The organism is Janthinobacterium sp. BJB301 (assembly GCF_002735685.1).
Classification (GTDB): Bacteria; Pseudomonadota; Gammaproteobacteria; order Burkholderiales; family Burkholderiaceae_D; genus Janthinobacterium; species Janthinobacterium lividum.
This window is the reverse complement of sequence record NZ_PDZJ01000004.1, coordinates 56,685-285,836: the sequence shown is the minus strand read 5'-3', so window position 1 is coordinate 285,836 and position 229,152 is coordinate 56,685. Positions and strand designations below refer to the sequence as shown.

General features: G+C 62.6%; 201 protein-coding genes and 2 tRNA genes (2 of these 203 running past the window's edge). 89 read left to right on the top strand and 114 right to left on the bottom strand.

The features are described from left to right. Both CSQ91_RS23290 and CSQ91_RS23285 read right to left on the bottom strand, forming a co-directional pair. Window positions 1-2,050, bottom strand: the 5' portion of a protein-coding gene (locus tag CSQ91_RS23290; RefSeq protein WP_099389762.1) for a TonB-dependent receptor. 608 nt of this gene lie to the left of the window's left edge; 2,050 of the gene's 2,658 nt are visible here — the first part of the coding sequence; it begins with the start codon at window positions 2,048-2,050; the stop codon falls past the left edge of the window. A 427-nt stretch (window positions 2,051-2,477) separates the two neighbouring features. Further along, window positions 2,478-2,553, bottom strand: a tRNA-Arg gene (locus CSQ91_RS23285). Window positions 2,554-2,752: 199 nt separating this feature from the next. Between CSQ91_RS23285 and CSQ91_RS23280 the strand changes: the two genes are divergently transcribed. Continuing rightward, window positions 2,753-3,316: a c-type cytochrome gene (locus tag CSQ91_RS23280; protein ID WP_070279983.1), complete on the top strand. Its 564-nt coding sequence runs from the start codon at window positions 2,753-2,755 to the stop codon at window positions 3,314-3,316. Window positions 3,317-3,452: 136 nt separating this feature from the next. Here the strand turns inward: CSQ91_RS23280 and CSQ91_RS23275 are convergent, their stop codons facing one another. From CSQ91_RS23275 to CSQ91_RS23265, 3 genes are all read right to left on the bottom strand, one after another. Continuing rightward, window positions 3,453-5,528 carry a M13 family metallopeptidase gene (locus CSQ91_RS23275; RefSeq protein ID WP_099389761.1) on the bottom strand — a complete coding sequence of 692 codons (2,076 nt, stop codon included), beginning with the start codon at window positions 5,526-5,528 and terminating at the stop codon, window positions 3,453-3,455. Between the two features lie 181 nt (window positions 5,529-5,709). Further along, window positions 5,710-7,794, bottom strand: coding sequence for a M13 family metallopeptidase (locus CSQ91_RS23270; RefSeq protein ID WP_099389760.1), 2,085 nt, complete (start codon window positions 7,792-7,794; stop codon window positions 5,710-5,712). 154 nt (window positions 7,795-7,948) lie between these two features. Continuing rightward, the gene (locus tag CSQ91_RS23265) at window positions 7,949-8,533 is read right to left on the bottom strand and encodes a hypothetical protein (RefSeq protein WP_099389759.1); all 585 of its coding nucleotides are present in this window, start codon (window positions 8,531-8,533) and stop codon (window positions 7,949-7,951) included. 324 nt (window positions 8,534-8,857) lie between these two features. Here CSQ91_RS23265 and CSQ91_RS23260 point away from each other — a divergent pair, with 324 nt between their 5' ends. From CSQ91_RS23260 to ybaL, 3 genes are all read left to right on the top strand, one after another. Then, window positions 8,858-10,300: a S41 family peptidase gene (locus CSQ91_RS23260; RefSeq protein WP_070279980.1), complete on the top strand. Its 1,443-nt coding sequence runs from the start codon at window positions 8,858-8,860 to the stop codon at window positions 10,298-10,300. A 186-nt stretch (window positions 10,301-10,486) separates the two neighbouring features. Further along, window positions 10,487-11,608 carry a beta-ketoacyl-ACP synthase III gene (locus CSQ91_RS23255; protein WP_099389758.1) on the top strand — a complete coding sequence of 374 codons (1,122 nt, stop codon included), beginning with the start codon at window positions 10,487-10,489 and terminating at the stop codon, window positions 11,606-11,608. A gap of 208 nt (window positions 11,609-11,816) precedes the next feature. Beyond that, window positions 11,817-13,526 carry a YbaL family putative K(+) efflux transporter gene (gene ybaL / locus CSQ91_RS23250; protein ID WP_099389757.1) on the top strand — a complete coding sequence of 570 codons (1,710 nt, stop codon included), beginning with the start codon at window positions 11,817-11,819 and terminating at the stop codon, window positions 13,524-13,526. Between the two features lie 78 nt (window positions 13,527-13,604). Here the strand turns inward: ybaL and CSQ91_RS23245 are convergent, their stop codons facing one another. Beyond that, window positions 13,605-15,650 (bottom strand): NADPH-dependent 2,4-dienoyl-CoA reductase, encoded by a 2,046-nt coding sequence (locus CSQ91_RS23245; protein ID WP_099389756.1) that lies wholly within the window; start codon window positions 15,648-15,650, stop codon window positions 13,605-13,607. A gap of 161 nt (window positions 15,651-15,811) precedes the next feature. Between CSQ91_RS23245 and CSQ91_RS23240 the strand changes: the two genes are divergently transcribed. Continuing rightward, window positions 15,812-16,393 (top strand): SRPBCC family protein, encoded by a 582-nt coding sequence (locus CSQ91_RS23240; protein ID WP_244517515.1) that lies wholly within the window; start codon window positions 15,812-15,814, stop codon window positions 16,391-16,393. 127 nt (window positions 16,394-16,520) lie between these two features. On the opposite strand, the gene CSQ91_RS23235 is transcribed toward CSQ91_RS23240, so the two are convergent. The 4 genes from CSQ91_RS23235 to CSQ91_RS23220 form a co-directional block, all read right to left on the bottom strand. Then, window positions 16,521-16,976, bottom strand: coding sequence for a hypothetical protein (locus CSQ91_RS23235; RefSeq protein ID WP_034752899.1), 456 nt, complete (start codon window positions 16,974-16,976; stop codon window positions 16,521-16,523). Window positions 16,977-17,018: 42 nt separating this feature from the next. Beyond that, window positions 17,019-17,459, bottom strand: a complete 441-nt coding sequence (locus CSQ91_RS23230) for a DUF2721 domain-containing protein (RefSeq protein ID WP_034783716.1) — start codon at window positions 17,457-17,459, stop codon at window positions 17,019-17,021. Window positions 17,460-17,571: 112 nt separating this feature from the next. Next, on the bottom strand, window positions 17,572-18,528 hold the full coding sequence (gene pip, locus CSQ91_RS23225) for a prolyl aminopeptidase (RefSeq protein ID WP_034783717.1): 957 nt from the start codon (window positions 18,526-18,528) through the stop codon (window positions 17,572-17,574). A 78-nt stretch (window positions 18,529-18,606) separates the two neighbouring features. Continuing rightward, complete coding sequence (locus tag CSQ91_RS23220; RefSeq protein ID WP_034752896.1) at window positions 18,607-19,089, bottom strand: Lrp/AsnC family transcriptional regulator; 483 nt, start codon at window positions 19,087-19,089, stop codon at window positions 18,607-18,609. Between the two features lie 153 nt (window positions 19,090-19,242). On the opposite strand from CSQ91_RS23220, the gene CSQ91_RS23215 reads away from it, so the two are divergent. Further along, window positions 19,243-19,863 (top strand): LysE family translocator, encoded by a 621-nt coding sequence (locus tag CSQ91_RS23215; protein WP_244965352.1) that lies wholly within the window; start codon window positions 19,243-19,245, stop codon window positions 19,861-19,863. Here the strand turns inward: CSQ91_RS23215 and CSQ91_RS23210 are convergent. The 5 genes from CSQ91_RS23210 to CSQ91_RS23190 form a co-directional block, all read right to left on the bottom strand. Beyond that, window positions 19,800-21,248, bottom strand: coding sequence for a hypothetical protein (locus CSQ91_RS23210; RefSeq protein ID WP_099389755.1), 1,449 nt, complete (start codon window positions 21,246-21,248; stop codon window positions 19,800-19,802). The genes CSQ91_RS23215 and CSQ91_RS23210 overlap by 64 nt on opposite strands. Before the next feature lie 117 nt (window positions 21,249-21,365). After that, on the bottom strand, window positions 21,366-22,106 hold the full coding sequence (phbB, locus tag CSQ91_RS23205) for an acetoacetyl-CoA reductase (RefSeq protein ID WP_034783722.1): 741 nt from the start codon (window positions 22,104-22,106) through the stop codon (window positions 21,366-21,368). Between the two features lie 142 nt (window positions 22,107-22,248). Next, the gene (locus tag CSQ91_RS23200; protein ID WP_099389754.1) at window positions 22,249-23,427 is read right to left on the bottom strand and encodes an acetyl-CoA C-acetyltransferase; all 1,179 of its coding nucleotides are present in this window, start codon (window positions 23,425-23,427) and stop codon (window positions 22,249-22,251) included. A 213-nt stretch (window positions 23,428-23,640) separates the two neighbouring features. Then, entirely contained in the window at window positions 23,641-24,126 is a 486-nt protein-coding gene (gene phaP, locus CSQ91_RS23195) for a TIGR01841 family phasin (protein WP_034783725.1), read from the bottom strand. Between the two features lie 128 nt (window positions 24,127-24,254). Next, entirely contained in the window at window positions 24,255-25,163 is a 909-nt protein-coding gene (locus CSQ91_RS23190; protein ID WP_034783726.1) for a LysR family transcriptional regulator, read from the bottom strand. 118 nt (window positions 25,164-25,281) lie between these two features. On the opposite strand from CSQ91_RS23190, the gene metE reads away from it, so the two are divergent. The 4 genes from metE (at window position 25,282) to minE (ending at window position 29,686) form a co-directional block, all read left to right on the top strand. Then, a complete protein-coding gene (gene metE / locus CSQ91_RS23185; protein ID WP_099389753.1) occupies window positions 25,282-27,606 on the top strand; it encodes a 5-methyltetrahydropteroyltriglutamate--homocysteine S-methyltransferase in 2,325 nt (774 codons plus the stop codon). Between the two features lie 224 nt (window positions 27,607-27,830). Beyond that, window positions 27,831-28,580, top strand: a complete 750-nt coding sequence (gene minC, locus CSQ91_RS23180) for a septum site-determining protein MinC (RefSeq protein WP_034783729.1) — start codon at window positions 27,831-27,833, stop codon at window positions 28,578-28,580. A gap of 37 nt (window positions 28,581-28,617) precedes the next feature. Beyond that, window positions 28,618-29,433, top strand: coding sequence for a septum site-determining protein MinD (gene minD, locus CSQ91_RS23175; RefSeq protein WP_034783730.1), 816 nt, complete (start codon window positions 28,618-28,620; stop codon window positions 29,431-29,433). Between the two features lies 1 nt (window position 29,434). After that, the gene (gene minE, locus CSQ91_RS23170; protein WP_034752886.1) at window positions 29,435-29,686 is read left to right on the top strand and encodes a cell division topological specificity factor MinE; all 252 of its coding nucleotides are present in this window, start codon (window positions 29,435-29,437) and stop codon (window positions 29,684-29,686) included. A 3-nt stretch (window positions 29,687-29,689) separates the two neighbouring features. On the opposite strand, the gene CSQ91_RS23165 is transcribed toward minE, so the two are convergent. Continuing rightward, a complete protein-coding gene (locus tag CSQ91_RS23165; RefSeq protein WP_034783732.1) occupies window positions 29,690-30,193 on the bottom strand; it encodes a hypothetical protein in 504 nt (167 codons plus the stop codon). A gap of 169 nt (window positions 30,194-30,362) precedes the next feature. Here CSQ91_RS23165 and CSQ91_RS23160 point away from each other — a divergent pair, with 169 nt between their 5' ends. The 7 genes from CSQ91_RS23160 (at window position 30,363) to CSQ91_RS23130 (ending at window position 37,961) form a co-directional block, all read left to right on the top strand. Next, the gene (locus CSQ91_RS23160; RefSeq protein WP_034783734.1) at window positions 30,363-31,052 is read left to right on the top strand and encodes a response regulator transcription factor; all 690 of its coding nucleotides are present in this window, start codon (window positions 30,363-30,365) and stop codon (window positions 31,050-31,052) included. 81 nt (window positions 31,053-31,133) lie between these two features. Further along, window positions 31,134-32,408: a glutamyl-tRNA reductase gene (gene hemA / locus CSQ91_RS23155; protein WP_034783735.1), complete on the top strand. Its 1,275-nt coding sequence runs from the start codon at window positions 31,134-31,136 to the stop codon at window positions 32,406-32,408. An 88-nt stretch (window positions 32,409-32,496) separates the two neighbouring features. Next, the gene (gene prfA, locus CSQ91_RS23150) at window positions 32,497-33,573 is read left to right on the top strand and encodes a peptide chain release factor 1 (RefSeq protein WP_034783736.1); all 1,077 of its coding nucleotides are present in this window, start codon (window positions 32,497-32,499) and stop codon (window positions 33,571-33,573) included. Window positions 33,574-33,758: 185 nt separating this feature from the next. Next, window positions 33,759-34,229, top strand: coding sequence for a disulfide bond formation protein B (locus tag CSQ91_RS23145; protein ID WP_034783901.1), 471 nt, complete (start codon window positions 33,759-33,761; stop codon window positions 34,227-34,229). A gap of 11 nt (window positions 34,230-34,240) precedes the next feature. Then, complete coding sequence (gene prmC, locus CSQ91_RS23140; RefSeq protein ID WP_099389752.1) at window positions 34,241-35,071, top strand: peptide chain release factor N(5)-glutamine methyltransferase; 831 nt, start codon at window positions 34,241-34,243, stop codon at window positions 35,069-35,071. Window positions 35,072-35,287: 216 nt separating this feature from the next. Further along, window positions 35,288-36,889 carry a glutamate--cysteine ligase gene (gene gshA / locus CSQ91_RS23135; RefSeq protein WP_099389751.1) on the top strand — a complete coding sequence of 534 codons (1,602 nt, stop codon included), beginning with the start codon at window positions 35,288-35,290 and terminating at the stop codon, window positions 36,887-36,889. Window positions 36,890-36,917: 28 nt separating this feature from the next. Continuing rightward, entirely contained in the window at window positions 36,918-37,961 is a 1,044-nt protein-coding gene (locus CSQ91_RS23130; RefSeq protein ID WP_099389750.1) for a histone deacetylase family protein, read from the top strand. A 28-nt stretch (window positions 37,962-37,989) separates the two neighbouring features. Here CSQ91_RS23130 and CSQ91_RS23125 read toward each other — a convergent pair whose 3' ends face one another. From CSQ91_RS23125 to CSQ91_RS23115, 3 genes are all read right to left on the bottom strand, one after another. Beyond that, on the bottom strand, window positions 37,990-38,571 hold the full coding sequence (locus CSQ91_RS23125) for a PEP-CTERM sorting domain-containing protein (protein ID WP_099389749.1): 582 nt from the start codon (window positions 38,569-38,571) through the stop codon (window positions 37,990-37,992). A gap of 178 nt (window positions 38,572-38,749) precedes the next feature. Next, on the bottom strand, window positions 38,750-39,532 hold the full coding sequence (locus CSQ91_RS23120; RefSeq protein WP_092609502.1) for a LytR/AlgR family response regulator transcription factor: 783 nt from the start codon (window positions 39,530-39,532) through the stop codon (window positions 38,750-38,752). Then, a complete protein-coding gene (locus CSQ91_RS23115; RefSeq protein WP_099389748.1) occupies window positions 39,525-40,784 on the bottom strand; it encodes a histidine kinase in 1,260 nt (419 codons plus the stop codon). Before CSQ91_RS23115 ends, CSQ91_RS23120 begins: the two co-directional genes overlap by 8 nt. Window positions 40,785-41,069: 285 nt before the next feature. Between CSQ91_RS23115 and CSQ91_RS23110 the strand changes: the two genes are divergently transcribed. Beyond that, on the top strand, window positions 41,070-41,495 hold the full coding sequence (locus CSQ91_RS23110) for an organic hydroperoxide resistance protein (RefSeq protein ID WP_034783746.1): 426 nt from the start codon (window positions 41,070-41,072) through the stop codon (window positions 41,493-41,495). A 289-nt stretch (window positions 41,496-41,784) separates the two neighbouring features. On the opposite strand, the gene CSQ91_RS28775 is transcribed toward CSQ91_RS23110, so the two are convergent. Beyond that, window positions 41,785-42,375 (bottom strand): PEP-CTERM sorting domain-containing protein, encoded by a 591-nt coding sequence (locus tag CSQ91_RS28775; protein ID WP_180278493.1) that lies wholly within the window; start codon window positions 42,373-42,375, stop codon window positions 41,785-41,787. A gap of 310 nt (window positions 42,376-42,685) precedes the next feature. Here CSQ91_RS28775 and CSQ91_RS23100 point away from each other — a divergent pair, with 310 nt between their 5' ends. Together CSQ91_RS23100 and CSQ91_RS23095 are read left to right on the top strand one after the other, a co-directional pair. Continuing rightward, the gene (locus CSQ91_RS23100; RefSeq protein ID WP_099389746.1) at window positions 42,686-43,162 is read left to right on the top strand and encodes a GNAT family N-acetyltransferase; all 477 of its coding nucleotides are present in this window, start codon (window positions 42,686-42,688) and stop codon (window positions 43,160-43,162) included. Next, on the top strand, window positions 43,159-43,830 hold the full coding sequence (locus tag CSQ91_RS23095; protein ID WP_099389745.1) for a diphthine--ammonia ligase: 672 nt from the start codon (window positions 43,159-43,161) through the stop codon (window positions 43,828-43,830). Before CSQ91_RS23100 ends, CSQ91_RS23095 begins: the two co-directional genes overlap by 4 nt. Before the next feature lie 66 nt (window positions 43,831-43,896). On the opposite strand, the gene CSQ91_RS23090 is transcribed toward CSQ91_RS23095, so the two are convergent. Together CSQ91_RS23090 and CSQ91_RS23085 are read right to left on the bottom strand one after the other, a co-directional pair. Further along, window positions 43,897-44,376, bottom strand: a complete 480-nt coding sequence (locus tag CSQ91_RS23090; protein WP_099389744.1) for an FKBP-type peptidyl-prolyl cis-trans isomerase — start codon at window positions 44,374-44,376, stop codon at window positions 43,897-43,899. 145 nt (window positions 44,377-44,521) lie between these two features. Then, window positions 44,522-46,399 (bottom strand): potassium transporter Kup, encoded by a 1,878-nt coding sequence (locus tag CSQ91_RS23085; RefSeq protein WP_070258389.1) that lies wholly within the window; start codon window positions 46,397-46,399, stop codon window positions 44,522-44,524. Between the two features lie 237 nt (window positions 46,400-46,636). Between CSQ91_RS23085 and rarD the strand changes: the two genes are divergently transcribed. Together rarD and ettA are read left to right on the top strand one after the other, a co-directional pair. Beyond that, entirely contained in the window at window positions 46,637-47,521 is an 885-nt protein-coding gene (gene rarD / locus CSQ91_RS23080) for an EamA family transporter RarD (protein ID WP_034783754.1), read from the top strand. A gap of 96 nt (window positions 47,522-47,617) precedes the next feature. Then, entirely contained in the window at window positions 47,618-49,285 is a 1,668-nt protein-coding gene (gene ettA / locus CSQ91_RS23075) for an energy-dependent translational throttle protein EttA (RefSeq protein WP_034783756.1), read from the top strand. Between the two features lie 172 nt (window positions 49,286-49,457). On the opposite strand, the gene CSQ91_RS23070 is transcribed toward ettA, so the two are convergent. Further along, window positions 49,458-50,039, bottom strand: a complete 582-nt coding sequence (locus CSQ91_RS23070; protein WP_034783757.1) for a porin family protein — start codon at window positions 50,037-50,039, stop codon at window positions 49,458-49,460. 224 nt (window positions 50,040-50,263) lie between these two features. Between CSQ91_RS23070 and CSQ91_RS23065 the strand changes: the two genes are divergently transcribed. Then, window positions 50,264-50,845 carry a molybdopterin-dependent oxidoreductase gene (locus tag CSQ91_RS23065; protein ID WP_034783760.1) on the top strand — a complete coding sequence of 194 codons (582 nt, stop codon included), beginning with the start codon at window positions 50,264-50,266 and terminating at the stop codon, window positions 50,843-50,845. 143 nt (window positions 50,846-50,988) lie between these two features. Here CSQ91_RS23065 and CSQ91_RS23060 read toward each other — a convergent pair whose 3' ends face one another. Next, window positions 50,989-51,351 carry a hypothetical protein gene (locus tag CSQ91_RS23060; RefSeq protein ID WP_070258385.1) on the bottom strand — a complete coding sequence of 121 codons (363 nt, stop codon included), beginning with the start codon at window positions 51,349-51,351 and terminating at the stop codon, window positions 50,989-50,991. Window positions 51,352-51,616: 265 nt separating this feature from the next. Between CSQ91_RS23060 and CSQ91_RS23055 the strand changes: the two genes are divergently transcribed. Next, on the top strand, window positions 51,617-53,071 hold the full coding sequence (locus tag CSQ91_RS23055) for a sensor domain-containing diguanylate cyclase (RefSeq protein WP_099389743.1): 1,455 nt from the start codon (window positions 51,617-51,619) through the stop codon (window positions 53,069-53,071). A 1-nt stretch (window position 53,072) separates the two neighbouring features. Here the strand turns inward: CSQ91_RS23055 and CSQ91_RS23050 are convergent, their stop codons facing one another. The 7 genes from CSQ91_RS23050 to CSQ91_RS23020 are packed head-to-tail and all read right to left on the bottom strand — an operon-like array spanning window position 53,073 to window position 58,754. Beyond that, entirely contained in the window at window positions 53,073-53,900 is an 828-nt protein-coding gene (locus CSQ91_RS23050; RefSeq protein WP_099389742.1) for a Rossmann-like and DUF2520 domain-containing protein, read from the bottom strand. A gap of 2 nt (window positions 53,901-53,902) precedes the next feature. Further along, entirely contained in the window at window positions 53,903-54,490 is a 588-nt protein-coding gene (locus tag CSQ91_RS23045; RefSeq protein WP_099389741.1) for a DUF924 family protein, read from the bottom strand. 16 nt (window positions 54,491-54,506) lie between these two features. Further along, entirely contained in the window at window positions 54,507-55,247 is a 741-nt protein-coding gene (locus tag CSQ91_RS23040) for an MgtC/SapB family protein (RefSeq protein ID WP_034783768.1), read from the bottom strand. Continuing rightward, the gene (locus CSQ91_RS23035) at window positions 55,248-55,496 is read right to left on the bottom strand and encodes a hypothetical protein (RefSeq protein WP_070258377.1); all 249 of its coding nucleotides are present in this window, start codon (window positions 55,494-55,496) and stop codon (window positions 55,248-55,250) included. It lies immediately after the preceding gene. Then, window positions 55,496-57,319 carry an aminopeptidase P family protein gene (locus CSQ91_RS23030; protein ID WP_099389740.1) on the bottom strand — a complete coding sequence of 608 codons (1,824 nt, stop codon included), beginning with the start codon at window positions 57,317-57,319 and terminating at the stop codon, window positions 55,496-55,498. The genes CSQ91_RS23035 and CSQ91_RS23030 overlap by 1 nt, the downstream gene beginning before the upstream one ends. A gap of 30 nt (window positions 57,320-57,349) precedes the next feature. Beyond that, window positions 57,350-58,069 carry a hypothetical protein gene (locus CSQ91_RS23025; RefSeq protein WP_143451082.1) on the bottom strand — a complete coding sequence of 240 codons (720 nt, stop codon included), beginning with the start codon at window positions 58,067-58,069 and terminating at the stop codon, window positions 57,350-57,352. Beyond that, window positions 58,056-58,754 carry a Crp/Fnr family transcriptional regulator gene (locus CSQ91_RS23020; protein WP_034783773.1) on the bottom strand — a complete coding sequence of 233 codons (699 nt, stop codon included), beginning with the start codon at window positions 58,752-58,754 and terminating at the stop codon, window positions 58,056-58,058. Before CSQ91_RS23020 ends, CSQ91_RS23025 begins: the two co-directional genes overlap by 14 nt. Window positions 58,755-58,934: 180 nt before the next feature. On the opposite strand from CSQ91_RS23020, the gene CSQ91_RS23015 reads away from it, so the two are divergent. The 9 genes from CSQ91_RS23015 (at window position 58,935) to CSQ91_RS22975 (ending at window position 68,377) form a co-directional block, all read left to right on the top strand. Next, complete coding sequence (locus CSQ91_RS23015; protein ID WP_099389738.1) at window positions 58,935-60,866, top strand: AMP-binding protein; 1,932 nt, start codon at window positions 58,935-58,937, stop codon at window positions 60,864-60,866. A 14-nt stretch (window positions 60,867-60,880) separates the two neighbouring features. After that, a complete protein-coding gene (locus tag CSQ91_RS23010) occupies window positions 60,881-61,696 on the top strand; it encodes an ABC transporter ATP-binding protein (RefSeq protein ID WP_034753577.1) in 816 nt (271 codons plus the stop codon). Between the two features lie 19 nt (window positions 61,697-61,715). Then, window positions 61,716-62,612 carry a branched-chain amino acid ABC transporter permease gene (locus CSQ91_RS23005; protein ID WP_180278503.1) on the top strand — a complete coding sequence of 299 codons (897 nt, stop codon included), beginning with the start codon at window positions 61,716-61,718 and terminating at the stop codon, window positions 62,610-62,612. Between the two features lie 83 nt (window positions 62,613-62,695). Beyond that, window positions 62,696-63,754: a branched-chain amino acid ABC transporter permease gene (locus tag CSQ91_RS23000; protein WP_034752817.1), complete on the top strand. Its 1,059-nt coding sequence runs from the start codon at window positions 62,696-62,698 to the stop codon at window positions 63,752-63,754. Between the two features lie 65 nt (window positions 63,755-63,819). Further along, window positions 63,820-65,139: an ABC transporter substrate-binding protein gene (locus tag CSQ91_RS22995; RefSeq protein WP_034783778.1), complete on the top strand. Its 1,320-nt coding sequence runs from the start codon at window positions 63,820-63,822 to the stop codon at window positions 65,137-65,139. A gap of 127 nt (window positions 65,140-65,266) precedes the next feature. Beyond that, window positions 65,267-66,103 carry an ABC transporter ATP-binding protein gene (locus CSQ91_RS22990; protein ID WP_070258366.1) on the top strand — a complete coding sequence of 279 codons (837 nt, stop codon included), beginning with the start codon at window positions 65,267-65,269 and terminating at the stop codon, window positions 66,101-66,103. Window positions 66,104-66,119: 16 nt separating this feature from the next. After that, a complete protein-coding gene (locus CSQ91_RS22985; protein ID WP_034783779.1) occupies window positions 66,120-66,479 on the top strand; it encodes an MmcQ/YjbR family DNA-binding protein in 360 nt (119 codons plus the stop codon). Beyond that, window positions 66,476-67,732, top strand: a complete 1,257-nt coding sequence (locus CSQ91_RS22980) for a phenylacetate--CoA ligase family protein (protein WP_034783780.1) — start codon at window positions 66,476-66,478, stop codon at window positions 67,730-67,732. Before CSQ91_RS22985 ends, CSQ91_RS22980 begins: the two co-directional genes overlap by 4 nt. A gap of 63 nt (window positions 67,733-67,795) precedes the next feature. Then, window positions 67,796-68,377 carry a hypoxanthine-guanine phosphoribosyltransferase gene (locus tag CSQ91_RS22975; RefSeq protein WP_034783782.1) on the top strand — a complete coding sequence of 194 codons (582 nt, stop codon included), beginning with the start codon at window positions 67,796-67,798 and terminating at the stop codon, window positions 68,375-68,377. 103 nt (window positions 68,378-68,480) lie between these two features. Here CSQ91_RS22975 and CSQ91_RS22970 read toward each other — a convergent pair whose 3' ends face one another. From CSQ91_RS22970 to CSQ91_RS22960, 3 genes are all read right to left on the bottom strand, one after another. Further along, a complete protein-coding gene (locus tag CSQ91_RS22970; protein WP_034752807.1) occupies window positions 68,481-69,434 on the bottom strand; it encodes an NAD(P)H-dependent flavin oxidoreductase in 954 nt (317 codons plus the stop codon). A 100-nt stretch (window positions 69,435-69,534) separates the two neighbouring features. Then, window positions 69,535-70,458: an MBL fold metallo-hydrolase gene (locus CSQ91_RS22965; RefSeq protein WP_099389735.1), complete on the bottom strand. Its 924-nt coding sequence runs from the start codon at window positions 70,456-70,458 to the stop codon at window positions 69,535-69,537. Window positions 70,459-70,465: 7 nt separating this feature from the next. Then, window positions 70,466-70,699 (bottom strand): DUF1289 domain-containing protein, encoded by a 234-nt coding sequence (locus CSQ91_RS22960; protein ID WP_257217450.1) that lies wholly within the window; start codon window positions 70,697-70,699, stop codon window positions 70,466-70,468. Window positions 70,700-70,978: 279 nt separating this feature from the next. On the opposite strand from CSQ91_RS22960, the gene CSQ91_RS22955 reads away from it, so the two are divergent. Both CSQ91_RS22955 and CSQ91_RS22950 read left to right on the top strand, forming a co-directional pair. Then, window positions 70,979-71,392 (top strand): CopG family transcriptional regulator, encoded by a 414-nt coding sequence (locus tag CSQ91_RS22955; protein ID WP_034783786.1) that lies wholly within the window; start codon window positions 70,979-70,981, stop codon window positions 71,390-71,392. Window positions 71,393-71,446: 54 nt separating this feature from the next. Beyond that, on the top strand, window positions 71,447-72,721 hold the full coding sequence (locus tag CSQ91_RS22950) for an extracellular catalytic domain type 1 short-chain-length polyhydroxyalkanoate depolymerase (protein ID WP_257217449.1): 1,275 nt from the start codon (window positions 71,447-71,449) through the stop codon (window positions 72,719-72,721). A gap of 4 nt (window positions 72,722-72,725) precedes the next feature. Here the strand turns inward: CSQ91_RS22950 and CSQ91_RS22945 are convergent, their stop codons facing one another. The 3 genes from CSQ91_RS22945 to CSQ91_RS22935 form a co-directional block, all read right to left on the bottom strand. Beyond that, window positions 72,726-73,877: a response regulator gene (locus CSQ91_RS22945; protein ID WP_034783788.1), complete on the bottom strand. Its 1,152-nt coding sequence runs from the start codon at window positions 73,875-73,877 to the stop codon at window positions 72,726-72,728. Window positions 73,878-73,908: 31 nt separating this feature from the next. After that, a complete protein-coding gene (locus tag CSQ91_RS22940; protein WP_099389733.1) occupies window positions 73,909-76,956 on the bottom strand; it encodes a response regulator in 3,048 nt (1,015 codons plus the stop codon). A gap of 95 nt (window positions 76,957-77,051) precedes the next feature. Further along, window positions 77,052-77,249: a cysteine-rich CWC family protein gene (locus CSQ91_RS22935; RefSeq protein WP_099389732.1), complete on the bottom strand. Its 198-nt coding sequence runs from the start codon at window positions 77,247-77,249 to the stop codon at window positions 77,052-77,054. Window positions 77,250-77,480: 231 nt separating this feature from the next. Here CSQ91_RS22935 and argB point away from each other — a divergent pair, with 231 nt between their 5' ends. Both argB and CSQ91_RS22925 read left to right on the top strand, forming a co-directional pair. Then, window positions 77,481-78,374: an acetylglutamate kinase gene (argB, locus tag CSQ91_RS22930; RefSeq protein ID WP_010393729.1), complete on the top strand. Its 894-nt coding sequence runs from the start codon at window positions 77,481-77,483 to the stop codon at window positions 78,372-78,374. A gap of 65 nt (window positions 78,375-78,439) precedes the next feature. Then, window positions 78,440-78,514, top strand: a tRNA-Thr gene (locus tag CSQ91_RS22925). A gap of 141 nt (window positions 78,515-78,655) precedes the next feature. On the opposite strand, the gene CSQ91_RS22920 is transcribed toward CSQ91_RS22925, so the two are convergent. Beyond that, on the bottom strand, window positions 78,656-79,525 hold the full coding sequence (locus CSQ91_RS22920; RefSeq protein ID WP_306508871.1) for a TraB/GumN family protein: 870 nt from the start codon (window positions 79,523-79,525) through the stop codon (window positions 78,656-78,658). 95 nt (window positions 79,526-79,620) lie between these two features. On the opposite strand from CSQ91_RS22920, the gene CSQ91_RS22915 reads away from it, so the two are divergent. The 3 genes from CSQ91_RS22915 (at window position 79,621) to pabB (ending at window position 82,899) form a co-directional block, all read left to right on the top strand. Further along, complete coding sequence (locus CSQ91_RS22915; protein ID WP_099389730.1) at window positions 79,621-80,355, top strand: pyrimidine 5'-nucleotidase; 735 nt, start codon at window positions 79,621-79,623, stop codon at window positions 80,353-80,355. 102 nt (window positions 80,356-80,457) lie between these two features. Next, window positions 80,458-81,033, top strand: a complete 576-nt coding sequence (gene slmA / locus CSQ91_RS22910; protein WP_099389729.1) for a nucleoid occlusion factor SlmA — start codon at window positions 80,458-80,460, stop codon at window positions 81,031-81,033. Window positions 81,034-81,054: 21 nt separating this feature from the next. Beyond that, a complete protein-coding gene (pabB, locus tag CSQ91_RS22905) occupies window positions 81,055-82,899 on the top strand; it encodes an aminodeoxychorismate synthase component I (RefSeq protein ID WP_099389728.1) in 1,845 nt (614 codons plus the stop codon). A gap of 84 nt (window positions 82,900-82,983) precedes the next feature. On the opposite strand, the gene CSQ91_RS22900 is transcribed toward pabB, so the two are convergent. Continuing rightward, window positions 82,984-83,343, bottom strand: a complete 360-nt coding sequence (locus tag CSQ91_RS22900) for a DUF1428 domain-containing protein (protein WP_034783795.1) — start codon at window positions 83,341-83,343, stop codon at window positions 82,984-82,986. A gap of 115 nt (window positions 83,344-83,458) precedes the next feature. Continuing rightward, window positions 83,459-84,052 (bottom strand): glutathione peroxidase, encoded by a 594-nt coding sequence (locus CSQ91_RS22895; RefSeq protein ID WP_099389835.1) that lies wholly within the window; start codon window positions 84,050-84,052, stop codon window positions 83,459-83,461. Window positions 84,053-84,233: 181 nt separating this feature from the next. Here CSQ91_RS22895 and CSQ91_RS22890 point away from each other — a divergent pair, with 181 nt between their 5' ends. Beyond that, the gene (locus tag CSQ91_RS22890; RefSeq protein ID WP_099389727.1) at window positions 84,234-85,358 is read left to right on the top strand and encodes an extracellular catalytic domain type 2 short-chain-length polyhydroxyalkanoate depolymerase; all 1,125 of its coding nucleotides are present in this window, start codon (window positions 84,234-84,236) and stop codon (window positions 85,356-85,358) included. Between the two features lie 6 nt (window positions 85,359-85,364). Here CSQ91_RS22890 and gabD read toward each other — a convergent pair whose 3' ends face one another. From gabD to CSQ91_RS22815, 15 genes are all read right to left on the bottom strand, one after another. Next, window positions 85,365-86,819, bottom strand: a complete 1,455-nt coding sequence (gene gabD / locus CSQ91_RS22885; RefSeq protein ID WP_070218955.1) for an NADP-dependent succinate-semialdehyde dehydrogenase — start codon at window positions 86,817-86,819, stop codon at window positions 85,365-85,367. 80 nt (window positions 86,820-86,899) lie between these two features. After that, a complete protein-coding gene (locus tag CSQ91_RS22880; RefSeq protein WP_070279946.1) occupies window positions 86,900-87,742 on the bottom strand; it encodes a PPK2 family polyphosphate kinase in 843 nt (280 codons plus the stop codon). After that, entirely contained in the window at window positions 87,739-88,161 is a 423-nt protein-coding gene (locus CSQ91_RS22875) for a CoA-binding protein (RefSeq protein WP_070258345.1), read from the bottom strand. The genes CSQ91_RS22880 and CSQ91_RS22875 overlap by 4 nt, the downstream gene beginning before the upstream one ends. A gap of 159 nt (window positions 88,162-88,320) precedes the next feature. After that, window positions 88,321-88,962, bottom strand: coding sequence for a bifunctional 2-keto-4-hydroxyglutarate aldolase/2-keto-3-deoxy-6-phosphogluconate aldolase (locus CSQ91_RS22870; RefSeq protein ID WP_092609553.1), 642 nt, complete (start codon window positions 88,960-88,962; stop codon window positions 88,321-88,323). A 13-nt stretch (window positions 88,963-88,975) separates the two neighbouring features. Beyond that, the gene (locus CSQ91_RS22865; RefSeq protein ID WP_099389726.1) at window positions 88,976-89,869 is read right to left on the bottom strand and encodes an SMP-30/gluconolactonase/LRE family protein; all 894 of its coding nucleotides are present in this window, start codon (window positions 89,867-89,869) and stop codon (window positions 88,976-88,978) included. Between the two features lie 16 nt (window positions 89,870-89,885). Continuing rightward, window positions 89,886-91,616, bottom strand: a complete 1,731-nt coding sequence (gene araD / locus CSQ91_RS22860; RefSeq protein ID WP_099389725.1) for an L-arabinonate dehydratase — start codon at window positions 91,614-91,616, stop codon at window positions 89,886-89,888. Then, the gene (locus CSQ91_RS22855; protein WP_099389724.1) at window positions 91,613-92,626 is read right to left on the bottom strand and encodes a 2-dehydro-3-deoxygalactonokinase; all 1,014 of its coding nucleotides are present in this window, start codon (window positions 92,624-92,626) and stop codon (window positions 91,613-91,615) included. Before CSQ91_RS22855 ends, araD begins: the two co-directional genes overlap by 4 nt. Window positions 92,627-92,710: 84 nt before the next feature. Continuing rightward, complete coding sequence (locus CSQ91_RS22850) at window positions 92,711-93,478, bottom strand: aldose epimerase family protein (RefSeq protein ID WP_139144525.1); 768 nt, start codon at window positions 93,476-93,478, stop codon at window positions 92,711-92,713. Further along, entirely contained in the window at window positions 93,475-94,674 is a 1,200-nt protein-coding gene (locus CSQ91_RS22845; RefSeq protein WP_070279940.1) for a XylR family transcriptional regulator, read from the bottom strand. Before CSQ91_RS22845 ends, CSQ91_RS22850 begins: the two co-directional genes overlap by 4 nt. 188 nt (window positions 94,675-94,862) lie before the next feature. Next, entirely contained in the window at window positions 94,863-96,005 is a 1,143-nt protein-coding gene (locus CSQ91_RS22840; protein WP_099389723.1) for a sugar ABC transporter permease, read from the bottom strand. Next, window positions 96,002-97,573 carry a D-xylose ABC transporter ATP-binding protein gene (xylG, locus tag CSQ91_RS22835; protein ID WP_099389722.1) on the bottom strand — a complete coding sequence of 524 codons (1,572 nt, stop codon included), beginning with the start codon at window positions 97,571-97,573 and terminating at the stop codon, window positions 96,002-96,004. The genes CSQ91_RS22840 and xylG overlap by 4 nt, the downstream gene beginning before the upstream one ends. A 120-nt stretch (window positions 97,574-97,693) precedes the next feature. Continuing rightward, window positions 97,694-98,668, bottom strand: coding sequence for a D-xylose ABC transporter substrate-binding protein (gene xylF, locus CSQ91_RS22830; protein ID WP_099389834.1), 975 nt, complete (start codon window positions 98,666-98,668; stop codon window positions 97,694-97,696). A 153-nt stretch (window positions 98,669-98,821) separates the two neighbouring features. Next, window positions 98,822-100,609, bottom strand: coding sequence for an IlvD/Edd family dehydratase (locus CSQ91_RS22825; protein ID WP_099389721.1), 1,788 nt, complete (start codon window positions 100,607-100,609; stop codon window positions 98,822-98,824). Then, entirely contained in the window at window positions 100,606-101,373 is a 768-nt protein-coding gene (locus CSQ91_RS22820) for an SDR family NAD(P)-dependent oxidoreductase (protein ID WP_099389720.1), read from the bottom strand. Before CSQ91_RS22820 ends, CSQ91_RS22825 begins: the two co-directional genes overlap by 4 nt. A gap of 28 nt (window positions 101,374-101,401) precedes the next feature. Next, window positions 101,402-102,559, bottom strand: coding sequence for a fumarylacetoacetate hydrolase family protein (locus CSQ91_RS22815; RefSeq protein WP_099389719.1), 1,158 nt, complete (start codon window positions 102,557-102,559; stop codon window positions 101,402-101,404). Between the two features lie 429 nt (window positions 102,560-102,988). Here CSQ91_RS22815 and chvE point away from each other — a divergent pair, with 429 nt between their 5' ends. The 3 genes from chvE to mmsB all read left to right on the top strand — a co-directional run bounded on the left by chvE (window position 102,989) and on the right by mmsB (window position 106,867). Continuing rightward, the gene (gene chvE, locus CSQ91_RS22810; protein WP_223278970.1) at window positions 102,989-104,011 is read left to right on the top strand and encodes a multiple monosaccharide ABC transporter substrate-binding protein; all 1,023 of its coding nucleotides are present in this window, start codon (window positions 102,989-102,991) and stop codon (window positions 104,009-104,011) included. Window positions 104,012-104,124: 113 nt separating this feature from the next. Beyond that, window positions 104,125-105,666 carry a multiple monosaccharide ABC transporter ATP-binding protein gene (gene mmsA / locus CSQ91_RS22805; RefSeq protein ID WP_099389718.1) on the top strand — a complete coding sequence of 514 codons (1,542 nt, stop codon included), beginning with the start codon at window positions 104,125-104,127 and terminating at the stop codon, window positions 105,664-105,666. Next, on the top strand, window positions 105,656-106,867 hold the full coding sequence (gene mmsB / locus CSQ91_RS22800) for a multiple monosaccharide ABC transporter permease (protein ID WP_034783824.1): 1,212 nt from the start codon (window positions 105,656-105,658) through the stop codon (window positions 106,865-106,867). The genes mmsA and mmsB overlap by 11 nt, the downstream gene beginning before the upstream one ends. A gap of 61 nt (window positions 106,868-106,928) precedes the next feature. Here mmsB and CSQ91_RS22795 read toward each other — a convergent pair whose 3' ends face one another. Together CSQ91_RS22795 and CSQ91_RS22790 are read right to left on the bottom strand one after the other, a co-directional pair. Beyond that, window positions 106,929-108,560, bottom strand: a complete 1,632-nt coding sequence (locus tag CSQ91_RS22795) for an NAD(P)/FAD-dependent oxidoreductase (protein WP_099389717.1) — start codon at window positions 108,558-108,560, stop codon at window positions 106,929-106,931. Further along, window positions 108,560-110,071: a polyamine aminopropyltransferase gene (locus CSQ91_RS22790; protein ID WP_070258319.1), complete on the bottom strand. Its 1,512-nt coding sequence runs from the start codon at window positions 110,069-110,071 to the stop codon at window positions 108,560-108,562. Before CSQ91_RS22790 ends, CSQ91_RS22795 begins: the two co-directional genes overlap by 1 nt. A gap of 60 nt (window positions 110,072-110,131) precedes the next feature. Here CSQ91_RS22790 and CSQ91_RS22785 point away from each other — a divergent pair, with 60 nt between their 5' ends. The 7 genes from CSQ91_RS22785 to rsgA all read left to right on the top strand — a co-directional run bounded on the left by CSQ91_RS22785 (window position 110,132) and on the right by rsgA (window position 115,637). Next, entirely contained in the window at window positions 110,132-110,518 is a 387-nt protein-coding gene (locus CSQ91_RS22785) for a DUF350 domain-containing protein (protein WP_034783828.1), read from the top strand. Window positions 110,519-110,545: 27 nt separating this feature from the next. Beyond that, complete coding sequence (locus CSQ91_RS22780; protein WP_099389716.1) at window positions 110,546-111,592, top strand: SPFH domain-containing protein; 1,047 nt, start codon at window positions 110,546-110,548, stop codon at window positions 111,590-111,592. Between the two features lie 10 nt (window positions 111,593-111,602). Beyond that, window positions 111,603-113,066: a DUF4178 domain-containing protein gene (locus CSQ91_RS22775; protein ID WP_099389715.1), complete on the top strand. Its 1,464-nt coding sequence runs from the start codon at window positions 111,603-111,605 to the stop codon at window positions 113,064-113,066. Continuing rightward, the gene (locus CSQ91_RS29020; RefSeq protein WP_157814714.1) at window positions 113,063-113,233 is read left to right on the top strand and encodes a hypothetical protein; all 171 of its coding nucleotides are present in this window, start codon (window positions 113,063-113,065) and stop codon (window positions 113,231-113,233) included. The genes CSQ91_RS22775 and CSQ91_RS29020 overlap by 4 nt, the downstream gene beginning before the upstream one ends. Before the next feature lie 2 nt (window positions 113,234-113,235). Beyond that, window positions 113,236-113,607: an adenosylmethionine decarboxylase gene (gene speD / locus CSQ91_RS22770; RefSeq protein ID WP_099389714.1), complete on the top strand. Its 372-nt coding sequence runs from the start codon at window positions 113,236-113,238 to the stop codon at window positions 113,605-113,607. Window positions 113,608-113,670: 63 nt separating this feature from the next. Beyond that, on the top strand, window positions 113,671-114,225 hold the full coding sequence (locus CSQ91_RS22765; protein ID WP_070257823.1) for a hypothetical protein: 555 nt from the start codon (window positions 113,671-113,673) through the stop codon (window positions 114,223-114,225). 347 nt (window positions 114,226-114,572) lie between these two features. Beyond that, window positions 114,573-115,637 (top strand): ribosome small subunit-dependent GTPase A, encoded by a 1,065-nt coding sequence (gene rsgA / locus CSQ91_RS22760; protein ID WP_099389713.1) that lies wholly within the window; start codon window positions 114,573-114,575, stop codon window positions 115,635-115,637. Window positions 115,638-115,694: 57 nt separating this feature from the next. Here rsgA and CSQ91_RS22755 read toward each other — a convergent pair whose 3' ends face one another. From CSQ91_RS22755 to mnmG, 13 genes are all read right to left on the bottom strand, one after another. Then, a complete protein-coding gene (locus CSQ91_RS22755; protein WP_034752707.1) occupies window positions 115,695-116,114 on the bottom strand; it encodes a F0F1 ATP synthase subunit epsilon in 420 nt (139 codons plus the stop codon). Window positions 116,115-116,176: 62 nt separating this feature from the next. Continuing rightward, window positions 116,177-117,577: a F0F1 ATP synthase subunit beta gene (gene atpD / locus CSQ91_RS22750; RefSeq protein ID WP_034752705.1), complete on the bottom strand. Its 1,401-nt coding sequence runs from the start codon at window positions 117,575-117,577 to the stop codon at window positions 116,177-116,179. Window positions 117,578-117,606: 29 nt separating this feature from the next. Further along, window positions 117,607-118,482 carry a F0F1 ATP synthase subunit gamma gene (gene atpG / locus CSQ91_RS22745; RefSeq protein ID WP_034783836.1) on the bottom strand — a complete coding sequence of 292 codons (876 nt, stop codon included), beginning with the start codon at window positions 118,480-118,482 and terminating at the stop codon, window positions 117,607-117,609. Between the two features lie 62 nt (window positions 118,483-118,544). Next, window positions 118,545-120,086, bottom strand: coding sequence for a F0F1 ATP synthase subunit alpha (gene atpA / locus CSQ91_RS22740; RefSeq protein WP_034752701.1), 1,542 nt, complete (start codon window positions 120,084-120,086; stop codon window positions 118,545-118,547). Window positions 120,087-120,164: 78 nt separating this feature from the next. Further along, a complete protein-coding gene (locus CSQ91_RS22735) occupies window positions 120,165-120,710 on the bottom strand; it encodes a F0F1 ATP synthase subunit delta (protein ID WP_034783838.1) in 546 nt (181 codons plus the stop codon). A 2-nt stretch (window positions 120,711-120,712) separates the two neighbouring features. Continuing rightward, entirely contained in the window at window positions 120,713-121,183 is a 471-nt protein-coding gene (locus tag CSQ91_RS22730; RefSeq protein WP_034752697.1) for a F0F1 ATP synthase subunit B, read from the bottom strand. Window positions 121,184-121,226: 43 nt separating this feature from the next. Next, the gene (gene atpE, locus CSQ91_RS22725) at window positions 121,227-121,505 is read right to left on the bottom strand and encodes a F0F1 ATP synthase subunit C (protein ID WP_034752695.1); all 279 of its coding nucleotides are present in this window, start codon (window positions 121,503-121,505) and stop codon (window positions 121,227-121,229) included. 59 nt (window positions 121,506-121,564) lie between these two features. Further along, window positions 121,565-122,374: a F0F1 ATP synthase subunit A gene (gene atpB, locus CSQ91_RS22720; protein ID WP_046681851.1), complete on the bottom strand. Its 810-nt coding sequence runs from the start codon at window positions 122,372-122,374 to the stop codon at window positions 121,565-121,567. 51 nt (window positions 122,375-122,425) lie between these two features. After that, the gene (locus CSQ91_RS22715) at window positions 122,426-122,794 is read right to left on the bottom strand and encodes an ATP synthase subunit I (protein ID WP_034752692.1); all 369 of its coding nucleotides are present in this window, start codon (window positions 122,792-122,794) and stop codon (window positions 122,426-122,428) included. 270 nt (window positions 122,795-123,064) lie between these two features. Then, a complete protein-coding gene (locus tag CSQ91_RS22710; RefSeq protein ID WP_034783839.1) occupies window positions 123,065-123,952 on the bottom strand; it encodes a ParB/RepB/Spo0J family partition protein in 888 nt (295 codons plus the stop codon). Window positions 123,953-124,016: 64 nt separating this feature from the next. Continuing rightward, a complete protein-coding gene (locus tag CSQ91_RS22705; RefSeq protein WP_034752687.1) occupies window positions 124,017-124,787 on the bottom strand; it encodes a ParA family protein in 771 nt (256 codons plus the stop codon). A 328-nt stretch (window positions 124,788-125,115) separates the two neighbouring features. Beyond that, on the bottom strand, window positions 125,116-125,760 hold the full coding sequence (rsmG, locus tag CSQ91_RS22700; RefSeq protein WP_070257826.1) for a 16S rRNA (guanine(527)-N(7))-methyltransferase RsmG: 645 nt from the start codon (window positions 125,758-125,760) through the stop codon (window positions 125,116-125,118). Further along, a complete protein-coding gene (gene mnmG, locus CSQ91_RS22695) occupies window positions 125,757-127,694 on the bottom strand; it encodes a tRNA uridine-5-carboxymethylaminomethyl(34) synthesis enzyme MnmG (RefSeq protein WP_099389712.1) in 1,938 nt (645 codons plus the stop codon). The genes rsmG and mnmG overlap by 4 nt, the downstream gene beginning before the upstream one ends. A gap of 317 nt (window positions 127,695-128,011) precedes the next feature. Between mnmG and sugE the strand changes: the two genes are divergently transcribed. The 4 genes from sugE (at window position 128,012) to CSQ91_RS22675 (ending at window position 130,782) form a co-directional block, all read left to right on the top strand. Continuing rightward, on the top strand, window positions 128,012-128,332 hold the full coding sequence (gene sugE, locus CSQ91_RS22690; protein ID WP_034783843.1) for a quaternary ammonium compound efflux SMR transporter SugE: 321 nt from the start codon (window positions 128,012-128,014) through the stop codon (window positions 128,330-128,332). 11 nt (window positions 128,333-128,343) lie between these two features. Beyond that, window positions 128,344-128,703, top strand: coding sequence for an NADH-quinone oxidoreductase subunit A (locus tag CSQ91_RS22685; RefSeq protein WP_099389711.1), 360 nt, complete (start codon window positions 128,344-128,346; stop codon window positions 128,701-128,703). Window positions 128,704-128,788: 85 nt separating this feature from the next. Continuing rightward, the gene (locus CSQ91_RS22680; protein WP_099389710.1) at window positions 128,789-129,946 is read left to right on the top strand and encodes an iron-containing alcohol dehydrogenase; all 1,158 of its coding nucleotides are present in this window, start codon (window positions 128,789-128,791) and stop codon (window positions 129,944-129,946) included. 44 nt (window positions 129,947-129,990) lie between these two features. Then, window positions 129,991-130,782 carry an EAL domain-containing protein gene (locus tag CSQ91_RS22675; protein WP_099389709.1) on the top strand — a complete coding sequence of 264 codons (792 nt, stop codon included), beginning with the start codon at window positions 129,991-129,993 and terminating at the stop codon, window positions 130,780-130,782. 46 nt (window positions 130,783-130,828) lie between these two features. Here CSQ91_RS22675 and CSQ91_RS22670 read toward each other — a convergent pair whose 3' ends face one another. From CSQ91_RS22670 to CSQ91_RS22640, 7 genes are all read right to left on the bottom strand, one after another. Continuing rightward, window positions 130,829-132,889 carry a 3-hydroxybutyrate oligomer hydrolase family protein gene (locus CSQ91_RS22670; protein WP_099389708.1) on the bottom strand — a complete coding sequence of 687 codons (2,061 nt, stop codon included), beginning with the start codon at window positions 132,887-132,889 and terminating at the stop codon, window positions 130,829-130,831. 76 nt (window positions 132,890-132,965) lie between these two features. Continuing rightward, a complete protein-coding gene (locus CSQ91_RS22665) occupies window positions 132,966-133,946 on the bottom strand; it encodes a branched-chain amino acid ABC transporter permease (protein ID WP_034752665.1) in 981 nt (326 codons plus the stop codon). Between the two features lie 31 nt (window positions 133,947-133,977). Next, complete coding sequence (locus tag CSQ91_RS22660) at window positions 133,978-134,862, bottom strand: branched-chain amino acid ABC transporter permease (protein WP_034783850.1); 885 nt, start codon at window positions 134,860-134,862, stop codon at window positions 133,978-133,980. Window positions 134,863-135,021: 159 nt separating this feature from the next. Next, complete coding sequence (locus tag CSQ91_RS22655) at window positions 135,022-136,230, bottom strand: ABC transporter substrate-binding protein (protein ID WP_092609614.1); 1,209 nt, start codon at window positions 136,228-136,230, stop codon at window positions 135,022-135,024. An 84-nt stretch (window positions 136,231-136,314) separates the two neighbouring features. After that, window positions 136,315-137,043 carry an ABC transporter ATP-binding protein gene (locus tag CSQ91_RS22650; protein WP_034783852.1) on the bottom strand — a complete coding sequence of 243 codons (729 nt, stop codon included), beginning with the start codon at window positions 137,041-137,043 and terminating at the stop codon, window positions 136,315-136,317. Continuing rightward, window positions 137,043-137,813 (bottom strand): ABC transporter ATP-binding protein, encoded by a 771-nt coding sequence (locus CSQ91_RS22645; RefSeq protein WP_070279921.1) that lies wholly within the window; start codon window positions 137,811-137,813, stop codon window positions 137,043-137,045. Before CSQ91_RS22645 ends, CSQ91_RS22650 begins: the two co-directional genes overlap by 1 nt. Window positions 137,814-137,956: 143 nt before the next feature. Beyond that, entirely contained in the window at window positions 137,957-139,582 is a 1,626-nt protein-coding gene (locus CSQ91_RS22640) for a GMC family oxidoreductase (protein ID WP_099389707.1), read from the bottom strand. A gap of 1,474 nt (window positions 139,583-141,056) precedes the next feature. Here CSQ91_RS22640 and CSQ91_RS22635 point away from each other — a divergent pair. Next, complete coding sequence (locus tag CSQ91_RS22635) at window positions 141,057-141,815, top strand: 5'-methylthioadenosine/adenosylhomocysteine nucleosidase (protein ID WP_180278502.1); 759 nt, start codon at window positions 141,057-141,059, stop codon at window positions 141,813-141,815. A gap of 75 nt (window positions 141,816-141,890) precedes the next feature. On the opposite strand, the gene putA is transcribed toward CSQ91_RS22635, so the two are convergent. Further along, window positions 141,891-145,544, bottom strand: a complete 3,654-nt coding sequence (gene putA, locus CSQ91_RS22630) for a trifunctional transcriptional regulator/proline dehydrogenase/L-glutamate gamma-semialdehyde dehydrogenase (RefSeq protein WP_070279918.1) — start codon at window positions 145,542-145,544, stop codon at window positions 141,891-141,893. A 206-nt stretch (window positions 145,545-145,750) separates the two neighbouring features. On the opposite strand from putA, the gene CSQ91_RS22625 reads away from it, so the two are divergent. After that, window positions 145,751-146,206: an Lrp/AsnC ligand binding domain-containing protein gene (locus CSQ91_RS22625; RefSeq protein ID WP_010393827.1), complete on the top strand. Its 456-nt coding sequence runs from the start codon at window positions 145,751-145,753 to the stop codon at window positions 146,204-146,206. Between the two features lie 204 nt (window positions 146,207-146,410). Beyond that, on the top strand, window positions 146,411-147,970 hold the full coding sequence (locus CSQ91_RS22620) for a methyl-accepting chemotaxis protein (protein WP_070279917.1): 1,560 nt from the start codon (window positions 146,411-146,413) through the stop codon (window positions 147,968-147,970). Between the two features lie 49 nt (window positions 147,971-148,019). Here the strand turns inward: CSQ91_RS22620 and CSQ91_RS22615 are convergent, their stop codons facing one another. Then, window positions 148,020-149,000 (bottom strand): LysR family transcriptional regulator, encoded by a 981-nt coding sequence (locus tag CSQ91_RS22615; protein ID WP_034752642.1) that lies wholly within the window; start codon window positions 148,998-149,000, stop codon window positions 148,020-148,022. A gap of 192 nt (window positions 149,001-149,192) precedes the next feature. Between CSQ91_RS22615 and CSQ91_RS22610 the strand changes: the two genes are divergently transcribed. Then, on the top strand, window positions 149,193-149,498 hold the full coding sequence (locus tag CSQ91_RS22610) for a hypothetical protein (protein WP_034783860.1): 306 nt from the start codon (window positions 149,193-149,195) through the stop codon (window positions 149,496-149,498). A gap of 72 nt (window positions 149,499-149,570) precedes the next feature. Here the strand turns inward: CSQ91_RS22610 and CSQ91_RS22605 are convergent, their stop codons facing one another. The 5 genes from CSQ91_RS22605 to CSQ91_RS22585 form a co-directional block, all read right to left on the bottom strand. Continuing rightward, on the bottom strand, window positions 149,571-150,167 hold the full coding sequence (locus CSQ91_RS22605) for a chalcone isomerase family protein (protein WP_099389705.1): 597 nt from the start codon (window positions 150,165-150,167) through the stop codon (window positions 149,571-149,573). Between the two features lie 112 nt (window positions 150,168-150,279). Further along, complete coding sequence (locus CSQ91_RS22600; RefSeq protein WP_034752637.1) at window positions 150,280-150,546, bottom strand: YfhL family 4Fe-4S dicluster ferredoxin; 267 nt, start codon at window positions 150,544-150,546, stop codon at window positions 150,280-150,282. Between the two features lie 14 nt (window positions 150,547-150,560). Further along, window positions 150,561-151,058 (bottom strand): pantetheine-phosphate adenylyltransferase, encoded by a 498-nt coding sequence (gene coaD, locus CSQ91_RS22595; protein WP_034752633.1) that lies wholly within the window; start codon window positions 151,056-151,058, stop codon window positions 150,561-150,563. Between the two features lie 112 nt (window positions 151,059-151,170). Continuing rightward, a complete protein-coding gene (gene rsmD / locus CSQ91_RS22590; protein WP_099389704.1) occupies window positions 151,171-151,830 on the bottom strand; it encodes a 16S rRNA (guanine(966)-N(2))-methyltransferase RsmD in 660 nt (219 codons plus the stop codon). Between the two features lie 69 nt (window positions 151,831-151,899). Then, a complete protein-coding gene (locus CSQ91_RS22585) occupies window positions 151,900-152,805 on the bottom strand; it encodes a DUF6279 family lipoprotein (RefSeq protein WP_180278492.1) in 906 nt (301 codons plus the stop codon). A 25-nt stretch (window positions 152,806-152,830) separates the two neighbouring features. On the opposite strand from CSQ91_RS22585, the gene glmU reads away from it, so the two are divergent. Beyond that, window positions 152,831-154,207, top strand: coding sequence for a bifunctional UDP-N-acetylglucosamine diphosphorylase/glucosamine-1-phosphate N-acetyltransferase GlmU (gene glmU / locus CSQ91_RS22580; protein ID WP_099389703.1), 1,377 nt, complete (start codon window positions 152,831-152,833; stop codon window positions 154,205-154,207). A gap of 433 nt (window positions 154,208-154,640) precedes the next feature. Here the strand turns inward: glmU and CSQ91_RS22575 are convergent, their stop codons facing one another. The 3 genes from CSQ91_RS22575 to CSQ91_RS22565 form a co-directional block, all read right to left on the bottom strand. Continuing rightward, complete coding sequence (locus tag CSQ91_RS22575; protein ID WP_099389702.1) at window positions 154,641-156,341, bottom strand: ShlB/FhaC/HecB family hemolysin secretion/activation protein; 1,701 nt, start codon at window positions 156,339-156,341, stop codon at window positions 154,641-154,643. 4 nt (window positions 156,342-156,345) lie between these two features. Next, a complete protein-coding gene (locus tag CSQ91_RS22570; RefSeq protein WP_180278491.1) occupies window positions 156,346-162,579 on the bottom strand; it encodes a YDG domain-containing protein in 6,234 nt (2,077 codons plus the stop codon). 333 nt (window positions 162,580-162,912) lie between these two features. After that, window positions 162,913-164,919 (bottom strand): sensor histidine kinase, encoded by a 2,007-nt coding sequence (locus tag CSQ91_RS22565; RefSeq protein WP_180278490.1) that lies wholly within the window; start codon window positions 164,917-164,919, stop codon window positions 162,913-162,915. 80 nt (window positions 164,920-164,999) lie between these two features. On the opposite strand from CSQ91_RS22565, the gene CSQ91_RS22560 reads away from it, so the two are divergent. Then, window positions 165,000-165,701, top strand: a complete 702-nt coding sequence (locus CSQ91_RS22560) for a response regulator transcription factor (protein WP_034782615.1) — start codon at window positions 165,000-165,002, stop codon at window positions 165,699-165,701. A 315-nt stretch (window positions 165,702-166,016) separates the two neighbouring features. On the opposite strand, the gene CSQ91_RS22555 is transcribed toward CSQ91_RS22560, so the two are convergent. After that, window positions 166,017-166,490, bottom strand: coding sequence for an Lrp/AsnC family transcriptional regulator (locus CSQ91_RS22555; RefSeq protein ID WP_092609646.1), 474 nt, complete (start codon window positions 166,488-166,490; stop codon window positions 166,017-166,019). 161 nt (window positions 166,491-166,651) lie between these two features. Here CSQ91_RS22555 and glmS point away from each other — a divergent pair, with 161 nt between their 5' ends. After that, window positions 166,652-168,481: a glutamine--fructose-6-phosphate transaminase (isomerizing) gene (gene glmS / locus CSQ91_RS22550; RefSeq protein ID WP_034782627.1), complete on the top strand. Its 1,830-nt coding sequence runs from the start codon at window positions 166,652-166,654 to the stop codon at window positions 168,479-168,481. Window positions 168,482-168,548: 67 nt separating this feature from the next. Here the strand turns inward: glmS and CSQ91_RS22545 are convergent, their stop codons facing one another. After that, window positions 168,549-169,430, bottom strand: coding sequence for a methylenetetrahydrofolate reductase (locus CSQ91_RS22545; protein ID WP_099389699.1), 882 nt, complete (start codon window positions 169,428-169,430; stop codon window positions 168,549-168,551). Window positions 169,431-169,443: 13 nt separating this feature from the next. Next, a complete protein-coding gene (locus tag CSQ91_RS22540; RefSeq protein ID WP_099389698.1) occupies window positions 169,444-170,343 on the bottom strand; it encodes a LysR family transcriptional regulator in 900 nt (299 codons plus the stop codon). A 129-nt stretch (window positions 170,344-170,472) separates the two neighbouring features. On the opposite strand from CSQ91_RS22540, the gene msuE reads away from it, so the two are divergent. The 3 genes from msuE (at window position 170,473) to CSQ91_RS22525 (ending at window position 173,152) form a co-directional block, all read left to right on the top strand. After that, on the top strand, window positions 170,473-171,054 hold the full coding sequence (msuE, locus tag CSQ91_RS22535) for an FMN reductase (RefSeq protein ID WP_099389697.1): 582 nt from the start codon (window positions 170,473-170,475) through the stop codon (window positions 171,052-171,054). A 66-nt stretch (window positions 171,055-171,120) separates the two neighbouring features. Then, complete coding sequence (locus tag CSQ91_RS22530; RefSeq protein WP_099389696.1) at window positions 171,121-172,098, top strand: DUF1852 domain-containing protein; 978 nt, start codon at window positions 171,121-171,123, stop codon at window positions 172,096-172,098. A gap of 25 nt (window positions 172,099-172,123) precedes the next feature. Further along, complete coding sequence (locus CSQ91_RS22525; protein WP_034782633.1) at window positions 172,124-173,152, top strand: methionine synthase; 1,029 nt, start codon at window positions 172,124-172,126, stop codon at window positions 173,150-173,152. A 112-nt stretch (window positions 173,153-173,264) separates the two neighbouring features. Here the strand turns inward: CSQ91_RS22525 and CSQ91_RS22520 are convergent, their stop codons facing one another. Beyond that, a complete protein-coding gene (locus CSQ91_RS22520) occupies window positions 173,265-174,944 on the bottom strand; it encodes a methyl-accepting chemotaxis protein (RefSeq protein ID WP_099389695.1) in 1,680 nt (559 codons plus the stop codon). A 268-nt stretch (window positions 174,945-175,212) separates the two neighbouring features. Between CSQ91_RS22520 and CSQ91_RS22515 the strand changes: the two genes are divergently transcribed. After that, a complete protein-coding gene (locus CSQ91_RS22515; RefSeq protein ID WP_070282998.1) occupies window positions 175,213-177,642 on the top strand; it encodes a DUF3772 domain-containing protein in 2,430 nt (809 codons plus the stop codon). On the opposite strand, the gene CSQ91_RS22510 is transcribed toward CSQ91_RS22515, so the two are convergent. Then, complete coding sequence (locus CSQ91_RS22510) at window positions 177,639-178,127, bottom strand: DUF2938 domain-containing protein (protein ID WP_218963772.1); 489 nt, start codon at window positions 178,125-178,127, stop codon at window positions 177,639-177,641. The genes CSQ91_RS22515 and CSQ91_RS22510 overlap by 4 nt on opposite strands. A 59-nt stretch (window positions 178,128-178,186) precedes the next feature. Here CSQ91_RS22510 and CSQ91_RS22505 point away from each other — a divergent pair, with 59 nt between their 5' ends. From CSQ91_RS22505 to CSQ91_RS22490, 4 genes are all read left to right on the top strand, one after another. Further along, a complete protein-coding gene (locus CSQ91_RS22505; RefSeq protein WP_034782640.1) occupies window positions 178,187-178,831 on the top strand; it encodes an ArsR/SmtB family transcription factor in 645 nt (214 codons plus the stop codon). Further along, window positions 178,831-179,343 (top strand): ClbS/DfsB family four-helix bundle protein, encoded by a 513-nt coding sequence (locus CSQ91_RS22500; RefSeq protein ID WP_099389693.1) that lies wholly within the window; start codon window positions 178,831-178,833, stop codon window positions 179,341-179,343. The genes CSQ91_RS22505 and CSQ91_RS22500 overlap by 1 nt, the downstream gene beginning before the upstream one ends. 94 nt (window positions 179,344-179,437) lie before the next feature. Then, complete coding sequence (locus CSQ91_RS22495; protein WP_099389692.1) at window positions 179,438-181,153, top strand: NAD+ synthase; 1,716 nt, start codon at window positions 179,438-179,440, stop codon at window positions 181,151-181,153. Further along, on the top strand, window positions 181,150-182,205 hold the full coding sequence (locus CSQ91_RS22490) for a bifunctional nicotinamide-nucleotide adenylyltransferase/Nudix hydroxylase (protein WP_070282990.1): 1,056 nt from the start codon (window positions 181,150-181,152) through the stop codon (window positions 182,203-182,205). Before CSQ91_RS22495 ends, CSQ91_RS22490 begins: the two co-directional genes overlap by 4 nt. Before the next feature lie 25 nt (window positions 182,206-182,230). On the opposite strand, the gene CSQ91_RS22485 is transcribed toward CSQ91_RS22490, so the two are convergent. After that, the gene (locus CSQ91_RS22485) at window positions 182,231-183,046 is read right to left on the bottom strand and encodes a hypothetical protein (RefSeq protein ID WP_099389691.1); all 816 of its coding nucleotides are present in this window, start codon (window positions 183,044-183,046) and stop codon (window positions 182,231-182,233) included. A gap of 115 nt (window positions 183,047-183,161) precedes the next feature. Beyond that, window positions 183,162-184,064, bottom strand: coding sequence for a LysR family transcriptional regulator (locus CSQ91_RS22480; RefSeq protein ID WP_099389690.1), 903 nt, complete (start codon window positions 184,062-184,064; stop codon window positions 183,162-183,164). A gap of 127 nt (window positions 184,065-184,191) precedes the next feature. Between CSQ91_RS22480 and CSQ91_RS22475 the strand changes: the two genes are divergently transcribed. The 3 genes from CSQ91_RS22475 to CSQ91_RS22465 all read left to right on the top strand — a co-directional run bounded on the left by CSQ91_RS22475 (window position 184,192) and on the right by CSQ91_RS22465 (window position 186,513). Beyond that, window positions 184,192-185,613, top strand: coding sequence for an MFS transporter (locus CSQ91_RS22475; RefSeq protein ID WP_099389689.1), 1,422 nt, complete (start codon window positions 184,192-184,194; stop codon window positions 185,611-185,613). After that, a complete protein-coding gene (locus tag CSQ91_RS22470) occupies window positions 185,610-186,017 on the top strand; it encodes a DUF4440 domain-containing protein (RefSeq protein ID WP_099389688.1) in 408 nt (135 codons plus the stop codon). The genes CSQ91_RS22475 and CSQ91_RS22470 overlap by 4 nt, the downstream gene beginning before the upstream one ends. Window positions 186,018-186,096: 79 nt before the next feature. Continuing rightward, the gene (locus tag CSQ91_RS22465) at window positions 186,097-186,513 is read left to right on the top strand and encodes a hypothetical protein (protein WP_099389687.1); all 417 of its coding nucleotides are present in this window, start codon (window positions 186,097-186,099) and stop codon (window positions 186,511-186,513) included. A 22-nt stretch (window positions 186,514-186,535) separates the two neighbouring features. Here the strand turns inward: CSQ91_RS22465 and CSQ91_RS22460 are convergent, their stop codons facing one another. Genes CSQ91_RS22460 through CSQ91_RS22440 form a run of 5 tightly spaced genes read right to left on the bottom strand, consistent with a single transcriptional unit; the run spans window position 186,536 to window position 193,279 of the window. Next, complete coding sequence (locus tag CSQ91_RS22460; RefSeq protein WP_099389686.1) at window positions 186,536-187,111, bottom strand: DUF1349 domain-containing protein; 576 nt, start codon at window positions 187,109-187,111, stop codon at window positions 186,536-186,538. A gap of 25 nt (window positions 187,112-187,136) precedes the next feature. After that, on the bottom strand, window positions 187,137-188,540 hold the full coding sequence (locus CSQ91_RS22455) for an efflux transporter outer membrane subunit (RefSeq protein WP_099389685.1): 1,404 nt from the start codon (window positions 188,538-188,540) through the stop codon (window positions 187,137-187,139). After that, complete coding sequence (locus CSQ91_RS22450) at window positions 188,537-191,629, bottom strand: MexW/MexI family multidrug efflux RND transporter permease subunit (RefSeq protein WP_099389684.1); 3,093 nt, start codon at window positions 191,627-191,629, stop codon at window positions 188,537-188,539. The genes CSQ91_RS22455 and CSQ91_RS22450 overlap by 4 nt, the downstream gene beginning before the upstream one ends. Window positions 191,630-191,644: 15 nt before the next feature. Beyond that, complete coding sequence (locus tag CSQ91_RS22445; RefSeq protein WP_070282974.1) at window positions 191,645-192,745, bottom strand: efflux RND transporter periplasmic adaptor subunit; 1,101 nt, start codon at window positions 192,743-192,745, stop codon at window positions 191,645-191,647. Window positions 192,746-192,796: 51 nt separating this feature from the next. Then, a complete protein-coding gene (locus CSQ91_RS22440; RefSeq protein ID WP_070257862.1) occupies window positions 192,797-193,279 on the bottom strand; it encodes a DUF2165 family protein in 483 nt (160 codons plus the stop codon). 123 nt (window positions 193,280-193,402) lie between these two features. Here CSQ91_RS22440 and CSQ91_RS22435 point away from each other — a divergent pair, with 123 nt between their 5' ends. Further along, a complete protein-coding gene (locus tag CSQ91_RS22435; RefSeq protein WP_034782669.1) occupies window positions 193,403-194,062 on the top strand; it encodes a helix-turn-helix transcriptional regulator in 660 nt (219 codons plus the stop codon). On the opposite strand, the gene CSQ91_RS22430 is transcribed toward CSQ91_RS22435, so the two are convergent. After that, entirely contained in the window at window positions 194,059-195,330 is a 1,272-nt protein-coding gene (locus tag CSQ91_RS22430) for an MFS transporter (RefSeq protein ID WP_099389683.1), read from the bottom strand. The two genes, CSQ91_RS22435 and CSQ91_RS22430, sit on opposite strands and share 4 nt — an antisense overlap. Window positions 195,331-195,442: 112 nt before the next feature. Here CSQ91_RS22430 and CSQ91_RS22425 point away from each other — a divergent pair, with 112 nt between their 5' ends. Next, window positions 195,443-196,342 (top strand): LysR substrate-binding domain-containing protein, encoded by a 900-nt coding sequence (locus CSQ91_RS22425; protein ID WP_099389682.1) that lies wholly within the window; start codon window positions 195,443-195,445, stop codon window positions 196,340-196,342. Here CSQ91_RS22425 and CSQ91_RS22420 read toward each other — a convergent pair. Both CSQ91_RS22420 and CSQ91_RS22415 read right to left on the bottom strand, forming a co-directional pair. Continuing rightward, entirely contained in the window at window positions 196,339-197,091 is a 753-nt protein-coding gene (locus CSQ91_RS22420) for an SDR family oxidoreductase (RefSeq protein ID WP_070257866.1), read from the bottom strand. The two genes, CSQ91_RS22425 and CSQ91_RS22420, sit on opposite strands and share 4 nt — an antisense overlap. Window positions 197,092-197,208: 117 nt before the next feature. Then, on the bottom strand, window positions 197,209-198,240 hold the full coding sequence (locus tag CSQ91_RS22415) for a methyltransferase domain-containing protein (protein WP_099389681.1): 1,032 nt from the start codon (window positions 198,238-198,240) through the stop codon (window positions 197,209-197,211). Between the two features lie 130 nt (window positions 198,241-198,370). Here CSQ91_RS22415 and CSQ91_RS22410 point away from each other — a divergent pair, with 130 nt between their 5' ends. Beyond that, a complete protein-coding gene (locus CSQ91_RS22410; protein WP_099389680.1) occupies window positions 198,371-199,267 on the top strand; it encodes a helix-turn-helix transcriptional regulator in 897 nt (298 codons plus the stop codon). Window positions 199,268-199,322: 55 nt separating this feature from the next. Then, window positions 199,323-199,727, top strand: a complete 405-nt coding sequence (locus tag CSQ91_RS22405; protein WP_099389679.1) for a VOC family protein — start codon at window positions 199,323-199,325, stop codon at window positions 199,725-199,727. Between the two features lie 124 nt (window positions 199,728-199,851). Here CSQ91_RS22405 and CSQ91_RS22400 read toward each other — a convergent pair whose 3' ends face one another. After that, complete coding sequence (locus tag CSQ91_RS22400; RefSeq protein WP_099389678.1) at window positions 199,852-202,722, bottom strand: insulinase family protein; 2,871 nt, start codon at window positions 202,720-202,722, stop codon at window positions 199,852-199,854. Window positions 202,723-203,005: 283 nt separating this feature from the next. Between CSQ91_RS22400 and CSQ91_RS22395 the strand changes: the two genes are divergently transcribed. The 5 genes from CSQ91_RS22395 (at window position 203,006) to CSQ91_RS22375 (ending at window position 208,190) form a co-directional block, all read left to right on the top strand. Further along, window positions 203,006-204,418, top strand: coding sequence for a HAMP domain-containing sensor histidine kinase (locus CSQ91_RS22395; protein ID WP_099389677.1), 1,413 nt, complete (start codon window positions 203,006-203,008; stop codon window positions 204,416-204,418). Beyond that, window positions 204,415-204,957, top strand: a complete 543-nt coding sequence (locus tag CSQ91_RS22390) for a hypothetical protein (protein ID WP_070282968.1) — start codon at window positions 204,415-204,417, stop codon at window positions 204,955-204,957. The genes CSQ91_RS22395 and CSQ91_RS22390 overlap by 4 nt, the downstream gene beginning before the upstream one ends. Continuing rightward, window positions 204,954-206,321 (top strand): sigma 54-interacting transcriptional regulator, encoded by a 1,368-nt coding sequence (locus CSQ91_RS22385; protein ID WP_070257872.1) that lies wholly within the window; start codon window positions 204,954-204,956, stop codon window positions 206,319-206,321. The genes CSQ91_RS22390 and CSQ91_RS22385 overlap by 4 nt, the downstream gene beginning before the upstream one ends. A 267-nt stretch (window positions 206,322-206,588) precedes the next feature. Continuing rightward, window positions 206,589-206,951, top strand: a complete 363-nt coding sequence (locus CSQ91_RS22380) for a BON domain-containing protein (protein WP_034752546.1) — start codon at window positions 206,589-206,591, stop codon at window positions 206,949-206,951. Window positions 206,952-207,176: 225 nt separating this feature from the next. Further along, window positions 207,177-208,190 (top strand): bile acid:sodium symporter family protein, encoded by a 1,014-nt coding sequence (locus CSQ91_RS22375; protein ID WP_099389676.1) that lies wholly within the window; start codon window positions 207,177-207,179, stop codon window positions 208,188-208,190. On the opposite strand, the gene CSQ91_RS22370 is transcribed toward CSQ91_RS22375, so the two are convergent. Both CSQ91_RS22370 and CSQ91_RS22365 read right to left on the bottom strand, forming a co-directional pair. Beyond that, a complete protein-coding gene (locus tag CSQ91_RS22370; protein ID WP_257217445.1) occupies window positions 208,142-209,626 on the bottom strand; it encodes a UdgX family uracil-DNA binding protein in 1,485 nt (494 codons plus the stop codon). The genes CSQ91_RS22375 and CSQ91_RS22370 overlap by 49 nt on opposite strands. After that, a complete protein-coding gene (locus CSQ91_RS22365) occupies window positions 209,602-210,834 on the bottom strand; it encodes a putative DNA modification/repair radical SAM protein (RefSeq protein ID WP_099389674.1) in 1,233 nt (410 codons plus the stop codon). Before CSQ91_RS22365 ends, CSQ91_RS22370 begins: the two co-directional genes overlap by 25 nt. 212 nt (window positions 210,835-211,046) lie before the next feature. On the opposite strand from CSQ91_RS22365, the gene CSQ91_RS22360 reads away from it, so the two are divergent. The 6 genes from CSQ91_RS22360 (at window position 211,047) to CSQ91_RS22335 (ending at window position 218,765) form a co-directional block, all read left to right on the top strand. After that, window positions 211,047-215,213 (top strand): RHS repeat-associated core domain-containing protein, encoded by a 4,167-nt coding sequence (locus CSQ91_RS22360; RefSeq protein WP_180278489.1) that lies wholly within the window; start codon window positions 211,047-211,049, stop codon window positions 215,211-215,213. 4 nt (window positions 215,214-215,217) lie between these two features. Continuing rightward, entirely contained in the window at window positions 215,218-215,589 is a 372-nt protein-coding gene (locus CSQ91_RS22355; protein WP_099389672.1) for a hypothetical protein, read from the top strand. Window positions 215,590-215,790: 201 nt separating this feature from the next. Continuing rightward, window positions 215,791-216,549, top strand: a complete 759-nt coding sequence (gene modA / locus CSQ91_RS22350; protein ID WP_099389671.1) for a molybdate ABC transporter substrate-binding protein — start codon at window positions 215,791-215,793, stop codon at window positions 216,547-216,549. A 17-nt stretch (window positions 216,550-216,566) separates the two neighbouring features. Continuing rightward, a complete protein-coding gene (modB, locus tag CSQ91_RS22345) occupies window positions 216,567-217,238 on the top strand; it encodes a molybdate ABC transporter permease subunit (protein WP_099389670.1) in 672 nt (223 codons plus the stop codon). An 8-nt stretch (window positions 217,239-217,246) separates the two neighbouring features. Beyond that, complete coding sequence (locus CSQ91_RS22340; RefSeq protein ID WP_218963773.1) at window positions 217,247-217,957, top strand: sulfate/molybdate ABC transporter ATP-binding protein; 711 nt, start codon at window positions 217,247-217,249, stop codon at window positions 217,955-217,957. Window positions 217,958-217,997: 40 nt separating this feature from the next. Then, window positions 217,998-218,765, top strand: a complete 768-nt coding sequence (locus CSQ91_RS22335; RefSeq protein WP_052140146.1) for a TOBE domain-containing protein — start codon at window positions 217,998-218,000, stop codon at window positions 218,763-218,765. 71 nt (window positions 218,766-218,836) lie between these two features. On the opposite strand, the gene CSQ91_RS22330 is transcribed toward CSQ91_RS22335, so the two are convergent. After that, entirely contained in the window at window positions 218,837-221,911 is a 3,075-nt protein-coding gene (locus CSQ91_RS22330) for a response regulator (protein ID WP_099389831.1), read from the bottom strand. 249 nt (window positions 221,912-222,160) lie between these two features. Between CSQ91_RS22330 and fnr the strand changes: the two genes are divergently transcribed. Next, a complete protein-coding gene (fnr, locus tag CSQ91_RS22325) occupies window positions 222,161-222,919 on the top strand; it encodes a fumarate/nitrate reduction transcriptional regulator Fnr (RefSeq protein ID WP_034782711.1) in 759 nt (252 codons plus the stop codon). Between the two features lie 3 nt (window positions 222,920-222,922). On the opposite strand, the gene CSQ91_RS22320 is transcribed toward fnr, so the two are convergent. The 8 genes from CSQ91_RS22320 to CSQ91_RS22285 all read right to left on the bottom strand — a co-directional run. Further along, window positions 222,923-223,447, bottom strand: a complete 525-nt coding sequence (locus CSQ91_RS22320) for a FixH family protein (RefSeq protein WP_034782712.1) — start codon at window positions 223,445-223,447, stop codon at window positions 222,923-222,925. A 102-nt stretch (window positions 223,448-223,549) separates the two neighbouring features. Next, window positions 223,550-224,932 carry a cytochrome c oxidase accessory protein CcoG gene (ccoG, locus tag CSQ91_RS22315; RefSeq protein WP_034782714.1) on the bottom strand — a complete coding sequence of 461 codons (1,383 nt, stop codon included), beginning with the start codon at window positions 224,930-224,932 and terminating at the stop codon, window positions 223,550-223,552. 2 nt (window positions 224,933-224,934) lie between these two features. Continuing rightward, entirely contained in the window at window positions 224,935-225,855 is a 921-nt protein-coding gene (gene ccoP, locus CSQ91_RS22310) for a cytochrome-c oxidase, cbb3-type subunit III (RefSeq protein WP_099389669.1), read from the bottom strand. Further along, the gene (locus CSQ91_RS22305) at window positions 225,848-226,051 is read right to left on the bottom strand and encodes a cbb3-type cytochrome oxidase subunit 3 (protein ID WP_034782719.1); all 204 of its coding nucleotides are present in this window, start codon (window positions 226,049-226,051) and stop codon (window positions 225,848-225,850) included. Before CSQ91_RS22305 ends, ccoP begins: the two co-directional genes overlap by 8 nt. 1 nt (window position 226,052) lies before the next feature. Beyond that, entirely contained in the window at window positions 226,053-226,667 is a 615-nt protein-coding gene (gene ccoO / locus CSQ91_RS22300; RefSeq protein WP_099389668.1) for a cytochrome-c oxidase, cbb3-type subunit II, read from the bottom strand. A gap of 15 nt (window positions 226,668-226,682) precedes the next feature. Beyond that, the gene (ccoN, locus tag CSQ91_RS22295; RefSeq protein ID WP_034782722.1) at window positions 226,683-228,110 is read right to left on the bottom strand and encodes a cytochrome-c oxidase, cbb3-type subunit I; all 1,428 of its coding nucleotides are present in this window, start codon (window positions 228,108-228,110) and stop codon (window positions 226,683-226,685) included. A 182-nt stretch (window positions 228,111-228,292) separates the two neighbouring features. Further along, window positions 228,293-228,469, bottom strand: coding sequence for a cbb3-type cytochrome oxidase assembly protein CcoS (gene ccoS, locus CSQ91_RS22290; protein WP_099389667.1), 177 nt, complete (start codon window positions 228,467-228,469; stop codon window positions 228,293-228,295). Window positions 228,470-228,471: 2 nt separating this feature from the next. Beyond that, window positions 228,472-229,152, bottom strand: the 3' portion of a protein-coding gene (locus CSQ91_RS22285; protein WP_099389666.1) for a heavy metal translocating P-type ATPase. It continues 1,752 nt past the right edge of the window; 681 of the gene's 2,433 nt are visible here — the last part of the coding sequence; its start codon lies beyond the right edge, outside the window; the stop codon is at window positions 228,472-228,474.

Sequence of the window (229,152 nt, the reverse complement as noted above, 5' to 3'; positions counted from 1 at the left end):
CCGCGTCAACATTGTCGCCCGTCACCGGTTTCAAGTTCGGATTGCCGCCCGCGCCCGTCGCTTTCACCGTTTCCGTCGAGTTGACCAGGGCCACGCCCGGGTTCAGCTGGGAAAAGCCCGGACGGCTGATGGTGCGGCCGGCAGCGAAGCGGCCGACCAGGTCGGCGCGCAGCTTGATTTTCAGGGCCACGCTCGGCAGCACGTCAGTGCTGGCCGTGTCGCTGATGACGGGCGTGTAGACGCCATCTTGCGAACTGTTGCCTTGCAGGCTTTGCTCGGTACGCACGACGCGCACGCCCAGGGTACCGTCGACAGGGTAGGCACCCAGCTTGAAGGCGATCTTCGCCTTGGTATAGATGGAATACGTCTTTTCCGTGTCCTTGAAGAACGAACCCGGGTCCATGGCGCGCGCCGCGCTGCTGCCCGTGACGGCTTCGCGGATGGTGCCCGTGTTATTGAGCAGGAAGCTGGCGCACGGCGTGTACCACTGCTTCAAGCCATACTCGGGGCCGCCGCTGGACATCGGTTCCGACAGGCAATTGAGGCCCGGAATCGACGTCACGCTCTGACGGCCAAACGGAAACGCGGCGCCGGACACGTCCGGTGCTTCCGCATTGCCCTCGAAACTCTTGATCGATTCGGCTTCGCGCTTCACGCCGCGCAGGCCGACGCTGATTTCCTTGAAGATGCCGCCGGCACTCGGCGTGTACGCCAGGTCGGCGCGCAAGTCGTTCGAGCTGCCCTGGTCACGGCCGTAGCGGTCGAAAAAGCCCTTCAGATAGTAATTCGACGGGTCTTGCAAATCGATGCCCGTGTAGTCGACGTGCAAGGTGCCATTCTGGTTGGTATTGATGCGGGCATTCGGCACGACGGTGATGGCATCGAGAATCGGGTTGCGCCAGGCATAGGTACTTTTGGTGCTGGCCACTTCCGACGTGAAACGCCATTCCGGGTTGATATCCCACAAGCCACCGACGGCAAATTGATGCGTCTTCGTCTGGTTCTTGTTCGCCTGCGTCGACATGATGGTGTTGACGTTGGTGGAAGTGAGCGTTTGCAGCTGGTCGGTGCCGGGAATCTTTGTAGCCGACACGGGCGTGCCCCACCATGGCAAGCCGACAAAGTAGTCGGACTCGGCATCGAGCAGGAAACGCGTGGCCATGCCTTCCGCGTACAGCTCGACGTCGGCGTTCGGGCGCCATTGCAGCACGGCATTGGCGGTGCTGCGGCGGCGGTCGCCCTTGATCGGCAGCAAGCCCACTTGGTCCGGCCCCGTCAAACCGGGCGACAGGAAACTTTTATCCACGGGCGCCGTATTGAATGCGCGCTCTTCATGGTAACGGTGCTGCTGCTGCGACAAGCCCAGCAGCGCGCCCACTTCGCCGATGCCCGTCTTCCAGCGGTTAGCCACCATGCCGCTGATGTTCGGGTCCGTGGCTTTCGATTTGTCGCTGTAGACGGCGCGCGTGTTCACGCTGGCCGTGAACTCCTTGAAGTCGAACGGGCGGTTGGTGCGCACGTCGATGATGCCGGCCACGCCGCCTTCGACCTGGTCCGCGCCCTGCGATTTGTACACGTCCACGCGCTGCAGCATGGTGGCGGGAATGTCGGCCAGGTTGACGTAGCGCCCCGTGGTGGTGAACAGTTCGCGGCCATTGAGCAGGGTCGTGACATCGCGCAAGCCGCGGATCATGACGGCACTGGCCTCGCCCGAATCGCGGCGGATCTGGATGCCGGAGATGCGCGCCAGGGTCTCGGCTACATTGTTATCAGGGAATTTGCCGATGTCGTCGGCGACGATGGAATCGATGACCTGGTCCGAGCGCATCTTGATCTGCTGCGAATTTTGCGCCGAACGGCGCACGCCGCTGACGGTCACGACCGACACTTCCGCAGCAGGCTCGGCACTGGCATCGGCCACCACCGCCTCCTGCGCCCATACCGAAGCCGTGCTCAGCAGGCCAATACCGGCCAATGCCGCAACGGCTGCCTTCAAGGTGAATGGACGAGGGGAAGTGGCCGCGAGCGGGCCGGTGGCGTTGCGCATCATGAATCTCCAGATATTGTATTGATATTTTTTGTGCTGCTTGCATGTCGTTCGCATGCTCGGCGTTTATCTTAGGGGCTGGGCGATAATCTCTCCAATCAATTTTTCCACTGTTTCGATATCAATTTTGATATCGGCGGTTAGCGGACTTTGGAGGTTGCAAACGGACAACGGCAGGGGCGTCAGGGGCGTTTTCGGAAGGTGACGCACAAAAAAGTGGCAGTATCGACATGTGGTGGCACACGGTGCCCATGGCGAGCAGAAACAGTCACGTGCCGAGGCAAGCGTCGTTCTCGCACGAAAGTGTGGAGGTATTGGATTCGCACGCTGCGCAGCGTCACAGTCCCTGCCGGGTTGAAGTCACAATGGAGAACACGGCATGCAGCCGCATGGCAATGCTGGCTGGATAAAACGGGAGTCTTGATTTGTCTGGTGCGGCTGGCGGGGATCGAACCCACGACCCTTGGCTTCGGAGGCCAATACTCTATCCACTGAGCTACAGCCGCGTAGGGGGAATTTCTGAAGTGATGCGAAGGATACCGTTTTTCTTTACCTACGTCTACGGAAACTGTCGTATCGCTGGCAATTGCATGTCACTGCTCAATTTTTGTGCCTATAATTGTGGGTTTCATAAAGGTTTACATCCAGGCATGTAAAAATGCTACCTTACACGGCCATCAGTTTCAAATCTGGACTAAGGACATCATGAGCGACGCACATAACGAACAACAATCAGCGATCAAAACGCCTAAACAATTGCTTGCCGCCGTAGCTGGCTTCTTCCTCATCACCGTCATCGGCATCATCCTGCTGGTGCAGTTCGTCACGGCGCAAAAACTGACGGGCGCCGGTACGGACAGCCAGTCGCCGGAAGCCATTGCCGAGCGCTTGAGTCCGGTTGCCAATGCCGGCTTCACCTTCAAGGATGCCAGCGGTCCGAAAGTGCTGCAAAGCGGCGAAGCCGTCTACACGGCGACCTGCGTGGCTTGCCATGGCGCCGGCGTGGCCGGTGCGCCGAAGTTTGGCGATGCGGGCGGCTGGTCGGCACGCCTGGCCCAGGGCTACGATACGGTCCTGAAACACGCCATCGAAGGCTTGCGCGCGATGCCGGCCAAGGGCGGCAATCCCGACCTCGACGATGTGGAAGTGGCGCGCGCCGTCGTCTACATTGCCAATGCGTCGGGCGGCAAGTTCAAGGAACCGGAAGTGCCGGCACCAGCCGCTGCCGCTGACGGCGCTGCCGCACCAGCCGCGGAACCTGCCAAGTAAGCAGCTGCTCGCAGTAGCAAGAAACCGCCCGGATGGGCGGTTTTTTTTTACCCGCAGTTTGCGCCAGATCACACGGCGTAAAAAAGCCGCCCGGCTTGATGCGGGGCGGCTCGGTACTAGCGCGTCAGAACTGCTGTTACCACATGATGACGCGGTCTTTCGGTGGCAGATACATCTTGTCGCCCGGTTTCACGTCGAAGGCCTGGTAGAAGCCGGGCTGGTTGCGCATGGTGCCGTTGGCGCGGAACTGGCCTGGCGAGTGCGGGTCCGTTTTCAGCAAGACCAGCTGCTGCGCTTCGCGCATCTTCATGCGCCAGACCTGGGCAAAGCCAGCGTAGAAGCGCTGCTCGCCCGTGAAGCCGTCGATGACGGGAGCTTGCTTGCCGTTCAGCGACAATTTGTACGCTTTATAGGCAATGGCCACGCCGGAATTGTCGGCGATATTTTCGCCCAGGGTCAGTTCGCCGTTGACGAAGTGGCCCTTGACGGGGCTGAAGCTGTTGTACTGCGCCACCAGCTGCTTGGTTTTCTTGGCGAAGTTTTTATGGTCGGCCTTGGTCCACCAGTCGCGCAGGTTGCCGTCGCCGTCGTACTGGGCGCCCTGGTCGTCGAAGCCGTGGCTGATTTCATGGCCGATGACGCCGCCGATGGCGCCATAGTTGACGGCGTCGTCCGCGTTGGCGTCGAAGAACGGCGCTTGCAGGATGGCGGCCGGGAAGACGATTTCGTTCAGCTCAGGGTTGTAATAAGCGTTCACGGTCTGCGGCGTCATGCCCCACTCGTCGCGGTCGATGGGCTGGCCCAGCTTGTTCAATTCGCGGTTGTAGTTCAGCAGGTGCGAACGCTGGATGTTGCCGATCAAATCGTCCGGCGCCACCGTCAGGCCCGAGTAATCGCGCCATTTGTTCGGATAGCCGATCTTGGTGGTGAACTTGGCCAGCTTGATCTGCGCCTGTTTCTTGGTGACAGGGCTCATCCAGTCGAGCTTGTCGATGCTTTGCTTGTAGGCCGTCATCAGGTTTTTCACCAGCGCTTCCATGCGCACCTTGCGCTCGGCCGGGAAATATTGCTCCACGTACAGCTGGCCCACGGCTTCGCCCAGCGCGCCTTCGACGGCGCCCACGCCGCGTTTCCAGCGCGGACGCATTTCCGTCACGCCCGTCAGGGTGGTGCCATAGAACGCGAAGTTTTCATCGACATACGCTTTCGGCAGGTAGCCGGCGTTAGCGTGCAGCAAGTGCCACTGGAAATACGCTTTCCACGTGTCGAGCGGGGTCTTGTTGGCGATTTCGGCAAAACCCTTCAGGTAGCTGGGCTGGCTGACGATCACGTAATTGACCTTGCCGGCAATGCCCGTGTCCTTCAGGTAGCGGGCCCAGTCGTAGCCTGGCGCCACGGCGGCCAGTTTCGCCAGTTCCACCTTGTTATAGGTCTTGACGGGGTCGCGGTTCTGCACATTGCTCCATTGCGCCTTGGCCAGCTCCGTTTCCAGCGCCACAATGGCTTTCGCGTTGGCGGCAGCGTTCGCGTCGCCGGCCAGGCTCAGCATTTTTTCCACGTGGGCCAGGTATTTGGCGCGCGTGTCGGCCTTGCCTGCTTCCAGGTAGTAGTCGCGGTCAGGCAAGCCCAGGCCGCTCTGCACGATGTCGGCCACGTACTTGGTGGAATCCTTGGCGTCCTGGTGAATGCCGAAGTCGTAAGGCGAGGTCACGCCCAGCTTGCTGAAATGGGCGATCACGGCAGGCAACTCCGCCTTGTCCTGCAGCGCGGCGATCTTCGCCAGCTCCGCATTCAAGGGGGTCAGACCCAGGCTTTCCAGCTTGGCTTCATCCATGAAGCTGTTATAGAAATCACCGATCTTCTGGGCATTCGAGCCGGCCGCGCGGGCCTTGTCGGCGGCAGCGCCTTCGACGATGCCGCGCAGCTGCGTTTGCGTATCGTCGGCCAGCTTGGCAAAGCTGCCCCAGCTCGACTTGTCGGCAGGAATCACGGTTTCCGCCAGCCATTTGCCATTCAGGTGCTGGAACAGATCGTCCTGCGCGCGCACGGCAGGATCGACGTATTCGACGGCGATGCCGGACGTCAGCGCCGCGCCGGCGACGGCCGTGGCGGGAGCGGCGGCGGTTTTCTTGGCCGCATCAGCGGCGCCAGCCATGCCGGACACGCCGGCCAGCAAACTCAGGGTCAATGCACTTAACAAATAACGATTCACGGTTGTCCTCAATATTGTATTGTGTGGAATATAAGGGTCAGAAGGCCCAAGGCTTCTGGCCCGGTTTTTGACTGTAGCATACCGGCCGAAACGACAGAAAAAACTTTGGCCAGAATGCAAAAAAGACCACGCGAGTGGTCTCTTTTGTTGTTACAGGATTACGTTTTCATCGAGGCTGGGCTTACCAGATGATCACGCGGTTTTCCGGTGCGACATACATCTTGTCGCCCGGTTTCACGCCAAACGCTTCGTAGAAGCCAGGCTGGTTGACCATGGTGCCATTCGCGCGGTACTGGCCCGGCGAATGCGGGTCGGTCTTGATCTGCACGATCTGCTGCGCTTCGCGCATCTTGCTGCGCCATACCTGGCCAAAGCCCATGTAGAAACGCTGGTCGCCCGTCAAGCCGTCCAGCACGGGCGCCGGCTTGCCGCCCAGCGAGATTTTATAGGCTTTGTAGGCGATCGCCACACCCGAGTTGTCGGCGATATTCTCGCCCAGCGTCAGGGCGCCGTTGACGTGGTAGCCCGGCAAGGGGCTGTAACCGTCATATTGCTTGGTCAGCGCGTCGGCCTTGGCGGCGAAATTCTTGCCGTCGGCCGGGGTCCACCAGTCGCGCAGGTTGCCGTCGCCATCGGACTGGCTGCCCTTGTCGTCGAAGCCGTGGCTGATTTCATGGCCGATGACGGCGCCGATGGCGCCATAGTTGACGGCGTCGTCCGCGTTGGCGTCAAAGAACGGCGGCTGCAGGATCGACGCGGGGAAGACGATTTCATTCATCGTCGAGCTGTAATAGGCATTCACCGTTTGCGGCGTCATGCCCCACTCTTCGCGGTCGATCGGCTTGCCCAGCTTGGCCACCTGGCGCGCGGAACCGAAGTTGGCGGCGCGCATCATGTTGCCCACCAGGTCGCCCTGGACGATTTGCAGCTTCGTGTAATCGCGCCATTTGTTCGGATACGCGATCTTCGGCGTGAACTTGGCCAGCTTGGCTTGCGCTTCCTTCTTGGTTTCCGGGCTCATCCAGTCCAGGGTGTCGATGCTGTCCTTGTAGGCGGCCAGCACGTTTTTCACCAGCTCCTGCATGTGCGCCTTGCGTTCTGCCGGGAAATATTGCGCGACATACAGTTTGCCGACGGCTTCGCCCAGCACGCCTTCGACGGCGCCCACGCCACGCTTCCAGCGCGGCTGGTTTTCCGTCACGCCGCTGAGCACCGTGCCGTAGAAGGCAAAGCTTTCATCGACGAAGTTTTTCGACAGGTAGCTGGCATAGCTGCGCAACAACTGCCATTCGAAATACGCTTTCAGGGTATCCAGGTCGGCAGACGCGAGCACCTTGTTGTAGCCGGCCAGGTAGCTCGGCTGGTTGACGATGACGTAGTCGACCTTGTTGGCGATGCCCAGGGCGGCCAGGCCGGACTTCAGGTCGTAGCCCGGCGTCAGGTCGTTCAGCTTGTTGATGTCGGTCTTGTTGTAGCGTTTGACGGGGTCGCGGTTCTCGACCTTGGTCCATTGCACTTCGGCCAGGGCCGTTTCCAGCGCCACGACAGCCTTGGCGCGGGCGGCGGCGTTCTTGTCGCCCGCCATGGCCAGCATTTTTTCCACGTGCGCCTGGTATTTTTCCTTGACGCCAGCCTGCTTGGCTTCCAGGTAGTAGTCGCGGTCCGGCATGCCCAGGCCGCTTTGGCTCACATACGCCGCATATTTCGTCGAAGCACGGGCATCCTGGCCCACGTAGACGGCGTATGGCGTAGCCACGCCCGTCTGGCTCAGGTGGGCGATCAGGGCGGGCACGCCCTTCTTGTCGCGCAGCGAGCGGATGCGGTTCAGTTCACCGGCCAGCGGCTTCGTGCCCAGCGCCTCGAGCTTGGCTTCATCCATGTAGCTGGCGTACAGGTCGCTGATTTTCTGCGCTTCGGAACCGGCCTTCCTGTTCTTGTCCTTTTGCGTGGCTTCGATGATGCCGCGCAACTGTGGCGTGGTGTCATCGCGCAGCTTGGCGAACGAACCCCAGCTCGACTTGTCGGCAGGAATCTCGGCCGTGGCCAGCCACTTGCCGTTCAAATGGGTGAAGAAATCGTCCTGCACGCGCACGGCGGGGTCGATGTACTGCACATCGATACCGGAAACGACGCCGGCGGCGGCAGGTGCGGAAGGTGCGACGCCGGGCGCCACGGTCGGGGCGGCAGCGGCGGATACGGGTTCGGCGGCATGGGCAAACGCAGCCAACAGGGTCAGGGTCAGACTGCTCAAGAGATAGCGATTCACGGATTGTCCTTATGGGGCATGTCAAAAAGACCGGGCGGATGGCTTCGGGCGGATAGCCTGCCGCGCCAGGCGCTGCAGGAATGTAGCACGCGAGCATGCCTTTTGACCATCCTTGCCCCTTGGTTGCCCCCCAGCGCCTGCCCTCTGCTTACCCTCAGTTGCCGGGCAAGGTGATACCGGCGCCCCCGCTGCCCATGCTCACGCCCGCGCCGCCCATGCCCCCCTTGCCGCCCTTGCGCCCGCCATGCTCGCCACCGGGCGCGCCGCGCGATTCGCTGCGGGGCGCGGCGGCGTCCATCACGCGCGCCATCTGGCCGGCGATGAACTGGGCCACCATCTGGCGCTGGTTCTCGTCGAGGGCATCGTTGACGCTCAGCCACCATTCGCGCAGCTGCTTTTCTTCGGCCAGGCTCTGCGTGCTTTCCGTGTCCAGGCCGGCGAGCAAGTCGCGCAACTCCAGCCGCGGCGCCTGCAAACCCTGCGTCACGCCCGCTTGCAGGCGTTCGCGGCGCGCCTTGCGTTCGCGCAACAGCTGGCGCGATTTCCCTTCCACCTGCTGCCACAAGGTGGTTTGATTCGCATTGAGCTTCAATTCCGTCCTGAAATCGGGCGCCATCGGCAGCAAGTCTTCCAGGCGCATCTCGGCAATCGGCACGGCCGAGGCGGTCAAGGCGGTGGTACCCAGCAGCAAGGCCAGGCCGAGACGGCGCACGGCGGGGGAAAAGGTCAACGAGGTCATGGGGGCTCCGGATAAAAAAAAGCCTGCGTCCGCAGACGCAGGCAAAACCACTTCGGGTCGAGAATGCGAGTCCACTATAGGGCCGCCGCACACGCTTTTTTTCGACTCTTACAAATGCTTACTCCCCTCAAGAGTAACTATACATCGCATACAAAACCGCAACATATGGCAAGCTGGCAGCCCCGTTTTCGCGCGTAGACTGGGCCCAGACACGCTTTTTCCACGGCCGGCCCACGCCGGCAGAGATTCAGGTCTATACTTTCAGGAAAGCGCCGCTCCACGGGGACTGGCGCTTGTGCAAGACACGCTAGCTGCAAAGGTGCAATGATGGGCAAACTCAAAAATACCGGCTTGATCGGCCTGGGCGTGGTGGCCGGCGTCGCCGTGTCGCTGCAATTTTCCGCCATGGCGCAAAAGACCGTCGAGCCGCCCCTGCCGCTGGAAGAGCTGCGCCAGCTGGCCGACGTATTTGGCCTGATCAAGTCCGATTATGTCGAGCCGGTGGAAGACAAGAAACTGCTGGAAGACGCCATTTCCGGCATGGTCGCCTCGCTCGACCCCCATTCCGCCTACCTGGACAAGAAAGCCTACGCCGAGCTGCGCGAAGGCTCCGAAGGCAAGTTCGTCGGCCTGGGCATTGAAATCGGCCTCAGCGAAGACGGCTACATCAAGATCGTCTCGCCCATCGAGGATTCTCCCGCCTACCGCGCCGGCATCAAGGCTGGCGATCTGATCACCCGCCTCGATGGCCAGCCCGTGAAAGGCGTCAGCCTGGACGACAACGTCAAGCGCATGCGCGGCGAACCGGGCACCAAGGTGTCGCTGACGATTGCCCGCAAGGATGAACCGCAGCCGCTGGCCTTCACCATCACGCGCGAGGAAATCCACCAAAAGAGCGTGAAGGCGAAGATCGTCGAGCCTGGCTACGCCTGGTTGCGCGTGTCGCAATTCCAGGAACCGACCGTCGACGACATGGCCGCGCAGATCACGGCGTTATACCAGCAAGACCCGAACATCAAGGGCATGGTGCTGGACCTGCGCAACGATCCGGGCGGCGTGCTGCAAGGCGCCATCGGCGTCTCGGCCGCCTTCCTGCCGAAGGACGCGGCCATCGTCTCGACCAACGGCCAGTTGCCGGACTCGAAACAGGTGTTCTACGGCCGCGCCGAATACTATACCTTCCGTTCGGAAGGCGACGCCCTGGCGAAATTGCCGGCAGCCATCAAGAAAGTGCCGTTGGTGGTGCTCGTCAACACGGGGTCGGCCTCGGCCTCGGAAATCGTCGCCGGCGCCCTGCAGGATTACAAGCGCGCCACCATCATCGGCACGCAAACCTTCGGCAAGGGTTCCGTGCAAACCATCCGCCAGCTGACAGCCGACACGGCCGTCAAGCTGACGACGGCCCGCTACTACACGCCGAACGGCCGCTCGATCCAGGCCAAGGGCATCGTGCCCGACCTGCTGGTCGATGAAAATGCGGACGGCGACGGCCTCAACGGCTTGCGCATCCGCGAAGCGGACCTGACCAAGCACCTGAGCAACGACCGCGACCAAGAAAGCGCCAAGGCCGCGCCAGTCAACGACGAGATGGAAGAGCAATTGCGCATCATCGCCCTGGAAAAGACCCGCAAACCGCTGGAATTTGGCAGCAAGGACGATTTTCAATTGCACCAGGCGCTGAACCACCTGAAGGGTCTGCCGGTGCAGCTGGCCAAGGCCGAACCGGTGGTGGTGCAGGCCGACGTCAAGAAAGAACAGAAGAAATAAGCAGCAGCGCCAGCATCACAGGGGGGCGCAATGCCCCCCCGGTCACCCGTCCACGCGACAAAAATCAATCTTCCGCCACACATCGCCCTGCCCCGTAACACGAAACTCTCTACAGTCGAGCCCGTTTGTGTAAAATTTGCTTCACTTATCGGCATCGCGCCGATTGCCAAATTTGAAAGCTTAACCATGAAACAAGTCGTCATCAGCGGTACCGGACTGTACACGCCGCCATTTTCGATCTCCAACGAAGAGCTGGTCACCTGCTTCAATGCCTACGCTGAAAAGTTCAATGCCGACAACGCCGACGCGATCGCCGCGGGCACAGTGACGGCGCTGGACCTGTCGAGCGTGGCCTTCATCGAAAAGGCGTCCGGCATCAAGTCGCGCTTCGTGATGGAAAAGGAAGGCATCCTCGATCCGGCGCGCATGGTCTCGCGCATCGCGGAACGGGGCGATGATGAACTGTCCCTGCAAGCGGAAATGGCGGTTGCCGCCGCGCGCGACGCCTTGGCGCGCGCGGGCCGCACGCCAGCCGATATCGACATGGTACTGGTGGCTTGCAGCAATATGCAGCGCGCCTACCCGGCGATGGCCGTGGAAGTGCAGGATGCGCTGGGCATAGACGGTTATGGTTTTGACATGAACGTGGCGTGCTCGTCCGCCACCTTCGGCATCCAGCAAGCCGTGGCCGCCGTGCAAAGCGGCCAGGCGCGCGCCGTGCTGGTGTTGAATCCCGAAATCACCAGCGGCCACCTGAACTGGCGCGACCGCGACAGCCATTTCATTTTCGGCGACGCCTGCACGGCCATCATCGTGGAAGCGAAAGACACGGCCGTGTCCAAGCACCAGTTCGAGATCATCGGCACGGAACTCAAAACGCGCTTCTCTAACGCCATCCGCAACAATTTCGGCTTCCTCAACCGTTTTGACGAGTCCGGCGTGGGCCAGGCCGATAAATTATTCCGCCAGCAAGGCCGCAAGGTCTTCAAGGAAGTGTGCCCGATGGCCGCCGAGATGATCAAGGCGACCCTGGCCAAGGCCGGCGTGGAAGTGGCGCAAGTCTCCCGCTACTGGCTGCACCAGGCCAACCTGAACATGAACCTGCTGATCGCGCGCCTGATCCTGGGCCGCGACGCGGAAGCGAACGAAGCGCCCGTGATCCTCGATACCTACGCCAACACCTCGTCGGCCGGTTCCATCATCGCCTTCCATAAGTATCAGGATGACATGACGGCGGGCGCCACGGGCGTCATCTGCTCGTTCGGCGCCGGTTATTCCATCGGCTGCGTGATCGTGCGCAAGGTGTAAAGACACGGGGTGGCATAGGGTGGAATCCTTGAATTAGGAGAAGATCCGGGTGGATGACATGCGTTCGTGGCCACCTGGACGAAGATAGTGCACAGGTTTTTTGCAATAAAGCCGCAGGAACCTTCCGGCAGGGGCTTTGATGCGTTTATACTTGGTCGCTGAGCAACATCTTTTTCCATCCGCACGTCCCATAAGGAACCCCACACGCATGCCCCATGACATCAGCCTGATCACCACCATCGCCGCCGCCCTCGGGTTCGGCCTCATCTTCGGCTTCATCGCCGCGCGCCTGAAACTGCCGGCCCTGGTCGGCTACCTGGCCGCCGGCATCATCATCGGACCGGCCACGCCCGGTTTTGTGGCGGATGCGGAAATAGCCGGGCAATTGGCGGAAATCGGGGTGATGCTGATGATGTTCGGTGTCGGCCTGCACTTTTCCATCGAAGATTTGTGGGACGTGCGCAAGATCGCGCTGCCTGGCGCCATCCTGCAGATCGGCGTCGCCACAGCGATGGGCATGGGCCTGGCCCACTGGTGGGGCTGGACCCTCGGTGGCGGACTGATCTTCGGCTTGGCCCTGTCCGTGGCCAGTACCGTGGTGCTGCTGCGCGCGCTGGAAGAACGGGGCATCCTCGACTCGCTGAATGGGCGCATCGCCGTCGGCTGGCTGGTGGTGGAAGACCTCGTCACCGTGCTGGTGCTGGTGCTGCTGCCGGCGTTTGCCGGCGTGTTGGGCGGCAAGGTCGCACCGGATGCCGAGGCTGTCAGCCTGTGGCAAACCCTGGCCATTACCCTGGGGCAAGTGGCCGGCTTCATCGTCTTCATGCTGGTGGTGGGCCGCAAGCTGTTCCCGTGGATTTTGTGGCAGGTGGCGCGCACCGGTTCGCGCGAGCTGTTCACCCTGTGCGTGATCGCCGCGGCCGTCGGCATCGCCTACGCTTCGACCAAGCTGTTCGGCGTGTCCTTCGCGCTGGGCGCCTTCTTCGCCGGCATGGTGCTGCGCGAATCCGAACTCAGCCACCGCGCCGCGGAAGAGTCGCTGCCCCTGCGCGACGCGTTTGCCGTGCTGTTCTTCGTTTCCGTCGGCATGCTGTTCGAGCCGAACATCCTCATCGAGAAGCCCCTGCAAGTGCTGGCCGTGTGCGCCATCATTATCTTCGGCAAGTCGATCGCCGCCTTCCTGCTCGTGATGGCGCTGCGCTATCCGCCGAAAACGGCCATCATCGTCTCGGCCAGCCTGGCGCAGATCGGCGAGTTCTCGTTCATCCTGGCCGCCCTGGGCCTGTCGCTGGGCCTGATGCCGCAGGAAGGCCAAAGCCTGATCCTGGCTGGCGCCATCCTGTCCATCGCCTTGAATCCGCTCGTGTTCAGCATGGCCAAGCCGCTGCTGCGCGTGATGAGCAACAGCGATTTCGCGCGCAAGTTCGAACGCACCACCGACCCGCTGGCCGAGCTGCCGATGACGGTGCCGCAGGAAAAACTGTCGGGCCAGATCGTCCTGGTCGGCTATGGCCGCGTGGGCCGGCGCATCGCCGCCGCCCTGATGGAACGGGGCATCCACTTCGTCGTGGCCGAGGAAAACCGCGAAATCGTCGACCAGCTGCGCAAGCAGGGCATCCCGGCCGTGGCCGGCAATGCGGGCGAACCGGCCGTGCTGATCCAGGCGCACATCACGCACGCCACCATGCTCGTCATCGCCACGCCCGATACCTTCCACGTGCGCGCCATGATCGAGACGGCGCGCGCGCTGAACCCGAACATCATGACGGTGGTGCGCACGCACAGCGAGGAAGAGGCGGAATTGCTGCGCGCGGAAAACGCGGGCAAGGTGTTTATTGGCGAACACGAGCTGGCGAATGGCATGGCCGAACACGTGCTGCAGAGTTTTGATGCGGCGAAGAAGGGGCATGGCCATTAAGGTTCTTTGATACCGAACCTCTAGCCCATGCAAATGCCGGGGTCGGACCCTCAGGGTCCGACCCCAGTTTTTTCCGGGTTATAAACTGGCGGCCAGCTCCGCGCCTTCCCGTATCGCCCGCTTGGCGTCGAGTTCGGCCGCCAGCGCGGCGCCGCCGATCTTATGGAAACGGGGGCCGCCCGCCGCCAGCGGCTTGCCATCCTTGTCCATTTCCGGCATGAGTTCCGTCAAGCTGTCCTGGCCCGCGCAGATAACCACGTTGTCCACCGCCAGCAGGCGCTGCTCTCCGCCCACCGTGATGTGCAAGCCTTGCTCGTCGATCTTGTCGTAGCTCACGCCGGCCAGCATGGCCACGCCGTTTCTCGCCAGTGCCGCGCGGTGCACCCAGCCCGACGTCTTGCCCAGTCCCGCCCCCACTTTCGAGGTCTTGCGCTGCAACAGGAAGATTTGCCGCACTGGATGCGGCGCCACTGGCGGCACCAGGCCGCCGCCAGTGGCCGCATCCAGGTCCACGCCCCACTCGCCCGCCCAGGTGGCCACAGGCTGGGGCAGCGGATGCGCCGGGTCGTGCAGCAGGTATTCACCCACGTCGAAGCCGATGCCGCCCGCGCCGATGATGGCCACGCGCGCGCCCACGGGCTTCTTGCTCTGTAGCACATCCAGATACGACAGCACCTTCGGATGGTCGATGCCGGGAATGGCCGGCAGGCGCACCTTGATGCCGGTGGCGACGATAACGTCGTCGTAGCCGCCCGCCAGCAATTGCTCGCGCGTCACGCGCTGGCCCAGGTGCAGCTTGACTTCCAGCAGCGCCAGCCGGCGCGCAAAATAACGGATGGTTTCCGTGAATTCTTCCTTGCCAGGTATCTGCATGGCCACCTTGAACTGGCCGCCGACACTGTCGCTGCCGTCGAACAGGCTCACCTCGTGCCCGCATTCGGCCGCCACGCAGGCGGCGGACAGGCCGGCCGGGCCGGCGCCGACGACGGCCACCCGGCGCGGCACGGCCTTTTTCGCGTAGACGAGTTCCGTTTCATGGCAGGCGCGCGGGTTGACTAGGCAACTGGCGCGCTTGTTGGCAAACGTATGGTCGAGACACGCCTGGTTGCAGCCGATGCAGGTGTTGATTTCGTCGGCGCGGCCCGCGGCGGCCTTGGCGACAAAAAACGGGTCGGCCAGGAAGGGGCGCGCCATCGACACCAGGTCGCAGTCACCGCGTTCCAGGATGGCGTTCGCTTCGTGCGGCATGTTGATGCGGTTCGACGCCACCACGGGGATATTGACTTCGCGGCGCAGCCGGCCCGCCACGGAAGCGAAGGCCGCGCGCGGCACGGAGGTGACGATGGTGGGGACTCTGGCCTCATGCCAGCCGAAGCCCGTATTCAAAATGGTCACGCCGGCGTGTTCCAGGGCCTTGGCCACCGTCACCACGTCGTCCCAGGTATTGCCGCCCTCGACCAGGTCGAGCAGCGAGTGGCGGTACATGATGATGAAGTTGGGGCCGACGGCGGCGCGGATGCGGCGCACGATGTCCACGGGCAGGCGCATGCGGTTCTCGATCGTGCCGCCCCAGCGGTCCTGGCGCAGATTCGTGCGCGCGCACAGGAACTGGTTCAACAGGTAGCCCTCGCTGCCCATCACCTCGATGCCGTCATAGCCGGCCTTTTGCGCCAGGCGCGCGCAGCGCACGTAGTCGCAGATGGTGCGCTCGATGCCCCGTTCGCTCAGGGGACGGGGCCGGAATGGCGAGATCGGCGATTTCTTCGCCGACGCCGAGACGACGAACGGCTGGTAGCCATAGCGGCCCGCATGCAGGATCTGCATGACGATCTTGCCGCCCTCCTCGTGCACGGCGCGCGTCACCTTGCGGTGGTTCGGCACGTCGCCGAGGAAATTGAGGGTGCCGCCGAACGGCAGCAGCCATCCCTGGCGGTTCGGCGAGATGCCGCCCGTGACGATCAGCCCCACGCCACCGCGCGCCCGTTCGCGGTAAAACGCGGCCAGCTTGCCATAATGGTAAAAGCGGTCTTCCAGGCCCGTGTGCATGGACCCCATGATGACGCGGTTGCGCAAAGAGGTAAAACCCAGGTCGAGCGGGGCCAGCAGGTGGGGATAGGCAGTCATGGTGATCGGTCCGGTAGAGGTGGTATGCAGGCCGTACGGTAGCAAGCATTGCCGCTCGCCGCAGCGTATTTCTCTAGACCGGGAGTTCTAAATCGCCCCGCGCACGGGCCGGCGATGCGTACAGCTTGTGCCGGGGGCAAGTTTCCCGTAGGCTAGGTGACATGACGCGACTCTTCCTTTGCCTGCTGATGCTGTGCGCCGTCCCCGCGACCGCGCTGGCACAGGCGACACGCCTGGACAGGCTGAAGGTCGACGTCAAGCGCATCGAGGTCGACGGGCAGCGCATGTATGAAGTCGATGCCAGCGGCAGCGTGCAGGCGCCGCCGGCCTCCGTCTGGAAGACCCTGACCACCTACGAGCGCATGCATGAATTCGTGCCCGACCTCAGCTCCTGCCGCGTGCTGTCGCGCAACGGCAATGAAGTCATCATCGAGCAGCAGGGCATGGCGCGCTTCCTGTTCATGAACCACCCCATCCACCTGGTGGTGCGGGCCACGGAAACGCCGTTCACGGCCATCGATATCGCCCTGATCTCGGGCGACATGCGGCACTACGAATCGCGCTGGAATCTGTATCCCATCCCCGAGACGGGCGGCACGCGCATCGTCTTTTCCAGCCGGCTGATGCCGGGCTTCTACGTGCCCGGCATGCTGGGCACGACCATGATACGCGGCGATATCGAGCGCATGATGGCGGCGGTACTGGCCCGCATCGACAGCCAGTACGCCGATAAATCCGGATAACGACACCGGAAAAAACCTACTGCGCGTCGCGATTTGCAGCCTCCGCTGCTCACTGTGCTAAAGCACAGCTCCGCTGCTCAGCTACAACTCCCATCCGCTCGCTACGGTTTCATCCGGTGTTAAAAAATCAGGCCAAATAGGTATCGCGGTCGCGGATTTCCGCGAAGTTTTCCAGGCTGCCCAGTTTTACCGTGACAGGGTTCAGGCTCGCTTGCGGCTGCATCGAGCGCCAGGCGAACAGCCATTCCTGCTCGGGCGCCTCGGCGCGCGTCTTGGTGAAGGCGGCGCCCAGGGCGGCGCGCTGGCCGTATTCGACCAGGCCATCGATGCCTGCCCAGCTGGGCAGGGTGCGCTGCACGGCGCGGTGCAGGCGTTCGCCGAATTCTTCCGTATTGTGGATGATCAAACAGGCGTCGGCCGGGGCGAACAGATCGAACAATTGTTTGTCCCACACTTGCGAAAAGCTCAGGGTCAGACAATTGCCCGCTGGCGCCAGGCGGAACTGGCCCAGGCTCAGCGCCAGCTCGAGTTCGCTGCGCTGGCCGTAGCGGTGCAGGGTGGGGGGACGTTTGTAATCGTGCATGCTGGACTCGTTCTTCAATAGTAGGGTAAACCGGCGCGCCGCTTAACGTGGCGGGCGGATATGGCGCCGGATGCGCTGGGCCGTCGCGGCCAGATAAATTTCGCGCAGTAAGTAAATAAAACAGCCGATCAGGCAAATCACGGCCAGCACAAAGAAGGCCGCGATGTATTTGTCCAGGGTCAGGTTCAGAATATCGCCCAAAAACAGCATGGCGATGATGACGCAGACGAAGAAACCACACGCCGTGCTCAGCGAAATCGAATAGTTGATCAGATGGGTACGCCGATACAGGGTATCTAGCTCATCCATATAGAAATCGTTGTAGCCGATGTCGAGCCGGTCTTCCAGCACGCGCGTGCGGTCGATGATGCGGCCCAGGCGGTTGGTCAGCACCACCAGCATGGTACCGATACCGGTCAACAGGAAAACCGGCGCAATCGCCAGCTGGATGATATGGCCGATGTCGCCGATCTGTATGTTCATGGATAAAAAGTCGTGGGTTCACACCGGCGCCCGACCGTGGCGCCAGCACAGGCCATAGTGTAGCAGGTGGCGCACGCCGGCTGGCCGCTTTGCCAACCGGCGTGGTTGAACGTCATGCGAAGCCGCGCCCCGGCACGAAGCGCTCGGTGGCGCGCACCAGCGCCGAAGCGATGCCGTGCTCGAGCGCGCCATGGCCCGCGTCCGGGATCATTTCCAGCTGTGCGCCGGGCCAGGCTTGCTGCAAACGGTAGGCCGACAGCGGCGGGCAGATGGCGTCGTAGCGCCCTTGCACGATGACGGCCGGCAAATGCGCGATGCGCCCGATGTTGCGGATCAGCTGGTCTTCCTCGAAGAAACCGAGGTTGGCCATGTAATGCGATTCGAGCCGGCCCACGCCCAGGTCCAGCGCATCGTTCGGCGCATCTTCCGGTTGCGGCATCAGGTACACGCGGCGCCCTTCGAAGCGGCTCCAGGCGCGCGCGGCCGGCCAGTACACGGCGGGATCGCTGCTGAGGATGCGTTTCACGTAGGCGGCCAGCAAGTCGCCCCTTTCCTCTGCCGGAATGGGCGCGGCGAATTCCTCGTACAGTTCCGGATAGAACCAGCGCACGCCGTCGATGAACCAGTCGATTTCCGCCTGCGTGCACAGGAAAATGCCACGCAGCACGAAACCGAGGCAAGCTTCCGGATGCGCCTGGCCATACGCCAGCGCCAGGGTCGAGCCCCAGGAGCCGCCAAACACCAGCCATTGGCCGATGCCGAACTGGGCACGCAGGCGTTCGATATCGGCGATCAGCAGCTGCGTCGTGTTGTTGCGCCATTCGCCCAGCGGCGTGGACTTGCCCGCGCCGCGCTGGTCGAACAGGATCACGCGGTAGCGCTGCGGATCGAAGAAGCGGCGGTGCTGCGGCGACAGGCCCGCGCCGGGCCCGCCATGCAGGAACAGCACGGGAATACCGTCGGGGTTGCCGCACTCTTCCCAATAAATGGTGTGGATGTCATCGACCGCCAGCATGCCGTGCCGGTTCGGCGACAGGACGGGAAACAGGGGAGTCAGGGAATCGGGCATGGCGGTCCTCGGAGTGGCGGTCAGGGCGCCAGGCACGAGTCCTGGCAACTGTTCCAATTATAGTGCGCCCCCGGCGCCTCAGGCCAGCAGCAAGGGCAGGCGGTTCGACGACTTGATTTCGCGCATCGACAGGCTGGACTGGATTTCCGCCACGCCAGGCAGGCGGCGCAGCACGGTCGAGACGAATTCGCCATACGCTTCCAGGTCGCGCGCCACCACTTGCAGGAAATAATCGGCTTCGCCCGCCACATTGTGGCACGACAAGATTTCGGGAATCGTCGCGATGGCTTGCTCGAACTGCGACGGCTGCTCGCCGCCATGGTTGGCAAACACGACCCGGACGAACGCGACCAGGCCGATGCCCAGCTTCTTGCGATTGAGCAAAGCCTGGTAGCCGGTAATAAAACCTTCCTCTTCCAGGCGGCGCAGACGGCGCCAGACGGGGGTTTCGCTGAGCTTCAAGCGCTCGGCCAGGCGCGCATTCGACAGCCGTCCTTCATCCTGCAACAGCCTGAGTATCTGCAAATCGGTGGCGTCGAGGCTAACTTCTGAAATTTTCATCTATTTTTTGTTTTTATAGGAGTGGAATCTACCCGAATACTAGGGCATGCAGGGCAGGAAAAGCAAGCACATTTCATCACAGCAAGAACATAATGGGATCCGGCGAGCAGGCTGCACCGTGCGCATGCTCCCGCTTTTCTTTTCGACTGGCCCATGTCCGATTCTACCTTCCTGATGTACCTGCTGGCACTGGCTGGCGCCTTTTTATTACCGGGCCCCGACATGGCGCTGGTGCTGGCGACGGGCGCCGCGCGCGGCGTGGCCACGGCGCTGGTGACGGCCCTCGGCATCGCCGGCGCGCGCGCCGTCCACGTGGCGCTGTCGGGAGCGGGCCTGGCGGCATTGATGGTGACGCATCCGCAAGCCTTGCAATGGGTCAAATGGGCGGGCGCCGCCTACCTGCTGTACCTGGCGCTGCGCCTGCTGCAGTCGGCCCTGTCGAGCCAAACGGCGCAGGAAGCGGCCGCGCCCGCCACGGCGCATGGCGCCCGCGCCAGCCTGGTGCGCGGCTTCCTGACGAATCTGCTCAATCCGAAGGCACTGCTGTTTTGCAGCATGTTCCTGCCGCAGTTCGTCGCCGGCAGCGAGCAGGTCGGCATGCAATACCTGCGCCTGGGCGCCGTCCTGGTGCTGGTCGGCCTGCTGTTCGACGCCCTGTACGCCATCCTGGCCGCGCGCCTGGCGCGCCGCCTGCGCGGCAAACCTTCGCCTTACGGCAAGTTCGTGCTGCCCACCGTCTTCGTCTTGCTGGCCGGGCGGCTGGTGCTGGGCTGACTTTTCAGCGGAACCGGCAGCGGAAGCGGCGCCCCGCCGGCAAAAAAGGCGGGGTAGTCGTTCAGCAGGCTGCGCTCCAGCTCGTTGACCTTGCGAAATTGCCGCAGCGCGGGCGCCATGGCCCGTCCCGCATCCCAGCTGCGCCAGGCATTCGGCGCATCGAATTGCGCCAGCAAGGCATCGCCCAGGTCCTGGTACACGGCCGCCATCTGCGGCTTGGCCTGCAGCACTTGCAGATACAGCGCGGTCGCTTCCGGCCATTGCCCCAGCTTGGCGCGCAAATTTCCCTCGAACAAGGCCAGCACGGGCTGCTCCAGCCCCGTTTGCGTCCTTGATTCCTGCACCGTCGTCAATGCTGCCTTGATGCCTTCCTGGTCCTTGGCCAGCAGTGCACGCGTCAAGTCGTGGATGGGCTGGCACTCCTGCATGGCCAGCTGTTGCTGGGGCGTCAGTTTGTCCACCAGCGCGCCCGTGGAAAAATGGTCTTCCAGCAAGGTCAAGAAAGCCTCGAAGGGTTTTTCTGCCGCAAACAGGCGCTCGGCCTCGGCGCGCAGCGCCGGATGCGCCTGCGGTCCCGGCGGCGGCAACAGCGCCGCCTGCGCCAGCACGCGCTCGAGCGGGGGCGCATCGGCCGCCAGCGGGCGTGGCCGGTAGGCGGCGAGGGTATACGTGGCGGGCGCACCCGCCGTCATGGCGCTGACGCGGAAGTGGCGCGTCACGCTGCCACCCACCTCCTGGTAGTGCATGGTAAATTCGGCGGGAATGCGCTTGCCGTCGGCCAGCATCTTCAGCACCAGCGGATGGCCGCCCCAGGTGTAGCGCAGGTACTGGGCAAACGCCGTGGCATCGTCGCCGCTGACGGGGCTGCCGGCTATCCCTAGGCGCAGCAGGGGCTGCTCGTCGAGCGACCACAGCACGGCGCCGTCGAGCACTTGCGGCGCCAGCGCGTTGCGCCGCTTGTTGTCCAGCACCGACAAAGCCTGTTCCTCATACACGGGCAACGTTGCGTGCTGCTCAAGGCCGCCCGCCTTCAATATGCCGACGATCCCTTGCCGGTGGCGCAGTTCGAAGACGCGAAATCCCGCCACGTCGAACAGCGAATACGTGTCGTAGGTGGATGCCGCCATATCGATCAGGTGGCGGCGGCGCGCGGCAAAATCGAGCACGGACAAGCGCGTGCCATCACGCACGCTCAGGTAATGGGGCCCCAGCACGACATCGCTTTCCTGCGTATCGCGCGCAGGCAGGCTGGTTTTCACGCCGGGCTTGTTGACGCGCTCGGTAGTCACCGTGACATGGAACGCGACGCTGGCCTGGGCCGCGCCGGCGCCCAGGAAAAGAATGGCGGCCACGCTGGCGCGGCGCAAGACAGGAAAGAGGGGCATGGAAATGGTGCAGTGGAGAAATGATGATTCTAAGGCAAATCCGGCGATCACCTTGTTTTGCTGGCAAGCATAAAAAAAGACAGCCGCAGCTGTCTTTTTGTTTGACCTCAATACCGATTACGACATGTGCTGGCCGCCGTTGATCGAGATGTTGGCGCCCGTGACGAACGCGGCTTCATCGGAAGCCAGGTAAGCGACCAGGCCGGCCACTTCTTCCGGCTTGCCCAGGCGCGCCATTGGAATTTGCGGGATGATTTTGCTGTCGAGCACTTCCTGAGGAATCGCCATGACCATCTTGGTGCCGATGTAGCCTGGCGAGATGGTGTTGACGGTGACGTTCTTGCGTGCCACTTCCAGCGCCAGCGACTTGGTGAAACCATGCATGCCAGCTTTCGCGGCCGAATAGTTGGTTTGGCCGAAGGCGCCCTTCTGGCCATTCACGGACGAGATATTGATGATGCGGCCCCAGCCGCGTTCCACCATGCCGTCGCAGACGGGCTTGGTCATGTTGAAGACGGAATCGAGGTTGGTGCCCATCACGGCATCCCAGTTCGGCTTGTCCATCTTCTTGAACGTCATGTCGCGCGTGATGCCGGCGTTATTCACCAGCACGTCGACAGGACCGATTTCCGCTTCCACGGCCGCCACGCAGGCAGCCGCCGAATCGTAGTCGGCCACGTCGCACGGATATGCCTTGAAGTCGTAACCCATGTCTTTGGTCGACGCCAGCCATTCCGCGACCTTCGGATTGCCTGGGGAATATGTGGTCACCACGCGATAGCCGAGCGCGGCCAGCTTGAAACACACCGCTTCGCCCAGACCACCCATGCCACCAGTTACCAATGCAACTCTTGCCATTTTCATCCCCTCAGTGTCGTTCTGTTGCTAAAAAGTTAATTATTTAATGAAAGCAATCCAAAACCGCCGCGTGACGGCGGCGTACCGCACCGGACCAGGCCGCCACGCATTGCGCGTAACGGCCCAAGTTCGGTGTCAGCGATTAATCACGCTCAATTGCGAGGGCGACACCCATGCCGCCGCCGATGCACAATGCGGCCAGGCCTTTCTTGGCGTCGCGGCGGATCATTTCGTGGATCAGGGTGACCAGGATGCGCGCGCCCGAGGCGCCGATCGGGTGGCCGATGGCAATCGCGCCGCCGTTCACGTTGATCTTGCTGGTATCCCAGCCCATTTCCTTGTTGACGGCAATCGCTTGCGCGGCAAACGCTTCGTTGATTTCCATCAGGTCCAGCTCTTCATGCGTCCAGCCGGCTTTTTTCAGGCACAGGCGCGATGCGGAGACGGGGCCCATGCCCATGACGGCCGGGTCCAGGCCCGACGAAGCGTAGGCCTTGATGCGCGCCAGCGGCTTCAAGCCCAGTTCTTTCGCTTGCGAGGCGGACATCATGATCACGGCGGCGGCGCCATCGTTCAGGCCGGACGCGTTGCCAGCCGTGACGGTGCCATCCTTGGCGAATGCGGGGCGCAGGCCGGCCAGCGATTCCAGGGTCGAACCGGGCTTGATGTATTCGTCGCTATCGAAGACGACCGTGCCTTTTTTATTGGCGATTTCCAGCAGCAGGATTTCATCCTTGAACTTGCCCGCTTTTTGCGCCGCTTCCGCTTTCAGCTGCGACTGCAGCGCGAATTCATCCTGCTCGGCGCGCGTCACTTCGTATTTCTTGGCGACGTTTTCCGCCGTGATGCCCATGTGGTACTGGTTGTACACGTCCCACAGGCCGTCGACGATCATGGTGTCGATCATCTTGAAGTCGCCCATGCGGAAACCGTCGCGCGAGCCGTTCATCGCGTGCGGCGAGGCGCTCATGTTTTCCTGGCCACCGGCGATGATGATGTTGGCGTCGCCGCACTTGATCGCTTGCGCCGCCAGGTGCGTGGCCTTCAGGCCGCTGCCGCATACCTTGTTGATGGTGAATGCCGGGATCGAGCTGGGCAGGCCAGCCTTGATGACGGCCTGGCGCGCGGCGTTCTGGCCGACGGCAGCCGTCAGCACCTGGCCCAGGATCGCTTCGCCGATCAGGTTCGGGTCGATGCCGGTTTGTGCCAGCAAGCCCTTGATTACATGCGCGCCCAGTTCGGACGCAGGAATCTTGGCCAGACTGCCACCGAATTTGCCGACTGCGGTACGGCCGGCGGCCACGATTACGACATCATCCATTTATTTCTCCGATAAGCAGGCCACGAGGGCCAAGGTCAAGGTGTTAATACAATCCAATGAGTATCCGGGAAGACACAGCAAGCTGCGTTTCATTCTAGCGCGGCACGCGCCGCAGTTCCAGCGCCGCACCGCAGGCGGCGGCGATGACAGCCTGCTTGCGGTGGCGGCGGGCGGCCTGGCGCGGCGGATAGCCGCTGCCGGGCCGCAACACGCTTACGCCTGGCGAGCAGGACGCGTATTTTTATTTTTATCATACCCTTCATCGGCGCCGCCGAAAGTGGTTTTTAGAAAATTATTGAAGGGAATAATCAGGGGCACAGGCGTTTGCTTTACCACCTGCACCAGCTCGCCAAATTTTTGACGCGATGCAGCAAACTCACCCTTTGTCACAGTGTCGAATTTCTCTTGGGTTTCTTGGGCAACATCCTTTGCCTGGCGGCCATATGCACCGATGCGTTCGATGGCCAGTTGCGACTGCGTGCGCGACAGTTCCAGCAGCGCTTGCGGATCCTTCACGGACAGCAGCTGATTGCCTGCCACCGTAGCGGCGGCCAGCGCCGCGCGGGCCGCATCGATCTGCAAGTCCAGCACGCTGGCGCCGCTGTCGACAGCGGCCTGGGCATACGCTTGCGCGCTGATCAATTGTGCTTCCACCAGGGCCTTGCCGGCCAGTGCCCATTGCTCGGAAAATGAAAACATAGTGTTCCTCTCCAATTTGATGGCGGTGCATGTTGCGCCGCACAGTACTCAACTGTAAGCGGTGGTTCATTGCTGAACCTTGATATTTATCAAGCTTTGCTGTTGGTTTGTTTCCAACTCAACGTTGATCAGGACAACAACTTGATACCGTCCAGCGAGGCCGCGCACTGCTCGCGTATCACGCTGACGAAATCGCGCACATACGCCTTGTCCTGCAGATGATCAGGCACGGAGACATACAGATCGCTCCACAAGCCGTGCTCGCCAACCGGGCGCGCCACCACATAATCGTAATCGACGTAATTCTTGATGGCCCAGTTCGGCAAGGCGGCAATGCCGCGCCGGCTCGCCACCAGTTGCAGCACGGCGACCGTCAATTCCGCCGTGCGGCGTTCAAACGCGATGCCGGCGGGGCGCAGCACTTCGCGGATCAGGTCGATACGCTCTTCCGGCACGGGATAGGTAATTAATGTCTCGCCCGTAAAGTCGGCCGCCACCAGCCGGCGCTGCGCCTGCAGCCGGTGCTTCTGCGCCATCACCACCAGCATTTCAAAGCGGAACAGGGGAAACACGGTGAAATCGGGGCCGTACGGCGAACCGATCACGAGGTCCGCCTCGCCCGAGCGCAGCAAGTCCGCCGGTTCGCTGTGAAAGCCGGAGACCAGGTCGATTTCCACTTCCGGCCAGCGCTGGCGGAACGCATCCATCACGGGCATGAGCCAATCGAAACAGGTATGGCATTCGAGCGCCACGCGCAACTGCCCCTTGTCGCCTTGCGACAGGCGCGCCACGTCGCGCTCGGCCAGTTCGATCTCGGGCAGCAGCTTGTCGGCCAGGGCCAAGAGACGGCTGCCCGTGGCCGTAAAGGCGATCGGCATGGACTTGCGCTCGAACAAGGGCGCCTGGTAGCGCTCTTCCAGCAAACGGATCTGGTGCGACAGGGCCGACTGGGTCAGGTTGAGCAGCTGCGCGGCGCGCACCAGGCTGCCGGACGAACGCAAGGCACTCAGGGTGCGCAGGTGGCGGATTTCTAGCATCGGCAAATGAAATGGCGTACGTGAATGATTTTCATGTTATTCGGCAAAATGTTTCGTTTTGATTATAGACCAAGTTGCCGCACACTCTAGCGCATTCACATTAAATCTCGATGACATCATGACCGTGCACACCCACATCCTTGGCTTTCCCCGCATCGGCGCCGCGCGTGAACTGAAATTGGCGCTGGAAAGCCACTGGCGCGGCGAGGTGTCCGAGGCGGCCCTGGAAGCGACGGGCCGGCAACTGCGGGCGCGACACTGGGCCCTGCAACGCGACGCCGGTCTTGACTACGTTACCGTGGGCGACTTCGCCTTTTACGACCAGGTGGCCAACCATATCCAGCTGCTGGGCTGCGAACCGGCCCGTTTCAGCTTCGCGCCAGAGCAGTCGCCGCTGTCACGCTATTTCACCATGGCGCGCGGCGCAGACACGCACGCCGCCCATGCCGGCTGCAGCCACGCCCACCATGCACACGCCGCCGGCACTGCCGCGCTGGAAATGACCAAGTGGTTCGACACCAATTACCATTACCTGGTGCCCGAACTGTCGCCGCAGACCCGGTTTTCTCTCGCTTGCGAGCGCCTGCTGGCGGAAGTGGCCGAGGCGCAGGCGCTGGGCCACCAGGTCAAGGCGGCCTTGATCGGCCCCCTCACCTTCCTCTGGCTGGGCAAGGAAAAGACGCCCGGCGAGTCAAGCTTCGACCGCCTGGCCCTGCTGGAACAATTGCTGCCCGTCTACGGTGCCCTGCTCGACCGCCTGAAACAGCAAGGCGTGGCATGGGTGCAGCTCGACGAGCCGATCCTGGGCCTGGACTTGCCTGGTGCCTGGCGCAGCGCCTTCGAAAGCGCCTACTGGCAGCTGAACCAGGTAGGTATAAATATCCTGCTGGCCACGTATTTCTCGCCGCTGGAAGAAAACCTCAGCCTGACGTGCCGCCTGCCCGTGGCCGGCCTGCACGTGGACGGCATCCGCGCGCCGCATGAATTGATCAGCGTGACGGATTGGCTGCCCGCGCATAAAGTCTTGTCGGTCGGTATCGTCGATGGCCGCAATATCTGGCGCACCGACCTCGACGCTGCCCTGGCCGTGCTGCAGCCGCTGGCGACCAAACGCAACGGCCACCTGTGGCTGGCGCCGTCGTGCTCCCTGCTGCACGTGCCGTTCAGCCTGGCGGCCGAGACGGAGCTCGATGGTGACATCCAGAGCTGGCTGGCGTTCGCCACGGAAAAACTGTCCGAAATCGCCGTCCTCAAGGGCGCGCTCGCAGGCCGTCCCGATGACGCCGCGCTGGCCGCGTCTCGCCTGGCTATCGCCAGCCGCCGCGCCAGCCCCCGCGTGCACCGCCCGCAAGTGGCGCAGCGCCTGCAAACCCTCACGCCCACCGTCGACCGTCGCGATTCCAGCTTCCCGCAGCGCCAGGCCATGCAGCGCGCGCGTTTGCAACTGCCCGACTTCCCGACGACGACCATCGGTTCCTTCCCGCAGACGACGGCCATCCGCGCCGCCCGCGCCAGCTATCAAAGGGGCGAACTGGCGAGCGCCGCGTATCAACAGCAGATGCGCGCCGAAATCGCCCAAGCCGTGAGCCGCCAGGAAGCGCTGGGCCTGGACGTGCTCGTGCATGGCGAAGCGGAACGCAACGACATGGTCGAATACTTCGGCGAGCAACTGGACGGCTTTATCTTCACGCGCCAGGGCTGGGTGCAATCGTACGGCTCGCGCTGCGTGAAGCCGCCCGTCATTTACGGCGACGTGCAGCGCCCCACCGCCATGACCGTCGAATGGACGGTGCACGCGCAAAGCCTGACGCATAAACCGGTGAAGGGCATGCTGACGGGCCCGGTCACGATCTTGCAATGGTCGTTCGCGCGCGACGACCAGCCGCGCGCCACCACGGCGCTGCAACTGGCCCTGGCCATCCGCGACGAGGTGCAAGACCTGGAATCGGCCGGCATCGGCATCATCCAGATCGACGAGCCGGCCATCCGCGAAGGCTTGCCGCTGCGCCGCGGCCGGTGGGACGCCTATCTGGACTGGGCCACGCGCGCCTTCCGCATCGCCGCGTCCGTCGTCAGCGACACGACGCAGATCCACACCCACATGTGCTATGCCGAATTCAACGACATCCTGCCGCAGATCGCCGCCATGGATGCCGACGTCATCACGATAGAGACGAGCCGCTCCGACATGGAACTGCTGAAGGGCTTTGGCCAGTTCCAGTATCCGAACGAAATCGGCCCCGGCGTGTACGACATCCACTCACCGCGCCTCCCCTCGACTCTCGACATGGTGAAATTGCTGCAAAAAGCCAGCGCCGTGATTCCGCCAGCCAATTTATGGGTGAACCCGGACTGCGGCTTGAAAACGCGGGGCTGGGCGGAAACGGAGGCGGCTTTAAAAAATATGGTCGCGGCGGCGCAGCAGATGCGGGCGGCGGCATGACATAGGCCTACCCAGGCCGCATGCAGGGCTGCTTTCAGGGCGGCGCACCGGTTTTCCGGGGCGCCGTCCGTTTTTTTTGACATGAAGTAGGTGTTGCCCTGCGGAATAGCACGTGCCAGGCCCCTGATGCTGATTTTTTTGCAGTAGAATGCAAGAAATTTACTGCTCCCATTGTTGCCGTACGGAACATCTGGCCTGCCGCAGTTTCACTTTGATAAATGTTTATGTCCAAAAGCCCGTCGCAGAAGCCTATCGAAATCAAGATTTCCACCGTCGTTGCTGTCTCCGCCATTCTGCATAGCGCCGATACGCAGGCACTCGATGCCGCCTTGCGCGACATGACGGGAGGCGTGGCCGACTTTTTCGAGGACGACCTGGCCGTGCTGGACGTGGCGGCCTTGCCGCCCGGCGGCGTGCCCATCGACTGGGCCGCCCTCGTGGCCCTGCTGAAAAAATACCGCTTGAATGCCGTGGCCGTGCGCAATGCGCCGGCCGACATGCATGACGCCATCCTGGCGCAAGGCTTGAGCCTCGACAGCGGCAAGACGCGCGACGATGCGCCGCCCAAGGATGGCCCCAAGGATACGCCCACGGCCGCCGCCCAGTCGGGCGCCGACGCACAGGTGATGGTGATCGACACGCCCGTGCGGGCCGGCCAGCGCATTTATGCGCGCGGCTGCGACCTGATCATCACCGCCGTCGTCAACAATGGCGCTGAAATCATCGCCGACGGCAGCATCCACGTGTATTCCTCGCTGTACGGCCGCGCGCTGGCCGGCGCCTCGGGCAATGCCCAGGCGCGCATCTTCGCGCTGGCCATGGAACCGGAACTGGTCTCGATCGCCGGCGTGTACCGCACGTTCGAGGATGGTTTCCCTGCGGAAATGGCGCGCGGACCCGCGCAAATTCGTTTGGCTGGCGACAGAATCGATATACACTCTGTCAATCCGGTCACTCCCGTGAACCGCTCTTAAGCTGCACAATTCAAGAGATATCTGAAAAGGATTATTTGTGGCAAGAATTATTGTTGTGACGTCCGGCAAGGGCGGTGTCGGCAAGACGACCTCTAGCGCCAGTTTTTCCACTGGCCTGGCCATGCGCGGCCACAAGACAGCCGTGCTCGACTTCGACGTGGGCCTGCGTAACCTCGACCTGATCATGGGTTGCGAACGCCGCGTCGTCTACGACCTGATCAATGTGATCAACAAAGAGGCCACGCTGAACCAGGCCCTGATCAAGGACAAGCACTGCGACAACCTGTTCATCCTGCCCGCCTCGCAAACGCGCGACAAGGATGCCTTGTCGGAAGAAGGCGTGGAACGCGTGTTGAACGACCTGATCAACATGGGTTTCGAGTTCATCATCTGCGATTCGCCGGCCGGCATCGAGCATGGCGCGCTGATGGCGCTGACGTTTGCCGACGAAGCCATCATCGTCACCAACCCGGAAGTGTCGTCGGTGCGCGATTCGGACCGCATCCTGGGCATCCTGCAAGCCAAGTCGCGCCGCGCGCAGACGGGCGGCGAGCCCGTCAAGGAACATTTGCTGATCACCCGCTACTCGCCGAAACGCGTGGAATCGGATGAAATGCTGTCCTACCAGGACGTGCAGGAAATCCTGCGCATCCCGCTGGTGGGGATCATTCCGGAATCGGAGCAAGTGCTGGCCGCCTCGAACCAGGGCAATCCGGCCATCCATTTCACGGGCACGGACGTGGCGCAAGCCTATGAAGACGTGGTCTCGCGTTTCCTCGGCGAAGATGTCGAGTTGCGCTTTACCAACTATGAAAAGCCTGGATTACTCCAGCGCATTTTTGGGGCGAAGTGATATGGCCTTGCTTTCTTTCCTGTTCCCCCCCAAGCCGAAAACGGCCACCGCGGCCAAGGAACGCCTGCAGATCATCATCGCCCGCGAACGCAGCGGACGCGATGGTCCGGACTTCCTGCCCGCCCTGCACAAGGAATTGATCGCCGTCATTTCCAAGTACACCAAGGTCAATGCCGACGACATCAAGATTTCGCTGGACCGCCAGGGCAACCTGGAGGTGCTCGACGTCAACGTCGTGCTGCCGGACGCCTAAGCGTCAATCCGGCCTGACCGTGAGCAATTCCTGCGCCACCGCGGCGCAGGCGTTCACGTGCTGGTTGCCGATCTGGCGGAATACGGCGTAGCCAATGGCTGCCGCCACCGCCTGTCCGGCAAACGGCACGAAGCGCGCCACCTGCTTGGTGGCAATCTTGACGCCACTGCGCTTGAGCAGGTGGAGGATCAGTTCGCGCGATACCAGCTTTCCCACCAACATGCCGCCCATGCCCACCGCCGCGCGGTAGGCCATCATCTTGAACTGCGGGTTGAGGCGCTCGATCTGCTCGGGCGTGAGGCCGAATTCGTGGTTGATATCATTGATCAGCATGGAAAACAGACCGACATCCGACATCAGGTCGATGCCGGGAATGGGAATGGCCGAAGCGCCCGCCGACATCATGGCACGCCGCTGCACCAGGCGCCGGCAACGCTCGCGCACTTGCTCGATTTCGGCACGACTGCCCGGTATCAGTGTCCAATCGGTAGTGCTCTTGTCTGACATGGCCGTTTCTCCGCGAGTAGGGGGTAGATGAACAAGTGTAACGTAAAGGCCTCAGCTGCCGATTTCACTGGACACAGTTGCAATCTCTGTTATATTTCACTTGAGCATTCCTTAACATTACGATAAGCAGAGCGGACCGTCTGTTTGTTGCTACACACTCCAGCCAATTATGCGAATTGCCGTACTCGATAGCGACCATAGCCAGGCAGAACTGATCTGCCAGGTGCTCACCGCCGCCGGCCACGCTTGCCACGAGTTTCAAAGTGCCAAGGACATGCTGGGGCAACTGCGCAAGGACAGTTGCGACATGCTCATCCTCGACTGGCATGTGAGCGATCTGGACGGTGCAGAAGTCTTGCGCCGAGCCCGGGAAAAACTGGCGCCCAAGGCACCCGTGTTGTTTATGACCAACAGTTCCGGCGAAGACGACGTGGTGGCGGGCATGACGGCAGGCGCCGACGACTACATGATCAAGCCCCTGCGGCGCAGCGAGCTGACCTTGCGCACCCAGGCCCTGCTGCGTGTGGCCTACCCGGCCCAGAATGGCGCGGAATACTTGCAATTCGGTCATTACACATTTGAAACCCGCCCCGGCCGCCTGCTGCGCGATGGCGAAGTACTGGACGTGACGCACAAGGAATTCGCCCTGGCGCTGCTGTTTTTCCGCAACCTGGGCCGTCCCCTGTCGCGCGCCTACATCCACGAAGCCGTGTGGCAGCGCGACACGGCCTTGCCTTCGCGCACCATGGATACCCACGTCTCGCGCGTGCGCAACAAGCTGCAGCTGAAACCGGAACACGGCTACAGGCTGGTGCCCGTCTACAGCTACGGTTATCGCCTGGAAAAACTGGGCGGCTGAACGGCGGCAAACGGCTGACCTGCTCAAAGCGCGGGCACAAAGCGCTATAATGTCGGCATAAGTCATCCCAACAGCCCTGAAATGCAACTGCTCGCCGTCGGCCTCAACCATACCACCGCCCCAGTGTCGCTCCGCGAACAGCTGGCGTTTGCGCCTGAGCAATTGGGTTCGGCGGTGATGGCGGCGCGCACCTGGTTCCAGCGCATCGACTTGCGCGACAACGACGAAGCGGCCATCCTGTCGACCTGCAACCGCACCGAGCTGTATGCGGCCAGCCACGTGCCCAATCCGCTCGACGCGGGTGCGCATTTCCTGGCCGATTATCACAAGCTCAACTACAGCGAGCTGCGCCCCCACTTATATATGCTGCCGCAGCACGATGCCGTGCGCCACACCTTCCGCGTCGCCTCCGGGCTCGATTCGATGGTGCTGGGCGAAACGCAGATCCTGGGCCAGATCAAGGACGCCATCCGCACGGCCGACGAAGCGGGCGGCCTGGGCACGTATCTGCACCAGTTGTTCCAGCGCAGCTTTTCCGTCGCCAAGGAAGTGCGCAGCAGCACGGAAATCGGCGCGCACAGCGTGTCCATGGCGGCCGCCGCCGTACGCCTGTCGCAGCGCATCTTCGACAAGATCGCCGAGCAGAACGTGCTGTTCATCGGCGCCGGCGAAATGATCGAATTGTGCGCCACGCACTTCGCGGCGCAAAACCCGAAAAGCATCACCATTGCCAACCGCACCATGGAACGGGGCGAGGAGCTGGCGCACCGCTTCAACGGCAAGGCCATCCGCCTGGCCGACCTGCCGGAGCAGCTGCACCAGTTCGACATCGTCATCTCGTGCACGGCGTCGTCCTTGCCGCTGCTGGGCCTGGGCCTGGTCGAGCGCGCCATCAAGGCACGCCGCCACAAGCCCATGTTCATGGTCGACCTGGCCGTGCCGCGCGACATCGAAGCGGAAGTGGGCCGTTTGAACGACGTCTTCCTGTACACGGTCGACGACCTGGGCAAGGTCGTGCAGACGGGCCTGGAAAGCCGGCAAGCGGCCGTGGCGCAAGCCGAAGCCATCATCGAGACGCGCGTGCAATCGTTCATGAGCTGGGTCGATGACCGCGCCATGGTGCCCGTCATCCAGCATTTGCATGAAAACAGCGAAGCGCTGCGCCTGATGGAAGTGGAACGGGCGCGCAAGATGCTGGCCAAGGGCGCCGACATCGACGCCGTCCTGGAAGCGCTGTCGAAAGGCTTGACGGCCAAGTTCCTGCACGGCCCGCAGCAGGCGCTGCACCACGCGCAAGGCGACGAGCGCAAGCAGCTGGTCACCCTGCTGCCAAAACTGTTCCGCCCCCGCCGTTAGCGCAGCCCCGCTGGCCGCCCGCGCGCGACCACCCCCTGCCCGCCTGCCGGGCCTGCACCATCCCTACACTCTTTTACCGCGAATCGCTATGAAACCATCCATGCTGGCCAAACTCGATCAACTGGCGAACCGCCTGGTCGAACTCGACGAACTGCTGATGCACCCGGACGCCACGTCGAACATGGACAGCTACCGCAAGATGACGCGCGAGCACGCCGAACTGGGTCCGCTGGTCGCCCTGTACCATTCCTACCAGGAAGCGGGCAACGATATTACGACAGCGCAAGAGATGTTGTCCGATCCGGACATGAAGGAATTCGCCCAGGAAGAAATCGAGGCGGCCAAGACCACCATGGCGCGGTTGGAGCGCGAATTGCAAACCATGCTGCTGCCGAAGGACGTCAATGACGAACGCAATATCTTCCTGGAAATTCGCGCCGGCACGGGCGGCGATGAATCGGCCCTGTTCGCCGGCGACTTGCTGCGCATGTACACGCGCTTTGCCGAACGCAACCGCTGGCAGGTGGAACTGGTGTCGGCATCCGACTCCGATCTGGGCGGCTACCGCGAAGTGATCGTGCGCGTAGTGGGTAACGGCGCGTATTCAAAGCTGAAATTCGAGTCGGGCGGCCACCGCGTGCAGCGCGTGCCGGCCACGGAAACGCAAGGCCGCATCCACACGTCCGCCTGCACGGTGGCCGTGATGCCGGAAGCCGATGAAGTGGAAGACGTCAACATCAACCCGGCCGACCTGCGCATCGACACCTACCGCGCCTCGGGCGCCGGTGGACAGCACATCAACAAAACGGACTCCGCCGTGCGCATCACCCACTTGCCGACCGGCATCGTGGTGGAATGCCAGGATGACCGCAGCCAGCACAAGAACAAGGCGCAGGCGATGAAAGTGCTGGCCGCGCGCATCAAGGACGTGCAGCTGCGCGAACAGCAGTCGAAGGAAGCGGCCACCCGCAAGAGCCTGATCGGCTCGGGCGACCGCAGCGAGCGCATCCGCACCTATAATTTCCCGCAAGGCCGCCTGACGGACCACCGCATCAATTTGACCTTGTATAAGTTGGACTTCATCATGGATGGGGATTTGACGGACTTGACGAATGCGCTGGCGGCAGAGCACCAGGCGGAACTGCTGGCTGCCTTGGGCGATTAAAAAGCGTCCATGGCGGCGTTGCATCGCCTGGCCGTACATTCGTACTGCCTGCAGCGCTGCGCCTTGCCCTGAACACTTTTTAAAGCGCCCAGCCAAATCAAGGGTTTAAGTAGCGGCTAAGCAATAAAAATCCAGCCTTGTGCGAAAATGACCAGCTCGATTCCATCCACCTCACCGTGTCGCCCATGAAAAATTCACGCACCGTCCTCCTGTCGATCGCCGCCCTGTGTTTCCTGATGCTGGGCGTGGCCATGTATTTGCAGCATGCCATGAACATGGCGCCGTGCCCGCTGTGCGTGATCCAGCGCTACCTGTTCCTCGCCATCGGCATCGCCTGCCTGGCCGGCGCGGCCGCCAACCGTCCAAAGATCGGCGCCGGCATCGGCTTGCTGGCGGCCCTGGGCGGCCTGGGCGTGGGCGCCAAGCATCTGTACGTGCTGGCCAACCCCGGCTTCTCGTGCGGCATCGATCCGGTGGAAACGGCGCTGAACAAGATTTTCACGGCGCAAGTCATGCCCTTCATGTTTGAATCCTATGGTGCCTGCGAAAACGCCGGCGAGCCGTTTTTCGGCCTGTCGATTCCGCAATGGGCGTTCATCTGGTTCGCCATTTTTAGCGTCGGCCTGCTGTGGACCTTGCTGCGCCGTCAGAAATAATTGAAAGCACCATGTCAGAAACACTGATCCCCGCCGGCAGCACTGTCGGCGCCCTGCAAATCCGTCCACTGCTCGATCCGCTCGACAACCGCATCCTGCTGGGCCATGCGCTGGGCCTGTCGCGCGTGAGCCTGATCACGCAATCGGAGCGTGTGCTCACTCCCGATGAAGCCCAACGCCTGTCCAGCTTGCTGGCACGCCGCCTGCAGGGCGAGCCGATCGCCTACATCGTGGGCCAGCGCGAATTCTTCGGCCTGCCGTTCGAAGTGAACGACGCCGTGCTGATCCCCCGCCCCGACACGGAAGTGCTGGTGGAACTGGCGCTCGAGCGCCTGCCGCCCGGCGGACGGGTGCTCGACATGGGCACGGGCAGCGGCGCCATTGCCGTCGCGCTGGCGCACACGCGGCCCGACGCCGTCGTCACGGCCCTGGATGTCAGCAGCACGGCGCTGGCCGTGGCGCGCCGCAACGCCAGCGCCAATGGCGTCAACATCACCTTCATGGCCAGCGACTGGTTCGAAGCGCTTGGCACGGAAAAGTTCGACCTGATCGTCTCGAATCCCCCCTACATCGCCAGCGGCGACCGCCACCTGGCCGAAGGCGATCTGCGCTTCGAGCCTGCCGGCGCGCTGACCGACCATGCGGATGGCCTGTCGGCCCTGCGCACCATCGTCTCCGGCGCCGCGCGCCACCTGGCGTCAGGCGCCTGGCTGCTGATGGAACACGGCTATGACCAGGCAGCATCCGTGCGCGGCTTGCTGGCCGACGCCGGCTACAGCAAAGTGCAAAGCTGGCGCGACCTGGCCGGCATCGAACGAGTCAGCGGCGCCCGCCTGGGCTGACCGCCGCCACCTGCGCAAAGCTTGACCCGGCAGCGCGCCAGATCCCCCCGCAGTTTGTTAAAATATCAAGCGAATTCCTGACCGAAGCGCCGTCCCCGCTCCCCGGGGCGGACGCTGGCGACGCGGCGTTTTTTGGGCCGGCGCCGACGCATTTGCCAAAATTCGGTTAATCTCAGCACAAATTATTTATATGCTGCACAAGAAAGGAAGCTCAAATTGCCCAACCTGTTGACTCGCCGCCTGGCATTGCTGACCGAAGATGCCAACCGCGCGCTGCTGGGCGGCTTGCGCGGCATCGAGCGTGAAACCCTGCGCGTCGACCACGCCGGCCATCTGGCTTCCACGCCCCACCCCGTCGCTCTGGGTTCGGCGCTGACGCACCCTGAAATCACCACCGACTACGCCGAAGCGCTGCTCGAATTCATCACCCCGGCCGAAGCCGACATCGGCGTCACGCTCGACAAGCTCGATACCGTGCACCGCCACGCCTACAGCCGCCTGGGCGACGAGTTGCTGTGGAGCCAGTCGATGCCGTGCCAGCTGCCGCCCGAAGCGGAGATAGCGATCGCCAACTACGGCAGCTCGAACATGGGCATGCTCAAGCACGTCTACCGGCGCGGCCTGGCCTTGCGTTACGGCAAAGCCATGCAATGCATCGCCGGCATCCATTACAACTATTCGCTCGACGAACAGCTGTGGCAAGTTCTGGCCAGCAATCCGAACACCAGCGCCAGCCCGACACACGCGGCGGCCACGCCGAAAGACGTGCAATCGGAAAGCTATCTGGCGACGATCCGCAATTTCCGCCGCTACAGCTGGCTGCTGATGTACCTGTTCGGCGCTTCGCCGGCCCTGTCCGCCGGTTTCCTGCGCGGCCGCGCGCACAAGCTCGACACCTTGTCCGACGACACCTTGTTCCTGCCGTATGCCACCAGCCTGCGCATGAGCGACCTCGGCTACCAGAACGATGCCCAGTCCGGCCTGCGTCCGCACGAAAACAGCCTGGACGACTACGTCAACGCGCTCACGCATGCCGTCAACGACCCGTATCCGCCGTACGAAGCGCTGGGAACAAAAAAAGAGGGCGAGTGGATCCAGTTGTCCACCAACGTGCTGCAGATCGAAAATGAATACTATTCGACCATCCGCCCGAAACGCGTGATCCGCACGGGCGAGCGCCCGATCCAGGCCCTGTGCCTGCGCGGCGTGCAATACATCGAAGTGCGCTGCATGGATGTCGACCCGTTCGAACCGGTCGGCATCAGCCTGGAAACGGGCCGCTTCCTCGACGCGTTTCTGCTGTTCTGCGCGCTCGACGACAGCGCTCCCATTTCGGCCGAGCAAAGCGCCTGCTACACGAACAATTTCGCCCGCACCGTCAAGGAAGGCCGCAAGCCAGGCTTGACCCTGCGCCGCGATGGCGAGGACATCACCCTGCAGGCGTGGGGCGAGGAATTGCTGGCGCGCATCGCCCCCGTGGCGGCCGTGCTGGACGCGCGCCTTGGCGGCACGCAGCATGCGGACAGTCTGGCGGCGCAAGCCATCAAGCTGGCCGACCCGGATGCGACGCCATCGGCGAAGGTCCTGGCCGAACTGCGCGCCAACGGCGGCTCGTTTGCCGCCTTCGGCCTGCGCCAGAGCGAGCGCCACGCCGCCTATTTCCGCACGCATCCGGCAACACCGGAGCAAAGCGCGTATTTCGACGAGATGGCCGCCAGCTCGCTGGCCGAGCAGCGCGCCATGGAAGCGGCGCCAGCCGGCAGCTTCGACGATTTCGTCGCCGCCTACCGCGCAAGCACCCTGTGTTCGCACACCTGATCCTGCCTGACTTCCTGCCTGGCGCCCCATGCTGACCTTCTACAATGAATTGCACAGCCAGCATCGGGGCCGCTTCGAAATGTTTCGCGGCACCATGGTGCCCTGCTTCGAGACGCCCGAGCGGGCCGACATGGTGGTGGCCGAACTGGGACGGCGCAACCTGGGCCGCATCGTCACGCCGCACGGCGTGCCGCTGACCTCGCTGGAGCGCATCCACACGCCCCGTTACCTGCATTTCCTGCGCCACGCCTGGCACGACTGGCTGGCGCTCGACCCCGACAATGCGGGCAGGGATGCCTTGCCGTCCGTGTGGCCCGTGCGCACCCTGCGCAGCGACATCGAACCGGATGACTTCACGGCCAAGCTGGGCCTGTACTCGATGGACAATGGCACGCCGCTGACGGCCGGCACGTGGACGGCGGCCAAGACGGGCGCCGACTGCGCCGTCAACGCGGCCCACGCGCTGCGCCTGGGAGAACGGGCCACGTTTGCCCTCACCCGCCCGCCGGGCCATCACGCGGGCAGCGATTTCTTTGGCGGCTACTGTTTTCTCAACAACGCGGCCCTGGCCGCGCAGCATTTGCTCGACGACGGCGCCCGCAAGGTCGCCATCCTCGATATCGATTACCACCACGGCAACGGCACGCAAAGCATCTTTTACCAGCGCGACGACGTGCTGTTCGCCTCCATCCACGCCGACCCGCGCAGCGAATATCCGTTTTACCTGGGGCACGCCGATGAAACGGGCAGCGGCGCCGGGCTCGGCTACAACGTCAACCTGCCGCTGCCGTCCGGCAGCAGCACGGCCAGCTGGTTCGCCGCGCTGGAAACGGCCTGCCTGCGCATCAATATGTACGCGCCCGACGCGCTGGTGGTGTCGCTCGGTGTCGATACTTTCGCCGGCGACCCGCTGTCGCACTTCTCCCTGCAAAGCGGCGACTACCTGCGTGTGGGCGAGCGCCTCGCGCATCTGAACCTGCCCACCGCCTTCATCCTCGAAGGGGGCTACGCGGTGAAGGAAATCGGCATCAATGTCGTCAATGTGCTCGAAGGTTTCGAGACAGCCGAATAGCGACTGCACGCAAACCGCTCAGCACTGCTTAGACAGCAGTTTTACGCCGGCGTGCCCGCGCAAGATACATGAGTGCCAGGCCTGCGGGCAGCATCAACGCGACCGTTGGCTCAGGAACGGGGGCCGGAGAAATCGTGAAGGTCGTCTGGTCGGACCAGTCATAACGATTTTCCCATCGTGTGCCCCGCATAAAATCTGATCCACCGCTGAGGAGGTGGCTGCCGATAACGTTCTGGCTATACCAGGACATGGAACCTTCGTCATGGCCGTCGGTCCAGGTTTCATAGCGAAGTTTACCCGTCAATGTATAACTGAAATCTTTTACTTCACAGCGGAGGTAGGAGGAAGTATTGCATCCAAAGCCGCCTGGAATGTCAGGTAAAAACTGGTAGTACCCGGAGCTGAAATAGCTCAACTCCTCAAACGCAATCACGCCGTCCAGATTACTGTCTTCCCCGACAAAACTACCCACGAGCTTCATGCCAGAATGGAATACGCCGGTAGTCGCATCGACAAAGCCCTGATAGGTAAAATTCCACGTCGTCGGCTGCGCATGGGCAGTCGATATTCCGGCGACAAGTAACGCGGCGCACAACAGATTCTTTTTCATGGTTTCCTCATTTTTGTAGAGCGCTATAAGGGCGCTTCGGCTAGATGTGCCAATCACATCCGGCGGTATGCCGCCAGATGAATATTATCATAATTGCATGCAATTAAAATAATATTAAAATCGCGTGGAAAAAGTATGAAAAAGCGTACGCGACGGTTTTGAAACGGCGCAATCGCGGCTACATATTGCGGAACAAGGCCATGAACGGCTGGCTCACGGCCAGGGTTTCCGGCCGCGTCTTCAGGCGCAGGGCGCCGCGTCCCACTTCGTCGCGCGTGACGGACGCCACCATCTTCATGTTGACGATGGTGGAGCGGTGGATCTGCTTGAAGATGGCCGGGTCGAGCACGTCGAGCAGTTCGCGGATCGGCTTGCGCAGCAGCGCCTCGCCTTCCGCCGTCATGACGGCCGTGTACTTGGTGTCGGACTGAAAATAGGCGATGTCTTCCACCATGATCAGCCGCGTATCCTTGCCGCTGCTGGCCGTCAGCCAGACCAGCGGCGGTGACTTGGCGGCCGCCGGCAAGGCGCTGCTCAATTGCTGCAGCAAGCCGGCCAGCGCGCCGTCATCCACCTGGGTCTTGCCGGCCCGTGCCTGCACGCGCTGCACGGTCGCTTGCAGGCGCTCGCGGGCTATGGGTTTCAATAAATAGTCGACGGCGCCCTTGTCGAAGGCATCGATCGCGTACTGGTCGTAGGCGGTGACGAACACCACCTGCGTGGCGGGACTCGCTTCGAGCGCGCCGGCCGCCACTTCCAGCCCCGTCAATCCCGGCATGCGGATGTCGAGGAAGGCGATGTCGGGCTGATGCGTGGCGATGGCGTCGAGCGCCGCGCCGCCGTCGTCGCAGGCGGCGACGATGCGCAAGCTGGGCCACTCTTCGGCCAGCAGGGCCACCAGCGCATCGCGCAACAGGGTTTCGTCTTCGGCGATGACGCAAGTCATCTCGGGCTTATGCATAGGAGACTCCCCGCGCCGTGCTGTCGGGCACCGTGATGGTGGCCGTCACGCCATCGGGGAAATTGGCGAGGATGGAAAACGACGCGGCCGCGCCATAGGTCAGGCGCAGGCGTTCGCGCACATTGCGCAAGCCGATGCCCGTGCCGGCGCCATCGTCGCTGAAGCCCTTGCCGTCGTCGGCCACCGTGACGATCACCGTGCCGTCACCGCTGCGCGCCATGATCCAGATGGTGCCGCCGCCGCTTTTCGGCTCCAGGCCGTGCTTGATGGCGTTTTCCACCAGGGTTTGCAGCATCATCGGCGGCAGCTCCGCCTGGCGCAGGTATTGCGGCACCTCGATCTGCAGGTTCAGGCGTCCACCCATGCGGATTTTCAGGATATCGAGGTAGGCGCGCGCCCGTTCCAGTTCCGTGCCCAGGGTCGACATGGCTTGCTCCGTGCGCGGCAGCGAGTGGCGCAGGTACAGGATCAGATTACCCAGCATCTCGTCGGCACGCACGGGATCGCTGCGCGTGAGCAGCTGCGCGCTGGCCAGGGTGTTGTACAGGAAGTGCGGTTCCACCTGCGCGTGCAGCAGGCTCAGTTTGGCCACCGTGAGTTCCTTTTCCGTCACCGTCTGGCGCGCCTCGGCCTGCTCGCCGCGGCGGCGCTGCGCCACCCGGCGCGTCATCGCCCGCGTCACCGCTTCCGCGTTTTCCAGGTTGCTGCCATGGTCGACAAGGAACCAGTCGGTCCAGGCATTGCGCGCCGGCTCGCAGATCAGGGTCACGCTGCCCGCCTCGCCATTCGGCGTCACGGTGGCGAGAATCTGGTTCGGCCGCGGTTCAATGAAGCTCAGCAAGCGCATGCGGGGCAAGCCCGTGTGCGTGTAGGGTGCGGCGCGGCGCACGCGGGCCTGCACCTGCAGGCTGTCGCGCGCGCTTTCGACCACTTCGCTGCCCGGCAGTTCGCGGATGGCCGCGTCGATCATGTCGAACGCTTCGCCCGCCTCGAACGGGATCTCGATCTGGCGCCGCTGGCGGCTCGACAGGGTGCCGGCATTGACGGTGCCGGCGATCAGGCGCACGCGCCGCACGTGCGAAAACGCATTCGTGATGACGGCGCTGGCCAGCAATGCGCCGACGATGACAAAGAAGCCTTCCGTCTGCCCGAAGATATAGCGCAGGAAATTCTCGACCAGGATCGCCGTGGCGATGATGTAGGTGAGCATCGTGGCCAGGGTGATGCGCAGGATAAAGAAGAGGCTAGTCATGATTTTTCCTTGGGGTGTGAAGTGGGGCCAAGCATAACCACCGGCCCCACCGGCGGTGGCCATTATGCGATGGAAGGGCAATACTGGCGACAAAGGCAAGAAAATAAAGCATAAATCCGCGCCCTTCCTAAATAAAATAGCTTGCAATTAAATAGCGCACGATATATATTGAGCACATGGACGCCGCAAATCGCTTCTTCAGACGGGCATCCTGGGGCAGTAGCCCACGAAACAAGTAGCACACTATTTAGTCGTTAACTATTTAACTCACCGAGGAAAACCATCATGTCGATCAAACAAGTCCTGTACCGCGCTCAAGCCACCGCCACCGGAGGCCGCGAAGGCCGTGCCGTGTCGTCCGACAATGTGCTGGACGTCAAGCTGACCACGCCAAAAGAACTGGGCGGCAATGGCGCCGTCGGCACCAATCCGGAACAACTGTTCGCTGCCGGCTACTCGGCCTGCTTCATCGGCGCCATGAAATTCGTCGGCGGCCGCGACAAGATCGCCCTGCCGGCGGATTTGTCCATCGAAGGCAACGTCGGTATCGGCGCCATCGAAACGGGCTTCGGCATCGAAGTGGAACTGAAAATTTCGCTGCCAGGCATGGAACGCGCCGCCGCCGAAGCGCTGGTCGCCGCCGCCCACATCGTGTGCCCCTACTCGAACGCCACGCGCGGCAACATCGACGTCACCCTGACAATCGTGTAATCGGACGGCAACGTCCTTCATCCGCCCCGGCAACGTTACGTTACCGGGGATTTAACACGGCAATTCCTCGGAAATGGATGTGTCTTAAAAAGCATGTGCACTGCTGTGGAATGCACGACTGCATGGCTCGTCCACATCGAGCAAACGCGCGAGCCGCAAGGTGCGGCACGGCCAGACCGATCGCCTGGGGAAGTTCGGCATTGGCGCTCACCGTGCCCTGCATCATATGCCGCGCAAGATAGAGAGCGCGCCAATGCCGGTGCGTCAATATAAGACCCGCAAGGCGGGATCAGGCGGAAATATTACGACGGCGTACCCGTGTCAAGTACATGAGCGCCAAGCCCGCAGGCAGCATCAATGCGACCGTTGGCTCAGGGACTGGTGCTGGAGAGATGGTAAAGGTCGTCCGGTCGGACCATTCATATTGATAGAACCAACTGTCGCCACCAGTGTGCAAATTTCCACCTCCGCCGCTGAAAGAACTGCGGGTAGCGCCGCTGCTACTCCACCAGTGGACGCGAAGTTCGTCAGTGCCGAATGTGGCGACTGAATAGTACAGCGCCCCCGTCAGTGCATAACTGAATCTATATACTTTACATTGCAGAGTGGAACTGCCGCATCCCCCGCTGCCAGGAATGATTTTTTCAGGCACATAGTCATGGCCCTGGGATTCGAAATAGCTGAGTTCATCAAGCATAACAATGCCATCCAGATTACGGTCCTCCCCGGTGAAACTGCCCGTGTACTTCATCTCGGGATCGAACACGCCGGTAGTCGCATCGACAAAGCCTTGATAGGCAAAATTCCAGGTCGTCTGCTCGGCATGGACAGAAGAGATTCCGGCGACAAATAGGGCGGCGCATAGCAGATTTTTTTTCATGGCTTCCTCGTATGGTTTGCAGCACGTTATAAAGTTCATTCAGGTGGATGCCACAATCACAAACGACAGCAAACCGCCATACAAATATTACCATAATTACAATTTCCGTCCGAGTACGGCATGATTTCGGCGTGCTGTAGATTGTGTGGAAAGACTTGCAATTCAGTCGCAGCGGCAAAACCACTATTTTTCATATACGTCAGCGGCAACTGGTCCGCCAAGGCCGACGCCGAAGCGCATTTGCGCCCGTTGGTCAACGCCAGAGCCCTGAAACCGCTAAAATCACGCCACTTTCAATCAAGGATGCCCCATGATCAGCTGGCAATGGAACACGTTCGACGAACTCGGCCCCCACGATTTGTACCAGGTGCTAGCCTTGCGCCAGCGCGTGTTCGTCATCGAACAGCAATGCATTTACCCGGACCTCGATGGCCATGACCAGCAAGCCATGCATTTGCTGGGCTGGCAAACGGCCGCTGGCCAGCGCCGGCTGGCCGCGTACCTGAGGGTGCTGGCGCCCGGCGCCAAGTATGTGGAAATGTCGCTGGGCCGCGTGCTGACGGCGCCCGAGGCGCGCACCACGGGCGCCGGCAAGCATCTGCTGGCGGAAGGCATCGCACGCGCGGAACGCCAGCACCCTGGCCACGCCATCCGCATCGGCGCCCAGCAATATCTGGAGCGCTTCTACCAGTCCTTCGGCTTTGTCACCGTCAGCGCGCCCTACGATGAAGACGGCATACAGCACGTCGACATGCTGCGCGCGGTACCGCCGGGAGCGGCGGCATGACGACGGCCCTCATTTCCTGGAGCGGCGGCAAGGATTCCTGCCTGGCCCTGTGGCGCGCGCGCAACGCCGGCACGAGCGTGCCGCTGTTGATCACGGCCATGGATGAAGACGGCCGCAAGTCACGCTCGCACGGCGTGCCGCCCGAACTGCTCGAGGCGCAGGCAGCCAGCCTGGGCGCGCGCCTGCAGCGCTATCACGCCAGCTGGGCCAGCTACGAAGAGCAATTCATCGCCATGCTGCGCGCGGCGAAAGACGAAGGCATCGCCCACGCCATCTTCGGCGACATCGACTTGCAGCCGCACCGCGACTGGGAAGAAAAAGTCTGCGCCAGCGCCGGCCTGACGGCCCACCTGCCCCTGTGGGGCGAGGACCGCCGCGCGCTGGTCGATGAGTTCCTTGCCGCCGGCTTCAAAGCCATCGTCGTGTGCATCAATGGCCAGCACTTGCCGCGCGCATTTTGCGGGCGCGAGTTCGACGCCGCCTTCCTCGCCGACCTGCCGCCCGGCGTCGACGCCTGCGGCGAAAACGGCGAATTCCACACCTTCGTCTACGACGGCCCCGCCTTCAGCGCACCGGTGGCGCTGCGCCGCACGCAAGTGCTGCAATATGACGCGCCAGCCAATCTGGGCGGCGCCACCTACTACTTCCAGGAACTGGCGCCAGTTTGAATTGGCCGCAAAAACAAAAAGGGCGACTCCATGGAGTCGCCCTTTGTTCGTGCACCTTGCGCGTGCTTACTTTTTCTCCACTTTTAGCAGCGTGATGTCGAACACCAGGCCGGCGTAAGGCGGGATCACCACCGCTTTCGTAACCCTGTCGCTGGTGCCGTTAACGCCATAGCCGAGGTCATACGGAATGAGCAGGCGGCGCGTGCCACCCACCTGCATGCCGACCAGGCCACGGTCCCAGCCCAGAATCATTTGGCCGATGCCCAGGACAAACGTAAAACTTTTGGGAGGGGCTGTCGTGTCGAATTGCACGCCTTTGCCGTCCGGCTTGCTCGCGTCGTACAGCCAGCCCGTGTAGACCACCGTCAAGGTATCGCCCGCCGCGGCGGCCGTGCCGCTGCCTTTCACCAAGTCAGGAAAGGCGAGCTCTTTCACTTGCGTATTCGGGTCAAGCACGACCGGCTTCTCGGTGTTGGCAGCAGCGCCGCAAGCGGTCAGGGCCACGGCGCAAGCGAGGGTGGCGATCATTTGAAATACCGATTTCATGGTTTCCCTTTAAATATTGGTGTGTGGCTAAGCCCGTACGGTGCGGACCGGTACGGGCTGGAGTTTAACAGGACTCGCGTAGCCCATTTGTAAGCAGACGTAAGCAAGGCAGTAACTGTGTCTCGATGCAACGTTGACACAATATCTATATTTCCACCTGTGTGCCCAGTTCGATCACCCGGTTGCTCGGGATCTGATAGTAGTCGGCCGCCGTGCGCGCATTGCGCGACATGGTGACGAACAGGTGCTCGCGCCATGGCATCATGCCGGCCCCCGGCGTCGAAATGATGGTCTGGCGCGCGATGAAGAACGACGTTTCCATCATCTCGAAATCCAGTCCCTGCTCGGCGCACTGCGCCAGCGCGGCCGGAATGTCCGGTTCATCCTTGAAGCCGTAATGCACATTCACCTGGTAGCACTGGTGGCCCAGGTCCACCACGCGCACGCGCTCGGAAGGCGCCACCCACGGCTCTTCATGCATGAAGACGGTCAGGAAGATCACCCGCTCATGCAACACTTTGTTGTGCAGCAAGTTATGCAGCAGCGCATGCGGCACGCCATCCGTTTCGCCGCGCAGGAAGATGGCCGTGCCGGGCACGCGCAGCGGCGGCGCGATGAACAGCGACGAAAGGAAATCGTCGAGCGGGATCGCATGCTTTTCCAGGTTCTGGAATACCAGCTGGCGGCCCCGCTTCCAGGTCAGCATGACGATGAACAAAATCGAGCCCAGCAGCAGCGGGAACCAGCCGCCGTGGAACAGTTTCAGCGCTGTGGCCGACACCAGGTTGACGTCGATGATCAGGAAAAAGCCCGTGGCGGCCCAGCACAGGGCCAGGTTCATCTTCCAGCGGTAGCGGATGACGAAGAAGGTCAGGATGGTGGTCGACAGCATGGTGGCCGTCACGGCGATGCCGTAGGCGGCGGCCAGGTTTTCCGAGGAACCGAAGCCGATGACGGCCAGCAGCACCACGGCCAGTTGCAGCCAGTTCACGGCGGGGATGTAGATCTGCCCGATTTCGCTTTCCGACGTGTGGCGCACGCGCATGCGCGGCAAGAAGCCCAGCGCGATCGCTTGCTTGGTCATCGAGAAAGTGCCGGAAATGGTCGCCTGCGAGGCGATCACGGTGGCCATGGTCGACAGGATCACCAGCGGATACACGCTCCACGCGCCCAGCTGCTGGTAAAACGGATTCGAGACGGCTTCCGGATGCGCCAGCAGCAAGCCGCCCTGGCCCAGGTAGTTCAGCGCCAGCGCGGGAAAGGCGATCAGGAACCAGGCCAGGCGGATCGGCTTCTTGCCGAAATGGCCCATGTCGGCGTACAGCGCCTCGGCACCCGTCAGCGCCAGCACCACGGCGCCCAGGGCAACGAAGGCGACAAAGCCGTTATTCATCAGGAAAGTGGCGGCGTGCAGGGGATTGAGTGCGGCCAGGATGGCCGGCGACTTGATGATGTTGACCACGCCCATGCCCGCGAGCGCGGCAAACCACAGCACCATGATGGGGGCAAAATAGCGGCCGATGCCGGCCGTGCCGTGCGACTGCACCGAGTACAGCGCCACCAGCACCACCATCGTCAGCGGCACCACATACGGACTGAAGGCGGGCGTGGCCACTTCCAGGCCTTCGATCGCCGACAGCACGGAAATGGCCGGCGTGATCACGCTGTCGCCATAGAACAGGGTGGCGCCGAAGACGCCGATCACCATCAGCGGGAAATGCCAGCGCGACAGGCGGCTGACGGACGACAGTACCAGCGCCATCAGGGCCATGATGCCGCCCTCGCCGCGGTTGTCGGCACGCAACACCAGGGTTACGTACTTGAGCGAGACGATCAGGGTCAGGCCCCAGAAAATCAGCGAGACGATGCCCAGCAGGTTCTCGTGCGAGAGCAGCAGGCCGTGGGCCGGGTCAAAGACGGTCTTCAGGGTGTACAGCGGACTGGTGCCGATATCGCCGTAAACGATGCCCACGGCCGCCAGCGTCATGCCGGCAAGGCCGCTTTTTTTATGTTCCGACGTCAAGGTTGCACCCGTTTTTGTTTTGTTGCATCGCACAATATGATAGGTATTAGCAAATAGCAAGAGTATTTTTGCATGGTTCCGCAGCTGCCCCAAAGTCGTGGTTTTGTGCCGCTCCGCCTTGCTGCGCGGGCTTGCGGCATTAATTTGTTGCCATTCTACGCCTCGCCAGCGGCGCCGGGCAGCCCCCGATGTTTTCAGCCATAATGACAGACTGTCTACTCTCCAGCGAAGCCCATCATGAATCCAGGCATGCTCTACGCCTCCCTCGCCTTCCTCTGCTGGGGCCTGTTCCCCCTGTACTTTCACGCCATCGGCGAGATCGCGCCACAGGAAATCCTGGCGCACCGCATGGTCTGGTCGCTGTTGTTCCTGGGCGTCGTGCTGACCGTGCGCCGGCAGTGGAGCTGGCTGGGCAGCCTGAAAGCGCAGCCCAGGGTGGTGGCCAGCTTCGTGGCCAGTGCGTTCTTGCTGTCCGCCAACTGGTTCATCTATATCTGGGCCGTCAACAACGGCCACGTGGTCGACGCCAGCCTCGGCTACTTCATTACGCCCCTGATCAATGTCATGCTGGGCTTTTTGCTGCTGCACGAGCGCCTGCGCCGCCTGCAGTGGCTGGCCATCGGCCTGGCAGCCTGCGGCGTGGCCTGGCTCACTTGGCAGGCGGGGCAAGTGCCGTGGATCGCCCTGCTGCTGGCGGCCACCTTCGGCGGCTATGGCTTGCTGCGCAAGACGGCCGCGCTGGGCGCGCTGGAAGGCTTGTCATTCGAGACATTGATTCTGTTCCCTCTGGCGCTGGCCTATATGCTGTGGCTGGGCTGGCATGGCCAGAGCGGCTTCGTCAATACAGACTCCACCGCCACGCGCGCGCTGCTGCTGGCGTCCGGCCCCATCACGGCCATTCCCCTGCTGCTGTTTGCCGCCGGTGCGCGCCGCCTGCCGCTGGCCGTGCTGGGGCTGCTGCAATACATCGCCCCCACGGGGCAGCTGCTGATCGGCGTGTGGGTCTTCCACGAATCGTTCACGCCCGAGCGCATGCTGGGCTTCCTCGTCATCTGGACGGCGCTGGCCCTGTATGCGGCCGAGGGCCTGTGGACGGCCCGCAAGGCGCGCGCCACCGCCTAGTCTTGCCCTGGAGCCCGTTTCCGCAGCGCGCAGCGCTGGCCGGAAGCGGGCGTTTACCGTATCCTGTCCGTCTTTGTATATCACCCGAGATTTCTAATGGCAAATTACGTCTACACCATGAATCGCGTGGGCAAAATCGTCCCGCCCAAACGCCAGATTCTGAAAGATATTTCCCTCTCCTTCTTCCCAGGCGCGAAGATCGGCGTACTGGGCCTGAACGGCTCCGGCAAATCGACCCTGCTGAAAATCATGGCAGGCATCGACACCGACATCCAGGGCGAAGCCGTGCCGATGCCGGGCCTGAACATCGGCTACCTGCCGCAGGAACCGCAGCTGGACCCGGAAAAGACCGTGCGCCAGGAAGTCGAGTCGGGCCTGGGCGAAGTATTTGAGGCGCAAGCCAAGCTGGAAGCCGTATACGCCGCGTATGCCGAGGAAGACGCCGATTTCGACGCCCTGGCCACGGAACAGGCACGCCTGGAAGCGATCATCTCGACTTCCGACGGCGGCAATTTGAATCTGCAGCTGGAAATGGCCGCCGACGCGCTGCGCCTGCCGCCATGGGACGCCAAGGTCGGCGTGCTGTCCGGCGGTGAAAAGCGCCGCGTGGCACTGTGCAAGCTGCTGCTGTCGAAACCCGACATGCTGCTGCTCGACGAACCGACCAACCATCTGGATGCGGAATCGGTCGACTGGCTGGAACAATTCCTGCTGCGCTTCCCCGGCACCGTGGTGGCCATCACCCATGACCGCTACTTCCTCGACAACGCGGCAGAGTGGATCCTGGAACTGGACCGTGGCAGCGGCATTCCATGGAAGGGGAACTACTCGACCTGGCTGGAGCAGAAGCAAGCCCGCCTGAAGCAGGAAGAATCGACGGAATCGGCGCGCCAGAAGGCGCTGCAGAAGGAATTGGAATGGTCGCGCCAGAACCCGAAAGCGCGTCAGGCCAAATCAAAAGCCCGCCTGGCCCGCTTCAACGAGTTGTCCGAGCACGAATACCAGAAACGCAATGAAACGCAGGAAATCTTCATTCCCGTGGCCGAACGCCTGGGCAATGACGTCATCGAGTTCAAGAACGTGTCGAAAGCGTTCGGCGACCGTTTGCTGATCGATAACCTGAGTTTTACCGTGCCGCCAGGCGCCATCGTCGGCATCATCGGCCCCAACGGCGCCGGTAAATCGACCCTGTTCAAGATGATCACCGGCAAGGAACAGCCGGACAGCGGCGAAGTGGCCATCGGCCAGACGGCACGCGTGTCCATCGTCGACCAGAACCGCGATTCGCTGGCCGACAACAAGTCCGTCTTTGAAGATGTGTCCGGCGGCGCCGACATGCTGACTGTGGGCCGCTTTGAAATGCCGTCGCGCGCCTATCTGGGCCGCTTCAACTTCAAGGGTTCGGACCAGCAAAAAATGGTCGGCAACCTGTCCGGCGGTGAGCGTGGCCGTCTGCACCTGGCGAAAACCCTGCTGATGGGCGGCAACGTCCTGCTGCTCGATGAACCATCGAACGATCTGGACGTGGAAACCTTGCGCGCACTGGAAGACGCCTTGCTGGAATTTGCCGGCAGCGTCATGGTCATTTCCCATGATCGCTGGTTCCTCGACCGTATCGCCACGCACATCCTGGCATTCGAAGGCAACTCGCAGGTCACCTTCTTTGACGGCAACTATCAAGAGTACGAAGCCGACAAGAAGAAACGCCTGGGCGAAGAAGGCGCGAAACCAAAACGTATCCGCTACAAGCCGTTGACCACGTAATTTCGGTCCGGCCATGCAAAAAGGCAGTTACCTCGCGGTAACTGCCTTTTTTTTCAGCAAATTTCCAGTTTTTAAAACCGTAGCGAGCGGCAACGAATTGTGGCTGAGAAGCGGAGCTGTGCTATAGCACAGTGAGCATCGGAGGCCGCAAAGCGTGCCGCGCAGTAGGTTTTTAGAAGTTGTAGCGTGCGCCCAAAGCGAGGCCGGTGGCCTTGCGGCCCTGGTCGGCGCTCTTGCCGAAGTGTTCCACTTCCGCCGTCAGCGAGACTTTCTCGTTGATCGCATACTGTGCACCGAGGGAAGCGTACACGCCCGTCTTGTCGTTGCCGCTGATGCCGGTCGACAGGCCGGTGCCGCTCAAGCTGTTCTTGACCTTGGCCACGCCGAGCTTGCCGAATACACCGACCTTGTCGGTCACGGGCATGGTGGCCTTGCCGGCCAGATAGTAGCCGTGCGAATCGCTTTTCACGGAACCGTTGCCGGCGCCAGTGACATAGCTGTAATCCTTGCTGCCGAAATCGGCGTAGCCGCCCTCGACCGCCCAGGTTTTATCGAAATCGTAACCGGCGAAGATCTTGGCGCCGGCCTTGTAGCCGCTGTGATTATCGGCGCTGGTGGCGCCAGGAATATCGAAGTTATAACGGTTGCCCGTGACGCCGGCACCCACATAGGCGCCTTCGGCGTGTGCGGCGCTCATGCCGGTCAGTGCGGTAACGGAAGCGATCATTGCAAACAGGATTTTCTTCTTCATCATGTTCTCTCTCTCAATTAGTTGACTTGCCTGGATTCGCAGTTCAGCGAAGTGCGATGACTACACAATAACAGCCGAAAAAAGCTACGTCTTTCTCCATTCCGTAAGAACTGTGACAAGATGTAAGCCAACATTCCAAACTGACAATAACCGTAAAATGCGCACTGTTAAGCGAACTTAAGATAGACTTAAGAACATTAGCGATTTTCAGTCAAGAGGAGAAGTGCATGCACAAACGCCAGTTTCTCGCCGCCGCCATGGCTGCCAGCGCCCTGCCCGCCATAAGCAGGGCTGCACCCGCCGGCCTGCGCGGTCCGGCCCTGCTGACCATCACGGGCAGCATCGACAAGCCGAACCGGGGCCCGTTCGACGCCGTGCGCGACCAGATGATGCACAAGCAAAAGATCAGTTTCGAACGGGCGCGCGCCTTCGACTTCGCGGCGCTGGCGAACTTGCCGGCACGCACCATCCACCCTACCCTGGAATACGATGGCAAGGCGCATGCCCTGCGCGGGCCGCTGCTGGTCGATGTATTGAAGGCGGCGGGCGCGCCTGAGGAAGATGCCGTGCGGCTGCTGCTGCGCGCCGTGGATGGCTATGCGGCGGCGCTGACCATGGCACAGGCGCGCGCACAGCGTTTTATTGTCGCCACCCACCTGGACGGGCAGGCGATGGCGCTGGGCGGCCTGGGACCGCTATGGGCGATCCACGATGCGGACCGCATCGCGGCCGTGGCGGCGCTGCCCCTGGCCGAACGCTACACCAGCTGCCCGTGGGCGCTGTATCACATCGGCGTGGAGGCCGGTTGACGCTACTTAAAACGCCAAACAAAACCGTAGCGAGCGGAAGGAAGAGGTGGCTGAGAAGCGGAGCTGTGCTAATGCACGGGGCCGCCGAGGCAGTGAGCATCGCAGGCCGCCTATACCGACGCGCAGTAGGTTTTGATAGGCGTTTAGGCGTAGGCTTCCGCCATCGACATCACCCGTGGGGCGATAGTGATGCCGTGTTCCTCGAACAGGGCCGTGATGGCCGCCAGGTTGTGCGTGCACTCCTCGGTTTTCCAGCCCTTGAAGATATCCGTGCCATCCTTCTGGAAATGCAGGTCCAGCACCTTGCCCGCATCCTTGTGCAGGTAGGGCGAACTATAGGTGTTCTCGAAGCCGAGCGCCTTCAATTGCCCCAGCAAAGCCGATGGTGGATGGTCGGGATCGGTGGCGAGAAAAATGCCGAAGGTCTTGCCAGGCGGCTTGGCGGCGATGTCGACCTCGTAGATGCCGGGGGCCTTGCTGACAGACGTACTCTTTAAAAATAACATACAACACTCCCTGCGCGTAATGTCCCGCGCCTGAAACGGACGGCAAGACAGGGGCGGTGCGCAATGATTCCCCTCGTCAAATCTTATTGCTAATTTGCATCTTTGTCGACAAATCGGCACTTTTATTTGGTAAGTCGTGGTTATCTTGTCGCGCTCAGCAAGGTAAATTGTCAATAAATCCAGTTATCATTGCGCCAATACCCGCCCTGCTGCATACTTTTGGCTTGCGTCACGATTGCCTTCCCGCCGGCCACTCCTCGTCTCCATGCGTCTTCTGTCGATCAAGTACCGCCTGCTCATCCTCCTGACCCTGATCCTGGGCGCGGGCTTCATGGCCACCAGCCTGGCCAGCTACCTGGCGTCGCGCCAGACCATCGAACATGGCATCGCCGACCAGACCTTGCCGCTGACGGGCGACAATATCTATTCCGAAATCCAGAAGGACATGCTGCGCCCCGTCTTCATTTCCTCGCTGATGGCGCACGACACCTTCGTGCGCGACTGGATACTCGCCGGCGAAAACAAGCCGGAACAGATCGTGCGCTACCTGGCCGAAGTCAAGAAGAAATACGGCGCCATCACCAGCTTTCTCGTCTCGGACAAGAGCAGCAAATATTATTACGCGGAAGGCACCCTGAAATCCGTCAGCCCGCAGGCGACGCGCGACATCTGGTACTACCGCGTGCGCGCCATGGAAAACAGCGACTATGAAACGAATGTCGACGTGGACATGGCCAACCGCGACAGCATGACCATCTTCATCAACCACCGCGTACTCGACTACGACGGCCAGTTCATCGGCGCCACCGGCATCGGCCTGACTCTGGACACCATGAGCCACATCATCGACCGCTACCAGGCACGCTTTCACCGCAACATCTATTTTGTCGATGGCGCCGGCACCCTGGTGTTGGCGGGCAAGACCATGCGCAACGGGCACGGCAACATCCGCAGCCTGCCCGGCGTGAACGCCATTGCCGACCAGATCATCAACCACCAGAGCGAACCGACGCATCTGTCGTACCAGCTTGGCCGCGCGCAAATCCTCGTCAACTCGCGTTTCATTCCCGAACTGGGCTGGTACCTGGTGGTCGAGCAGAACGTCAGCGACGAAGTCCAGTCGCTGCAGCGCGTCTTCATCCTCAACCTGGCCATAAGCTTTGGCGTCACCCTGCTGGTACTGGTGCTGACCTTGCTGACGGTGAACCGCTACCAGCGCCGCATCGAGCGCATCGCCTCGACGGATGCGCTGACCGGGCTATTGAATCGCCAATCGCTGGAATTGCTGTTCCAGCGCGCCATGTTCCTGTCCAGGCGCAACGAGCAACCGATGTCCGCCATCCTGTTCGACATCGATTTCTTCAAGCGCGTCAACGATACGCACGGCCACCTGTGGGGCGACAAGGTCATCCGTGGCGTGGCCGACGTGGCGCGTGCCACCGTGCGCGAAAGCGACGTCATCACGCGCTGGGGCGGCGAGGAATACCTGGTATTGCTGAATAACTGCAACCTGGCCAAAGCGGCGGAAGTGGCGGAAAACCTGCGCGCCGCCATCGAAGGCCACGATTTCGGCTTGCCCGAACCGCAGGTACCCGTGACGATCAGCCTGGGCGTGGCCGAGTACCGGCCAGAGGAAAGCGAATCGGCCTTCTTTTCGCGCGCCGACAGCGCGCTGTATCAGGCCAAGCAGCACGGCCGCAACGGCGTGCACGCCGCCTGAGTCATCCCCCGCGCTTGCGCCTGGCCAGATCTTGCGTGGGCGCCACCAGCGCACGGTACAACTCGCCCGTGGCGGCATCCCAGCTTTGCACGGCCAGCTGCTGGCGTTGCACGGTGGCCGAGTCGCCCCGCGCGATGGGGCCGGACAGCGCGGGCGCGGCGCCCAGGCGGAACACGTTCGCCACCGCTTCCGTCACCAGAGGCTGCGCCAGTTCGCGCGCCACCGGCTCGGGAATGCCGGCCGCCTGGTAAGCGCGCAAGGCGGCGTCGAGCACCGTCACCAGGTAATTGCTGGCGAAGACGGCAGCGGCGTGATACAGGGTCTTGGCGGCCGGGTCGATGGGCACGGGACGCGCGCCGATGGCGTTCAATGCCGGCGTGAGGAAGGCCAGCGCCAGCGGATCGCCTTCGACGCCGCAAAACGTGCCGTCAAAGGTGGCGGCCACCTGCTGCGGGTCGGCAAAGCTGCGGATCGGGTGGGCGCTGGCGACAAAGGCACCGGCCTGCGTGGCGGCCAGCAGCGCGTTCGACGCCAGCGCGCCGCTGCAGTGGAACACAATGGCGCCCGCCTGGCGTCCTTCGGCCACCAGCGCCGCGCAGGCGGGGCCGATCTGGTCATCCGCCACGGCCAGCATGGTGACGTCGGCGCGCCGCAAAGCCGCATAGCTGGCGACGGGAGTGCCTGCGCCCATGAAATCGACGGCCGATTGCGCCGACGCCATCGAGCGCGTCAGCACGTCCTGCACGGCGACACCCTCCACGCCGGCGAACAAACGGCCCAGCACACGGCCCACATGGCCGGCGCCGATGATATTCAGGGTGACGTTCATGTCTAGAAACTTGATCCCGGCTGGCGCAGGAATTCCAGCTCCTGCGACGTGGAAGCGCGGCCCAGGATGGCGTTACGGTGCGGGAAGCGGCCAAAGCGGGCGATCACTTCCTGGTGCCGCTCGGCGTAGTCGAGCATGCCGTCAAAGCCGGGCTGCGCCTGCGACAGCAGCTGGAACAGCTCGACGGCGCGCGCCTGCATGGCCAGGTCTTCCGCGTGTTCGAACGGCAGGTAGGCGAAGGCGCGCAGCATCGGCGGCAGCTGCTGATCAAGGCCTTGCTCGGTCAAGGATAGAGCCAGCGCCAGCGCCCGGGCGTCGCCAGCAAAGGCGCGCGGCGTGCCGCGATACACATTGCGCGTGAATTGATCGAGCACGATGAGGCGCGCCAGCGCGCCGTGCGGCGCCGTGTCCCACTCGCGCAAGCCACCCTCGATGGCGGCATCGATCAGCGCGCCGAAACGTTCGCGTATCTGCGCGTCGAAGCCGTCATCCTTGCGGAACCATTCCATGCGCGACTGGCCGTAATCCGGGTTATCCGGCGGCAGGAACCAGAAATCGAGTACCTCTTGGGCCTGTGCATCCATATCCATCCTCTCAGCATCCATGTCAATTACGGGCATGCGACAGCTGGAAGCCGGCGATGCCTTCGAAAGCGGCCAGTTCGGCCGACATGGCGGACAGGCTGGCGCCCGTGTTCTTGCCATGCGCGATGGCGACGAAGCGCCATTCCTGCATGCCTTCGTTGCTGCCGATGGTCAGCGAACCGCTGGCGATGTCGTAGCCGCGCTTGGCCGCCATGCGCCGCAGCGCATCTTCACGCGGAATAAACCCCTGGCGGAAGCGCATGGTGATGGCCACCGCGTGGCGCGACGGCAGCCAGTTCTCCAATTTTGACAGAAAAATCATCGCCATCGCGCACAGGAAGGCCAGGCCCATGGCCGACAGATAAAAGCCGATGCCGACCATGATGCCGATCACGGACGAGGCCCAGATCGAGGCGGCCGTCGTCAGGCCGCTGATATTGAAACCCTCGCGCATGATGACGCCGGCGCCGAGAAAACCCACGCCCGTGACGATACCCTGGATGACGCGCGTGGGGTCGCTGCCGACGATGGCGCCATGGCCGCCGTACCAGAACTCGGGATAGCCGCCCAGCACCGTCAGCGCGGCCGAGGCCATGCAGACAAGGCTGTAGGTGCGCATGCCCGCCGCGCGCCCGTGATACGAGCGTTCATAGCCAACCAACAAGCCCAGCAGCAGCGCGCCCAGCAGGTTCAGCAGGATCACGCCATTCGTCGCCAGCTCGGCCGGCGACCAGTAGGCGCGCAGGAAGTCGATGGTCGGCATTTAGGGCTTTTTGCTCAGCTGCTTTTCAAACGCCACGTCAAGCTTGCTGACGCGGCGCGCCTTTTGCGGCCCCAGGCCATTGACGAAGGCGACAAAGGCGTCCAGTTCCAGCGGCGGGCACAAAGGCGGCAAGCCCGGCCCTTCCGTGAGGAAGAACAGTTCATCGCCGGTGCGCGCCATCGTGTAGAGGCGCTGGCCGGTGCGTTCCTTGAGCCGCTCGATGGCGGACGTGGCGCGGGTCGAGCGCATCAGATGGCTCCCGTGCGCTGTTCCAGCCACGCCAGCGCAGGCGCATCGGCCGGCGCGGCCAGGTGCGGCGCGAGGCGCGCGCGCACGGTCGCGTGATAGTCGTTGAGCCAGGCCGCCTCGTCGTCGCGCAACAGCGAGCGCTCCACGCAGCGCGTGTCGATCGGGCACAGGGTCAGGGTTTCAAAACGCAAAAATTCGCCAAACTGCGTCGTCCCTGCCGGGACGTTCAGCACCAGGTTCTCGATGCGGATGCCCCACTGGCCGGGACGGTAGATGCCCGGCTCGATGGAAGTGATCATGCCAGGTTCCATGGCCGTCTGCGGCTCCGGCATGGCGGACTGGGAAATCGATTGCGGCCCTTCGTGGACGTTGAGGAAAAAGCCCACGCCGTGGCCCGTGCCATGACCGAAATCGATGCCCTCGGCCCACAGGGGCGCGCGCGCAATCGAGTCCAGCATGGGCGACTTCACGCCGCGCGGGAATTGCGCGCGCGACAGGGCGATCATGCTGCGCAAGACCAGGGTGAAATCGCGCTTGTGCTCTGCCGTGATCGTGCCGACGGGGACCACGCGGGTGATATCCGTGGTGCCGCCCCAATACTGGCCGCCCGAGTCGATCAGCAGCAAGCCGTCGCCTTCGATGGTAGCCTCGCTGCCCGCATGGGCGTGGTAATGCATGATGGCGCCATGCGCATTGAAGCCGGCGATGGTGCCGAAACTGGGGCTGACAAACCCGGCGCGGCGCGCGCGGGCGGCCGTCAGGTGCTCGTCGACGCCGATTTCCGTCAACGGTGCGCGCTGCGGGTCGGCCAGGGTGCGATCCAGCCAGCTGAAAAACTCGCACAGGGCGGCGCCATCCTGCTCCATGGCGGCGCGCACGTGCGCCGCTTCGCCGTCGGTCTTGCGCGACTTGGCCAGGGTGGTCGGGTTGATCGATTCGACCACCTGCACGCCATCGGCCACGGCCTGGCGCGTGCCGAACGTGATGCGGCGCGGGTCGAGCAGCAAGGTGGCGCCGGCCGGCAAGGCGGCCAATGCAGCGCCGGCACGGTCATACGCGGCCACGTCCACGCCCTCGCTCTCCAGGGTGGCGCGCAGGGCCGCCGGCACCTTGCCGTCGGCGACGAACAGCGTGGCGCGCTCGGGTCCCACCAGCGCATGCGCGAGGAAGACGGGGTTGTAATTGACGTCGGCGCCGCGCAGGTTGAACAGCCAGGCGATATCGTCGAGGGTGGAAATCACATGGTGGCTGGCGCCTTGGGCCGCCATGCTGGCGCGCAGGGCCGCCAGTTTTTGCGTGCGCGACAGCGAGGGATACGCGGCCGCATGCTCGAACACGGGTGCGGCGGGCATGGCCGGACGATCCGGCCACACGGCTTGCAGCACATCGGTGTCCGTGCGCAGGATCACTTGCGCGCCCAGCGCCTGTTGCAGCAGGCGCGCATTGGCCAGGCCCAGCACGGCGCCATCGACGGCCACCGTCTGCCCCGGCTGCATGGTTTCGCCCAGCCAGTCGATATACAGCACGCTGGCGCCGGACGGGATTTTCTTCAGGACGATGCCGCTACCGGCCAGTTCGTCCTCCGCCTGTTCCCAATAGCGGCCATCGGTCCACACGCCGGCGAAATCCTGCGTCACGACCAGGGTGCCGACGGAACCCGTAAAGCCCGACAGCCACTCGCGGCCCTGCCAGCGGGCCGGCAGATACTCGGACAAGTGCGGGTCGGCCGAGGGCACGATCAGGGCGTCGATGTGCTGCGCGCGCATGGCGCCGCGCAGTTGCGACAAACGGGAGGCGGGAGTGGCTTGGTCAGGTGTCTGCATGGGGACGGAAAAAGCGGTGCTGGGAAGCGCCTATGATACCCCGATTAGCCCGGGTAAGGCACTGCGCGCCCGCAACGCCTTTTCCGCCGGTTTCAGGTTGCGTTCGAGTTTTTTCCGGATGCCCGCGTGGCGCACCTGGTCCAGCGCCGCGCGCAGGGCTTCCAGGCTTGCCTGGGTGGGGATGGTTTCCACGCCATGGCCCAGCGCCATGGCCAGCGACTGCGACGGCGCGCTTTTCGCCGTGCCGGGCGCCACGCATACCTGCGGCAGCAAGGTGGCGATGACGGGCGCGAACCATGCGTCATCGCGGTAGGCAGCCACCCGCGCGGCGCGCGCCAGCACGCCGGAATCGGCCGTGGCAAAGGCCGCATCGGCCACATACGGCAGCTGGCCCGCGTGGATGGCGGCGACGTGCGCAGCCGCTTCTTCCAGGATGACGCGCGCAAAATCCGCATACGCGGCGTCGCCGGCCAGCTCTTGCGCGGGATCCGTATCGCCGATGTCGTCGCGGCTCCAGTGCCCGCTGTGCGGCGAGCGGGCCAGCGCCAGCAGGGAGGCATCGCGCAATTGCGGCAGCAAGGCCAGTTCGCGCAGGGTAATCGGCATCGGCAGCACGGCGTGGCGCGCCTGCATGGCCGCATCGAGCCGCGCCAGGGCCTTGGCGCCAGCCAGGCGCGCCTGCAGGAACGACTGGTAGTGCTGCTCCGTCAGCTGCCGCACCTCGTCCATCGACACCTCATTCGCCATCATCGGCCTCATAGCGGCGCAAGCCCTCCAGGTCCAGCACGCGGATGCCGCCGTAATCGAGGCGCAATAAACCTTTTTTTTCCAGCACTTGCAAGGCCTGGTTGGCGCGCTGGCGCGAAGAGCCGGACAACAGCCCGATTTCTTCCTGCGACAGCTGCACCAAGGTTTCCACGCCCGGGTACAAGTGCGAATTGAACATCGAGGCCAGGCAGCGCGCCACGCGCGTGTTCAAGTCAAGCAGGCGTTCGTTTTCCACCATGCCGATGAACTGGCCCAGGCGCTCGTTGAGCTGCATCAGCAGGAAGCGCGTGAATGGCAGGCTCGTTTCCAGCAGCCAGTGGAAGGTGGCGCCGGGCAGGCGCGCCACGCGCGTGTCGCGCAGGGCCATGGTGTCGTATTTGCGGATTTCATTCTTCAGCAATGAACCTTCTCCGAACCAGCTGCCGGGCGGCACGCCGATAAAGGTCATGGCCTTGCCGGAAGCGGAAAAATTATTCATCTTGACCATGCCGCTGATGACGCCGATCCAGTTGTCCACGGGCTCGCCCTTGCGGCAGACAAAGCCGCCTTTCGGCACGAAGGTTTCAAACACATCCGCCTCGACCCTGGCCAGTTGAACGGGATCGAGCAGCTGTGCCCAGTGGGCCGCGCGCACGGCATCCTTGAGGCTGATATCAGGATTGGTCATTGTGCGATGCACCATCGAAAAGTGGGTAAATGTCCCCGAAAAGACAACTTGGCAAACTAACGCAAGCTACTATCATTGCACAAACGCCTTACACATAAAAAACACAGAGCGCCATCCAACGAGGTGGGGCCTGAGACAAGCAACAGGGAGACACTGGTGCAAACGAATACCACAGCAGCAATGCCGACTTTTCCGCGGCGCTTATTGCAACACGGGACAGTACGATCCGACAAGCCCGCATTTCGCGAAAAATACCTGGGCATCTGGCAAACCTGGACCTGGCTTGAAGTCAACGAGGAAGTACGCGCGCTGGCCTGCGGCCTGGCAGCCATCGGCTTCCAGCGTGGCATGAACCTGGCCATCATCGGCGATAATCGTCCCCGCCTGTACTGGGCCATGCTGGCGGCGCAAAGCCTGGGCGGCGTGCCCGTGCCACTGTACCAGGACGCGCCGGCCGCCGACATGGCCTACGTGCTGCAGGATGCGGACATCCGCTACGCCATCGTCGAAGACCAGGAGCAGGTCGACAAGCTGCTCGAACTCAAAGCGCTGTATCCGCACGTCGCCCACATCGCCTATGACGATGAACGGGGCATGCGCCATTATCGCCAGCCGGAACTGATGTCCTTTGCCGCCCTGCAGGTGCTGGGCCGGGCCTATGACCGCGAACACCCGGGCTTTTTCGACGCCGCCGTGGCAGCGGGCCAAGGGAGCGACTCCGCCGTGATCCTGTACACCTCGGGCACCACGGGCAAGCCGAAGGGCGTATGCCAGAGCCACACGGCGCTGCTGGCTGCCGGCGTTGGCGGCGTCGCCTTCGACAAGCTCACCGACGAGGAAGACATCCTGTCCTACCTGCCCATGGCGTGGGTGGGCGACTGCCTGTTCTCGCTGGCGCAGGCCATGGTGGCCGGCTTTACCGTCAACTGCCCCGAATCGGGCGACACGGTGATGATCGACATGCGCGAAATCGGCCCCACCTGCTACTTTGCGCCGCCGCGCGTGTTCGAAAACATGCTCACCAGCGTGATGATACGCATGGAAGACGCCAGCAGCATCAAGCGCCACATGTTCAGCCATTTCATGGACGTGGCCAAGCGCTGCGGCGCGCAGATCCTGGATGGCAAGCCAGTTTCGCTGGCGGACCGCCTCAGCTACAAGCTGGGCGAGCTGCTCGTCTACGGCCCCCTGAAAAACGTGCTGGGACTGTCGCGCGTGCGCGTGGCTTATACCGCCGGCGCCGCCATCGGCCCCGACCTGTTCCGCTTCTACCGCTCCATCGGCGTCAATCTCAAGCAGCTGTACGGCTCGACCGAAACCTGCGCCTATGTCTGTCTGCAACCGGACGGCAATATCAAGTTCGACAGTGTCGGCTTGCCGGCGCCGGGCGTGGAAGTCAAGCTGGCGGCGAATGGCGAAGTGCTGGTCAAGTCGCCGGCCACCATGAGCGGCTACTTCCGGCGCCCCGACGCCACCGCCGAAGTGATCGACAACGACGGCTATTTCCATACGGGCGACGCGGGCGTGTTCGACAGCGAAGGCCATCTGAAAATCATCGACCGCGCGGCCGACGTCGGCAAGATGAATTGCGGCGCCATGTTCGCCCCCAACTACATCGAAAACAAACTCAAGTTCTTCCCCTTCATCAAGGAAGTGGTGGCCTTCGGCCATGCGCGCGACCAGGTGTGCGCCTTCATCAATATCGACATCGAAGCGGTGGGCAACTGGTCCGAGCGGCGCGGCATCGCCTACTCCGGCTACACCGACCTGGCGGCGCGCGCCGAGACCTATGGCCTGATCCGCGACTGCATCGAGCAAGTCAACGCGGAACTGGCGGCCGACCCGCTGATGGACCGCACGCAGGTGCACCGCTTCCTCGTGCTGCACAAGGAACTCGATCCGGACGACGATGAGCTGACCCGCACCCGCAAGGTGCGCCGCAAATTCATCGCCGAAAAGTACGCGGTGCTCATTTCCGCCCTGTATGAGGGCAAGGCAACGCAATACATCGAGACCCAGGTGAAATTCGAGGATGGCCGCACCGGTTCAACCAGCGCCGACCTGCAGATCTGGGACAGCAAAACGTATCGGCCCCAGGGCCTGGCCGCATGATGGAGCACAGCACGATGCAAATGAACGAACCCGACGCCCATTTCGGCACGGCCCGCAAGGCGGGCCCCGTGATCCTCGACCTGAAGAACATCTCCCTGTCGTTTGGCGGTGTGAAGGCGCTGACCGACATCTCGTTTGACGTCAAGCAGCATGAAATCCGCGCCATCATCGGCCCGAACGGCGCCGGCAAAAGCTCGATGCTCAACGTGATCAACGGCGTGTACCGCCCGCAGCAGGGAGAAATCATCTACCGGGGCGAACACCGGCGCGGCATGGATTGCTATGCGGCCGCCAAGTCCGGCATCGCGCGCACCTTCCAGAACATCGCCCTTTTTAAAGGCATGACGGTGCTCGACAACATCATGACGGGACGCAACCTGAAGATGAAATCGAATTTCCTCTTGCAAGCCCTGTACTGGGGCCCGGCGCGGCGCGAGGAAATCGAGCACCGCAAGAAGGCAGAAGAAATCATCGACTTCCTGGAAATCCAGGCCATCCGCAAGACGCCCGTGGGACGCCTGCCCTACGGCCTGCAAAAGCGCGTGGAGCTGGGCCGCGCGCTGGTGGCCGAACCGGAAATTTTGCTGCTCGATGAACCGATGGCCGGCATGAACGTGGAAGAAAAGCAGGACATGTGCCGCTTCATCCTCGACGTCAATGACCAGCTGGGCACGACCATCGTGCTGATCGAGCACGACATGGGCGTGGTGATGGATATCTCCGACCGCGTGGTGGTGCTCGATTACGGCAAGAAGATCGGCGACGGCACGCCCGACGAGGTGCGCAGCAACCAGGATGTCATCAACGCCTATCTCGGCGTGGCGCACTAGACGAGGAATAGCAATGAATATCAATTTTTTCTTTGAAGTGCTGATCGGCGGCCTGCTGTCGGGCATCATGTATGCGCTGGTGGCGATCGGCTTTGTCCTGATCTACAAGGCGTCGGGCGTGTTCAACTTCGCGCAGGGAGCGATGGTGTTTTTCGCCGCCCTCACCTGCGTCGGCATCATGGACAAGTTCGGCCTGTCGCTGTGGCTGGCCATCCCGCTGACGATGCTCACCATGATCGTGCTGGGCATGGCGATTGAACGGGTGGTCTTGCGCCCGCTCGTCAACCAGCCGGAAATCACGCTGTTCATGGCCACCATCGGCCTGACCTTTTTCATCGAAGGCCTGGCGCAGCTGATGTGGGGCTCCCAAGTGCACAAGCTGGACCTGCCCATCGAAGACGTGCCGATGCAGTTTTTGATGGACCGCTTCGACATCAACATCTCGCAGTTCGACCTGATGGCGGCCGGCATCTGCGCGCTGCTGGTGATCTGCCTGGCCTTGCTGTTCTCGAAAACCAAGGTGGGCCGCGCCCTGCGCGCCGTCGCAGATGACCACCAGGCGGCACTGGCGGTCGGCATCCCGCTGCAGCGCATCTGGGCCGTCGTGTGGGGCGTGGCGGGCCTGGTGGCCATGGTGGCCGGCTTGCTGTGGGGCGCGCGCAACGGCGTGCAGTTCGCCCTCACCTTCATCGCCTTGAAAGCGCTGCCGGTGCTGATCCTCGGCGGCTTTACGTCGGTGCCGGGCGCCATCGTCGGTGGCCTGATCATCGGCGCGTCGGAAAAACTGGCCGAAGTCTACCTCGGCCCCATGGTGGGCGGCGGCATCGAAGGCTGGTTCCCGTATGTGCTGGCCCTGCTGTTCCTGCTGGTGCGGCCGGAAGGCCTGTTCGGCGAGAAGATCATCCGGCGAATATAACGCCACCGTAACAGCATCGTAGGTCGGGTTAGCGCATGGCGCGTAACCCGACAACAGCCAAAACAGCCAGCAAAGGACACGCCATGATTTACCGTGAAGCAGGACAATTCAAGACCAGTTACCAGGCTGACAACCAGATTTTCCCGATCCGGCAAGACCGCCTGGCGCTGACGGCCACGCTTCTCGTCGCCGTCTTCCTCCTGCCGTATTTCGCCTCGCCCTACATGCTGTCGGCGATCCTGATTCCCTTCCTGATCTTCGCCCTGGCAGCACTGGGCCTGAACATCCTCACCGGTTACGCGGGCCAGCTGTCGCTGGGCACGGCCGCCTTCATGGCCGTGGGCGCCTTTGCCTCGTATAACTTCATGGCCCGCCTGCCAGGCTTGCCGCTGCTGGTGTCGTTCATCCTCGGCGGCCTGTGCGCGGCCATGGTGGGCATCGCCTTCGGCCTGCCTTCCCTGCGCATCCGCGGCTTTTACCTGGCGGCCTCCACCCTGGCGACGCAGTTCTTTGTCGTCTGGTGCCTGACCAAGATCCCGTATCTCACCAACTACAGCTCCTCGGGCGTGATCACGGTGCAGAAAATGACCATCCTCGGCTACCAGTTCGACACGCCGCAAAGCAAATACCTGCTGGTGCTGGCGATTGTCGCCGGCATGGCGCTGCTGGCCAAGAACATGATCCGCTCGAACGTGGGCCGCTCGTGGATGGCCGTGCGCGACATGGACATGGCGGCCGAAGTGATCGGTTTCCGCCTGATGCGCACCAAGCTGCTGGCCTTTGCCGTCAGCTCGTTCTACTGCGGCGTGGCCGGCGCGCTGTATGCGTATGCCTACCTGGGCACGGTGGAGCCGGAAGCGTACAACCTGGACCTGTCCTTCCGTATCCTGTTCATGATCATCATCGGCGGCGTCGGCTCGATCCTCGGTTCCTTCCTCGGCGCGGCCTTCATCGTGCTGCTGCCCGTCTTCCTGAACACCATCGCGCATGGCCTGGCATTGCCGACCAGCGTGGCTTCGAACCTGGAACTGATGGTGTTCGGCGCGCTGATCATTTTCTTCCTGATCGTCGAACCGCACGGCCTGGCCAGGCTGTGGCAGATCGCGAAGGAGAAACTGCGCCTGTGGCCTTTCCCGCACTAGGAATTTGTACCTTGCTGTCTGATGTCGATTGACTTGAAATCAAATAAAACAAGAGGAGACACACAATGAAACACATCAAATCGCTCATGCTGGCCGCCGCCATCGCCAGTGCCGCACTCACCATGGCCGGCAGCGCGCAAGCCCAGGACAAGGAACAGTACATCGCCCTGCCGTCCTACCGCGTGGGTCCGTACGCGGCCGGCGGCTCCGGTTTCTACGGCGGCATCATCGACTACTTCAACCTGGTCAACCAGGCCGGCGGCGTGAATGGCGTCAAGATCAGCTGGGAAGAATGCGAAACCGAATACAACCCGTCGCGCGGCGTCGAATGCTATGAACGCCTGAAAACCAAGCAGGGCGGCGCCACCCTGGTCGAAACCCTGTCCACCGGCGTCGCCTACGGCATCCTGGACCGCGTGGCGCAAGACAAGATCCCCATGACGATGATCGGCTACGGCCGCTCGGACGCCGCCAACGGCAAGGTCTTCCCGTATGTGTATCCGCTGATCTCCAGCTACTGGAGCCAGGCCGCCGCCATGATCAAGTACCTGGGCGACAAGGATGGCGGCATGGACAAGCTGAAAGGCAAGAAGATCGTCCACCTGTACCACGATTCGGCCTTCGGCAAGGAGCCGCTGCCCGTGCTCGAAGCGCTGTCGAAACAGTACGGCTTCGAGCTGGTGAAAATTCCCGTCGCGCCGCCAGGCAGCGAACAGCAATCGCAATGGCTGCAGATCCGCCAGGCCAAGCCGGACCACGTGATCCTGTGGGGCTGGGGCGTGATGAATTCCGTTGCCATCAAGACGGCGCAGCGCAACGGCTTTCCGCGCGACAAAATGCTGGGCGTCTGGTGGGCCGGCTCCGAGGAAGACACGATTCCATCGGGCGATGCGGCCAAGGGCTACACGGCGATGACGTTCAATACGCCGGGCAACTACCCCGTGCTCGACGACATCCGCAAGAAACTCTACGCGTCCGGCAAGGGCAACCTGTCCGACCAGTCGCGCATCGGCTCCGTCTACCACATGCGCGGCGTGACGGCCGGCATCCTGTGGGTGGAAGCGATCCGCGTGGCGCAGGAAAAATTCGGCAAGGGCAAACCGATCACGGGCGAGCAGATGCGCTGGGGCCTGGAAAACCTGAACGTCGACGATGCGCGCCAGAAGGCCGTCGGCGCGCTGGGCATGTTCCCGACCGTGAAAACCAGCTGCGACGACCATGAAGGCTCGGGCGCCGTGAAAGTGCAGCAGTGGGATGGCAAGAAATGGACCGCCATCACGCCGAAATGGATCGTCGGCGACAAGGCCCTGGTGCGCAAGCTGGTCGAGGAATCGTCGAACAAGTACGCCGAAGAGAAAAAGATCACGCCAGCGTGCATGAAGTAAATCGCTGCCGATGGTGGTGTCGGATTACGCGCGTTGCGCTAATCCGACCTACCTGGATATGACGTAGGTCGGATTAGGCCGCAGGCCGTAATCCGACAAGCCAACACCCTATGAAAACGAAGCAGCCATGACACCCACTGCCACGCAAACACCGGAAACGCCACCGCCCTACCTGTCGGTGAACAATATCGAAGTCATCTACGACCACGTGATCCTGGTCCTGAAGGGCGTGTCGCTGCAAGTCCCGCAAGGCAAGATCGTGGCGCTCCTGGGCGCCAACGGCGCCGGCAAGTCGACCACCCTGAAAACCATCTCGACCCTGTTGCGCGGCGAACGGGGCGACGTCACCAAGGGCGAAGTCCAGTTCAAGGGCGAGCGCGTGGATCAATTGACGCCGAATGAACTGGTCAAGCGGGGCCTGTCGCAAGTGATGGAAGGGCGCCACTGTTTCGGCCACCTCACCATCGAGGAAAACCTCCTGACGGGCGCCTACACGCGCAGCCTGTCGCGCGGCGAGCTGAAAGACGCGCTGGAAAAGGTGTATCACTATTTCCCTCGCCTGAAAACCCGGCGCAGCAGCCAGGCCGGCTACACCTCGGGCGGCGAACAGCAGATGTGCGCCATCGGCCGCGCGCTGATGGCCAAGCCATCGATGATTTTACTGGACGAGCCGTCGATGGGCATCGCGCCGCAGATCGTCGAAGAGATCTTCGGCATCGTCAAGGACCTGAACCACAAGGAAAACGTGTCTTTCCTGCTGGCCGAACAGAACACCAACGTGGCGCTGCGCTACGCCGACTTCGGCTACATCCTGGAAAACGGACGCGTCGTGATGGAAGGGCAAGCGCAGGAACTGGCCAGCAACGAAGACGTCAAAGAGTTTTACCTGGGCGTGTCCAGCGCCGGGCGCAAGAGCTTCCGCGACATGAAGTTCTACCGCCGCCGCAAGCGCTGGCTGGCCTGACATCGGAGTTGCCGTCATGGACCTGGAACGGGCCAAGCAAGTATGCCGCGGCTTTCCCGGTGCGACAGAAGACATCAAGTGGAGCAACGTGCTGGCGTTTTCCGTCGGTGGCCGCCTGTTCGCGCTATGCGGCGCGGAAGCGCACAGCACGCGCGGCATGAGCTTCAAGGTCGATGCGGAACGCTTCCTGGAATTGACGGACCGCCCCGGTTTTCGCCCGGCACCCTACCTGGCGCGGGCCAAATGGGTGCTGGTCGCCAGTCCCGACGCCCTCGACGACGATGAAATGGCCGCCCTGCTGCAGCGCTCATACAGCCTGATTGTTGCGGGGCTGACGAAAAAAATGCAACGTGACATTGGAGAATCAGCAACATGACCGATACGCTCGACAGTCTGGAAGCACGCGCCCCCGAAGCGCGTGAAAGCGAATTGATGGCCGGCCTGCCGCAGCTGATCGCGCGCGCGCAGAAGGCGCCGGGCTGGGCCCGCATCCTTGATGGCGTCACCGCGGCCGACATCACCAGCCGCGCCGCGCTGGCGCAGCTGCCCGTGACGCGCAAGTCCGACCTCAAGCAATTGCAGCACGACGCGCTGCCGTTCGGCGGCTTGAACACGACGCCAAAGAACGCCCTATCGCGCGTATTCGTCTCACCCGGCCCCATCTTCGATCCGGAAGGCCGCGGCCCTGACTGGTGGCGCTTCGCGCGGCCCATGTATGCGGCCGGCGTGCGCGCCGGCGGCTTGCTGCAGAACTGCTTTTCGTATCACTTCACGCCGGCCGCCTTCATGGTCGAAGGGGGCGCCGCGCGCATCGGCTGCACCGTCATCCCGGCCGGCATCGGCCAGACGGAAATGCAGGTGCAGGCGATGGCGGACCTGAAGCCGGACACGTATATCGGCACGCCGTCATTTCTGAAACTGATCATCGAGAAAGCGCGCGAAATGGGCGCCGACATCAGCAGCGTCACCAAGGCCGTGATGGGCGCGGAAGCCTTGCCCGAATCCTTGCGCAGCTGGTTTGCCGAAAATGGCGTGCCGCACGTGTTCCAGACCTATGCCTCGGCCGATATCGGCAGCATCGCCTATGAAACGGCCAGCAATGGCAAGCTCAATCCGGGCATGGTCGTTGACGAAAACGTGCTGCTCGAGATCGTCCATCCGGGCAGCGGCATTCCCGTCGCGCCGGGCGAAGTGGGCGAAGTCGTCGTCACCGTCTTCAATGCCGACTATCCGCTGATCCGCTTCGCCACGGGCGATCTGTCAGCCGTGCTGATGGACGCGCCGGACTCGCCGTGCGGCCGCACGAATACGCGCATCAAGGGCTGGATGGGGCGTGCGGATCAAACCACCAAGGTGCGCGCCATGTTCGTGCATCCGTCGCAGGTGCACGAGATCGCGCGCCGCCATCCGCAAATCAAGAAGGCGCGGCTGGTGGTGTCGGGACGCATGGCCAACGACGAGATGGCTTTGCATTGCGAAGTCGACGATCCGACGGACGCCAGCGGCGTGGAAGCCATCATCGGCTCGATCCGCGAACTGACCAAGCTGCGCGGCGACGTAGTGCTGGTGGCCGTGGGCAGTCTGGCGCAGGATGGGAAAGTTATCGACGACATGCGCGATTACAAATAAGGCCGATTTGCGGGATAATACCGGCATTGACCATCAGCCCCATTCATCGCCATGCAAGAGTCCATGCAAGAATTTCATCACAACCGTGCCCGTGACCTGATCAAGAACGCGGAACTGCTGTTCGACCAAGACGCCGTGCAGGCGTCGATCACGCGCATGGCCGATGTGCTCAATACGCGCTTCAACGCCGACGATTCGAAAGAATTCCCGCTGGTGCTGGGCGTGATGGGCGGCGCCGTCGTGTTTACGGGCAGCCTGCTGCCGCAACTGAGCTTTCCGCTCGAATTCGACTACATCCACGTGAGCCGCTACGGCGACGACGACAAGGGTGGCGAAGTGGTGTGGAAAGTCATCCCCCGCTCGAATGTTGCGGGCCGCACCGTCATCGTGCTCGACGATATTCTCGACGAAGGCGAAACCCTGGCGCACGTCAAGCAGCGCTTGCTGGACATGGGCGCCTCGGAAGTGATCCTGGCCGTCTTCGCGGACAAGGCCATCGGCAAGAAGAAGCCGGTACAAGCCGACATCGTCGGCCTGGTGATCCCGAACCGCTTCGTCGTCGGCTTCGGCATGGATGCGTATGGCTACTGGCGCAACCTGCCGGGCCTGTGGGCCATCAAGCCCGAGGATTTGAAGCAGCAGTGATCCATGATGGTTGTCGGATTACGCTGCGCTAATCCGACCTACGCCACCAGGTTCGAGTAGGTCGGAGTAGCGCGCAGCGCGTAATCCGACATCCTCACCAACGTTACAGCTTCAACCGCGCGCGCGCCGCATCGTATTCGGCCTTCAGGCGCGCCACCATCTCTTCCACGCTCGGCACGTCATCCATCAAGCCCACGCCCTGGCCCGCGCCCCAGATGTCGCGCCAGGCCTTGGCGCTGCCGGAGCCGAAATTCATCGCGCTCTTGTCCGCTTCGGGCAAGGCTTCCGGATCGAGTCCGGCCGCTTCGATCGATTTTTTCAGATAATTCCCGTGCACGCCCGTAAACAGGTTCGTGTAGACGATGTCGGCCGCGCTGGAATCGACGATGGCGTCGCGGTAGCCATCGCTGACGTTCGACTCCTTGGTCGCCAGCCAGCGCGAGCCGATGTAGGCAAAGTCCGCGCCCATCGCTTGCGCGGCCAGCACGGCGTCGCCCGTGGCGATGGAGCCGGACAGCGCCAGCGGGCCGTCGAAGAACTTGCGCACTTCGCCCACCAGCGCGAACGGCGACAGGGTGCCCGCGTGGCCGCCGGCGCCGCTGGCGACCAGGATCAAGCCATCGACGCCCGCCTCCAGGGCCTTTTTCGCGTGACGGATCGAGATCACGTCATGCAGCACGATGCCGCCATAGCTGTGGATGGCGTCGAGCATTTCCTTGGGCGGCGCGCGCAGCGAGGAAATGATGATGGGAATCTGGTGTTTCACGCACACTTCCACGTCATGCGCGAGGCGGTCGTTCGACTGGTGCACGATCTGGTTGACGGCGATCGGTCCCACTTTTTTATCGGGATTGGCGGCCTGGAAGGCGGCCAGCTCGGCCTGCAGCTCGGTGAGCCAGGTGTCGAGCAATTCGGCGGGACGCGCGTTCAGGGCCGGGAAGGAACCGACGATGCCGGCCTTGCACTGCGCCGCGACGAGGGCCGGGCCGCTGGCGATGAACATCGGCGACGCGATAACGGGTAAGGAAAGGTTTTGCAACGCAACAGGCAATGCCATGGCGGACTCGCTGGAAAGTTGATCGGACGTGAAAAACACACTGAACGTTGATTATAGTGCAGAAAAAGTACGGTCGTGCTGAATTTATCGCCTATCCGTGTCAGCCCTCGTTAAGCAAGTACTCACCCTCAATCCGTGCCGCTGTAGCCCTCACCAGCTGCGACACGGCCCACTCGGCCAGCGCGGCCGCCTCCTGGCGCAGGAAGCGCCGGTTGGCCTCTTCGAAGACGGGCATGCCCCGCAGCAGGGTCGGTATCTCGGCGAGGGCGATGCGCTGGCGTTCCAGCAGCAGGAATTTCAGCAGCACTTTCACCGCATTCTGCGCATTGCGCACGGGATCGGACGCCAGGTAATCGAGACGTGAATACGCGCGCTGCAGGGCGCCGGCGGCGTCCTGGAACGGCCGCCCGTGGCCGGGAATGACGACCTGCACATCGAGGCTGGCGATCAGGTCCAGCGTGGCGCGCGCTTCAGGGAAGCCGGAGCCGCCATCGAGTTCGGGGAAGATCACGCCAAAGCCGTTTTCCCACAGCGCGTCGGCGGAGATCAGGATGCCCTCCTCGGCGCAGTAAAAAATCAGCGAGTGCGGATCGTGGCCCGGCGCGCCCAGCGCCTGCCAGCGCATGTCGGCCAACGTCAACGTGTCGCCGGGCGAGACGGTGTCATCAAAGCCGAAGCGCGGACATTGCTGGCCCGTGGCCTGGAAACTCAGGGCGTCCACGTCCCACGCGCGCACCTTGTCCGCCTCCGACACGGGAATGGCCGTATGGCAGCCGTATTCCGCTTGCAGCAGCGCGTTGCCGCCGCAATGGTCGGAATGCAGATGGGTGTTGAACAGGCGGTCCAGGGGACGGCCAGCCAGGCTATGACGCAGGAGGGCCAGCGTTTGCGGCGCATGCGTGGCATAGCCGCTGTCGATCAGCGCCGTGTCGTCCCGGCCCTGGAACAGGATGTTATTCGACGACAGCCAGCCGCGTTCGAACACCTGCATGGCATCGGGGAACAGCGCTGGCGATCGCGGCATGGCTTCCTCAGTAGTCGGGCTCGAAATCGAGCTGGGATTCGCGTCCTGGCAATTCGGCCCACACGGCGCGCTTGAAGTCGTCGTCGGCCTTGCTCCAGGCGATGATCTCGTCGAGCGTGCGCAGGCAGCCTTCGCACAAGCCGCTGTTGCGGTTCATCTTGCACAGGCTGACGCAGGGCGACGGCACCGGCGACGGCAAGGGGAGCGGAACGGCGGGCGGAGGTGGGGGAACAACCATCATGGAGCGGCATCGGTGTAGGTACAGGCTTGCATTATGCCGCGAAACCGTGCCGGCGAGTCGGTGGCATCGCCATGCAATGTTTCTGTGAATATATTTTCAAGAAAAAATATGATCAAAAAAACCATCTTCCGGAAATTTATTTTGCAGCCCATTCTCACTCTGCGAGTACCCGTCCTACAACACGATCAGGTCAGATCCTGCTTGACTTGAGATATTTCACAACTATACTACCATCCATACAGATGGCAATTGGATGCCACGTGGAGTTTTTGGAGAGATATGGCCAAGCAAGACAGCAAGCCCAAAATTGGGGAATCCGAGAAAATCACGATCAACCTCGGCTTGATCGACCTGGGGCAGATCGATCTGCTGGTCCAGGAGGGATTTTATTCCAACCGCACGGATCTGATCCGTACGGCCATACGCAACCAGCTGGGTATCCACGCCGACGTGGTGAAACAAACCGTCGCCCGTAAAAGCCTGGTATTGGGCATGCAGCACTATTCGCGCGCCGACCTGGAAGCGATCCAGGCAGCCGGCCAGCGCCTGCAGATACAGGTGCTGGGACTGGCCAGCATCGCCAGCGACGTCTCCGTGGAACTGGCACTGGCCACCATCGAGTCGATTTTCGTATTAGGTGCCCTGCACGCCAGCACCGTCGTCAAGACGGCGCTCGCAGGGCGAATTCACTAGCGTATTGGTTCGCGGCGATGACCCGGCCGATGCGCGGCACCGTTAAGGATGGTCATGAAACTCCCTCTCAACATGTTGGCGCAGATGCGCGCAGCAACCCGTAATCTGATGGGCCGCGGCCCCGCCGCCGCCACCGAAGCGATCCAGCAGGCGCTGTCTGCCGCCGGCCTGGCACCGCAGGCGACAGCCACGCAAGCGCCGCCGCCGCAGACCATGCGCGACATTAATCCGCCACCACCAGCGCAAGCCCGAGCCCGAGCCGAACAGCCGCAAACTCCCGCCGCGCCAGAAACGCCTGATGCGCCGCCCACGCCCGCGCAAGCGGCGCAGGACTTCGCGCAGGATTTCATGGCGCGCCTGGGCGTGCCGGCCGGCCTGGGCCAGCACAGCTTCGACATGCCCAGCTTCGAGCTGCCGAATTTCCACCCGCCCGGCTTCAACGCGCCGGCCACCACGCCGGCGGAGGTGCCCGCTGGCGCGCGGTTCATCGACGGCGTGTACCGCAACCATGCGGGCACGCGCTCCTACAAGCTGTATATCCCCAGCAGCTACCACGGCCAGGCCATGCCGCTGATCGTCATGCTGCACGGCTGTACGCAAAATCCCGACGATTTCGCCGCCGGCACGCAGATGAATGCGCTGGCAGAAGAAAAGGAATGCTTTGTCGTCTACCCGGCGCAGACGCAGGGCGCCAACAGTTCGCGCTGCTGGAACTGGTTCAATGCCATCGACCAGCAGCGCGACCAGGGCGAACCGTCGCTGATCGCCGGCATCGCCCGGCAAGTCATCGACGACTACCCGGTGAATGAACGCGAAGTGTTCGTCGCCGGCCTGTCGGCGGGCGGCGCCATGGCCGTCATCGTCGGCACCCTGTATCCGGACCTGTTTGCCGCCGTCGGCGTGCATTCGGGCCTGCCGTTCGCCTCGGCGCAGGACTTGCCGTCGGCACTGGCAGCCATGAAGGGCGGCGCCATGCCCAATGCCCAGCGCAAGGCGCCGGCGGGCGGCGTGCCCATCATCGTTTTCCACGGCGACCGCGACACCACCGTCAACCCGCGCAATGGCGATGAACTGATCGCCCAGGGCGTGCGCAGCCAGGCGGGCGGCAAGGCGGCCAAGGCCGCATCCATCGACGGCAGCGTGCCGAATGGCCACCGCTACACGCGCACCACGCACAGCCAGGCCGATGGCTCGCCGCTGGGCGAACACTGGGTCATCCACGGCGCCGGCCATGCCTGGTCCGGCGGCAGCAATAACGGCAGCTACACGGATGGCAAGGGACCGGACGCCAGCCGCGAGATGCTGCGCTTCTTCAAGACGGTCAGCTGATCCGTCAGCTGATGTTTTCGGTGTAGGGCGCGATCTGCCGCTGCTTGTCGGCGATCTCGCACACGCCGTCGGCGTAGCGGTGGGAGATGGCGATGAACTGGTCCTGGATCTGCAGGAAGGCGTCGACGATCTCGGCGTCGAAGTGCGAACCGCGCCCCTCGACGATGATCTGCACGGCCTGCGCATGGTCCATGCCCTGCTTGTAGATGCGACGGCTGATCAGGGCGTCATACACGTCGGCCAGCGCCATCAGGCGCGCCGAAATCGGGATGGCTTCGCCAGCCAGGCCTTGCGGGTAGCCGCTGCCATCCCATTTCTCGTGATGGCTGTAGGCGATCTCTTTCGCGTACTTGAGGAAATCGACTTCGATGCCCAGCTCGTGTTCCGCCGCCAGGATGGCGTCGCGCCCGAGCGTGGTATGGGTCTTCATGATGGCCATTTCATGCGGTTCGAAACGCCCCGGCTTGAGCAGGATATGGTCGGGGATGCCCACCTTGCCGATATCGTGCAGCGGCGCCGTCTTGAACAGCAGTTCGATATTCTTGTCCGTCAAAAAATCGCGGAAACGCGGCAAGCCGCGCACCTTCTCGGCCAGCGCCTTCAGGTAATGCGAAGTGCGGCGGATATGGTTGCCCGTCTCGCTGTCGCGCGTTTCGGCCAGCGACGCCATGGCGTGAATGGTGACGTCCTGCAGCGCTGCCACTTCCTGCACCCGGCGCTCCACTTCCGTTTCCAGGTAATGATTCTGGTCGCGCAGGAAATCCTGCATCTGCTTCATCGCCAGCTGCGTCCTGATGCGCGCCAGCACGATGGGCGCTGAGATCGGCTTGGTGATGTAATCGACGGCGCCCAGGGCCAGGCCCAGCTGCTCGTCGGCCACCTCGCTCATGGCGGTGACGAAAATCACGGGGATGCCGGCCGTGGCGGGATCGGCCTTCAGCGCACGGCACACATCGTAGCCGCTCATGCCCGGCATCATGATGTCGAGCAGGATCAGGTCGGGCTGGTCGCTGCCGGCGGCGATCTTCAGGGCGCGCTCGCCATTGACGGCGATCTTGGTGCGGTAATCGTCTTCCAGCACGGCGCGCAGCAGGTCGATATTGTCTGGCGTGTCGTCGACCACCAGGATGGTTGGCTTGCTTGCCGGCGCTTTCATGCCCTTCCTTCGCTCTGCATAGTTATCCTTGTCACAGTGTCAGCTCCAGCGCATCGGCCACCTCGCCCAGCTGCGCCAGCGCACCTTCGAAATCGTATTGTCCCAGCATGCGCTTCAACTGGCGCGCGTGTTCCGCCTGCCCGGCCGCGACCAGCACGGGGCCGATGCCGTCCAGGTGCTTGACGGCCTGCGCGTCGTCCTGCTGCAGCAGCTGCGACAGCTCGCGCAAGCCCGCTTCCAGGTACGCCCGGTCCACCGGCGCCACGTGCGCCACCGGCGCGCCGCCCGCCTCGGCCACATGGCCGCGCGACTGCATGGCCAGCACGATCTTCGGCACCAGCTCGTCGAGCGCCAGGGTGCAGGCGGCCAGCGCCTGCGGCAAGCCGTCGTGCGATCCCAGGCTGAGCAAATGCTCGACCCGCGCGGCGCTGTCGGCCAGGCCGCCGGCGCCGATATTGCCGGCCAGGCCCTTCAGGGTATGCGCTTCGCGGATCGCCGTCTCGAGCTGGTTGTTCTCGATGGCGGCAACGATGCGCTGCATGGCATCGAACTGGGTTTCCACAAAACGGTCCAGCAATTTTCGCATCAAAGCGGTATTGCCGCCCACGCGGCGCATGGCTTCCGCCATTTTCAGGCCGGCGATCACGGGCAGCTCCGCTTCCGGCTGCGCCACCACCGCCGTCATTTCCTGCGGCGTGGCCGGCGCGATCCAGCGCGCCAGGGTGCCGAACAGCTGCGCCACGTCGATCGGCTTGGCGATGAAATCGTTCATGCCGGCGTCCAGGCATTTTTCCTTGTCGCCCACCATGGCATTGGCCGTCATGGCGATCACGGGCAAATTCGAATACCGGGGATCCTGGCGCAGCTTGCGCGTCGCCTGGTAGCCATCCATCACCGGCATCTGGCAATCCATCAGCACGCCGTCATAGGCGTTTTCCTCGATCTTCGCCAGCGCGATGGCGCCATTGCCCGCGATATCGACGCGGATGCCGGCGTCGTTGAGAATATGCTGCGCCACTTCCTGGTTCACTTCATTATCCTCCACCAGCAGCAGCCAGGCGCCGCGCAGGGCGCGCTCGTCGTCGCGGTAGCTGCTCTGGCGCTGCGTCTTGCGGCTCTGTCCCGTCACGCCGCCAAACACGAACGCTATCTGGTCGAGCAGGGTCGAGGCGCTGATCGGCTTGTTCAATACGCCGTCGAGCGGCAAGTCGCGCTGGCGCGCCGCCTCCAGCAGCGCTTCGCGATGGAAGGCCGTGACCATGATGCAGGCCGGCGTCGCATCGATGCCGGCGGCATCGGCACGGATGCCGGCCAGGGTATCGAGGCCATTCATGCCCGGCATTTTCCAGTCCATCAGCACCAGCCCGTACGGACGCCCCTCGGCGCGCGCCTGCGCCACGGCGCCGATGGCCAGCACGCCGCCAGACACGGCACGCGCCTCGAAGCCCAGCGCCGTCAGCATGCTGACGAAGATTTCACGCGCGCTGGGGTTGTCGTCGACCACCAGCACGCGCAAGCCCTCAAAGCGCTGCGGAGCAAGCAGGCTGTCGCGCGGCACGGCGGCCAGGCCGAAGCGGGCCGTAAAGAAAAAGGTGCTGCCCACGCCCGCTTCGCTGACCAGGTCGATCTCGCCCTCCATCATTTCCACCAGGCGCTTGCTGATGGTCAGTCCCAGGCCCGTGCCGCCATGGTGGCGCGTGGTGGAAGTGTCGGCCTGGGTAAAGGCCTGGAACAATTTGCTGCGCTGGGGCGGCGTCAGGCCGATGCCCGTGTCGCGCACATCGACGCGCAAGACAGCCGCATGTTCTTCCAGCTGCTGCAGGCGGATGGTGACGACGATCTCGCCCTTGTCCGTAAATTTGATCGCATTGTTGGTCAGATTGATCAGCACCTGGCCCAGGCGCAGCGGGTCGCCCTGCAATGCGTTCGGCACGTCGGGGGCGATGTCGAACAGCAGTTCCAAGCCCTTGTCCTGCGCCCGCATCACGGACAGGTCGGCGATCTGCGCCAGCACGTCCTCGAGGAAGAAATCGACTTTTTCAAAGGCCATCTTGCCTGCCTCGATCTTCGAAAAATCGAGGATGTCGTCGATGATGGCCAGCAGGTTCTTCGAAGCCGATTCCACCTTCTCCAGGTAGTTGCGCTGGGTCGACGTGAGCTCCGTCTGCAGCGCCAGGTGGGTCATGCCGATGATGCCGTTCATCGGCGTGCGAATTTCATGCGACATATTCGCCAGGAAGTCCGACTTCATCTTGGTCGCATCCTCGGCCACCTCGACGGCGTGGCGCAGGTCCTGTTCCACGGCCAGGCTGGTGCTCATGTCCTTGAGCGCCTGCAGCAGTTCGCCCGTCTCGTCGCGCGATGTCACTTCGATGACGGAACTGAGGTCGCCATTGGCCACGCGCGTGGCGATCGCCACCGCCTCGCCCAACGGACGCGTGATCGAGCGCGCCGACCAGGCAAAGGCAAGCCCCGTCAGCAGCGCCGCCAGACCGATGCCGCCCATCAGCAGCAGCGAGGTGTCGATGTCGTTGCGTATCCGGGCCGCGCTGTCGCGGATCTGCTGCTGCTGCAGATCGTCGAGCTGGCCCACGTACAGCAGCACTTTTTCCAGCACCGGCAAGGTCTGCGTCTGCATGGCCTGCTCGGCGCGGGCATCCTCGCCGCGCTCGACCAGTTCAAACATCGTCTGGAGCGACACGTAGTAGCCGGCGCGGGCCAGGTGCATCTGTTCCAGCAGGCGCCGTTCGTCGGGCCGCGCATCGAGACCGTCGAGGATGCGCACCTGCTCATCGATGTCTTGCTTGATCGCTTCCAGGCGCGCCTGGTTCTCCTGGCGCGGCGCCAGCTCGTGCTGGTTCGGCAGGTTGCCGATGCGCGTGGCCGCCTCGCGCGCCAGCCCATGGATCTTGCTGGTGGCCTTGGCGGCGACCCAGTCGCGCTGCAGGATATCGTCGGTCTCGGCGCGGATGGCATAGATGCGGCTACCCGCCAGGACGATAACAACCAGCATCAGCACGATCAACATGGCATAACCGGCATTGATGCGCACGCCGATACTGATATCCCTGAAGCGCATGACTTTCCTATAAGAAATTCTTGAAAATCGAAGTCTGAACGTATTCCCCTACAAAATGCAAGGTCTTTTGCAAAGGAAAAAGCGTGCCGCGGCTCTTATTTGAGCGGCGTTGCTGCCGGGGGTGTCAAGGCGGCGATGCGGGCTTGCAGGCAGGCGGGGCACCAGCAACCGACGGCTAGGCTGCCGGGCACGGGAACGGCCGGCGGCAGGGCCACGCACCAGCAGGGTTCCTTGGCGTCCGGATCGAGCTGGCCACACTGGAAGGTGGCGCCGCAGAGAGTGCACTGGCTCATGGCTGTGTGTGAATTGGCAAGTGTGTGTCATGCTGCGCCGGCATGCGACGCAGATGTAACTGGCAGTAAAAGGGCTGGCTGGGGGACATATCGGGCCAGACTATAGGATCATCAGGGAAAATACAACAAGATCGCCCTATAATGCCTCCAGGATTTTCTTCTTCCCTGTAAAATCGCACAAATCTATTTTCCGGACTCGCCATGAATCAACTAGCTAACTTGAACCTGGACATGAATGACGACTTGACGGCGGTGTCGCCGCAAATCAAGGCGCAGATTCTGGCCGAGGCCCTGCCATACATCCGCAATTTCCATGGCAAGACCATCGTCATCAAGTACGGTGGCAATGCCATGACGGACGAACGCCTGAAGCACGGCTTCGCGCGCGACGTCATCCTGCTCAAGCTGGTCGGCATGAACCCGGTCGTGGTGCACGGCGGCGGACCGCAGATCGACAACGCGCTGAAGAAAATCGGCAAGCAAGGCACCTTCGTGCAAGGCATGCGCATCACCGATGAAGAAACCATGGAAGTGGTGGAGTGGGTGCTGGGCGGCGAAGTGCAGCAGGATATCGTCATGCTGATCAACCATTACGGCGGCCAGGCTGTGGGCCTGACGGGCAAGGATGGCGGCTTGATCCGCGCGCGCAAGATGCAGATGCCGGACCGCGAACATCCGGGCGAATTCCTCGACATCGGCTTTGTCGGCGAAATCGACGCGATCAACCCGGCCGTCGTCAAGGCGCTGCAGGACGACGCCTTCATTCCCATCATTTCGCCGATCGGTTTCGGCCAGGATGGCCAGGCCTACAACATCAACGCCGACGTGGTAGCGGGCAAGATCGCGGAAATCCTGAAAGCGGAAAAGCTGATCATGATGACCAACATCGCCGGCGTCCAGGACAAGCAGGGCAACCTGGTGACCGACCTGTCCGCGCGCGAAATCGACGAGATGTTCGCCGATGGCACGATCTCGGGCGGCATGCTGCCGAAGATCTCGTCCGCGCTCGACGCCGCCAAGTCCGGCGTCAACACTGTGCACATCATCGACGGCCGTATCGAACACTCATTATTGCTGGAAGTGTTGACCGAGCAGGCTTTTGGTACTATGATCCGTTCGCACTAAAAAAATCGCAACGCATCACAGCGAGTAGTTTGGCGGCGCAGATCACCTGGCGCCGCTTTTAATTTGCCCTTGTAGCTCAGTGGTAGAGCACTCCCTTGGTAAGGGAGAGGCCACGTGTTCGATCCACGTCAAGGGCACCATCGATTTATCCCCGTATCTGAAAAATGTCCATGGCTGCGTTGCCTCGCCTCGCCGTACATGCGTACTGTCTTCGGCTCGGCGCCTTGCCCTGAACACTTTTCATCTACTCTGCCGCCGTTTGCTGCGCGGCTGAGCTAGCGCTAATACACCCGCTCGACCTTCAAGCCCCTTTGACGCAACAAATCCGGCACGCTTTTCGTTCCCACCAGGTGCAGCACGCCGATGGCGGCCAGGCTGGACTTTTCGCGCGCCAGGAGTTTGGCGATGCCGTCGGCCAGGGCCGGGTTGCGGCCATCCAGCAACACCTTTTGCACGAACTGGGCGGCGAACGACGGGTCTGTCGCTGCCTTGGCGGCCAGCTTGTCGAAGGCGGCGGCATCGGCCGTGCGCCAGGCATCGGCGATCTCGCGCGCTTCCTGGCTTTGCTCCTGGTCCTCGATCGACGCCACGCCGTCTTCCAGGAAGCGGCACTGGTCGGCCGGCGACATGGCGCCAAACAGCGCCATCTGGCCTTCCATCGACTCGAGTTCCAGCACGGGGATCTTGCGCGCCTTGGCCTGCTGCGACAGATAATTGTCGACGGCCAGGTCGGAGCGGTAGCCGAGCGTGGAAAATTCGCCAATGGCCAGCATGCTGGCCAGCATCCACGGCTTCATCGGCGCCACCGACTCGGCTGGAATGCCGTATTTTTGCAACAGCGGCGCCAGGCGCGGCGCCAGCGTCTGGCGGCAGTCGGCAGGCACTTTGCTGCCCGGCGCTTCCATGCCGTATTTCAGCACGGCGCCCAGGGCGGCACGCGAATCGGCGCCGGGATCGATCTCCAGCGCCAGCGCGCCAGCCTGGTGCAGCGCCTGCGTCACCGTCGGTTCCAGCGGATAAAAATCGGGCGCGCCGACGTGGATGGTGCCGAACAGATACAGGGTGTGGCTGGCATCCTGCACCTTGAACAGGGCGCCCCGGTTTTGCGCCACGGGCAGTGCTTCGGCAAAGGCCGCCGGCAACGGCAGCAAGAATAATCCGCAAAACATCACTATAATCTGGCGTCGCATGGTTTTCCTGATTGTTGAATTTTTCATCTTGCTTATCATCTTGCCTAAAGACTCCTGTGCCTGTGTCCCATCTTAACCGCTCGTCGCCGGTCTGGCTGTTTGACCTCGACAACACGCTGCACAATGCCTCGCATGCCATCTTCCCCACCATCACGGCCAATATGAACACGTATATTGCCCGCGTGCTGGGCGATGGCGTCACGCCGGCCGACGACGCCATCGTCAATGCGGCGCGCGCGGCCTACTGGCGCCGCTACGGCGCCACCTTGCTGGGCATGGTCAAGCACCATCAGGTACAGGCAGCCCATTTTTTGCACGAGACGCATAGCTTCGACGATTTGCGCACCATGATACGCGCCGAGCGGGGACTGGGGGCTTTACTCAAACGCCTGCCTGGCCGTAAAATTTTACTCACCAACGCGCCGCTGCGCTATTCGAGCGACGTGATGCGCCACCTGGGCTTGCGCCAGCATTTTTCACAGCATATCTCCATCGAGGCGATGCATGTGCACCGCCAGCTGCGGCCCAAGCCATCGACCCTGATGCTGCGCAAACTGATGCGAAAGCACCAGATCCGCCCTGGCCGCTGCATCCTGGTGGAAGACACCCTGGCCAACCTGAAGGGCGCGAAAAAACTGGGCCTGCGCACGGCCTGGATCACGCAATACCTGAAAATGGCCGATCCGATCGGCGTGGCGAAGTTGCCCAAGGCGTTAAATCGCCCCGCTTACGTCGATGTCAAAGTAAAATCTGTCCGGCATTTGGCACGCCGCCTTCACCGTCTGCGTTGAAGGGGACTCCTGGGCTTCCGGTTGACGCCGGAAGCCGCACCGCTAGCGGCGGTGACGGACCTCCCCATCGAGGCAGCATTTTTTTTAACGACAAGAGAAAATATGGCAAGCACACCGCCGGGCCAACGCAGGCTACAAATTCTTCAGGCCCTCGCCGCAATGCTGGAGCAGCCGAAAGGCGAAAAGATCACCACTGCCGCACTGGCGGCCAGACTGACCGTGTCGGAAGCGGCCCTGTACCGCCATTTCGCCAGCAAGGCGCAAATGTTCGAAGGGCTGATCGAATTCATCGAGTCGAGCGTCTTCGGCCTGATCAACCAGATCGCGGAAAAGCACAGCGACGGCATGACGCAAACACGCGACATCATCGGCATGCTGCTCAATTTCGCCATCAGCAATCCGGGCATGACGCGCGTGCTGATCGGCGATGCGCTGGTCAATGAGGACGAGCGCCTGCAAGTGCGCATGAACCAGTTCTACGACCGCGTGGAACTGGCGCTCAAGCAGGCCTTGCGCATGGCAGCCGCCGAAGGCCATGGCAAGGAAAGCGAAGTGGCGGCGCGCGCCACCCTGATCGTCAGCTTCGTCATCGGACGCTGGCACCGCTACGCCAAGAGCGGCTTCAAGATCAACCCATCCCAGGAAGCGGCGCTGCAAATCGCCATGCTGCTGGGGTAAGTCACCGCCGCGGCTGTCCCCATGCACACCGACTGTTTCGCCCTGCTCGACGACGCCAGCACGCCCGGCGCCGGTTCGCGCCTGTACACGGGCCTGGCGGCAGTCTTGCAGTGCACCGAGGGGCAACAGTGGCCCACCCTGCTCGGGGGGCTGCAAGAGGCCTTGGAACGCGGCCAGTACGCCGTCAGCGTGTGCAGCTACGAACTGGGGGCCCACTTGCTGGGCATGCCACCGCGCGCGGCAGATCCCGGCGCGCCGCCGCTGGCGCAAGTGCTCGTCTTTGAACATTGCACGCAGCTGTCGCAGGATGAGGTGCTGCAGTGGCTGGCCGAACGTACGCCGGCGACGGCAACGCCGGCCGGCATCGCCGGCATCCGCGCGAATGTCGACCAGGCGCAATTTACGCAGGCGCTGCACCGCATCCACGACTACATCGTGGCCGGCGACACCTATCAAGTCAACTACACCTATCGTTTGCGCTTCGACGCCTTCGGTTCGCCCCTGGCCCTGTATGCGCGGCTGCGCGCGCGCCAGCCCGTGCCGTATGGCGCGCTGGTGATGCTGCCCGATGGCGGCGCCCTGCTGTCGCTGTCGCCGGAGCTGTTCGTGCGCCATGCCCAGGGCGAGCTGATGGCGCGCCCCATGAAAGGCACGGCGCCGGCCGCCCCTGCGGACCAAGTAGCAGAAAACGCGCGCCGCGCCGCCGCCCTGGCCCATGATCCGAAGAACCGCGCAGAAAACCTGATGATCGTCGACCTGCTGCGCAACGACATCGGCCGTATCGCCGCCACGGGTTCCGTCAAGGTGCCGGCCCTGTTCGAGGTGACGCGCTACAGCAGCGTGCTGCAAATGACCTCCACCGTGCAGGCGCGCTTGCGCGACGACGCCAGCCTGGCCGACATCTTCCAGGCCTTGTATCCATGCGGCTCGATCACGGGCGCGCCGAAGCGCCGCACCATGGAAATCATCGCCGAACTGGAAGCGGCGCCACGCGGGATCTATACGGGCGCCATCGGCTGGTTCGATCCGCCGGCCGCCGGCGCTGCCCACGCGGTGGGCGACTTCTGCATGTCCGTGCCGATCCGCACCCTGGCCCTGCAAGCGGCGGGCCATGGCGGCATCCGGCGCGGCGAGATGGGCGTGGGCGCCGGCATCGTGCTCGACAGCGAGCCGCAGGAGGAATTTGCGGAGTGCCAGCTCAAGGCCCGCTTCCTGACGGGGCTGAGCAACGACTTTGAACTGTTCGAAACCCTGCACGCCAGCCGTGCCGGTGGCTGCCGCCAGCAAGCGCGCCACCTGGCGCGCCTGGCCGCCTCCTGCGCCTACTTCGGTTTTGCCTGGAGTGACAGTGCCGCGCGTGCCGCGCTGCAGGCCGCCTGCGCGGCACGCCCGGACGATGCCCCCTTCCGCCTGCGCCTGGCGCTGCGCCAGGATGGCCAGTTCACGACGCAAAGCGGCGCGCTCACCGCCTTGCCGGACACGGTCAACATCCTGTTGGCGCCCGACGCCACCGTGGCGGACGACCTATTCCTGCGCCACAAGAGCAGCGTGCGTGCACGCTATGACGCAGCCTGGCGCGCGGCCGAGGCGCAAGGCGGCTTCGACATGCTGTTCTTTAACGAACGGGGCGAACTGACGGAGGGCGGGCGCAGCAATGTCTTCGTCCGGCTGGACGGCCGCTGGCATACGCCGCCCCTGTCCTGCGGCCTGCTGCCCGGCGTGCAGCGCGCGGCCATGCTGGCCGATCCCGCCTGGAACGCGCAGGAAACCATCATCACGCGCCCCATGCTGGCGCGGGCCGAAGCGATTGTCGTATGCAATGCGCTGCGCGGGGCGTTGCCGGCACATATTATCGCTAGCGCCTGAAACCGTTCAGGGCAAGGCGCATTGCCGAAGGCAGTGCAACTGCACGACGAGGCATTGCAACGCCGCCATGGACTGTTTCAGCCGCTAGAGGTCCACCTGCATTTCATAACCGCCGTAGATCATCCGCTTGCCATCGAACGGCAGCTTGGCCGGATCCATCATCTCGGCCAGGCGCGGATCTTTCATGACCTTGTCGTTGATTTCATCGCGCTTGGCGCGCGACGCATACACGATCCATGAAAACACCACCACTTCGCCATCCTGCAAGTCCACCGCCTGCGGGAACGAGGTCAGCTTGCCTGGCTTGACATCGTCGCCCACGCATTCGCGAAATTCCAGCGCGCCATATTCGCGCCAGATGGCGCCGCAACTGCGCGACATGGCCAGGTAGGCATCGAGCTTGGCTTTCGGTACGGGCACCACAAATCCATCGACATACGCCATGATGTTCTCCTTTGTTGTGACAAACGCGAACAACCAGCTTAGGACAATGATGGCAAGACGACAAGCGCAACATTAAAAAAAAGCAGGCGTTCAAGCCTGCTTGCGTCTCGGCAACTTACAGCGCCAGCGCTTTTTCCACCGCGCCGACGAGTTTCTTGTCATCCGGCGTCACCTTGCTGGGGAAGCTTTCCACCACTTTCCCGTGGCGGTCGATCAGGTATTTATGGAAATTCCAGGCCGGCGTCTTGCCCGTCTGCTTGATCAGGTCCACATACAGCGGGTTCGGCGCGGGACCGGAGACGACGGACTTCGAAAACATGGGGAACTTCACGCCGTAGGTGTTGTAGCAGAAATCGGCGATTTCCTTGCTGTTGCCGGGTTCCTGCTTGCCGAAATCGTTCGACGGGAAACCCAGCACCACCAGGCCCTTGCTGCCGTACTTGGCGTACAGCGCCTCGAGCCCTTCATATTGATTGGTAAAACCGCAATAACTGGCCGTATTCACCACCAGCACGACCTTGCCCGCGTACTGGCACAGGTTTTGCGGCGCTTCATCCTGCAGGCGGTTGAAGGTTTGCTTGAGGATGGCGGGACAGGCGGCCGGAGCAGCGGTAGCTGTAGCGGCTTCGGCAGCATGGGCCGGCATGGCCAGGCTGGCACTGGCGGCAAGGGTGGTGAGCGCAAACAGCTGGGCAAGGGTCTTGGACATGAAGGGCACCATGGTTGAACGGAAAAAAACCATTCTATGTCAAACGCCGCGCGCGCGTATGAGACGGACAACAACAGCGATTGCTTGAGCGACATCAACGACAGTGCAGTACTTGCCCAGCGCACAGTTTTTTTACCTATGCTCGGCCTTCCTGTCCCTTTTCTTGCCCTGTGGAGTCGCCATGCCCTTCCCGCACCTGACCGTACTACCCTCCGCCCTGCTGGCTGCCAGCCTGCTCATCCTGGCGCCAGGCGGCGCGCACGCCGCCACGATGGCCAAAGCCGTCAAGCCCGCCGCGACCAGGGACGCCCCCGCCCTGCCCGGCTACCAGGCCGACCTGAGCCAGACCACCGTATCCGGCCTGTCCTCGGGCGGCTTCATGGCGGCGCAATTTGCCGTCGCCTACTCGGCCACGGTGGCCGGCGCAGGCATCATCGCGGGCGGCCCGTATTTCTGCTCGGGCCAGCCGGGCCGCTTCCCCTACATTCCCTACCTGACGAATGCCCTGACCACCTGCATGAATCCGGGCAGCGCGCAGGTGGCGCCACCCGTGGCCAGCGAATTGCTGCGCGCGGCGAACGATTTTGCGCGCGCCCGCCTCATCGACGACACGGCCAACCTGAAACGCCAGCGCGTGTATCTGTTCAGCGGAACGAAAGACCAGACCGTGACGCGGCCGGTGGTGGAGCAGGTGGGAAAATTCTATGCATTGGCGGGCACGCCGGCCGAGCAGATCCGCTTCGTCGACACGGTCGGGGCGGGCCACGCCATCATCACGGACAACAACCAGGACAAGGCTTGCGATGTAACCGCGTCGCCCTTCATCAATGACTGCGACTTCGTGCAGGCCCGCGACATCCTGCAGCACCTGTATCCGGACCTGCAGCCGTCGTCGACCACGCTGACGGGCAAGTTGATATCCTTCAACCAGCGCGCCTTCATCCAGAACGCGTACTCGAGCATGAACAATACGGGCTACGCCTACATCCCGAAAGCCTGCGACAGCGAGAGCTGCCGCGTGCACGTGGTGTTCCACGGTTGTTTGCAAACGACGCAGGCCATCGGCGACCGCTTCTATACCAGCACCGGCTACAATCAGGTGGCGGACGCCAACAAGATCATCGTGCTGTATCCGCAGGCCGAACCGAGCCCCGTCTACCCGTACAACCCGAAAGGCTGCTGGGATTTCTGGGGCTACACCAGCATCAATCCGATCGACCCGGATTTCTACCGCAAGAGCGGCACGCAGATGGAAGCGGTCAAGGGCATGCTGGACCGCCTCGCCGCGCGCCGCGGCTCGCGCTAGGCGACCTTAAATACCGCCCATGCAGATGTACTTGATGACCAGATAGTCCTCGATTCCGTAGGTCGACCCTTCACGGCCCAGGCCCGATTGCTTGACGCCGCCGAAGGGCGCGATCTCGTTCGAGATCAGGCCCGTGTTGACGCCGACCATGCCCGTTTCCAGGCCTTCGGCCACGCGCCAGATGCGGCCGATGTCGCGCGAATAGAAGTAGGCGGCCAGGCCGAATTCCGTGTTGTTGGCCAGGGCGATCACTTCATCGTCCGTCTTGAAGCGGAACAGGGGTGCCAGCGGGCCGAAGGTTTCCTCGGTGGCCACGCGCATGTCGTTCGTCACATCGGCGATGATGGTCGGCTCGAAGAAGCCGTTACCCAAAGCATGGCGCTTGCCGCCGGCCAGCAGGCGGCCACCCTTGCCCAGCGCGTCGGCCACGTGTTCTTCCACCTTGGCGACAGCCTTGGCGTCGATCAGCGGGCCTTGCGTGACGCCTGCCTCGATGCCATTGCCGACCTTCAGCTTGGCCACGGCGGCCACCAGCTTGTCGGCAAACGCGTCATACACGCTGTCCTGCACGTACAGGCGGTTGGCGCAGACGCAAGTCTGGCCCGCATTGCGGTATTTCGAGGCGATGGCGCCTTCCACGGCGGCGTCCAGGTCGGCGTCGTCGAAGACGATGAATGGCGCATTGCCACCCAGTTCCAGCGACAGTTTCTTGATCGTCGGCGCACACTGTTCCGCCAGCAGGCGGCCCACCTGGGTCGAACCCGTAAACGTCAGCTTGCGCACGATGGGGTTCGACGTCATTTCGCCGCCGATGTCTTTCGGCGCGCCCGTGACGATGCTGAACACGCCCGCAGGCACGCCTGCGCGCTCGGCCAGCACGGCCAGCGCCAGCGCGGAAAACGGCGTCGCTTCGGCCGGTTTCAAGACCATCGGGCAGCCGGCAGCCAGGGCCGGGCCGACTTTGCGGGTGATCATGGCGGCGGGGAAGTTCCACGGCGTGATGGCGGCGCATACGCCGATCGGCTCCTTGGTGATGACCAGGCGGCGGTCTGGCCACGGCGATTGCAGGGTATCGCCCGCCACGCGCTTGCCTTCTTCCGCAAACCACTCGATGAACGAGGCGCCGAACTGCACTTCGCCTTTCGCTTCCGGCAGGGGCTTGCCCTGCTCGGTGGTCATGATCAGCGCCAGGTCGTCGGCGTTTTCCAGGATCAGGTCATGCCAGCGGCGCAGCACGGCCGCGCGCTCCTTGGCCGTCTTCTTGCGCCAGGCGGGCCAGGCGGCATTGGCCGCCTCGATGGCGCGGCGCGTCTCGGCTGCGCCCATCAGGGGCACCGTGCCGATATGCTCGCCCGTGGCGGGATTGCTCACATTAATCGTCTGGCCACCATCGGCATCCGCCCAGGCTCCATTCACGTAAGCCTGGTGACGCAACAAGGTAGGATCTTTCAACTGCAGCATATGGATCTCCGGTCTGGTTTGAATTATCGACGAGGGATACTATGCCACAGCGCGGCCGATTCCGCAGGCGATGCGCGGAACTACTCGACCTTGAAAGACGACAGTTTCGGGTCCGGCGCCGGGTATTCCAGCTTCATGCCCTGCAGGGTTTCCAGCAGCAGGGATGCCACCACCAGGTTGCGCTGCGTCTTGGAATTGGACGGCACCACGTACCACGGCGCGTGGTCGGCATCCGTCTCGCGGATCGCCGTTTCATAGGCGCGCTGGTAGCCATCCCACTTCTTGCGCTGGGCGATATCGTTGGGGTCGAACTTCCACTGGCGGTCGGGATCGTCGAGCCGCTCCTGCAGCCGTCCGCGCTGCTCGTCCTTCGAGATATGCAGGAAGATTTTCAGGATGACGGTGCCTGTTTCGCTCAGCATGCGCTCGAAATCGCGGATCTGCGCGTAGCGGCGCTGGCATTCGGCCTTGTCGATCATGTCCTGCACGCGCGTGATCAGCACATCCTCGTAATGGCTGCGGTTGAAGATGGCGATCTCGCCCTTGACGGGCACGTGCTGGTGCACGCGCCACAGGTAATCGTGCGCCAGTTCGATATCGGTAGGCCCCTTGAACGCCACGGCGCGGATGCCCATCGGATTGATGTTGCTGAAGATCGCCTTGACCGTGCCATCCTTGCCCGACGTATCCATGCCCTGCAAGACCAGCAGCACCTTCTTTTTGTGCTGCGCATACAGCATGCTCTGGCACTCGGCGATCTGCGCCGTCAGGGCCACGGTTTCCTCGCGGTCCAGGGCCTTGCATTGGGCTGCCGTCAGCTTCTTGTTCGCCGCCTTGGTGGCAGCGCCCAGCAGGCGCTTGCCGGCGAAATCCTCGTTCAGCTCAAAATCCTTGCCGGCACGAAATTGTGTGCGCGCCTTCATGCCGCCACCGCCAGCTTGCGGTGCTCGATTTTTGTGCAATGGTCCATCACCACCTCCAGCCCCGCCGCCCGTGCCAGCTGCGCCGCCTGTTCGTTGACGACATCGAGCTGCAGCCACAGGCAGCCGGCCTTGACGGCAATGGCTTCCTCGGCGATGGGCAGGATATCTGCCGACTTGCGGAAGCAGTCGACGATGTCGATGCGCGCCGGCGCCACGGCTGCCGCAGCCTCCGTCAGGGTGGCATAGGCGCGCTGTCCCAGCACATCACGCCCGGCGAGGGCCGGATTGACGGGCAATACGCGGTAGCCCTGCTGCAGCAGGTAGTCGGCCACTTCATGGCTGGCGCGTTCGGGCTTGTCGGACATGCCGACGATGGCGATGATGCGGCTGTCTTGCAGGATGCGGGCGATGTTGGGCATATTCTGGTCTATGAGGCGTGCGACATTGCCCGCCTAGCGTAGCAGAAAAAACCTACTGCGCGGCGCGATTTGCGGCTTCCGATGCTCACTGTGCATTCGCACAGCTCCGCTTCTCAGCCACAACTCACATCCGCTCGCTACGGTTTTCTCAGCAGGAGGTTACTCAGAACGCACGGCCGCCATCTTCGCCACGAAGGCTTGCGCGCGCGCCGTCACGGCCGCGTAATCTCCCGTGGCGCCCGGGCCACTCAGACTGCTGCCGATGCCCACGGCCACGGCGCCGCTGGCAAACCATGCATGCAGGTTTTCCACCGTCACGCCGCCCGTGGGCATCAGCGGCGCTTGCGGCAGGGGGGCGCGCAGGGCCTTGATGTAGGCGGGACCGAACATCTCGGCGGGGAAGACCTTGACGATGTCGGCGCCGGCCTGCAGGGCCGTGACGATCTCCGTCGGCGTCATCGCCCCCGGCATGGACAGCACCTGGTAGCGCTGGCACAGCGTGATGGTCTCCACGTTCACGCCGGGCGAGATGATGAATTGGGCACCGGCCAGGATGGCGGCGCGTGCCGTCTCCGTATCGAGCACCGTGCCCGCGCCCAGCAGCACGTCATCACCATGGCGTTCGCGCAGGGTGCGCAGCACGCCCAGGGTATCGGGCGTGGTGAACGCCACTTCCAGCGCCGTGATGCCGCCGGCGATACATGCCTCGGCAATCTGCACGGCCGCCTGCGCCGAAGAGGCGCGCACGATGCCGACCATGCCCCGTTCGATAATGCCCTCGAAAACCGTGTGCTTCTGCATTTGCTCTCTCCTGTCAGGCCGGCAGGGCGCCAAAGCGCACTTCCGGCAAACCGCGCACGCCCACCTGGCGCGCATGAAACAATCCCCCGGCCAGCGGTTCGCTCTCCAGCTGGGCAGGGGTCAAGCTCTCCTGCGCCGTCGTGACGAACAATTCGTCGTAGTGCGGGCCGCCCAGGCTCACGCAGCTGGGTTGCGAGACGGGCAGGCTGATCTTGCGCTCGACGCTGCCGTCCGGCGCGAAGCGCAAGACCCTGCCGGCGCCCCACTGCGCGCTCCACAGGTAGTCATCCGCGTCGATGGTGGCGCCGTCGGCGGCGCCCGGCCCCGGATCGAGCACGGCAAACACGCGCACCCGGCTGGCGTCGCCCCCCAGGTAATCATCCCAGCGATAGATCGCCTTTTTCATCGAATCGCAGAAGTACATGGCCGTGCCGTCGACGCTGAAGCAGATGCTGTTCGAGATGGCGATCTGCGGCAGCGGCAAGCGCTCCAGGGTCAAGTCCAGGTTGAGGCGATAGAAGCTGGCGATCGCATCGCGGCACGGGCGTTCATCGAGCGTGCCGAAGACAAAGCGTCCCTGGCGGTCGCAGCGGCCATCGTTCAGGCGCGTCATGGGCAAGTCCCCCTCCACCGTGTGCAAGCGCGTGACGGCCCCGCTGCGCGCGTCAAACCAGGCCAGTCCGGAAGCCAGTCCCAGCAACAGCACATCGTCGCTATCCGTCAGCGCGAAGCACGCCAGGCGCTCGGGCATGGCCCAGCTCTGGCGCTCCCCCGTGTCCAGCACCAGCGCATGCAGCTGGCAGCCTTCGATATTCGTCCAGAAAACGCGGCCGCTGCGTTCGCACCAGCGCACGCCCTCGCCCAGGAAGTTCTGCGCATCGACCAGTAGTTGGGCCTGTGTCCCCATCATTTTTCCTTGTTTTTCAGTGTGATTCGCGCGGAACCGCGGAGCCGCGGCAGCCGACGAGAAAGTCCAGGTCCGCGCCTTCGTCGGCCTGCGTCACGTGCTTGATATACATCGACTGGTAGCCGCCCTTCATGGCCGGCGGCGGCGCGCTCCACTCGGCGCGCCGGCGCGCCAGTTCGGCCTCGTCGACGTCCAGGTGCAAGCGGCGCCCCGCCACATCCAGTTCAATCATGTCGCCATCGCGCACCAATGCCAGCGGCCCGCCCACGGCCGCTTCCGGCGCCACGTGCAGCACCACCGTGCCGTAGGCCGTGCCGCTCATGCGCGCGTCCGAGATGCGCACCATGTCGCGCACGCCCTGCTCCAGCAGTTTTTTCGGCAGTCCCATATTGCCCACTTCCGCCATGCCCGGATAGCCCTGCGGGCCGCAATTTTGCAGCACCATCACGCAGTTGGCGTCGATATCGAGCGCGGGATCGTCGACGCGCTTTTTATAATGCTCGATACTGTTGAAGACGACGGCGCGGCCACGGTGCTGCATCAGTTCCGGCGAAGCGGCCGACGGCTTGATGACGGCGCCGCGCGGGGCCAGGTTGCCATGCAGAACAGCGATGCCGCCTTCGTCCTTGAAGGGCTGCGCCAGCGGCGTGATCACCTCGGGATTGAAATTTTCCGCTTCGGCCACGTTGACGGCCATGCTGGCGCCCGTGACGGTGAGCGCCTCGCCATGCAATTTGCCCAGCAGATCGCGGATGATCACGGGCAGGCCGCCCGCATAGTAAAAATCTTCCATCAGGTACTGGCCCGACGGCATCAGGTTCAGCAGGCAGGGAATGTCGCGGCCCAGACGGTCCCAGTCACCCAGGCGCATGTCCACGCCGATGCGCCCGGCGATGGCCAGCAGGTGGATCACGGCATTGGTCGAGCCGCCGATGGCGCCGTTGACCATGATGGCGTTTTCAAACGCTTCGCGCGTGAGGATCTGCGACAGTTTCAGGTCTTCATGCACCATATCGACGATGCGCCGGCCCGTCAGCTGCGCCTGCAGCTTGCGGCGCGCATCGACGGCGGGAATGGCCGCGTTGCCGGGCAGGGTCACGCCCAGCGCTTCGACCATGCTGGCCATGGTGGAAGCCGTGCCCATCGTCATGCAGTGACCGGCGGAGCGCGACATGCACGATTCGGCCTGCTTGAATTCGTTTGAGGTCATGCGCCCTGCCCGCACGTCTTCGGAAAACTTCCACACGTCCGTGCCCGAACCGATCGGTTTGCCGCGGTAATTCCCGTTCAACATGGGACCGCCCGACAGCACGATGGTCGGCAAGTCCACGCTGGCCGCGCCCATCAGCAGGGCCGGCGTGGTCTTGTCGCAGCCCGTCAGCAGCACCACCCCGTCGATCGGGTTGGCGCGGATCGATTCCTCCACATCCATGCTGGCCAGGTTACGGAACAGCATGGCCGTCGGGCGCAGATTCGTTTCGCCCAGCGACATGACGGGAAATTCGACGGGAAAGCCGCCCGCTTCGAGCACGCCGCGCTTGACCATCTCGGCCAGGTCGCGGAAATGGCCATTGCAGGGCGTCAGCTCGGACCAGGTATTGCAGATGCCGATGACGGGGCGGCCATCGAAAGCGTCGCTGGGATAGCCCTGGTTCTTCATCCAGCTGCGGTGAATAAAACTGTCCTTGTCGTCGCCGCCAAACCACGCTTGCGAACGCAAGGGACGCTTGTTCTTGTTGCTGCTCATACTGTCTCCTGCGGGGAAATCAAGCCGCGCGCGGCGGCGATCAGCAGCGCACCGTGACCGGCCAGATTGGCTTGCTGCTGGTCGTCGACGATGATGCGCTTGCCATAAAAAAATCCGTGTTCTTCGATCAGCAGCCCGAGCGCCTGGCGCAGCATGGGTTTACCAGTAATGACGAGCGGCGTATCGGGCCGCATCTGGATGGCGGTGCTGTTGCGCAGCGCCAGCAGGTCGCCGCTGAGGACGGCGCCCATCAGGAAATTGGCCCGCTCATTGCATTCGACAGCGCTGAACTGGCCCAGGGTGCGCACGCTGAAGCAGGCGCGCGCCAGCCCCGTTTTTTGCGCCGCTGCCGCGCCGGCCAGCAGCATTTTCGGCACCAGGGTCTGGGCAAATCCGCCGTCGACCGATTGCTTGATCAGGGTGTGCTGCGTGATCGCCTGCAGCAGCTCGCCCGCGATGGTGGTGCTGCAGCCGAGGATGCGGCGCTGCTCGTCCACGCTGATCAGTTTGGTATGCGAGCCGGGCATGATCAGGGTCGCCGCGCCCCGCAACTGCAGGCGCTCGAGCAGCGCGACGACTTCCGTCTCTTCGCCGCGCATCATGTCCATCGCTTCGACGTTATGCAGGCCGACGGCGCCATGCTGGTTGCGCACGCCGGGAATCAGCCACAGGGGCTGCGCCAGCACGTCGGGCAAGTCCACCGCCTGCATGCCTTGCGCCAGCTGGGCCAGGCCGGCAGGCGCCGGCAAATGCGGTACCTCCCGCACCCCCATGGGCGAAGTGATCATGCCAGACGCCAGCGCCAGATCCACCTCGGATGGCGCGATGCCGGCACCGGCCAGCACGCTGGCGATGGTGTCGCGCAGCGCCTGTTTCAGCGCGCCGTTATGGCCATCGATGGCGGTATTGCGCACGCCCGTTTCCAGCTGCGCCTGGGCGACGACGGCGCCCGCGCGCCACAGCAAGGTACGCGTATTGGTGGTGCCGGCATCGATGGTGAGTATGTTCATGGGCAGGTTCGCAGCGTCGGTCAGGACAAAAATAAATGAGGGAAAAACTACCCCATGGTAGAACTGCCCCGCATATCTGACCAATCACTTATTTGACATCATTGATACCGGTTCGGATATGTCAAACGCATCGATATCCTGCACGCCCAAACGGTAGGCAAGGTTGAAGCGCCTCGCCTCTCCCGGCTGCAGTTGCACGCCCTGCGCCAGCAGGGAAAAACAGCGCGCATCGGAATACAGATGGCAGCTGTCCTGGGTGCTGGAAAAACGCAAGACCCGGCCCGACGCGGGGTCGGCAACCCGCGCAGCCTCGCGCAGCTGGCCGCTGCCAGTCCAGTAAAAGTCATGCCGGAATCCCGGCGATTGCGCCAGCGCGGGCCAGGCCAGGCGCGAAGCGAGCGGCGCCGCGTGACGGAAGTCGAATGCGCTGCCCGCCACATCGAGCGGAGCGCCGCCCGCGCAGCCGCCGGGCCGGTAGCGGTCAGCGGCCAGGCGCAGTACATGGTCGCCCACGCCGGCACGGCCGCCCTGCAGATTGAACAGGGGCGCGGCAAGAGAGAAACGGGAAGCCGTATCGGCCGTGGCATCGCAATCGAGGTAAAGGCTGCCATCGTCGTCAAGCCGGTAGGCCAGGCGCACCGACAGACCATCTTGCGCCAGGTGCAGCCGCAAGTGGCCGTCGTTTGGCGCTGCGCCCTGCCAGCCCGTGGACGCACGCGCCGCCGGGGGCACCGCGCCCAGCACATCGGCCAGACGGCCATAGCGGTCGGGCGCCCACCAGGCCCGCACGCTGGCATCGTGCGCGTCGATGGCCACGCACATGCCGCGCGCATTGCGCAGCAGATGCATCATGGCGCCGGCCCGGGCGCTGGCGGCGGCCGGCTGCGCTGCTGGAATTCGCGCGGCGTGCAACCGAGTTCGCGCTTGAAGACGGCATGCATGTACTGCACCGTGGTAAAGCCGCAACGCACGGCCACCTCGGCCACCTGCCCCGGCCCGCGCGCCAGCAGGGTCTTGGCCGCATCGAGCTTGAAATGCAGGATTTCATCGTGCACGCTGCGCCCCAGCTCGTGGCGGAAGTGCGCTTCGAGCGAGGAGCGCGAGACCCCCACGTAATCGGCCACCTGCTCCGTCTTGATGCCCTGGCAGGCGTACTGGCGGATGAAGTGGCGCGCCTGCATCACCTGCGGATGCTGGAAGGGCTGGTGGCGCGTGGAAGCGAGCACGTTCAGGCCGGCCGGCGGCACGAGGATGCGCGTACCGGACAGGCGCGCGCCATTCAACATCTGGTGCAGCAAATGCGCCGCCGTGCGGCCCATTTCCTCCGTGCCCTGGATCACGGAACTCAATGGAATGCGCGTGAGCATGCGCGCCAGCGGGTCGTTGTCGATGCCGATCAGGGCCACTTGCTCCGGCACGGCGATCCCCGCATGCATGCACGCCTGCAGCAGCTGGCGCGCGCGCGCGTCGCTGACAGCGATGATGCCGACGGGTTTTTCCAGGCTGTTGAGCCAGGCGATCTGCTGCTCCACCGCTTCGTCCCACGAGGGCGCGCTGGTGGCGACGCCCCGGTACACGTCGGCGCGCATATGGTCGCGCTCCATCAAGGCGCAAAATGCCGTTTCGCGCTCCTGCGCCCAGCGGTTGACATCGGCCTCGGGCAGGCTGAAACAGGCAAAGCGGCTCAATCCCGCTTCCACCAGGTGTTCATAGGCCAGCTTGACGATCTTGAAATTATCGGTCGCCACGTACGGGATGCCGGCCGGGTAATCCTCCGCGCGCGCATACGACCCGCCGACGGCTACCACCGGCAGGCGGCTGTGCGCCAGCGCCGCGCAGACGGCCGGATCGTCGAAATCGGCGATGATGCCATCGCCCTGCCAGCGCTCGATGCCCGGCAGGCGGCAGCGAAAATCCTCTTCCAGGAACAGGTCCCAGGACACGCGCGTGGTGTTCAGGTAGGCGGCAATGCCGGCGATGATGTCGCGGTCATAGATCTTGTTGCCGTTAAACAGCAGCGCGATACGGTGCGCGGTCGGCAGTTTCATGCAGGTGTCTCCTCCATGTGGCGGCCAAAGAAGTATCTCTGGCCGCACGACGTAGTCAGGCCTTTCGGGACCTCGAAAAACCGTAGCGAGCGGTCCAATATCGTCTTGAGTAGCGCAAGCGTACAAAGGTACGCTGAGCAACGCAGAGGCGATAGTGGGGCGCGCAGTAGGTTTGTCGAGGGTCCACGCTATCTGCGTCCGGCCCGGGTGCTGACATCGACCCACACGGCGAGGGTGAGGATACTGCCTTTTACGATCATCTGCCAGTAGGTGTCCACGTCCAGCATGGACATGCCGTTATCCAGGCTGGCCATCACCAGCGCGCCGATCAGGGCGCCGTACACGGTGCCCGAGCCGCCGCGCATCGAGGTGCCGCCGATGAAGCAGGCGGCAATCGCATCGAGTTCGCTGAAGGTGCCGGCCGAGGGCGAACCGGCCGCCAGGCGGCCCGTGTTGATCAGGCCGGCCAGCGCGCACATCAGGCCCATGATGCCGAAGATCCACAGCTTGACGGCTTTCACGTTGATGCCGGACAGGCGCGTCGCTTCCATATTGCTGCCGACAGCGTAGATGCGCCGGCCAAACACGGTCTGGCTGGTGATGTAGCTGAACAGTCCCAGCAAGGCCAGCAGCAACAGCACGGGCAGCGGGATGCCTTCATAGCCGTTCAGGGTTTGCACGAAGGCATACAGCACGGCGCCGATGACGGCCAGGCGCAAGCCGTCGGCCCAGGGCGCCGTCTGCGGCAAGCCATGCTGTGCGCGGCTGGCACGCGCGCGCCACGTCAGGAAGGCGGCCAGAAGGAACAGGCCGATGCCCAGCACGATGCCGGGCACGGCGGGCAGATAGCCCTGCCCCAGGTAGACCATCGGATCGGAGACGGGCGCGATCGTGATGCCGCCCGTGATGCCCAGCAGGATGCCGCGGTACGCCAGCATGCCGCCCAGTCCCACGATGAAGGAGGGGATGCCCCGGTAGGCCGTCAGATAGCCGTTGAGCAGGCCGATCACCAGGCCGCAGCCAAGTACGGCCGCCAGGTTCAGCGCCAGCGGCCAGTGCTGCGTCACGTCCAGCACGGCGGCGATGCCGCCGAGTAGCCCCAGCAGGGAGCCGATCGACAGGTCGATCTCGCCGGCGATAATCACCAGCACCATGCCGCAGGCGAGGATGCCGGTGACGGACATCTGGCGCAGCAGGTTCGACAGGTTGCGCGGCGTGAGGAAACTGCCCTCCGTCTTCCACGAAAAGAAGGCCCAGATCAGCGCCACGGCGATCAGCAGGGCCAGCATCTTGTATTGGGTGAACAGCTGTTTGATACTGTGCGGTTTCATGCTGCGGGTTCCTTGTTTGCGGTGTTGGCGGCGGGTGCCGGACGCTGGTCCAGCGCCGCCGCCAGCACGGTTTCCTGGCTCAGGCCATCGTTGATAAAGTCGCCGCGCAGGCGGCCTTCGCCCATCACCAGCACGCGGTCGGACACGCCCAGCACTTCGGCCAGTTCCGACGAGACCATGATGATGGCCACGCCCCGGTCGGCCAGCGCCAGCATCAATTTGTAGATTTCATATTTGGCGCCCACGTCCACGCCGCGCGTGGGTTCGTCGAGGATCAGCACGCGCGGGCGCGTCAGCAGCATCTTGGCCAGCACGGCCTTTTGCTGGTTGCCGCCCGACAGGCTCGTAATGGGCAGCGAAGGGCTGGCCGCCTTCAGTTCCAGCTGGGCGATCTCGCCGCGCACGGCCGTCAATTCCGCCTCGCCATCGATGCGCGTGGCGCGCGCGAATTCTTCCAGCACGGCCAGGGTGATGTTCTGTCCCACGTCGAGGTCGGGCACGATGCCGTGGTGCTTGCGGTCTTCCGGCACCATGGCCAGGCCCATGGCGATGGCCTTTTGCGGCGAGCGGGTATCGATCTTGCGGCCATCGAGCCATACTTCGGCCTGGCACGGCCCCTGGTATGCGCCGAACAGGGCCGACACGAGCTCCGTGCGCCCCGCCCCCACCAGGCCGGCGATGCCGAGGATCTCGCCCTTGCGCAGGGTGAATGACACATCGTCGATCCGCTTGCGCTGCGGGTTGTCGGCATCGATGCAGGTCACGTGGCGCGCCTCGAACAGCACCTCGCCAATGGCCGGCGGCTGCGCGCGCTGCGGATACAGCTGGCTCATTTCGCGGCCCACCATCTGCGCGATGATGCGTTCGACGTTCATCTGCGCCATCGGCGTGGTGGCGATGTGCTTGCCGTCGCGGATGACGACGATGGTGTCGCAGATGGCCGCCACTTCATCGAGCTTGTGCGAAATATAGATGCAGGTGACGCCCTTGGCCTTCAGTGAGCGCAGGATATCGAGCAGCACGGCGATTTCCGACGCCGTCAGCGACGATGACGGCTCGTCGAGGATCAGCAGGCGCGCATTCTTGTTGAGCGCCTTGGCGATTTCCACCAGCTGCTGGTGGCCGCCGCCGTAATTCATCACGGGCTGCGCCACGTTCAGTTCGGGAATTTTCAGTTCGCGCAGCAGCTCGTCGGCGCGCTTGTACATGGCCGCATAATGCATGCGCCCGCCGGGCAGGGTGAGCTCGCGGCCCATGAAGATATTTTCGGCCACGGACAGCTGCGGCACCAGCATCAGTTCCTGGTGGATGATGATGATGCCCGCGTCTTCCGTGTCGCGGATCGATTGCGCGCGCAGGGGCTGGCCATCCCACAGGATGTCGCCCTCCCAGGTGCCGTGCGGATACACGCCGGACAGCACCTTCATCAGGGTCGACTTGCCGGCGCCATTCTCGCCGCACAAGCCGATGCACTCGCCGGCCCGCACCTGCAGGTCGATGCCGTCAAGCGCGCGGACACCGCCAAACTGTTTGACGATGCCTTTCATTTCAAGCAGATAGTCGGACATTCTTGCTCTCGTTGCTGATACGGGGAAAAATGTCGGATTACGCTACGCTGATCCGACCTACCGGTAAAAACGGGTAGGTCGGGTTAGCGCATGGCGCGTAACCCGACATGACACAGGCGATCAATTACCGAGTTGCGCCTTGGTATAGAACCCATCGTCGACGAGAATGTTCACATTCGCCTTGGTCAGCGGCGTAGGCTTCAGCAGCACCGTGCTGACCTTTTTCAGGCCGTTGTCATAGCTGGAGTTGTAGGCCGGCTTTTCATTGCGCGCCAGTTGCACGGCCAGTTTGGCCGCTTCCGAAGCGATGGTTTTCAGGGGTTTGTAGACGGTCATCGATTGCGTGCCGGCGATGACGCGTTTCACCGCCGCCAGATCGGCGTCCTGGCCCGAGACCGGCACCTTGCCGGCCAGCTTTTGCGCTGCCAGGGCCTGGATGGCGCCGCCGGCCGTGCCGTCGTTCGAGGCGACGATGGCGTCGATCTTGTTGCCGTTGGCCGTCAGCGCGTTTTCCACGATGGACAGCGCTTCGGTGGCGCTCCAGTCCTTCACCCACTGCTGGCCGACGATCTTGATGTCGCCCTTGTCGATGAACGGTTTGAGCACCTTCATCTGGCCTTCGCGCAGCATCTTGGCGTTGTTGTCGGTCGGCGAGCCGCCCAGCAGGTAGTAATTGCCCTTCGGCTGCAGCTTGGTCACGCCCTCGGCCTGCATTTCGCCCACTTTCTCGTTGTCGAACGAGATATACGCGTCGATATCGGCATTCAGGATCAGGCGGTCATACGACAGCACCTTGATGCCGGCCTTTTTCGCTTCCTTGACGGTGTTGTTGAGCACTGTCGCGTTGAACGGCACGATCACCAGCACGTCGACGCCGCGCGAGATCAGGTTTTCGATCTGCGAAATCTGGCGCTGCTCGCTGGCGTCGGCCGACTGCACGAAGACCTTGGCGCCCTGCTTTTCGGCGGCGGCGATAAAGAAATCGCGGTCGCGCGTCCAGCGTTCCACGCGCAAATCGTCGATGGAAAAGCCGATCTTCGGGTTTTTCGCATCGGCCAGAGCGGCGCTGCTGCTCAATGCCAGCATGGCGGTCATGATGGCTGCACTGATGATCTTGTTCATTGTGTGTCTCCTTGTGGATTTTATTAACAACGTTTTTTCACTACGGGGTACTGCTGAAAAATTTTATGTCTGTGGTGGTGTCGGGTTACGCGCGGAGCGCTAACCCGACCTATCCCGACCTGCCTGCTAATGGTTGTGGCGCGGCAGGGTCTGGCCCACGGCGCGGTATTTCAGCGCCAGCTCCATGCAGGCGCCCGTTTCCAGCTGGCCCACGCTGGCGCGGTAGATTTCCTGCCACGGCGTGGCGCTGTCGTTGACAGGCGGCGGCAGCGCCGTGGCGCGGCGCGCCAGTTCGTCAGCATCGACCAGCATGTCGCACCGGCCCGCGCTCAAGTCCACGCGGATGATGTCGCCCGTGCGCAGCAGCGCCAGGCCGCCACCCACGGCGCTTTCCGGCGACGCGTTCAGGATCGACGGGCTGTCCGAAGTGCCCGACTGGCGCCCGTCGCCCAGGGTCGGCAGATTCAAAATACCGGCCTTGAGGAGCGCATCGGGCGGCTGCATGTTGACCACTTCGGCCGAACCGGGCCAGCCCACGGGACCTGCGCCGCGCATGACCAGCATGCAGCTGTCGTCGATATTGAGCGCCGGGTCGTTGATGCGCGCGTGGTAATCGGCAGAACCGTCAAAGACGATGGCGCGCGCTTCGAACACGCCTTCGCTGCCGGGACGCGACAGGTAGCGCTCGCGGAAAGCGGGCGAGATCACGCTGGTCTTCATGATGGCAAAATCGAACAAGTTGCCCTGCAAGGCCATGAAACCGGCCTTTTCCTTCAATGGCGCGGCAAACGGGCGGATCATCTCGCGGTCCGCGCTTTCACAGCCCGCCAGGTTTAGCGCCATGCTCTGGCCCGTGACCGTCAAGCGCTCGGTGTGCAGCAAGCCCGCCTGCTGCAGCTCCCACATCACGGCAGGCACGCCGCCGGCACGGTGAAAGCGTTCGCCCAGATACTTTCCGGCCGGCTGCATGTTCAACAGCAGCGGCACGTCATAGCCGTGCGCCATCCAGTCGCTCGAGTGCAATTCCACGCCAGCATGGCGCGCCATGGCCATCAGATGCGGCTGGGCGTTGGTAGAGCCGCCGATGGCCGCGTTGACGATGATGGCGTCCAAAAACGCCTCGCGCGTGAGGATGCTCGACGGGCGCACGTCGTCATGCGCCATGCCGACGATGCGGCGCCCCGTTTCATAGGCGATCTGGCCCCGCTCGCGATACGGCGCGGGGATGGCCGAGCAGCCCGTCAGGGACATGCCCAGCGCCTCGGCCAGCGCATTCATGGTCGATGCCGTTCCCATGGTGTTGCAGTGGCCGGCCGACGGCGCCGAGGCGGCAGCGATCTGCAGGAATTTGTCGTTGTCGATCAAGCCGGCGGACAGCTGGCGGCGGCCTTTCCAGATGGCGGCGCCGGAACCCACCAATTCACCGTCCATCCAGCCGTCGAGCATGGGGCCGCCCGACAGCACGATGGCGGGAATGTCCACCGTGGCGGCGGCCATCAATTGCGCCGGCGTCGTCTTGTCGCAGCCCGTCGTCAGCACCACCGCGTCGATCGGGTAGCCATGCAGGATTTCCACCAGGCCCAGATATGCCAGGTTGCGATCCAGCGCGGCCGTGGGACGGCGGCAGTTTTCAAAGATCGGATGCAGCGGGAATTCCATCGGGATGCCGCCCGCGTCGCGGATGCCGTCGCGCACGCGCTGGGCCAGTTCCAGGTGGATGCGGTTGCACGGGCTGATATCGCTGCCGCTTTGCGCAATGCCGATGATGGGCCGGCCCGAACGCAGCTCCTCTGCCGTGATGCCGTAGTTCATGAAGCGCTCCAGGTACAGCGCCGTCATGTCGATATGGTCGGGATTGTCGAACCAGTCCTGCGAGCGGAAGCGCCGCGCCTGGGGTTGGGCGGGAATGTTCATGCGCCGTACCAGCCTGCGTCGACGTAGTATTCGCGTCCGGCGCACTTGGCCGCGTTGTCCGATGCGAGGAACAGCGCCAGCGCCGCCACGTCTTCCGGCTCCACGCGCAGTTGCAGGCATTGTCCCTGCAGGATCACGGCTTCCGCCTCCGGCGTATGCCACAGCCGCTCTTGGCGCGGCGTGCGCACGGCGCCGGGAATGATGCAATTGACGCGGATGCCGTCGACACCCAGGTCGCGCGCCAGGCCGCGCGTCAAGCCCTCGATGCCGGCTTTCGCCGTCATGTAGATCGACAGCCTCGCTTGCGCCAGGTGCCAGGAAATCGAACCCAGGTTGAGGATCACGCCGCCCCCCTTGGCGCGCATGGCCGGCGCCACTGCCTGAGCGCAGAAATACTGGTGGCGCAGGTTGACGGCGATGCGCTCGTCCCAGTAGGCGGGCGTGACGTCCTGCAACTGGTGGCGGTCGTCATTGGCCGCGTTGTTGATGAGGATATCCGTGGCGCCCGCGCTGTGTTCAATCTCGGCGAAGGTGGCGGCCAGGGCGCCCAGGTCCGTCAGGTCGCAATAACGGAAAACGGGCGGCTGCGGCAGGTCGGCCAGCTTTTCCTGCAGCGCCAGCGACGCCTCGCGGGCGATATCGAGAAAGGTGACGTGGGCGCCCTGACGCGCGAACGCTTCGACGATGGCCACGCCGATGCCGGTGCCGCCGCCCGTGATGACGACGCGCTGACCTGCCAGGCTGGGATAGATTGCATATTGCATGGTGTCTCTCGTTATAGGAATTGGGAAATCAGATCAGGCCGCGCTGCGCCAGGCTCCGGTACAGCGCGCGCACGCCGAACGTCCAGGGAGTAATCGCATCGCAGCGCTGCACTTCGTTGACCAGCGCGCCCAGCGCGGCGCTGGCGATGGTGACGCGGTCGCCCAGGTGGTGTGTAAAGCCGCCGCCTTGCGCGTCGCGGTCCTTCACGGGCGAGAACATGGTCCCCAGGAACAGCATGAAACCGTCCGGGTACTGGTGGTACTGGCCTGCCGTCTGGCGCACCAGGTCCAGCGGGTCGCGGCTGATCTCGCGCATGAAGCTGGCGCCTTCGAGGACAAAGCCGTCGTCCGCGCCTTCGATCAGCAGCGACACCTCCGCCTGACGCACGGTGTCGAGCGTGAAGTGTTCGTCGAACAGGCGGATGAAGGGGCCGATGGCGCAGGAACCGTTGTTGTCCTTGGCCTTGCCCAGCAAGAGGGCGCTGCGCCCTTCGATGTCGCGCAGGTTGACGTCGTTGCCCAAGGTCGCCCCCAGCACCTCGCCGCGGCTGTTGACGGCCAGGACGATCTCCGGCTCCGGGTTGTTCCAGGCGGACGATGGCAGCAAGCCCACCTGCGCGCCGCAGCCCACCGACGACATCGGCTGCGCCTTGGTAAACACTTCCGCATCGGGGCCGATGCCCACTTCCATGTATTGCGACCAGGCGCCGCGCTGCTGCAACTGCTGTTTCAGGCGCTGCGCCGCGTCCGAGCCGGGCTTCAATGCCGACAAGTCGCCGCCCAGGGTCATTTGCAGTGCAGCGCGCAAGCTCGCCGCGCGCGCCGCGTCGCCGCCCGCCTGTTCCTCGATCACCCGTTCGAGCAGGCTGACGGCGAAGGTCACGCCGCAGGCCTTGACGGCCTGCAGGTCGCACGGCGCCAGCAGCAGCTCGCCTGCCGGTGCGGCCAGCGCCTGCTCCAGCAGCGCCTGCACGGAGCCAAGCGCGATTCCGGGTGCATGGCGGGCGATATCGAGCGCATCGCTGCGCTCGAACAGCTCGGCCACCGTCGCCACCGTCTGCGTGATGTCGACCACCTCGCCGCCACGCACGGCGACGACGCAGGGGCCGTCACGCCAGATGCGGCCGATGAGGAGGGCCTGCGCCAGGTCGGCGGGCAACAGGGAGGCGGGAGAAATCGGCTGCATGGCATGCTTTCAAAAGGTCGTGACGGGATGGCTGGTCTTCAAGTCCGGACCGATTCTGCGCGCCGCCCTGTGTCGCCGCAATTACGAAAATCACCAAATTGAATGATGATTATTGGTATTGCAGTGCACCAAAAAAAGCTGCCGACCGGCCCCCGTTTCCGCCCTGCCAGCAGGCGGGAAGGCGCGCAATGGCGCATTGCATCAATTGGCTTATCGATACCGTTTTGGATATCGCCAATGCGAAAAAAGTGATTGGTGAGGGATGGATGGACAAACTAGTATCAGCCGTGGCCTGCAATCGGCCATCCGCACGGAGCCCGCCCACTGGACGACGGCCCTGGCACATTCAACTATCGAAGACGGTGGAGACCTGAAATGAAAACAACAATGAAAATGCTGACCGCGAGCCTGGCGCTGGCCATCTCCGGCATGGCGGTAATGCCCGTGGCAAGCGCCGCCGACAAGGGCGCGATCGGCATCTCGATGCCAACCAAGTCGTCCATGCGCTGGATCGCCGATGGCGACAACATGGTCAAGGTATTCAAGGAGCGCGGCTACAAGACGGACTTGCAGTTTGCGGACGACGATATCCCGAACCAGCTGGCGCAGGTGGAAAACATGATCACCAAGGGCGCCAAGGTGCTGGTGATCGCCGCCATCGACGGCACCACCTTGTCGAACGTGCTGCAAAAGGCGGCCGACAAGGGCATCAAGGTCATCTCGTATGACCGTTTGATCCGCGGCACGAAAAACATCGATTACTACGCCACCTTCGACAACTTCCAGGTCGGCGTGCTGCAAGCGGGCTATATCGAATCGGCGCTAAAACTCAAGGAAGGCAAGGGCCCGTTCAATATCGAATTGTTCGGCGGCTCGGCCGACGACAACAACGCACACTTCTTCTACAACGGCGCGCTGTCGGTGCTGAAACCGTACATCGACAGCGGCAAGCTGGTGGTGCGCTCGAAGCAGATGGGCATGGAAAAGGTCGCCACCCTGCGCTGGGATGGCGCCGTGGCGCAGGCGCGCATGGACAACCTGCTCAGCGCCTACTACGGCAATGCGCGCGTCGACGCGGTGCTGTCGCCGTATGACGGCTTGAGCATCGGCATCCTGTCGTCGCTCAAGGGCGTCGGCTATGGCACGCCGAAACAGCCCTTCCCCGTCGTGACGGGCCAGGATGCGGAAATCCCGTCGGTGAAATCGATCATCCGCGGCGAACAGGCATCGACCGTGTTCAAGGACACGCGCGAACTAGCCAAGGTGACGGCGAACATGGTCGACGCGATGATGAGCGGCAAGACGCCGACCGTCAACGATACCAAGACCTATAACAACGGCGTGAAAGTCGTGCCGTCCTATCTGCTCAAACCCGTCACCGTCGACAAGGCGAACTGGAAGCAGGTGCTCGTCACCGGCAGCGGCTACTACACGGAAGCGCAAGTGAAATAAGCATCCAAGGTACTGAAGGCCCGGCGCTGCCGGGCCTTTCGCTTCATGCACGATCAAGAACAAGACTGCCGCACGACCGATGCCGACCAGCGCGGCCGTGCCAGAGAGGTTATATGACGAACACTATCCTGGAAATGCGCGGGATACGCAAAACATTCCCGGGCGTCGTTGCGCTCGACAATGTCAACCTGCGGGTACGCAGCGGCGAGATCCACGCCATCGTCGGCGAAAACGGTGCCGGCAAATCCACACTGATGAAAGTGCTGAGCGGCGTCTACGGCCATGGCAGCTATACGGGCGACATCGATTACCTGGGCCAGACGCGGCACTTCCGCGGCATCAAGGACAGCGAAGAAATCGGCATCATCATCATCCACCAGGAACTGGCGCTGGTGCCCCAGTTGTCGATCGCCGAGAATATCTTCCTCGGCAACGAGCCGGCCCACATGGGCGTCATCGACTGGGAATACGCGCAAGCGAAAACGCGCGAACTGCTGCACAAAGTCGGTCTGAAAGAGTCCCCGGACACACTGATCACCAACCTGGGCGTGGGCAAGCAGCAGCTGATCGAAATCGCCAAGGCGCTGTGCAAGGACGTCAAGCTGCTGATCCTTGACGAGCCGACGGCCAGCCTGAACGAAAGCGACAGCGCGGCCCTGCTCGACCTGCTGCTGGGCCTGAAAGCCCAGGGCATCGCCTCGATCCTGATCTCGCACAAGCTCAATGAAATTTCACGGGTCGCCGATGCCATCACGGTGCTGCGCGACGGGAACACGGTCGACAGTTTCGACTGCCGCATCGACGCCGTCAGCGAAGACCGCATCATCGAAAAAATGGTCGGGCGCGAAATGGCCGACCGCTATCCGCCGCGCACGCCCACCATCGGCGAGACCATTTTCGAAGTGCGCGACTGGCGCGTGTTCCATCCCGAGCATGCCGACCGCCCCGTCATCAAGGGCATCAATATGCATGCCAAAAAGGGCGAGATCATCGGCATCGCCGGCTTGATGGGCTCCGGGCGCACGGAACTGGCGATGAGCATTTTCGGCCGCGCCTACGGCCAGCGCATCAGCGGCACGGTACTCAAGAATGGCCAGGAAATCGACGTCAGCACCATCGGCAAGGCGATCGCCCACGGCCTCGCGTATGTCACGGAAGACCGCAAGGGCCTGGGCCTGATCCTCGAGGAAGACATCCAGAAGAACACCAGCCTGGCCAACCTGGACGCGATTTCAAAGCACATGGTGATCGACGAGCAGCGTGAATTCGGCGTGGCCGAGGAATTCCGCCGCAAGCTCAAGACCCGTTGTTCGAGCGTGGCGCAGAAGGTGGTCAACCTGTCCGGCGGCAACCAGCAGAAAGTGGTGCTGGCGAAATGGCTGTTTTCGCACCCCGACATCCTGATCCTCGATGAACCGAGCCGCGGCATCGACGTGGGCGCCAAGTACGAGATCTACAGCATCATCAGCGAGCTGGCCGCCGAAGGCAAATGCATCATCATGATTTCCTCGGAAATGCCGGAATTGCTGGGCATGTGCGACCGGATCTATGTCATGAACGAAGGCCGCTTCGCGGCAGAACTGAGCGCGGCAGAAGCATCGCAGGAACGCATCATGCGCGCGATCGTTACACACGGAGAAAACAATGGACAATAAATTGACAGCAGGCGCGCCAGCAACGCCAGCCGCGGCGCCGCAAGCGAAAAGCTATGCCGGCTTTTTGAAGAACAATATGCGCGACTACGGCATGCTGCTTTCCCTGATCGTCATCATGGGCTTTTTCCAGTACATGACCGACGGCACCCTGATGCAGCCGCTCAACCTGACGAACCTGGTGCTGCAAAACAGCTACATCGTCATCATGGCGCTGGGCATGCTGATGGTCATCGTGGCCGGCCATATCGATTTGTCCGTCGGCTCGGTGGTCGGCTTCGTCGGCGCGCTGGCGGCCGTCCTGATCGTCAACTACAACATGAACTTTGTCGCCGCCAGCATCATCTGCCTGCTGGCCGGCGCCGTCATCGGCGGCGCGCAAGGCTATTTTGTCGCCTTCTTTAAAATCCCGTCCTTCATCGTCACCCTGGCCGGCATGCTGGTGTTCAAGGGCCTGACCCTGGCCCTGCTGGCGGGCCAGTCGGTCGGCCCCTTCCCGGAAGGCTTCCAGATGCTCAGTTCGGGCTTCCTGCCCGACCCGTTCGGCGGCGAAAACCTGCGCGGCCTGTCATTGCTGCTGGGCGTGATCGCCGCCGCGGCGCTGATTATCACCTCGCTGCGCAGCCGCGCCAAGCAACTGAAGCACGGCATGGAAAACGAACCGCGCGCCTTCTTCCTGCTGAAAAACGCCATCTTCGCCGCCGTGATGGTGTATTTCAGCTACCTGCTGGCGTCGTACCGCGGCTTTCCCAACGTGCTGGCCGTGATGTCGCTGCTCATCGTCGCCTACACCTTCATTACCAACCGCACCGTGCTGGGCCGGCGCGTGTATGCCGTGGGCGGCAACGAGAAGGCGGCGCGCCTGTCCGGCATCAAGACGGAACGGGTCAGCTTCTACACCTTCGTCAACATGGGCATGCTGGCCGCGCTGGCCGGTTTGATATTCGCGGCGCGCCTGAACACGGCCACGCCGAAGGCCGGCACGGGTTTCGAGCTGGACGTGATCGCCGCCTGCTTCATCGGCGGCGCCTCGGCTTCGGGCGGCGTGGGCAAGGTGATGGGAGCCGTGATCGGCGCCTTCATCATGGGCGTGATGAACAACGGCATGTCCATCATGGGCATCGGCATCGACTACCAGCAGGTGATCAAGGGCCTGGTGCTGCTGGCGGCCGTCTTCATCGACGTGATCAACAAGAACAAATAGACCGGTTCGAGCCTTAGGGGGCTCTGGCCGGCGCTTGCGCCGGCCTTTTTCATTGATATCCTCATGTGGAAGCCAGGCGCGCCGCCCTGTCCCCCCACCACGCCGCTTCCTCGAACACGGAAAAGCCCGACAGATCGGCATGCGCGAACAGGATGGCGCCGTCGTGTTCGCGCAGCGCCTTCAGCCCCGCATTGCTGCGAAATCCCGGCAACGGTGCCGCCATGGCGTGGCCGCGCACGGTGATGTCGACCCGTTCGACGCAGCTGGCAAAATCGCGTCCATACGCCGTCTTCAAATCGACGCTGGCCAGCGCCAGCAATTCCTCCGGCGTGGCCACATCTAACCACTTGCGCGCTTCCTGCGGCGTGCGGTCGGACAGGGCCACGTAGGCGCTGAAGACGGTTTTCTCGGGCGGACGCACGCGGATATCCTGGTGCGTGGAGACGACATAGCCGAGGCCCGGTTCCTGGTACACCACGTTGTCCCAGCATAGCGGCGCATGCGGCAGTTCGTCGGGAAAGCGCTTGAGCAGGAAATTGGCCACCAGCCACGGCGCATACGCGGGCGTATCGCGTTTGAGGTCGTAGCCATAGCTGGCGATGTCGCTGACCACGCGCGCCGCCACATACAAGGGCATGGCGCAGATGGCCTTGCGCGCCTTGACCAGGTAAGTGCGCGGCTGGCCATCGACCAGCTCCAGGCACAGCGCTTCCACGCCCTGCTCCGTCGTCCGCACGGAAACCACCGTGCCCGCATGACGTTTGACACCTGAGGCCTGCTCCATGGCCGTGGCGACCGGTTGCATGCCGCCCGGCCAGGTCAGCCACGCGCCATTGCCGGCATTGGCCGCCTGTCCCCAGCGGCTGCAGTAGTAATGCAGGCCCGCCCAGGCCGAGACCTGGTCGTAGCGCGTGCCGTAGTCGTCGCGGCAGCAGTAATTCAAATACCAGTGCAGGGTGGGCGAGGTATAGCCTTCGCGCTCCATCCACTGCTTCAAGGTGATGGTGTCGAGCGCCTGCCAGGCCGGGTCTTGCGACGACTCCACGGTAGGAAAAACGAAGACGCGCTTGCCATCGTTGCCATGCGCCTGGCGCAGGCGCCGCACGTCGGCAAAGAAACGCTCGTGCTGCGCCAGTTCTTCGGCGGAAACGCCTTCGGTGGGAATGAAGCCATCCTGCCAGTGACCGTTGAACAGCAGGCGCTCTTCCGGCGCGTGCAGGATATAGCGCTCGTCATAAGTCGGCTTTTCCGCCTGCGGATCGCGCTGGATGATCCCCAAATCGAACAGGATCTCGCGCACATGGGTCGATTCGGGCGAAGGCAGCGGCAGGTAATGGCCGCCGGTCGGATAAGCCAGGTCGCCGAACTGCCCGCCGGCCGCGTTGCCATACGGCTGCGGCCCATCGATCATGAGGAAATCCTTGTGCCCCAGTTTATTCAAGCGCCAGGCCGCCGTCAGGCCGGCGATGCCGGAGCCGAGGATGGCGACATCCGTGGTGACGGTTGCCGAAGGCGCCGGCAGCGCCGTGCGCTCGCGCAGCAGCTTGCGCAAGTAATGCCCCTCGCTGCGGCCCGGATACAGCACCTTGGGCGTGATTTCCTGCCAGCGCAGATACGCGGCGATGCTGCCGATGCCAGCGGCTGCCGCTGCCGTGCCGCCGGCAGCCCACAGCATGAAGGAGCGGCGCTGCATCAGCGGATCACCCGGTTCCAGTCCTGCTCGAATTCATGCACGAGCGACTGGGTATTCAAGCGATTCGGCGCCATGGGCAGCGGCTGCATGTCGGGCGGGAAGATGAACATCTCGCGCGTGGTGTCCGCATTCAGGTAGCGCATCGGCAGACGATAGCTGGTGGGCGGTTTGTAGTCGAGCTGGGGCGAGGCCAGGATAAAACCCCATTCGCCGAACGAGGGCACGTAGGCGTGATAGGGCCAGGTGCGCATGCCCACTTCCCGCAGGGTCGAATTGATGGTCCAGTAGGCGTGCGGCGCAAAGAATGGCGACGTCGATTGCACCACCATCAGGCCCTTGGCCGCCAGGTGCTTTTTCACCAGGTCGTAGAACGGCACCGAGTACAGTTTGCCAAGCGCGAAGCTGGACGGGTCGGGGAAATCGACGATGGCCGCGTCGAACATGTCGCCGTTGTTGCGCAGCCAGACGGCGGCATCGGCATTGACGACGGTAACCCGCTTGTCCGAGAACGACTTATTATTCAGCTTTGCCAGTTCCGGGCGCGTGGTAAACGCGGCCGTCATGGCAGGGTCGAGGTCGACGACGGTGACGTGTTCGATCTGTGGATAACGCAGGATTTCGCGCAGGGCCAGGCCATCGCCGCCGCCCAGCACCAGCACGCGGCGCGCCCACGGCAACGCTTCCAGCACGGGGTGCACCAGCGCTTCGTGGTAGCGGTACTCGTCGCGCGAGGAAAACTGCAGGTTGCCATTGATGTACAGCCGCGTATCGTCCTTCCAGCGCGTGATCACCAGGCGCTGGTAGGGCGTGGTGGTGGAATACACGATCTGGTCGCCGAACAGGCCGTGTTCGCCCCAGGCCACCATGCGGTCCGACATGGCAAAGCCGGCGATCAGCAACAGCATCACGGCACAGGCGCGCAGCAAACGTCCTGTGAGATTTTTCAGCTCAGCGCGGAACACATAAATGCTCCACAGGCCCACGCCCACATTGAGCATGCCGAACAGGAAGCCCGTGCGCACCAGGCCCAGGTACGGCGACAGCACCAGCGGGAACAGCAGGGACACGGCCAGCGCGCCCAGGTAATCGAATGTCAGCACGCGGCTGACCAGTTCAGAAAATTCCGTCTGACGCGTGTTCAGGGCGCGCATCACCAGCGGAACTTCCATGCCGACCAGTGCGCCGATCAGGAACACCATCACATACAATAAGGTGCGAAATGGCGCGGCCATCCACGAAAAGGTCATGAACAGGATGGCAGCCGACAGGCCACCGATCAAGCCCACGGCCAGTTCGATGTCGACGAAGCGCGAAAGCACGTCATCGTCCTTTACATACTTTGAAAAGTGAGCGCCCACACCCATAGCGAACAGGTAGCAGCCAATGATGGTGGAAAACTGCAGGATGGAGTCGCCGAGCAGGTAGCTGGACATGGCGCCGGCGATCAGCTCGTACGCGAGGCCGCAGGAAGCGACCACGAAGACGGACAAAATCAGAATCTTTTTGTTCATTGGACTTTTTTTGTTCTAATATGCGTTGACGTTATCAAATACTCATTTGTGAGGAATGCCGTGCCCGCCATCCTAAACTATCTGATCCATCTTTTACTGGCCGCCGGGCTGCTGATTGTATTTTTTATCATCTACACGCGCGTCACGCCGTATAACGAAGTGCTGCTGATCCGCCAGGGCAACCAGGCGGCGGCCCTGTCGCTGGGCGGCGCCATGCTGGGCTTTTCCGCCACCATCGCCTCGTCCCTGATGCACACGGCCGACTACCAGCAGTTCTTCGCCTGGGCTTTTGGCGCCATGGTGGTGCAATTGCTCGCCTATGTGGTCACCACGCGCCTGCTGCGCATGTCGAAAGACCAGATCGAATCGAACAACAGCGCCTTCGGCGGCCTGCTGGCCGCCATTTCCCTGTCGATCGGCGCCATCAACGCCGCCTGCATTTCCTGACGTTTTACCTCATTCAAGGACACCATCATGAGCCTCGGCAGCTTTATCAAGAAGCAGTTTATCGACGTACTGCAGTGGAACGAAGAAACGGAAGGCGTACTGGCCTGGCGTTTTCCCATGCAGGATTTCGAGATCCAGAACGGCGCCATCCTGAATGTGCGCGAATCGCAGGTGGCCGTCTTCGTCAATGAAGGCAAGATCGCCGATGTCTTCGGTCCCGGCACGCACAAGCTGACGACGCAGACCTTGCCGTTGCTGACCAACCTGAAAAACTGGGACAAGCTGTTCGATTCGCCCTTCAAGTCGGACGTGTATTACTTCAGCACCCGCGTGCAGACGGGCCGCAAATGGGGCACGCCGCAGCCGATCACCATCCGCGACAAGGATTTCGACATGATCCGCGTGCGCGCCTTCGGCATGTACTCGTACCGCATCGCCGACGCCCGCACCTTCTTCACCGAGATCAGCGGCACGCGCGAAGTCTATACGCGCGACGAAGTGGAAGATCAATTGCGCGGCATTCTGATGTCGAGCATGGCCAGCTCACTGGGCGGCGCGAATGTCCCCTTCCTCGACATGGCGGCCAACCAGGCGCTGATGGCGCAAGAGGTCAAGGATGGCCTGGCGCAGGCCTTTGCACGCTATGGCGTGGGTCTCGATGAATTCAATGTGGCCAGCATCAGCCTGCCCGAGGAATTGCAGGCGGCGCTGGACGAGCGCATCTCGGCCGGCATGAAGGGCGGCCTGGGCGCCGACAAGATGAGCGGCTTTACGAAATTCCAGGTGGCCAATGCGATCCCGCTGGCGGCGCAGAACGAAGGCGGCATGGCCGGCATCGGCGCGGGACTGGGTGCCGGGCTGTCGATCGGCCAGGTGATGGCGCAAAGCATGGGCGGTGCGCTGCAGCAGCCGGCGCCTGCCCCCGCCGCGCCGCCTGCGGCGCCACCGGCCCCCGTGGAAGAACCGATCGAGACGCGCCTGGAAAAACTCAAGGGCTTGCTCGACAAGGGGCTCATCTCGCCGGCCGACTACGACGGCGCCAAGGCTGAACTGCTGAAAAAACTGATCGGCTAAGCGCGACTGCATGCAAACTGTTTCCTGTCCCAGCTGCGGCGCGGAAGTCCACTTCCGCTCGCACGCTTCCGTGCTCGCCGTGTGCGAGTACTGCTACAGCACCATCCTCAAGGACGCCGATTCCGTCAAGGACGTGGGCAAGATGTCGGCCGTCCTCGAGGATTACTCGCCGATCCAGGTCGGCACGGCCGGCGTGCACGATGGCGTGCACTTCACCGTCGTCGGCCGCATCCAGCAGCGCTACAGCGCCGGCACGTGGAACGAGTGGTATCTGCTGTTCGACGACGCCAGCACGGCGTGGCTGGGAGATTCGTCCGGCCTGTACACGCTGACGCGCGTACGCAGCACGCAAGACGCGCTGCCCGCCTTTGCCGAGCTGGCGCCGGGCAGGCGCTACACGATCTGCGGCGAACCGTACACGGCGGCCGAGATCCGCAGCGCCGAATGCATCGCCGGCCAGGGAGAACTGCCGTTCAAGGTGGGCGCCGGCTGGCGCATCCAGGTGGCGGACTTCCGCAACTACGCCAGCTTTGTCACGCTCGACTACACGGATGGCCCGCAACCCGTCGTCTACCAGGGCGTCGCCGTCACCCTGGAGGGCTTGCAGTGCCAGCTGCTGCGCGACGACGACGCCATCGCCAGGAGCGCTGGCAAGTACCGCGGCAAGCTCGACGCGCTCGACTGCCCGTCCTGCGGCAGCGGCATCGGCTATGTCCCCGGCGCGGCGGCGCAGCTGGTGTGTCCCGCCTGCCATGCGCAGCTCGACGCCAGCGGCCCGGAAGCGCAGGTGCTGGCCATCGGCAAGCAGGTGCACGACAACGCCGACATCACGCTGGAGCTGGGCGCCAGCGCGAAGATCAGCAATGTGGACTTCACGGTGATCGGCATGATGCGGCGCGCCGACGACGAAGGCAGCGAGTGGAACGAATACCTGCTGTACAACGCGCGCGCCGGCTTCTTCTGGCTGGTGGAGACGGACGATGGCTGGTCGCGCTCGAACGTGCTGCCGAACTGGCCCAACTGGGCGTCGCTGGACGCCGATACCTGCACGCTCGATGGCGCCACCTACCGCAAACTGTATGACTACGGCTCGCAGGTCGTGTATGCGGCGGGCGCCTTCAACTGGAAGGTGGCCGTCGGCGACAGCACGCGCGTGTTTGAATTCGAGCAGGGGCAGACCAAGCTGGCGGCAGAGCTCACCGGCGAGGAAATGACCTGGTCGCGCTCCGTGCCCGTCGCCTATGACCAGATGGCCGCCTGGTTCGGCAGCGCCTTCCATGGCGGCGACAAAGTGCAGAATATCCAGCTGAGCCATCGCGGCATCGCCAAGGTCTTCATCATCATCGTGCTGGTCTTGAATGCGATTCCCATGTTTGTCTCGTTCTCCAGCACCTTGATGTGGAGTTTGCTGGGCTGCCTGGCGCTGTTCCTGCCTGCCGCTTTTCTCGACAAGAATGCAAAGAATCCCCCATGAGTAAATACGTGATCTATGCCCTGATGGTGACCTTCAGTGTCACGGCCGCCAACTGGGTGCGCATGTTCAAGGTGGCCGGCAGCAGCAGCGGCAGCAGCTGGAGTTCGCGCACGGGCAGCGGCGGCGGCAGCTATGGCGGCGGCTCCAGCGGCGGCAGCCACAAATAAGCATGGCAGCCACACCGCATCTGCCCCTGGGCACCCACTTGCTGGCCGATTTGTCGGGCATCGCGCCGGCACGCCTGCGCGACGGCGCCGCGCTCGAGCGCCTGCTGCGCGACGCTGCCATCACGGCTGGCGCGCAGGTGCTGCACAGCCATTTCCACAGCTTTGGCGCCGGCCAGGGCGTCACCGGCGTGGTGCTGCTGGCTGAATCGCACATCTCCATCCACACCTGGCCGGAATGCGGCTTTGCCGCCGTCGATATCTTCATGTGCGGTGCGGCCCGGCCGCAACTGGCGCTCGATGCCATCAAGGATGCCTTGCAGGCGGCGCACTGCCAGCTGCAATCCGTGCGGCGCGCACCGCCTGGGCAAGCCTAGCGTCGCTGGTGGATCGCGTGGGGATCGCTTACACTGTCGGCTCATTCCCCAACCGTGACTCCCATGCGCCGTTCCGCCCTCCTTGCCCTGCCCCTGCTGCTGCTGGTTTCCGCCTGCGATGACTACACGGCGCCCAGCCTGTACCAGGCCACCACGCCCGAGTGCAAGACGTGGACGGAGGGCTCGCGCTTCGAGCTGCCGCGCGGTATCAGCGTGTATGCCACGCCGCCCGTCACGCTGAAGGAAGGCGGCACGGAGCTGGCACTGATTTTTACTTTACCCGTCGGCACGCAAGCCAGTTTTACGCGCCTGTCCTTCCTGCTGGAAGAGCCGAAACAGCAGCCGTTCGCCGAGGCGAAAGTGCTGACCATCTACCAGCGCGGCATGAACCAGAAGGCGGAAATCGTCGACGTCATCGAAAAGCTGCCCATCATGTTTGCCGCCGTCGGCAACAGCAAGGAAACCCAGTGGCGGCTGCGCCTGCAACTGCCGCGCCAGCTGCCGCAGCGTTTCGACCTGTCCATGCCCGACATGCTCGTCGCCGGCAAGCGCTACCCGGTGCGCACGTTTACCTACCGCTATTTCCCGGAGCGCAGCGCTTACGGCATGTGCAGCTAATTCAACAATCGCGCCAACAATGTGTCGGATTACGCCCTGCGGACTAATCCGACCTACGGCATGTGCAGCTGAGCCACACGGTCGATTGACGGCGGCGCGCGCCGCTGGCACACTGGCGTTTTCCATCACACCTCAGGAGTAGACAACATGCGCCATTCGGATACTGCCGTGCTGTCGGCTGCCTGATCACTGTTTTCCCCGCTAACACCCTTAGCTCGCCCTTCCCCATACGCGTGATCGCGTAGCCGACTTCCCCCTTCTTTCGTGCCAGTCATGGCGACTGGCGGTGCCTGCACGCGCAGGCTTCACGTCCGCACGCGGACGACAGAATCTGGAATCACGCTACCATGATCACATTCGATTTTGCGCAACTACGCCTTATCGGGCTGCAGCAGGCCATCGCCAGCGCAGCCACCCAACTCGACATCTCCTCCCCCGCCGCGCAGCTGCTACGCGTGAGCGCCGTGCACCGCGACAGCATCGGCGTGCACGACGGCATCCTGGAACACGGGGCGCAGGTCCTGCCACGCCTGCTGCACGAGCTGCAGGCGCAGGACACCATCCTTGCCGTTGGCGACTGGGTCGCCGCCGAACACGATGGTTACGGCATGCTGTGGATAACGGCGCACTTATCCCCAGTCACGCAGATCGGCCGGCGCGGCAATGACGGCCGGCGGCAAGTGCTCGCCAGCAATGTCGATACGGCCCTGCTGGTGATGGGACTGGACGAAGACTTCAACCCGCGCCGGCTGGAACGCTATCTGGCCATCGTGCTGGCGGCCCAGGTCAGCCCCGTGGTAGTGCTGAGCAAGGCCGACGTGGCCGACGACGTGCCGGGCAAGCTGGCCCAGCTCAAACTGCGCCTGCCGCCCCACGTGCCGCTGTTTGCCATCGATACGCGCCATGCGTATGACGTGGCCATCCTGGAACCCTGGCTGGACGCCGGCCAGACCCTGGTACTGCTCGGTTCATCGGGCGCGGGCAAGTCCAGCCTGACCAACACCCTGGCTGCGGCACGACAGGCAACCAACGGCGTGCGCCATGGCGACGGCCGTGGCCGGCACACGACGACGGCACGCTCGCTGCACCTGTGCGCCAGCGGCGCCTGCATCATCGACACGCCGGGCTTGCGCAGCTGGCGCGCGGACGCCGATGCGGAAACGCTGGCTGCCACCTTCGACGATATCGCGGCGCTGGCAGCGACATGCCAGTTCCGCGATTGCCAGCATGCCAGCGAGCCCGGTTGCGCCGTGCGCGGCGCCGTCGATGGGGACCGCCTGCGTAATTATCACAAGCTGCTGCGCGACGCGCGCCGCAGCGAGGAAACGCCGCTCGAACGCATTGCCGCGCGCGCCAAGTGGAAGACGATATTGAAGGCGGGGCTGGAAAGGGGAAAGGACAAGCGCCGCTAATTTTTGCTGAAAAAAAAGGCAGCCCGCAGGCTGCCTTTCTTGTGCGGCGCAGATGGATTACATCTTGCGCAGCTTCTGGATCGCTGCCAGCTGCGCAATCGCGCTGGCCAGCTCGGCTTGCGCTTGCGCGTAGTCGATGCCCGAATCCTTGTTGTGGATATTTTCTTCCGCCAACTTCTTCGCTTCCAGCGCTTTCGCTTCGTCGAGGTCGTGACCGCGGATCGCGGTATCGGCCAGGACGGTCACGGTATCCGGTTGCACTTCCAGCAGGCCGCCGGCAACGAAGACGAACTCTTCTTCAGCCTGGCCGACTACCTTGATGCGGACCGCGCCCGGACGGATGCGGGTAATCAAAGGCGTGTGGCGTGGGTAGATACCCAGCTCGCCCTGTTCACCCGGCAACGCGACGAATTCTGCTTCGCCTGAAAAAATCAGTTCTTCAGCGGAAACCACGTCAACGTGAATTGTGTGTGCCATGTGTGTCCTATCGGGTTGAAGAACCCCGCCGTGTAAGGGGCGGGGTTAGGCCCAGACTTAACTTAGTTAAGTTTCTTGGCTTTTTCGATTGCTTCTTCGATCGTGCCGACCATGTAGAACGCTTGTTCCGGCAGGTGATCGAGTTCGCCCGAAGCGATCATTTTGAAGCCCTTGATCGTGTCTTTGAGCGAAACGTATTTACCAGGCGCGCCGGTAAAGACTTCAGCGACGTGGAAAGGCTGCGACAGGAAACGCTGCATCTTACGTGCGCGGGCGACCAGCAGTTTGTCTTCCGGTGCCAGCTCGTCCATACCCAGAATCGCGATAATGTCGCGCAATTCCTTGTAGCGTTGCAGGGTCGTTTGCACGGCACGCGCGGTGTCATAGTGCTCTTGACCAACGATCAACGGATCCAGCTGACGCGAGGTCGAATCCAGTGGGTCCACGGCTGGGTAGATACCCAGGGAAGCGATGTCACGCGACAGCGCAACGGTCGAATCCAAGTGAGCAAACGTGGTAGCAGGCGACGGATCGGTGTAATCATCGGCTGGAACGTAGACGGCCTGGATCGAGGTGATCGAACCGGTCTTGGTCGACGTGATACGCTCTTGCAGACGGCCCATTTCTTCAGCCAGGGTCGGTTGGTAACCCACAGCCGACGGCATACGGCCCAGCAGTGCCGATACTTCGGTACCAGCCAGCGTGAAGCGGTAGATGTTGTCGACGAAGAACAGAACGTCCTTGCCTTCATCACGGAACGATTCAGCGATCGTCAGGCCGGTCAGCGCAACGCGCAGACGGTTACCTGGCGGTTCATTCATCTGACCGTAGACCATCGCGACTTTGGAGTTCTCCGGGTTTTCCAGATCGACCACTTTCGCGTCAGCCATCTCGTGGTAGAAGTCGTTACCTTCACGGGTACGCTCACCCACGCCGGCGAACACGGACACGCCGCTGTGCGCTTTGGCGATGTTGTTAATCAGTTCCATCATGTTGACGGTCTTGCCTACGCCAGCGCCGCCGAACAGACCAACTTTACCGCCTTTTGCAAACGGGCACACCAGGTCGATCACCTTGATGCCGGTTTCCAGCAGTTCTTGCGATGGCGACAGTTCGTCGTATGCAGGAGCGGTGCGGTGGATCGACGCGATCTGCTCGTGCGACACAGGGCCGCATTCGTCGATCGGGTTGCCCAGCACGTCCATGATGCGACCCAGGGTTGCTTTACCGACTGGCACCATGATAGGTTTGCCGGTATTTTGAATCATCATGCCGCGACGCAAGCCATCGGACGAACCGAGTGCAATGGTACGGACAATGCCGTCGCCCAACTGCTGTTGTACTTCCAGGGTCAGTTCCGAGCCTGCCATCTTCAAGGCATCAAATACCTTAGGCATCGCGTTGCGGGGAAACTCAACGTCCACCACAGCGCCGATACACTGAACGATTTTGCCATCAGCCATGTTCGTTCCTTCAATATAGTTAAATTCGTTTAAACCGCAGCCGCACCGGCGACGATTTCGGAGAGTTCTTTGGTAATCGCAGCTTGGCGGGTCTTGTTGTAGATCAGCTTCAATTCGCCGATCACACTACCCGCGTTGTCGCTTGCAGCTTTCATCGCGACCATCCGTGCCGATTGCTCGGACGCCAGATTCTCCGCGACTGCCTGGTACACCAGCGCTTCTACATAGCGCTCCAGCAATTCGTCGATCACGCTTTGCGCGTCCGGCTCGTAGATGTAATCCCACGAGTGGGCACCCTTGTCGGCGACCATCTTGTCGGCCGTCAGGGGCAGCAATTGCTCCACGACTGGTTCCTGTTTCATCGTGTTGATGAATTTGGTGTAGCACAGGTACACTGCATCGATCTTGCCTGCCTGGAACTCTTCGAGCATGACCTTGACAGGTCCGATCAGTTTATCCAGGTGGGGCGTATCACCGGTTTGAATGGCGTGCGCAATGATCTTGACGCCGATGCGATTCAAAAAACCCAAACCCTTGTTACCGATGGCAACTGCTTCAACCCGGTTGCCAGCTGCTTCCAGCTCGCGCGACTTCGACGTCACCTGGCGCAGGATGTTGGTGTTCATGCCGCCGCACAGACCCTTGTCGGTCGTGACAACGATGAAACCCACTGCCTTCGCTTGCGTACCCTGGGCAGCTGCCAGGAACGGGTGCGTGTATTCCGGATTGGCGGTCGCCAGATTGGCGGCGATATTCCGAATCTTGTCACTGTAGGGACGAGCGGCCCGCATCCGGTCTTGCGCCTTGCGCATTTTGGACGCGGCGACCATTTCCATCGCCTTGGTGATCTTCTTCGTATTCTCTACGCTCTTGATCTTGCCTCGTATCTCTTTGCTTGATGCCATGAGTCCTTACTCCTTCTGCGCGTAGGGCGGCGCCTCACTCGAAGTGGGCGCCGCCTGGCCGCTTAATATGCGCCGGATTTCTTGAAATCAGCAATGGCCGCCGACAGAGTTGCTTCGCTGTCTTTGTCGAGTTGCTTGGTTTCTTCGATCTTGGCCAGCAGAGCAGCTTGCTTGGTCTTCATGTAAGCGTGGACACCAGCTTCGAACGACAGCACTTGCTTGACTGGCACGTCGTCCATGAAGCCTTTGTTCACCGAGAACAGCGATACGGCCATCAGCGAGATCGACAGTGGCGAGTATTGGGCTTGCTTCAGCAATTCCGTTACGCGCGCGCCGCGGTCCAGCTGCTTGCGGGTCGATTCATCCAGGTCCGAAGCGAACTGCGCAAACGCAGCCAGTTCACGGTACTGCGCCAAGTCGGTACGGATACCGCCGGACAGGTTTTTGATGACCTTGGTCTGGGCGGCGCCACCGACGCGCGATACGGAAATACCGGCGTTAATGGCAGGACGGATACCGGCGTTGAACAGCGAGGTTTCCAGGAAGATCTGGCCGTCGGTAATCGAAATCACGTTGGTTGGAACGAATGCGGACACGTCGCCAGCTTGCGTTTCAATGATCGGCAGCGCCGTCAGGGAACCGGTCTTGCCTTTGACCGCGCCGTCGGTGAACTTCTCGACGTAGTCGGCGTTCACGCGTGCTGCGCGTTCCAGCAGGCGGCTGTGCAGGTAGAACACGTCGCCTGGGTACGCTTCGCGACCTGGTGGACGGCGCAGCAGCAGCGAGATTTGACGGTATGCAACAGCTTGTTTGGACAGATCATCGTAGACGATCAGTGCATCTTCACCGCGGTCACGGAAGTATTCGCCCATGGCGCAACCGGAGTACGGCGAGATGTATTGCATGGCGGCCGATTCCGAAGCGGAAGCGGCGACAACGATGGTGTATTCCATCGCGCCGTGCTGTTCCAGCGAGCGCACGATGTTCTTGATCGACGAGGCTTTTTGGCCAATCGCGACGTAGATACATTTCATGCCCTGGCCTTTTTGATTGATGATCGCATCAATCGCCACAGCCGACTTGCCGGTTTGACGGTCGCCGATGATCAGTTCGCGCTGGCCGCGGCCAACTGGAACCATCGCATCGATCGACTTCAGGCCGGTTTGCATTGGTTGCGAAACGGACTCGCGGGCGATCACGCCCGGAGCGATTTTTTCAATCGCGGCCGTCAGTTTCGTTTCGATGGCGCCTTTGCCGTCGATTGGCTGACCCAGCGCGTTGACAACGCGGCCGAGCAGCTCAGGACCGACTGGCACTTCCAGAATGCGGCCGGTGCATTTCACCGTGTCGCCTTCGGAGATGTGCTCGTAGGCACCCAGAATCACGGAACCGACGGAGTCGCGTTCCAGATTCATTGCCAGGCCAAACGTATTGCCTGGGAATTCCAGCATCTCACCTTGCATCACGTCCGACAAACCGTGGATGCGGCAGATACCGTCGGCGACGGAAATAACCGTGCCTTGATTACGCACTTCAGCGCCGCCGTCAAGACCTTGGATCCGGCTCTTGATCAACTCGCTGATTTCAGATGGGTTGAGTTGCATACTAACTCCTAAAAGTGTTTCTCTCAGCTTGCGCGAGGGGTAAGGGTCTGTCTTAGCTGGCCTGCCGAAGCGCGTGTCTTACGACACCAGTGCAGCGTGCAGTTGCTGCAGCTTGGCGCGCACCGAGGTATCGAGCACTTGGTCGCCAACGACCACGCGCACGCCGCCGAGCAGCGATGGATCCACTGTGACGGCAGGGTTGAGCTTACGACTGAATTTCTTTTCCAGCGTTGCGACCAGCTCGGCCGTTTGGCCTTCGCTCAGATCGAAAGCGCTCGTGATCTCGGCGTCAGCCGCACCTTCCAGACCGTTTTTCAACGTATGGAATTGCGCGCCGATTTCCGGCAGCAGGCTGATGCGGCCATTTTCGATCAACATCGTGACGAAGTTTTTCACTTCCTCATTGAGCGGCGATTTCAACAACGACAGGATGGTGGCGGCGACGTCGCTTTCCGAAACTTTCGGATTGCGCGCGTACGCCTGTACCTCGGGGTGGCTACCGATCTGTGCCAGTTCGGACACCAGCTCGGACCACGCCGCGAGGTTGCTTGACTCCTTACCAGCTTGGGCTACGCGGAACAAAGCTTCCGCGTAGGGACGGGCGACGGTTGCGAGTTCTGCCATGATTACAGCTCGACAGCAAGACGCTGCAACATTTCGGCGTGAGCCGTAGCGTTAACTTCACGCTTCAAGATCTGCTCGGCACCCTTGACAGCCAGGTCAGCCACCTGAGCGCGCAATTGTTCGCGTGCTTTCGACAGTTGCTGTTCGGCGTCCGACTGGGCTTGCGCAATGATACGCGCAGCTTCAGCTTGTGCATTTTGCTTGATCTCTTCAGCAACCAGCTGCGCGCGCTTTTCAGCGTCCGCAACGCGTTGCGACGCTTCTTCACGTGCACTGTTCAATGCCTCTTGCGCACGCTTTTCAGCGACAGCCATCGAAGCTTGACCTTGATCGGCCGCAGCCAATCCATCCGCGATTCGTTTGGCACGCTCATCCAGCGCATTGTTCAGCGCTGGAAATACGAACTTCATCGAGAACCAGACCAACACCGCGAAGGTGATCATCTGGCCGATGAGCGACATATTGATGTCCATACCTTTGCTCCTAACTAAAAGTTTCTCCTAGGGTTGGAGCGAATTACTGAGCAACAGCCGTCAGAGCGGACAGGAACGGGTTAGCGAACGTGTACAGCAGAGCAACACCAACGCCGATCATCGAGATAGCATCCAGCAGACCAGCGATAACGAACAGTTTGGTTTGCAGTTGTGGCATCAGTTCTGGTTGACGTGCCGAAGCTTCCAGGAATTTGCCACCCAAGATAGCGAAGCCCAGAGCGGTGCCGATTGCGGCCAGGCCGATGATGATTGCTGCTGCCAGAACGGTCATGCTTTGTACTTGTGCGATCAGAGCTTGCATAAAATTCTCCTAAATTTAAAAACGAAAGATACTAAAAAAACAAAATATAAAGTTAATGATTAATGTTTCTCAACCGCAAGGCTCAGATACACAACCGTCAACGCCATAAACACAAAAGCTTGCAAAGTTACAATCAAGATATGGAAAATTGCCCATGGACCACCCAACGCCCACTGTGCCCACCAAGGCAACAACGCGATCAAGATGAAAATCAGTTCGCCGGCGTACATATTGCCGAACAGTCGCAGCGACAGGGAGATCAGTTTTGCAACCAGCTCAACCATTTGCAGCAAGAAATTGACAGGTGCCAGGGCGATCGTGCCGATCAGGCCGCTCGCATGGAACGGTGCCGTGAACAGTTCCTTGATCCAGCCGCCCAGGCCCTTGGCCTTGATCGAGAAGGCGATCACGCACAGCACGACCGACAGCGACATGGCGAAGGTGTGGTTGACGTCGGCGGTCGGCACGGCGCGCAGTTTATGCACGCCAAACCAGCTCAGAATCTTCGGCAACAGGTCAACCGGCAGGAAGTCCATCGCGTTGAGCAACCAGACCCACACAAAAATAGTGATGGCCAGCGGCGCGATGACCTTGCTTTTCGCGTGGAAGGCCCCATTAATAGTGTCATTGACGATTTCCATGACCATTTCGACGAAGTTTTGCAACTTGCCAGGGACACCAGCCGTCGCGCGGCGCGACGCCATATAGAAAACAGCCAGGAAAACAAAGCCCAGAATGGCCGAAATCCAGAACGTATCCAGATTGATCATGCCGTCGGCACTTCTCAGGTGGGCCAGATGGTGACTGATGTATTCTGTGGCGTTGGCCGGGGCAGCATGGCCCGCTTCAATAGCGTGTTCTGTGGTCATAATGAATTTAGATTTGTCGTTTCAGAGCACAACAGGCCCCAAAACCAATGATTAAACAGCGAGCAATGAAAACCAGTATGCTAAGGTTGCCACCGCGAAACCCAAGATCAGCCATAACCAGGCGGCCGACTGAAACAACACCAGTGCCAATATAAACAGCACCGCTGTGATAAATATTTTCACCACTTCTGCGCGCAAATGCGCCCGGAATGCCTTGTTGGCGTCGCTAGAACCGCGAACCACCAGCAGGGCATACACCAGGCTACCGATGACTGCGATAGCGCCGCCGTATGCGGCGGACCAGCCTCTGACACTGCCACCGAAAAACAGGGTGACCGTGGCAAAGCTGATAGCGATTGCTAGCTGCAATGCAACTACTTTGTAGACTGGTTTGGCAATACTTTGTTGTGAATCACTCAATTGCCAGGTTCCCAGAAAAATCTACACACGCAAAGACACGGGATTATAGTTGGCTTTGATCTATAGAGTCAAACGTTGCTGCACCGCAGCAGGGCAATTGCTGCGTGAAACTGACGCTTTACCGACTATTCGCCGCCATTTGCACCACTATATGGCAAAGTCGCTTGTCTGGCCGCTTCCAGCCGTGTTATCAAGGAATCACGTGGTGCATCTGGAAAGCATGGCCGGATTGTCCACACCCGCATGGCCCCTGTCTTTGCAGCTTGCTATTTAACCACGCAAGCGAGTCAACAAACCATCGAGCACGTCAAGATCGGCAAAATCAATCACCAATTGGCCACGGCCCTTGTTGCCCATCTTGAATACCACGGGCGTGGCCAGCGCATCGGACAGCTCTTCTTCCAGGCGCGCGATGTCGCCGGACTTTTCCTTTTGCCGCGGCTCGACCGGGTTGGCCGCTTCCTCGACCGAGCGCGTCACGAGCTTTTCCGTTTCGCGCACCGACAGGCGCTTGGCCACAACCTGGTTGGCCAGGGTGATCTGGCTGGCCGCATCGACGGCCAGCAGCGCGCGCGCATGGCCCATGTCGATATCGCCGGCCATCAGCATGGTCTGCACGGGAGCGGCCAGGTTCATCAAACGCAACAGGTTCGACACGGCGCTGCGCGAGCGTCCCAGCGCAGTGGCCGCTTGCTCATGCGTAAAACTGAAGTCGGCGATCAGGCGGTGGATGCCCTGCGCTTCTTCCAGGGGATTCAAGTCTTCGCGCTGGATGTTCTCGATCAGCGCCATGGCCGCGGCGGCCAGGTCGTCCACGTCGCGCACCAGTACCGGCACTTCCGTCAGGCCGGCCAGTTGCGAAGCGCGGAAACGGCGTTCGCCAGCGATGATTTCATATTTGATCAAGCCGCTCAAGGTGTCTTGCCCGATCGGGCGCACCAGGATAGGCTGCATCAGCCCTTGTGCCTTGATCGAGGCGGCCAGTTCATTCAAAGCCCCCTCGTCCATGCGCGTGCGCGGCTGGTATTTGCCGGCTTGCATTTGCGACACGGGCAAGTTCGACGGTTGATGCGTGTCCGGGCTGGCAAAGTCGCCGCCCCCGCCGCCCAACAGAGCGTCGAGCCCGCGACCCAGTCCTTTTAATTTTTTCGTAGCCATGCTGTCCTAATCGTGTTTTCAGAGTAAGCGCTTACATCGAATCGTGCAGACGCTCGCCCCTTGTTTACATATGTTTGATGCGTTCGACCATCTCGGCGCCGAAGGCGATATACGCCTGGGCACCTTTCGAGCTGGGGTCGAAGGTCACGCCGGGCAGGCCGTACGATGGCGCTTCGGCCAGGCGGACATTGCGCGGGATGATGGTATTGAAAACCTTGTCGCCGAAGTGCTGTTCCAGCTGCGCCGACACTTGTTGCGATAATGTCATGCGTGGATCGAACATCACGCGCAGGAGCCCAATGATCTTCAAGTCCGGGTTCAGGTTCGCATGCACCTTCTTGATGGTGTTGACCAGGTCGGACAAGCCTTCCAGCGCATAGTACTCGCACTGCATCGGGATGATCACGCCATGCGCGGCGCACAAGCCGTTCAGGGTCAGCATCGATAATGCCGGTGGGCAATCTACTAATATAAAGTCGTATTCGCCGTCCACTTCGGCCAGCGCATCCTTCAGGCGGCGTTCGCGGTTGTCCAGCTCGACCATCTCCACTTCGGCGCCGGCCAGTTCGCGGTTCGACGGCAAGACATCGAAGCGCCCCGCTTCCGAACGCTGGCGTGCCGTTTTGACATCGGACTCGCCCAGCATGACTTCATACGTCGATGCCTTCAGGCCGGCCTTGTTGATGCCGGCGCCCATGGTCGCATTACCCTGCGGGTCGAGGTCGACCAGCAGCACGCGCTGGTTCAACTTGGCCAGACCGGCGGAGAGGTTGACGCTTGTTGTGGTTTTACCAACACCACCCTTTTGATTTGCTACACAAAAAATTTTGGCCATGTATCTTCTAGTTGTAAAGAGATGCAAACTTCATCGTGCGCCCCGGCATCTAAGTAGGTCGCAATAAATTATTGTGATTTCTGACCTCCATAACCGGCGCCCTGCGGCGTTGCCCGCTGCTAGCAGTGCCCGCACTGCGTCGCAACGGACGCCTTGCAGCGCATCCGGCTCTGTTCGTCATAACTTCACAATAATTTCCCACGACCCACTTAGCCGAAACGATTTATACTGTTTATTTCATTTATACGATATAAATCGTTTATACGGTTTATATTATTTATACCGTATAAACCATTTATATGATTTATATCGTTTAATTTTCTGGCGTTTAAATTCTTGCTATAAAGACCAGATGACGCTCTGCATTTAGCCCTGGCACCGCGATTGCGCGTAGCTCGGTTACTTGCCATTCCGCTGGCAGTCGCTCGCGCTCGTCTGGCGGTGCCACCCCTTTCAAGGCGATGAATTGCCCGCCCTCGGCCAGCACATGGTTCGACCAGTTGACGAAGTCGGACAGGTCGGCAAAGGCGCGCGAGGTGATCACGTCGAATTTCTGCTGCACTTCCAGCTGTTCCACCCGTTTCGTGTACACGGTCACGTTGGCGAGGCCCAGTTCCGCTTTCACTTGCGTCAAGAATGCCGTCTTCTTATGCACCGTGTCGATCATCGACACCTTCACATCGGGGCGCGCGATGGCCAGCACCATGCCCGGCAAGCCGCCGCCGGCGCCCACGTCGAGCACATTCTTTGCATCCGCGAACGCCGGTACGGCGGCCAGCGAATCGAGCACGTGCAGGGTCAGCATCTGCATGGGATCGCGCACCGACGTCAGGTTGTACACGCTGTTCCATTTGGCCAGCAAGGCCAGGTAATCGAGCAGTTTTTCCGTCTGATCCGCGCTCAGGTCCAGCCCCAGCGCGGCGATGCCTTCATTCAAAATCTGGGCCAATGCGGCCCGGTCAAACTGCTTCATTCAACAACCTCGTCCTTTAAAGTGGTGGTCTGCGCGGCACCAAAACCGCGCTTTTTCAAGTGCACCAGCAGCAGCGAAATCGCCGCCGGCGTCACGCCGGAAATGCGCGATGCCTGGCCCAGGGTTTCCGGGCGCTGCTTGTCGAGTTTTTGCCGCACTTCGACGGACAGCGCGCCGATATCCAGATAATTGAAACCCTCTGGCAAAGCCAGGTTTTCATAGTGTTCGTGGCGCTCGATTTCCTTGCTCTGGCGCTCGATGTAGCCCGCATATTTGAGCTGGATTTCCACCTGCTCGCGCACGGCGGGGTCTTCCACGCCGGGGCCCGCCAGGGCCTGGCCTTCCATGCCCGTCATGCTCATCAGGGTGTCGTAGGCCACGTTCGGGCGGCGCAGCAAGTCCGCCAGCGAATACTCGCGTTCGATAGCCTGGCCAACGATGCGTTCCGATTCGGCAGCCGCCAGGATGCGCGGGTTGACCCACGTGGAACGCAGACGCTCGAGCTCCAGCGCCACCGCTTCGCGCTTGGTCTCGAAGGCTTGCCATTGGGCGTCGCCCACGCAGCCCAGGGCGCGGCCGATTTCCGTCAGGCGCATGTCGGCATTGTCTTCGCGCAAGCTCAGGCGGTACTCGGCGCGGCTGGTAAACATGCGGTACGGTTCCTGCACGCCCTGGGTGATCAGATCGTCGACCAGCACGCCCAGATAGGCCTCGGAGCGGCCCGGTACCCAGGCTTCCTTGTCCTGCGTCAGCAAGGCCGCATTCAGGCCCGCCAGCATGCCTTGCGCGGCCGCTTCCTCGTAGCCGGTGGTGCCGTTGATCTGGCCGGCGAAGAACAGGCCGGCGACGGCCTTCGTTTCCAGCGAGGCCTTCAAGCCGCGCGGGTCGAAGTAATCGTATTCGATGGCGTAGCCGGGGCGCAGGATGTGAGCATTTTCCATGCCCTTCATCGATTGCACGAGGGCGATCTGCACGTCGAACGGCAGGCTGGTGGAGATGCCGTTCGGATAGAACTCATGCGTCGTCAAGCCTTCCGGCTCGAGGAAGATCTGGTGTGATTCCTTGCCCGAGAAACGGTGGATCTTGTCTTCGATCGACGGGCAATAACGGGGGCCCACGCCCTCGATCACGCCCGTGTACATGGGGCTGCGGTCGAGGCCCGCGCGAATGATGTCGTGCGTCTGGCTATTCGTGTGCGTGACCCAGCACGGTACCTGGCGCGGATGCATGGACGTGTTGCCCATCACGGAAAACACGGGCACGGGATCGAGATCGCCCGGCTGTTCTTGCATCACGGAAAAGTCGATCGTGCGGCCATCGATGCGCGGCGGCGTACCCGTTTTCAGGCGGCCCTGCGGCAGTTTCAGCTCTTTCAGGCGGGCCGACAGCGAGATGGCGGGCGGGTCGCCGGCGCGGCCGGCCGAGTAGTTATTCAAGCCCACGTGGATCTTGCCGTCGAGGAAAGTACCAGCCGTCAGCACCACGGCGCGCGCGAGAAACTTCAAGCCGATCTGCGTCACGGCGCCGACGACACGGTCGCCTTCGACGATCAGATCATCGACGGCTTGCTGGAACAGCCACAGGTTAGCCTGGTTTTCCAGGCGCGTGCGGATGGCGGCCTTATACAAAATACGGTCGGCCTGGGCGCGCGTGGCGCGGACTGCCGGGCCTTTCGAGGAGTTCAGGATGCGGAACTGGATGCCGGACTCGTCGGTGGCAATCGCCATCGCGCCGCCCATGGCATCGACTTCCTTGACCAGGTGGCCCTTGCCGATGCCGCCGATGGAAGGGTTGCACGACATCTGGCCCAGTGTCTCAATATTATGCGTGAGCAATAGCGTCTTCTGCCCCATGCGGGCGGAAGCGAGGGCCGCCTCGGTACCGGCGTGACCACCACCGACAACGATGACGTCGAATTCTGTAGGAAATAACATGATAAATAGGTAACAGTGCAAGTAAAAATGCGGGATGAGAGCTCCGATTATAGAGTCTTTTTGCAAGCGCAACCTTGCGCAGCGCATTTTTTGCTTAATTTTTACTCAGCAGGGGCAAGTCAATGACGATTTCTGTTTCACGTGGAACACGCAGCGTGGGCAAGCGAAGGGCTGCGGTGGCGTGAAATGTTTGCTACAATTGCCGCATCGTCCGCTAACGTGACCACGCCAGTGGCCTGCGGGACGATCATCCAGGAGGACGGCCTCCCCCATCATGGGAACACACCGGGACGGCCCGCTCTGTATAAGGAGCCGCCATGGCCTGGATACTTTTACTTATTGCCGGCATGTTTGAAGTCGTGTGGGCATACTCGATGAAACTCTCCGAGGGTTTCACCAAACTCACTCCCTCCGTTGTCACCATCGTCATGATGATCGCCAGCTTCGGCTTGCTGTCGCTCGCCATGCGCACCCTGCCCCTTGGTACGGCTTATACGATCTGGACCGGCATCGGCGCCGTCGGCGCCTTTATCGTCGGCATCGTTTTTCTGGGCGAGCAGCTCAATACCATGCGCGTATGCGCCGCCGTCCTCATCGTGTGCGGCATCGTGCTGATGAAACTATCGTCCAGCCACTGAGAGGAATCCCCATGCTTCTCGAAAACTATTTCCCCGTCCTCCTGTTCATTTTGATCGGCATCCTGGTCGGCATCGTACCCATGCTGCTGGGGCGCACGCTGGGCCCGCACAAACCGGATCCGCAAAAACTGTCGCCGTACGAATGCGGCTTCGAAGCGTTCGGCGACGCGCGCATGAAGTTCGACATCCGCTTCTACCTGGTCGCCATTCTCTTCATCCTGTTCGATATCGAGGTGATCTTCCTGATGCCGTGGGCGGCCAACGTGAATGAACTCGGCTTGCCCGGATTCTGGGCCGTCATGGGTTTCTTGAACATACTGGCCATCGGCCTGGCCTATGAATGGAAACGCGGCGCGCTGGAGTGGGAGTAGTCCCCGCTTTTTGTTCCACGTGAAACAGGCGCGGGGCGGGAAAGCGGAGTAAGCTGGGCTTCTGCCATCATTGTCAGGAGACTGCATGTCCGCCTTCCAGTTCCGCACTGTGCCGCACCTGATCGTTGAACCGGGCGCCGCCGCCCAGCTGGGCGCACACATCGCCCGTCACTTCCCCGCCGTGCGCCGCGCCCTGCTCGTCACCGATGCAGGCTTTTTGCGCACGGGTCTGGCCGATGCTTCCTTGCACAACCTGCAGGCGGCCGGCATCGAGGTCCACGTCTTTTCCGAAGTGCAAGCCGATCCGCCCGAAGCCATCGTATTGGCAGGCGTGGCCCAGGCCCGGATGTTTCACGTGGAACTGATTATCGGCCTCGGTGGCGGCAGCTCGCTGGACGTGGCCAAGCTCATCGCCGTGCTGGCACCGGGCCACCAGGAACTGGCCCAACTGTATGGCATCGGCAATGTCCATGGCCAGCGCCTGCCCCTGGTGCAATTGCCGACCACGGCCGGCACGGGCTCGGAAGTCACGCACATCGCCATCGTCACCACGGGCACCACCAGCAAGATGGGCGTGGTCGCACCGCAACTGTATGCGGACCTTGCCATCCTCGATGCCAGCCTGACCCTGGGCTTGCCGCCCGCCGTGACGGCCGCCACCGGCATCGATGCCATGGTGCATGCGATCGAAGCGTACACCAGCCGCCTGTTGAAAAACCCATTGTCCGACATGCTGGCCACGAAAGCCTTGTCACTGCTCTCCGGCAACCTGGTCGCCGCCTGCCGCGATGGCAGCAACTTGCCGGCGCGCCAGGCCATGCTGCTGGGCGCCATGCTGGCCGGCCAGGCGTTTGCCAATGCACCCGTGGCCGCCGTGCACGCGCTCGCCTATCCCATCGGAGGACTGTTCCACGTGCCACATGGCTTGTCGAATGCGCTGGTGCTGCCGCACGTGCTGCGTTTCAATCTATCCCACGCGGCGCCCCTGTATGCGCAACTGGCAGCCGTCCTGCAACCTGGCATCACGGGCAGCGAGGAAGCGCGGGCCATGGCCCTGATCGACGCCCTGCAGGAGATTGCCCTGGCGACGGGCATCGCACGCACCCTGCGCGAAGTGGGCATCGCGGCCAGCGACCTGGACCGTCTGGCCGATGAAGCCATGCTGCAGACGCGCTTGCTGGGGAACAACCCCCGGCCCGTCACGCACAGCGATGCGCGCGCCATCTATGCTGCCGCACTGTGAGACAGCAGACGGAATCAGCCAACCCGTCCGCCTAAACTAGCACCATGACACCTCTCGACATCCCGATTCATCCTGACGCCACCAGCTTTCCACACGGTGCCTGTGCAGGCTGCCACGACAGCGCGCCGCTGCCGTTTGCTTTCGAGTATGCCTATCAGCCCATCGTCGACCTGGCCACGCGCAGTATCTATGCGCACGAGGCGCTGGTGCGCGGGCCCAACGGCGAAAGCGCGGCCAGCGTGCTGGCGCAAGTCAACGACGCCAACCGCTACCGCTTCGACCAGGCTTGCCGCGTCAAGGCCGTGGCCGGCGCAGCCAAGCTGGATATGCCGGGCTTTCTGTCGATCAACTTCTTGCCCAACGCCGTCTACCGTCCCGAAGTGTGCATCCGCAGCACCCTGGAAGCGGCCACCTTGCACCGCTTCCCCACCGATAAAATCATCTTTGAAGTGACGGAAGGCGAACGGGTGCAGGACCGTCCCCATCTGGTCGAGATCTTCCGCGCCTACCGGCGCTTCGGTTTCCAGACAGCCATCGATGATTTCGGCGCCGGCTATGCGGGCTTGAACCTGCTGGCCGAGTACCAGCCCGACATCATCAAGATCGACATGGACCTGGTGCGCGGGATCGATATGCACGCGCCACGCCAGGCGATCGTGCGGGCCATCGCCAGCCTGTGCCGCGAGCTCGGTATCCGCGTACTGGCCGAAGGCATCGAGACACGCGCCGAGCGCGATTTCCTGGCCAGTTGCGGCATTTCCCTGATGCAGGGCTACTGGTTTTCCAAGCCTGTCTTCCAGGGACTGGGCCACATCCCCGATACAGCCTGGGAATAAAAACGGCCACGTGAAACGTGGCCGCAAGTTCCACAAGCGATACAGCCTAGTTGGGAATGTCGACGACCGTCCCCGTCACGCTGATGGCATTGCCGGGCGCCGGTGCCGTGGCGATCGCTGGCACGTTGACATTCGTGATCAGGGTTGACGCATCGGCGCGCGTCACCGTGCGCACCACCTGCGATGGCGGCAAGGCTTGCTTGGCATTCAAGTGCACATACATGGCATCGAGCGCCCGGTTCAGGTACACGTGCAGGGGCACGATCAGGGTCGGCAAGGCGCTGCTGAAGGAATCGAAATGGTTGGCGTTCGTCACCTCGATATAGCGCAGGCGGCTATTCGTCCCTTCCACGGCGGCGTTCAGCCCCAGATAGGCGCGCGAAGCGTGATTGACGGGAATCAGGGTATCGCTGCGGCCATGCACGATGATGGCCGGCTTGCCATTCAATTTGCCGCTGGCCGCGACCTCCGCCATGCCTGCCCGCACGCGCACGCTCTGCCCGGCCAGCGTGCCTTGCAAGGCGGCGCCACTGACGGTATCGCGCCCCGTCGCCAGGCTGCGCAGGCACAGGAAGCCGTCGAGCGACTGGTCCGCCAGCCCGCTGGAAGACGACACGCCGGCCGTGTACACCCTGGCGCCGCCCACGCTGTTTTCGTACACGACGTTGCCGAGGATGCCGTTTTGCGCGGCAAAGCTGGCCGCCTTTTGCGCCGACGTGAACGCGACCGGATTGCCGCTGCCGTCCGTCTGCGCAAACGTGAAACCGCACACCTTGTCCGTGACGGAGAATTTTCCGTAGGCATATGCATACGTGACGGCCACGAGGATATTCGTGCCCGCGTGTGCCGCCTGCAGCGGATCGGAATCAAGCAGCCAGCCATACGCGCGCAAGCGCTGCTTCGCGTCCGCCTGCTGGGCGGCCAGGTCAGCGCCGTTCAATAAACCCTTGCTGACCAGCGCCGTGCAGCGTCCCGCATTGCCGGCCACGGAAGCGATGCACGGCTGATACAAGGCCGCATAGGTGGCGTAGTCGAACAGCGCACGGCCGGGATTGGCGACCACCGCCCCGCCCTGGCGCACGCTATAGGCGCTTGACGCAGCCGGCTGGATCTGCGGCTCGCTGGCCGCCACGCCGCTGATCAAGCCCTTGGTATCCTGTTCCGCCGCCAGCAAGGCCGAGCCGGCGCCGTTGGAAATACTCGAGGCAATCGTGATGGTGTTCTTCGGCGTCAGCCGCACGATGCGCGCACTGCCGTCGCGGGCCAGCACGCCATAGCGTTCGTTCAAGACGTAATACGCCATCTCGATGGCCTGCAAGGTCACCTTGCCCCAATCCTTCTCGGGATTCTGCTGCGAGTGCGCGTGCTTGAAGGCGATGCGGTTCGGGTTCGCGCCGGCCCAGGCCAGGCGGTCGGCGTCGCTCAAGTCGGGCGCGAAGAGCGCGTTCTTGCCGGCGGCCACCCTGCCCGCGCGCACGCCGTTCTGCAGGTTGACGCTGTCGTCTTCAAACACATACAGGCCCGTGCCGGAGCCCTTGTCGGCATACGCCACGGCGCAGCCTTTTTTCAAGCCCCATTCACCCGAGCTGCCGATGGCGCCGTAGATGCCGCGCGAGCCGCTCGACGTGCCCGTGACGATGCAGGCATGGTCGGGATCGAAGCTGGCCGGCACCTGCACCATCAAGGTGACATTCTTCTTGCCCGAGCCATCGTCGGCATAGGCGATGTATTCACTGCCCGCGACCAAGCCCTCGCCCGTACCCACGTTCCCGGACGCATCCACGTTCGGTCCGTACAGGGTGCCGTAGCCGCTGTTGGCGGCAATGTCGAGTACGGCGCGGTAATTGGCGTAGATGGCATTGCGGCGCAGTTCGAGCGGTGTCGGTTGTTCCACGTTCGCATACGCGGGCGCGGCTCCAGCCAGCCCCGTCTTGCCCAGGCCGGCCGTCAGCAGATCGTTCGTCTTGCCGTCGTAGTCGGCCCGCGTGATGGTGCCCAGGTAAGCGGGCATCTGGTTCAGCTCTTCCGGCGCATGGTTGCTGCCGCAGGCTGCCAACGCCAGCAAGGTGCACAGGCTGCTCCCCGCGCGCGTGATCGTCGTTTGCATGGTGGTTCTCTCCGTTGAAGTAACAGTGGACGCACAATGAAAAACGCCGGACGATCCGTCCGGCGTTGCTTGAAAATCAGACCGCGGCCTTGGCAGCCCTGCCGCCGAAGCGCGCGATGGCTTCGCCGACAATGCCGCGCCGGAACATCAGTACGCAGATAACGAAGATCACGCCGGTGACCATGCCTACCGATTCGCCCAGGGTACCGAACCACTCGATGCCCGTGTGCGTGGCCAGATAGGTACCAACATCGCCCAGCTTGTTTTCCAGCGCGATGATCAAGACGGCGCCGAGGATGGGACCGGACAAGGTGCCCATGCCGCCTACCAAAGTCATCAGCACGACCAGGCCCGACATGCCCCAGTACACGTCGGTCAGGGTTTCAAAGCCCAGCACCAGGGTCTTGGTGGCGCCCGCCAGCGCGGCCAGCGAAGCGGACAGCACGATGGCCATCAGCTTGTACTTGTTGACGTCGTAGCCCAGCGAGATGGCGCGCGGTTCGTTTTCCTTGATCGCCTTGAGGACCTGACCGAATGGCGAGTGGATGGTGCGCACGATCAGGGCGAAGCCGGCAACAAAAATGGCCAGCACGACGTAGTACAAGACGGTGTCATTGCCCAGGTCTATCGTGCCCAGCAAGGTTCCACGTGGAACACCCTGCAAACCATCCTCGCCCCCCGTAAAGGGCAGACGCAAGGCCAGGAAGTACACCATCTGCGCCAGCGCCAGGGTGATCATCGTAAAGTAGATGCCCTGGCGGCGGATCGCCAGGCCGCCGATCACCAGGCCCAGCAAGGCGCCCGTGGCGACGCCGGCCAGCAAGCCCAGTTCCGTTGGCCAGCCCCAGGTGCGTAGCGCGTAGCCGGTGACATAGCCGGCGCCGCCGAAGAAGGCCGCATGGCCGAACGACAGCAAGCCGGTGTAGCCGATCAGCAAGTTGAAAGCACAGGCAAACAGGGCAAAGCACAGCAACTTCATCAGGAAGACGGGATAGCCGTAAAACGGGGCCGCCAACGCCAGCAGCAAGGCAATGGCGTAGCCTACATTTTTATTCATCGTGGTAGCTCCAATACATGACTGATGAGGATTACTTTTCTTTGCCGAACAGGCCGGCGGGACGCAGCAGCAGCACGATGACCATCACGACGAACACCACGGTGGCAGAGCCTTCCGGGTAGAACACGCGGGTCAGGCCCTCGATCACGCCCAGGCCCAGGCCCGTCAGGATGGAGCCCATGATGGAACCCATGCCGCCAATCACCACCACGGCAAACACGACGATGATCAGGTTCGAGCCCATCAGCGGCGAGACCTGGATGATCGGCGCCGCCAGCACGCCGGCGAAACCGGCCAGCGCCACGCCGAAGCCGAACGTCAGGGTTACCATCAGCGGCACGTTGATGCCGAACGCTTCCACCAGTTTCGGGTTTTCCGTGCCGGCCCGCAGGTAGGCACCGAGCTTGGTTTTTTCGATGACGAACCAGGTAGCCAGGCACACGGTGAGCGAGGCGATCACCACCCAGGCGCGGTAGTTCGGCAGGATCATGAAACCCAGGTCCGTCGCGCCGGCCAGCGCTTCAGGCACGGCATACGGCTGGCCCGAGACGCCATAGAAGGAGCGGAACACGCCTTCCATGATCAGGGTGATGCCAAAGGTCAGCAACAAGCCATACAGGTGGTCGAGTTTATACAGCCAGCGCAGCATGGTCTTTTCGATCAGGATGCCGACCAGGCCGACGAGGATCGGGGCGATGACCAGCATGGCCCAGTAACTGATGTCGAAATAGCTGAGGCCCATCCAGGCCAGGAAGGCGCCCATCATGTACATGGCGCCGTGCGAGAAATTAATCACATTAAGCAAGCCGAAGATAACGGCCAGACCGAGGGACAACATGGCATAGAACGAGCCGTTGACAAGACCCAGCAGCAGCTGGCTCATCATCGCTTGTATTGGAACGCCGAAAATTTCCATGGCATCACAGTATAAAAAGCACCGCCGGACGACGGTGTGGTATCAAGGGAAACACGCCGCCGTAAACGGGTGCGGCGGCGCAAGGCGTACCCTGCGGGCGAAGCGTGCAGGACAGAGCGCCCGCGCAGCGGCGGGTACTCTGTGGAGGTTGCTACAGCGTTATTTCCACAACGAACACTTCGACTCGGCCTTGGTCACATACGCTTGCGCACCGGGCACGGTGGCGACCACCTTGTAGTAATCCCATGGATACTTCGACTCGGATGGCTTCTTGACTTCCATCAAATACATATCGTGCACCATGCGGCCATCGGGACGCACTTCGCCATTCTGGGTAAACATGTCGTTGATCTTGGTCTTTTTCAGGTAAGCCATGACTTTCTCGGTGTCATCCGTCCCCAGCGCCTTGACGGCTTTCAGGTAGTTCGCCGCGGCCGAATAGTCGGCCGCCTGCAACATCGACGGCTCTTTCTTCATCTTGGCGAAATAGCGTTTCGACCAGGCGCGCGTGTCCGCATTCAAGTCCCAGTACCAGCCATCCGTCAGGTACATGCCTTGCGTCAGGTTCAGGCCCAGCGAATGGATGTCATTGATGAAGATCAGCAAGCCGGCCAGTTTCATCGATTTCGTCAGGCCGAACTCGTTGGCCGCCTTGATGCTGTTGATGGCGTCGCCGCCCGCATTGGCCAGACCGAGGATTTGCGGCTTGGACGATTGCGCCTGCAGCAGGAAGGAAGAGAAATCCGAGGCGCCCAGCGGATGCTTGACGCTGCCCAGCACCTTGCCGCCGGCCGCCTTGACGACCTCGGCCGTGTCTTTTTCCAGCGAATGGCCAAACGCGTAGTCGGCCGTCATGAAGTACCAGTTCTTGCCGCCCTGCTTGACGATGGTGCCGCCCGTACCGCGCGCCAGCGCCACCGTGTCGTAGGCGTAGTGCACGGTGTAAGGCGTGCACTCTTCATTCGTCAGGCGCGAGGAACCGGCGCCGATGGCAATGAAGATTTTTTTCTTTTCCGCCGCGACCTTGGCCATGGCCAGGCTGGCGCCGGAATTGGTGCCGCCGATCAGCATGTCGACGCCCTGCTGGTCGAACCATTCGCGCGCCTTCGAGGCGGCGATGTCGGCCTTGTTTTGATGGTCGGCAGAAATGAATTCCACCTTTTTGCCGGCCAGCACGACGCCGGCATCGGCGATCGCCATCTTGATGGCTTCCGCGCCGCCGAGGCCGTCGACGTCGGAATACACGCCCGACATGTCGGAAATAAAACCGATCTTGATCGTGTCGCCCGATACCTGGGCGTGCGCGGCGGCGGAAAAGCCCAAGGCGCAAAGAGTGGCGGTGGCAATGGCGATAGCGTTACGTTTCATAGTGTCTCCGTTGGGATTATTGTTTGCTATTCAGTCGATTGCTGGACGATAACGCGTACCAGATGTACGCGTACTACATGGGGACTACACGCCAAGCAGCTCGGTCAATACCGGCATCTTGGCCTCCAGTTCGGATGCAGCAAAAGTCTCGACGATCTGACCGTGCTCCATCACATAAAACCGGTCCGCCAGTGGCGCGGCAAACCGGAAATTCTGTTCCACCATGACAATGGTGTAGCCCTTCGCTTTCAGGGTGGTGATCATGCGCGCCAGCCCTTGCACGATGACGGGCGCCAGGCCTTCGGAAATTTCATCGAGCAGCAGCAGGCGCGCGCCCGTGCGCAGGATGCGCGCCACGGCCAGCATCTGCTGTTCCCCGCCCGACAGGCGCGTGCCCTGGCTGTGGCGGCGTTCCTGCAAGTTCGGGAACATGGCGTAGATTTCTTCCACCGACATGCCTTTCTCTCCGCTGGCCAAGGTCGGCGGCAGCAGCAGGTTTTCCTCCGTCGACAGCGATGAAAAAATGCCGCGCTCTTCGGGACAATACCCGATGCCCAGGTGGGCGATTTTGTGCGTGGCCAAACCTATCGCTTCGACACCGTTGACCTTGATCGAGCCCGTGCGCGCCCCCGTCAGTCCCATGATGGCGCGCAAGGTGGTGGTGCGGCCGGCGCCGTTGCGGCCCAGCAAAGTCACCACTTCACCCTGCTCCACTTTCAAGTTCACGTCATGCAGGATGTGCGATTCGCCATACCAGGTGTGCAGCTGTGCAATTTCCAGCGCGGGTGCGCCGCGATTCGCTTGTGTCGCCATCAATGCGCCCCTTCCAGTTCCGCGTGGGTGGTGCCCATGTACGCTTCCATCACGTGCGGATTGCGCGACACTTCCGCATAACTGCCTTCGGCCAGCATGGCGCCGCGCTGCAGGACGGAAATCTTGTCGCAGATGCCCGAGACCACGCTCATATTGTGTTCCACCATCAGAATCGTGCGGCCAGCCGACACCTTTTTGATCAGTTCCGTCACGCGATGCACGTCTTCATGGCCCATGCCTTGCGTCGGTTCGTCGAGCAGCATCATTTCCGGCTCCATCGCCAGGGTGGTGGCAATTTCCAGCGCCCGCTTGCGCCCGTACGGCATGTCGACCGTGATGGTGTCGGCAAATTCCGTCAGGTCGACCTCGGCCAGCAAGGCCATGGCGCGATCGTTGAGCTGATTCAGGGAACGTTCGCTTTGCCAGAAGTGGAACGACGTGCCCAGCTGGCGCTGCAAGCCGATACGCACATTTTGCAACACCGACAAATGCGGGAAGACGGCGGAAATCTGGAAAGAACGGATCACGCCCATACGGGCGATCTGGGCCGGTTTGGCGGCAGTGATATCTTTCCCATTGAACAGGATCTGTCCTGAAGTGGGAACCAGGAATTTGGTGAGCAAGTTAAAACACGTGGTCTTGCCGGCGCCGTTCGGACCGATCAAGGCGTGGATATGGCCCCGCTCTACCTTCAGGTTCACTTCGCTCACAGCGGTGAAACCCTTGAATTCCTTGGTCAAATTTCTTGTTTCCAAGATTACGTTTGACATCGTGTCTCCTAGTTGTACTTTTTGTACTACTTAGTCATTTTTATAATACACAACTTAAATTTAACGCACAATACAGTATAACTACGGGGATTTTGCGCCAGCCCGAATGGCGCAAACTCGCGCCTTTACTCAGCTATTTCCTGCTATTTCCAGGCCGCGTGTATCATTTGCGCCGCTTTTTCCGCGATCATCACGGTGGGCGAGTTCGTGTTACCAGAAGTAATGTACGGCATGATCGATGCATCGACAACGCGCAAGCCAGCCACGCCGATCACGCGCAACTGGCTGTCGACCACGCTAGATGCATCGCTGGCCAGGCCCATGCGGCAAGTACCCACCGGGTGGAAGATGGTGGTACCGATCTGGCTGGCCGCCTGCGCCAGCTCTTCCTGGCTCTGGAATTGCACGCCGGGCTTGTATTCCTGCGGCGCAAACTTACTTAACGCCGGCGCGGCCACGATGGCCCGTGTCAGCCGCAAGGCGTCGGCCGCCACTGTGCGGTCCTGCTCCGTACTCAGGTAATTGGGCACGATCTTCGGCGCCGCATAGCTGTCGGCCGAGGCGATCTGCACATGGCCGCGCGAAGTGGGCCGCAAATTGCAGACGCTGGCCGTAAACGCGGGAAACGCATGCAAGGGCTCGCCAAATTTGTCCAGGGAGAGCGGCTGCACGTGGTATTGCAGGTTCGGCGTGGCTTGCTGCGGATCGGACTTGGCGAATGCGCCCAGCTGCGATGGCGCCATCGACATGGGCCCGCTCTGGAACAGCGCATACTGCAAGCCGATCTGCATCTTGCCCAGCATATTGCCCGCCATGATGTTCAGGGTTTTCACGCCCTGGACTTTGAAGACCATGCGCAGCTGCAAATGGTCTTGCAGGTTGCCGCCCACGCCAGGCGCGTCCAGCACGGGCGCGATGCCATGCTGCTGCAGCAAGTTGGCCGGGCCGATGCCGGACAATTGCAGCAATTGCGGCGAACCGATAGCGCCCGCCGTGAGCAAGGTTTCCCGCCGGGCTGTCGCCTGCCACTGCGTGCCGCCGCCCGTAAATACAATGCCCGTGCAGCGCGGCCCCGACTCCGTCGTTTCCAACAGCAATCGTTCCACGTGGCAGCCCGTCATGATGGTCAGGTTCGGGCGGCGCGATGCCGGTTTCAGGAACGCTTTCGAGGTATTCCAGCGGATGCCGCGGCGCTGGTTGACGTCGAAATATGCGCTGCCGCTATTGTCGCCGCCATTGAAATCGCTGGTTTTCGGGATGCCGACCTGCTGCGCCGCATCGCGGAACGCGTTCAGGATATCCCACGACAAGCGCTGTTTTTCCACGCGCCATTCACCACCGACGCCATGGTTTTCCGACGCGCCGCCGTAGTAATCCTCGCTTTGTTTAAAGAGCGGCAAGACCTTGTCCCAGCGCCAGGAAGCGTCGTCCGTCAAGTCGGCCCAGTGGTCGTAATCGCCGGCCTGGCCGCGCATGTAGATCATGCCGTTGATGGAAGAGCTGCCGCCCAGCACCTTGCCGCGTGGATAGATCAGGCTGCGCCCGCCCAATCCCGCGTCCGCCTGCGTGGAATACAGCCAGTCCGTGCGGGGATTGCCGATGCAATGCAGATAGCCGACGGGGATGTGGATCCACACGTAATCGTCCTTGCCGCCCGCTTCCACGAGTAAAACGTTGGCATCCTTGTCGCGCGTGAGCCGGTTGGCCAGCACGCAACCTGCCGTGCCGCCGCCCACGATGATGTAGTCGTATTCGCCTGCCGATTCCAATGAAGCTCCTTTCGGTATGCCATCAAGCTGTCGCGCGGCGTGTCTCCCCACTGCGATCCGCTACCAGAGTCTGTATTCGTTCATGCATGCATGGCTGCTGAGCCGCCTTGAGATTACCACCAGTGCCGGGCCAGGGCGACATTAATCGTGGCCAGCGATATGAGCGAGCGTCACGGCAAGCTCAAAAACAGGGTCATCAAGCTGTGGATAACCGTATGGATATCCACAGGTACGATATGTGCGTAAACGAAAATTTTTTTGGACGCCTTTTTTTTATCCCAAAACCATCCCCGGCAGATACACCCCTTACTCAGCGCTTATCCGCACGCCAAGCGATTGTTTACAAGGATAAATCGGGACTTATCCACAGAAGATGTGCCCGTTAACTACTATTACTATTCTTGTATACGAACTTGTTAAGGTAAACCCGACAACGCGCGCTTTGCCTGCCCTTCATCTTTGAAAGGGTTCACCAACTTGTCTTCAAAAAAAACCGGCAAGCTACTTTGGCTGACAAAAAAAATTCGAGCCAACAACTGCGCGACGAAAACCGGTGTGGCCAACATCACGCACACAGCACTGCTAAACCGTTTTGCAAAATGGAAACGTCAACAGGCTTGAGCGGGCACAGTGCCGGCAAGCGGTTCGATATGAAAAAGAGGGGGAATTTGAGACGATTGTGGATAAGTCACTTGATATCCACAGGATGACTTGTGAGTAAACACGAAGTTATGCGCAGGCCCGCATTTTATACAATTTTGCTCCTCGCGTGATACAGCGATTATGCACGCTTTATTTTGCGCGTAAACGATTGATCCTGTTGAAAAAAAGCGACTTATCCACAGAAAAAAACGCGTTTACTATTACTACTATTTTTATATATAGATCTATTGTAAACCGATAAAAAAAGCGGAAGTCCGGGGATATTTCCAAAAAGCAGGCGAAAACCGTCCAAAAAAAGCCAACGGCGACATCGCGACCCACTGCAAAACCGTCTTCCAGGAATCACTTGGATGCGATGGTCCGTGAAAGAACAACGTTCGTGGTTGCTCAACCTGAATTGCCAGGCAAGGATCAAGGCAGACGAAGCACGTCAACCATGCCACTACAGCAAGAAAAAACATGATTTCTGCTTGCTGCTGTGGATAAGTGCCTGCATATCCACAGGATGAGATGTGGGAAAAGTCGATCTTTGTCCACAGCCCGATTTTTATCCCAAACAAGTCCTTGCTGGATACAATGCTTGTGCGCCTACTTTTTTGTGCGCCAAGTCGATGATTCTTATACGGTATACCGACTTATCCACAAAAAAATGGCCGTTTACTATCACTACTATTTTTATGTATACATCTTTATTTAAAACACAGAGACAAACGCGCACGGTGGAAAAGTCGCCGAAACGGCTGTTTTCACCGTGTAAACCGTTTTGCAATCCCCAAAAACCTGTAAAAACAGCATGAATTCACACAAAAAAATGCGTTTAGGCATCATCAGTGCCTTGCACGAAGAACAGCAGGGGCTCGTAGAAGCCATGCAAGGCCCCCAGAGGCGTTCACACGGCATGCGCGACTACACCCTGGGAACCCTGTGGAATATCGACGCAGTGTGCGTCCTGTCGCGTCTGGGCAAGGTTGCCGCTGCCATGACAGCTTCTATCCTTGTGGAAAAGTACGGAGTTACCCACATCGTCTTCACCGGCGTGGCCGGCAGTGGGGATAAACGCGTGAAAGTTGGCGATATCGTGGTGGCCGAAGCGCTGCTGCAGCACGATATGGACGCCCGCCCTCTGTTTCCCCGCTTCGAAGTGCCGCTGACAGGCTTGCAGCGTTTTGCCACGGACCTGGAATTGAGCACGCAACTGGCTGGTGCAGCCGAAGATTTCTTGCGTGACGATGTCTCCAGCGTGCTCAAGGCAGCGCATATCGTGGAATTTGGCTTGCAGCACGCACAGGTCCACCGCGGCCTGATCGCCAGCGGTGACCAGTTCATCAGCAGCGCCGCGCATGTGAACCAACTGAAAGAAGATATCCCCGACCTGCTGGCCGTCGAAATGGAAGGCGCCGCCGTGGCGCAAGTGTGTTTTGAACTGGGCGTGCCATTTACGGTCATGCGCACCATTTCCGACAATGCCAACGAAGAGGCGGCAGTCGACTTCATGCGTTTTGTGCAGACCGTTGCCTCGCCGTATGCGTTGACGGTGATCCAGCAATTGTGCCAGCGCCTGGCTTGCTGATTTTTCAGCTAGCGTGCATAAAAAAAGGGCAGAACCACTGGTTCTGCCCTTCCGCGTTAACTATCTGCTTAAAATTTAGACACTTAACATCATCAAGCTGGCATTTCCACCTGCTGCCGTCGTATTCACGCACAGCGCCCGCTCAGCGACCAGGCGCCACAGGGGGATGGCACCCTCCTGCGTGGTGGCGATAGTGGCCACCAGGGCCCCTTCCCGTGCCGCCAGCAACGGTTTGAGCTGGCCATCGAGGCTAGGCTCGATCATGGCGATCTGGAAATCATGCTTGACCGCATCCAGGCTGCTGACGACCTGGATGCGGTCCTTCAGCGCGGCCGGCAAATCGCCGGGAATCAGATCCGGCGCTTGCGCCAGCACGAGGGCCTGGTTACCGGTGGCCAGCACGGCGGCCAGCTGGTTCATCAAGGTGCCGGACGTTGCCGCCGCGCACAGAATCGTGCCCCGCGCGGCAAAACTCAGGGTATTGCGCTCGCCGGTCGGGCCTGGCAAGACGGTGCTGCTGCCCAGCAAGGTGGTGCGCGCATAGTCCTGTGCCAGTTGCCCGACCTTGTCGTGGCCATGCATCTTCGCCCAGACGGTCAGCGCATCCAGGGCCGGTGGCGCCTGGCGCTGGTGCTGCGCGCCGGCAGGCGCATTGCGCTGCAGGCGTTTCAGGTACAGGGGGCCACCGGCTTTCGGTCCCGTGCCCGATTTGCCTTCGCCGCCGAACGGTTGCACGCCGACGACGGCGCCGACGATATTGCGGTTCACATAAATATTGCCCACATGCGCGCGCTTGGTGATGAAATCGATGGTTTCATCGATGCGCGTATGGATGCCCAGGGTCAAACCGTAACCGCTGTCGTTGATCGATTGCACCAGTTGCGGCAAGTCGGCCCGCTTGTAGCGGATCACATGCAGCACGGGGCCGAAGACTTCCTGCGTCAATTGCGCCAGCGACTTGATTTCCAGCACGGTCGGGGCGACAAACGTGCCTTTGACGGTCGGCAAATCGAGCGAATAGTGGTCGATGGCCATGGTTTTCATCTTGTTGATGTGCGCCAGCAGATTACCTTGCGCTTCCGCATCGATGACGGGACCGATATCGGTCGCCAGGCGGTCAGGATTGCCAACGCGCAATTCCTGCATGGCGCCCTTGAGCATATGGATGGTCTTGTCGGCGATTTCCGTTTGCAGGAACAGCACGCGCAAGGCCGAGCAGCGCTGGCCGGCGCTGTCGAAAGCGGACGACATCACGTCCTGCACCACTTGCTCCGGCAAGGCGGACGAATCGACGATCAGGGCGTTCTGGCCACCCGTTTCGGCGATCAGGGGGATGTCGATGCCTTCGGCCACGGCGCGGGCGGCCAGGTTGCGGTTGATCAATTGCGCCACTTCCGTCGAACCCGTGAAAATCACGCCTTTCACGCGCGCGTCGTTGCACAGGCCGGCACCGACGATCTCTCCGCTGCCAGGCAAGAATTGCAGCGCGCCCCGTGGCACACCTGCCGCATGCAGCAATTGCACGGCGCGGTGGGCGATCAGCGGCGTCTGCTCGGCCGGCTTGGCCAGCACCACGTTGCCTGCGGCCAGGGCGGCGGCCAGCTGGCCCGTAAAGATGGCCAGCGGGAAGTTCCACGGACTGATGCAGGTGACGGGACCGAGCGCCAGGGTGTTCGGCGCGTGTTCCACCTGCGCCGCGTAGTAGCGCAGGAAGTCGACGGCTTCGCGGATTTCCGCGATCGCATTCGGGAGGGACTTGCCCGCTTCGCGCACGGCCAGGGCCATCAGCTCGATGTGGTGTTCTTCGAACAGGTCGGCCGCGCGCTGCAAAGCTTGCGCGCGGAGCGACGGCTCTGTCGTTTGCCAATCCATGGCGTACGCGCTGGCGCTGGCCAGGGCCGTTTCCACGTCGGCCGGACCGGCCTCCATGACCTTGCCCACGACATCGTCATGCTGGGCCGGGTTGTGCAGCATGTGCGTGGGGCCATTCAGGCTGACGGCGCCATCGATCAGCGGCGCAGCCTGCCATGACTGTTGCTGCGCCAGGCCGGTGGCCAGGGTACGCAAGGTGTCTTCATTCGACAGGTCCAGGCCGGCCGAGTTCTTGCGTTCACTGCCAAACATGTCCAGCGGCAGCGGAATCGACGGGTGCGGCAAGCCGCCCTGCAGGCGCGCCTGTTCCAGGGGATCGCGGATCAGGCTATCGATGGCCACGTTTTCGTCGACGATCTGGTTGACGAACGACGAGTTGGCGCCGTTTTCCAGCAGGCGGCGCACCAGGTAGGCCAGCAGGGTTTCATGCGAACCGACGGGCGCGTAGATGCGGCACGGCTTGTCGAGGTTGTCGGGGCCGACGACCTGGTCGTACAGGGTCTCGCCCATGCCGTGCAGGCACTGGAATTCGTAGTCGGTAATGCCGTCGCGTTTCGCCCAGGTATAAATGGTCGACAGGGTTTGCGCGTTGTGGGTGGCAAATTGTGGATAGATCAGGCTGCTGGCGGCCAGCAGTTTTTGCGCACACACGAGGTAAGAGACGTCCGTGTAGACCTTGCGCGTGTAGACGGGATAGCCTTCCTGGCCATCGACTTGCGCGCGTTTGATTTCCGCATCCCAATACGCGCCCTTCACCAGGCGCACCATGAACTTGCGGCCGCTGCGGTGCGCCAGGTCGATCAGGTAATCGATGGCGAACGGGCAGCGCTTCTGATACGCCTGCACCACATAGCCGATGCCGTCGAAGCCGGCCAAATCGGTATCAAAGGCAAGTGCTTCCATCAGGTCGAGCGACAGTTCCAGGCGGTCTGTTTCTTCCGCATCGATGTTGAAGCCGATGTTGTACTGTTTTGCCAGCAACAGCAACGCTTTGACTTTCGGCAGTAATTCTTCCATGACACGGGCACGCTGGGCGCGGCTGTAGCGCGCGTGCAGGGCCGACAGTTTCACGGAAATGCCGGGGCCGTTCTTGATGCCGCGCCCGTTCGACGCCTTGCCGATGGCATGGATCGCCGTTTCGTACGAGGCGTAGTAGCTGGCCGCGTCCTGCTGCGTCAGTGCCGCCTCGCCCAGCATGTCGTACGAGTAGCGGTAGCCGCGCGTTTCATTCTCGCGGCTGTTCTTCAACGCTTCTTCGATGGTCTGGCCCGTCACGAACTGGTTGCCCAGCATGCGCATGGCCAGGTCGACGCCCTTGCGGATCAGCGGCTCGCCGCCTTTGGCGATGAGCTTGCTCATGGCCGAACCGAGGCCCGATTCGCTGCTGGTGCTGACCAGTTTGCCCGTAATCAGCAAGCCCCAGGTGGCGGCATTGACGAACAGCGATGGCGATTCACCCAGGTGCTTCTTCCAGTCGCCCTTGCTGATTTTGTCGGCGATCAGGCGATCGGCCGTTTGACTGTCGGGTATACGCAACAGCGCTTCAGCCAGACACATCAATGCAACACCTTCTTCCGACGATAGCGAGAACTCGTGCATCAGTGCATCGACGCCCGAGGCGCGTGTGCGTTTTTGGCGCACGTTCGAGACCAGGCGGTGCGCCAGCGCTTGTCCTTCGGCTGTCGTTTCGGTGCTGCTGGGGCGGACTTGTTGCAACAGCCACTGCACGGCGGAAACCTCATCGCGCCTATAGGCGGAGGTGATGGCGGCGCGTTGTGGTGTCGCTTCGGGCAGGATTTCTGCCTGGAACGCAGCAAAAGGAATCGGGGTAAAAGCCGAGGGGCCTGCAGGGTGCATAAGTGCTCTTTACAAGGAAAAAGGGACGAAAACTGACGTAATTCTTGCTCTTTTTTGGTGCAAAAAAATACAGAAAGTCGGACGTTAAGATGATTCGATTGTAAAGGGGATTCTTATGGATTAATTCTGGTAATACAGGGGACTAGCAATAGATAGTTTTTGATGCGACAATTTAACCAAATAATATTAATTTGGGGGTGATAGGAATGCTGGACAAGATCAGTAAGAAAATCTTGATGGAATTGCAGAGCGATGGACGCATCAGCAATGTGGAGCTGGCCGCGCGCGTGAACCTGTCGCCTGCCGCCTGCCTGGAGCGCGTGCGCAAGTTGCACGAATCCGGTTACATCATGGGCTATACGGCCCAGTTGAACCCGCAGCTGCTCGACGTGTCGCTGCTGGTGTTCATCGAAGTCGTGCTTGATCGTACGACACCGGAAGTGTTCGATGCCTTCAAGCATAGCGTACAAATCATTCCAGAGGTACTGGAATGTCATATGGTGGCCGGCGGTTTCGATTACCTGGTCAAGGCGCGCGTCAAGGATATGGCTGCCTACCGCGAATTCCTGGGCAAGACGCTGTTGCAGAAAGGTGTGCGGGAAACCCACACTTATGCCGTCATGGAAGAGGTCAAAAACACCACCAAATTGCCAATTAAGTGACCTTGGTGTAGCCGCCCTACTTTTCTGATTGAGCTATCGGAACAAATGTTGTAGGGTAGAACTACAATTCTGCTACCCGGTAGCCGCCTGAAACGCCGCGCAGACGTTACGTTCAGGGTGCAAGGTGGGCAATCGTGCCCACCCGCATACGGTTACGGCACGTCCCCTCAACGGGACGTGACGGGTTCGCGCAGCGGGGGACAAATGAAGCAGTTGCAGCATCAGCTGGTGCGTTTCTTTGTATTCACGATCCTGGCCATGGCCGTGGCCTGTTGCCTGGCCTATCTGCTGCTGCTCTCGGGCGGCGACCATCCGTATCTGATCGCCTGCGTGGCCGCCGCCATCGGCGCGGGGCTGCTGGCGTTTGCCGGCCGTGCGCGCGGCGAGCCAGGCTTGCATCAGTTCGCCGACACGGTGGGCAACGCCATCGATGCCATCATGATCGGCGCGGCGGAAACCTCGTATTTTGTCGATTCCGTCAAACAGAAGGTGGAACTCGATGTGCGCACGGCCAGCGACATCGCCGACAGTTCCGTACAAAATGCCGTAATGACGGAAAAGATCGCCGCCAATGCGGAGCGGGCCGCCAAGGTGGCCGCCGGCGTGCGCGTGGAAAGCGTGGCGGCGCGCGCCGAAGTGGACCAGGGCTTGCAGCGCATCAATAAGGCACGCGAAGAAGCGCAAGGCGCTTCCAGTACCATGCTGAGCTTGCAGGAAAAATCCAAACGCATCACAGGTTTCACGGAAGCCATTTCCGATATTTCCGCGCGCACCAACTTGCTGGCGCTGAACGCCGCCATCGAGGCGGCGCGTGCCGGCGAACATGGACGCGGTTTTGCCGTCGTGGCCGGGGAAGTGCGGCAACTGGCGCAGCGCACCAAGGAAGCCTCCGATGAAATCAGCGTGATGGTGCGCGAAATCAATGAACAGTCGGAAAAAGCTGCGCGTGGCATGAGTTCGCTGGCGGCCGGCGTCACGGAAGCGGCGCGCAATGTGGAAAGCGTGCATGCATCGCTCAGCCATATCGAGGAATCGTCGGGCGTGTCGGAAGACGAGATCGGGCAAATCGCCCGCGCCTCGCGCGAACACGTCGACACGACGCAAGTGATCGCCGATGCCATCCTGCAAATCCGCGACAGCATGCTGTCGACGAACGCCGAATTGCCGCGCGCCACGCAGTCGGCCATGGCCCTGGCCGAGCGGGCCGAAGTGATCGCCGGCGCCCTCGGCGAATCGAGCGTGGCCACGCCGCACGACGAGATCCGCGAGGCGGCCCAGCGCGCCGCGCGCGACGTGGGCAAACTCTTCGAGCAAGCCATCGCGTCGGGGCGCATCACGCGCGAAGCCCTGTTCGACCGCCACTACCGTCCCATCCCGAATACCAATCCGCCCAAGCACAACACGAAGTTCGACGCGTTTACGGACAAAGTGCTGCCGGATGTGCAGGAAGGCGTGCTGGCCGCCCTGCCGCACCTGGCCTACGCGGGTGCCGTTGACAACAATGGATATTTCCCGACGCACAACAAGAAGTTTTCCCAGCCGCTGACGGGCGACTACGCCACGGATATCGTGAATAACCGTACCAAACGCATCTTCAGCGACCGCACGGGCAAGCGCTGCGGCAGCAACACCCGGGCGTTCCTGTTGCAGACCTATAAACGCGACACGGGCGAAGTCATGCACGATTTATCCGTGCCCATCCACGTCGATGGCAAGCACTGGGGCGGTTTCAGAATCGGTTACCGCTCCAGCAGTCACGCATAAAAAAAACGCCTGATGTTTCATCAGGCGTTTTTTTGTGCCGGTAGAACACTTATTCAATATGCGGCTTCGGCGCCACGCCGCCGCCGGCTGCCGTGGCCGTGCGCAGGGTGGGCGTGTTCATGCTTTCCAGATGGTTGCGCAGCCATTTGTGGGCGGGGCTGCGGGCGTCGCGCTCGTGCCACAGCATGTCCAGGTGGACGGCTGGCAGGGTCAATGGCAAATCCTTGTACAGCAGGGATTCCGTCATGCCTGTCGAGGCGATCAGGTGGCGCGGCAAGACCGTGATCAGGTCGGAATTGGCGACGACCCGCCCAGCGGTAAAGAACTGGTTGACCGTTAACAGGATGCGCCGTTCGCGGTGGATCTGCGACAGCGCCTCGTCGATCAAGCCATGCGCGCGGCCTGAAAAGCTCACCAATAAATGGTTCGCCGCGCAGTAGTTATCCAGGGTCAATTCCTTGTCGGCCAGCGGATGGCCGCGCCGCATCACGCACACATACTTGCCGGAATACAGGCGTTCATGGCGGATGGGCGAACCCGTTTCGCTCGACAGTTGCGCCGCCACGCCGGGAAAGAAGCCCACGGCCAGGTCGATGTCGCCGCGCAGCAGCATCGGGCGCGGTTCACGCGTGGTCAGCGGCATCATGCGCACGTTGACGCCGGGCGCTTCCCGTTCGATCGAGCGCATCAGCGAAGGCAGCCAGAACGCGGCCGTCGCATCGGCCATGGCCATGCGGAAGGTGGCGTGGGTTTTCGACACGTCGAAGGTTTCCGGCGTGACGGCCGCTTCCAGGCTGGCCAGGGCCGAGCGCACGGATGGCCACAGCGCTTCGGCGCGGGGCGTGGGTTTCACGCCGTACGCCGTGCGGATCAGCAATTCGTCACCGAGGCTCTCGCGCAGGCGTTTGATGGCGTTCGATACCGCCGGCTGCGTCATCGCCAGGTGGCCGGCTGCGCGCGTCAGGTTTTGTTCCGTCATGACGGCGTCGAAAACACGCAGCAAGTTCAGATCCAGCGTCAGAAAACTCATGGAAAGCCCAAGATAAAAGTTGAATTGATTACTTAAGAGTGTAAACCGCGCCGGGCACGAATATTTTCACTCGTAAAAAAATATTACAGTTTTCCATTCATGATTCATATAATTGGTATCAAGAAATGGAATTAGATTTATATGTTGCACTGCACTATAGTACTGGCAAATTCTATAATGCACTGGAACACTATGTCTACCTTCGCCTCCGCCCTGTACGCAGTATCCGCACCCGTGCTGGAGATTTCCCTGCTGAATGCCCTGCAACTCGTGCTGGTGATCGTGGCCGTGGGCGCCTTCGCCCTGCTGTTCAAGCCTTTGCTGGTGGGGATCGCCCGCGCCATGGTGCTGCTGGTGCGTCCCAAGCTGAGCCGCGAAGAGCGCCTGGCGCGCCAGCAGATGCGCGAAGCGCAAGCCTTGAAACGCACCCTGGGCAAGATGGATGGCGTATCGCCAAGCAATGCCGCCGAGCTGCGTGCCCTGTCGACGCGCGCCTGAGCGAGTAACTGTTGCAGATGACAAGCCGGCGCAAGCCGGCTTTTTTACGCCCGCGTTTTCGTTCAGGCCGCTTCAGGCCATGTCGCCCAGCAAATGCGCGCGCAACAAGGTGTCGGCCGGATGGGCGCCGATCCAGATTTTCAGCAGCGCATTATAGAAGGCCAGGTCCGGCACCATGTCGCCCACCTGCTTGCCGTTCAGCTTGCACAACGTGCCCTCTTCCGGCAGCCAGTCCACGGTGAGAATGTCGCCCTTTTTCAGGCCGGGCACCATTTCGAACATGGCGCCGAACTGCATCGTCTGGCTCAGCAGGCGCGTGCGGTCGGCCTGGTCGGAGCTGCGCTTCAAGCCCTGCATGAAGGCTTGCCCCAGCTCGTCCGAGGTGATGTCGCGCAGCATGACGATTTCCAGGCGGCGCGGCCCGGGCAGCGCCAGGATGTCGGCCAGCTGGGTTTTCTTTTCCGGCAGGTACAGCGCAATCGTGTAGACCTTGAAGATGACCTTGTAGCGCACGCCGGCGCCGTTGAGTTTCAACTCGCGGCTGGCCAGCTGCACCGTGTCGTCCAGCTTGACGCCGCCGATCTCGACGGCCAGCGCTGCTTGTGCCAGGGCGGCGCACAGGCCGATGGCAGCGAGGGAGTGGCCCAAACGCGATGTGCATATTTGCATCTTCTACCTCCGTGGAAACCATGGGCTGTGGATAAGTCAGCACACAGTGTAGAACAGTTGGCAGAAGCTGGCGCCACGCAGAAGTGGCCCAGAAGTGGCGCGGGAGAAATGCTCAGGTTTTTGCGGCGGGGAGTTCCGCCTGCAGGCGTTCGTACTTGGCCATCAATTGCTCCGGGCTTTCGCGCCAGGCGGGATTGAAGGGGATGCAGCTGACGGGGCACACTTGCTGGCATTGTGGCTCGTCAAAGTGGCCCACGCATTCGGTGCACTTGTTGGGATCGATTTCGTAGATTTCCGCGCCCATGTAGATCGCGTCATTCGGGCACTCGGGCTCGCAAATGTCGCAATTGATGCATTCGTCGGTGATCAGTAATGCCATGATTTCACTCTTACTTATTGCGATGATGCAGCGTTGGCGGCAATCTTGTTTTGCAGCCAGCGGTTCACCGAGGGGAAGACAAACTTGGAGACGTCGCCGCCCAGCGCCGCGATTTCGCGCACGATGGTGCCCGAAATGAATTGGTACTGGTCGGATGGCGTCAGGAACATGGTTTCGACATCGGGCAGCAGGTAGCGGTTCATGCCCGCCATCTGGAATTCGTATTCGAAGTCGGAGACGGCGCGCAAGCCGCGCACGATGACCCGCGCTTCATGCTTGCGCACGAAATCCTTGAGCAGGCCGGAAAAGCTTTCCACTTGCACATTTGGGTAATGGCCCAGCACTTCGTTAGCGATTTCCAGGCGTTCGTCGAGCGAAAAAAACGGCTGCTTGTTCTTGCTGTCGGCCACACCGACGATCAGCTTGTCAAACAGACCCGATGCGCGGCGCACCAAATCTTCATGACCGCGCGTGAGCGGATCGAATGTTCCTGGATAAACGGCTACAACCATTGCGGCTCCCTGACGATGCACCAATATAGACGCGCATTATGCCTGAAATTGGTGACCACCTTGGTGCTGCGCCTCGGGGCAGGGAGCCTTTTTGCCTCATTTATAGGCAGATTCAGGCAGTTGCCGGCACTTTGTTGTAAGTTAGCAAATGATAATAGACGGTGCCCGCCTTGTCGGCGCGGATGACTTCCCACGGCGCCATCCACTCCGGTTTTTCCAGTGCGCTGGCTGCATCGAAGACCAGCGGCAAGCCCGATTCCGCGTACACCATGCCGCCTTCCTTGAGCAGGTTGGCGCACAGTGGCAACACTTTCGCCAGGAAATCCTGCTGGTACGGCGGATCGAGGAAGATCAGGTCGAAACGCTGGCCGCGCGATGCCAGGCCTTGCGCCGTCAGCAGGGCATCGCCGCGCAGCAGTTGCACGTTGTCGGCGCGCAATTTCACCTTGTTCTCTTCCAGCTGGCGAATCACGGGCGTATGCGTATCGACCATGGTGACGGCGGCGGCGCCGCGGCTGGCCGCTTCAAAACCCAGCGCGCCGCTGCCGGCGAACAGGTCCAGCACCTGGGCGTTGGCCCAGTCGCCGTCGCGCAAGTGATTGATCCAGTTGAACACGGTTTCGCGCACGCGGTCTGGCGTCGGGCGCAAGCCCAGTGCCTGTAAAACCGGCAGCACGGAACGCTTCCACTGGCCGCCGATGATGCGTACCTGGTTCGGTGGCGGCGCGTGGTGGACGGGGACTTTGGCGGGTTTTTTTATTTTCTTTTGCATGGGGATTTCTTCAATTCGGTGGCGGCCACTATAGCATATGGCCCCCTCCCCCCTGCTGGCGCTGCCGCTCTATTTGGGTTGCGTGGCCAGGGAATTGAAATCGTCGATCCAGCCCTGCATGCGCTTGACAGCATGGGCCTTTTGCGCCGGCGTGGCGATCTTGATCACCGTCAAGACCATCTGCGCCGTGCTGCTTTCGTAGGCATCGAAGAAGGCCTTGCGCTCCGAATGTTCGAGGCGCTCGAAACTGTCCTTGATCAGGGTCGTGATCAGGGCTGCGCTGGCTTCCTTGCCGAGTTTTTCCTGGTGGACTTTCTTGACCAGGTTCAACACATTCTGCTGGCGCCGCATGCGCTCGTCGAGCCAGATCTCATTGTTCAGCGGACGCGCGTCGGATGCCTTGCGGATGATGGCTTCCTGTTCGCTGCTGAAGCTGCCGAACCACAGTTCGAATTGCTCCATGGCTTTCTTGTAGCGCAGTTTCTGGCGCTTTTCCTGGTCACCGCTCAGGTATTTCTTGCGGTAATCATCATTGTTCGACTTGAACTTCTTTTCCATCTGCGCGATCTGCTCGGGCTTGAGCGAGCGCGCCAGGTCGGCCAGCTCGGGCGCAGCTTTCAGCAGCAGCGCCTGGGTGCGCTGCTTGATCTCGCTGTAGTCCGCCATCAGGTCTGCCTGCGTGGTATTGCCTTGCAGCTGCTTCTGGCCCGTGCGCAGGATTTCCACGTAATCCTTCAATTGCGTCTTGCGGTGCCAGTCGAACAGCTTGTCGATATCGTCGCGCACCCAGCCCTTCTGGTCGCGGTCCAGGTCGACATACGCGTTCAGCCACCAGTACAGTACGGTATCGCCATTGTTGTAGGCCAGACGCAAGCCGCTGCAGCCGGCCATGACGACGAGCAGGATGGCCAGCAGGGCATAAGTAAAACGGCCAAAGGGCGTGGAAAACGGGGCCTGCGTGTTAAACTTTTTCATATTCTTAACTTATAAAAGACGGTCTATGAACGTTGTCATTCTCGCTGCCGGTATGGGCAAACGCATGCAGTCGGCACTGCCCAAGGTATTGCACCCGTTGGCGGGCAAGCCGCTGTTGTCGCACGTCATCGACACGGCGCGTGGCCTGGCGCCGTCCCGATTATGCGTGATTTACGGGCATGGGGGCGCAGCGGTGCTGAAGTTGCTCGACGGCTACAAGGTGAACCATGCCGTGCAGATCGATGCCGCCGAGCAGGCGCAGCAACTGGGTACCGGTCATGCCGTGCAACAAGCGCTGCCTTTGCTCGATGACAGCGTGCCGACCCTGATCCTGTATGGCGACGTACCGCTGACCAGCGCCGTTTCCCTGCAGCAGCTGGTGCAGGCGGCGGGCCAGGACAAGCTGGCCATTCTGACCGTGGAACAGGACGATCCCTTTGGCCTGGGCCGCATCGTGCGCGAGCACGGCGCCATCGTGCGCATCGTCGAGGAAAAGGATGCCACGCCAGAAGAGCGCGCCCTCAAGGAAATCAACAGCGGCATCATGGTCGCGCCCACCGTACAACTGAAACAATGGCTGTCGGCCCTGTCGAATGACAATGCCCAAGGGGAATACTATCTGACCGATATCGTTGCCCAGGCTGTCGCCGATGGCGTGGCCGTCACGTCGGCCCACCCGGCCGCCGTGTGGGAAGTGGCGGGCGTCAACAGCAAGGTGCAGCTGGCCCAGCTCGAACGCATCCACCAGAACAATATCGCGCAAGCGCTGCTGGAACGGGGCGTGACCCTGCTGGACCCGGCCCGCATCGACGTGCGCGGCGAACTGATTTGCGGCCGCGATGTCACCATCGATGTCGGCTGCGTGTTCGAAGGTAGAGTCGAACTGGGCGATGGCGTGCGCGTGGGCGCCAACAACGTCTTCATCAATGCCACGGTGGCCGCTGGCGCGCACATCAAGCCCTTCTGCCATATCGAGGATGCCGTCGTCGGCGCCGCTTCCATCATCGGCCCGTACGCGCGCCTGCGCCCGGGTACGGTCCTGGCGGAAGACGTGCACATCGGTAACTTCGTCGAAGTGAAAAACAGCCAGATCGCCGCGCACAGCAAGGCCAACCACCTGGCCTACATCGGCGACGCCACCATCGGCTCCAAGGTCAACATCGGCGCTGGCACGATCACCTGCAACTACGATGGCGTAAACAAGTTCCGCACGGTGATTGAAGACGATGCTTTCATTGGCAGCGACAGCCAGCTGATCGCCCCCGTCACCGTCGGCAAGGGCGCCACCCTGGGCGCCGGCACGACCTTGTCGAAAGATGCGCCGGCCGGCAAGTTGACGGTTTCGCGCGCGCGGCAAGTGACCATTGACGGCTGGACGCGTCCCGTGAAAATCAAGAAGTAAGCGGCGCAGTCAGCCCTTGCACGCAGGCAGGCCGCCCGGCCTGCCTTTTTTGTATGTGGATAACTCTGTGGGCAAGCCTCTGCACAAGTGGAGCATAAGCCTGTGCGCAAGCCTGCGCATAAGCTGTTGGCAAGTTTTTCAATCTGGCTAGCCATGCGCTTGTCGCTACCCTTTGTACTGATTCCAGCGGCTTGCCAGCGATGCAATCGCCTCTTTCTGCGTATTGTGGATAACTCTGTGCGTAAGTCTGCGGATAAGCGCTGGATAGCGTGGGCATAAGTGGGGATAACTGTATTTTCACTACTCACTCCCAGAATATTGCTGTGGGTAAGCCTGTGGAAAAACCGTGCACAGACGGTGAATAGCTGGTGGGTAAGTAGTGCCTTGAATCAAGCAACAGCCGCAAGCCCGGCTTGCGGCTGTTGCTGCCGCATCAGAAGCGGCGATTCAGTTCGACCCACAGGCGGGCCGAACTGCGCGCCGCCAGCAGGACTGGCGTGCCGCCGATGGGCTTGGCGACGTACGCGCGGGCATTCCACTGCTGCCCGCCCGCCCAGTTCACGCCCAGCCCGGCGCCGTGCAGGCGCGCGCTGTTCGGGCCAGCCGACCAGCGCTGCTGGTTGACCGTCACGCGCGCGCTGTCGAGGAAGGCCACGGCTTGCCATTGTCCCGCTTCGCTGGCGCTGAGTTCATGCCGCCATTCCGCGCTGCCAAAATAGCCGAGGTCGCCAGCTGCCGCGCCTACGTCATACGCGCGCACCGTGTACGGCCCGCCCACGCTCATCTTTTCGGACGAGTCGAGGTTGCCGTCCGCCCACTGCCCGGCGACGGTCAGATACACGGCATTGCGCTGGTCCAGGTTTTGCAGGCGCGACAGGTTGACGTTCCATTTCGCGTAATTGCCATGGCTGCGTGCGCTGAACGCGTCGTTCAGGCGCGCCAGCGGGTCGGTGATGTCGAGCTTGCCAGCTGTCGCGGCCACGCTCCAGCTGGTGATGGCGCCGGCCAGGGCAGCATCGCGCACGTCGCCGCCGAGGGTCGCGCTCAAGTTGTCCAGGCGGCGGTCGCTGCGCATGGCGCTGGCGTCGATACGGTCGCGCAAGTGCACCTGATCATATTGCAGCTGGATGGACATGTTCGCATCGCGGCTGCGCAGCAGCGGATGGCGCAGCCAGCCACTGGCGACCTGGGCCGTGCCATGCGCTTCCAGCGGGCGCATGGCGCCTTGCAGGCGGTAGCGCAAGGCGGACATGGCGACCCCGGCGCGTGTGCCGGCGCCGTTCAGCAGCAGGTCATAGCCGAGACGCGCATACGACATGCCCTTGCCCGAGCTGAGCACGCTGGCGCTGGCCACGTCGCCCTGGTGCAGCGGGTTGTACAGGTACACGGTGGCGCCAAGGCGGGCGTGGCCCGTGTAACGGTTGCCATTGTTGTCGAGGAAAGCATTGCCGGCCACGCCAGGGCCGGACCAGGCATCGACCAGCAGGTCGGAGCTGCCGACCTCGGTGCCGGGCTTGAGCGTGGCCGTGATGGCCACGTTCGGTATGTCGGACAGCAACAGCAAGCTGCGGTCGAGTTCCGCCTGGCTGATGGTCTGGCCCGCTTGCAGCGGCGCCAGCGTGGCGTTCAGCAAGGCGTCGCTGACGTCGCTCTGGTTGGCGATGCCCACCTGACCATAGCGCGCTTCGAGTACCTCGATGCGCACGATGCCCTGGCGGATGGTCTGGGCAGGCACGATGGCGCGCGCCAGCGGATAGCCATGGGCGCGGTAGTAGCCGGTGATGCGGGCCGCCAGTTCGCCCAGCTGCTCCAGGGACAGGGTCGTGCCTTGGGCGCTGGCGACGAGCGCCTGCAAGGTGGCCGTGTCGAACGAGCTATTGCCGGTGATGTCGATCTGCGTGACGAGAAATGGCACGCTGGCGGGCAGCGGCGCGCCCTCTTTCTGTTCGATGCGCAGCGCCGGCGCGCCGGGGGGCGCGTTGGCGGGCGTGGCCGGTTGCAACTGGCGCAGGATGGCGCCCGCGTCGGGCACGACCGGGGTGGTCTGGGCGGCGGCGCATGGCGCGAAGGCCAGCAGCAGCAGGGACAGCAACGGTTGTTGCAGCAGGTGTCGCGGAGTCGATGAATGAGTCATGGTGTTATTGATTTACGTTGAGCATGTTGGCGGGCAGCTTGACGCCGCCCAGGACGACTTGCAGGGCCGGGCCGCGGCTGCCGATCTGCATGGTGGTGTTTGGCGAGGCATTGCTGGCGGCAGCCGTGCCGGCCGGGCCATCCGTCTGCGTGACGGTGATGGTGGGCGCGGCAGCCAGCGTGCCGGGACGCGTATCGGCAAAGCTGCCCAGCACTTGCGCCTGCAGTTGCACCACGGCTGCCTGGGCCGGCGGCGGCAGGCTGGCCGACGTCAGGGTCAGGGCGCCGGCATTGCCCTCGGCTTGTACGAAGGCATAGTCGTTCGAAGCCAGGCCGCTGCCGCTGATGGCGTAATTGCCAGCCGGACTGCTGGCCGTGGCCGGGCTGGTCCAGGCCAGGGTGCCGCTGGTGGCATCGGCCAGGGTATCGCCGCCCAGCAAGCCGCTGACCTTGCCGCTCAAGCCATCGGGCGTGCGGCCGCCCGTCAGGCTGGTAGCCGTGGCCGTGTACAGCAAGCTGGCCTTGGCGATATCGGCCGTGATGTTGCCCGGCTGCACGATGGTGTAGTTAGCTGCGTCCGCGCCTTGCAGGATGTAGCCATCGATGATGACGGTCTTGGCGCTGCCGGCATGCTTGTCGGCAAAGGATGCCGTGCCGCCCGTCACGCGCAATTCGTCGCTGCCCAGCGCCGTCACTTTGGCCGTGCCCGTCAGGGTGGCGCCCGTCGTGGCGTCGTAGACTTTATTCGCCGCGGTCACGCCAGTAATGACCACGCTGGCCTTGCCGATGTCGGCCGTGACCTTGCCCGGTTGCACGAGCTCATAGTTGCCCGCGTCCGCGCCTTGCAAGACAAAGCCGTCGAGGGTGACGGTTTTGCCTGTTCCGGCGTGCTTGTCGGCAAAGCGGGCATTGCCGCCCGTCACACCAAGTTGGTCATCGCCCATCGCCGTTACTTTGGCTGTGCCCGTCAGGGTGGCGCCGGTGGTGGCGTCGTAGACTTTATTCGCCGCAGCCACGCCAGTGATGACCACGCTGGCCTTGGCGATATCGGCCGTAACCTTACCCGGTTGCGTCAGGTCATAGTTGCCGGCGTCCGCGCCTTGCAAGGCAAAGCCGTCGAGGGTAACAGTCTTGGCGCTGCCGGCATGCTTGTCGGCAAAGGACGCAGTGCCGCCCGTCACGCGCAATTCATCGCTGCCCAGCGCCGTCACTTTGGCCGTGCCCGTCAGGGTGGCGCCCGTCGTGGCGTCGTAGACTTTATTCGCCGCACCCACGCCAGTGACGGTGACGCTGGCCTTGCCGATGTCGGCCGTGACCTTGCCCGGTTGCACCAGCACATAGTTGGCCGCATCCGCGCCTTGCAAGACAAAGCCATCGACGGTGACGGTTTTGCCTGTTCCGGCGTTCTTGTCGGCAAAGCGGGCATTGCCGCCCGTCACACCAAGCTGGTCATCGCCCAGCGCCGTTACGTTGGCCGTGCCCGTCAGGGTGGCGGCCGTGGTGGCGTCATACACTTTGTTTGCCGCAGCCACGCCAGCGACGGTGACGCTGGCCTTGCCGATGTCGGCCGTGACCTTGCCCGGTTGCACCAGCTCATAGTTGCCCGCGTCCGCACCCTGCAAGACAAAGCCGTCGAGGGTAACAGTCTTGGCGCTGCCGGCGTTCTTGTCGGCAAAAGATGCGCTGCCGCCGGCGACGCGCAGTTCGTCGTCGCCCAGCGCCAGCACGGTGGCCGTGCCCGTCAGGGCGGCGGCCGTGGTGGCGTCATACACTTTGTTTGCGGCAGCCACGCCAGCGACGGTGACGCTGGCCTTGGCGATGTCGGCCGTGACGTTGTTCGGCTGCACCAGCACATAGTTGCCCGCATCCGCGCCCTGCAGGCTGTAGCCATCAACGATGACGGTCTTGCCCTGGCCTGCGTTCTTGTCGGCAAAACGGGCCACGCCGCCGGCCACGCTCAGCTGGTCGCCGCCCAGCGCTTGTACGCTGGCCTTGCCCGTCAAGGTGGCGCCGGTGGTGGCGTCATAGACTTTATTCGCCGCGCCCACGCCAGTGATCACCACGCTGGCCTTGCCGATGTCGGCCGTGACGTTGTTCGGCTGCACCAGCACATAGTTGGCCGCATCCGCGCCCTGCAGGATGTAGCCATCAACGATGACAGTCTTGCCCATGCCGGCGTTCTTGTCGGCAAAACGGGCGACGCCGCCGGCCACGCTCAACTGGTCGCCGCCCAGCGCCTGTACGCCGGCTTTGCCCGTCAGGGTGGCGCCCGTGCCAGCGTCATAGACTTTATTGGCCGCTCCCACGCCCTGCACATTCAGCGTGGCGCGGTTGACGGTGGCGCTGTGCTTGCCGCCCTCCAAGGTGTAGTTGCTGGCCTGGCCCGTGCTGCCGTCCGCCAGCGCCAGCGTGCCGTTGGCCATGGCCTTTTTTCCACCCGCGTTTTTGTTGTCGAGGATACCGCTACCCGACAACAGCAGGTTCTCGCCTTGCACCAGGCCGTTCAGTGTCAGCCGGTCGGCCGCCATGCTGGCGCTGCCGTCATAGGTGCGCGTGCCGTTCAGGCTGATGACGGCCCGGTTGATCGTCAGGGCGCCCGCCTGCAGATCGATGTCATACCCTTGTTGGCCGGAATACAGGTAGGTGCCGACGGCGTTGTAGAGACCGGCATCGCGGATGGCGCCGTACAGGCTATTGTTTGAGGAAAAGATTTTCCCGGAACCGGCAGCGCCGGCGACCGAATAACGGGCATTGGACAGGCCGCCCGCATAAATTTTTCCATCGTAAGTCTTGCTGACAGCATCCGAGGTGACGGTCAGGGCGGTCAAGAAGCTGCGCAGCAGCGGCGCTGTCTGGCCTTCATAGATGCGCCAGATGGCATGGCTGCCGGCGGTGGACGCCATGTCCCAGCCGTCGAAGCTGGCTTGCGAACGCATCTGCGCAGCGCTCAGGCCGCGCGCATTGCTTAGCGTGCCTTCGTTCTCGGCGATGCCGGCTGCCAGGGATTCGCCGCGCCAGAAACTGTCGCGTACCACGCCCGCGTTGTAGCCGACCAGGGCGCCCGTGCTGGCATTGCCGTGTACGTCGCCCGTCGCGTAGCTGTTGCTGACGCTATCGGTCGAGCGGGAATTGTAACCGAGCAAGCCGCCCACATCGCGGTCACCGCTCACCGCGCCGCTGGCGTAACTGTCGGCGATCGTACCGCTCTTGTTGTAGCCGACCAGGCCGCCCGCATTGTCTTCGGTGGCCGTGACATTGCCGTTGGCATAGCTGCCGCGCACGCTGGCGACAGCACCATCATAGCCGCGATTATCCCCTACCAGGCCGCCGATATTGCGCAAGCCGCTGGCATTGCCGCTGGCATAGCTGTCGATGATGCTGCCGCTATTCTGCCCGGCCAAGCCCCCCACTTTGCCATTGCTGCCGCTGACGGTGCCGCTGGCATGGCTGGCGCTGATGGTGCCGTCAAAATTCTCGCCCACCAGGCCACCGACACTGCTTTCCCCGTTGACGGTCGTCGTTGCGTAGCTATTGCTGACCAAACCTGCATTCGAACCGACCAGGCTGCCGACGGCGAAGGCGCCGTTGACGCTGCCACCGAGCAGGCCGATATTGCTGATGAGCGAAGTCCTGTCTGTATAGCCGATCAGGCCCGCATAGTCGTCGCTGGGGCGGTTGATATACAGGCCGCTGATGGTATGGCCCTGGCCATCCAGGCTTCCTGTGAACGCGTTGTGGCGCGTGCCGACGGGAACGAAGCCGGCGCCGCCCCAGACATCCTTGCCGTTCGCCGTGCCGCTGGCGTCGATGTTGCTACCCAGCACATACGCGGCGCCTGGCGCCATGGCCATCAATTGCAGTTGGTGGGCATTCTGGATGGTGGTCGAGTACTCGGATGCCAGCATCGGATATGTGGCGCCGGCCGCGCCACCGGTATTGTTCAGACCGCCGTCCACGTTGACCAGCACCCAGTTGTTGCCCGTTGCGCCAGGCGTGGTGGTGAAATTGAATCCCGTAAAACTGCTGGCCGTGCGCATTTGCGCATCCGTCAAGCCAGTGCCGCCACTCGAGCTGGCCTGGCCAGTGCCGCTGATGGACCAGAAACTGTTGCTGACCTTGTTGGAATAGGCATTACTGCCAATCAGGCCGCCGACGCCGTTGCCGCCACTGGTGAGGACCAGGCGGCCCGTGGCGAAGCTGGTGTCGACACTGCCCCAGTTGATGCCAATCAGGCCGCCAATATAAGTCTGGCCCGCCACGCTTCCCGCGGCATAGCTGTTGCTGATGCTGCCGTTATTGCTGCCGACCAGGCCACCTGTCTGAGCCTGGCTCCTGACGGTGCCGGTGGCGTAGCTATTATCGATGCTGCCATTGTTGCGCGCCACCAGACCGCCGCTGACGGAGTAGCTATCGACGTCGAGCGCAGCATAGCTGTTGCGGATGGTGCCTGCGTTTGTGCCGACCAGGCCGCCGGCTACATACGTGGCCCAGATACTGCCGCCATTCAAGCCCACATTCTGGATCAGGGCATTCTTGGTGGTGATGGAAAACAGGCCACTGCCCTGGTTGCGCGAGGCTCTCATACTGAGTTGATTGATCGAGTGGCCGAGCCCATCGAACACGCCGCTAAAACCCGTGTCGCCGCCGAGTGGCGCGAAGCCAACGCTCCAGCCTGCCTGCCAGCCGGCTGCGGCGGAGGCGTCGATGTTTGCGCCCAGCACATAATTCCCATCCAGCTTGCCATTAATGCCTTGCAAGTCGGTGCCAGTGACGCTGTCGGCTGCTCCCAGGGCGGTAATCACCGTGTAGCCGGTGCGCACGCCATCGGCGCCCAGTTTGGTGCTGAAGTTTTGCCCGGCGGGCAAACTCACCTGCGCGCCGCTGCCCAGCTGATACACGGCCGTGTTGCCGGCGGCAGCAGCGCCCTGGCCGTATTCCAGCGCCAGGCTGGCCGTGCCAGAACCGTTCAGGTTGGCATTGATATTGATGTTGCGCTGGGCATTCAGGGTCAGCTGGTTGGCCGACCAGCTGACCTGGTCGTTGACGTGCACGTCGCCCGCCGTGTCGCGGCTGCCTTGCGTGCTCTGGATGACCACATTGCCGTTGCGCAGATTGTTCGTCAGGGCGGCGCCGCTGATGTCGCCGCCGCTGGCGGCGATGGTGAAGTCGACGGGGTCGATCAGCCAGGTGCCGGCGCGGCCCGACGGTGCTGCCGTGCTGATGCGGGCGTCGTTGCCGATCTTCACGTGGGCGGCACTCGTTTCGATGAAGCCGCCATTGCCGCCAGCTGCGGCGCTGGCGTCCAGAGTGCCGGCCACATGGGTGGTGCCTGCGCTCATGCCGCCGAGCAGGATGATGCTGCCATCGCGCTGTTCCACGCCGCGCGCTTCGATGACGCCCGTGTTGTTGACGACGCTGGCCAGCAGCGAATCGCGGGCACCTGCGCTCATCAGCACCTGGCCGCCATCAGCGCGGATCAGGCCGCCGTTCTCGGCCAGGTTGTTCAGGGTGCTTTGGTCGATCTGCAACTGCAGCAGGCGCGCACCGTCAAAGCTCAGGGTGGCGGCGCTGCCGGCGCCCAGGGCGACCGTGCCGAGGCGGGCCGCAATGCTGCCGTGGTTGCTCACTTGCCGGCCCAGCAGGGCGACATAGCCGCCGTCGGCCGCGCGCAGCGTGCCTTCATTGACGACCCGGCCAGTGCCATTGCCGCTAAACGCATGCTTAGCGCCGCCCAGGCTGGCGTTGTCGACGTCGAGCGTCGAGGCCACCAGGCCGCCCACGTTGACTTGCGCGCCGCGGCCGAACAGCACGCCGTTCGGATTGATCAGGTACACCTGGCCATTCGCGTTGACCCTGCCGAGAATTTGCGTGCCATTGCTGTCGAAGATGCGGTTGACGGCCAGCGCGCCGGCCGAGGGCTGGACGAAGTTGACGGTTTCATTCGCGCCCACGTTAAAACTGTTCCAGTTCAGCGCTGCCTGCTGGCTCGATTGCCTGATCGTGGTGCTGTTGCCCTGCTGGCTGATGCTGGCCGTGCCTGCCACGACTTGCCCGCCCGTGGGCGCGGCCTGCGCCGGTCCTCCCAGCGCCAGCGCCGTCATGGCGGCCGCTGCCGCGGCCAGTTTGCGGCGGCTGCCCTTGCCGCGTCCGCGCGAGGTTTCCGCGACGGCGACCCAGGCGTTCAAGACGTGGCTCCAGACGAGGCGGTAGATGTGATTCAACGATCCGTGACGGTGCATGCGATGTCCTTGTTGAGATGAATGGGGAAACGCCCGCGCATCAGCGGGCATGGCCGGGCTGGCGCGAACGGGAAAGGGGGAAAGAACGGGTCAGGAACGCGGCGCGAACAAGGCGTGGCCGGTGCGGTGGCTGGCGAGTTGGTTGCGATACATGTTTTCCCTGTGCTGTGCGTGGACGGCGTCCGTTAGCGGCTGTATTTGTTGCTTTTTTAAATACGATCGTTATAAAAAGCTACAAAAATTTCTGAGCGGAAAGATATCAGAACGGGGAAATTTAAAATTGAGCAAACCTGAGCGATTCCCGACTGATTTGGTCGGGAATGCGGGAGATCGTCAGACGGGCAGGCGCAGGACGAAACTGATGGTGCCGTCGTTGCCAGCGCTGGCCAGCGTGACCTGGCCGCCGTGCAATGCGGCGATGCGTTGCACCAGATACAGGCCCAGCCCGGCGCCGGGCTTGTGCTGGGCGATGCGGCCACGGAAATATTTCTGGAACAGGCGCGGGATTTCATCGGCAGGCAGCGGCTCGCCGTCATTGCTGACGGCAATCTGCACGTGACCGTTCTCGAGCGTGCCGGCCTGTACGCGGATCGCCAGGGCTTGCGGCGCGTGCCGGTCGGCATTGCTGAGCAGGTTGCGCAGGGCCACGCGCAGCAGGCTGGCATCCACCACGGCGCTGGCGGGCAGCGCCTGCACGCTGGCCTCGATGCGACCCGGCGGCCACTCGGCCAGCACGGCCGTCAGCAGGGCGGGCAAGTCGCACGGCAGGGGCCGGAAGGTTGCCGCGCTCGTTTCCATGCGGTCGGCGCTCAGGTATTCATCCACCAACGCCGTCATGCGGCCACTGGCTTCGCGCAAGTTCTGGCAGCGTTGCAAGGTTTTTTCCCGTGGCGCGTCCGCGTTGCGGGCAATTTGCTGGGCCGTGGTATTGATGATGGCCAATGGCGTGTGGAATTCATGCGACACCATGGCAACGAAATCCTGTTGTTCTTCGCGGGTGCGGGTTTCCACTTCCAGCGCGGCGCGCAATTCGCCCTCAAGCGCGGCGCGCCGGCCGATTTCCTGCCGCAGCGCCACGGTGCGCAGCGCCACCTGCTCTTCCAGGCGTTCATTCAGGGCGCGCACGGCGCTGACTGCCTCGGCTTGCGCCCGGTCCTTGGCGCGGCGCAATTCGGCGTAGCGGCGGTTGAGGCGCAGGCTCATCAGCATCATGTGCACGAAGGCGCCCAGGGTGGCCGCGTGGTTGGTCCAGAAGTTCGGTGGCACGATGGCCATATTGCGCAGGAAACTGATCACTACCCCCGCGTAAAAGATGCCGAAGATAAACAGGAAGGCATGCGCCGGACGATGCCCGCGCAGCGCCAGCCAGCTGGCCAGGGCGATGAACAGCACGATCAATGGCAAGGCCGTCATTTGCACGACGAGCACGCCAGCGGCATAGTCGCCATGCAGCACCAGCAGCGCACCGCACAGCGCGGCAGCGGCCGTCAAGCCCACCACGACGCGGCTGAAGCGGGGAGACAGGGCGGGCAGTTCCAGTTGCAAGGTGGAAAAACGCGCGCCGACGGCGATGGACATCGCCATCGACACGCCCAGCATGGGATCGGACAGCCAGTTCGGCATGTTGAAGATTTGTTGGGGAATGGCGATCGTCAGGGCTTCCGTCGTGGCATTCGTCAGCACGTACAGCAGATACCAGCCGCTGTGGGCTTCGCGCGTCATGCGCCAGAAAAAGATATGGAACAGGATCAAGAGCAAATAAGTGCCGAACTGCAAGCCGTAATACAGGTATTCGCGGCGCGACACATCGTCGAAGGTTTCGCTGGGCAACAAGGTCAGTTCGGTGGACATGGCCTTTTTGCTGTGCAGGCGCACCAGCCAGCGCTGTGGCGTATCGGCTTGCAGGCGCAGCGGAAACACCACCTGGCGTGCATCGATGGGCCAGTTGCTGCGCGCCACGTCGGCGCCCGCCTCCTGCAAGATCCAGTGGCCCGCCGCATCCCAGCGGTATAGCCGCACATCGTCGAGCACTGCGTTGCTGAAACGCAGGACCCATTCATCGGGGGCGGCGGCCGCGCGTGCCACGTCCAGGCGCAGCCAGACGGCGTCCTGCGTGTAGCCGGCGCTGACGGCGCCGGGCAAGGTGCGCCAGCCGGGCGCCGCCAGTGCCGCATCGGGGCCCAGCCTGCCCGTGGCATCGCGCAGCATCTGCAGGTGGCCGCTGGCGGATACGGGCTGCCCGCTGGCCGGCAGCAGCAGCGGCGCAGGCACGGGCGCTGCTGCTGAAGTGTGGGGGAACAGGGTGGCGAACAACAGGCAAATGGCGAGCAGGATTTTCATGGCGAGGCAGCTTACCACGGCCATCGGGGCAGTCAGAAAGACAACTTCCCGGCCCCACGGCGATCGGTTATCCTTGCGCCATGTTGAACCTCATCCTGCTTGAAGACGAAGCCGTGCTGCGCCACGAGCTGACCGAGTTTCTCGGCGATTGCGGTTACCGCGTCAGCGCCGTGGCCGACCTGGCCGCCTTCCATGCCTGCTACACGCCGGCCCTGCACCGCATTGCCATCATCGACCTCGGCTTGCCCGATGGCGAAGGCATGGTGCTGGTGCGCGCCTTGCGCGAGCAGGGGCAGCCCATCGGCATCGTCGTGTTTACGGCGCGCGGGGCGACGCAGGACAAGGTCAACGGACTGGGCGGTGGTGCCGATTACTACCTGCCCAAGAGCGCCGACCTGGACGAACTGGCCGCCACCCTGGGCGCGCTGGCACGGCGCCTCGGCGCGCCCCTGCCCGCCGCCGTGCCGCCGCCCGCCACGGCGTGGGTGCTTGAACTGGGACCGCGCCGCCTCTTGCCGCCCGGCTGTGGCGCCATTGCGCTGTCGCAACAGGACGTTACCGTGCTGCACGTGTTGATGGCCGAGCCGGAACGCATCGTCAGCCGCCAGCAGATCGTGCAATCGCTGGGCGAGGATTTTCTCAGCTACGACCAGCGCCGCCTGGATACGCAGATCAGCCGCTTGCGCCGCAAGGCGGAACAGGCGGCGGGCCTGGCCTTGCCCATCAATACCGCCCGCAATGCCGGCTACCGCTTCTATGCGGACGCCGAAGTGCGCCCCTGAGTTTCCCGCCTGCCGCCGCGAAAGCGCTGTGGATAAGCCTGTCGATAAGTAGGCTCGCAACTTGTTGGCAATCTGTGTGCAGCCGGTGTACAAGTTTGCCTTGCCACATCTTTACGCGCTTTTTCATGCTGCTGTGGCACCGCGCGGGCCAGGCGATGGTGGCACCTGCCTCACTCCCCCTGCCAGCCGGCCATGGCCAGCCCTCGTCACCCCTGTGTATAAACCTGTGGGCAAGTGCGGCATAAGCGGTGGAAAAGCACCGTATAAATCTGTGGGCAAGCGGTGGGCAAGCAGTGGATAAATATCATCGATGAATCACACGGCGATGCGCGTCTCGAATTTGCTGCGGAACGTGGAAAAATAACTCTTTACGTTGCGCACATTCGCGTGCGCGGCGAACAGGCGGTGCGCCAGCGCGTGATAGGCGGGCATGTCGGCCACCTGCACCATCAGCACGAAATCGGGCCCGGGCGAGACGCGGTAGCATTGCAGCACAGCCGGTTCCTGCGCTACCAACTGTTCGAATTCCGCCATGCGTTCCGCCGCCTGCACGTCGAGCGTGATTTCCACGATGGCCGTCAGGCGCGCACCCACCAGCTGCGGCGCGACGATGGCCACTTGCCGCTCGATGACGCCGCTTTCCCGCAAATGCTTGACCCGCCGCAAACAGGTGGGCGCCGAAACGTGCACCGCTTGCGCCAGCTCGCTGTTGGTTTGCGATGCATCAATTTGCAGGGCGTTCAGGATGCGACGATCGATCTCGTCGAGGGTAATGTTGCTATCGTTCATGATTGTGATGAATTGGAAAATAAATCGATTTTAAATGAAATAATATTTCATCACAAAATGACAGTGAAATATTCAGTCAAAAATACACGGATTTAGAAAGCATATTTCATTCACTCTGCATTAGCATGCGTGCATTGATTAAATTTTAGACAGAGGTTTCCATGTGCGGCATCGTCGGCGCGGTAGCGCAACGTAATATCACTCCCATCCTGGTCGAAGGCTTGAAGCGCCTGGAATACCGCGGCTACGATTCCTGCGGCATCGCCCTGCATGCGGATGGCCGTCTGCAGCGTTCGCGCTCCACTTCGCGCGTGGCCGAGCTGGAAAAGCAGATCGCCGAAGAAGGCTTGAGCGGTTTTACGGGCATCGCCCACACGCGCTGGGCCACGCATGGCGCCCCTGTCTCGTTCAATGCCCACCCGCACTTTTCCCCAACGGAAGAGAACGCCCGCGTGGCGCTGGTGCATAACGGTATCATCGAAAACCACGACGAACTGCGCGCCGAACTGACGGCCCTCGGTTACGTCTTCCAGAGCCAGACGGACACGGAAGTGATCGCCCATCTGGTCGAGCACATGTACAACGGCGATTTATTTGAAACCGTGCAGCAGGCCGTGAAACGCCTCGACGGCGCGTATGCGATCGCCGTCTTCTGCCGCGACGAACCGCACCGCGTGGTCGCCGCGCGCCAGGGCTCGCCCCTGATCGTCGGCCTGGGCAATGGTGAAAACTTTGTCGCGTCGGACGCCATGGCGCTGGCCGGCACGACCGATCAGATCATCTACCTGGAAGAAGGCGACGTGGTCGACCTGCAACTGTCGCGCTGCTGGATCGTCGACGTCGATGGCAAGCCCGTCGAGCGCGAAGTGAAAACCGTGCATGCGCACACGGGCGCGGCAGAGCTGGGCCCGTACCGCCATTACATGCAGAAGGAAATTTTTGAACAGCCGCGCGCCATCGGCGACACGCTCGAAGGCGTGACGGGCATCATGCCGGAACTGTTCGGCGACGACGCCTATAAAATCTTCAAGCAGATCGATCGCGTGCTGATCCTCGCCTGCGGCACCAGTTCGTATGCGGGCATGACGGCCAAATACTGGATCGAGTCGATCGCCAAAGTGCCCGTCAGCGTGGAAGTGGCCAGCGAATACCGCTACCGCGACAGCGTGCCGCACCCGAACACGCTGGTGGTGACGATTTCGCAAAGCGGCGAAACGGCCGACACCCTGGCCGCCCTGAAACATGCGCGCAGCCTGGGCATGCAGCACACCTTGACCATCTGCAACGTCGCCACCAGCGCCATGGTGCGCGAATGCGCCCTGGCCTACATCACGCGCGCCGGAGTGGAAGTGGGCGTGGCCTCCACCAAAGCGTTTACCACGCAGCTGGCCGGCCTGTTCCTGCTGACCCTGTGCCTGGCGCAAGTCAATGGCCACTTGAGCGAAGAACAGGAAGCGGCGCACCTGAAAGCCATGCGCCACCTGCCCGTCGCCATCGCTTCCGTGCTGGCGCTGGAACCGCAGATCATCGCCTGGTCCGAAGAGTTCGCGCGCAAGGAAAACGCCCTCTTCCTGGGCCGCGGCATGCATTACCCGATCGCCCTGGAAGGCGCGCTGAAGCTGAAGGAAATCTCGTATATCCACGCCGAAGCGTATCCGGCCGGCGAATTGAAGCATGGCCCGCTGGCCCTGGTGACGAATGAAATGCCCGTCGTCACCATCGCGCCGAACGACGCCCTGATCGAAAAGCTGAAATCGAACATGCAGGAAGTGCGCGCCCGCGGCGGCCAGCTGTACGTCTTCGCCGACGTCGATTCGCGCATCAGCTCCGGCGAAGGCTTGCACGTCATCCGCCTGCCCGAGCACTACGGCGACCTGTCGCCGATCCTGCACGTGGTCGCGCTGCAATTGCTCGCGTATCACACGGCACTGGCGCGCGGCACGGATGTGGACAAGCCACGCAATCTGGCCAAGTCGGTGACGGTGGAGTAAGCAGGCGGGATGTTGCCCTTCTCTGGCGGCGTGGTGCCGCCAGAGAGGCGGCGCTTACACCGAATGCTCAAGGGCCTGGGCCGGTGCGAGCACGGTATTGCTCTATCCACTTCACGGATTGTGCGATGCCGCCAAAGGGAAAGAAATGCAGGCTGACCTCGCCATGGGCTTCGGTCAGGCCATTGGCCAGGTGCTCAACAAACAGATCCGGTCCTGCCGTGCCGAACAGCTTGCCGATTGAGACGCCGTACTTGGACCACATCGATGCGCAGGCACTGACGCCGCACACGGCGGCATAACGGGCCAGCACCGCGATGCTGGCGGGGCCCGGCACGCCCACGCGCACGGGATGGTCAATGCCACGCTCGCGCAGCGTTTTCAGCCACGTCAACACGATGTCGGCATCAAACGCAAACTGCGTGACGATCAAGGGCGCCATGCCGCGCTTGCCGATGCTGTCGCACTTGCGTTCAAGCACCTCCCACTGTTCGGCCGTGCTCATCACCGGATGGCCTTCCGGGTGACCACCCACGCCGATCACCTGCATGCCCGCGCGCTCGAACACGCCCGTGTCGATCAGCGCGGCACTGTCGGAAAACGGTCCCATCGCGGTGGATGGATCGCCGGCGATCACGAAGCAGCGCTCGACGCCCGCTTCGGCGACTGCGCGCTGGATGAACGACTCAAACTCGGCAAGCGAGGCAATCCGGCGCGCAGACAGGTGCAGCATGGGTTCGAAGCCGAGCCTGCGCACGGTCCGCGCTGCGGCCAGCCGCGCGTCGTTATCCTCGCGTGGCAGGTAGGGAATGGCAATGGTGGACGCGGGCGCTATCCGCGGCGCCGCCGCGCTCAACGCCGGCATGTCCTTCGCACTGACTTCCAGGGAATAGGCGTGCGTGATGTTGCCAGCGGCCCTGAGCTGAGCTGGATGCATCAAGAGATGACCCATGGCGTCGCCGCGGTCACTGTGCACTGGCGCTGGCAGGCTGGCGCGCCAGTGCGATGAAGGCCCGCACGTAGTCGATGGCGGTGTCCGTCTCGCGTGCCCCCAGGAAAATCTGCTTGGCGATGCCGTGCACACCCAGCCGCACAGGCACCACGTCCATCTTGGCCGCGTATTCCTCGACCAGCCAGCGCGGCAGGGCGGCCACGCCGCGGCCGCTGGCCACCATCTGCAGCATGATGTCGGTGGTTTCGATGGCTTTGTGGCGCTTGGGCGTGACACCGGCCGGCAGCAGGAACTGGTTATAGATGTCCAGGCGCTCGATGTCCACGGGGTAGCTGATAAGCACTTCCCGGGTCAGCTGCTGAGGCTGCACATAGGCCACCGAAGCCAGGGCATGGCCCTTGGCCACGACGAGCACCTGCTCGTAGTCGAACACGGGCTCGAATGTCAGTCCAGGCTTGTACAGCGGATCGGGCGTGACCAGCAGGTCGATTTCGTAGCCGAACAGCGCGCCGATCCCGCCGAACTGGAACTTTTGCTTGACGTCCACATCCACGTCGGGCCATGCGGCCAGATACGGCGACACCACTTTGAGCAGCCACTGGTAGCACGGGTGGCACTCCATGCCGATACGCAGCGCACCGCGCTCGCCCTGCGCGAACTGGCCCAGGCGCTCTTCGGCCAGGTCCAGTTGCGGCAGCACCCGGTTCGCCACCGCCAGCAGATACTGGCCGGCCTGCGTCAGGCGCAGGTTGCGCCCTTCGCGCAGCCAGACGTCGGTGCCCAGTTGCTGTTCCAGTTTCTTCATGCTGTGGCTCAGGGCCGACTGGGTCAGGTGCAGCACGCCTGCGGCAGCCGTCAGCGACCCTTGTTTCTCGACCTGCTGGACGATGCTGAGGTGGATGCGTTCAAGCATTGATATGAGCCATGTTCATGGATGTATGAAATAAGACCATTATACTTCATCGATTCCCGCCGCTATCATCGATTCCCTTGTTGCCTGCACTCTTACGGCCCTGGCGCATCCATCCACATGAAAGCAAACATGACACGTCCACTTCGTTTAGTCGCGGTTTCCGGCGGGCTGCAACGCCCTTCCAAGGCGGCAGCCCTGGCCGAGCACCTGATGGACCTGATCGCCGATGAAGTGCTGTGCGAACAACGCCTGGTCGAACTGGGTCAGCTCGCACCGCAGCTTGCCGGCGCGGTCTGGCGCTCCCACCTGCCCGATACGGTGGAGCGGGAACTTGCAGCGGTCGAGCAAGCCGACATCCTGGTGGTGGCAACACCGGTCTACCGCGGCGCGTACACGGGACTGTTCAAGCACTTCTTCGATTTCATTGACCAGGACGCCTTGATCGACAAGCCGGTCCTGCTGGCGGCCACCGGCGGCAGCGAGCGCCATGCCCTGATGATCGACCACCAGTTGCGGCCGCTGTTCAGCTTTTTCCAGGCACGTACATTACCGCTGGGTGTGTATGCGACCGACAAGGATTTCCTCGACTACCGCCTGCAGGACGAAGCCCTGATCCAGCGGGCCACACTGGCAGTGCAACGGGCATTGCCCTTGCTCGAATTGACGCGCCATGCGAGATCTGCCACTGCTGAAGAGCTGGTCGCAGCCTGATACGCATCACGACGCTCAGCCATCAACACATACATTATTCGCAAAAAATCAGGACACCAGATCACCATGAGCAAAGATTTTATATTCAGTATCAAGAGCATTGTTTTCGATGAAAACTATCACCCATCGGACAATACGCGCCTGACGACCAACTTTGCCAATCTGGCCCGGGGAAACAGTCGCCAGGAAAACCTGCGCAATACCCTGAGGATGATAGACAACCGCTTCAACAACCTGGCGCATTGGGATAACCCGAACGGCGACCGCTATTCGGTAGAGCTTGAAATCATCTCGGTGGAGCTGAATATTGATGTCGAAGGCAGTAATATCCCGTTGATCGAGATCTTGAAACCGACCGTTATCGACAAAAAAACCGGTGAACGCATCGATGGGATCGCGGGGAATAATTTCTCCTCCTACGTGCGCGATTACGATTTCAGCGTGCTGCTGCCTGAGCATAACAACAATCAATCCACCTTCACCGCGCCCGACGATTTCGGCGATTTTCATGGCAAGCTGTTCCGGCACTTTGTCAAATCACATACGTACAAAGAGCGCTTCAGCAAGCCGCCTGTCATCTGCATCAGCGCCTCGAGCAGCAAGGTCTATCACCGGACGGGGAATCAGCATCCCGTATTGGGCGTCGAGTATCAACAAAATGAGTTTTCCTCGACGGATCAATATTTTGAAAAAATGGGCATGCAGGTTCGCTACTTCATGCCGCCAGATAGCGCCGCCCCCTTGGCGTTTTATTTCATCGGCGACCTGCTTGGCGACTACACCAATCTTGAGCTGATCGCTACCATCAGCACGATGGAGACGTTCCAGAAGATTTACCGCCCCGAGATTTACAACGCCAATTCGGCGGCAGGCAAGTCGTATCAGCCGAGCCTGAAGAACCAGGACTATTCATTGACGCAGATTGTCTATGACCGGGAAGAGCGCAGCCAGTTGGCAGTCAAGCAGGGCAAATATACGGAAGAGCATTTCATCAAGCCATACAAGCATATTCTTGAACAGTGGACTACCAGTTACGCTCTCTGACCAACCAACACACGAAATCACCACCATGAAAAAATTATTGCCTACCTCGACCGCCGGCAGCTTGCCGAAACCTTCCTGGCTTGCCCAACCTGAAAAACTCTGGTCGCCGTGGAAATTGCAGGACGAGGAATTAATCGAGGGCAAACAGGATGCCTTGCGTTTGTCACTGCAGGAACAGCAGCAGGCAGGCATCGATATCGTCAGCGATGGCGAGCAGACGCGTCAGCATTTTGTCACCACCTTCATCGAGCATCTGAGCGGCGTCGATTTTGACAAACGCGAGACCGTCAGAATCCGCGACCGCTATGATGCGAGTGTGCCGACCGTCGTTGGCGCGGTAAGCCGCCCGCAGCCGGTGTTTGTTGAAGACGCCAAGTTTTTACGCCAGCAAACCACGCAGCCGATCAAATGGGCCCTGCCAGGTCCGATGACGATGATCGATACGCTGTATGACAGCCACTACAAGAGTCGCGAAAAGCTGGCCTGGGAATTCGCCAAGATCCTCAACCAGGAAGCCCGGGAGTTGGAGGCGGCCGGCGTCGACATCATCCAGTTTGACGAACCCGCATTCAATGTCTTTTTTGATGAGGTGAATGACTGGGGGATTGCCACCCTGGAGCGGGCGATCGAAGGGCTCAAATGCGAAACGGCCGTGCATATTTGCTATGGTTACGGCATCAAGGCCAATACGGACTGGAAAAATACGCTGGGGTCCGAGTGGCGTCAATACGAGGAATCTTTCCCCAAGCTGCAGAAATCGAATATCGACATCATCTCGCTGGAATGCCACAACTCGCGTGTTCCCATCGACCTGATTGAACTCATACGCGGTAAAAAAGTGATGGTCGGCGCCATTGACGTGGCAAGCAACACCATTGAAACGCCTGAGGAAGTGGCCAACACCCTGCGCAAGGCGCTGCGCTTTGTCGATGCCGACAAACTCTATCCAAGCACCAACTGCGGCATGGCGCCCTTGTCTCGTCACGTAGCCAGAGGCAAACTCAATGCGCTCAGTGCAGGCGCAGACATCATCCGGAGAGAACTCTCGGCCTAGCCGCGCCGTGTCAAATTTGATTGTTGATTGACATGGATCAGATCGCGTAACAGGAAGCAGCCGATGCTGCATGACGCCACAGGCGCCGAGAGGCACCTGTGGCGTTGCTGCCTTAGAACTCTTCCCAGTCGGATGACGCCGTGGCGGCTGGCGCAGCTTTCCTGGCGGCCGGCACGCGCAGAGCGACGGCTTGCTGGCGCGGTACGGTTGTCGCGGCGATTGCCGGCTTGCTTGCCGGTGCGCCGGCGTCCAGCTTGAAGGCGCTCACCACCTGCGCCAACGTAGCCGCCTGCTCCTGCATGGCAGCGGCGGCGGCCGCCGATTCTTCCACCAGGGCCGCGTTTTGCTGGGTGACGTTGTCCATCTCGCTGATGGCCTGGTTGATTTGCTCGATGCCGGCCGTCTGTTCCGCGCTGGCCGAGGTGATTTCTTCCATGATGTCGGTAACGCGGCGCACGCTGTCGACCAGGTCGCTCATGGTGTTGCCGGCCTGATGCACGAGCTCGCTGCCCGCCGCCACGGTCTGGGTCGAGTCGTCGATCAGGGTCTTGATTTCCTTGGCCGCGGCAGCGGAGCGGTGCGCCAGGCTGCGCACTTCCGTGGCCACGACGGCAAAGCCGCGGCCCTGCTCGCCCGCGCGCGCCGCTTCCACAGCTGCGTTCAAGGCCAGAATGTTGGTCTGGAAGGCGATGCCATCGATGACGCCGATGATGTCGGCGATCTTGTTCGACGAGGCGTCGATTTGCCGCATGGTCGCCACCACTTGCGCGATGACGGCGCCGCCGCGCTGCGCCACGCCGGAGGCCGTATCGGCCAGCACGTGCGCCTGGCGAGCATTGTCGGCATTCTGCTTGACGGTCGAGGTCAGTTCTTCCATGGAAGAGGCTGTCTCTTCCAGCGAACTGGCTTGCTGCTCCGTGCGCGCAGACAGGTCCAGGCTGCCTGCCGCCACTTCGGACGAGGCCGAGGCGATCGTTTCCGTGCCGGCACGCACCGTGCCCACCGTTTGCGCCAGGTTGTCGTTCATGCGCTTGAGTGCCTGCAACAGTTGTCCCATTTCATCGCGCGAATGCACGGTGATCTGGCTGCGCAAATCGCCTGCGGCCACCGTGTTGGCCACCTGCAGCGCCGTGGTGACGGGGCCGGTGATCGAGCGTGTGATGCCATACGCCAACGCCGCCGCGATGGCCAGTGCCGCCAGCGACATGCCGATCAGCAAGGTGCGCGTATTGGCATAGGTGGCATTGGCGTTGTCGCCCGCCGTGTTGGCCAGGGTATTTTGCAAGCTGATCTGTTCAGCAATCAATTGTTTATAGACGAGCAATACGGGGCGCAGCTGGCCGTACAGGTAGGCGCTGCTGTCGTCCGGGGTGCCGCTACGGATCAGTTCAAGCAAGGCTTCCTGCCCCTGCGCGTAGCGGGTGTTGGCGTCGTTCATCTTGGCCAGCAACGCGCGCTCTCGGTCGGAATCGAGCATGTTCGCGAGCTTGCCGAGATTGCCGGCCGCCTCCTGGCGCGCAGCCAGGATGGCGTCCGTTTGTTTGCGCTGGTCGGCCGGATCGGCGCTGAGCATCATGTTGCGCAGCGCAATGGCGATATCGTTGATGTTGGCCGACACGCTGTTGGCGAGCTCGATCTTGGGCATGCTGTCATGCACGATATGGCCGGTGCCCTGGTTGATCTTGCCCAGCATGGCAATGCCCAGGCAAGAGATGATGATCAGCATGGCGCCGATGGTGCCAAAGCCTGTGGCGAGGCGTGTGCCGATGGTCAGGTGGGATAAAAACTTCATGGCTGTCTCAATACGGAGGGAGTGGTGAAAAGGTCGGCGGCGTGCAGATGGCTGCCGCGCCGCCAAGCGGACGACGATCCTAGACCTTTTTGAATGATATTTCCATAGGGCAATATGCCTAGTTTCTCCCCGGGGCACACGCCAGTTCCGCCTGTCCTGCGGCTTGCCCGCGTTTTCAGCTATATTGGCAGGCACCTGCTGGGCAGCACGCCATGACTGGCGCTGCTGCCAATCCGGCCGTTTTTCTCATTTCCAGCCATAGGTCCGCATGACTTCTTTCCGTCTCCGTTTCTTCCCCTTCCTGTTGGCCTTGCTGCTGGCGTGCTCGCTGGCCCCGCCGCCCGCCTGGTCGCAGCCCGTCGATGACGCCGCCACGGCCGACCAGCGTCTCGATGGCTTGCGCAAGCAGATCACCGGTATCCAGAAGGCGCTCGATGGCGAGGCTGAGCTCGATGATGCGACCCTGTCGCAGATGCGGGCTGATGCGCTGGCGGCCAGCGCCGAGGCGGACAAGGTGGCCGATGCGCTCGCGCCGACGCTCTCCAGCGTGCAGGCGCGGCTGGCCGAGCTGGGCAAGCCGGCGGCGGGTACGAAAGATGCGCCCGACGTGGCGGCGCAGCGCAGCCAGCTGGACCGCACCAGCAGCGCGCTCGATGCGCAAGTCAAACTGGCGCGCCTGCTGGCCGTGGAAGCGACGCAGGCCTCGGAACAGGTGTCGACGGTGCGCCGCGCCCAGTTGCAGGCGCGCCTGGGTGAGCGCACGGCTTCGATACTCGCCGGTTCGTTCTGGAAACAGCTGCATGCGGAATTGCCGCAGAACCTGCAGCGCTTGCGCGCGCTGGAGCTGGAATTGGCGAATGCGGCAGGCGCCACGCCGTGGTCGGCCTGGGGCGGCTTGCTGGCTGCCATCGTGGCCGTGATCGGCGCCAGCGTCTGGGCTTCGCGCTACTTGCTGGTGGTGACGTCCACGCGCGTGCCGCATGGCCGCTTGCGCCGTTCCCTGCATGCGCTGGCCGTGCTGGTGCTGGCGCTGGCCACGCCGGGCCTGGTGGCGGAATTGCTGGCCATGGGGCTGCGCTGGGAGGGCGGCCTGTCCGAAAAAACCTCGACTTTCCTCAGCAGCTTGATCGGCATCATCTGCTTTGCCGGTTTTACGGCGGGACTCGGCCACGCGCTGCTGTCGCCGCGCCGCGTGTCGTGGCGTCTGTTGCCCCTGCCCGATGCGCTGGCGCACCGCATGCGCAACTTCCCGTCGATGTTTTCCTTCATCGTCGTGCTCGTGTGGGCGACGGAACGGGTCACCATCGTCATCAATGCGGGCCTGTCGACGGCCGTGGCCGTCAACTGCATCGTCGCCCTGGTGATGAGCACGACCATCGCCTATGGCTTGATGCGCGCCGAGCGCTGCTGGCGCCAGTTGCGCGAGGCCGATCCGGCCACCCTGGTCACGCCCCTGTGGCTGCGCTGCGTCACGGTGCTGTTGTGGCTGGCGCTGGCGTCAAGCGTCATCAGCTTGTTGATCGGCTATGTGGCGTTCGGCAGCTTTGTCGCCAAGCAAATCGCCTGGGTCATCGTGGTGGTGTGCAGCACCTATCTGCTGACGGTGCTGGTGGACGATATCTGCATGCTGCTGGCCTCCACGCCACCGCCGCCTGACGCGGCCCATCCTGTACTGGCCACGCCCAAGGCGCGCGACCAGGCGGCCGTGCTGCTGTCGGGTATCGGCCGCGCCATCGTCGTGCTGCTGGCCCTGATGCTGCTGCTGGCGCCGTTCGGTGAAGGTCCGGGCGAGCTGTTCCAGCGGGTTGGCAAGCTGCAGGATGGCCTGGCCATCGGCGAGGTGGCGATCCGCCCTGCCGCGCTGATCCAGGCCCTGCTGGTGCTGCTCGTTGGTTTTGTTGCGCTGGGCCTGTTCAAGCGCTGGCTGCAAAACAGTTATTTGCCGACCACTAATCTCGATACGGGCATGCAAGTGTCGTTCATCACCTTGTTCGGCTATATCGGCGGCGTGCTGGCCGTGGCGCTGGCCCTGTCGGCGGCCGGCATCGGCCTGGAACGCATCGCGTGGGTGGCGTCAGCCTTGTCGGTGGGTATCGGTTTTGGCTTGCAGGCGGTGGTGCAGAACTTCGTTTCCGGCTTGATTTTATTGGCCGAACGTCCTGTGAAAGTGGGCGACTGGGTGTCGCTGGGTGGCGTGGAGGGCGACATTCGCCGCATCAATGTGCGCGCCACGGAAATTCAACTGGGCGACCGTTCCACGGTGATCGTGCCGAACTCGGAATTCATTACCAAGACGGTGCGCAACGTGACCCTGGCCAATCCGCTGGGCCTGGTGCAAGTCAAGCTGCCGTTGCCGCTGGGCACAGATGCGCAGGCGGCGCGCGCGCTGATCCTGTCCGTCTTTGTCGACAATCCCGACGTGCTCGACACGCCGGCGCCCAGCGTGCAGCTCGATGGCATCGACAATGGCCTGTTGCTGTTCAACGCCACCGGCTTTGCTTCGTCGCCGCGCCTGACGTCGGGCATCCGCAGCGCGCTGCTGTTCGAACTGCTCAAGCGCCTGGACGAGGCGCACATCGCGATCGCCAAGCCCAGCACGATGGTGCTGAGCACGGTGCCGGCCCAGCCGGAGGCACCGGCCATGTCGGCGGTGGCAGCCGCGCCGGCGCCCACACCCGTACCGCCGCTGACCTCCTAGCGGACCGTCGACCACAGCAGCGCCGCCAGGTACAGGCCGATGCCGAACGCCGTGTGGGCCATCAGGCTGCGCAGGCGGGCGGCCGTCGGATGCGGCGTCTTGCTGGCGGCCAGGCCGGCGCCCATGCCCGGCTGCAAGATGCAAAATGGCGCGGCCACGCTCAGCACACCCGCCAGCAGGGCTGGCGCGAACGTCGGCTGGCTGAGCCACTCCGGTCCCACCAGCGCCAGCAGCACGGCCGCAAACAGCACGCCGATCACATAATGAAACGTCCAGCCCAGGATGGCTTCATCGCGCACGGGCGCCGCCTGGGCGATGTTGGTGTGCGTGATCGTGCCGCGCGGCAGATGGCCCAGCCAGCGCCCCACCATCGCAAAGTTCAGCGAAGGAATGCACCAGTAGCGTTTTAACGCCACCGCCCACACATCCATCACCGCCGTCGCGCCCACGCCGATGGCCAGCGCATCGAGCCAGAGTATTTGCATTGCCACTCCTAACATTCAATTAATTGCTTGAATGTTATAAGGGTGCTAGCATCGTGTCAATGAAAAATGCCGATATCGAATTTCTCACCGGTTCCGCCGGGTTTGCCCATATTTTAGGCAGTGCGCCGCGATTGCGCCTGCTCGAGCAGATCGCACATGGCGAATATGCGGTGGAGCAGCTGGTGGAGTTGACGGGCTTGTCCGTGGCGAATACTTCCCAGCATTTGCAGCAGTTGCGGCGCGCCGGTTTCGTGCAGGCGCGGCGCGACGGCAAGCGCGTGCTGTACCGGCTCGGCAGCGGTCCCATCGTGCAGCTGCTGGCCGCGCTGGACGTGTACGCGCAGCATCAGCGCAGCGAACTGCAGGCGCTGAGCCGGGGCGACCACGTGGAAGCGATCACGGGCAACGAGTTGCTGGAACGCATGCACGAAGCCAGCATCACCGTGCTCGACGTGCGGCCCGCGCAGGAATTCGCTGCCGGCCACTTGCCCGGTGCGATCAATATTCCTTTTGATGACTTGCAGCGCCGCCTTGGCGAATTGCCCGCGAACGCAGAGATCGCCGCGTATTGCCGCGGCCCGTATTGCGTGCTGTCCGTGCAGGCCGTGGCGGCCCTGCGCCAGCACGGCTTGCATGCGCGCCGTCTCGGCAGCGGTTACGATGACTGGCAGGCGGCTGGCTTGCCGGTGAGCCGGGCGGCGTGATGGCGATCCCCGACAGCAAGCAGGAACTCATCGACGCCATCAACAGCACGTATGCAAAGTTGATGCAGGAGCTGGCGCGCGTGCCGCCCGCGCTGGCGCGGGAGCCCGTGCTGGAAGGACAAGTGGCGGGCACGCGCATGAGCGTGTGCGACTTGCTCGCCTATCTGGTGGGTTGGAACGAGCTGGTCTTGCACTGGCATGCGCAGTTGCGTGGCGGCAAACGCATCGAGGATATCGCCTTTCCCGTCGAAGGTTTCACGTGGAACGCTCTGGGAAAATTGGCGCAGCGCTTCTATGCGGACTATGCTGAACTGGGCATGGATGACTTGCTGCAGCGCCTGGAACAGGCGAAGAACCAGCTGCTGGTGCTGATCGAGGCGCACGACGACGCGCAACTGTATGGCCAGCCCTGGTACACGCATTACACGATGGGGCGCATGATCCAGTTCAACACGGCGTCGCCGTATGCGAATGCGCGCACGCGCTTGCGGGCCTGGCTCAAGACCTTGTAGCAAGCCGACCGGCAGGCTTGCACGATTGCATCAGTACGCTCAGGAAAATTTCAGGCAGGATAGTGGTTTCAAGCGTAACCAATGAAGGATCACCATGCTGACCATCGCCCTCGCCCAGATGAATCCCACCGTGGGCGATTTCGACGCCAATGTCGGCGCCATCATCGCGCGCATGCAGCGTGCCAGCGACGATGGCGCCGACCTGCTCGTGTGCCCGGAACTGTCGCTGTGTGCGTATTACCCGGGCGACCTGTTCGAGGATGCCGCCTTCCTGCGCGACATGCAGCAGGCGCTCGATACGCTGCTGGACGCGTCCACGCGCTGGCCGGCGCTGGTCACCGTCATCGGCACGGCGCGGCCCAATCCCGGCGTCGGCAAGCCCCTGTACAACGCCTTGCTGGCGCTGCGCGACGGGCGCATCGTGGCCGAATACTACAAGCAGCTGCTGCCCACCTACGGCATCTTCGACGAGGGACGGCATTTCGAGCCGGGCCCGCCCGGCGCCTGCACCCTCGATATCGCCGGCCGCAAGGTCGGCTTCATGATTTGCGAGGATGGCTGGAACGACGATGGCCGCGCCTACGCCGTCAACCCGTTCGACGCCTTGCACGCGGCGGGGCCCGACCTTGTCGTCAGCATCAACGCCAGCCCGTCCGACATCGGCAAGCGCGCGCAGCGCCACGCCGTGTTTGGCGCCGCCTGCGCGCGCGTCAAGCTGCCTTTGCTCTTCGTCAACCAGGTGGGCGGCCAGGACCAGCTGGTGTTCGACGGCGCCTCGTTCGCCATGTCGCCGAGCGACGGCGTGCAATTCGAGGCGGCCCGCTTCGTCGAGGATTTTCCCTTGCTGCGCTTTGCCGATGGCCGTTTTATGCGGCCCGATGGATCGGCGTTTCCCGTGCCGGATCCGGACGGCATCCCCGCCGTGGAGTTTGCGCGGCGCCAGATCGTGCTCGGTTTGCGCGACTATGCGCGCCGCTGCCGCTTCACGAAAGTCGTCGTCGGCTGCTCGGGCGGCATCGATTCGGCGCTGACCCTGGCCCTGGCCGTCGAGGCGCTGGGCGGCGACAACGTCGTGGGCATCACCATGCCGTCCGTGTTTTCCAGCGCCGGCTCCGTCACCGATTCCGTCGCCCTGTGCGCCAACCTCGGTATCGTCCTGCACACGCACCCGATACGCGACATCGTGGCGCAGTACGAAGCCGGCTATGCCCAAGCCTTCGACGGCAGGCTGCAGGGGCTGCCGCTGGAAAACCTGCAGGCGCGGGTGCGCGGCACCATCCTGATGGAATACTCGAACGCCTTCGGCGCCCTGCTGCTCACCACCGGCAACAAGAGCGAAATCTCGGTGGGCTACTGCACCCTGTATGGCGACACGAACGGGGGACTGGGATTGATCGGCGACCTGTATAAAACGGAGGTGTTCGCCCTGTCGCGCCACCTCAACGCCAGCGCCGGGCGCGAGCTGATCCCCGCCGCCGTGCTCGACAAACCCCCGTCGGCGGAACTGGCGCCGGGCCAGCGCGACACCGATAGCTTGCCGCCGTATCCCGTGCTCGATGAAATCTTGAAATGGCATATCGAGGGACGCCGCCTGCCGGCGGCTGAAAGTGCGCAGGCGCTGACCCTGGTCGACCAGCTGCGCGAGACGGACGAGGGCCGCGCACTGGTGATGCGCATCCTCGGCATGGTCGCCCGCAATGAGTACAAACGGCGCCAGGCGGCGCCCATCATCCGCGTGCGTTCGCGCGCCTTTGGCAGCGGGCGCCAATTGCCGATCGCCGCCCACTACCCCACCGGAGACGACGCATGAGCTCATCCTATCCTGCCGACGCGGCCATCCTGATCGGCCGCTTCCAGCCTTTTCACCATGGCCATGCGGGCTTGTTGCAGAAGGCGCTGACGACGGCCGCCCAGGTGGTGGTGGTGCTCGGTTCCGCCTTCCATGCGCGCAGCCCGAAGAACCCGTTTACGTGGCAGGAGCGGGCCGCCATGATCGCCGCCACCCTGCCCGAGGCGCAGCGCGCGCGCGTGCATTACGTGGCCGTGCGCGATTACTACGACGATGGCCTGTGGGCCGATGCCGTGCGGCGCGCCGTGGCGGGCGCCGTGTCGACGGCGCAGCGCGTCACCCTGGTGGCTTGCTTCAAGGATGCCACCAGCTACTACCTGCACCACTTCCCGCACTGGCAGTTATTGAATCTGGAGATCGATCCCGGTGCGCCCATCGGCGCGACGGCCATCCGCAACGTGCTGTTCGAAGCGGAAGACGTGGATGTGTCGCTGAGCGCCGTGGCGCAGCTGCTGCCGGCCGCCATCGGCCAGTATGTGAAGGCGTGGACCTTGTTGCCATGGTACGCACCGCTGGTGCAGGAATACCGCGCCATCGAAGCGTATAAAGCGCGCTGGCGCGCGGCGCCGTATCCGCCCATCTTCACCACCGTCGACGCGCTGGTGCAGACGGGGGGACACGTGCTGCTCGTGCGCCGCGGCGGCTATCCGGGCAAGGGCTTGTGGGCGCTGCCCGGCGGCTTCCTGGAGCCGCGCGAACGCTTGCTGCAGGGCGCCCTGCGCGAACTGGCGGAAGAAACCCAGCTGGGCGTGCTGGCGCCCACCCTCGTCGAGGCGCTGGTCGGCGTAGCCGTGTTCGACCATCCGGACCGCAGCCAGCGCGGGCGCACCATCACGCATGCGCATTATTTTGACCTGAAGACGCGCCAGCTGCCGGCCGTGAAGGCGGCCGACGATGCGGCGCTGGCGCAATGGGTGCCGGTGAGCGCCCTGCCGGCCATGGAAGAGCAATTCTTCGAAGACCACTTCCACATCCTGAACCACTTCCTCAAGCTCACGCACGAGGGGCGCTGAGGGGGGCTATCCCCCTCAGCGCGCATCAGGAAGTGATGCGTTCCCAGCCATGTTTGACAGCTGCCTTGAAGTTGTCCCACGCTGATTGCGGATACGTGTGCTCCCACGTGGAACGCAGGTCCGCTTCCACGTCGTCCCACGGGCGGCCCCGGTAGCTGTCGCTGCTGGCCATCGAATGGCCATAGCGGTAGGCGGGATCGTAGTCCTCGAAGCGCGCGCCGGTGGCGACATAGGTGGCGCTCCAGTGGCTGCGGTAGTACTGCTCGTCGTCGTAGCTGGTGCCTGGCAGGTTGTCGGCGCTGGGGTAGCGGCGCGCGTTGGCGCCCGCGCCCGATGACGGCGGCGCCATGCCGCCCGCAAATTGCTGCGATGCCGCCGCTTCGTTCAGGTTGCCCTGCTGCGATGGCGCGCTGGATTGCATGCTGGCGCCCTGGCGCATTGCGCTGTCGTCGTGCGGCGCGCCTTGCCAGCCGCCGGCGCGCCAGTGGTCGGCATGCGCATCGATGTCGAGCGGCGCATAGCGCTCGACGAGGTCGGTGGCGCGCTGGATATCGGCGTCGTTCGCGCCTTCCAGTGTCAGCACGACATGTCCGCGCCGCACGGCTTCCGCATAGATGTGGCGGTCGGCGTGGCTGCCGAACAGATCCGTAAAGAAATGCTTGATATTGTCGAGCAGGCTGTCGCTGTCGTCGCGCCGGATGTTTTCCGTGGCGGAAAAGTCGTCACTGCCCGCATCGTGCAGGCGGATGCTGGCGCCGGGAAAGCCCGCCGTGATCAGGTCGTGCCGGGCGCGCTCGGCCATGTCGCGGACGGCGAAAACTGCTGCCAATGTATGTGCCATGATGGTCTCCAATCGGTGAACAACGTCCTTCCAGTGTAGGCCGTGAAAACCGAAAGGGGCGCTCGTTTGCCCCTTGGAAACCGTTGTCTTCGTCAAATATTGACGAAGTGAAATCTCAGTCCGGCGTGCCCACAAACGTGCGCAAAAAGTCGATAAAGGCGCGCACCTTTTCCGCGATATGCTGCGTGTTCGGATACACGGCATACACGCCCTGCTCCGGGAAGGCGACGTCGGGCAGCAGGCGGCGCAGGCGTCCCGCGCGCACGTCCCCCTCCACCTGCCATTGCGGCAGCAGGGCCACGCCGCAGCCGCCCAGGGCAAAGCCCAGCAGGGCCGAGGCGGAGTCGGAATGGATGGCGGCGTCGTCCTGTACGGCAAAGGCGGCGGGGCCATCGGGCGTGTGCACGTCCCAGCGCAGGGGCGTGCTGAGGCGGCTGTGCGCCAGCCAGCGCGCGCGCTGCAAGTCGGGCAAGGTGGCGATGTCCCTGCCGGGCAGGCTGGCCAGGTAGGCAGGCGAGGCGACAGGCCAGATCGCATACGGCTCGATCAGCGCGGCGCGGTAGCTTGAGTCGTTGAGTGAACCCATGCGGATGGCCAGGTCATAGCCGCCCGAGATCAGGTCTTCATGCGACGACGACGAGGAATGCTGGATCTGCAGCTGCGGGTGGGCGGCGGCAAAGGCGATCAGCGCGGGGATCACCGTGCGGCTGCCGTATTCGACGGTGGTGGTCAGGCGCAGGGTGCCGCGCAAGCCCTGGTGGCCCTGGCGCGCCGTTTCGATGGCGCCCTGCGCTTCGCTCAGCACGCGCTGGCAATCTTCATAAAAGCGCCGTCCCACGTCGGTCAGCGCCAGGCTGCGCGTGCTGCGCGTCAGCAGCGACACGCCCAGCTCCGCTTCCAGCTGTTTCAAGTTAAAACTGACGACGGCCTTGCTCTGGCCCAGCACGGCGGCGGCGGCCGTCAGCGAACCGGCATCGACGATGGCGATGAAAATACCCAGGCGGTCAAGACTGATCATAAATAAAAATGAGTAAACATGCGGCTTCCAGCGGTTTGTCAAAATTTGTTTGACAGTGTAATCGGGGCCGGCCCGTTACGCAAATGGCGCTAGGCGCTTAAGCTGGCCGTTTGCCATTCGGAGCACCATGGACTATCGCAAAAAAGTGGCGACCATCTATCTGCTGGGGTTTTTCGTCGACCTGATCAACATGTTCATCACCAGCGTCGCCTATCCCGACATCGGCCATGCCTTGCACGCCTCGGTGGCGCAGCTGGCCTGGATCAGCACGGCCTACATCCTCGGCCTGACCATCGTTATCCCGGCCAGCGCCTGGCTGGCTGCCTATTATGGCAGCAAAACCGTGTTCATGGCATCGTTGCTAACTTTTTTATGCGCCAGCATCGGCGCCGGCCTGGCACCCTCGATCGAGGCGCTGATCGCCTGGCGCTGCGTGCAGGGCCTCGGTGGCGGCTTGCTCATTCCGCTGGGACAAAGCATGACCTACCAGCTGTATCGGCCTGCCGAGCGTCCCGGCCTGTCCTCCGTCATCATGCTGGTGGGCTTGCTGGCGCCGGCCCTGTCGCCCGCCTTGGGTGGCGTCATCGTCGACAGCCTGTCGTGGCGCTGGATTTTTTATTTGAACGTGCCGTTTGCCGCGCTGGCGCTGCTGCTGGCCGCCTGCTGGCTGCGTCCCGACCCGCCGCGCGCGGCAGTTCCCCGTCTCGACACGGGCGGCCTTGTGGCGGGCAGCACAGCCATCCTTTTGCTGTTGCTGGGCTTGACCATGCTGGGCACGCCGGGCGAGCTGCTGGCCGGCGCCGGCGTGCTGGCGCTGGGCGCCGCCTGCGCATGGGTCTACGTGCGCGGCGCGCTGCGCAAATCCACGCCGCTGCTCAACCTGCGTCTGGCCGCCGAACCGCTGCTGCGCATTGCCATGCTGATGTATCTGCTGGTGCCGGGCGTGTTCATGGGCGTGAGCCTGCTGGCCATGCTGTACCTGCAGGGCGTGCTGGGCATGTCGGCGTCGACGGCGGGCGCGCTGATGCTGCCGTGGGCGCTGGCCTCGTTTGCGGCCATTTCGCTCACCGGAAAAAGCTACCGCCGCGTGGGGCCGCAACCCCTGTTCATCGCTGGCGCACTGCTGCAGGCGGCGGGCATGCTGATGCTGCTGCGCGTGAATGCGGCCGATCAGCTGTTCTGGCTGGCCGGCGCGTATGCCGTGATGGGTTTTGGCGGCGGCTTGTGCAGCAGCACGGCGCAAAGCACGGCGTTCTTGCGCACACCGGATACGCAGCTGAGCCAGGCCAGCGCCGTGTGGAATATCAACCGCCAGCTGGGCTTTTGCCTGGGCGTGGCGCTGCTCAGCGTGCTGCTCAACGGCTTGCTGGCGGCGCAGGGTATCGCCACCCTGGACGACCCTGCCCTGCATGCGCGCGCGGCGCGGGTCTTTCACTGGTGCTTTGCGCTGGCCGCCAGCGCGTGCGTGCTGCCTTTGGTGCTGTGCGCGCGCATCGATAACCGCGCCGTTCTCGACCTTTTACATCACCATGGAGTAACAAAAAAATGAAGACAACGCACCCCTGTTTTGACGACGTGTTAGCCACGCATGTGCTGATCCGCGAGTGGCTCTCTGGCGAGGCGACGGCGCCGGAACATTGCGCTGATTTGCTCGCGCGTTTTTCACCCGCGTTCACGATGGTGTCACCCGGTGGCAAGCAGCTCGATCATGCCGGCTTGACGGCGTTTTTCCAGGGCGCCGGCGGCAGCCGTCCGGGCCTCGTCATGCGCATTTCCGACCTGGCATTGATCCAGGACAGCGCCGCCAGCGCCACCGTGTCTTACCGCGAGTATCAATCGCTGCCCGGTGGAGAAAATACCGAGCGGCTGTCGACCGTCGTGTATGAGAAAACGCCGGCTGGTAGCCTGCTGTGGCGCCATTTGCACGAGACGTGGGTGGCGCGGGCGGATTGATCTTGCCACGTGGTGGCACGCGCGCTGCCTGAAGGACGATGCGCGTATCATGCGGTTCTTGCACTCGGAGAAAACAAAGATGCGCATAGACACGACATCGGACTCGCCAAGCTGGACCAAGGTCTTTGACATTGGTCATGAACTGCGGCAGCTTGGTCCCTTGATGGAAGAAAAATATCCTGATCTCGACTGGGAATTGTTTGTCTGCCTGCGCTGCGTGCCAAAAGACTTGCAGCGAAAAACATTCTGCCGCTATTACGCCAGCGACAACATGTTCGGCCTCGATATCGCCATGGACGAGGAAGACTTCGTACCGGTGAAAAAAGACACGCCTGGGCAACGCAAATTGATCGGCACCGCTTTCTTCACTTTTTTTGCCGCCAGCATCCGTAAATACGAGAAAAAACTCCCGGGACTCCAGCCCGTTTCCGCGCAACTGATCGCCGATGTGCGGCAATGGTGCATCGAGAATCAGTGGACGGATTCCGCCGTCTGATCCGCCATGCACACACGGGCACTCAAGTGAGGTCGTGCAAGTCCTTGCGCTGGGCTGGGCCCAGCGTAAATTGCGAAAACGCGACCTCGAGGCCGGCGCGTTCCGGCGTGCAGCACATGGGCCCGACAAGGTAGCTGCTGGCCTCGGGAAATGGCGCCAGGCGCAGCAGCGGCCATAGCTTGCCATCGGTCGAATACTGCACCCGGATCACACCCTTTTCCACCGTCACGCGCAGCCAGAAACCGTCCGGCATGGCGGGAGCGATGCTGACGGCCCAATCCGATGTGTCCACCGTCAGCACGGTGCTCAACAGTAACTGGCCGTCGGAAAATTCGACGCCGCATTTGATCCAGTTTTCCGCGTCGATGCGCACCATCATTCCCGCCTGGTCGTACAGCGCTGCGTACTGCGCCGCCACATGCAGCTGCGCCGTGAAATCGCCATCGATTTGCGTGCCGAAAAAATGGCCGCTGTCGCGGATAAACCCATACGCGGTCCTGCGCCAGAAATCCGTGTTGGCATCCGTCGTCACGCGCAATTGCGCGCCGTCGGCGGACCAGTTTTCCGGTGGATTGAGCCAGCTGCCTTGCGTGAACATTGCGTGCCTTTCCTAGCTAAAAAGATCACATAGTTTGCCCCCATCCCAGCGCCTTGTACAGGGCAATCGCATCGATATAGGACGCCGTTTCCGCCAGCAGCGCTTCGCGCCGGATATCGTACAAGGCGCGCTGGTTTTCCAGCACGGCCTGGTAGCTGCCGGAACCACCCTGATAGCGCGTGCTGGCGATGCCGAGGGCCGCGTTGCCGTGGCGCGCCGATTCCAGCAGGGAAGCCAATCGCGTCTGGTTTTGCGCCAGCTGCGTGACGGCATTTTCCACGTCTTCCTGCGCCAATAACATCGTTTGTTCATAGCGCGCCAGCGCGCCCTGCGCTTCGGCCTGCGTGCCGCGCAAGCGCGCCTTGACGCTGCCGAGGCGGAAGGCCGGATAGCTGATGGAGGGCGCCATCTCGAAGGCGCGCGCGCCGCCGTCGAACACGCCGCTGCCGCGCAGCGCAAAGAAGCCCAAAAAGCCGCCCAGGCTCAGGCGCGGATACAGGTCGGCCGTGACCGCCCCCACGTCTTCGCTGGAGGCGGCCAGCAGGCGCTCGGCGCGCACCACGTCGGGACGCTGCTTGATCAGGCGGTTCACGTCGCCGAGCGGCAGCTGGCCCGCCAGCGGCGCCTGTTGCCCTGGCTGAGTGGCCAGCGCGATGGCGCCCGCAGTGTCTGCGCCAGGTCGCTGGCCGCCCAAGACATCGAGCCGGTACTGCGCCTGGCGCAAGCCCGCCTGCAATGGCGGCAGCATCGCCTCGCTGCGGGCCAGGTTGGCCAGCGCGTTGTGGCGCTCTTCCGGCAAGCCGCTGCCGGCGCGGATGCGCGCATCGATCAGGGCGACGGTGTCGCGCCAGCTGTGCACCTGCGCCTGCGTCAGCGCCAGGTTTTGCTGGTAGCCCAGCGCCTCGTAGTAATTGCGCGCCACCTCGGCAGCGATTGTCAGCTGCATTTGCCGCAAGTCCGCCTGCACCGCCTCGGCGCGCGCCTGCGCCGAGCGGCTGATATGGGCCAAGCGGCCGAACAGGTCGATCTCCCATTGCGCGTCGAACCCTACGCGCGTGCTGGCGCTGGCGGCGCGGCTATCGGGTGTGTCCTGTCGCACCTGGCGTTGCCATCCCGCCTGGCTGGTGACGGAAGGCAGCTCATCGAGCCGGCGCTCGTCGAAGACGGCGCGCGCGGCCAGCAGGTTCGCTTGCGCCTGGACGATATCGAGGTTGTGTTCGAGCGCGCTGGCGATCAGCTGCGACAGGCGCGCATCGTCGAAAAACGTCCACCAGGCGGCCTCGCTGACGGCGCTTGCACCGGGTGCGAATTGCGCCTGCTGCGGGCTGGCCAGGGTGATGGCGGGCGTGCCCGGCGTGACATAGGCGGGGCTGACGGCGCAGCCGGCCAGCAGGGGGAAAAGGGAGACAAGATAGCGGTAATTTTTCATGGGGATTCCTTCAGCGCCTGGGACAGGTCGCGCGCGCGCGGCGTGGCATGGTCGGCCGTGTGGCGGCGGGCCAGAAAGGTGTACACGGTGGGCAGCACGAACAGGGTGAAGAAGGTGCCGATCAACATGCCCGAGACGATCACCACGCCCAGCCCGAAGCGGCTGTTGGCGCCGGCGCCGGAAGCGAACAGCAGCGGCACCAGGCCCACCACCATGGCGGCCGTCGTCATCAGAATCGGGCGCAAGCGGATCTGCGCCGCCTTGCGGATGGCCGTGATGCGGTCGAGCTGTTCATGTACCTGCAATTCATTGGCAAACTCCACCATCAGAATGCCGTGCTTGCTGATCAAGCCGATCAGAGTCACGAGGCCGATCTGCGTGTAGATGTTGACGGTGGCGTAGCCGAGGGCCAGCGGAATCAGGGCGCCGCAAATCGACAGCGGCACGGTGATCAGGATGATCAGCGGGTCCGTCAGGCTTTCGTACTGGGCCGCCAGCACCAGGTAGATGACGACGACGGCCGCCAAAAAGGCCAGCAGCAGGGCATTGCCTTCCGTGGCAAACTGGCGCGCATCGGACTGCCAGTCGTAGCTGAAGCCCGGCGGCAGGGTTTTCGCCACGCCGTCGAGGAAGGCGACGGCGTCGCCCAGGGTCACGCCCGGCGCCGGTACGCCCTGGAAGGTGGCCGCATTTTGCTGGTTGAACTGGGTCAGCATGTTTGGCTCGATCTGTTCCGTCACGGACACGACGGCGGACAGGGGCAGCAGGCTGCCGTCGTCGGCGCGTACGTACTGCTGCGTCAGGGCTTGCGCCGTCAATCTCTGTTCGCGCGGGCTTTGCGCGATGACGTCGTAGGCGCGGCCATCCATGCCGAAGCGGTTCAAATAATTCTCGCCCACCAGCACGGCCAGCGATTCGCCGATGTCCTGCATGCGGATGCCCAGGCTGTTCGCCTTGGAGCGGTCCACGCGTACTTTCACGACGGGGTTGTTGTAATCGAGGTCGCTGTCGACGACGGCAAACAGGCCGCTGTCGCGTGCGCGCTGCTTGACGTCTTCCATGGTGCGGAACAGGGTGGCGTAATCCTGCGCGCTGCGCAAGACCATCTGCACGGGCAAGCCGCCGCTTGATCCCGGCAAGGGCGCCAGCTGGAAGGCGAAGATGCTGGTGCCTTCCACGTCGCCCACGGCGTGCTGCAATTCCGCCTGGATGACGGCCGCATTGCGCGAACGCTCGGCCCACGGCGTCAGGTTGATGCCGCCGATGCTAGACGCAGGCCCCTCGCCGCCGTTGATGATCCAGCGCGAGTCCGTTTCGGGGATATTCTTGTAGATGGCATCGAGCTTGTAGGAAAAGCGTTCCACGTAATCGAGGTTGGCATGCTGCGGCGCCTTGATCGCCGTCAGCACGCTGGCCTGGTCTTCCGCCGGCGCCAGTTCGCGCTGCGGCAGCAGGTACAAAAACGGCAGACTGACCATCACCAGCGCGGCGAAACCGGCGCTCAGCCAGCGGTGGTGCAGGGAGCGGTCCAGCAGGCGCGCATAGCGCGAGGTCAGGCCTTCGAAGAAATGCTCGGCGGCGCGCGCCATGCGTCCTTCCGTCTGTTTCGGCTGCAGCAGCAGGGAGCTCATTACGGGAGACAAGGTCAGCGCCACCACGCCCGACACCACCACGGCGCCGGCCAGGGTCAGCGCGAATTCCTTGAACAGCGCGCCAGTCAGTCCCCCCATCATGCCGATCGGCGCATACACGGCAGCCAGGGTGATCGTCATGGCGATGACGGGGCCGGCCACTTCGCGCGCGCCCACCAGGGCGGCCGCCACGGGCGTCTTACCTTCCTCGATATGCCGGTGCACGTTTTCCACCACGACGATGGCGTCATCGACCACCAGGCCCACGGCCAGCACCATCGCCAGCAAGGTGAGCAGATTGATGCTGAAACCGAAGGCCAGCATCAGCGCCGCCGCGCCCAGCATCGACAGCGGGATGGTCACGACGGGAATCAGCACGGAGCGCAGGGAACCCATGCACAGGTAGATGACGATGACGACGATGAGCAGCGCTTCGAGCAGCGTATGCGCCACCTCGTCGATGGACGACTGGATGAAGCGTGCCGTCTCGAATGCCAGCTCGACCTTCACGCCGGGTGGCAGGGTTTTCTGGATTTCCGGCAGCAGCTTCTTGATGCCGTCGACGATCACCAGCGGGTTGCCGCCTGGCGTGGGTGACAGGCCCAGATACACGGCCGGCACGCCGTCCATGATGCCGCTCGTCTCCGTGGCGGCCGCGCCCAGTTCCACCGTGCCCACATCCTTCAGGCGCACCAGGGCAGCACTGTCATCGCCGCCCTTGCGGATGACCATGTCGCGGAACTCCGCCACGCTGGTCAGATCCGTGTTGACGCTGATGTTCGAGACGACGAATTGTCCTTTCACCTTGCCGGGCGCCGCCTGGTAGTTATTGCGCCGCACGGCGTCGGCCACGTCGGCTGCCGTCAAGCCGCGCGCGGCCAGCTTGGCCGGATCGATCCACAATCGCATGGCCAGCTGCTGGCCGCCATACACGTCGACCTTGGCCACGCCGTCGATGGTGGCGAACATCGGTTGCACCACGCGCGCCAGGTAGTCCGTCAGCGCGGGCGCGGACACGCTCTCGCTGGCAAAGCCGACATAGGCGACGGCCGAGGAATCGCCGGCCGAGCGCTCGATGACGGGGTCAAATGCGCCTTCTGGCAGCTTGTAGCGCACCTGGTTGACCTTGGCCATGACTTCCGTCAGCGCCTGCGTGGAGTCGCGGTTCAGCTCCATGCGCACGGTGACCGTGCTGCTGCCCTGCACCGACGACGAGGTCAGGTAATCGATGCCTTCCACCGACGATACGGCTTGCGCGATGGGCTGCGTGACAAAACCCTGCATCAGTTCCGCCGAGGCGCCCGGATAGTTGGTCGTGACGGTGATGGTGGACGATTCGAGCATCGGGTATTGGCGGATCGGCAGTTGCAGGATGGCGATCACGCCCAGCATCAGGATCAATGTGCTGATCACCAGCGCCAGCACGGGGCGGCGTACGAATAAATCGGTAAATTTCATGGTGATGGCCTTCCCTTACGAGCCGGCCTTGGGCGCGGCGCGCTTGGCCTCGTCCAGGGTATTGGCCACGGCTTGCACTGCCATGCCGTCGGCCAGTTTCAGCTGGCCCGAGGCGACCACCCGCTGGCCTTCGCGCAAGCCGTCAAGAATGGCCACGCGGCCCCCGGCCCGCTCGCCCAGTTTCACGCCCACGCGCTTGACGGTGAGCGGCTGTTTTCCTTCCTGCTGCGCGACGAACACGGTGTCGCCATACGCGCTGTAGGTCACCGCCGTTTCCGGCACCGTCAGTTGCTGGCCTGCCTCGCGCGCCACGCGCACATTCGCATACATGCCCGCTTTCAGCGCGCCGCGGGGATTGCTCAATGCCGCCTGTACCTGCACCATGCGCGAGCGGGCGATCAGCGGGTCGATGGCGTTGATCTTCGCCGTGAAGATGTCATCGGGATAGGCGTCCACCAGCACTTGCACGGCCTGGCCTGGCGCCAGCTTCGCGCTGCTCTGTTCATCGAGGGCGAAGTTCACCATCAGCGACTTCGTGTCGATCAGGCTGGCCACCGTGTCGGCCGCGTTCAGGTACTGGCCCGCGTGCACCTTGCGGATGCCCAGCTGCCCGGCGAACGGCGCGCGGATGGTCTTTTGCGCGATCAGCGCTTCCGTCTGGCGCACGTCGCCCAGGGCTGCGTCGCGCGCGGCCAGGGCCGTGTCGAGCTGCTCCTGCGTGGCCGCCTTTTCCTTCACCATCTGCACCGTGCGGGCATGGCTGCTTTCCGCGTTTTTCAGCTGCGCGCGCTGGCGCAGCAGGGCCGCCTGTTCCGGTGCGTCATTCAGCTGCACCAGGATGGCGCCGGCGGGCACGGTCTGGCCCGACTCGAAGCGGATCTGCGTGATGCGCCCGCCCGCCTCAGCCGCCACCTGCACCTGGCGCGCCGCTTCCAGTTCGCCCACGCCAGCGAAGTAGCGTTCCTGCGTGCCCAGCATGACGGGTACCAGCGCCACCTTGGTGGCAGGATAGGCGGCGGCGTCGGCCGCATGCGAGTCGGCACGCGGATACAGCGCGGCACCGGCGACGGCCAGGGTGATGGCCAGCGCGGAGGCGCCGACGATTTTCGTATTCATGATGAAGTCCTTTACTGCAGTCAAAGGGAGAAGAGGCGCAGCGGAGGCTGATCAGGTCCGCTGCGCGTTGAAAAGTACAAACAGGGCGATGGTCCACAGCAGCAGCACCAGATGCGTCGTCTGCAAGCCTTCCTGTGCGATCCAGTAGCCGAACCACAGGCCGCCCAGGTGCATCAGCAGCAAAAATGCGGCCATGGCGCACAAGGCCAGATTTAGCCAGGGCAAGGCAGCGGCCAGGCCGTCGCCGGCAAACAGCGCCACGCCCGTCCAGGCGGCGATGGCGGCCAGCAGTTGCAGCGTCAGCACCACGCCCAGCGACAGCCGATGCAAGCTCAAGGATGTGAGCGCGCGGCGCAGCAGCGGCGTCTGGATGGTCGGGTCCTGGCGCAGCGGGTCCATGCGCATGGTGTTGCCGATGGCCCAGACGGAGCCGTGGAAGGCGTGCAGGTTGTTGATGGCGGCCAGGGTGAGCCAGATGGCCAGGCCGGTAGCGAGGATGGCGTGAAACAGCCAGATGGAGTGCTGCAGCTGCATGGGATTCCAGTCCAAAGAGTGTCTTGCTGGCACGCGGACGTGGAAACTCCTCGACAGCGGGGAGCTACCGGCCTATTATGCAAGCAATTAGTTGGTTAACTGGCCCCATGATAGTTGAGCGAAATGAATTACACAAGTAAACGTTTGGATAATAGCGAAGCGCCGCAAACGACGGAGCGCATCCTGTATTTCATCAAGACCAAGGGACCCGTCTCCACGGCGACCCTGGCCAAGACGCTGGACATGACGGGCGAGGCGGCGCGCCAGCAAGTGCAAAAGCTGGTGGCGGCGGGTTTGATCGAGGGGCGCCAGGAAGCGCAGGCGGGCGCCGGCCGGCCTCGCCAGAACTGGGTCTTGACGGAGGCGGGCAATGCGCGCTTTCCCGACACGCATGCGCAGCTGACGATCAAGCTGATCGGCTCGGTGCGCCAGCTGTTCGGCGAAGCGGGGCTGGATAAACTCATCACCCAGCGCGAGGAGGAAAGCCGCAGCGCGTATGCGTTGGCGTGCTCGGCGCCGGATTTGCCCACGCGCTTGCAGCAGCTGGCGGCCGTGCGCGATGAAGAGGGCTATATGGCGCGCGTGGAAGCGGACGGCGACGACTGGCTGCTGATTGAAGACCACTGCCCCATCTGCGCCGCCGCGCGCACCTGCCAGGGCTTTTGCCGCTCCGAATTGCAGCTGTTCCAGGAAGTGGTGGGGCCAGGCGCCAGCATCGTGCGCGAGCAGCATGTGCTGGCCAATGCCATGCGCTGCGTCTACCGTATTTCTGTCTTGCCCTAAGCCTTGGGAAACAGGGGCCAGGTGCACAGCGCCACCAGCCCCGCCAGCCACCACACGACGGGCCAGCTGCTGGCCGCCAGCAGGTGCGGGATGGCGATCGGCGTAAGGAACAGCCCCACGTAGACCGCCGTGTTTGCCATGCCCAGGGCCGTGCCCGCGTTGGCGCCGCCCGCTTCCGTGGCCAGCTCCGTGTAGGCCACGCCATGCCAGGCGGATACGGCGATGCCGGCAGCCACCACGGCGGCCATCAACAGCCAGCCTGGCGCGTCCAGCCAGGCGATGCATCCAAGCACAATGAACGACGTCAGCGCCACCAGGGCCGAGCCGCGCAGCCAGGCGGGCCGGTTCGCGTGGCGGTCCGTGTGGCGTCCGCTCCAGATGCGCATCACCATGGCGCCCGCCTGCAGGGCCACCATCACGGCCGTGATGGCCGCCAGGCCCAGGTGGCCATGGTCGTGCAGGAAGACGGTGGCGAAGCTGAGCACGGCAAATTGCGGCACGCACAGCAAGCCGATAGCGGCCACCATGCGCCAGACTTTACGATTCCGCAAGGGCGGCGCAGGCTTGACCTCCATCAGGCCCGTGGACGCGTTTTGCGGGCCCGTGGCAGCCTCGGTAGAGAAATCGGGCTCATGCATCCAGCGCCACGTAAAAAACGCCGACAGGGCGCATACGAGGGCCAGGGCGCCAAACACGGGCATGAAGCCGTACCGTGACGCCAGGCTGGGCAGGATGAGGGCGCCGAGGCCGCCACCGAGCGGCACCGCCGTCTGGCGGATGCTCATGGCGAAACCCCGTTCGCCAGCGCCGAACCAGCGCATCACGGCGCGGCCGCTGGCGCCATTCACGCTGCCGCCCAGCACGCCGACCAGCGCCAGCCCGGCCGCCAGCGCCCATAGCGGTGGCACCGTGCCCTCAGTCGGGGTGATCCATAGCAGCAAGGTCAATAGTGCCAGCATGGTCCCCAGCAAGCCCGTCAGCAGCACGGGGCGGTCGCCCCAGCGGTCGGTGGCCATACCCCATGGCAATTCGGTCAGGGCCACGCCCAAGCCCATGGCGCCCAGCGCCACGCCCAGTTCCGTATTGCTCAGGTGATAGCCGCTGCGCAGCCAGATGGCCGTCGTGGGCATGCCGTTGGCGGCGGCGGAAAAGCTGGCATTGGCGGCCACGCCGACGGCCAGCACCTTCCAGCGGTGGGCATTGCCCAGCGCGGGCGCGGTGGCGGGGACAGGAACAGGAACAGGAACGGTTGGGCAGCTGGTGGTCATGGCAGGGAGGGGAAAGTGGTTGACCCTGACAGTGTTGCGCAGTACGATCGTTCTGAATATCAGATAATTTACCAGTCACCATCCCATAAAACAGGACAATCTCCGTCACGCCATGAGCTTGCTGAATTTCGACATCGCCTTCTTGCGCAGCTATGTGGCTGGCATCGAGCTGGGCAGCTTTGCCCGCGCGGCGGACAAGGTGGGCCGTTCCACCTCGGCCGTCAGCGCGCAGCTGAAAAAACTCGAGGAGCAGGCGGGCATGCCCCTGTTCCGCAAGGATGGCCGGGGACTGGCGCTGACGCCGGCCGGCGAAGTCTTGCTCGGCTATGCGCGCCGTTTGCTGGAACTCAACGACGAGGCGGCCGTCGCCTTGCGCGGCGCGGAACTGGAAGGCTGGATCCGGCTGGGCCTGCAAGAGGATTTTGGCGAAGCCTTGCTGCCCGACGTGCTGGGGCGCTTTGCCCGCGCGCATCCGAAGGTGCGCATCGAGGCGCACGTGGCGCGCAACACGGCCTTGATGCAAGGCCTGGCCATGGGCCAGCTAGACCTGGCCCTGCTGTGGGGCGGCGCGTGCATCGCCGACGTGGCCGAGTATCCGTCGCAGCAGCGCCAGCATATTGCCGAACCGGCCATGCGCTGGATCGCCTCGTCCAGCCTGGCCTGGCGGCCCGAGTCGGGCGAACCGTTGCCGCTCATTGCGTTCGACCGCGACTGCCTGTTCCAGCGCTGCGCCACGCAAGCGCTGGACCATGCCGGCATCGCCTGGCGCACGGCGTTTACCAGCCCCAGCCTGGCCGGTCTGTGGGCGGCGGCGGCAGCCGGGTTGGGCGTGACGGTGCGCACGGGCCTGGGCTTGCCCTCAACCGTGCGCGCGCTCGATCACGTGGCGGCGGGCTTGCCCGCCCTGCCCCCGTTGTCGCTGGAACTGCTGCGCGCCTCCAGCGTGCCGAGGCCGCCCGTCGAGCGGCTGGCCAGCCTGATCATCGAGTCGCTGCAACAAGATGCGGCTTAAAACTCCTGCACCGTCGGGCGCAGCACGATTTCATTGATGCTCACGTCGTCCGGCTGCCCGATCGCATACGCGACGGCGCGTGCCACGGCGTCGGCGGGGATGGCTTGCTTGTAAAACTCCTTCAAGCCGGCCGCGCTTTCCGCATGGCTGCTGCCGCCCGTCAGCTCCGTGGCGATGGCGCCCGGCAAGATGGTCGTGGTGCGGATGGTGCCGCCGCTGGCCGCCAGCTCATGGCGCAAGCCTTCCGAGATGGCGCTGACGGCAAACTTGGTGCCGCTGTAGACGGTCCCGCCAGGGCTGAAAACCTTTTGTCCCGCCACCGACGAGATATTGATGAAGTGGCCGCTGTTTTGTGCCTGGAAATGCGGCAGGACGGCAGCGATGCCATTCAACACGCCCTTGATGTTGATATCGATCATGTTGTTCCACTCGTCGACTTGCAAGGCGCTCATCGGCGCGATGGCCATCAACCCCGCATTGTTGATCAGCACATCGACCTTGCCGAACACGGCGAGGGCCGTATCGATCAGATTCTTGACCTCGGCAGGCACCGTGACGTCGGTATCGGCAATGGCGGCCTGGCCGCCGGCCGCCGTGATTTCCTCGGCGAGGATGGTGAGCAGATCCATGCGCCGCGCACCGAGCACGACGCAGGCGCCCAGTGTGGCCAGATGGCGTGCCGTGGCTTCGCCCAGGCCGCTGCTGGCACCGGTGATGACGACGACTTTCCCTGCGATATTTAGACTCATGATGGATTCCTTGTGGAGGCAGCAGAGTGCTGCGGATGACATCGATCAATGCTGGCACAGCTTAGCGCATTTGCGCCTTTTGTTGCTATAAAAAAGATAATTATTAAATGGTAATTGTTAGGCGCGCGCAATCAGCACCTGCACGGGCGCCATGGGGAAATCGCTGGCGCTGTATTGCTCCACTTGCCGCCAGCCCGTGTCGCGCAGCAGCTGCGCCAATTCTCCCTGCTGGGTTACCGTGCGGCCCAGCATGCGCATTGGCAAGTAATACGGCAGCACGCGCGCCGCGTCGCCGGCTGCCGGGGCGATTTCCGCCTGCACGCAGATGAAGACGCCTCCGGGTTTCAAGGCTGCATGGATCTTGCGCAAGGCCGCCGCCATGTCGGGCACGAAATGCAGCACGGACGAGCACCAGATCAGATCGTAGCCACTGCCGATATCGTCACTGTCCAGGTCGCCACCCAGCGTCTCCAGCCGGTCCGATAGTTGCGCATGGGCGATGTTGGCGGCCGCCACGGCCACCGTTTCCGGCCAGTCGAAAACGCAGCCTTGCAAGCCCGCATGGGCTTGTGCCAGTGCAATGGCAACCCAGCCCGGGCCGCCACCTACATCAAGCAGGCGCAGCGGCGTGTGACCGTTCGCAAACGGGGCGATGCGCTGCATCACGGACAGGGCCGCGCGCATGGTGACGGCGCGTTGTTCCTGGCCAATCTGCTGCTGCGCGGCAGCGGCCCAGTTGACCCCATTCGCCGTGCTGTACGGTGCGGCTTTGCCGCCCTCGCGCACCAGCGTACTGAGCTGCGTGGCGAAATGGCGCAGCGCATGCAGCCGGTACAGCCAGGCGTCGCCGCAAAAGGCCACGGAGTCGCGGCAGAAATACTGCAAGGTGGCGGCCGTGCAGCGGTAGCGCTGTGCCTCGTCATCGGCCGCATCGCGTTCCAGCACCTGCATGCTCCAGAGTAATTCCAGCAGCAGGGCCGTGTGCGGCGCATGCAGCGACAGGGTGTCGGCCAGTTGCGCCGGCGTGTGCGGCGTGACCAGCACCTCGAAAAAGCCCAGTTCCAGGGCGGCGGCCAGCCCATCGGCCTGGACGGGTGCGACGGCCAGGTCCCAATACGGTTGCAAGGCGTGTTGTGTGCTGAATGGCATGGTGCTTCCTTTCGGTGAGGTGGGCAAGAGCACCTATTTTATGCAACAATGAGAATAATTATCATTTGCATTTGTATGCGACCCGGTGCATTTCGTATGCGCGACGGCGCGCGGGAAAACAGGAGGAGCGATGATGGAACAGGACAGGGAAGCGGCAGGCTGGACGCGGCGCCAGCTCGATCCCGGCATGGGCGAGTGCCGCGCCGACCAGCGCCAGGTCGATCAGGGCTTGCTGCTCGTGCATTCCGATTACCGTCCGCGGCTGGCGCTCGTCGAGCAATCGAAGCATGACGATGCGGGCGGCATGGTGATCACCATCGGCCTGCAAGGCGTGTCCGGCTACACGACGCGCGATGGCGAACAATTGCGTTTCCGGGGGGGCCATACGACGGTGACGGCGTTTCGCCACGTCAGCGGCGAGCGGCGTTTCGAGGCGAATCAACGGGCGGCGCAATTGCGCGTGCTGGTCGCTGAAGACGCGCTGGCGCGCTACTGGTCGGAGGGCCTGGCGTCATTGTTACCTCACGGAGGCGCGCGCCAGCTGGCGCATGCGGCCACCACAGCTGCCTCCGCTCTGCAGGCGCGGGCGCTGCTGCGTGCGACGGACCCGCTGGCCGTGCATATCGGCGTGCTCAGTGTCCTGGCGGAACAGTTGCGGGCACTGCGCCCGGCGCCCGCGTCCGCTCCCGCGCCGCGCTGGCCCGAGGCCGACATGATCAAGCTGGAGCGTGCCTACGCGCTGATGCAGGAGCAGATGGCGCAAGACCTCACGCTCGATTACCTGTGCGCGCAAGTGGGGCTGAGCCTGTTCAAGCTCAAGCAGGGATGGCGCTACCGCTACAACGATAGTCCGCAGCGCACCCTGCTGGCGCTGCGCATGCAGCGGGCAAAGTTACTGCTGGAAAATGGTTGCCAGGTGGCGCAAGCGGGCTGGCAAACGGGCTATCGCCATCCGTCCAATTTCAGCGCCGCGTTCAGCCGCTATTTCGGCTACGCGCCGAAGACCGTGGGACGCGCTGGCACGTAAAAAGCCGGTGTAGAATCGGCGGGCAGCATTTTTCATCTCACCTGAAGGAGACATGATGGCCCGCAAAATATTTGTCAATCTACCCGTCCAGTCGCTGGAACGCTCCGTGGCGTTTTTCACGGCGCTGGGCTTCAGTTTCAATGCTCATTTCACGGATGAAACGGCAACGTGCATGATCGTCGCCGACGACATTTTCGTGATGCTGTTGACGCACGACAAATTCCAGCAATTCACGCCCAAGCAGCTGTGCGATACCAAGGTGGCGACGGAAGTGCTCGTGTGCCTGTCGGCCGAGAGCCGCGGCGAAGTCGATGAGCTGGTGGCGAAGGCCGTCCAGGCGGGCGGCAGCATCTACAAGGAGCCGATGGATTTCGGCTTCATGTATGGCCACAGTTTCCAGGATATGGATGGACATCAGTGGGAGCTGATGTACATGGAACCAGGCGCCGTACCTGGCTGATAGGTGGTGGTGTCTGGTGGTGTCGGATTACGCGGCGTGCCGCCGCTAAGCCGACCTACGCGACAGATCGGGTAGGTCGGATTAGCGCGGCAACGCCGCGCGTAATCCGACGTCTCCGGCCAGCTCAGGAAGCCAGCGCCAGCAGATCGACCACGTCCAGCCCGGCCAGGTCTTGCGTCGTATTGCCCGCAAACGCGGCGCGGCTCGGCTGGCCGTTCTTCAGCCAGGTGCGCGTGACAGCCTTGATCTGCGTCAGGGTGCAATTGAGCACGCCGGTGCGGAATTGCTGGCGCACGGCTTCCGTCGTGCCGCGCTGCTGCATGTTCCACGCCGTCAGCGCTTCCGCGTATGGCGAGTGCGGCTTGTCGAGGCCCTTGATGACGCAGATGATGGCTTCTTCCACTTGTTCCTGCGAGAAATCGCCGTCGAGGATTTGATCCAGGGTCGTGCCGAAGTCGGTGTACGTGCCGGCCAGGCGCGGATCGCGGTAGGAGCTCAACGTAAACGTGCCGGCGCCGGCCGCATAGCTGGCGCTGCCGCCATAGGCGCCGCCTTTTTCGCGCAGGGCCGTATGCAGCACCTGGTTGGTCATCAGTTCGGCGGCCACGGCCAGGGCGGACGCGTCCGGATTGTGCACGCCAGGCACGGCCCAGGACACGAAGCAATGGTTGATCTGGCTCGTCGCATGCAGGGCCGTGTTGGCCAGCGGCAAGGCAGTTGGCGTTGCCGTGTCGCTTGGCGTCGTGGCGTCGGTGCTGGCTGCCGGCAATTCCAGCAAGCGGGCCAGGGTGATGCCATCCTGCTCCAGGCCTGCGCACAGCACGGTCGGCTGCTGGGCGATGATGTGCGCGTGCAGGGTGTCGAGTTCGCGCGCGATTTCCTGCAAGCCTGCCGACGTCTTGCTCAATTGCTGCAAGCGGCGGTAGAACGGCAGCGCTGCCGGGCCGCCGACGATGTCGTCGAAGCGGCGCGTGGGCGACAGCGGCGCTGCCGCAGCGAGCATGGCGTAGCGGTTGCCCGATTCGGCCAAGCTGCTCAATTTGTCCTGCACCAGGCTTTCGATCAGAAAGGCCAGGCGTTCTTCTTCATCGAAGCGGGGCTTGGCGATCCAGGCCGACAGCACGGCGGCGATCGCCGCGTGTTCTTCACGCAAGCCGCTGGCCGAGAACGACAATTCCACGCGCATCGCTTGTTGCGGGCGGGGAATGGCTTCCAGGCCGATGTGGAACGAGGGAACCATGCTTTGGCGCCACGCGCTGGCATCGTCGAACGACATGTCGCCCACGCCCAGTTCCGGCGCCAGGTCCGTGTACAGGCGCAGCCAGGGCCACGACGCTTCCGGCAGGTTCGACACGTCGTACAGCACGTTGGCATAACTGATGCCGTTCGAGGCGATACTGAACGCCACGGCGCCATCGACGGCGGCGGGAATCGGCAGGGCCGGGCGCGGCAAGGCGCTGACGTCGCCCGGGCGGATGCGCGGCAAGACTTCGGAATTCGACGGCAGCTGCTGATGCGCTTCCAGCGCGGCGGACTCGGCGATGATGTGCTCGCGTTCGGCGTCCGTCAGCGTCGCTTGCAGGGCCGCCAGCTTGGCGTCTTCCTGCGCGGCGCGGTCCGTGAAGTAGGCGCTGTCGGGCACCACGTGGGTCGTCAAACGGGTCGGATTGGCGATCAGCTCGCGCACCAGTTGCTTGAAGAATTCCGGGTCTTCGATCTGCTGTTCCAGCGTTTCCAGGATGGCCGCGTTGTCGAACGCATCCATCACGTCGCCGCCGTACATGGCCAGCGGCAAGGCGTGCAGCAAGCGGCCCAGGCCGTATGGCATGCGGCCGCTGCTGATTTCGCGCTGGCTGTACTTGATGTCGCGCAAGGCCGCGTGCAGCACGGCGGCGGGAATACCCTCTTGCGCCGTCTCTTCCAGGGCCGTCCAGATGCGCTGGTGCGCATCGGCGATTTGTTCTTTGGTTAAACCTTCCATGCCGATGTGGAACACCATCTGGCGGATGCCCGCGTCGCGGCCATTCATATCCGATGGGCGGCCATAGCCGGCCGATTCCATGGCGCGCATGATGGGCGCCGACGATTCGCCCAGCAAGCCGTGCGACAGCAGATGCGCGTGGTAGTACGCGATGGGGTCGCTCGACTCGCCCATCAGCCAGGCGAATTGCAGGCCGAACTCATCGTCGCGCGCTTCCTGCGACGGAATCTTGACGATGTTTTCCTGCGGCGTGGTCCACGCGGGCGCCAGCTGCGGCAGGCGGCGTTCGGAGAAACCGCTGAGCTTGGACAGCACGCGCTCGGCGACTTGTTCCTGCACGGCCGACGCTTCGATATTGCCGGCGGTCATGATCACGGCTTGCGACGGATGGTAGTGGCTGGCGTGGAATTCTTTCAGCATGTCATGCGTCAGTTCCGGGATCACCAGCGGATCGCCGCCCGACTCCACTTCATACGTCGTACCCTTGAGCAAGGCGCTGGCGATGCCGCTGTCGAGCGCGCGCATGGGGCTGTTGAAAGCGCCCTTCATTTCATTGAAGACGATGCCCTGGTACACCAGCTTGTCGCCTTCGAACGCATGGCGCCAGCCTTCCTGGCGGAAATTCAGGTAATCGAGGTTCGGGAAGAAGGCCGCGTCCAGGTAGACGTCGAGCAAGTTGAAGAAATCCTTGCGGTCGGTGCTGGCGAACGGGTACACGGTGCGGTCCGGATAGGTCATCGCATTCATGAACGTGGCCGTCGAGCGGCGCAGCATCGAGAAGAAGGGGTCGCGCACCGGGTAGCGGGACGAGCCGCACAAGGCCAGGTGCTCGAGGATGTGGGCGCGCCCGTCGCTCACTTCCGGCACAGTGGGAAAGGCCACCAGGAACACCATCTCAGCCTGCTCGGTATGCATGTGGATATGGCGCATGCCCGTTGCTGGCTCGACATATTGTTCGATGGTTGCCTGCAAGACTGGAATGAAGTTGCTGCTGACTTTTTCAAATGTGCTCATGCGGTATGGGATCTCTGCGGTAGGTGATTCGGAGTGTCAGTGGGGCTGCATCACATATGGGGGCAAACTGGCGCAATGCCAGGGCGGGACCCAGTTTGATGCCTGTATGAAGCTTTTCCCTATTGTACTAGGAGTATTCGTGCGCCGCCGCCGGGGCCTTGCTGGCGGCTGGAAAAGCGACAGTGTTGCAAAATAGATTACATTTCGGTGGCTGGCGTCTCCGAATGAAAGCTTAGCGTACCATGCGCCTTTTACTGTCCAGACTGACCCGAAGGCGCCTACCTTGTCCCGACTTTCCTTTCGCCAACTGTTATTTGCCGCCTTCATTTTGACGACGGGCATTTTGACGGCCACCTCCGTGCAAGCCTTGCTGACCCTGGAACACCTGGCGCAGCTGGGGCGCGAGACGGCGGCGCAGGCGATTGCCTTGACGGAACAGTCGCAGCGCCTGTCCGAGCGCACGCTGGCCATGGAGCGCAGCGCACGCCAATTCCTCGTGCTCGACGACCCCGTGTTCCGCGAGCGCTACGCGGCGGCCCGCGACGAAGCGACGGCGGCGCTGCAAGTGCTGAACCGTGCCACGCCCGAGTTCGCTCCCCAGCTGGCCGACGAATGGACGGTGCAGGCGCAATCGGCGTGGGAAGTCTTGCAAGCGGGTAAGCGCCGCAAGCGCGATGGCCACGCCGTCGTATACCGCGCGTTTGCCCGCATGACGCAGATCAATGACAGCCTGGCGCGCGAAAGCAAGACGGAAATCGGCAGCCGCAACGACGCCCTGCTGGCCGAGCTGGAACGCCAGCGCCGCCTGCTGGGCGTGCTGGTGGGCGGCGCCGTGCTGCTGGCGGCCGTGCTGGCCACCTGCTTTGGCTTCTTGCTGTCGCGCCCGCTGCGTCGCATCGAGACGGCCATCGAGCGCCTGGGCGACAAGCGCTACGACCAGCCCATCGTCGTCGGCGGACCGGCCGATACGCGCCGCCTGGGCCAGCAGCTCGACTGGCTGCGCCAGCGCCTGGCCGATCTCGATGCCGACAAGGAGCGTTTTCTGCGCCACATTTCGCATGAGTTGAAAACCCCGCTGGCAGCCCTGCGCGAAGGCGTGGCCTTGCTGGAAGACGAGGTGGCCGGCAAGCTCAGCGACAGCCAGCGCGAAATCGCCGGCATCCTGCAGCAAAACACGGCCTCGCTGCAAACCCAGATCGAAGACTTGCTGCGCTACAATACCGCCGCTTTTGACGCCCAGCACCTGGCGCACAGCAAGGTCGATTTGCTGGTCTTGCTGCAAGATGTGGTGGCCGGGCAGCGCCTGCAATGGCTGGCGCGCCGTTTGACGGTCGAGGTGCAGGGCGAGTCCCTGATCGTGCAGGCCGACCGCGACAAGCTGGCGACGGCCTTGGCGAACCTGTTGTCGAATGCCGTGCGCTTCAGCCCGGAAGGCGGCACCGTACGGTTTACCCTGTCTTGCGAAGGCGACCGCGTGCGTATCGACTGCATCGACGAGGGAGCCGGCGTGGCGCCCGAGGATGCCGCGCGGATTTTTGAACCGTTTTACCAGGGAGTGCGCCAGGCGGCCGGCGCGCGCAACGGCAATGGCATCGGCCTGTCCATCGTGCGCGAATATATCGCCGCCCACGATGGCAGCGTCACTCTTTTACCGCGCCCCGCCGGCGCGCATTTTCGGATAGAACTGCCCTTATGATGACGAGAATTTCCCTGGCCGGCATGGCCGCCAGCGCGCTGCTGTTGGGCGCTTGCGCCGCCAAGCCCCCCATCCAGACGCCCGTGCTGGTGCAAACGCCGCCGCGCGTGGTGGTGGTGGCCGATCCCCAGCTGACCGAATTGCTGGCGTATCAAGGCGCCTTGCGCCTGATGACGCCGTCGGAACTGGTGAAAGCGCAGCTGGACCTGGCCAAGGCAGATCACGCGCCGCACAACACGCTACGCCGCGCCATGCTGCAAGCGGCCTTGCGCGGTCCCGGCGACCTGGCCCGCGCGCAAGCCTTGCTGGAACCGCTGGCCACGGCCACGGGCAAGGACGCGCAATTGTTGGCGCCGTTGGCGCAATTGCTCGGCAGCCAGTATGCGGAGCTGCGCCGCCAGGAAGAGAGCATCGACAAGCTCAACACGCAGTTGCGCGACGCCCAGCGCCGCATCGACCAGCTCAATGAAAAACTGGAAGCACTGAAAAACATCGAGCGCAGCCTGTCCGTGCGCCCTGCCGCGGGAGCGCCGAAATGAGCGAGCACGCCCACATTCTATTGGTCGACGACGATCCCGACCTGCTGCGCCTGCTGACCATCCGCCTGAAGGCGGGCAACTATCGGGTCACGGCCGTGGGCAGCGCGGAAGCGGCACTGGCGCGCCTGGCCGTGGAATTGCCGGCCCTGGTCATTACCGACGTGCAATTACCGGGTCGCGACGGCCTGGCCTTGTTCGATGAAATCCGCCGCCAGCATTCGGCCCTGCCCGTGATTCTCTTGACGGCGCACGGTACCATCCCCGACGCCGTCGACGCGACGGCGCGCGGCGCGTTTGCCTACCTGACGAAACCGTTCGACGGCAAGCTGCTGATGGAAAAAGTGGCGTATGCCATCAACTTGTCCACCGTCATGCCGGCGGCAGCGTCCGGTGACGAGAGCTGGCGTGCCGAGCTGATCAGCCGCAGTTCGCAGATGGCCGAACTGCTGGCCGAAGCCAAGCTGGTGGCGGGATCGGACGCCAGCATCCTGATCCGCGGACCCTCCGGCACGGGCAAGGAATTGCTGGCGCGTGCCCTGCACAACGCCAGCCGTCGCGCCAAGGCGCCGTTCATTGCCGTCAACTGCGGCGCCATTCCCGAGCAGCTGCTGGAATCGGAACTGTTTGGCCACGTCAAAGGTTCGTTTACGGGGGCCGTCGGCAATCGTGAAGGCTTGTTCCAGGCGGCAGATGGCGGCACCCTGTTTTTAGATGAGATCGGCGACATGCCCTTGCCGCTGCAGGTGAAACTGCTGCGCGTGCTGCAGGAGCGGGCCGTACGCCCCGTGGGCGCCGACCAGACGCGTCCGGTCGACGTGCGGCTCCTGTCCGCCACGCACCGCGACCTGGACGTGGCCATGCAGGAGGGGCAATTCCGCGAAGACTTGTATTACCGCCTGAACGTGGTGACCTTGACCCTACCGCCGCTGGCCGAGCGCCGCGAAGATATCTCCCTGCTGGCGAACCATTTCCTGCAGAAACTGGCGGCCAAGTACCAGAAACCCCTGAATGGCTTCGCGCCCGATGCCTTGACTGCCCTGGTGGCCGCGCCATGGCCCGGCAATGTGCGCCAGTTGGTCAATGTCGTCGAGCAAGTGTGCGCGCTGGCCACGGCGCCGCTGGTGCCCTTGTCCCTGGTGCAGCGCGCGCTGCGCGTGCCGTCCCTGGAGGCGCTCAGCTACAACGAAGCCAAGCAGCGCTTCGAGCGCGATTACCTGATCCAATTGCTGCGCCTGACGGATGGCAATGTGGCCGACGCGGCCCGCCTGGCCGACCGCAACCGCACGGAGTTCTATCGTTTATTACAGAAATACGAGCTGACGCCGGCCCTGTTCCGGCTTGACGGCGACCCTGTCGCTGAATAGCGACAAAAATAAAGCTTTGAAAATCAGGGACTTGGCGTAAAACATTGACGGTCTTGCCACAAGCTGTCGCTGTCAGGCGACAAAAAGCCCCGTTTTTCCGGCCAGATCCGTCTGAAACACGCTGGAAAAATCGAGTTAGAATGTAAGTCGTTGATTTTCAAGGAAATTTAAAAGCTGGCACGGTGCTTGCTGTATGGGTAGATGTGACGCTTCAAAGTGTTGCTTTATCCAAGTAAGAAGCTTTTAACTTCATTGAGAGGAACTACCATGCAAACATCGAAACTGTTCAATACCCTGGTTGCCGCTATCGTACTGTCGGGCGCCTCGATCACCGCTTCGCATGCAGCTGACTCCGCCCCAAAAGCACAAGCTCCTGCTGACACCGTAGTGGCCGCCAACGCTGCCGCTGCCGTCCCTGATGAAACCATCACTTCCTCGGCCAAGGCCGCCCTGAGCGCCGATGCGCAAGCCGCTGCCCTGCCAGTCAAGGTAGCAACCCAGCAAGGTGTGGTCGTCCTGTCGGGCGACGTGCCGAGCGCCGAAGCGGGTGACCGCGTCGTGCAGATCGTCGCTTCCGTGAGCGGCGTGAAAGAAATCAAGAACGAGCTGAAAGTCAAAGCCGCCGGTTAATCCCCTCGCGGTAACGCCTCGCGCTGTACTTTACTCCGGGTTGCCCTGTCTGCGGACAGGGCATTTTTTTGTCTGTCCGGTTTGCGCCGAAAAGCCAGGCCATGCCATCAGGCAAGGAATTGGGCAATACAGGTAGAATAGCCAGTACTGGCGCCGCTCCCGGCGCTGTTTGTCATCCCCGGCACAGCATGCTGTTGCAAGGCTGTACCGTTACCAGGCTACCGCATGTCTTCTTTTTCCCCCGCTGCCCTGTTGCGCAATCTGAAACCCGATAATTTCACCATCGCCCTGCTCGTCACCGTGGGGCTGGCCACATTCCTGCCCTGCACGGGCCAGACGGCCGTGGTCTTCGGCAACATCACCACGATTGCCATCGGCGCCCTGTTCTTCCTGCATGGTGCCAAGCTGTCGCGCGAAGCCGTGGTGGCCGGCGCCATGCACTGGCGACTGCACTTGCTGGTGCTGGCCAGCACCTTTGTCCTGTTTCCGCTGCTGGGCCTGGCCCTGCGTCCGCTGGCGCTGACCTTCCTCACGCCCGACCTGTACATGGGCATTTTGTTCCTGTGCGCGCTGCCCTCTACTGTGCAATCCTCGATCGCCATGACGGCCATGGCGCGCGGCAACGTACCGGCCGCCATCTGCAGCGCCTCGGCCTCGAACTTCATCGGCATCTTCCTCGCCCCCATCCTCGTGGGCTTGCTGGTGGCCAAGGGCGCGGAAAGCAAGTCGTCGGTGGACGCCGTGCTGTCCATCGTCATGCAACTGCTGCTGCCATTCCTGGCCGGCCAGTTCCTGCGTCGCTGGATCGGCCGTTGGGTTGACCGCCATAAAGCCACCCTGAAATATGTCGATCAGGGTTCGATCTTGCTGGTGGTCTACACGGCCTTCAGCGAAGCCGTCAGCGAAGGCCTGTGGCATACGATTTCGGTGGAAACCCTGGTCGCCCTGGGCTTGATCAGCCTGCTGCTGCTGGCGCTGGTGCTGGGCATTTCCACCTTCATCAGCCGCCGCCTGGGTTTCAACAAGGAAGACGAAATCGCCATCGTCTTTTGCGCCTCGAAGAAAAGCCTGGCCAGCGGCGTGCCGATGGCCAAGGTGCTGTTTTCCACCCGTTCGCTGGGCATGGTGATCTTGCCGCTGATGTTGTTCCACCAGATTCAGCTGATGATCTGCGCCGTGATCGCGCAACGCTATGCGCGGCGCGATGAGGGGCAGGAAGTGCCTGCTTCAACGCTGTGATGGCTATCCTGCCCTAGCAGCAGCGCCTGCCGCAACCCCGCCACGATCACTTCGTAAGCCTGCCGCCGGCTCCCCTCATCCGGCGCGCGCAGCACATACGAGGGGTGATATACGGCGACCACCCAGCGTCCATCGTGCCGGATGGGCGTGCCGACCAGCGGCGTCATGCTTGCCGCGCCGTCCTGCAGGATGGACTTCAATGCCGTGCTGCCCAGCGCCACGATCACTTGCGGTTTCACGCTGGCCAATTCCTGTTCCAGCCAGCCATGGCAGGCGAGGATCTCGCGCTGCGCTGGCGTCTTGTGCAGGCGGCGCTTGCCACGAGGTTCCCACTTGAAATGCTTGACGGCATTGGTCAGGTAAATACTGTCGCGTGCCATGCCCGCTTCCTGCAGCGCCTGGTCCAGCAGCGCGCCGGCCGGGCCCACGAACGGCAAGCCTGCCAGGTCTTCCTGGTCGCCCGGCTGCTCACCCACCAGCATGATGCGCGCCTGAGAAGGCCCCGTGCCGGGCACGGCTTGCGTGGCGTGCTGCCACAGCGCGCAGCGGCGGCATTGGTCCAGGGTGGTGGGCAGGTCGCGCGGGGGCTGGGCGCGCTCGGCGGAGACCGGGATCATGGTCGCGCCGCTGCGCTGGCCCACGCTGGCCGTCTGGCCCGTGCGCCGTTCGCCGTTGGCGGCGCCGCTGAGCATGGCGGGCACGATGGCGCCTTCCGGCAAATTCTTCCAGAAACGCGAGGGGATATGGCTGCGCAGCAGGCCGGCATTGACGCGCGCGGGATTGAAGATGCTGCGGTAGTAGGTCAGCCACAGGGCTTCGCCCGCATCGTCGATATCGGCCGCGCCGCGCAGCAGGGCCGGTCCCGCGTGCAAGGTCGTGCCATCCCACAGCATGCTGGCGGTCGGCGTGGCGATCATCCAGCTGTTGGCTCCCATGCGGCGGGCGAAGTGGCGCGCCACCTGCGGCAGCACCTCGTGCGTGGGCTCGAACCAGGCCACGAAGCGTGGTGCGCCCTCACTTTCCGCCCGCTCGAGGAAACGCACATACGCATGCATGTCGTGCTCTTCGCGGCGCACGGCCTTGGCCATGGCATGCAGGCGCGCACCGTCCGCGTCGGCGGGAGAAAGTACATCGTGCTGGTCCAGTTGCCAGCGCCAGAGCACCTGGTACAGGAATGCCCAGCGGTCATGCACGTTGAAACAGGCGGCGCTTTCCAGCAATTCCACCAGGGAACGGGGCAGGCGCAGCAGTGGCGCGCTGGTATCCGTCGCATCTGGCGTCGAGGAAAACAGGTCGCCATCACCGGGCTGTGACTGCCAGGCAACGTCGGCAGGCGGCACGCCGCGCGCGATCAGTTCGCGCGCGGCCGCGCGCCACTCGTCGAACGATTGCGCCAGCCGCACCACCGTACTCATGCGGCCTGCAGCTCCGGCCATAAATTCATCTGCTGCGGCGCTTCCGCCATGGCGCGGCGCAGGTGTTCCGAGGCAGTGGTGTCGCGCGCGGGAAAGTAGTCGGCCGTGATGATGAAGGGAGCGATTTTCTTCATGCTGCAGCGCAGGCGCGACAGGTCGGCGTAGCGCACTTGCCGCAACTGGCGCAGGTCGACGATGCGCTGCGCGTTGCGCAGGCCGATGCCGGGCACGCGGGCAATCATGTGCTGCGCCGCGCGGTTCAAGTCCAGCGGAAAATGTTCGCGGTGCGCCAGGGCCCACGCCAGTTTCGGATCGATGTCGAGCGCCAGGTTGCCGCCCGTGGCGGGCAGCAGTTCGCTGGCCTGGAAACCATAGCTGCGCAGTAAGAAATCGGCCTGGTACAGCCGGTGTTCGCGCAGCATGGGCGGCGGCGCCAGCGGCACGCTTTTCGGGCTGTCGGGGATGGGGCTGAAGGCCGAGTAATACACGCGCTTGAGTTTGTAGCTGCCATACAAGGTCTCAGCCGTGGAGAGGATTTGCTGGTCGTCGCTGGCGTCGGCGCCGACGATCATCTGCGTGCTTTGCCCGGCCGGCGCGAAACGCGGCGCGCGCGGTTCTTCCGCTTTCTCATCGAGCTTGCGGCGGATGGCGCCCATGGCCAGCTTAATCGTATGCACGCTTTTTTCTGGCGCCAGCTTTTGCACGCTGTCCTGCGTCGGCAGTTCGATATTGACGCTGAGCCGGTCGGCATAGCGGCCCGCCTGTGCGATCAGGGCGGGATCGGCGTCCGGAATGGTTTTCAGGTGGATATAGCCGCGGAACTGGTGCACCTCGCGCAACTCGCGCGCCACCTGCACCAGCTGCTCCATCGTATAGTCGGCCGACTGGATGATGCCGGAACTGAGGAACAGGCCGTCGATATAGTTGCGCAGGTAAAAGTCGGCCGTCAGCTTGACCACCTCGGCCACCGTAAACCGCGCGCGCGGCACATTCGAGCTGCGGCGGTTGACGCAGTACTGGCAATCGTACAGGCAGTAATTCGTCAGCAGTACTTTCAGCAGCGAAACGCAGCGCCCGTCCGGCGTATAGCTGTGGCAAATGCCCATGCCCGTGGTGGCGCCAAAGCCGTCCTTGCCGATGGAATCGCGCTTGGGCGCGCCGCTGCTGGCGCAGGACGCGTCGTACTTGGCCGCATCGGCCAGGATTTCCAGCTTGTCCGTCAATTCCATGGCTCACCTCGATATACTGTGTTTATATACAGTATATCAGGAATGTGCAGCGACATTGCCTGCAAAGGGCCGTGTCTTTTGAATATGGAAGAATGGCCTGAAAACGGTAAGGACATTACGTATAAGCAATGAAATATAGTGCTAACATGTCAATGTTAGCTGGCGTTTCATTCTTTGAGACGCTTAGCCAAAAATACCTCCGATTCACTCTCATGTTCAGCCTATTCCAGAAAAAACTCGTTTTAGTATTCCTCGTCCTCTTCTTCCAGAGTCCGTTTGCACAAAGCTATACCATGCCCACCATCACCGTTACCGCCGAGCGGGAACGGCAGGCCTATGAAGACTGCGTTGCCATGAGCGGTGTATTTTGCCGCTGGCCCGGCGACATGTTCGACCTCTACAACCGTCCCTCGCGCGGTGCCGGCACGCCAGGCCCCGCCAATACCGATGCCGCGTCATCGAATGCCAATACGAATATCAATCGCTGCGGTGCCATGACGGCGCATCCGGTGGTCATTGCCACCGGCGAGAAGATCAAGCCTGAGGTGGATTTCCAGTCCTTGGGCCTGTACGGCCTGGGGCTGAAGCGAACCTATCGCAGCAAGCATGCGGTCGGCACCCTGTTCGGACCGCAGTGGCTGTCCAACGTGGATGTGCCCAGGTTGAAGGAACCGAATTGCGGCAATACGGGAACGGGGCGATGCATACCCCGTTCCGTGACGGTGACCGATCCCACCGGCAGCACCACCAATTATCAATTCGTCGGAGAGAACGAGTTCCCCTCGCCTCAGGATCCGCGCGCAAAATCTTATTTGTACTTATCCGGAAAGTCCGCGCGCAGCGGCGAAATGGTGTATGCCCCAGGCGCCGGTTGGACCTTGTGGGCCAACGGCAATACCTATACCTACAATAAAGTGGGGGCAATTGTCTCCATCGTGGAAGGGGCCGGCGCGCAACTCAATTTCCAGTACGGCGCCAATCCCAACCAGCTTGCCAGTGTCAGCAACAGCAGCGGCCAGCTGATCCAGTTCACCTGGGGCGGCAATGGCAAGGTGAGCCGCGTGCGTGATCCGGCGGGCAATGACTGGAACTATGAATACCATGCCAGCGGCATGCTCGCCAAGGTCACGGCGCCAGCCAGCCAGGAGGTACGCGAGTATCACTACGAGATGGCCAATCCCGTTTTGTTGACGGGGATCAGCATCAATGGGCAGCGCCATGGCCGCTATGCGTATTTCGCCGATGGCCGGGTCAGCGAAAGCGGCCTCGAGGGTGGAGAGGAGCGCGAGACGTTCGTCTATGGCGTCAATCAAACGACGGTGACCGATGCGCGTCAACAAGCGACCACCCACAAGTTTGCCCTGATCGGTGGCGAGCTGAAGCCGACATCGGTTTCCCGCGCCGGCACGGCGACGTGCGCCGCGGCGGCCGCCAGCACCGCGTATGACGCCAACGGCTACGTCGACTATACGCTGGACTGGAATGGCAACAAGACGGACTACAGCTATGACGCCGGCGGCCGCCTGCTGAGCCAGACGACGGCGGCAGGCACGGGCGCGGCGCAGACGGTCGTGCATAGCTGGAATGGGAATGAAATTGAGAAGACCGAATACCGCAATGCGGGCAACGTAGCCTACTTGCGCGTCAGCTATACCTACTACCATGCGTGGGCCCCGTCGGGAAAGCTCGAGAGCGAAACCTGGGATGATCTGAAGACCGGCAAGCAAAAGAAATTCGTGCACACGTACACGTTTTATCCGAACAGCACCATGTCGAGCTGGACAGTATCGCGCAGCCTGCCTGGTGGTGCCGCAGTCACGCGCTATGACTACGATACGCGCGGCAACCTGACTGGCATGACGAATCCGCTGGGCCACCAGCAAGCGTGGGCAGGCCATGACGGCATGGGGCGCCCATCGAGCTATACCGACAGCAATGGTGTCGCCAGTACCTATGCTTACGATGACATGGGCCGCCTGCTGGCAACGACGCTCAATGGCAGCCAGACGACGCATCTTGCCTATCATGCGGGCGACTTGGTGCGTTCCATCAGTTATCCGGACGGCAGCATGACGCAGTATCAATACACTGCCGGCGGCCGGGTCGAATACGTCGGCAATGCACTGGGGGAATTCACGCATATTGCGGTGAATGTTCCCGACAACAGCGTGCGTGTGAGTTCCGCCCTGCATCACGCGGAGGTGAGTGCTGGCGTGCCAGTCCCGGTTGCTGCCGGTGAGTTGAGCGCCACGATGGAAACGGATACCCTGGGCCGTCCGTACAGCGAGCTTGGTAACAATGGTCAGCGTCTCGACAAACGATACGATCACAATGGCAATCTCGTGAGCGTTACCGATGCGGCTGGCCGCTCAACCTCATATGCGTATGACGCCGCGAATCGTCTCGTCAAGATGACCGCGGCCGATGGCGGGGTAACCGTAAGGGCTTATGATGCCGAAGGCAGGCTGGCATCGGTGACTGATCCGCGCCCCTTGCAAACGCGTTATACCTATAATGGTTTTGGGCAGGTGACCAGCATCGTCAGTCCAGATACGGGTACCGCCACATATGGCTATGACCCGGCGGGCCGGCTGGAAAGTGAAACACGTTCCGATGGCAGAGTTACCCGCTACACCCTGGATAGTCTGGATCGTCAAATATCACGCAGTAATAGTGGTGAAACCGAGAAATTTACCTATGACGAGGGACGGTTTGGCAAGGGGCGCCTGACTGGTTTCACGGATCTGACGGGGTACACCAGCTACGCCTACAACGCATCTGGGCAGCTCACTGTACAAGTCAATAATATATACGGCACCAGCTATACGACTGTCTGGGACTATAGTGCCGCTGGTCGCCTGGAGGGCATCCATTACCCATCGGGCACGCGTACCTTTTATTCGTACGATGCTTATGGCCGCGTGAGTGAACTGTTGACGAATGCGACCGGTGTGTGGACGAAACTCGTTGATTCAGTCCTGTATCAGCCGGTCAGCGGCCAGCCTTATGCATGGCGCTACGGGAATAATTTACCACGCAGAGTGACGCTGGATGCGGATGGCCGCATTACGCGCATTTCCGGCAATGTGGAAAACGTGGAATATCGCCATAACAGTACGAATCAGATCATTGCCATGATCGATTCGGGCAATGAGCATATGAATCAGGGAATTGACTATGATGCTGCTGACCGCGTAGGACTGGTGACGCGCCGGATCGACTATCAGAGTTTCTCCTGGGACCAGGCTGGCAATCGTACAGGCCAGGCCAGGAAAGGCAGCAATTATAGTTTCGTGCTCGATAGCGGCAGCAACCGGCTCGCATCATGGAGCGGCAATGGCGAGTTTCGTAACTTCAGCTACAACCCCGTGGGCACGCTGGCCAGCGAATCGCGCCATGATGGCAGCCGTTCCTATACCTACGATGGATTCAACCGCATGCGTGGCGTGATCGTCAATGGCCGTTATGTCGGAGACTATCGCACCAATGCGCTGAACCAGCGCGTGCAAAAAGATGGAGCCGGTGGCATCACGCAAGCCATTTATGGTCCAGGCGGTGAATTGCTGGCAGAAGTGGGAGCGCAAACCAGTCATTATTTCTGGTTCAACGGCGAGCTGATTGGCTTGGCGCGTGCCAACCAGGTTTACTTTAGTCATAACGATCACCTGGGTCGTCCCGAAGTCATGAGCAATGCCAGTGGTGCCGTTGTATGGCGCGCCGCTAATGCCGCATTTGACCGCGCCGTCATCGTCGACACGATTGGCGGCCTGAATATCGGCTTCCCGGGCCAGTACTACGATGCCGAATCGGGCCTGTGGTACAACTGGCACCGCTACTATGATGCATCGCTGGGAAGGTATTTGCAGAGCGATCCGATCGGGTTGGCTGGGGGGACGAATACTTATGCTTATGTGGGAGGCAATCCATTGAGGTATGCCGATCCTCTCGGCCTGGAGAAGCTGATACTGATCCGTCCTCACCGTGACCCGATGATATATGTTGCCGCCTTGACATATGCTAATCCGCCCAATGCCTTGGTCGTCATCTCGCATGGCACACCAACGAGCGTGAGCATGATGAATGCGAAGGATCTGGCCGCTTACATCAAGAAAAATACCAACTGGAAACCAGGCCAGCCGATCATATTAAATGCCTGCAAGACTGGATGGGGAGAAAACCCGATCGCCGAGCAGTTATCCACTGAACTGGGTGACAATACCGTCGTCGCACCGACTGAATCTATCTGGAATCTGGGGCCTTTCGACGTCGGCCCGTTTGGTCCAATGAACGAGAATCGCAATGACCCAGGATATAACCAGATGGATATCAGCAAGCCCGGTACGTGGCGATGTTTCGGTAGCTGTGCTGTAGGAGGTTGAGACGATGAAGCTGGAAATAAAGGTAGGCATAGCAGTCGCTTTACTAGTCCTTTTTTCGTATTGGGTCATGCAGGAGCGGCGTACGACCGGTGAGGAACCAGTCGTTACGCCGCTCGAGCAGCGGGCGATCGCTGGGGATGGAAAGGCCATTGCCGAACTGCGCCAGGAATATTTGAAAAAAGGCGAAGTATCCACAGCGAATTACTGGCTGTATGCGGGAGCCCTGCGCGGGAATGCCGCATTGGTGGAGGAATATGCGCAACGGTTTGCGGCGATGCCGGAAGACAGGCAGGCGGCGCAAATACAAGGCATCAAGACCAGTTCCGCCTCGCCCGCGCAAAAAAAGGCCTTGCTTGAGAGGCTGGGCAGGAATTGATCGCTTCATCTGAGCGGTGAAATTACTCGGCTGGGTGCTGTCACGCTTCATCGGCGTACCGCAGCCGGCCTGTCCTCTCCCGGCGCCGGCTGCATTTTCCTCTTTTGCCGATTTGCCATTGCTTGACCCACGCGATGGCAGAACGCTATATATAAGTGTATATTACGGTCCTTGTCACCGTTCACTTACAAGGATACGATCATGCGCCTCACCTCCCTCGCCCGTCTGCTTGGCACCGCTCTTCTCGCTACTGCCGCCAGCTCCGCCTTTGCCGGCGAAGTGGTGGTGTCGGCCGCGGCCAGCCTGACGAATGCGTTCAAGGATGCGGCGCAAAGCTATGAGGCGCAGTATCCGGGCAGCAAGGTGTCCCTGAACTTCGCCGCCTCGGGCGTGCTGCTGCAACAGATCGTCAAGGGCGCGCCCGTCGATGTGTTTGCTTCGGCCGACCAGGAGACCATGGATGCGGCGCAAAAGCAGGGCCTCGTCTTGCCGGCCGACCGCATGGATTTCGTCGGCAACAGCCTGGTGCTGATCGTGCCGCACGATAGCAAGCTGGGCATCAAGAGCCTGGGCGACCTGGCGCACAAGGGCGTGACCCGCGTGGCCATCGCCAATCCGGCCAGCGTGCCCGTCGGCCGCTATTCCGAAGGCGCGCTGAAGAAGGCCAAGCTGTGGGATGCCGTGCAGACCAAGGCCATCGGCACGCAGAACGTGCGCCAGTCGCTCGATTACGTGGCGCGCGGCGAAGTCGATGCGGGCTTTGTCTACGCCACCGACGCGGCCATCATGAAGGATAAAGTGAACGTGGTGCTGGACGTGCCATTGGACGCGCCCGTGCTGTATCCGATCGCCACCATCAAGGGCAGCAGCAATGCCGCCGAAGCGAAGCGCTTCGTCAGCTACCTGCAGACGGCGCCGGCGCAAGCCATCCTCGCCAAGTACGGTTTCAAGAAACCATAATTCAGGTAGGCGCCCGCATGGATATCGCCTGGACCGCGCTGGCCCTGTCGCTCAAGGTGGCGGCGTGGGCCACGGCGCTCAATTTGTTGCTCGGCATCGGCACGGGCTATCTGCTGGCGCGCACGCGTTTTCCCGGGCGCGAGTTGCTCGACGCCCTGTTGACCCTGCCGATGGTGATGCCGCCCACCGTACTCGGCTATTACCTGCTGGTGCTGCTGGGCCGGCGCGGCACCCTGGGCGTCTGGTTGCAGGACAGCTTCGGCATCAACCTGATTTTTACCTGGCAGGGCGCCGTGATCGCTTCCACCGTGGTCGCCTTTCCCCTCGTCTTCAAGCCGGCGCGCGCCGCCTTCGAAGCCGTCGATGGCCAACTGGAGCAGGCGGCCCGCGTGCTGGGCATTTCGGAACTGGCGATCTTTTTCCGCGTGACCTTGCCGCTGGCCTGGCGCGGCATCCTCGCCGGCGTGCTACTGGGCTTCGTGCGCGCGCTGGGCGAGTTCGGCGCCACCCTGATGGTGGCCGGCAGCATCCCCGGCAAGACGCAGACCTTGTCGGTGGCCGTGTATGAAGCCGTGCAGGCGGGCCAGGATGACGTGGCCAATACGCTGGTCCTGATTATCTCCTTTGTCTGCATCGTGGTGCTGTTGTCGGCTGGCCGCCTGGCGCCCGGGCGCATCGCGCACAAATGACGGCTATGATGACGCCTATGCAACTCGACCTCGACATTCGCGCCACCTTGCGCTCCGGCAAACGCCGCTTCGACATGCAAGTGCAATGCACGTCCGATAGCCAGCGCATCGCCATGTATGGCCCGTCCGGCGCAGGCAAGAGCATGACCCTGAAAGCCATTGCCGGACTCTTCACGCCTGACGCGGGTCATATCCGCCTGAACGGGCGCACCCTGTTCGATGCCGCCGCCGGCATCAACCTGCCGCCGCAGCAGCGCAATGTCGCCTACCTGTTCCAGGATTACGCGCTGTTCCCGCACCTGACGGTGCGCCAGAACGTGGGCTTTGGCCTGGCGCGGGGCTGGTTCAATCCGCGCGCGCGCGAAAAATTGCAGAAGGTCGAGCATTGGCTAGCCGCCTTCCACTTGCAGGAACTGGCGCACCAGTTTCCCGACGAGTTGTCCGGAGGCCAGCGCCAACGGGTGGCGCTGGCGAGGGCGCTCGTGGCCGAGCCCAGCGCGCTGCTGCTCGACGAGCCGTTTGCCGCCCTCGATCCGGCCCTGCGTGTCAAAATGCGTTTGGAACTGAGCCAATGGCAGCAGCGCCTGGACGTACCCATGATCCTGATCACACACGATCCGGAAGATGCGCGCATCCTGGGCGAGCATGTGCTGTACTTGCGCGACGGACAGATCGATAACAGGGAAGAACACATGGCATTGGGTGAACGCATTGGATAAATCAGCGGCAGCGGAAATCGGCTTGCAAGGCTCGGTATGGATGACGGTGGGCGGAGAAAACCTGGGCGGCGCCGGCCGGGTGGAATTGCTGGGCGCTATCGCCGAATGCGGCTCCATCACGCAGGCGGCCAAGCTTGTGAAGATGAGCTACAAGGCGGCCTGGGACGCCATCGACGCGATGAACAACCTGGCCGGCGAGCCGCTGGTCGAGCGCCTGACGGGCGGTAAGGGCGGCGGCGGCACGCGGCTGACGCAGCGGGGGCGCCAGCTGGTCGACAATTTCCGCATCATCGAGCGTGAGCATGCCCGCTACCTGCGCCAGCTGGGCAGCCAGGCGGAAGGTATCGCCGACGATCTTTTACTCATACGGAGAATGGCCATGAAAACCACGGCACGCAATCAATTCCTGGGCAAGGTGGCCGAACTGAAACAGGGCGCCGTCAACGACGAAGTCACCCTGGAATTGCCCGGCGGCCAGCAGATCGTCGCCATCGTCACGCAAGGCAGCAGCGCAAGTCTGGGCCTGGTGCCGGGAGCGGAAGCGTTTGCGTTGATCAAGGCCTCGTCCATCATCCTTGTGGCGGACAGCGAAGGCGCGCGCTTTTCCGCGCGCAACCAGCTGGCCGGCACCGTCACGCGGGTGCAGACGGGCGCCGTCAACACGGAAGTGGTGCTGGACTTGCCGCGCGGCGGCACGATTGCGGCCATCATCACCAACCAGAGCAGCACCGACCTGGGCATCGCCATCGGCAGCAGCGTGACGGCGATCTTCAAGGCATCCAGCGTGATTCTGGGCGTGCCGGCCTAAACCCAAAGCAAGGACTGGGGGCGTACCCTGAGGGTACGACCCCGGCCTTTATCTCTTGGGTTCAAACGAGCTTAATCCTTCAACCGCGACAACCAATCCGTCGCCGCCGCCAGCGCTTGTTCCAGTTCCTGCGCCGTGTGCGCCAGCAGCGCCGGCACCTCGTCCAGGCGGCCCGCGTCGATGGCTTCCTCGGTGGCGAACGCGGCGCGGATCAGACGTTTCGTGCCCAGGGTGCCCACGGAGCCGCGCACGCCGTGCAGGATGCGCGCCACGTCGCTGTGGCGGCCCGATTGCAACGCTGTTTCGGCGTCGCGCACGGGCGTCATGCCCTTGTTCAGCGCGTCTTCCACCATGCGCCGCAGCACGCCGCGCCCCTTCGCGTCGCGTCCCATCACGCGCATCAGCGGCGCCATGGAAAACACTTCTTCATCGGCGACGCGTACCGGCTCGGCCGCCTGCACTTGCGGGCGCTTGGGCAGGTGGCGCAGGATGACTTCCATCATCTCTTCCACCACCACGGGCTTGGCGATGAAGTCGCTGATGCCGGCCGTCATGCAGCGCTCGCGCTCGGACGCCAGCACGCCGGCCGTCATGGCGATCACGGGCAGGCTCAAGCGCAGTTCCGTGCGGATGATGTGGGTGGCGCTGAAACCGTCCATGACGGGCATCTGCATGTCCATCAGCACGATGTCGTAGCGCAGCGCTTCCGTGCGCAGCCGTTCCACGGCTTGCAAGCCATCGCCCACCACGTCCAGGGTGGCGCCCATGTGTTCGAGGATGCCGCGCGCCACGGCCTGGTTCAAATGATTGTCTTCCACCAGCAGGAAATGCACGCCGGCCAGTTCCGTGCCCAGCGGCTGGTGCAGGATGCGCTGCTCGCCGCCGTCATTCTTGGCGATCAGCGCCTGGTGCAGGGCATCGAACAGGCTGGAGCCCGTGATCGGCTTCATCAGCACGACATCGGCCTCGGCCGCGCTGGAGATTTCCTCCAGGTGGTTGCGGGCGAAGGCGTTGACCATCACCACGATGGGCTGGCGCTGGCCGCTGGCCGCCTGGCGGATGGCCTTGGCCGTGGCCAGTCCGTCCATCACGGGCATGTGCCAGTCGGCCAGCACCACATCATACGGCTGCTGCTGCGCAAGGCGTTCGCGGTACAGTTCGATGGCGGCAAAGCCGGAGTCCACTTCGTCGGCCAGCCAGCCCCACGCCTCGATCAGCTTGACGATCAGTTCGCGCGTGGTGCGGTTGTCGTCGGCCACCAGCAGGCGCAGCTGGCCCAGGGCCGGCGTGCGCCGCGTTTCGGCCGGCTGCGCCAGCATCTCGAAGGGCACGCTGAACCAGAAGCGGCTGCCCTTGCCTTCGCTGCTGGCGACGGCGATGTCGCCGCCCATCATGTGGATCAGCTGCTTGCTGATGGCCAGGCCCAGGCCCGTGCCGCCGAAACGCCGCGTGATGCTCTGGTCGCCCTGTGAAAACGCGGCAAACAGCTGCTGTTGCTGCAGTTCCGTCATGCCGATGCCCGTGTCGCGCACTTCGAAGCGCAGCCAGGCGCGCCCGTTTTCGCTCTCGGCCAGACTGACGGCCACCACCACCTCGCCGCTCTCGGTAAACTTGATGGCGTTGCCGGCCAGGTTGACGAGAATTTGCTGCAGGCGCTGGGCGTCGCCCACGAGGCGCCGCGGCACGTCGGGCTCGACGGCGATGGCCAGTTCCAGCTCCTTTTCGCCCGCATTCATCGTCATCGTCGTGGCCAGGGTATTCATGACTTCGTCGAGGTCGAATTCGACGGGCGACAATTCCATGCGGCGCGCCTCTATCTTCGAATAGTCGAGCACATCGTTGAGGATGCCCAGCAGCGACTGGCCCGCCACTCTGACCATGGTCAGGTACTTGCGCTGTTCCGTGTCGAGCCTGGTATTGCCCAGCAAATACACCATGCCCAGCACGGCATTGAGGGGCGTGCGGATTTCATGGCTCATGTTGGCCACGAAATCGCTCTTGGCACGGTTGGCCGCCTCGGCCCGGTCGCGTTCCTGCTCCAGCTCCGCCGCGCGCGCTTCGAGTTCCTGCTGAAGGCGGTCGCGTTCGCTCATCAGGCCGTTGAACGCTTCCGTCAGTTCGCCGATCTCGTCGCGCTGCTGTACCGGCACGGGGGTGAAACGGCTGCCGCTGGTGCGCAGGGCCAGCAGGGTGTCGCGCAGGCGCACCAGCGGCGACAGCAGGCGTACGGTGACCAAGCCCAGAACAAAGGCGGCCAGCAGCGAAGCGAGGATGCTCCACAGCACCAGCCGGTACAGTACGCCATCGAACGGTTCGAAGGCATCCTCGACGGGCAGCGAGGCGGCCAGCAGCCAGTTCACGGATTTCAGGCGCTTGAAGCTGTTGACGGCCGTGATGCCGCGGCTGTTGGTGCTGACCATGCTGCCTTCGCCATCCTCCTTCAGCAGCTGGGTGGTCGTCAGGTTGGCGTTCGGCTTGCGCGGCTGCAGCAAACGGCTGGTATCGGGGTGCAGCACGTAGCGCGGCACGGCGCCGCGCGTGAGGATGAAGTAATAGCCGCTCTTGCCGATCTTTTCCGAGCGCAGGCGGCCCAGCAGATTGTCCTTGTACAGGCGCAGCACGCCGATCACCACGCCGGCCACCTGGCCATCGGCGGCCAGCACGGGCGCCACCATCTGCACGATGGGCATGCCGCTCGACTTGCCCAGCATCGGCTCGGTAATCATGGGCTGGCGCGTGCGCAGGACGGTCTGGAAATACTCGCGCTCGGCGACGTTGATGCCGGCGCGCCCCGTCACTTCCGGCATGTCGGCCACGATGGCGCCATGCGCGTCGAGCACCAGCACGTCGTCGAACAGCACCAGCATCGAGCGGCGCGCATAGTATTCGCGCAGTTTGGCGGGCTGGGCGATCAGTTCCGGCGGCTGCTGCCTGGCCGTCAGGGTGACAATCTGCAGCAGCATGCCCAGCTTGTCGTCGAGCTCGGCAGCGGTGCGGCTGATCAGCGATGACTGCTGGCTCAGCAGTACTCGGGTGAAGTCGTCGCGCATGTGCTGCACCTGGATCATGGTGACCAGCGCGATCATGGCGATCGAGGTCAGGCTGGTGGCCAGCGCGACTTTTGCTTTAATGCCGAGAGGCTTCATGATTTCCTTTTCAGTGCCGGGCGGCACAGGCGGCAGATAATGCTGTCAGGAATTTTCCTATCAATACCCCAGCTTGGCAAGCGCCGCCGCGCAAATTGCCCGCCCCGTATGGGCTTTTGACGATGTTGCCATATAATTAAAGGCTGGACGTCGTTTATTCGCCGAATTTACGGTGAAATTGGCATACGGCAACCCTGTATGCAGCTGTATGCAGTAAACTTGTTGTTGCATTTTCTAAAAGGTACCGACATGACTGAAGCGCTACTCACTCCCACCTTGCCCACCGTGAACGTGGAGGCGTTGCGTGCACGATGCTCGACCTGCAGCATGCATCAATTGTGCCTGCCGATGGGCCTCGATGTGGGCGACATGGATAGGCTGGACCAGATCATCGGCCGCCGCCGCAAGATCGTGCGTGGGGCCTCGCTGTTCCGCATCGGCGACTCGTTCCAGAATCTGTACGCGATCCGCCTCGGGCACTTCAAGACCTACCAGATCAATCCGGGTGGCGAAGAGCAGGTGACGGGTTTCCAGATGGCCGGTGAACTGCTGGGCATGGATGCCATCAGCGCCGACCGCCACCACTGTAATGCGGTGGCGCTGGAAGACAGTGAAGTGTGTGAAATTCCGTTTTCCAGCCTGGAACAATTGCTGGGCAATATGCCGACCCTGCTGCGTCATTTCCACCGCATGATGAGCCAGGAAATCACGCGCGAGCAAAGCGTCATGCTATTGCTGGGCAATATGCAGGCGACTCAGCGTTTTGCCGCCTTCATCGTCAACCTGGCGTCGCGCTATGAAGCACGCGGCTATTCGGGCAGCAATTTCCAGTTGCGCATGTCGCGTGAGGAAATCGGTAACTATCTGGGCCTGACCATCGAAAGCGTCAGCCGCTTATTGTCGAAATTCAAGAAGGAAGGCTGGCTGCGCGTCTCGAACCGCGAGATCGAAATCCTGCAGCCGGCCAAGTTGAAAGCCATTACGGCCGGCACGGACGTCTGCAAATAAGACTTACAGTTCCTCGTCCGCATGTAGCGCGATGCTGCGTTGCAGGGGCCAGGTCCAGATGCCGGACAGGCGCCACTCGCGTTTGTCGTTTTCCACCAGCACTTGCCAGCGGCTGCGTTCGAGCATCGGCAGTGCTACGGAAAAATTGCCGGCCGCATCGGGCTGCACCAGCAGCTTGATATCCTTTTCCGGCAGGGTCGCATGCGCCAGGTGCAGCAGCAAAGGCGCCTGATAGGCCTTGCCGAAGCTGTGCACGGAACCACTGAGGCGCGCTGCAGCCACGTCATATGACAGGCGCGTATCCATGGCCAGGTCGCTGGCGATCGTGTCGCGCTTCAAATCCTGGTTGATCGCCTTGCCCTGCTTGTAATAATCGCCCACCACCAGCGCATCGGGCTGCGTAAACGCGATATAGCCCATGAAGCTGCCGACGACCACGGACAGGCCGGGACCGATCATCAGCAGCCATGGCCAGCGATGCTTGTACCACGGTGCAACGGGTGCTTGCAGTTTCAGACTGTCGGACATGATATTTCTCCTGTTTAATCAGCCAGTCCCCGCATGGGGACCGGCCTTCCTGCAACTTCGTGGCGGCGGCGAGGGCACCCGGTCCCCGTCCGCCTTTCCTTGTTAACGTGGCACGATGAATACCGCGCTTTCACGCACATGCAGCGATGGATCGTCCAGCGATTGCAATTCGATCGCAATCTTGTTTGAGCCCTTCTCGCCGACGCCGTGCGGCACGCGCAGGCGGATCGGCCAGCCCAGCGTTTCCGTCGGCTGCAAGGTCACTTCTTCGCGCGTCAGCAAGGTCAGGCCCGGCAAGCCGGAAGCGCTGATTTTAAAATGCTGGCTTTGCTCGGACGTATTCATGATCTGCAGGCGGTAGACGTTTTCGATCATGCCGTCCTCCACTTCGCGTCCCATCGAACCGCGGTCGCGGATCACGTCCATTTTCAGGGGCGTGCGCAGGGCCAGCGAGGTACACACGGCGATGATGATCAGGGCCAGGATGGAAGTGTAGATCAAGACGCGCGGGCGCATGGCGCGCTGGCGTATCTGCTTCGAATTGAAGTTGTTTTCCATCGCATGGTCGGTGCTGTAGCGTATCAGGCCACGCGGCCGCTCGACCTTGTCCATCACGCTGTTGCAGGCATCGACGCAGGCGGCGCAGCCGATGCATTCATACTGCAGGCCGTTGCGGATATCGATGCCGGTCGGACACACCTGCACGCACAGGGTACAGTCGATGCAATCGCCCAGCTTGTCGTTGTTGCCGGCCTTCTTGCTCATGGCGCCACGCGGTTCGCCGCGCTTGGCATCGTAGGTGATGATCAGCGTGTCCTGGTCGAACATGGCGCTCTGGAAGCGCGCGTAGGGGCACATGTATTTGCACACCTGCTCGCGCAGCCAGCCCGCGTTGCCGTAGGTTGCCAGGCTGTAGAACAAGACCCAGAACCATTCCCAGGGACCGAAATTGAGGGTGGTGACCGACTGCGCCAGTTCCTTGATCGGCGTGAAGTAGCCGACAAAGGTAAAGCCCGTCCACAGGGCGATGGCGCCCCATACCAGGTGCTTGGCCGTCTTCTTGAAGGCCTTGCGCACGGAAGGGCCCTGCTTGTCGAGGGCCATGCGCGCGCTGCGCGTGCCCTCGATGCGGCGTTCGACCCACAGGAAAATTTCCGTGTATACCGTTTGCGGGCAGGAGAACCCGCACCACACCCGCCCGGCAATGGCCGTGACGAGGAACAACAAATACGCACAGATGATCAGCAGGGCCGCCAGATAGATGAAATCCTGGGGCCACAGCACGACGCCGAAAATGTAGAACTTGCGCGTGGTCAAATCGAACAGCAGGGCTTGCCTGCCATTCCAGGTCAACCACGGCAAGCCGTAGAACGCCAGCTGGGTAAGCCATACGCATACCCATCGCCAGGTAGCGTAGCGTCCTTTGGCCTCGCGAGGGTAGATTTGCTCGCGGGCCGCATACATCTTGATGACTTGAGGTTCCATTTTTACTTTGCGGGTGCCTGCGGATTCGACAGGCTCCAGACATACGCCGACAGCACGTGTACCTTGGATTCGCCGAGGAAATCGCTGAAGGCCGGCATGGTGTTGCTGCGTCCCTTGCGTACGGTTTCCATGATGGTATCGGCGCTGCCGCCGTACAGCCAGGTCTTGTCCGTCAGGTTCGGCGCGCCCAGCATCTGGTTACCCTTGGCATCGGCGCCATGACAGGCCATGCAGGCGCCGAACTTGGCCTTGCCCAGCACGGACTTGACGGGATCCGAGGTCGAGCCGGACAGGCTCAGCACATAATGGGCCACGTTCTCGACATCCTTTTCGGAGCCCAGGGCGGCGCCCATCGGTGGCATCTGCCCATTGCGGCCGTGCAGGATGGTGGTCTTGATGATGTCGGGTTCGCCGCCATACAGCCAGTCCTTGTCGGTCAGGTTGGGGAAGCCCTTGTTGCCGCGTGCATCCGAACCGTGGCATTGCGCGCAGTAGGTCAGGAACAGGCGCTGGCCGATGGCTTGCGCCTGCGGATCGGCGGCCACCGTCTTCAAGTCCTGGCTCAGGTACTTGTTGAACAGGGGACCGTAGTCGGCTTCCGCCTTCTTCAGTTCTTCCTCGTACTGGCCCGTCGATTTCCAGCCCAGGCTGCCGGCATAGTTGCCCAGGCCCGGATACAGGAACAGGTACGCCAGGGAGAAGACGATGGTGATGTAGAACAACCACATCCACCAGCGCGGCATCGGCGTATTGAGTTCCTTCAAGTCCTCGTCCCAGACGTGGCCCGTGGTGCCGTCAGCGGGGGCGCCCTCGACCACTTTGATTTTCGACTGCGAGTACAGCAGCACGCCGCAGCCGATGATGCCCAGCAGGGACAGCACGATGATGTAGATATTCCAGAAGCCATTGGTAAAGTCAGCCATGGTTATGCTCCTTCGCCAGGGTCATTTCGGCTTCGGCCGGATAGTCGAGCGCGTCGTCGGCGAACGGCAGGCGGGCCGCCGCGTCGAAGTCGCTGTTGCTGCGGCTGAACGTCCACCACAGGATGCCCACGAACGTCGTAAAGGAAACCACCGTCATGACGCTGCTGGCGCTGTCAAACAGGTTTTCGATTGCCATGCTAATTCCTTGTTTTGATTAATGTACCGAGGCCTTGCAGATAGGCGACCAGGGCGTCTTCTTCCGTCTTGTCCTGCAGCTGCGCGGGGCCGGCGGTGATCTCTTCATCGCTGTACGGCTGGCCCAGGCGTTTCAGGGCGCGCATCTTCGGCATGATCTCGTCAGGCACCAGCTTGGTCTTCGCCAGCCAGGGGTAGGACGGCATGTTCGACTCGGGCACCACGTCGCGCGGGTTGTTCAAGTGCGTGCGGTGCCATTCGTCGCTGTAGCGCGCGCCCACGCGGGCCAGGTCGGGGCCCGTGCGCTTGGAACCCCACTGGAACGGACGGTCGTAGACGAATTCGCCGGCGACCGAATAGTGGCCATAGCGTTCCGTTTCCGCGCGCAGCGGACGCACCATCTGCGAGTGGCAGTTGTAGCAGCCTTCGCGCACGTAAATGTCGCGGCCCGCCAGGCGCAGCGGCGAGTACGGTTTCAGGCCGGCGACGGGTTCCGTCGTGCTCTTCTGGAAGAACAGGGGAACGATCTCGACGGCGCCGCCGATGCTGATCACCACCGTGACCAGGGCGATCAGCAGCCAGGGGTTTCTTTCAATCCATGCATGTGAAAATTTCATTTGCTTTCGCTCCTATCAGGCGTGCGCCGCGTTCAGTTCCGGAATGCGGGCGACGGGGAGTTTGCTGCCGCGCAGCGTCATCCAGGTGTTGTAGCCCATGATGCACATACCCGACAGGTACAGCAGGCCACCGGCCACGCGCACCACGTAGTACGGATACGTCGCTTTCACGCTCTCGACAAAGGTGTAGGTCAGGGTGCCGTCCGGATTGACCGCGCGCCACATCAGGCCCTGCATCACGCCGGCGATCCACATTGCGGCGATGTACAGCACGATGCCGATGGTGGCCACCCAGAAGTGCACGTCGACCAGGCGCGTGCTGTGCATCTGCGTGCGGCCAGCCAGGCGCGGCAGCAGGTAGTAGATGGAACCCATGGTGATGAAGCCCACCCAGCCCAGGGCGCCCGCATGCACGTGGGCAACGGTCCAGTCGGTGTAGTGCGACAGCGAGTTGATGGTCTTGATCGACATCATCGGACCTTCGAAGGTGGCGATGCCGTAGAACGACAGCGAGACGATCATGAATTTCAGGATCGGATCGGTGCGCAGCTTGTGCCAGGCGCCCGACAGGGTCATGATGCCGTTGATCATGCCGCCCCAGCTTGGTGCCAGGAGGACCAGCGAGAAGACCATGCCGATCGATTGCGTCCAGTCAGGCAATGCCGTGTAGTGCAGGTGATGCGGGCCGGCCCACATGTAGGTGAAGATCAGCGCCCAGAAGTGGACGATCGACAAACGGTACGAGTACACGGGGCGCTCGGCCTGTTTCGGGATGAAGTAGTACACCATGCCCAGGTAGCCGGCGGTCAGGATGAAACCCACCGCGTTATGGCCGTACCACCACTGGATCATCGCGTCCTGCACGCCCGCATACGCGGAATACGACTTGGTGAACGAGGCTGGCATGACGGCGCCATTGACCACGTGCAAGATCGTCACGGCCAGGATATAGGCGCCGAAGAACCAGTTGGCCACGTAGATGTGCTTGACCTTGCGCTTGATCAGGGTGCCGAAGAACACGATGGCGTAGGCGATCCAGACGACGGCGATGAGGATGGCGATAGGCCATTCCAGTTCGGCGTATTCCTTGCCGCGTGTCATGCCCAAGGGCAGGGTGACGACGGCGCACAGGATCACCGCTTGCCAGCCCCAGAACGTGAAGGCGGCCAGTTTGTCGGAAAACAGGCGCACCTGGCAGGTGCGCTGGACAACGTAGTACGAAGTAGCGAACAGGCCGCAGATGCCGAAGGCGAAAATCACCGCATTCGTGTGCAGCGGACGCAAGCGTCCGTATGTCAGCCATGGTATGTCGAGGTTCAGGGCAGGCCAGGCCAGCTGAGCGGCGATGATAACGCCAACCAGCATGCCGATGATGCCCCATACCACAGTAGCGACCGCGAATTGCTTCACGATCTTGTAGTTATAGTTCAGCGATTGATCCACAAAGACTCTCCCTGGAATTACTATTTATGATGGTGGCCAGAGAGTAAGTGTTTGACCGCGAAAAAACTTTGATGTGGATCAAAATTCCCCGGATGAAATAAGCGTAGCGAACTGGCATCGAAATAAAGTGATATTTCGGTCAAAAAAGCCATGCAAGATCCCGGCAATCCGGGCGGGTGAAATCAGGGATGCGGTTCGCCGGGCGCCGGCTTGGCCGTCTTATCGTCGTCCTGCAGCACGCGCAGGCCTGGTCCGACGAGGTCGTCGAACTGGCCGCCGTCCGAGGCCGTGAAATACACCCACAGGGCGATGAAGACGACCACGACGCTCAAGGGGATCAGGAGGTAGAGTGCTTCCATGTTCAGGCTTTCCGCAGGCGCAGGGCGTTGGCGATGACGACGGCCGAGCTGGCAGCCATGCCGACGCCGGACAGCCAGGGGTTCAGGAAACCCAGCGCGGCGGCCGGGATGGCCGTCAGATTGTACAGGGTGGCCCAGCCCAGGTTTTCGCGGATGATGCGCATGCTGCGCGCGGCCGTTTTCGCCGTGTCGAGCACGGACACCAACTGGCTCGACAGCAGCACGGTGTCCGCATGCGCCTGCGCCAGGGCGGCGCCGGAACCCATGGCGAAGGACACGTCGGCACCGCTCAGCACGGCGGCGTCGTTGATGCCGTCGCCCACCATCGCCACCACGGCGCCCGTCGCCTGCAACTGCTGCACGAAATCGAGCTTTTCATCGGGCAGGCATTCGCCGCACGCCGTGTTGATGCCCAGTTCCGTCGCCACGCTTTGCGTCAGCGCTTCCTGGTCGCCGCTGAGCAGCACGACCTGCTTGCCGCGCCGCTGGAAATACGCGACCACGTCGCGCGCCTCGGGGCGCAGCGCATCGCTGAGTAAGAAGCGCGTCAGCCAGCGCCCCTGCGTGCCCAGGTACAGCGGCGTCATGCCCTGCATGCCGACGGCCGTGTCGCCCAGCGGCGGCCCGGCGATGGCGGCGACAAAGGCCGCGTTGCCCAGGCGGTAGCGCACGCCATTGATCAC

Bases quoted from the DNA above. Each gene is read 5' to 3' on its own strand.
- CSQ91_RS23280 (WP_070279983.1), top strand. From the start codon at position 2,753: ATGAGCGACGCACATAACGAACAACAATCAGCGATCAAAACGCCTAAA.
- CSQ91_RS23265 (WP_099389759.1), bottom strand. From the start codon at position 8,533: ATGACCTCGTTGACCTTTTCCCCCGCCGTGCGCCGTCTCGGCCTGGCC.
- CSQ91_RS23260 (WP_070279980.1), top strand. From the start codon at position 8,858: ATGATGGGCAAACTCAAAAATACCGGCTTGATCGGCCTGGGCGTGGTG.
- CSQ91_RS23255 (WP_099389758.1), top strand. From the start codon at position 10,487: ATGAAACAAGTCGTCATCAGCGGTACCGGACTGTACACGCCGCCATTT.
- ybaL (WP_099389757.1), top strand. From the start codon at position 11,817: ATGCCCCATGACATCAGCCTGATCACCACCATCGCCGCCGCCCTCGGG.
- CSQ91_RS23245 (WP_099389756.1), bottom strand. From the start codon at position 15,650: ATGACTGCCTATCCCCACCTGCTGGCCCCGCTCGACCTGGGTTTTACC.
- CSQ91_RS23240 (WP_244517515.1), top strand. From the start codon at position 15,812: ATGACGCGACTCTTCCTTTGCCTGCTGATGCTGTGCGCCGTCCCCGCG.
- CSQ91_RS23235 (WP_034752899.1), bottom strand. From the start codon at position 16,976: ATGCACGATTACAAACGTCCCCCCACCCTGCACCGCTACGGCCAGCGC.
- CSQ91_RS23230 (WP_034783716.1), bottom strand. From the start codon at position 17,459: ATGAACATACAGATCGGCGACATCGGCCATATCATCCAGCTGGCGATT.
- pip (WP_034783717.1), bottom strand. From the start codon at position 18,528: ATGCCCGATTCCCTGACTCCCCTGTTTCCCGTCCTGTCGCCGAACCGG.
- CSQ91_RS23220 (WP_034752896.1), bottom strand. From the start codon at position 19,089: ATGAAAATTTCAGAAGTTAGCCTCGACGCCACCGATTTGCAGATACTC.
- CSQ91_RS23215 (WP_244965352.1), top strand. From the start codon at position 19,243: ATGTCCGATTCTACCTTCCTGATGTACCTGCTGGCACTGGCTGGCGCC.
- CSQ91_RS23210 (WP_099389755.1), bottom strand. From the start codon at position 21,248: ATGCCCCTCTTTCCTGTCTTGCGCCGCGCCAGCGTGGCCGCCATTCTT.
- phbB (WP_034783722.1), bottom strand. From the start codon at position 22,106: ATGGCAAGAGTTGCATTGGTAACTGGTGGCATGGGTGGTCTGGGCGAA.
- CSQ91_RS23200 (WP_099389754.1), bottom strand. From the start codon at position 23,427: ATGGATGATGTCGTAATCGTGGCCGCCGGCCGTACCGCAGTCGGCAAA.
- phaP (WP_034783725.1), bottom strand. From the start codon at position 24,126: ATGTTTTCATTTTCCGAGCAATGGGCACTGGCCGGCAAGGCCCTGGTG.
- CSQ91_RS23190 (WP_034783726.1), bottom strand. From the start codon at position 25,163: ATGCTAGAAATCCGCCACCTGCGCACCCTGAGTGCCTTGCGTTCGTCC.
- metE (WP_099389753.1), top strand. From the start codon at position 25,282: ATGACCGTGCACACCCACATCCTTGGCTTTCCCCGCATCGGCGCCGCG.
- minC (WP_034783729.1), top strand. From the start codon at position 27,831: ATGTCCAAAAGCCCGTCGCAGAAGCCTATCGAAATCAAGATTTCCACC.
- minE (WP_034752886.1), top strand. From the start codon at position 29,435: ATGGCCTTGCTTTCTTTCCTGTTCCCCCCCAAGCCGAAAACGGCCACC.
- CSQ91_RS23165 (WP_034783732.1), bottom strand. From the start codon at position 30,193: ATGTCAGACAAGAGCACTACCGATTGGACACTGATACCGGGCAGTCGT.
- CSQ91_RS23160 (WP_034783734.1), top strand. From the start codon at position 30,363: ATGCGAATTGCCGTACTCGATAGCGACCATAGCCAGGCAGAACTGATC.
- hemA (WP_034783735.1), top strand. From the start codon at position 31,134: ATGCAACTGCTCGCCGTCGGCCTCAACCATACCACCGCCCCAGTGTCG.
- prfA (WP_034783736.1), top strand. From the start codon at position 32,497: ATGAAACCATCCATGCTGGCCAAACTCGATCAACTGGCGAACCGCCTG.
- CSQ91_RS23145 (WP_034783901.1), top strand. From the start codon at position 33,759: ATGAAAAATTCACGCACCGTCCTCCTGTCGATCGCCGCCCTGTGTTTC.
- prmC (WP_099389752.1), top strand. From the start codon at position 34,241: ATGTCAGAAACACTGATCCCCGCCGGCAGCACTGTCGGCGCCCTGCAA.
- CSQ91_RS23130 (WP_099389750.1), top strand. From the start codon at position 36,918: ATGCTGACCTTCTACAATGAATTGCACAGCCAGCATCGGGGCCGCTTC.
- CSQ91_RS23125 (WP_099389749.1), bottom strand. From the start codon at position 38,571: ATGAAAAAGAATCTGTTGTGCGCCGCGTTACTTGTCGCCGGAATATCG.
- CSQ91_RS23120 (WP_092609502.1), bottom strand. From the start codon at position 39,532: ATGCATAAGCCCGAGATGACTTGCGTCATCGCCGAAGACGAAACCCTG.
- CSQ91_RS23115 (WP_099389748.1), bottom strand. From the start codon at position 40,784: ATGACTAGCCTCTTCTTTATCCTGCGCATCACCCTGGCCACGATGCTC.
- CSQ91_RS23110 (WP_034783746.1), top strand. From the start codon at position 41,070: ATGTCGATCAAACAAGTCCTGTACCGCGCTCAAGCCACCGCCACCGGA.
- CSQ91_RS28775 (WP_180278493.1), bottom strand. From the start codon at position 42,375: ATGAAAAAAAATCTGCTATGCGCCGCCCTATTTGTCGCCGGAATCTCT.
- CSQ91_RS23100 (WP_099389746.1), top strand. From the start codon at position 42,686: ATGATCAGCTGGCAATGGAACACGTTCGACGAACTCGGCCCCCACGAT.
- CSQ91_RS23095 (WP_099389745.1), top strand. From the start codon at position 43,159: ATGACGACGGCCCTCATTTCCTGGAGCGGCGGCAAGGATTCCTGCCTG.
- CSQ91_RS23090 (WP_099389744.1), bottom strand. From the start codon at position 44,376: ATGAAATCGGTATTTCAAATGATCGCCACCCTCGCTTGCGCCGTGGCC.
- rarD (WP_034783754.1), top strand. From the start codon at position 46,637: ATGAATCCAGGCATGCTCTACGCCTCCCTCGCCTTCCTCTGCTGGGGC.
- ettA (WP_034783756.1), top strand. From the start codon at position 47,618: ATGGCAAATTACGTCTACACCATGAATCGCGTGGGCAAAATCGTCCCG.
- CSQ91_RS23070 (WP_034783757.1), bottom strand. From the start codon at position 50,039: ATGATGAAGAAGAAAATCCTGTTTGCAATGATCGCTTCCGTTACCGCA.
- CSQ91_RS23065 (WP_034783760.1), top strand. From the start codon at position 50,264: ATGCACAAACGCCAGTTTCTCGCCGCCGCCATGGCTGCCAGCGCCCTG.
- CSQ91_RS23060 (WP_070258385.1), bottom strand. From the start codon at position 51,351: ATGTTATTTTTAAAGAGTACGTCTGTCAGCAAGGCCCCCGGCATCTAC.
- CSQ91_RS23055 (WP_099389743.1), top strand. From the start codon at position 51,617: ATGCGTCTTCTGTCGATCAAGTACCGCCTGCTCATCCTCCTGACCCTG.
- CSQ91_RS23050 (WP_099389742.1), bottom strand. From the start codon at position 53,900: ATGAACGTCACCCTGAATATCATCGGCGCCGGCCATGTGGGCCGTGTG.
- CSQ91_RS23045 (WP_099389741.1), bottom strand. From the start codon at position 54,490: ATGGATATGGATGCACAGGCCCAAGAGGTACTCGATTTCTGGTTCCTG.
- CSQ91_RS23040 (WP_034783768.1), bottom strand. From the start codon at position 55,247: ATGCCGACCATCGACTTCCTGCGCGCCTACTGGTCGCCGGCCGAGCTG.
- CSQ91_RS23035 (WP_070258377.1), bottom strand. From the start codon at position 55,496: ATGCGCTCGACCCGCGCCACGTCCGCCATCGAGCGGCTCAAGGAACGC.
- CSQ91_RS23030 (WP_099389740.1), bottom strand. From the start codon at position 57,319: ATGCAGACACCTGACCAAGCCACTCCCGCCTCCCGTTTGTCGCAACTG.
- CSQ91_RS23025 (WP_143451082.1), bottom strand. From the start codon at position 58,069: ATGATGGCGAATGAGGTGTCGATGGACGAGGTGCGGCAGCTGACGGAG.
- CSQ91_RS23020 (WP_034783773.1), bottom strand. From the start codon at position 58,754: ATGACCAATCCTGATATCAGCCTCAAGGATGCCGTGCGCGCGGCCCAC.
- CSQ91_RS23015 (WP_099389738.1), top strand. From the start codon at position 58,935: ATGCCGACTTTTCCGCGGCGCTTATTGCAACACGGGACAGTACGATCC.
- CSQ91_RS23010 (WP_034753577.1), top strand. From the start codon at position 60,881: ATGCAAATGAACGAACCCGACGCCCATTTCGGCACGGCCCGCAAGGCG.
- CSQ91_RS23000 (WP_034752817.1), top strand. From the start codon at position 62,696: ATGATTTACCGTGAAGCAGGACAATTCAAGACCAGTTACCAGGCTGAC.
- CSQ91_RS22995 (WP_034783778.1), top strand. From the start codon at position 63,820: ATGAAACACATCAAATCGCTCATGCTGGCCGCCGCCATCGCCAGTGCC.
- CSQ91_RS22990 (WP_070258366.1), top strand. From the start codon at position 65,267: ATGACACCCACTGCCACGCAAACACCGGAAACGCCACCGCCCTACCTG.
- CSQ91_RS22985 (WP_034783779.1), top strand. From the start codon at position 66,120: ATGGACCTGGAACGGGCCAAGCAAGTATGCCGCGGCTTTCCCGGTGCG.
- CSQ91_RS22980 (WP_034783780.1), top strand. From the start codon at position 66,476: ATGACCGATACGCTCGACAGTCTGGAAGCACGCGCCCCCGAAGCGCGT.
- CSQ91_RS22975 (WP_034783782.1), top strand. From the start codon at position 67,796: ATGCAAGAATTTCATCACAACCGTGCCCGTGACCTGATCAAGAACGCG.
- CSQ91_RS22970 (WP_034752807.1), bottom strand. From the start codon at position 69,434: ATGGCATTGCCTGTTGCGTTGCAAAACCTTTCCTTACCCGTTATCGCG.
- CSQ91_RS22965 (WP_099389735.1), bottom strand. From the start codon at position 70,458: ATGCCGCGATCGCCAGCGCTGTTCCCCGATGCCATGCAGGTGTTCGAA.
- CSQ91_RS22960 (WP_257217450.1), bottom strand. From the start codon at position 70,699: ATGATGGTTGTTCCCCCACCTCCGCCCGCCGTTCCGCTCCCCTTGCCG.
- CSQ91_RS22955 (WP_034783786.1), top strand. From the start codon at position 70,979: ATGGCCAAGCAAGACAGCAAGCCCAAAATTGGGGAATCCGAGAAAATC.
- CSQ91_RS22950 (WP_257217449.1), top strand. From the start codon at position 71,447: ATGAAACTCCCTCTCAACATGTTGGCGCAGATGCGCGCAGCAACCCGT.
- CSQ91_RS22945 (WP_034783788.1), bottom strand. From the start codon at position 73,877: ATGAAAGCGCCGGCAAGCAAGCCAACCATCCTGGTGGTCGACGACACG.
- CSQ91_RS22940 (WP_099389733.1), bottom strand. From the start codon at position 76,956: ATGCGCTTCAGGGATATCAGTATCGGCGTGCGCATCAATGCCGGTTAT.
- CSQ91_RS22935 (WP_099389732.1), bottom strand. From the start codon at position 77,249: ATGAGCCAGTGCACTCTCTGCGGCGCCACCTTCCAGTGTGGCCAGCTC.
- argB (WP_010393729.1), top strand. From the start codon at position 77,481: ATGAATGACGACTTGACGGCGGTGTCGCCGCAAATCAAGGCGCAGATT.
- slmA (WP_099389729.1), top strand. From the start codon at position 80,458: ATGGCAAGCACACCGCCGGGCCAACGCAGGCTACAAATTCTTCAGGCC.
- pabB (WP_099389728.1), top strand. From the start codon at position 81,055: ATGCACACCGACTGTTTCGCCCTGCTCGACGACGCCAGCACGCCCGGC.
- CSQ91_RS22900 (WP_034783795.1), bottom strand. From the start codon at position 83,343: ATGGCGTATGTCGATGGATTTGTGGTGCCCGTACCGAAAGCCAAGCTC.
- CSQ91_RS22895 (WP_099389835.1), bottom strand. From the start codon at position 84,052: ATGTCCAAGACCCTTGCCCAGCTGTTTGCGCTCACCACCCTTGCCGCC.
- CSQ91_RS22890 (WP_099389727.1), top strand. From the start codon at position 84,234: ATGCCCTTCCCGCACCTGACCGTACTACCCTCCGCCCTGCTGGCTGCC.
- gabD (WP_070218955.1), bottom strand. From the start codon at position 86,819: ATGCTGCAGTTGAAAGATCCTACCTTGTTGCGTCACCAGGCTTACGTG.
- CSQ91_RS22880 (WP_070279946.1), bottom strand. From the start codon at position 87,742: ATGAAGGCGCGCACACAATTTCGTGCCGGCAAGGATTTTGAGCTGAAC.
- CSQ91_RS22875 (WP_070258345.1), bottom strand. From the start codon at position 88,161: ATGCCCAACATCGCCCGCATCCTGCAAGACAGCCGCATCATCGCCATC.
- CSQ91_RS22870 (WP_092609553.1), bottom strand. From the start codon at position 88,962: ATGCAGAAGCACACGGTTTTCGAGGGCATTATCGAACGGGGCATGGTC.
- CSQ91_RS22865 (WP_099389726.1), bottom strand. From the start codon at position 89,869: ATGGGGACACAGGCCCAACTACTGGTCGATGCGCAGAACTTCCTGGGC.
- araD (WP_099389725.1), bottom strand. From the start codon at position 91,616: ATGAGCAGCAACAAGAACAAGCGTCCCTTGCGTTCGCAAGCGTGGTTT.
- CSQ91_RS22855 (WP_099389724.1), bottom strand. From the start codon at position 92,626: ATGAACATACTCACCATCGATGCCGGCACCACCAATACGCGTACCTTG.
- CSQ91_RS22850 (WP_139144525.1), bottom strand. From the start codon at position 93,478: ATGATGCATCTGCTGCGCAATGCGCGCGGCATGTGCGTGGCCATCGAC.
- CSQ91_RS22845 (WP_070279940.1), bottom strand. From the start codon at position 94,674: ATGAAACTGCCGACCGCGCACCGTATCGCGCTGCTGTTTAACGGCAAC.
- CSQ91_RS22840 (WP_099389723.1), bottom strand. From the start codon at position 96,005: ATGAAACCGCACAGTATCAAACAGCTGTTCACCCAATACAAGATGCTG.
- xylG (WP_099389722.1), bottom strand. From the start codon at position 97,573: ATGTCCGACTATCTGCTTGAAATGAAAGGCATCGTCAAACAGTTTGGC.
- xylF (WP_099389834.1), bottom strand. From the start codon at position 98,668: ATGACCGCCATGCTGGCATTGAGCAGCAGCGCCGCTCTGGCCGATGCG.
- CSQ91_RS22825 (WP_099389721.1), bottom strand. From the start codon at position 100,609: ATGAACATTCCCGCCCAACCCCAGGCGCGGCGCTTCCGCTCGCAGGAC.
- CSQ91_RS22820 (WP_099389720.1), bottom strand. From the start codon at position 101,373: ATGCAATATGCAATCTATCCCAGCCTGGCAGGTCAGCGCGTCGTCATC.
- CSQ91_RS22815 (WP_099389719.1), bottom strand. From the start codon at position 102,559: ATGCAGCCGATTTCTCCCGCCTCCCTGTTGCCCGCCGACCTGGCGCAG.
- chvE (WP_223278970.1), top strand. From the start codon at position 102,989: ATGGCGGTAATGCCCGTGGCAAGCGCCGCCGACAAGGGCGCGATCGGC.
- mmsA (WP_099389718.1), top strand. From the start codon at position 104,125: ATGACGAACACTATCCTGGAAATGCGCGGGATACGCAAAACATTCCCG.
- mmsB (WP_034783824.1), top strand. From the start codon at position 105,656: ATGGACAATAAATTGACAGCAGGCGCGCCAGCAACGCCAGCCGCGGCG.
- CSQ91_RS22795 (WP_099389717.1), bottom strand. From the start codon at position 108,560: ATGCAGCGCCGCTCCTTCATGCTGTGGGCTGCCGGCGGCACGGCAGCG.
- CSQ91_RS22790 (WP_070258319.1), bottom strand. From the start codon at position 110,071: ATGAACAAAAAGATTCTGATTTTGTCCGTCTTCGTGGTCGCTTCCTGC.
- CSQ91_RS22780 (WP_099389716.1), top strand. From the start codon at position 110,546: ATGAGCCTCGGCAGCTTTATCAAGAAGCAGTTTATCGACGTACTGCAG.
- CSQ91_RS22775 (WP_099389715.1), top strand. From the start codon at position 111,603: ATGCAAACTGTTTCCTGTCCCAGCTGCGGCGCGGAAGTCCACTTCCGC.
- CSQ91_RS29020 (WP_157814714.1), top strand. From the start codon at position 113,063: ATGAGTAAATACGTGATCTATGCCCTGATGGTGACCTTCAGTGTCACG.
- speD (WP_099389714.1), top strand. From the start codon at position 113,236: ATGGCAGCCACACCGCATCTGCCCCTGGGCACCCACTTGCTGGCCGAT.
- CSQ91_RS22765 (WP_070257823.1), top strand. From the start codon at position 113,671: ATGCGCCGTTCCGCCCTCCTTGCCCTGCCCCTGCTGCTGCTGGTTTCC.
- rsgA (WP_099389713.1), top strand. From the start codon at position 114,573: ATGATCACATTCGATTTTGCGCAACTACGCCTTATCGGGCTGCAGCAG.
- CSQ91_RS22755 (WP_034752707.1), bottom strand. From the start codon at position 116,114: ATGGCACACACAATTCACGTTGACGTGGTTTCCGCTGAAGAACTGATT.
- atpD (WP_034752705.1), bottom strand. From the start codon at position 117,577: ATGGCTGATGGCAAAATCGTTCAGTGTATCGGCGCTGTGGTGGACGTT.
- atpG (WP_034783836.1), bottom strand. From the start codon at position 118,482: ATGGCATCAAGCAAAGAGATACGAGGCAAGATCAAGAGCGTAGAGAAT.
- atpA (WP_034752701.1), bottom strand. From the start codon at position 120,086: ATGCAACTCAACCCATCTGAAATCAGCGAGTTGATCAAGAGCCGGATC.
- CSQ91_RS22735 (WP_034783838.1), bottom strand. From the start codon at position 120,710: ATGGCAGAACTCGCAACCGTCGCCCGTCCCTACGCGGAAGCTTTGTTC.
- CSQ91_RS22730 (WP_034752697.1), bottom strand. From the start codon at position 121,183: ATGGACATCAATATGTCGCTCATCGGCCAGATGATCACCTTCGCGGTG.
- atpE (WP_034752695.1), bottom strand. From the start codon at position 121,505: ATGCAAGCTCTGATCGCACAAGTACAAAGCATGACCGTTCTGGCAGCA.
- atpB (WP_046681851.1), bottom strand. From the start codon at position 122,374: ATGACCACAGAACACGCTATTGAAGCGGGCCATGCTGCCCCGGCCAAC.
- CSQ91_RS22710 (WP_034783839.1), bottom strand. From the start codon at position 123,952: ATGGCTACGAAAAAATTAAAAGGACTGGGTCGCGGGCTCGACGCTCTG.
- CSQ91_RS22705 (WP_034752687.1), bottom strand. From the start codon at position 124,787: ATGGCCAAAATTTTTTGTGTAGCAAATCAAAAGGGTGGTGTTGGTAAA.
- rsmG (WP_070257826.1), bottom strand. From the start codon at position 125,760: ATGAAGCAGTTTGACCGGGCCGCATTGGCCCAGATTTTGAATGAAGGC.
- mnmG (WP_099389712.1), bottom strand. From the start codon at position 127,694: ATGTTATTTCCTACAGAATTCGACGTCATCGTTGTCGGTGGTGGTCAC.
- sugE (WP_034783843.1), top strand. From the start codon at position 128,012: ATGGCCTGGATACTTTTACTTATTGCCGGCATGTTTGAAGTCGTGTGG.
- CSQ91_RS22685 (WP_099389711.1), top strand. From the start codon at position 128,344: ATGCTTCTCGAAAACTATTTCCCCGTCCTCCTGTTCATTTTGATCGGC.
- CSQ91_RS22680 (WP_099389710.1), top strand. From the start codon at position 128,789: ATGTCCGCCTTCCAGTTCCGCACTGTGCCGCACCTGATCGTTGAACCG.
- CSQ91_RS22675 (WP_099389709.1), top strand. From the start codon at position 129,991: ATGACACCTCTCGACATCCCGATTCATCCTGACGCCACCAGCTTTCCA.
- CSQ91_RS22670 (WP_099389708.1), bottom strand. From the start codon at position 132,889: ATGCAAACGACGATCACGCGCGCGGGGAGCAGCCTGTGCACCTTGCTG.
- CSQ91_RS22665 (WP_034752665.1), bottom strand. From the start codon at position 133,946: ATGAATAAAAATGTAGGCTACGCCATTGCCTTGCTGCTGGCGTTGGCG.
- CSQ91_RS22660 (WP_034783850.1), bottom strand. From the start codon at position 134,862: ATGGAAATTTTCGGCGTTCCAATACAAGCGATGATGAGCCAGCTGCTG.
- CSQ91_RS22655 (WP_092609614.1), bottom strand. From the start codon at position 136,230: ATGAAACGTAACGCTATCGCCATTGCCACCGCCACTCTTTGCGCCTTG.
- CSQ91_RS22650 (WP_034783852.1), bottom strand. From the start codon at position 137,043: ATGGCGACACAAGCGAATCGCGGCGCACCCGCGCTGGAAATTGCACAG.
- CSQ91_RS22645 (WP_070279921.1), bottom strand. From the start codon at position 137,813: ATGTCAAACGTAATCTTGGAAACAAGAAATTTGACCAAGGAATTCAAG.
- CSQ91_RS22635 (WP_180278502.1), top strand. From the start codon at position 141,057: ATGCGTTTAGGCATCATCAGTGCCTTGCACGAAGAACAGCAGGGGCTC.
- putA (WP_070279918.1), bottom strand. From the start codon at position 145,544: ATGCACCCTGCAGGCCCCTCGGCTTTTACCCCGATTCCTTTTGCTGCG.
- CSQ91_RS22625 (WP_010393827.1), top strand. From the start codon at position 145,751: ATGCTGGACAAGATCAGTAAGAAAATCTTGATGGAATTGCAGAGCGAT.
- CSQ91_RS22620 (WP_070279917.1), top strand. From the start codon at position 146,411: ATGAAGCAGTTGCAGCATCAGCTGGTGCGTTTCTTTGTATTCACGATC.
- CSQ91_RS22615 (WP_034752642.1), bottom strand. From the start codon at position 149,000: ATGAGTTTTCTGACGCTGGATCTGAACTTGCTGCGTGTTTTCGACGCC.
- CSQ91_RS22610 (WP_034783860.1), top strand. From the start codon at position 149,193: ATGTCTACCTTCGCCTCCGCCCTGTACGCAGTATCCGCACCCGTGCTG.
- CSQ91_RS22605 (WP_099389705.1), bottom strand. From the start codon at position 150,167: ATGCAAATATGCACATCGCGTTTGGGCCACTCCCTCGCTGCCATCGGC.
- CSQ91_RS22600 (WP_034752637.1), bottom strand. From the start codon at position 150,546: ATGGCATTACTGATCACCGACGAATGCATCAATTGCGACATTTGCGAG.
- coaD (WP_034752633.1), bottom strand. From the start codon at position 151,058: ATGGTTGTAGCCGTTTATCCAGGAACATTCGATCCGCTCACGCGCGGT.
- rsmD (WP_099389704.1), bottom strand. From the start codon at position 151,830: ATGCAAAAGAAAATAAAAAAACCCGCCAAAGTCCCCGTCCACCACGCG.
- CSQ91_RS22585 (WP_180278492.1), bottom strand. From the start codon at position 152,805: ATGAAAAAGTTTAACACGCAGGCCCCGTTTTCCACGCCCTTTGGCCGT.
- glmU (WP_099389703.1), top strand. From the start codon at position 152,831: ATGAACGTTGTCATTCTCGCTGCCGGTATGGGCAAACGCATGCAGTCG.
- CSQ91_RS22575 (WP_099389702.1), bottom strand. From the start codon at position 156,341: ATGACTCATTCATCGACTCCGCGACACCTGCTGCAACAACCGTTGCTG.
- CSQ91_RS22570 (WP_180278491.1), bottom strand. From the start codon at position 162,579: ATGCACCGTCACGGATCGTTGAATCACATCTACCGCCTCGTCTGGAGC.
- CSQ91_RS22565 (WP_180278490.1), bottom strand. From the start codon at position 164,919: ATGAAAATCCTGCTCGCCATTTGCCTGTTGTTCGCCACCCTGTTCCCC.
- CSQ91_RS22560 (WP_034782615.1), top strand. From the start codon at position 165,000: ATGTTGAACCTCATCCTGCTTGAAGACGAAGCCGTGCTGCGCCACGAG.
- CSQ91_RS22555 (WP_092609646.1), bottom strand. From the start codon at position 166,490: ATGAACGATAGCAACATTACCCTCGACGAGATCGATCGTCGCATCCTG.
- glmS (WP_034782627.1), top strand. From the start codon at position 166,652: ATGTGCGGCATCGTCGGCGCGGTAGCGCAACGTAATATCACTCCCATC.
- CSQ91_RS22545 (WP_099389699.1), bottom strand. From the start codon at position 169,430: ATGGGTCATCTCTTGATGCATCCAGCTCAGCTCAGGGCCGCTGGCAAC.
- CSQ91_RS22540 (WP_099389698.1), bottom strand. From the start codon at position 170,343: ATGCTTGAACGCATCCACCTCAGCATCGTCCAGCAGGTCGAGAAACAA.
- msuE (WP_099389697.1), top strand. From the start codon at position 170,473: ATGACACGTCCACTTCGTTTAGTCGCGGTTTCCGGCGGGCTGCAACGC.
- CSQ91_RS22530 (WP_099389696.1), top strand. From the start codon at position 171,121: ATGAGCAAAGATTTTATATTCAGTATCAAGAGCATTGTTTTCGATGAA.
- CSQ91_RS22525 (WP_034782633.1), top strand. From the start codon at position 172,124: ATGAAAAAATTATTGCCTACCTCGACCGCCGGCAGCTTGCCGAAACCT.
- CSQ91_RS22520 (WP_099389695.1), bottom strand. From the start codon at position 174,944: ATGAAGTTTTTATCCCACCTGACCATCGGCACACGCCTCGCCACAGGC.
- CSQ91_RS22515 (WP_070282998.1), top strand. From the start codon at position 175,213: ATGACTTCTTTCCGTCTCCGTTTCTTCCCCTTCCTGTTGGCCTTGCTG.
- CSQ91_RS22510 (WP_218963772.1), bottom strand. From the start codon at position 178,127: ATGCAAATACTCTGGCTCGATGCGCTGGCCATCGGCGTGGGCGCGACG.
- CSQ91_RS22505 (WP_034782640.1), top strand. From the start codon at position 178,187: ATGAAAAATGCCGATATCGAATTTCTCACCGGTTCCGCCGGGTTTGCC.
- CSQ91_RS22500 (WP_099389693.1), top strand. From the start codon at position 178,831: ATGGCGATCCCCGACAGCAAGCAGGAACTCATCGACGCCATCAACAGC.
- CSQ91_RS22495 (WP_099389692.1), top strand. From the start codon at position 179,438: ATGCTGACCATCGCCCTCGCCCAGATGAATCCCACCGTGGGCGATTTC.
- CSQ91_RS22490 (WP_070282990.1), top strand. From the start codon at position 181,150: ATGAGCTCATCCTATCCTGCCGACGCGGCCATCCTGATCGGCCGCTTC.
- CSQ91_RS22485 (WP_099389691.1), bottom strand. From the start codon at position 183,046: ATGGCACATACATTGGCAGCAGTTTTCGCCGTCCGCGACATGGCCGAG.
- CSQ91_RS22480 (WP_099389690.1), bottom strand. From the start codon at position 184,064: ATGATCAGTCTTGACCGCCTGGGTATTTTCATCGCCATCGTCGATGCC.
- CSQ91_RS22475 (WP_099389689.1), top strand. From the start codon at position 184,192: ATGGACTATCGCAAAAAAGTGGCGACCATCTATCTGCTGGGGTTTTTC.
- CSQ91_RS22470 (WP_099389688.1), top strand. From the start codon at position 185,610: ATGAAGACAACGCACCCCTGTTTTGACGACGTGTTAGCCACGCATGTG.
- CSQ91_RS22465 (WP_099389687.1), top strand. From the start codon at position 186,097: ATGCGCATAGACACGACATCGGACTCGCCAAGCTGGACCAAGGTCTTT.
- CSQ91_RS22460 (WP_099389686.1), bottom strand. From the start codon at position 187,111: ATGTTCACGCAAGGCAGCTGGCTCAATCCACCGGAAAACTGGTCCGCC.
- CSQ91_RS22455 (WP_099389685.1), bottom strand. From the start codon at position 188,540: ATGAAAAATTACCGCTATCTTGTCTCCCTTTTCCCCCTGCTGGCCGGC.
- CSQ91_RS22450 (WP_099389684.1), bottom strand. From the start codon at position 191,629: ATGAAATTTACCGATTTATTCGTACGCCGCCCCGTGCTGGCGCTGGTG.
- CSQ91_RS22445 (WP_070282974.1), bottom strand. From the start codon at position 192,745: ATGAATACGAAAATCGTCGGCGCCTCCGCGCTGGCCATCACCCTGGCC.
- CSQ91_RS22440 (WP_070257862.1), bottom strand. From the start codon at position 193,279: ATGCAGCTGCAGCACTCCATCTGGCTGTTTCACGCCATCCTCGCTACC.
- CSQ91_RS22435 (WP_034782669.1), top strand. From the start codon at position 193,403: ATGAATTACACAAGTAAACGTTTGGATAATAGCGAAGCGCCGCAAACG.
- CSQ91_RS22430 (WP_099389683.1), bottom strand. From the start codon at position 195,330: ATGACCACCAGCTGCCCAACCGTTCCTGTTCCTGTTCCTGTCCCCGCC.
- CSQ91_RS22425 (WP_099389682.1), top strand. From the start codon at position 195,443: ATGAGCTTGCTGAATTTCGACATCGCCTTCTTGCGCAGCTATGTGGCT.
- CSQ91_RS22420 (WP_070257866.1), bottom strand. From the start codon at position 197,091: ATGAGTCTAAATATCGCAGGGAAAGTCGTCGTCATCACCGGTGCCAGC.
- CSQ91_RS22415 (WP_099389681.1), bottom strand. From the start codon at position 198,240: ATGCCATTCAGCACACAACACGCCTTGCAACCGTATTGGGACCTGGCC.
- CSQ91_RS22410 (WP_099389680.1), top strand. From the start codon at position 198,371: ATGATGGAACAGGACAGGGAAGCGGCAGGCTGGACGCGGCGCCAGCTC.
- CSQ91_RS22405 (WP_099389679.1), top strand. From the start codon at position 199,323: ATGGCCCGCAAAATATTTGTCAATCTACCCGTCCAGTCGCTGGAACGC.
- CSQ91_RS22400 (WP_099389678.1), bottom strand. From the start codon at position 202,722: ATGAGCACATTTGAAAAAGTCAGCAGCAACTTCATTCCAGTCTTGCAG.
- CSQ91_RS22390 (WP_070282968.1), top strand. From the start codon at position 204,415: ATGATGACGAGAATTTCCCTGGCCGGCATGGCCGCCAGCGCGCTGCTG.
- CSQ91_RS22385 (WP_070257872.1), top strand. From the start codon at position 204,954: ATGAGCGAGCACGCCCACATTCTATTGGTCGACGACGATCCCGACCTG.
- CSQ91_RS22380 (WP_034752546.1), top strand. From the start codon at position 206,589: ATGCAAACATCGAAACTGTTCAATACCCTGGTTGCCGCTATCGTACTG.
- CSQ91_RS22375 (WP_099389676.1), top strand. From the start codon at position 207,177: ATGTCTTCTTTTTCCCCCGCTGCCCTGTTGCGCAATCTGAAACCCGAT.
- CSQ91_RS22370 (WP_257217445.1), bottom strand. From the start codon at position 209,626: ATGGCCGGAGCTGCAGGCCGCATGAGTACGGTGGTGCGGCTGGCGCAA.
- CSQ91_RS22365 (WP_099389674.1), bottom strand. From the start codon at position 210,834: ATGGAATTGACGGACAAGCTGGAAATCCTGGCCGATGCGGCCAAGTAC.
- CSQ91_RS22360 (WP_180278489.1), top strand. From the start codon at position 211,047: ATGTTCAGCCTATTCCAGAAAAAACTCGTTTTAGTATTCCTCGTCCTC.
- CSQ91_RS22355 (WP_099389672.1), top strand. From the start codon at position 215,218: ATGAAGCTGGAAATAAAGGTAGGCATAGCAGTCGCTTTACTAGTCCTT.
- modA (WP_099389671.1), top strand. From the start codon at position 215,791: ATGCGCCTCACCTCCCTCGCCCGTCTGCTTGGCACCGCTCTTCTCGCT.
- modB (WP_099389670.1), top strand. From the start codon at position 216,567: ATGGATATCGCCTGGACCGCGCTGGCCCTGTCGCTCAAGGTGGCGGCG.
- CSQ91_RS22340 (WP_218963773.1), top strand. From the start codon at position 217,247: ATGACGCCTATGCAACTCGACCTCGACATTCGCGCCACCTTGCGCTCC.
- CSQ91_RS22335 (WP_052140146.1), top strand. From the start codon at position 217,998: ATGACGGTGGGCGGAGAAAACCTGGGCGGCGCCGGCCGGGTGGAATTG.
- CSQ91_RS22330 (WP_099389831.1), bottom strand. From the start codon at position 221,911: ATGAAGCCTCTCGGCATTAAAGCAAAAGTCGCGCTGGCCACCAGCCTG.
- fnr (WP_034782711.1), top strand. From the start codon at position 222,161: ATGACTGAAGCGCTACTCACTCCCACCTTGCCCACCGTGAACGTGGAG.
- CSQ91_RS22320 (WP_034782712.1), bottom strand. From the start codon at position 223,447: ATGTCCGACAGTCTGAAACTGCAAGCACCCGTTGCACCGTGGTACAAG.
- ccoG (WP_034782714.1), bottom strand. From the start codon at position 224,932: ATGGAACCTCAAGTCATCAAGATGTATGCGGCCCGCGAGCAAATCTAC.
- ccoP (WP_099389669.1), bottom strand. From the start codon at position 225,855: ATGGCTGACTTTACCAATGGCTTCTGGAATATCTACATCATCGTGCTG.
- CSQ91_RS22305 (WP_034782719.1), bottom strand. From the start codon at position 226,051: ATGGCAATCGAAAACCTGTTTGACAGCGCCAGCAGCGTCATGACGGTG.
- ccoO (WP_099389668.1), bottom strand. From the start codon at position 226,667: ATGAAATTTTCACATGCATGGATTGAAAGAAACCCCTGGCTGCTGATC.
- ccoS (WP_099389667.1), bottom strand. From the start codon at position 228,469: ATGGAAGCACTCTACCTCCTGATCCCCTTGAGCGTCGTGGTCGTCTTC.